Below are 225,715 nucleotides of genomic sequence, written 5' to 3'. Positions count from 1 at the left end.
GTCCGCTGCGTGCGGCCAGCTCCCGCGACACCAGCCCGCGGCAGATGTTACTCACCTCACAGCAGAGGCTCTCTGCGGAGATATTTTTCACACGCCCGGCGGCGAAGCACAGTAAACCCAGGGCAAAAATCCCGCCTTTGTGGGTGTTCACCCCATTCGTCGCGGCATACATGGCCTGCTCACAGGCCAGCCCCATAGGGCGGAGAAGCCGTAACTGTCCGCCAGCCGGTTTATCCGCATGCGCGCTGCCCAGCTCGGCAAAGCGCGAAAACCACGGCGTAATTGCCGCGATGCTGCGGACAAACAGCGCGTGGTCCATATCGCGATGAGAACCGTTGTTGAGCGTGTCCACCAGCCCCGGCTTGGGCGTCAGCTCCAGCTCCTGCCACAGCGCCGCTTCAGCAAGCGCGGGCACGTCAACCGGGTGCGGTTTAGTCGCGAGCAAACCAGTCATCGATCGTCTTCTCCACGCGGGAAACCACCTGCTCAACGGGGTGGTTACGCGAACGGGAACAGGCGTGGGCGGGCGCGTCGCAGATCAGGCAGCGCCTGAGATTTGCCCCCAGCGACTGACGCCCGACGTGGCCGTGCTGAGGGCAGATCACGTCCAGATCCCACAGTCTGCCGAGCGGGTGCGTCTGCTCCAGATCCGCACAGTGCGCTTTGATTTCCGCCGCCGGATGGGCCACGCACCACAGAGCTTCTGGCCCGGTCGGGAGCCACAGCACCAGGCGGTCCAGCACCTGCCAGCGGTTCTCCCACAGCAGCTGGTCGCACATCTGCAGCGCCACGCCCATGGTATTGCGATAGCGCAGGCTGTCCTTGATTTCCCCTGGCGTGACCAGCGTGAGGGAAATCACCGGTTGTTGATAGTGCTCAAGCATGTCAGCCTGGCGCGCTGCGCGGCGCTCTTTCGCCGCCAGCAGTTCGTCCAGGCTGACACCCGCCCGCACGGGTGTCGCTAAAGTCATACTTCCTCCTTCACCTGTCGCACGGTGTCGATCACGCTACCGTCGCGGTAGCGGATCACCCCGACGATTTTGTCGGTAAATTCAATCGGTTTCGGAACGCCGGTCAGGGAGATCGCCCGCTCATACAGCGCGTTGATATCCACAACCTTCAGCCCGGCCTCCAGCAGCCGCTCGCGGATTTCCGGGCGCGCCGGGTTAACCGCGATGCCGTGATCGGTAACCAGCACGTCGATGCTTTCGCCCGGCGTGAGGCGCGTGGTAACCCGCTTCACCACCGTCGGAATGCGGCTGCGCAGCAGAGGGGCAACGACGATGGTCAGGTTCGCCGCGGCGGCCACGTCGCAGTGCCCACCGGACGCGCCGCGCATCACGCCGTCGGAGCCGGTGATGACGTTGACGTTAAACTCGACGTCGATCTCCAGGGCGCTGAGGATCACCACGTCGAGCTGGTCGCAGCTTGCCGCCTTGCTGCCGGGGTTGGCGTAGACGTTGGTGGAGATTTCCACGTGGTTCGGGTTACGCGCCAGCGAGGCCGCCGCCTGACCGTCAAAGCACTGGGTATCGAGCAGCTTTTCGATGAGCCCCTTCTCGTGCAAATCCACCAGGCTGCCGGTGATGCCGCCAAGCGCAAAGCGCGCCTTCACGCCGCTGCGCTCCATCTTCTCTTCCATAAAGCGCGTGCAGGCGGTCGCCGCCGCGCCGGAGCCGGTCTGCATCGAGAAGCCCGGCTTGAAGTAGCCGGAATGCTCGATCACGTCCGCCGCATAGCGGGCGATCATCAGCTCGCGCGGGTTGCTGGTGACGCGCGCCGCGCCGACGCTGATTTTCGCCGGGTCGCCCACGCTCTCGACCTGCACGATGTAGTCCACCTGGTCCTGCACCAGGCTGGCGGGCATATTGGGGAACGGCACCAGCTCTTCAGTCAGCAGCACCACCTTGCGGGCAAAGTGGGCGTCCACCATCGCGTAACCGAGCGAACCGCAGCACGATTTGCCGTGCGTCCCGTTGGCGTTGCCAAACTCATCGCTGCACGGCACGCCGAGAAACGCCACGTCGATATTCAGCTCGCCGTCCTGGAGCAGCTTCACGCGCCCGCCGTGGGAGTGGATTTGCACCGGCTCGTCCATCAACCCGTGGGAGATGGCGTCCGCCAGCCTGCCGCGCATGCCGGAGGTGTAAATCCGGGTGATGACGCCGCTTTCGATGTGCTCAATCAGCGCGTCGTTGCAGGTCATCAGCGAGCTGGAGGCCAGCGTCAGGTTTTTGAAACCCATCCGCGCCAGCAGCGCCACGACGGTGTTGATCACCCGGTCGCCTTCGCGAAACGCATGGTGGAAGGAGATGGTCATCCCGTCCTGCAGGCCGCAGCGCTTAACCGCCTCTTCAACAGAGGCGCAGAGCTTGCGGCTGTGCTTCGCATCGCTGTCCGCCAGCCACGGCGTGATGCTGTGGGCGGTATCAAAGGGTTTTAAGTCCCGCAGATGGGGAAAATTCACGTGAAGAAGTTCAGTCTGATTCATTGTCTTATCCTTACCGACGCACGCCGGAGGCCGCCGCGCGCTCCAGCACCACCTGCGCGTGGTTAATAATCGGTGCATCCACCATTTTGCCGTTAAGCGACACCACGCCCAGGCCGTTACGCTCACCCTCTTCTGCCGCCTCAATCACCCTTCTGGCGTGATCCACCTCTTCCTGCGTCGGGGCGTAGGCGTTGTGCAGCAGGTCAATCTGGCGCGGGTTAATCAGCGATTTGCCGTTAAAGCCCATCTTGCGGATCAGATCGACCTCGCGCAGGAAACCGGCCTCGTCGTTAACGTCTGACCACACCACGTCGAAGGCGTCGATACCCGCCGCGCGGGCGGCGTGCAGCACGGCGCAGCGGGCGTAGAACAGCTCGGTGCCGTCGCCGCGCTCGGTCTGCATGTCCATCACGTAGTCAAAGGCGGCCAGCGCAATGCCGATGAGGCGCGGAGAGCTGCGGGCAATCGCCACGGCATTGATGACGCCAATGGCCGACTCAATCGCCGCCATCACGCGGGTGGAGCCGATCTCGCGGCCGCATGCCTGCTCGATGCGCTCGAGGTGGCCTTCCAGCTCGTAGATATCGTCCGGTGTGTCGGTTTTTGGCAGGCGGATCACGTCCACGCCGGCCCGCACGGCGGCCTCCAGATCCAGCAGGCCAAACGGCGTGCTGAGCGGGTTAATGCGCACCACGGTTTCGATATCCTGATACATCGGGTGCTGCAGCGCGTGAAACACCAGCATGCGCGCGGTATCCTTCTCACGCAGGGCAACGGCGTCCTCAAGGTCAAACATGATGGAGTCGGGACGGTAGATAAAGGCGGTGGAGAGCATGGCGGCGTTGGCGCCCGGCAGGAACAGCATGCTGCGGCGGAGTTTGCTCATTTCAGCGCCCCCCAGTTGATGGTCTGTTCGTCGGCGGCACGCATCAGCGCGCTTTGCAGGCGGGCGCGGATCACACAGTCCAGCGCCCCTTTGTCTTCAATAATGATGAGTCCCTGGTGCACGTTCATGGCGCGCAATGTACCGTTGACCACCTGGCGAATGTGCTCGCCGAACTGCTTAATCACTTCGCTGTGGATGACGATCTCCAGCTCACCGTGAGCGGGAGCGATTTTCACCATCAGGTCGCTGGACTCCTGCGTTCCGGCCAGCGCCTCCCTTACAATTTTCATGATAAATTCCTGGTAGTTAAGCGACTTCCGCACCCGCACGGTAATGCGTTTCGAGATGCGCGAAGGTGGAGTCCGGGACAATCTCCCGGATCCGGGAAAACTGCTGTGTCTTCAGTAATCGGCGCACTTCGGACGCCGATATGGCGTTGCCGGTGGCCTTGATGCGCGGCATCTCCACCACCTCGATATGCGAGGCCAGCAGGTCGTGCAGCGTCTGGTTGTACTGGCGGGTGATATCGCAGAACGGCTCCGAGCCGATGAAGCGGTGCGTAATGCCGAGCGCCGGGGCGATAAAGTCCCGGAAGATCAGCACGTCGATCTCGCTCCACGCCTGCTGCACTTTGCCGGTCTCCTTCAGGAAGTAGGCCGGAAACGTGGCGCGGGAGATGATGTACTGCGAGCCTTCATGCACCACTACGTTGGGCAGATGCGCCACGCCCGCGCGCACCATCTCGAGGCGCGCGCTGAACGGGAAGAACGAGGCGTCTTCGCGCACCACGAACAGGTGCAGGGCGTCACACTGCGCTGCCGCCTGCTCCACCAGATGGCGGTGCCCGAGGGTGAACGGATTGGCGTTCATCACGATGGCACCACTCTTCTCCCCACACTTGCGACTCGTGCGCAGAGAACGGCAGTAGCGCGCGATCCCCTGTGGGGTGTTCTCCATCAGCACCGCGTTATTCCCGCTCTGGGCAATCGGCCAAAAGCCGCTGCGGGCAAAGCGCTCCCGGTTGCAAGGCCGGGTGCAGAGGAAGAGGTGAAAATGGCCGCGCGCCAGCGCCGCATGTTCCACCTCTGCCAGCAGCCGCGCGCTGAGGTTCTCGCCGCGAAGCTGCTCGTTAACCGCCACGCACTTGATGACGTTGGTGGCAAGCCCTGCGCAACCCACCAGCTGCGAGCCGGACCAGGCTTCGACGAACAGCGTGATGTCGTTGTCCAGACCAAGGCCGCTGTCTGCCAGCAGATAACGGATCTGACTTAAGCGTTCCGGATGTTTCGCCATCAGCGTGTGGCGAAAATCGATGGGTTGACTGTTCATGCCGCCTTACTCAGTGTGCTGCCGCAAGCCCGACGGCTGGCGCTTCCACGATCACGTTGCTCAGATGGCCGATATGCTCGATCTCCACCTCAATGCGATCCCCTTCCTTCATAAACAGCGGCGGATTGCGCTTTTTACCCACGCCGCCAGGCGAGCCAGTGATGATCACGTCGCCAGGACTTAAGCGGGTAAAGGTGCTGATGTACTCGATCAGCTCCGCCACCTTGTGGATCATGCTGCTGGTGTTGTCTTCCTGCACCATGCGGCCGTTCAGCCAGGTGCGAATCGCCAGTTGGTGCGGATCGGGGATCTCATCCGCCGTCGCCATCCACGGACCAAACGCGCCGGTCTGACGCCAGTTTTTACCGGCGGTAAACCAGGTGTGCTGCCAGTCGCGGGCGGAACCGTCCATGTAGCAGCTGTATCCGGCCACGTGGCGCAGGGCGTCGTCGCGACTGATGTTCTCCCCGCCTTTACCGATGATCACCGCCAGCTCGCCTTCGTAGTCGAATTCGCTGGAGTGGCGCGGCTTCAGCACCGGCTCGTTGTGCCCGGTCTGTGAATCCGGGAAGCGGACAAACAGCGTCGGAGCCGGGTTGTGCTGGTCAAACTCCTTGCGCTTGTCGGCGTAGTTCATGCCCACGCAGAGGATTTTTTCCGGCTGCTCAATCACCGGTAAGAAGGTGATGGCGCTCAGCGGCACGTCCACGGCATCGTTCAGGTAGCGGGTGGCCTGCGCCAGCCCGTTGCCCTGCAGCAGCGCCTTGAGGTCGCTGAAGCGGTCGCCTAGACGGCGGCCTAAATCAATCACGCCGTCGGCCTGCACGATGCCGTAGCTGCGTTTTCCCTGGTATAAAAAGCTTGCGAGTTTCATTGTTCTTTCCTGAAAACTTAAACGAGGAAGTTGCCCAGAATCAGCAGAGAAATGGAGACGTTAATCGCCCCGCCGATACGGGTAGCAATCTGGGCGAATGGCATCAGGCTCATGCGGTTGCCTGCGGTCAGGATCGCCACGTCGCCGGTACCGCCCTGTCCGCTCTGACAGCAGGAGACGATGGCGACATCAATCGGGTGCATACCAATCTTTTTGCCGACGAAGAACCCGGTCGCCACCAGCGCGGAGACGGTGCTGATAATCACCAGCAGGTTGGTCAGCGTGAAGGCGGCCACCAGTTCATGCCACGGGGTGATGGCCACGCCAACGGCAAAGAGAATCGGGTAGGTCACAGAGGTCTGGAAGAATTTGTACACCACCTGAGAACCTTCCAGCAGGCGTGGTGAGGCGCCGTTGCAGAGTTTCACCAGCACCGCCATAAACAGCATGCCAACGGGCGCAGGCAGGCCAATCAGCTTGTGGCCGAGCATGCCCAGCATATAGAGCAGCACCGCCAGCAGCGCGCCGGAGGCGATCGTGGTCACGTCCGCTTTGCCGGAGAACGCAGGCTGAGAGACGGTGGCATCGGCATTGGCGCGGTTAGGCATCAGCTGGCCTTCACCGGTCAGATGCGGGTAGCGTTTACCGAGCTGGTTCAGGCAGCCGGAGATGATGATCGCCGTCAGACCGCCGAGCATCACCATCGGCAACACGCGGCCGAGCGCCACGCCCTGGTCCATGTGCAGCAGGGTGGCATAGCCGATGGAAAGCGGGATCGCCCCTTCCCCGACGCCGCCCGCCATAATCGGCAGAATGATAAAGAAGAAGATCTGGAACGGCTCAAGACCCAGCGCCAGGCCGACGCCCATCCCCACCAGCATGCCGACGATTTCGCCACACAGCATCGGGAAGAAGATGCGCAGGAAGCCCTGAATCAGCACCGTGCGGTTCATGCTCATGATGCTGCCGACAATAATGCAGCAGATGTAGAGGTAGAGAATGTTGGTGGATTTGTAGAACTTGGTCGTGGACTCGACCACCACGTCCGGCAGCAAACCGTAGTAGACCAGCGCGGAAGGGATAAAGGTGGCGCAAATCGCCGCCGCGCCGAGCTTGCCGACAATCGGCAGGCGTTTGCCAAACTCACCGCAGGCAAAGCCGAAGAAGGCCAGCGTCGCCACCATCACCACGATATCGCTCGGCAGTTTTCCGCCCAGGCAATCAATCGCGATCAGTGCCCCCGCCAGAACGAACAGCGGCAGAGGAATAATCCCGATTTTCCAGGTATCCATAATATGCCACCAGCGCTCTTTGAGCGAAGGTCGCTGAATTTCAATCGGGTCGTGGGTAACAGAGAAAGAATCGTCAGTTGTGCTCATAATAAGCCCCTTGGTTATTTTGTGCGTTCAGCTTAGAGTCACAAAGGCTTACTTTATGTGAGGGATGGCATATTAAAAGCGAAGTTTTAATGGCAGCTATGGTTTTAATGGTTTCTTTTATTTAATGTGATTTATGCCTTATTTATTGTCGTGGTTTTTATGGTTTCTTTTCTGAATTGAACAAACAAATAACATTTATTCATACCACCCAAAGCACGTTAGCCTTTTGGATAACGCTTTTACAGCGCCCGCTGTGCAAGGGATCACAAGTTTTCGGCAAAGCGGACGTCCGCGCGAAAAAAGATGATATATTGGCGATCTTTGTCGCTACCTTGCGTGATAGTTATGAAAGTCTCTTTCCAGATCAAGTTGTTTATTTCGCTGGTTGCCTTTTTCTCAGTGCTTTTTGCGTTACTGGGCGGATATTATTATGCCGACGTCGGGAAACAGCTATATCAGGAAATGAGCACGCGCGCCAAAATACAGGCTGAAGAGATTGCACTTATTCCAACATTGCGACATGAAGTTGAACAAAAAAATATCAGCGTCATCCATGATTTTATGCAGAAGATGTCTGCGCACAGTGACGCCAGCTTTATTGTGATTGGCGATAATAAGGGCCAGCATCTTTTTCACTCCGTCTTCGCCGACAGAGTGGGCACCACGCTGGTAGGCGGTGACAACGAAGCCGTATTGCAGGGTAAAAGCACCACCACCATCCGCAAAGGCGGGTTGGGTATTTCGCTGCGCAGTAAAGCCCCCATCTTCAACGCTGCCGGACAGGTGGTGGGCATTGTTTCGGTCGGCTATCTCACCAGCTACCTGGACACCATTACCGTCAGTAAAGTGGTCAATATCCTGATTGCCGCCGTGCTGCTGCTAATCGCTCTCTTTATCTTCTCCTGGTTCTTTACCCGCAGTATTAAGAAGCAGATCTTCTCCCTTGAGCCGCGCGAGATCGGCCTGCTGGTGCGCCAGCAGAAGGCGCTGATGGAGTCTATTTATGAAGGGGTGATTGCCATTGACGATCAAAGGCGGATTGAGGTGATCAACCAGGCAGCGCGCAAGCTGCTGGGGCTGAGCCAGCCGGCCCGTGAGCTGCGCGGGCAGCTGATAAGCCAGGTGATCGATCCGGTCCCGTTCTTTGACACGCAGACGATGCTGGCGAAAGATACCCATGACGAGATTTGCCGTTTTAACGATCTGACGGTGATTGCCAGCCGGGTCCACATCATGCTTGAGGGGTCGCTGCAGGGCTGGGTGATCACCTTCCGCGATCGCAACGAGATCGACTCGCTGAGCGCCCAGCTTAGCCAGGTCAAACGCTATGTCGATAACCTGCGCATAATGCGTCATGAGCAGTTAAACCGGATGACCACCCTGTCCGGTCTGCTGCATATGGGCCGCTATGAGGAGGCGATTGGCTATATTCAGGCGCAGTCTGAACACGCCCAGGAGCTGCTGGACTTTATCTCTTCGCGCTTCAGCTCCCCGACCCTGTGCGGCCTGCTGCTGGGCAAAGCCGCCCGCGCGCGGGAGAAAGGCGTCGAACTGAGTTTCGACCCGGCCTGTCGTCTGGACAGACCGTTCCTACCGCTGGGAGAGCAAGAGCTGATTTCGATTATTGGTAACCTGCTGGATAACGCCATCGAAGCGACACAGCGGTCGCCGCTTCCGCATGCGCCGGTGGAAGTGCTGATAAAACTCAGCGAGCAGGAGCTGATCATTGAAGTGGCCGACCAGGGCGTTGGCATTACACCGGCGATCCGTGACCGGATATTTGAACGCGGCATCACCACCAAAACGCGAGGCGATCATGGGATTGGTCTGTATCTGATCGAAAGCTATGTCACACAGGCTGGCGGCGCGATAGAAGTTGCCGATAATACGCCGCGCGGCGCCATTTTCTCCCTGTTTATCCCGGCCACGGGAACCGCCCGGCAACTGGAAGACACCGACTATGCAACATGAACTTATCGACGTACTGATTGTTGAAGACGAGAACGAACTGGCGCAACTGCACGCGGAGCTGATAAGCAAGCATCCGCGCCTGAGGCTGGTGGGCATTGCCTCGTCGCTGGCTGCGGCCCAGGCAGAGCTTGCAAGCAAACAGCCGCAGCTGGTGCTGTTGGATAACTATCTGCCGGACGGCAAAGGGATCTCGCTGATCAATAACCCCATGCTGGCCCGCGCCAACTGCTCGGTGATTTTTATCACTGCCGCCAGCGATATGGACACCTGCAGCCAGGCCATCCGCAACGGCGCGTTCGACTACATCCTCAAACCCGTCTCCTGGAAGCGGCTCAGCCAGTCGCTGGAGCGGTTTGTGCAGTTTGCCGAACAGCAGCGCGTCTGGAAGATTGTCGACCAGCAGAACGTCGATTCGCTCTATCAGCTTCAGGCGAAAAACTACCGCCAGGACAACGGCAGCAAGGGCATTGAGGAGAATACCCTGGCGCGGGTGCAGTCGCTGTTTAACGACAAGGCCACGCACTGCTTTACTGTGGATGAGGTGGTAAGCGAGACGGGATTGAGTAAAACCACCACCCGCCGCTATCTGGAGCACTGCGTAGAGACCGGGTTTCTCAGCGTGGAGATGCTGTACGGCAAGATTGGGCATCCGAGGAGGATGTACCGCCGCGCAGAAGCCTGAAGCTATATTGTAGGCCCGGTAAGCTTGCGCCACCGGGCAAGTCGCCGGGTGACGCTGACGCTTACCCGGCCTACGTTCGGGGGAGAGTCTACTTCAACACATATCCATACAGCCGCTTAATCCCGTCGGCATCCTTCTCGCTGTACACCCCCTGCAGCTCCGGCGAGAAGCCCGGCAGCAGGTTGATGCCCTCCTCCAGCGCCAGGAAGTAACGCTGTACCGCCCCGCCCCAGACTTCACCCGGCACCACGCACAGCACGCCTGGCGGATAGGGCAGCGCCCCTTCGGCAGCAATCCGCCCTTCGGCATCCCGGATGCGAACCAGCTCCACGTCTCCGCGAATATATGCCTGGTTGGCATCCTGCGGGTTCATCACCACCTCAGGCAGGCTCTCCTTGCGGAACATCGCCTTCTGTAAATCCTTCACGTCAAAGCTGACGTAGAGATCGTGCATCTCCTGGCACAGCTGGCGAAGGGTGTAATCCCGGTAGCGCACCGGGTATTTCTGGAAGATCGTCGGCAGCACGTCCGCCAGCGGCGTGTCGTCTTCAATATGCTGTTCAAACTGGCCCAGCATCGCCACCAGCTGCGCCAGCTTCTCGCTGCTTTCGGCAGGCGTCAGCAGGAACAGGATCGAGTTGAGGTCGCATTTCTCCGGCACGATGCCGTTTTCGCGCAGGTAGTGCGCCAGAATCGTCGCCGGGATCCCGAAATCGGTGTACTCCCCCGTCTCGGCATCGATGCCCGGCGTGGTCAGCAGCAGCTTGCACGGGTCGACAAAGTACTGCTCGTGAGCATAGCCCTCAAACCCGTGCCATTTGGCCCCCGGCTCAAAGCTGAAGAAGCGCAGCTCGCTGGCGATGGCGTGCGTCGGATGATCCTGCCACGGCCGCCCCGCCACCACCGGTGGGATAAACGGTTTGATCATATGACAGTTGGCAATGATCGCCTTACGCGCCTCAATCCCCAGCTCAACGCACTCGGCCCAGAGCCTGCGCCCGCTTTCCCCTTCGTGGATCTTGGCATTCACATCCAGCGCGGCGAACAGCGGGTAAAACGGGCTGGTGGAGGCATGCAGCATAAAGGCGTTGTTCAGCCGCTTGTGCGGGCAGAAACGCGCCTGACCACGAATATGGTTATCCTTTTTATGGATCTGCGAGGTTTGTGAGAATCCGGCCTGTTGTTTATGCACCGACTGGGTCACGAAAATCCCAGGATCGTTCTCGTTCAGCTCCAGTAACAGCGGGGACGTTTCCGCCATCATCGGAATAAATTGCTCGTAGCCCACCCAGGCGGAGTCAAAGAGGATGTAGTCGCACAGATGGCCGATCTTGTCGATCACCTGACGGGCGTTGTAGATCGTCCCGTCGTAGGTGCCTAGCTGAATGATCGCCAGGCGGAACGGACGCGCCTCGTCGGCTTTCTCCGGCGCCGCCTCGCGGATCAGGTCCCGCAGATAGCCTTCGTCAAAACAGTGATCGTCAATCCCGCCAATGAAGCCAAACGGGTTACGCGCGGCCTCAAGATAAACCGGCGTGGCGCCTGCCTGGATCAGCGCCCCGTGGTGGTTCGATTTATGGTTGTTGCGGTCGAACAGCACCAGATCGCCGCGGGTGAGCAGCGCGTTAGTTACCACCTTGTTGGCCGCCGACGTACCGTTCAGCACGAAGTAGGTTTTATCCGCGTTGAACACTTTCGCCGCGAATTTTTGCGCATGCTTGGCGGACCCTTCGTGGATCAGCAGATCGCCCAGCTTCACGTCGGCATTGCACATGTCGGCGCGAAATACGTTCTCACCGAAGAAATCATAGAACTGCCGCCCTGCCGGGTGTTTTTTGAAAAAGGCGCCGTGCTGGTGTCCCGGGCAGGCGAAAGTGCTGTTGCCCATCTCCACATACTGGCTCAGGGTGTCGAAAAACGGCGGCAGCAAGTTCTCTTCGTAACGGCTGGCAGCAGTCTCCAGTTCCAGAAACTCCTGAGCTTTACCCGAGATGACCGCGGTGGCGCCGTCAGGCGCTTCCGTTGGCTCCTGAGAGAAAATAAACACCGGTAAATGAAAGCCCGTGCGTTTCAGCAATGCAAGGATGCCGCTGCGACTCTCTGTCGTCGTCATGACGACGGCGGCCACATCGGTGAAATCCGTGCTGTCCAGCGTCACCTTTTCGCGGTGCGTAGACACCGTTGAGAGCAGCTCGCGGCTGACGGCGATTTTCATGGTTTTCATAAGCGCAATTACCCTCACCGAACGGTGAGACAGGGAGGAGAAAATTCGCGCAATAATGTCACCTTTTATTTTGAGGTGCAAGAAGGAATCAGTATGCACGAAACCACCCAAAGCTAAGGCCCGCGCAGCCCTGAAGTGCCATAATAATGCAATATCAATGATTAAATATCAGGAGTTAACTGTGGTTATCGGGCCATTTATCAACGCAGGAGCCGTATTGCTGGGCGGGGTACTCGGCGCAGTGCTAAGCCAGCGGCTGCCGGAGCGTATTCGCACCTCCATGCCCTCAATATTCGGCCTGGCATCGTTAGGGATCGGTATTCTGTTGGTGGTCAAATGCGCCAACCTGCCGGTGATGGTGCTGGCCACCCTGCTCGGCGCGCTGATTGGCGAATTTTGCTATCTGGAAAAAGGCATTAACAGCGCGGTGAGCAAAGCCAAAAACCTGATAGCCCGACCGGGTAAGGCGAAACACGGCACGCACGAGACGTTTATTCAGAACTATGTCGCCATCATTATTCTGTTTTGCGCCAGCGGCACCGGGATTTTCGGTTCGATGCAGGAAGGGATGACGGGCGACCCGAGCATTTTGATTGCAAAAGCGTTTCTTGATTTCTTCACCGCCACCATTTTTGCCACCACGCTCGGCATTGCCGTGGCGGCGATTTGCGTCCCGATGCTGCTGATCCAGCTGGCGCTCGCCACCTGTGCCACGTTGATTCTTCCGCTCACCACGCCAGCGATGATGGCAGACTTTACCGCCGTCGGCGGCCTGCTGCTGCTGGCTACCGGGCTGCGCATCTGTGGGATCAAGATGTTTGCCGTGGTGAACATGCTGCCCGCACTGCTGCTCGCCATGCCGCTCTCCGCGCTCTGGACGCACTTTTTCGCTTAAGGAAGCGGCGAAATGGTGAGAGATTGCGCAGTCCGTAACGAAAACAACATTTTTCGTTGACGCCATCGGGCAGATCGGGTTTAATGCGCCCCGTTGCCCGGATAGCTCAGTCGGTAGAGCAGGGGATTGAAAATCCCCGTGTCCTTGGTTCGATTCCGAGTCCGGGCACCACTATTTAGAAAACCCAGCCTATGGCTGGGTTTTTGCTATATGGCTACGGCCGATTTCTGGGCGCTGATAAGCGTGGCTTTAATGCAGGCACGCTTACGCTAATAGCCCGGTAAGTTAATACAGGCGGTGGCTCTTTTTTATCACTTAATTTTGCCGGATAAATTGCTGACCTGATTTGAAAGGTTGTCGTTGCTCCGCTTCATGTCATCAAGGCTTCTTTGCAATCGCTCGATCTTACTCTCCTGCTCAGAATTCTTTCTCTCAAGCTGTGAAACCTTCTGAGTTAGCTCATCGACTTTGCGGTTGTCGGACTTCATCTTCCTCAGGCTATCCTGCATCTCCTGTAGATCCGACACCCTGAAATCAGAAGGCTCGATTTCATCTGCATCAGAAATTACCGGGATATATCCTCTATTACCGCTGCTGGGTTTGATACTAACCTGAACTTTATTTAGACCCGCAGAGTGCGCGTAACCTATTGAAGAAAAATAAAAAAAAGAAACAACACACAGACCAGACAGATATTTATTCATTTCTAACGTCCTTTTAAATTTTTCAATCACTTCCAGGAGTCTCCTTCTGGTATCACCCGCTCAGGATAAAACACCTGGCTTAGCCTCAGGCAGTTCATAAACGGGGTTAAAGAGCAGAAGATACTATTCGTTTTTCATTATAATATGCGTTTCCTCTCCCCCAAAATCCAACCGCCACCCGCTCATTTTCTGCCACCTTACATCCGCCGGTATCGAGATAAGCGCGTTACCACGCACCTTATTAACGAACCCGCCCTCGTGGCGGTTTTTTGCTTTTGAATTCCTGACAACTTTAGGGATCGTTCCCACCTGTGCCCAGCAGTTTGTTTTTGAAGATAAACAAACACGCCTCATTAAAGTTCTCCGCCCTCAGCCGTTCGGAGAGCGCCGTCCGTTTGCGGTAGAGGCTTTTCACCGACGTATTCAGCTCGCCTGCAATCTCCTCCATTGACATCCCTGCTCTCAGCAACCGCAGCATGATCGTTTCATGCGTGCTCAGCCGTAAATTCAGCAGCCACTTCGTGGTCAGGCGTCGGCCCTTCATATTGAGTACCAGGTTAAACAGCGAGGCCATGTCCGGCGCCGTCAGCGACGTATTCATAAACAGCTTCATACTGAGCAGATTTTCCTCGCGGTGGCGCATATCAAGCATAACGCAGCAGATCGTTTTTCTCGTTCTGGCCGGATGGCGTATCAGGTAATCATATAAACGGAGCGGACAACGACTATCAATCAATACAGAATATTCATCTGCATCGTTATCAAATATGTTTCTGTCAATCGAATCGAGCAGGATAATATCTGGAAAAAATATCTGCATGCCCCTGACAAGGTAGCGATCCTGAGTCACTAACACTATTGAAGTTGCCACTAACCATCCCTTTTAGATTAAAGCAAGAACGATCCTGCGAAAAGAAGACCGCCTTCGTTTTATAGCGCTGTTATATTAACGATAAATGTATTCTGGCTTTGGACATCCCTCAATACACACATTGATGAGTAAGACTTCCTGTAGACTATCATTCAATGGCTGGCATTAATTATAAATAAAAAACAATCGCAGAAAAGTCACTTCTCTAAACATTAAGAATTTTTGTCATGAAACTTCCCAAACATGCACCAGAAAGTACTTTAATTGAGGCAGATAAGCGTCATTAAAAATATATACAAAATTGTCACAATAAAAATAAAACCATTAAATTTCAATGAATTGCAATTAAGAATTCAATTCAAAATAAACACAAAAAGCTGCTCATTACAGAATTATCTCAAAACTACGCAGCCGCTTTTCAGCATATTTATCCGGCAACATATCAGGTGTACATTACCTCCCATCCAGTCTACTGAGATGAGGATCCATAATTACCTTTAAGTAAGTACCACGTAACATCACTGCATTCAGATTTAATGTTCTCATTTATGGCCTTTACGCTGAGCTTAAAGGCAGCCGTGTTATGCAATGGATTCATGAAAAACAAATGGCAAATAGATATGGAAAGATCGCTTGGCTTCAGTACATTATTCTTTTATCGCACCTCAACATTATTGTTTCTGTTATTGCTCTTTCCTGTTCTGGTTCAGGCGACGGAATCCGTTTATGAGCAACAGATTCAACAGGCGCGTAATGGTAATTACACGTCGTTTCTCGATTATCTTCAGCGTTATCAGCAGCAGCATGCCCTGACGCCTGAACACGTTGCGGACTGGTTACAGGTGGCGGCCTGGGCAGGCCATGATGACGAGGTTATTCAGGTCTGGCAGCGCTACAGCATTTATATGCCGCTGCCCGCCCGCGGCGTTGCGGCTGTCGCACAGGCCAGGCGAAATCAGAAAGCGTGGCAGCCCGCTCTGGCGCTCTGGAAAGAAGCGCACAGCCTTGAACCGGATAACGACGATTATCGTATTGGCTATATCAAAACCCTGGCCGATGCCCGTAAAGATACGCTTGCCCTGCAGGAGGCCCGACAGCTGGTGGCGGAAAATCCCTCTCAGGCGCATCTTCAGACGCTGGCGTATGTCTGGCAACGCCAGGGAAAAAGCTGGGATCGGCTTTTAGCCGACACGCGCGCGCTGGATATCGCGCCAGAAAATCACGCGCTTCTTCGCGAGCTGATCGACGCGCTAACGGATAACCGGGTCAATACCCCCGCGCTCCTGCTTTCACAAAGCGTAATCCTGTCTCCCGCGGAGCGTCGTCGTCTTGAGCTGAATGCCGCAGCCGAAAGCGTTCGTCTTGCAGATGTGCCAGGCAGAACAGAAAAAGAGCGCCTGCAGCTTGCGCAATCTGCGCTGAATCGTTACGACGCGCTGCTTTCTCGCTGGCAAAGCGAGCCGCAGGCGGCGGAAGACGTCGTCCTTGCGCGTATCGACCGGCTCGGCGCCCTGTACGCTCATGCCGATTACCCGCGGGTCAACAGCGAATATCAGGATCTGACGGCAGCCCGGCACCCGGTGCCGGGCTGGGCAATCGGCTGGGTGATCTCCGCATATCTGCAGGAGAAAAACGCTGCCGCCGCCTTCGCGCTTCTGCAACGCTATCCGCAATACGCTTCCGACGCGCAGGACGAGGAGCACGCGCTTTTCTACGCCTGGCTGGATACGGGAGAGTATCCGTCCGCCCGCCGGTATGCAGAGCGCCAGTCCCGCAACGTTCCCTGGACCCGTTACGATTTTGGCTCCCCTACCCCTCAGCCGAACGATCGATGGCTTACCGGTCAGTCGCTCCGTTTTAACTATTTGCTGGCGACGAATACCCTGCCGGAAGCCGAAACGCTGGCGCACCATCTGGCGACGACGGCGCCGGGCAATCAGGGGTTACAGATTGACTACGCCACCCTGCTTCAGGCGCGGGGCCTGCCGCGCGCGGCCGAGCAAACGCTGAAAATGGCGGAGGCGCTGGAGCCCTCGAATCTGGAACTTGAGCAGCAGCAGGCTTACGTCGCCATGGATCTGCAGGAGTGGCGGCAGATGGATTTACTGGCTGACGACGTCGTCGCCCGCGCGCCGCGCGATCGCAGCGCCAGGCGTCTGGACAGGCTCCGCACCGTCCACCATATGTCCGAGCTGCGCCTCAACGCGAGCAAGGGTTTGCACTCCGATAACCCCGTCAGCGGGACGCACGACCTCAACTGGGACGCCACGCTCTATGGCCCGCCCGTAGCGGATAACTGGCGGCTGTTTGCCGGCACCCGCTATGCCGAGGGTAATTTCGATGAAGGCAAAGGCACCAGCCGTCACCTGTTGGGCGGTATCGAATGGCGGCCACGCGATCTCCAGCTCGAAGCCGAGCTCTCAAGCAACCGCTATCACGGAGCGAACAAGCCGGGCGCTCGCCTCTCAACAACGTACTTTGTCACCGATAACTGGCAGGTCAGCGGCAGCCTTGAGCGCCTGTCGCGCACCACGCCCCTGCGGGCGTTAAGCAACGGGATCAGCGCCAACCGGGGGGAAGGCGGGGTGCGCTGGTATCAAAACGAGCGTCGTGAATATCAGTTCAACGCCGCCCTCAGCCGCTTCTCGGACCATAACCGCCGACAGGAATACACCCTCACGGGTAAGGAGCGTCTCTGGCAGACACCGTCCCTGACGCTGGATCTCGAACCGGGGATCGCTGCCAGCAAAAACAGCCTGCGGGACACCCTCTATTACAACCCGGCGCGGGATCTCTCCGTGACGGCCGCCCTGTCCGTCGACCATGAGATGTATCGCCATTACGACACCCTCTGGAGCCAGCAGTTCGTGGCGGGAGGCGGTCGCTACTGGCAGAAAAATCAGTCCGCTGGCGCCATCGCTCTGCTGGGTTACGGACAACGCGTTCAGTGGAACAACGTCATGGACGCCGGCGTGATGCTGAACTGGGACAAGCGCCCTTACGACGGCAAACGCGAGAGCAGCCTCTCCGTCACGTTTGATGCGACTTTGCGCTTTTAAGGATGATGATGATGAACACACGTTTTTCCGCGAGCCTGATACTCATCGGCTGGCTCTGCCTCAGCGCGAGCGTCTGCGCGCAGGTATTTTCGTTTATTGCGCCCAAAGATCGGCCGCAGCTGGAGGCGAGCAAACCCTGGCCGCAGAACCAGTTTCTGGTGCTGGCCTACCACGACGTCGAAGACGATGCCGCCGATCAGCGCTACCTCTCCGTGCGCACCAGCGCGCTAAACGAGCAGATAAGCTGGCTGCTGCACAACGGGTATCACGTCATCAGCGTGCAGGACATTCTGGATGCCCATGACGGGAAAAAAACGCTGCCACCCAAAGCCGTTCTGCTCAGCTTTGACGACGGCTACAGCAGCTTTTACACCCGCGTCTGGCCGCTGCTTCAGGCGTGGAACGTCCCTGCGCTCTGGGCGCCGGTGGGCAGCTGGGTGGATACGCCGGAAAATCAAAAAGTTAACTTCGGCGGTCTGATGACACCCCGCGATCGCTTCGCGACGTGGGACATGGTGCGCGAGCTAAGCCGGTCTCCGCTAATTGAGATTGGATCGCATACCTGGGCCTCGCATTACGGCATTCCGGCTAACCCGCAGGGCAGCCGCGAACCGGCCATCGCCAACCGCTTTTATGATAAAGCGACGGGACGCTATGAAACCGATCGGCAGTTCAACCAGCGGATCGGCGATGACGTTCGCAGAGTGACTGACAAAATCACGCAGGTAACGGGCAAGGCGCCGCGCGCCTGGGTCTGGCCCTATGGTGCCGCCAACGGCACGTCGCTCGCCATCGCCAGACAGCAGGGTTACCAGCTGGCCTTTACCCTTGAGGACGGGCTGGGGAACGTGCAGGAGCTGGGCAATATCCCCCGTCTGCTGATCGCCGGCAATCCCTCGCTCAAGGCATTTGCCAGTACGGTCAGCCAGGTTCAGGAGCGCGAACCCGTGCGCGTCATGCACGTCGATCTCGACTACGTTTACGATCCCGATCCGGCCCAGCAGACCCAAAATATCAACAGGCTGATCCAGCGGGTCTACGACATGAAAATCAGCCATGTTTTCCTGCAGGCGTTTGCCGACCCGCAGGGCGACGGCAGGATCAAGGCACTCTATTTTCCCAACCGTCGACTACCGGTCCGGGCCGATCTCTTTAATTTTGTCTCCTGGCAGCTGCAAACCCGCGCGGGTGTGAAAGTCTTTGCGTGGATGCCGGTGCTCTCGTTCGATCTCGATCCTGCTCTGCCGCGCGTGCAGCGCCGGGATCGCCAGACAGGCCAACTGAGCGAGGCCACCGAGCCCTATATCCGGCTCTCCCCGTGGGACCCGCAGGTGCGCCAGCAGGTGACGGACATCTATGAAGATCTGGCCCGCTATGCCAGCTTCAACGGGATTTTATTCCATGACGATGCGGTGCTGACGGACGTGGACGATGGCCCTCAGAGCACAACACGTCAGAAAAGCCAGACGCTTATCGGGTTTACCCACGCCCTGAGTCTCGCGGTGAAGCATATCCGTGGCCCGCAGATAAAAACCGCGCGCAACATGTTCGCCTTACCCATTCTGCAGCCCGAAAGCGAAGCGTGGTTCGCGCAGAATCTTGACGATTTTCTGGCTGAGTATGACTGGACGGTGCCGATGGCTATGCCGCTGATGGAGTCCGTCCCGGCAGACGAGAGCGATGCCTGGCTGGCGCGTCTGGTGAAAGCGGTCGCCACGCGTCCCGGCGCGCTCGATAAAACCATTTTTGAACTGCAGGCCAGGGACTGGGATCGGAAACCGCAGCGCGCCGTTTCCGACAGCCAACTGGCACAGTGGATGCGCGTGCTCCAGCTGAACGGCGTCAAAAACTACGGTTACTACCCCGATGATTTCATCAACAACCAACCTGATATCTCACGCATCAGGCCTGTATTTTCTTCGTACTGGTACCCTGACAATGACTGATCGCATTATCGCCTTTTCCATTTTATGTCTGGTATTCGGGTTGCCTTTAGGCGTGGCCGCCCTCTTTACCGGCGAGCTGATTCTGGATTTTGTGTTCTTCTGGCCGCTGTTCATGTCCGTGCTCTGGATAACCGGCGGGCTCTATTTCTGGTTTCAGCTTGAACGCCACTGGTCGTGGGATAAAGAGACGCCCGCCCCGACGCTCGCCGGTGAGCCGCTCATCTCCATTCTGATCCCTTGCTTCAACGAGGAACGAAATGCCCGGGAGACGATTAGCGCCGCGCTGGAGCAGCGGTATGAAAATATCGAGGTTATCGCCATCAACGACGGCTCGTCTGACAACACCGCGCAGGTGCTGCAGAAGCTGGCGCTGGAGCAGCCGCGCCTGCGGGTGATTAACCTCGCGGAAAACCAGGGAAAAGCCGTCGCACTCAAGGCTGGCGCCGCGGCAGCCCGGGGCGATCTGCTGGTCTGCATTGACGGTGATGCCCTGCTCGATCGCGATACGGCAGCATATCTGGTAGCCCCGCTGATTCAGTATCCCCACGTCGGGGCGGTCACCGGGAATCCGCGTATCCGCACGCGCTCCACGCTGATTGGCCGCATTCAGGTGGGCGAGTTCTCATCGATTATCGGGCTCATCAAGCGGACGCAGCGGATCTATGGCCGGGTCTTTACCGTCTCCGGCGTCATCGCCGCCTTTCGCCGACAGGCGCTGGCGGACGTCGGGTACTGGAGCCCGGATATGATCACCGAAGATATCGACATCAGCTGGAAGCTGCAGCTGCGCCACTGGGATATCTTTTTCGAGCCGCGGGCGCTGTGCTGGATCCTGATGCCGGAGACGCTGAAGGGCCTGTGGAAACAGCGTCTGCGCTGGGCCCAGGGCGGCGCGGAGGTGTTTCTGGTCAACCTTCGCAGGATTGTGCGCTGGGAGCATCACCGCATGTGGCCCCTGTTTCTTGAGTATGCCCTGTCAACGCTGTGGGCCTTCGCGTACGCCATGACGGTGCTGTTATTTATTCTCAGCCATATCGCTCCTGTTCCTGCCAGGCTGACCGTGGAGAGCCTCTTTCCACCGGAGTTTACCGGGCTACTGCTGGGCGTGATGTGCCTCCTGCAGTTCCTCGTCAGTTTGTACATCGAGAGGCGCTATGAACGGAAGGTGGCCAGCTCGCTTTTCTGGGTGATCTGGTTCCCGATGGTGTACTGGATGATTGGCCTGTTCACCACCCTCGTCGCATTTCCAAAAGTCATGCTTAAACGCCAGCGCGCCCGCGCGCGCTGGATCAGTCCGGACCGGGGAAAAGGACGCATTTAATGAACGAAAATACCTTAATTCTGACCGAACATCGGCTGTTGCCACGTCTTTTCGATGCCGCGTTAACGCTGGTGGCGTGGGGAGGCTTTCTGTTTTTCCTGTATGCCCGGCTCTGGATGCAGCTCACCGAGGAGAGCGACTACCGCTGGGGCATCATTATTGCGTCCTTTAATACAGTGTTGCTCTACCTGCTGTTCGCCGCGCTCAACGGCTGGCTGCTGATTTTGTGGTATCAGTACAATCGCCGTCGTGCCCACGTGAGGCGGCGTCAGCCGGGCTACTTTCACCAGGAGGAGCTGGCCCGCAGCTTTAATGTTTCACCGCAGATCATCTCCGAGATGAGCCAGTACAACCTGCTGACGGTCTATCATGACCAGATTGGCCGCATCATCGATCTGAAGATCAACGGGCAGGAAGAGGAAGAACAGTAACGAAAAGCCCCCGCAGGGCATCCTGTGGGGGCTTTTTTATTGCGGGTAAGAGCTACTTATCTTTAACCACGATCAGCGGCTCAATATCGCTCTCTTTCTTCACCACCAGCGAGTCATCGCCGCGCAGGCAGGTTCCCCCGTAGTTCCCGCCCACGGTAAAGGTACAGACCTGAATGTACTTACCGTCGACATTTGGCAGGCACCACAGCTGCTGGTAGATGTTTTTACGGTCGACAAACTTGCCGCTGGATTTATCCAGCAGTTCGTCCTGGGCGCTGATCAGGTCGATATTGCTGCCGCAGCGTCCGGCAATCGGCTTGACGGCATAGCCGGTCTGCTTCAGCAGATCGTTAACCTCAAAATCGGTGTCGAGCAGGTAACGGTGGTTCGGGAACAGCTGCCACAGTACCGGGAGAATCGCCTTGTTGCCGGGAATGACGGTCCACAGCGGTTCAAAGACCAGCACCTCCGGGCGCAGCAGGACGTCAATGAGGCGCACTTCGCCTTCAGGATGTCCGGTGCGGATCGGCACGGCGGCGTATTCGGTTTCGCTGACCTCTCGGATCTGCTCTATCGCCGTCTCCCACGCCCAGGTTTTCCACACGCAGTTGACGTGGCGCCCCTCGTCGTCAATCAGCTGTCCGGCGGCATCCCAGCTGAGCGCCCCCAGCCCGTGGAGGATTTTGGTCTCGAACCCGGCCTGCATCAGCGAACGCTGAATAAAGAGCGCGTGATAGTCCTCTTCGACATCGTTGTCCTGCATGATGTGGACGAACGGCCGGGCGTGGCTGTGCTTCCAGGCGCCGGTCAGTTCTTCCAGCAGGCCTTCCGCCGGGTTATGCCCGTTGCCGCGATAGCCATTTTTCACCCACTCCTCAAGGATAAGCCCGCCCTCGGTATGGCAGGAGGCGGAGTCGGCGTTGTACTCGTAGACCTTGATGCCGCGCTCATCCATGCAGAAATCCATACGACCAGTGATCATATGGTGACGACGCCACTGCCAGGAGAGGCGCAGGCGCGGCCAGAGGATTTTCGGAATGTCGAAAAGCGCCAGCAGACTGTCGTCTTTCAGCACCTTGTCCGTCGCGTGCAGATACATCAGGTGCAGCTCGTTGGTGGCTTTGATCAGCTCCTGTTCCGCGCTTTCGGTAATGGTGAAGTACTGACAGGGATCGTTGTTGATCACGTGACCGTTGGCGCGAACATACGCCTGCTGCAGCGCGTCATTTTCGTTGAGCCACTTGCCGTCGAACTGACGTTTGTTTTTCAGCCGCGCGCCGCTGATTTTCAGCAGTTCACCGTCGATTTCCGGCTGGGGAATGCTGTGTTCCGTGTCGTCGGTCTGGATCATCCAGCCGAGAATTTCCGTGTCGTTGAAGGTGTCATGGAGGGTATAACGCCCATTCTCCACGCTCAGGCGAAGCTCGCGCGTCCACTGCTGCCCGAGCGGCAGAGGGGAGTGAATCACGTTCTGCTCGGCGATACGCACCTTATCGTCCAGAAGCTGGGTGATCACCGCCACGTGGCCGGTCTCATGAAACTCGCCGCCCTTTTGCCAGATCAGCAGCGCCCCGGCGCGCGGCGCGCGTTTTGAGCCGTTAGCAAAAGCCTGAAGGGGCAGAATGTTATCGTTCACCACCTGACGCAAAAAGCGCAGGGAGAAGATCTCCCACGCCATGCCGACGTCGGTAAACACGAAGCCATAGTTGAGAAACAGGAAACGGCGGGCAAACTCAACACACTGCCACTTGTGGCCCATGTATTCGTTGCCGATATAGCTGCGGAAATCCGCATCTTCCGGATAGTTTCGCGGGTCCAGACTGCCGTAATTTGAAGAGTAAATCGCCACGCCACCGGGCGCATAGCCTAACAATGTCCCGAATGGCGCATCACTGCTTAACGTTCCTTTACGCATGTATCCAACCTAAAACAGGCAGGCGGCAATTTTTATAGGTTGTCGTCGTCTGCACGTTGTAATTAACCTGACAGAGGAGCGTTTATCATACACCTGCGCGACGCGTGAATAACATTTAAAACAGCCAGCACGCCGCAAAATGTCCTGGCGCGATCTCCTGCATCGCTGGCTCCTGTGTCTGGCAAACCGGCATGCTATGCGGGCAGCGGCTGCAGAACTTACAGCCCGGCAGCGCGGACGTAGGGCCGGGCATTTCGCCGCGCAGGGTTGCGTCTTCGAGGTTGCGAATGCGCGGGTCGGGCTGGGGAACCGCCGCCAGCAGCGCGCGGGTATAAGGGTGCGCCGAACGCTGATACAGTTCATTCGCCGGAGCCACCTCCACCAGCTTACCGAGGTACATCACCCCAATGCGGCTGGAGATATGGCGTACCATCGAGAGATCGTGGGCGATGAACAGATAGGTCAGCCCCAGCTCCTGCTGCAGGTCCTGCAGAATATTCACCACCTGCGCCTGCACCGAGACGTCCAGCGCCGAAAGCGGCTCATCGCACAGCACGAATTCAGGACGCACGGACAACGCGCGGGCAATACTGATGCGCTGGCGCTGCCCGCCGCTGAACTCATGCGGGAACCGCTCAAGGTGCTCCTGCTTCAGCCCGACTTTGTAGAGCAGCGTTTCCGTCCGTTCGCGCTGTTCTTCACGGCTGTAGCCGTGGATCTGCATCGGCTCGGCCACCAGCTGTCGCACCGTCATACCGGGGTTAAGCGAGGAGTAAGGATCCTGAAAAATCGCCTGCATCCGCTTACGCAGCGGCTTGAGCTCTTTTTCGCGGGCGTGAGCGATCGCCTGCCCGGCAAAGTGGATCTCGCCGGAGGTAATATCGAAAAGGCGCAGGATGGCGCGCCCGAGGGTAGATTTTCCGCAGCCGGACTCGCCCACCAGGCCAAACGTCTCGCCGGGCTGGATATCAAAGCTCACGCCATCAACCGCCTTCACCGCTGCGCCTTTACGCAGCAAACCGCCGTTAAGCGGATAGTGTTTGCGCAGATCGCGCACGCTCACTAATGGCACCTGTTGTTCACTCATGCCTGAATCTCCTTATCGGCCCATAGCCAGCAGGCGGCGCGATGGCCCTCTCCCATGGCGTAAAAAGCGGGCTGCCGTTCACACTGGGGCATGCGTTTCGGGCAGCGTTCGGCGAAGGGACAGCCCGGCGGCGGATTAAGCAGGCCAGGCGGCGAACCTTCAATGGGCGATAAACGTTGATTAACCTCATCCGGGCGCGGCAGCGAGGCCAGCAGCCCCTGGGTGTAAGGATGCGCAGGGCGATAAAAAATGTCTTCCACGCTCCCCTCTTCCATTACCAGCCCGCCGTACATCACCACCACGCGGCTACAGACCTGGGCCACCACGCCGAGATCGTGGGTGATCAGCAGAATCGCGGTTTGGGTCTGCTGTTGCAGGCTTTTCAGCAGACGCAGGATCTGCGCCTGAATGGTGACGTCCAGCGCGGTGGTCGGCTCATCGGCAATAAGCAGCTTAGGGTTGCAGGAGAGCGCAATGGCGATCATCACCCGCTGGCGCATCCCGCCGCTAAACTCGTGGGGATACTGGTCGTATCGGCGTTCCGCCTCGGCAATCCCCACCTGTTCCAGCATGGCGATCGCCGCCGCTTTGGCCGCTTTTTTGGTCAGTCCTTTATTGCGCATCAGGATCTCTGCCATCTGTTTGCCGATGGTCAGCACCGGGTTCAGGGCGGTCATCGGGTCCTGGAAAATCATCGCGATCTCGTTGCCGCGAATGGCACGCATCTGCGCGGGGGTTTTCTGCGCCAGGTCCTCATTCTGGAAGCGGATGCTGCCGCCGGTTATCCGTCCGTTGCTCCCCAGAAGCTGGATAATCGACTTACAGGTGACGCTTTTCCCGCAGCCCGACTCGCCAACAATGCCGACGATTTCGCCCGGCTGAACCTGAAAGCTCACGCCACGCACCGCGTGAACCTCGCCCTCGCGGGTACGGAACGTGGTTTGCAGGTTCTCAAGCGCTAACAGGTTACTCATCGCGATTCGCTCCTGGCTCAAAGGCGGTACGAAACACATCGCCCAGCACGTTAAAGCTGAACACCGTCAGCAGGATCAGAATGCCGGGGAACATCGCCAGCCACGACGCTTCGCCAATATACGACTGGGCGTTGTTGAGCATGCTTCCCCACGATGCCGCAGGCGCCTGCACGCCGAGCCCAAGGAAGCTGAGCGTCGACTCCATCAGAATGGCCGAGGCGATATTGAGCGTGGCGGCCACGATAATGGTCGGCAGCACGCCGGGAATAATGTGGCGCACGATGATGCGCAGCGGGTTTTCCCCCGACGCGCGGGCATAAAGCACATACTCGCGCTCTTTCACCGATAAGGTTTCTGCGCGCACCAGCCGCGACATGTTCATCCACGTCAGCAGGCTGATGATCAGAATGATGTTATCCACGCCCGGCTTGAGGTACGCATTCACCACCAGCAGCAGGAAGAAGGCCGGAATGGCCATCAGGATATCCACGGCGCGCATCATCAGGTTATCCAGCCAGCCGCCAAAATAGCCGCTCACCGTTCCCACCACCGTGCCGATAAGCGTGGAAAAGAGCATGGCGAGAAAACCGACCATCAGGGAGATCTGGCCGCCATACAGCGCGCGGGTGAAGTAGTCGCGTCCATACTCGTCGGTGCCGAACCAGTGTGCGGCATCCGGCGGTAGCGTACGCGCGCCGAGCGCCATCCGATCCGGATCGTACGGACTTAACCCCGCACAGAGCGAGGCGACAACGAAAATAAAAAGCACAAACAGGGAGAACTGCGCCGGACGATTGCGGCGCAACTGGTGACGAACCTGCTGCCAGCGTCTGCTCATCCGGGTTACCTCAGCGTACGAATGCGGGGATCGGCGAAGCGATAAAGCAGATCGGCGATCAGGTTACCGACGATCAGCATCATCGACGAGAGCATGATGATCGCCATGATCAGCGGGTAGTCCAGCGAGGCGATCGACTGGATCCCAAGCAGCCCCATCCCCGGCCACGAGAAGACGCTTTCCGTCACATAGGCCCCCACGATCAGCTCACCAAACGACAGGCCGAACAGGGTTATCACCGGCAGCAGCACGTTTTTCAACACGTGGCGGAACAGAATGCTGGAACGCGTGGCGCCGTAAGCCAGCTGGGTCTGCACGTAGTCGGCCGAGAGCTGCGAGATGGTGTTGGAGCGGATGTAGCGCACGTAGCTGGAGAGGTTGTAGAACGTGAGGGCAATACACGGCAGCACGCCGTGACGCAGCACGTCCAGCGCATTATCTTCCATGCCGATGGTGCGCATCCCCATGCTGGGGAACCAGTTAAGCTGAACGGCAAAGACCGTAATGAGCAAGATGCCGAACCAGAAAATCGGCACCGAGATGCCGATATAGGCGAACAGATTAAGCAGGTGATCCAGCCAGCGGTGCTTAAATGCCCCCGCCAGCAGGCCCAGCGGGATGGCCAGCACGATCGCCAGCAGCAGCGACGCGCCCATCAGCCCCAGCGTGGCCGGAATGCGTTCGCCGATCATCTCCAGCACCGGGCGGTGGTAGATCAGCGAATAGCCGAGATCGCCCTGCAGGACATTTTTCAGCCACAGGACGTACTGCGTGACCAGGGGCTTATCCAGCCCCAGGCTCTGGCGAATACGTTCGATATCTTCCGGAGCCATACGCGGCGTGATGTACGCCGCCACCGGATCGCCGGGCGCGAGCTTGACCAGCAAAAACGCCACCAGTGAAATAAAGAACAGCATCGGCAGCAGCTGCAGCAGCCGACGCGTGAGGAGTGTGTTCACGACGTGCCCTTACCAAGGCCCCGACCTGACGGCCGGGGCAATCACTTATTTCTGATAGATTTTTGACAGATCCTGGAACAGATAGACCGGCTTCGGCTCTGCTTCCTGGGTGCCGCCAAAACGCTTGTCCACCGCGACGGTCGCATTGGTATAGGCGATTGGGTAGTAGGTCATGTCGTTCGCCACGGTCTGCTGAATTTGCTTGTAGATATCAGCACGTTTTGCAGCGTCGGTTTCCACAGCGCCTTTATCCCACAGGGCATCAAACTGCGGATTTTTGTAGTGCGCGTAGTTATAGGCTTCGTTGCTCATGAACAGCGATTTGTAACCGTCCGGCTCTGAGCCCATGATGTAGCCGCCCAGGTTCAGCTCCCACGCGGTGTTGTTCATATCGAGGCTGCGCTGGGACATGGCGTTGGAATCCAGCGGCATCAGCTCTACGTTCACCCCAATAGCCTTCAGCGCCTGCTGAATATAGAGCGCCATGCTCTCCTGGGTTTTGTTGGTGTTCACATACGCCAGGCGCAGCTTGAGGTTGTCCGGCGCGCCGGATGCTTTAAGCCGCTCTTTGGCCTTTTGCAGATCGAATGTGTACTGCTCGACGTCATCCGTCTTGTAAAGCGTATCGGGCGTGAGGAAGGACGTCGCCGGTTTGGCGTAGTCCAGCGAGGTAAAGGCGGTCTGGGTCAGCTCGTCTTTGTTGATGGCATACGCGATGGCCTGACGCAGCGCTTTGCTCTTCATCACCGGCACGTTCTGGTTGAACGTCATATAGGCCAGGCGGCCTTCCGGATAGACCACGAAGTCGAACTTACCGGTATTTTTCAGGCGGTTCACGTCCTGCGGGTCAACCATCTTGAGGTTGATTTCACCGTTTTGCAGCGCCAGGTTGGCGGCGTTGCTGTCTTTGGCGAAACGGTAGGTGACCGAATCAAGCTTCGCTTTGCCGTTCCAGTAATCGTCGAAACGGGTCAGGGCGTAATACTGCCCGGCGCGGTACTCTTTAAACTTGAACGGCCCGGAGCCGACCGGCGCATCGTTTTTGCTGCTCTTTTCCAGGTCACCTTCACCTGCGAACACGTGCTGCGGAATCGGGTAGATCTGAACCAGCGTGCCGGTAAAGGCGGCGCTAACCTGCGGTAAGGTGAACTTAACGGTGCGGTCGTCAACCTTGCTTACCTGTACCGGCTTATCGCCCCAGGTGAACATGCTGCGGAAAAAGCTGTGCTGTTTGGCATCCAGCAGCTTATTGAACGTAAAGACCACGTCGTCCGCCGTCAGCGGCTGACCGTCCTGCCATTTCAGGTTCGGTTTTAACGTCAGGGTGTAGCTCAGGTTGTCGGCGGAGGGCGTGAGGCTTTCCGCCAGGCCCCACTCGATCTTGCCGTTATTAAAGCTATACAGCGGGGCATACAACGCCTGCATGATGGTTAACGTTGTGCGGTCGCTGGCATAGAGTGGATTAACGGCTAACGGGTCGCCGGAGGTAATACCGATAATCAGCGAACCGCCCGCTTTTGGCGCGTCGCTTTTTGACGCCGCGGCCGTATTTGTCTCTTTATTTTTCGCATCATCACAGCCCGCCAGGCCTAACGCGAGCGAAACGACCACTGCCGATAACAGAAGCTTGCGCATCTCACTAACTCCTTGCCTTATAAAGTGTTTATGACTGCATCTTTTATTTATGTTGAAGCATCATATGCAGCTTTATCGGTTTACGCATTAATTATGAAAATGCGATTTTCGATTAAGCTTATGCCGGATTTGATATATATAAGCGCTGGAAGGAATAGCGGCAGATCGATTACGCTCAGTTCGTTAAACGCTTCACAAATCTCCTGCTACACTGCCTCAACACATCACTCAAAAGGCAGGCCAACATGTCAGACAACACGTATCAGCCACCCAAAGTGTGGGAATGGAAAAAGAACGGCGGCGGCGCGTTCGCCAACATTAACCGTCCGATTTCCGGCGCAACGCATGAGAAGGATTTGCCCGTAGGTTCGCACCCGCTGCAGCTCTACTCGCTGGGCACACCGAACGGCCAGAAGGTGACGATCATGCTCGAAGAGCTGCTGGCGCTGGGCGTGACGGGCGCGGAGTACGACGCGTGGTTGATCCGCATCGGCGAGGGCGATCAGTTCTCCAGCGGCTTCGTTGAGGTGAACCCGAACTCGAAAATACCGGCGCTTCGTGACCACTCCACGAACCCGCCAACGCGCGTCTTTGAATCCGGCAATATCCTGCTCTACCTGGCAGAAAAATTCGGTCACTTCCTGCCAAAAGATCCCGCGGGACGTACCGAGACGCTGAACTGGCTGTTCTGGCTGCAGGGCGCGGCGCCGTTCCTCGGCGGCGGTTTTGGCCACTTCTACAACTATGCCCCGGTGAAAATCGAGTACGCGATTGACCGCTTCACCATGGAAGCTAAACGCCTGTTCGACGTGCTGGATAAACAGCTGGCGCGTGGTCGCTACGTGGCGGGTGAGGAGTACACCATCGCGGATATCGCCATCTGGCCATGGTTCGGCTGCGTGGCGCTGGGCAGCGTGTACAACGCCGCCGAGTTCCTGGATGCAGAGAAGTACACCAACGTGCAGCGCTGGGCGAAAGACGTGGCGAATCGCCATGCCGTTAAGCGCGGACGCATCGTTAACCGCACCAGCGGCGAGCTGAACGAGCAGCTCCACGAACGCCACGCGGCGAGCGACTTCGAGACGAATACGGAAGATAAGCGTCAGGCGTGACGACTAGCCGGGCGGATCGCCGCCCGGCAACAGAGATCCTTGCTCAGGGCATGATTGGCCTAAAGGTTGAGCCGGTATTGCTGGCACTATCTGTGCGTTTTTCTCACCTCAGAGTGAGAAGCAACGTATCAACCGACAGCAGTCACAAAGGATCTGTTATGAAACTGATTAAAACAACGCTGGTTATCAGCGCCCTCATTTTTTCCACCTCGGGAATGGCCATCGATAAAACCGCCGCTGGCGCGGTAGCAGGCGCTGCCATTGGCGCGGCCACGGGCAAAGATCTGAAATCCACCGTTGGCGGTGCCGTTGTTGGCGCAGGCACGGGTGCCATGTTCAAAAACGGCGACAAAGGTAAAGCCGCGCGTAAAGGTGGCGCCGTAGGGGCTGCCGTGGGCGCAGGTGCCGCGGCGGTTACCGGAAAGAGCGTGCTGAAAGGTGCAGCCGTTGGCGCAGGCACGGGCGCGCTGATTGGTGAAGCGACGCACTGATAAATTTCGCCGGGCGTCGCAGCGCGTGCCCGGCCTCATGGCTGTTCAGTAATAACTCCCTGCACCCAATCACGACTATTTGCCCTCAACGTATGGTCAGAAATGTCACCCGGAATACATCAATGGTGATCGTCATACTGATGCTCAATCACCATCCCTTCCGCCACGCTCGCCACATGGCGTGCACGCGGATGATAGACCGGTGCAGGAGCGGCATATGTTGTTTGTGCCGGTGCAGGCGCAACGCTTACCGCCTCAGGAACCGTGGCTGACTGCGGAACAATCACGACCTTATACCCGGTAGGGACATCGACCGTGACGCTCTGGGCCATCGCTGTATTGACCACGGCAAAACCTGCCAGGGCAGCAAATAAAATAATACGGTTTCTCATAAATTGAATTGTTTCCGGTATCAAGAAGATAATTCATTATGTCGACTAAATCTTAAGACAATATTAATTTTCATGTTCTGGAATGTGCAGAAAATGCCAAATATATTGTTACAAGCAAATAATTTAATATTTAAAAAATATTGACTTACGTTTTTTTAAAAAGGCGGCAAGAAATACGCTTGCATGCCGCCTCACCGGGTATGTTAATACTTAATATCCCGCGCTTTTTGCCGTCCGGCCTGTTTCATCTGACGCTTGTCCTGGCGGCAGTCGTGATTACTCTGGTTATTGTTCGCCACGCAGGTCTGCTTCACCTGCCGTGACGCATCGCGGGTTTCCTGCCTGACATCACGCGCTACGCGCCGTTCCTGCGCCTGCTGGGTCGCGCTGGCGGAAACCGAGAAAAGCGTCAGAAAAATGAGAGAAAGGACAGGGATAAAAGATAACGATCTGTTCATAGCAACACCTCGTAGAAGAGAGCCCAGAACGTCAGGGGTTAGCAAAAGAATAGCAGTTTCAGCGCCGCTGAATGAGGAAGGCGTTAATAATATAAGGCCGCACAGGGCGGCCTTATCACGTTGCGTTATGCCGTCAGGCGGAACTTCTGCACCGAGCGCTGAAGATCTTCGGTCTGACGCTCCAGCGCCGCCGCCGCCGCGGAAACCTCCTCCACCAGCGAGGCGTTTTGCTGGGTAACGCCGTCCATCTGGGTAATGGCAATTCCGACCTGCGAAATGCCCTTACTCTGCTCCTCTGAGGCCGAGGCAATTTGCTTCATAATGGTCGTTACTTCCGTCACGTCCCGCAAAATCGCATCCATGGTGGTGCCGGTATCGCCCACCAGCTTCGCCCCCTGCTCGACGCGGGACACGGAGTCGGTAATCAGCCCCTCAATCTCTTTTGCCGCGTTGGCGCTGCGGCTTGCCAGGTTGCGAACTTCGCCTGCGACGACGGCGAAGCCTCGGCCCTGTTCACCCGCGCGCGCGGCTTCAACCGCCGCGTTGAGTGCCAGAATATTGGTCTGGAAGGCAATGCTGTTAATGACGTTGGTGATTTCAGCAATTTTCTTCGAGCTTTCCGAAATACCGCTCATGGTGGTCACCACCTCTTCCACCAGCGAGCCGCCGCGGCTGGCGGTGGTCGAGGCCACATCGGCCAGCTGGCTTGCCTGGCGCGCGCTCTCCGCGTTCAGCTTCACCGTGGCGGTCAGCTGCTCCATGCTGGCAGCCGTCTCTTCCAGCGCAGCCGCCTGCTCTTCGGTACGGGAGGAGAGATCGTTGTTACCGCTGGAAATCTCCGTCGCGCCGCGCCAGATATTTTCACTGCCGGAGCGGATCGTGCTGACCGCTTCGCGCAGGCTGTCCTGCATGGCGCTCAGCAGCGGCACCAGCTGGCCAACGCAGTTGCGGCCGAACGGCTCGATGGGCTGGCTGAGATCGCCCTGGGCAATCTGGCGGAACTGCTGGCGAATGCGGTCCAGCGGTTTGACCAGCATCGCCACCAGGTAACGGTCGGTGAAGAGCAGGATCAGCAGGCCGACGATCGTGGCGATGATAATCACCGTGCGGGTCATGCTGGTCAGGCCGTCCACCACCACGCGGGTGCTGTCGAGCGACTTCGCGGCAGCATTGTTAAACTCTTCAGCCGCCGCACCGAACGCGCGGCTCAGCGGTGGGGTGACGTTGTTGGCCTGCTGACGATAGCCGTCCAGCGCGCCCAGTTTCGCCTGCTGCATTTGCGGCGTCACGCCCTGTTCGAGCAGCGCCTGCCAGGCACCGATCGCCCGTGAAGAGACCTGCTCATCCATTGGGCCTGGAGAAATGGCTTTCATCTCGGCCAGCTTCTTGCCCATGTTATCCAGCGCCTGCTGGGCAGAGGCCAGATCCGGCGTGCCGCCTGCGGCTTTGACTTCCATTGCGCGGCTCAGACGGGTCACAAAGCGGAAATACTGATCGTTGCCCTGGCTGAGCACCGTCATCTGCTTGACCAGCTGGCGGTCCACCTCGTTGCCATCTGAAACGCGAGACAGGGACCAGGTGCTGTACAGCCCCACACCCGCCCACATTAAACAAAAGATCCCGAGAATCGCCAGCATGACGAAACGGATCGTGAAATTACGGAGCATATTCATAAGTCTTCCTTGCCGTGAGGGTGAGTTCGCCCAGAGGCGAGTACTTCTCTCGTTATCGGCAGGAAAGAGGGAAATTATAACGTTTTGTGATCATTTTTAATTAGCGTGGCTTCACTGGTCGCACAGCCACCGTTAACCATTATCTTCGCGCTTTGTGATGTGATAAGTTCAGAATGAAAACGACGTTTCAAAAAATTATCGATAAGAAAAGGAGACATCATGTCCTGGTACCCTGCCCCTGACCGCTACGAGAACATGCAGTACCGCCACTGTGGCAAGAGCGGCCTGCGCCTGCCCGCGCTGTCGCTGGGACTGTGGCACAGCTTTGGTCACGTCCAGCCTCTTGAAGCCCAGCGGGCGCTGCTGCGCAAAGCCTTCGACCTCGGCATCACCCATTTCGATCTGGCCAATAACTACGGACCTCCGGCGGGTAGCGCGGAAGAGAATTTCGGCCGCCTGCTGCGGGAGGACTTTGCCGCGTACCGCGACGAGCTGATTATCTCCACCAAGGCCGGTTACGACATGTGGCCAGGGCCATACGGCTCGGGCGGTTCACGCAAATATCTGCTCGCCAGCCTCGATCAGAGCCTGAAGCGCCTGGGCGTCGAATACGTGGATATTTTCTATTCCCACCGCGTGGATGAAAACACGTCAATGGAAGAGACAGCCTCTGCGCTGGCACAGGCTGTGCAGAGTGGGAAAGCGCTGTATGTGGGCATTTCCTCCTACTCAACCGGGCGCACGCAAAAAATGGCCGAGCTGCTGCGCGAGTGGAAGATCCCCCTGTTGATCCACCAGCCGTCCTATAACCTGCTCAACCGCTGGGTCGATAAGACCGGTTTGCTGGATGCGCTGGCAGCAAACGGGACCGGGTGTATCGCCTTTACCCCGCTGGCGCAGGGGCTGCTGACCGGAAAATACCTGAACGGTATTCCTGAAGATTCACGCATGCAGCGTGAAGGCAAGAAAGTCCGCGGTCTGAACGAAAAAATGCTGACCGAAGCCAATCTGAACAGCCTGCGTTTGCTGAGTGAGATGGCGCAGGCGCGGGGTCAGACCATGGCGCAGATGGCGTTGAGCTGGTTGCTGAAAGACGCGCGCGTGACGTCAGTGCTGATTGGCGCAAGCCGCCCGGAACAGATTGAGGAGAACGTTCGGGCGCTGGATAACCTGCACTTTACTGAGGACGAACTCAAGCGGATTGACCAGCATGTCGCGGATGGAGAGTTGAATCTGTGGCAGGCGTCGTCGGATAAATAGTGCGGTCTGATGCCCTCACCCTGGCCCTCTCCCACAGGGAGAGGGCGCTTAAGTGAGGGGAATTACTTCTTACTGATCTTATCCAGATACCCCATCACAAACGCAGACAGCACAAACGTCAGATGGATAATGACATACCACATCAGTTTGTTATCCGGCACGTTCTTCGCGTCCATAAACACACGTAACAGGTGAATAGAAGAGATCGCCACAATCGACGCGGCCACTTTATTCTTCAGTGACGAGGCATCCATTTTGCCTAACCAGCTGAGCTTCTCTTTACGCTCGTCGATATCCAGTTGGGAGACAAAATTCTCGTAGCCGGAAAACATCACCATCACCAGCAGTCCGCCCACCAGGGTCATATCCACCAGCGACAGCAGAACCAGAATCAAATCCGCCTCGGCAATAGAAAAAATGTTCGGCAGAACGTGCAGGATTTCCTGAAAGAACTTAATCGTCAGCGCGATAAGCGCCAGCGAAAGGCCAAAATAGACGGGGGCCAGTATCCAGCGAGAGGCGTACATGGCGTTTTCAAAAAAGCGTTCCATAAAGTCCTGTTTGCAAAAGAAACCAGCGCCCAGTATATCCCAATGGCGCTGACTGTTTGCAATAACTCACCAGTCTGGTGACTCAGACGTTGTCGGGGTTAACTTCCGGACGGGCATACTCCGGCCAGACCAGCACCACCAGCTCCGGGTAGGCTTCCAGGCTGAACTCACGAAAACACTGACGCAAATTTAATACGTCCAGATCGGAATAAGAGACCTTCTCGCCGTTAAGGCAGCGTTTTTTGATATTGTCATAATATTTATACACGGCTGAATTCAGGTCGCTACAGCGACGCTGTGCCTCAAACAGTCCTGGCGTGTCATTAATTTCCGACATTTTCATGCGTTTAATTGTCGCGTGTAAAAAGTCGATATATTCATGGTTCACCCGCCAGTACCAGACAGGCGTAACGGAGTTCATCAATACAGAGAAATGGTCTTCTCCTTCCTCTTTTGTCATGAGTTCCGGTTGCGGCGGTTCACTGGCGTCTTTCGACACTTTCGTTTTATTGAACTCCTGCATCAATAAAAGCACACCAGCGGTCAGTAATAGTAATGTGATGACCGTAAAAAAGATGCTGTTCATGGGTAGGCTCCATTTTTTTTGATTTTAAATTTGCCTCATGATATTGTCAACGAATCTCACGCCTTTACCAACCCCACCCTGTTGAAATTAAAGGAAATTAAAAATGCTGCCCGACTATCTCGTCCCGGCTAAGTACCACATTACGCCTGTGGAACAGCAACCGACGGAAGCAGAAAAAGAGGTCAGTTTCACTCAGGGGAAAAGAAAGCTCTCTGATTTCGAGCCTGATATATTAATTGGTGTTTCCCGCACCGGCAAATCCCGTAATATGTTGCTGGAAGAGCACGATCGCCATATTAAAGACCGCTTATTTCGCGCCATAAAAATTGAAGCCTTCGTCCACCTGCTGAACGATCTGCAGGCCGAAGGAGAAATAGATGCCCAGAAACTAAGTCAAATATTGGCCGAAAAAACGAAAGAAATTAACGAAGCGGGCAATGAAATTTGGCTTAACTTAATTACGCGCGAAAAAAACAACCCAATTTTTTATAGCCTGGGGGAAGATTAACGTGAAGGAAGTTAAAAACAACGACGTTTATTTGACTTTAGATGATAAGAAAAGTGATGAATTTATCTTAAAGCAAAATCTCGATGCGCTGCGAAACACAAAAAATGACGAGATGACGCGTATTACCCAGGACCTGGTATCGATCCCGGCAACGCTGGTGCGGCTGAAATGGCAGAATCGCCGTGAAATTTATCCGCTACAGGTCAAAGAAGAAATTTACGGTGCCGTGATGAACGCCATCATGGAACAGCGGCCAGAGTTGAAAGAGAAGCTTCTGGGTCGCCTCGAGGCCAATTACCAGTACCTTCTTGCCAGAGAAATCGCCACTCTGCGCCTGACGCGCAAACTGTCAGACGGTGAGTACCGCACCTCAAACGTCACCTGCGTTGCGCTTGATGAGGACGCGCTGGCGTCTGGCGCCAGCGCCCCTTCCGAACCGCAACGCTAATTAAATCTGAATACGGCAATCGCCTCTTTTAACTGCCCCGTCTGCTGCCGCTGCGCTTCAGCCACCTGCAGCGTTTGCGCTACGTGACGCACGTTCTCCTGCACGCTGGCATCGATGCTGGCAATACTGTCGTTCATCTGCGCAATGCTCGCCCGCTGCTGCTCGCTCATCTGCGACAGCTCCTCCAGAAGAGAGCGGAGCCCTTCAATGCTTTCAATGATCGACTTCATTGTCATACCGGCCTGCTCAACCTGCTCGACGCCCTGCAGCGTGGTTGCCTGCGATGCGGTCAGCAGCTGGCGAATGTCTTTTGCAGCCCCCTCGCTGCGCTGGGCCAGCACGCGCACTTCTGAGGCAACCACCGCGAAGCCTTTGCCATGTTCCCCCGCTCTGGCAGCCTCGACCGAGGCGTTGAGCGACAGGATATTGGTCTGGAACGCAATTCCGTCGATCAGCTCCAGAATGGCGTAAATGCGCTGCGACTCCTCGCGAATGTGCTCCATCGCCGCAATCGCCTGCCGTATATTATGGCCTCCCTGCTCCGCCACGTTACTGGTACTGAATGCCACCTCCCGAACCTGGCGAGCTTTTTCACTGGTCAGGGTGGCGACAGCCCTCAGTTGTTCCATCGCACTGGCCGCCGTCGCCAGCGAACTTGCCTGGTGATCGGTACGTTCCGACAGCGCGCTGTTGCGTTGTCCTAACGCGCGGGATGCCTCCAGCAGTTGCCCAATATTGGCGCTGACCTGCTCAAGCGTGGCGCGCATGGTGCCCAGCGTCAGGCTGAACGTGCGGGCAAAGGGAGACTCTGCGGGTGCCGCATCAACGGCCAGCGTGAGGTACCCCGGTTCGCGGTTGATCACCCCCGCCAGCCTTGCCACCTCGCTCGCCGAGCGGGCGTCCTGCTCCATACGAATCGCCAGCAGAACCAGGATCGCGGTCTGGACCACCACAAACAGCCCGTGGAAAACCACCATATGAAAGCCGGTGTGCATGAACACCACGACGCCGTACAGGTCGTTTTCCTGCAGATAGTTGAACACCAGGTGATGTAATGCGATGACCGCCGCCCCCATCACCAGCGGGCGCCAGTCTCGCCAGGCAAGGAGCGCGGAAAGCAGGACGAAAACCGAGAAATGGTATTCGGTTTCCCCTTCGCCCAGATGAATCAGCAGCGCGGAAAATGCCATTAGCACAAACGCAGAGCTCAGGCGGAGCAACAGCGCGCCGGGGAACACCATCGTCAGCAGCGTCGATAAACAGGCAAGAGAGGTGCCGACAATCGCCCCCTGCATGATGTTTTCGTTGATATAGCCCACGCCCAGCGAGATGGCCCACAGCGACCAGATGAGCACCAGTATTAGCCTGTCTGCGCGTCGTCGAATGGCAGAAAGCGAAAACAGATCGTTTTGAGGCGCGTGCGGATACAGCCATGTCATCGTAGCCATAGGGAGTCTCTTGCTGTGCAGGTGAAAAGATCCTTCGAAGAAGGACTGTTTTTATTATCTTTTTTTAAGCGTAGTGGGGATATTCCACGACGCCATTTCAGCAAAAGATATATTTTAATGGCGCAGCCGAATACTGATATTTACTTAACTATCAATACATTATTAACGTTGGCTTTATTGATAAAGAAATATGAAGAATAGGGATATACAGCAGAAAATAATAACGATGTTGCGTGGCAGAAAACAAAAAAGCTGGCTTTCGCCAGCTTTCGTTCTATTTTTTGGCCGCTTTCTCTTCGCCGACCAGCCCAATCTTCAGGTAACCCGCCTGATGCAGCGTGTCCATTACCTTCATCATGGTCTCATAATCCACGGTTTTATCCGCACGGAAGAAGACCGTAGTATCTTTCTTACCGCCGGTAAGCTGATCCAGCGCCGGGATGACAGAGTCGGCCGTTACCGGGTCATTGCCAAGGAACATGGATTTATCGGCCTTCACGGACAGATAGACAGGCTTTTCCGGACGCGGCTGCGGCTGGCTGGACGAGGCCGGCAGATTCACCTTCACGTCGACCGTGGCCAGCGGCGCGGCCACCATGAAGATAATCAGCAGAACCAGCATGACGTCGATAAACGGCGTCACGTTGATCTCATGCATTTCGCCGTTATCGTCCAGATTTTCGTTTAGACGCATCGCCATAATATCAACCCACGCGCAGTTTGGACGCCGCGTGCACCGGCTTAACGGTGCTGGCATTCAGGTCGAGATCGCGACTCTGCAGCAGCAGGACCTGCGCGGCAACGTCACCGAGTGTCGCTTTGTAGCTGCCAATCATCCGCGCGAAGATGTTGTAGATAACCACCGCCGGAATCGCCGCGACCAGACCAATCGCCGTCGCCAGCAGCGCTTCTGCGATACCCGGGGCCACAACCGCCAGGTTGGTGGTTTGAGTCTGCGCGATACCGATAAAGCTGTTCATGATGCCCCAGACCGTACCGAACAGACCGATAAACGGTGAGATCGCGCCGATGGTCGCCAGATAACCATTGCCGCGCCCCATGTGTCGGCCAACGGCCGCCACGCGACGCTCCAGACGGAAACCGGTACGTTCTTTGATGCCTTCGTTATCTTCACTGCCCGCGGAGAGTTCCAGCTCGTTCTGTGCTTCATTCACCAGCAGGGTAGTCAGGCTTTTCGCGTGGAAGGATGAGGTCATATCTGAAGCCTGATCCAGAGAGCGGGCTTCTGCCAGCTGTTGCTGTTCCCGCTTGAGGCGACGCTTCTGCGAAAGCAGCTCGGCGCTCTTGCTGAAGAAGATAGCCCAGGTGACAACGGACGCCAGAATCAGGCCGATCATCACAATCTTAACCACGATGTCAGCATGCTGATACATGCCCCAAACGGAGAGATCCGCCTGCATCAAATTATTACCCACTCTGTATCTCCAGGACGCAAATCACAAAATCTGAACGTAATAATATCAAAACGTCGTCGAATTGATAGTAGTTCTCATTAGTATTTGCATAGTGCCGCAATTTTCGTTCACTTTCCTTGCGCTTACGCAGTAAAAATTTCTTATGCGTTTTTTTGCTAATATTTTCTGCTTATTCGATAAGCCTGCGGGTGCAGTTTTTTCCAATCGTGGTAGTCTGGACGTCCAGACGTATAAAAACAGGGTTAGCGAACATGACAACGAAGCATCTTGATACCACGCTGGTACAGGCAGGACGCAGCAAAAAATATACTCAGGGATCGGTCAACAGCGTGATTCAACGCGCCTCCTCACTGGTATTTGACACCGTTGAGGAGAAAAAAATCGCCACGCGCAACCGCGCGAAAGGCGGCCTGTTTTATGGCCGTCGCGGCACGCTAACCCATTTTTCTCTGCAGGAGGCGATGTGCGAGCTGGAAGGCGGCGCAGGCTGCGCGCTGTTCCCGTGCGGAGCGGCGGCGGTCGCCAACACCATTCTGGCGTTCGTGGAACAGGGCGATCACATCCTGATGACCAACACCGCCTATGAACCCAGCCAGGACTTCTGTACCAAAATTCTCAGCAAGCTCGGCGTGACCACCGGCTGGTTCGACCCGCTGATTGGTGAAGATATTGCCGAACTTATTCAGCCAAACACGCGCATTGTGTTCCTGGAATCGCCGGGGTCACTCACCATGGAAGTCCACGACGTGCCGGCTATCGTGGAGGCCGTGCGCAGCAAAGCGCCAGAGGCGATCGTTATGATCGACAACACCTGGGCGGCAGGTGTGCTGTTCAAGGCGCTGGACTTCGACATCGATATCTCGATTCAGGCGGCGACCAAATATCTGATTGGCCACTCTGACGGGATGATTGGCACGGCGGTCTCCAACGCGCGCTGCTGGGATCAGCTACGTGAAAATGCCTACCTGATGGGCCAGATGGTGGATGCCGACACGGCCTACATGACCAGCCGCGGACTTCGCACGCTGGGCGTTCGCCTGCGTCAGCACCATGAAAGCAGCCTGAAGGTGGCCGAATGGCTGGCGCAGCATCCGCAGGTTGAGCGCGTGAATCACCCCGCGCTACCCGGCAGTAAAGGCCATGAGTTCTGGCAGCGTGACTTTACAGGCAGCAGCGGGTTGTTCTCGTTCGTGCTGAAAAAACGGCTGAATAATGACGAGCTGGCAAGCTATCTGGATAATTTTACCCTCTTCAGCATGGCCTACTCGTGGGGCGGTTTTGAATCCCTCATCCTGCCTAACCAGCCGGAGCAGATTGCAGCCCTGCGCCCCGGTGGCGACGTGGACTTCAGCGGTACCCTGATTCGACTGCATATCGGTTTAGAAAATGTTGACGATCTGATTGCGGATTTAGCAGCAGGGTTCGAGCGTATCGTGTAGAGTGCTGGCTGAAAATGTACTCCCTGGACGCTTTTGTGGACACCGCAAGCGGAAAAGTCTGCATGAGTTGCGCCCGGGATCAAACCCGACGGGCGAATAAGGGAGTACAATAGCGCTATATCTGCTGTTCCACAGGAAAGTCCATGGCTGTTATTCAAGATATTATCGCGGCGCTCTGGCACCACGATTTTGCCGCGCTGGCGGATCCTCACGTCGTCGGTATCGTCTATTTCGTGATGTTCGCAACTCTGTTTCTGGAAAATGGATTACTGCCAGCCTCGTTTTTACCCGGTGACAGCCTGCTTTTACTTGCCGGGGCGTTAATCGGTAAAGGCGTCATGGACTTCACGCCAACGATGGTTATCCTGACCTCCGCTGCCAGCCTGGGCTGCTGGCTGAGCTATCTGCAGGGCCGCTGGCTGGGGAACACGCGCGTCGTCAAAAGCTGGCTGGCGCAGCTGCCGCATAAATATCATCAGCGCGCGACCTGCATGTTTGACCGGCACGGCCTGCTGGCGCTGCTGGCCGGACGTTTCCTGGCGTTTGTCCGCACCCTTCTGCCGACGATGGCGGGCATTTCCGGCCTGTCGAACCGCCGCTTCCAGTTCTTCAACTGGCTGAGCGCCCTGCTGTGGGTTGGCGTGGTGACGACGCTCGGCTACGCGCTGAATATGATCCCTTTCGTGAAACACCACGAAGATCAGGTGATGACCTTCCTGATGGTGCTGCCGATGTTCCTGCTGGTGGCGGGTCTGGTGGGAACCATCGCGGTAGTGATTAAGAAGAAGTACTGTAGCGCGTGATAAAAAATTGCCGGGTGGCGGCTACGCCTTACCCGGCCTACGTTTCCCCTCAGGCGCCCTGCATCGTTCTTATACGTGACGCATCCTCTCCCGGCGTGACGCCGAAATAGCGCTTAAACTCCCGACTGAACTGCGAGGCACTTTCATAGCCCACCCGCATCGCCGCCGCGCTGGCCTTCATGCCGTCGTGGATCATCAGCATCCGCGCCTTATGCAGCCGGTAGGTTTTGAGGTACTGCAGCGGCGAAGTGCTGGTCACCGATTTAAAGTTATGGTGAAACGCCGAGACGCTCATGTTCGCTTCCGCCGCCAGCTGGTCGACGCTGAGGTTCTCCGTGTACTGGCTTTCGATACGCTTGAGCACGCGGCTTATCAGGCTGAAGTGGGTCTGTCGGCTCACCAGAGCGAGTAACGCTCCGCCGCCCGGGCCCAGCAGCACGTGGTAGAGAATTTCGCGGACGATCTGCTTGCCCAGAATGCGCGCGTCCAGCGGCCTCTCCATCACGTCCAGCAGACGCTCAATGGCGCAGAGGATCTCTTCCGACAGCGTCGCCGAGTTAATCCCGCTCGACGCCATAGAAGGCTGGAAGAGTTCATCTTCGCCAATCTCCATCAGCAGCTCCTGCAGCTGAAGGATGTCGACGTTGACGCGAATACCCGCCAGCGGAACCGCCTCTGTCGCGAAAGTTTCACATTCAAAAGGTAAAGGTACCGTCAGCAGCAGATATTCATTGGTGTCGTAGCGGAACACGCGCTCGTTGATGTAGCCAATTTTATGGCCTGAGAAGAGAAAAACGATGCCCGGCTGGTACATGACCGGCGTGCGCGTCCCCGGCTGCGTGCCATAGAGCAGGCGAATGTCCGGCAGCAGCTCGCTGGCACGATTTTCATTATCTATCAATCTCTTAATATGCGCAGTGAGCTGCTGGCAGATAGCCTCACGGTTCATCTTGCGTTACTCCGGGTGCGGTTTTCGACGTTGACAGTGTGCGTTGTTTTCCGCGCTTTCTCCAGCGCTCTGTAGAAATGGGCAAGACATCGGCAGGAATGTGCATTGAGGGCGTAGCCCCGGATCGCCACAATGAGCAGCATCAGGTCGCCCTCTGCGCACCACGGTTTTTCACCCACTAAAGGGAACGAGCAATGAACAACTTTAATCTCCACACCCCAACCCGCATTCTGTTCGGTAAAGACGCTATCGCTGACCTGCGCGCACAGATCCCTGCTGACGCCCGCGTGCTGATCACCTACGGTGGCGGCAGCGTGAAAAAAACCGGCGTGCTGGATCAGGTTTACAGCGCGCTGGACGGTCTGGACGTGCGTGAGTTCGGCGGCATTGAGCCAAACCCGTCCTACGAAACGCTGATGAATGCGGTAAAAATCGCCCGCGAAGAAAACATCACCTTCCTGCTGGCGGTCGGCGGCGGCTCCGTGCTGGACGGTACCAAATTCATCGCCGCTGCGGCGCACTACGCTGACGGCATCGATCCGTGGCACATTCTGGAAACCCGCGGGAGCGACATCAAAAGCGCTATCCCGATGGGCTCCGTGCTGACCCTCCCGGCCACCGGTTCTGAATCCAACAAGGGCGCAGTGATTTCCCGTAAAACCACCGGCGACAAACAAGCCTTCATGAACGAACACGTTCAGCCTGTGTTCGCCATTCTGGACCCGGTTTACACCTACACCCTGCCAGCGCGTCAGGTCGCGAACGGCGTGGTCGATGCCTTTGTACATACCGTTGAGCAGTACGTCACGTATCCGGTGAATGCCAAAATTCAGGATCGCTTCGCGGAAGGCATTCTGCTGACGCTCGTCGAAGAAGGTCCGAAAGCGCTGAAAGAGCCGGAAAACTACGACGTTCGCGCCAACGTGATGTGGGCGGCTACACAGGCGCTGAATGGCCTGATAGGCGCTGGCGTGCCGCAGGACTGGGCAACCCACATGCTGGGCCACGAGCTGACGGCAATGCACGGTCTGGACCACGCTCAGACGCTGGCCGTTGTGCTGCCTGCCCTGTGGAACGAAAAACGCGACACCAAGCGCGCCAAACTGCTGCAGTACGCTGAACGCGTGTGGAACATCACCGAGGGTTCTGACGATGCGCGTATTGATGCCGCCATCGAAGCGACCCGCAGCTTCTTTGAAGGTCTGGGCGTGCCAACGCGTCTGTCTGGCTACGGCCTGGACGGTAGCTCCATCCCTGCCCTGCTGGCGAAACTCGAAGAGCACGGTATGACTCATCTGGGCGAGCACGGCGACATCACGCTGGACGTCAGCCGTCGTATTTACGAGGCGGCACGCTAAGCGTTTTTGTCCCCCCGACTTTCGTTTTTTGACATTTCGTCCAGACTTAATGCACACCCCATCGCCGGAGGAACCCTCCGGCGATGCGCACCTGAAGGAGGAAAAATGGCAAACCAAACCGTAATCAAGCTGCAGGACGGCAACGTGATGCCCCAGCTGGGGCTAGGTGTATGGAAAGCCGGTAACGACGAGGTCGTCTCCGCCATTCATAAAGCCCTGGAAGTCGGCTACCGGTCGATTGACACCGCCGCCGCGTACAAAAACGAGGACGGCGTAGGTTCCGCGCTGGCCAGCGCCGGAGTCCCCCGCGATGAGTTATTCATCACCACGAAACTGTGGAATGACGATCAAAAGCGTCCCCGCGAAGCCCTGCAGGAGAGCCTGGAAAAACTCCAGCTCGACTTCGTCGACCTGTATCTGATGCACTGGCCGGTTCCGGCCATCGACCATTACGTTGATGCCTGGAAAGGGATGATTGAACTGCAGAAAGAGGGGCTGGTGAAAAGCATCGGCGTCTGTAATTTCCAGGTTCATCACCTGCAGCGGCTGATTGACGAGACGGGCGTCGCGCCTGTCATTAACCAGATCGAGCTGCACCCGCTGCTGCAGCAGCGCCAGCTTCATGCCTGGAACGCCACGCATAAAATCCAGACCGAGTCCTGGAGCCCGCTGGCGCAGGGCGGCGAGGGCGTGTTCGATCAAAAAATTATTCGCGAACTGGCGGATAAATACGGCAAAAGTCCGGCGCAAATCGTCATTCGCTGGCATCTGGACAACGGCCTGGTGGTGATACCGAAATCAGTCACGCCATCGCGCATCGCCGAGAACTTCGACGTCTGGGATTTCCGTCTGGACAAAGACGAGCTGGGTGAAATTGCGAAGCTGGATAAAGGTAAGCGGCTTGGGCCGGACCCGGATCAGTTTGGCGGTTAATCGCGTAAAAAAGCCGGGTGGCGGCTGCGCCTTACCCGGCCTACGTGCTGACCTGTAGGCCCGGTAAGCGCTAGCGCCACCGGGCTTTGTTACAGGTTTAACCGATCTTACGTTTTACGTTCTTCTTCGTTCCCGCCCCACCGTTCGAACGCTGATGCACTATCGGCGTGTGCTTGGTCAGCGCCGGGCGCGTATTGCGGTTCTGGCGACGCGCTTCGCGCATCTCCTCCAGCGTCGGGGCCGGTACCAGACAGTCGCGGCGCGAGCCGATCAGGTGTTTTTTACCCATCTCTTCCAGCGCCTGACGGATCAGCGGCCAGTTTTTCGGATCGTGGTAACGCAGCAGCGCTTTATGCAGACGACGCTGTTTATCCCCTTTCGGCACCACCACCTCTTCACTCTTGTAGCCAATCTTACTCAGCGGGTTCTTGCCGGTGTAATACATGGTCGTCGAGTTGGCGAGCGGTGACGGATAGAAGTTCTGCACCTGATCCAGGCGGAAGCGGCGCTGCTTCAGCCACAGCGCCAGGTTCACCATGTCCTCATCACGCGTGCCCGGGTGGGCGGAGATGAAGTACGGGATCAGGTACTGCTCTTTACCTGCCTGCTTCGAGTAGGTGTCGAACAGCTCTTTAAAGCGGTCGTAGCTGCCCATGCCCGGCTTCATAATCTTCGACAGCGGGCCTTCTTCGGTATGCTCCGGCGCAATCTTCAGATAGCCGCCGACGTGGTGCGTCGCCAGCTCTTTGATGTAGCGCGGATCTTCCACGGCAATGTCGTAACGTACCCCGGACGCGATGAGGATCTTCTTGATGCCCTTCAGATCGCGCGCGCGTCGGTAGAGGTTAATCGTTGGCTCGTGGTTGGTATCCATGTGCTCGCAAATGCTCGGATAGACGCAGGAGAGACGGCGGCAGGTTTGCTCCGCGCGCGGCGACTTGCAGCGCAGCATATACATGTTCGCGGTTGGGCCGCCAAGATCGGAAATCACGCCGGTAAAGCCCGGCACCGTGTCGCGAATGGCTTCGATCTCGTTGATGATCGACTCTTCCGAACGGCTCTGAATGATGCGCCCCTCGTGCTCGGTAATGGAGCAGAAGGAGCACCCGCCGAAGCAGCCGCGCATGATGTTGATCGAGAAGCGGATCATCTCATACGCCGGGATACGGGCGTTGCCGTACGCCGGGTGCGGCACGCGCTTGTACGGCAGCGCAAAGACGCTGTCCATCTCTTCGGTGGAGAGCGGGATGGCCGGCGGGTTGATCCAGATAAAGCGCTCGCCGTGCTTCTGCATCAGCGCACGGGCGCAGCCGGGGTTGGTTTCATGGTGCAGAATACGGGACGCATGGGCGTAGAGCACCTTGTCGGCTTTCACCTTCTCATAGGACGGCAGCAGCACGTAGGTCTTTTCCCACGGCTTCGGGCGCGGCGGCTGCACGACGATAGCCTTCGCTTCCGCTTTCTTTGGCTCTACCGGTTTGTTATCCGCACACGGCAGATCGTCGCCATACGGGTGTGGGATCGGGTCGATTTTGCCCGGCATATCGATGATGCGGGAATCCACGCCGCGCCAGCCCGGCAGCGCCTCTTTCACCATGATCGCGGTATTGCGCACGTCGCGGATACTGCTCACCGGCTCGCCCTGCGACAGACGGTGCGCCACTTCCACCAACGGACGCTCGCCGTTTCCGTAAATCAGCATGTCGGCTTTGGAATCCACCAGCACCGAGCGGCGCACGGTATCAGACCAGTAGTCGTAGTGCGCGGTGCGACGCAGGCTCGCCTCGATGCCGCCCAGGATCACCGGCACGTCTTTCCAGGCTTCTTTACAGCGCTGGGTATAGACCAGGGTCGCGCGGTCGGGGCGTTTACCCGCCACGTTATCCGGCGTGTAGGCGTCGTCATGACGCAGCTTACGGTCGGCGGTATAGCGGTTGATCATCGAGTCCATGTTGCCTGCGGTCACGCCGAAGAACAGGTTGGGTTTACCCAGACGCATAAAGTCGTCTTTGCTGTTCCAGTCAGGCTGGGAGATGATCCCCACGCGGAAGCCCTGCGCTTCAAGCATACGGCCACAGATGGCCATGCCGAAGCTCGGGTGGTCAACGTAGGCATCGCCCGTGACCAGAATGATGTCGCAGCTGTCCCAGCCCAGTTGGTCCATCTCTTCCCGGGACATCGGCAGGAACGGCGCCGGTCCAAAGCAGGCCGCCCAGTACTGGGGCCAGGAGAAGAGGTCACGATCCGGCTGGATCAGGGAAATTGCGCTCATAATGCTTCCGAAGAAAAAATAGACAAAAGGAGCGGGATTATACGCTGTTCATCCCCCAGATTTGAAGAAAAGGATGCAGGAAGCAGGCCGACATTCGTGGAAGTCGTTAAAATACGGCGCCCTGATAATTTTGAATCATAATATTCACTATATTTTCCGGTGATTTGCCCCGGAACGTGTTATTGCGCGGAGCTCTGTCGTGAAGCCCAACGATTCGTTACATGTATCCCAGCTGCGGGTTGTCCTTCACCTCTGCGGTTTTCTGGTTCTGCTGTACAGCCTTTCCATGCTGCCGCCGATGTTTATCGCCCTGCTGAATAAAGAGCGAACCTACTTTGCCTTTCTGACCACCTTTTTAACCTTTTTTACTCTCGGAGGGTTAACCTGGCGGGCAACCCGTCACGCGGGCATACAGCTTCGCACCCGCGACGGGTTTGTGATTATCGTGCTGTTCTGGCTGCTGTTTTCATTCATTAGCGCCATGCCGCTCTGGATGGACGACGGGCTGCAGCTCTCTTTTGCCGACGCGCTCTTTGAAGGGATTTCCGGTATAACCACTACCGGCGCAACGGTAATCGGGGACGTCAGCGCCCTGCCTAAGTCGTACCTTTATTACCGCGCTCAGCTGAATTTCATTGGCGGCTTAGGCGTCATCGTGCTGGCCGTCGCGGTCCTGCCGCTGCTGGGGATCGGCGGCATGAAGCTTTATCAGTCCGAAATGCCGGGGCCGTTCAAGGAGGAGCGTCTGACTCCCCGCCTTGCCGATACCGCACGCACGCTGTGGGTGACCTACTTCGCGCTGGGCGTAGCCTGCACCCTGGCCTACTGGCTGGCGGGAATGTCATTTTTTGACGCCCTCTGTCACGGACTTTCGACCGTGTCACTGGGCGGATTCTCCACCCGCAGCGAGAGCATTGGATTTTATGACAGTCACGCCATTGAGCTGGTCGCCGGGGCGTTTTCACTGCTCTCCGCGTTCAACTTCACCCTCTGGTACGTCGCGATTGTCAGACGCACCCTGAAGCCGATTCGCCGCAGCCCGGAGGTTAAATTCTTTCTGAGCGCCGCCGCGGTGATTATTGTCATCACCGCCTGGCAGGTCTGGCATGCCGGAATGTACAACGCCACGGATAGCCTTGTGCACGCCTTCTTCCTTGCCAGTTCGATGATGACCGATAACGGCCTTTCGACAGCCGACTATGCCCAATGGCCCGCACACACCATCTTCCTGCTGTTGAGCGCCAGCTTTTTTGGCGGCTGCGTAGGCTCGACCTGCGGCGGGATCAAAGCCCTGCGTTTTCTCATTATGTTCAAGCAGAGTATTCAGGAGATGAACCAGCTGGCGCATCCGAGAGCGCTGCTGAGCATTAAGGTGGGCAAAAGCGTGGTGAACGAACGCGTCCTGCGCTCGGTATGGAGCTTCTTTTTCCTCTACGTCATGATTACGGGCTTTTTTGTCTGGTCGCTTAATCTGATGGGCTACGACCTGTTTACCTCATTCGCAACGGTTGCCGCCTGCATCAACAACATGGGGCTGGGGTTTGGCGAGACGGCGTCAACGTTTGGCACGTTAACAGAGGGAGCAAAACTGCTGATGTGCGCGGCGATGATCTTAGGGCGTCTGGAAATTTACCCGGTGCTGATTCTGTTCTCGCGCTTTTTCTGGCGGGCATAAACCATTCCCGGCGAACCGGGAATGTTGGGGTTAAGGTGCGGGGTTGATCAGCATCTGCCCCACGGAGCCCCTGTCCATCATCTCCAGCGTCTGGCTGTGGAACAGGAACGGGAAGTGCGGCCACGAAGGCTGACCGTAGTAGACGAGCAGTTCAACCTGACCGTCCACCCAGACGGTATCTTTCCAGCCGCGATCTTCCGGGAACGGCATCGCGCCGTTGACGTTGCGGATCAGGAACGACACCCCTTCAATATGGAACGACTGCGGCATATCTGAACGCACCGTCCAGCGTTCCCAGGTGCCCTGCTGCGCGGTAATGTCGATGCGGTTGACGTCCCACAGCGCGCCGTTGATGCCCGGATCGTCGCCCAGGCTGATATCGCGGCTGCGCACCGGCGAGCCGCTCATGATCTCCTGCGGCAGCAGACGCATTGGCAGGCTATCGGTCACCAGCGGCAGCAGACCGGTTGGACGCAGGGTCAGCACCAGGGTCGAGATAAGTATGCTCGACGGTTCAAAGAACCCGCGAATACGGTCAACAATGCTGGCCGCTTCGCCGCAGGTCAGCGACACTTCATCCCCGTTGGTCATATCCACGAGAATTTCGCGACGCTCACCCGGCGCGAGCGCCAGCTGTTTGACGGACACCGGCGCCGGTAAAAAGCCCTGATCGCCGGATATGACGTGCAGCGGACGGCCATCGCTCATCTGCAGCTGATAGCGGCGCGAGTTAGACGCGTTGAGCAGGCGCAGGCGCACCCAGCCGCGCGAGACTTCGACATACGGGCTCTGCGCGCCGTTAACCAGCAGCGTATCGCCGACGAAGCCACCGCTGCCCGGCTCGCTGTATTCCGGCGTGCCGAAATTATCCAGACGTTTGTCCTGGATGATAATCGGGAAGTCATCCACGCCGTAGTGGTTCGGGATCGGCAGGGATTTGCTGACTTCATCTTCCACCAGCCACATGCCGGCCAGGCCGTTATAGACCTGCTGCGCCGTGCGGTTAGGCGTGTTGGCGTGATACCACAGGGTTGCCGCACTCTGGCGAATCGGCAGAACGGGCGCCCAGTCGGCGCTGGGTGACATCATGCGCGCCGCGCCGCCAATCAGCGGGCCAGGCACCTGCAGGCCGCTGATGGTCATGGCGACATTTTCAGGGGTACGGTTACTGTAGATGAGCTTAACGTCATCGCCATTCCACACGCGTATGGTCGGCCCAAGGTAACGTCCGTTAATGCCCCAGACCGGCGCACGCGTCCCCTGGGTGAAGGACCAGTGGCTGCGCTGCAGCGTCAGGAAAAGCGGCTGACCGCGACGGGATTCAATGAGTGGCGGAATAGGCAGCGGCTGTTGCTGCCCGGCGGCGCTGGCTGTCAGCGGCATCGCACCCGCACAAAGGGCGATCCCCGAAGCCTGAATAAACTGACGCCGACTGAGTGACATATAAGCTCCATCTGAAACGACTAACAACGCGGGAATTCGTTTTCCCTTCAACGCCGGATTAAATCTTACCGGCGGCTTCTCTCTCTGCGACTTCTTTGTCGAGCAGCGCAATATGCTCAGCCATCAGATCACGGCAGTGCGCGGCCAGCTCGCGCACCTGATCTTTACCGTATTTACTGGTATCGACGGGTGGCAGCATTTCGACAATCACCAGCCCGTTATTCAGGCGGTTAAGATTAATCTTATTCGAAGTATTGGAAACGCACACAGGAATAATTGGAACACCTGCCGCAATTGCGGCATGAAACGCACCGGTTTTAAACGGCAGCAGGCCGCGCCCACGGCTACGCGTCCCTTCCGGGAACATCCAGATTGAAATTTTGCGCTTTTTAAAATGATTCACCACTTCCGCAATGGTGCTGTGCGCTTTTGCACGGTTATTACGGTCGATCAGCAGGTTACCGGTAAGCCAGTAAAGCTGACCAAAAAACGGGATCCATAGCAGGCTTTTTTTGCCCACCGTCACGGTCGGTGGAAGCACGATATTAGAGGCCGTCACCATATCGTAGTTGTTCTGATGATTGGCGATATAGATGGCGTTACCGAAATTCTCCGCCCCTTCCGGCAGACGTTTTTCAACTTTCAGACCAAACAGCGGCGCAAGGCGGCCGAACATATGGCCAAAGGTGGCGACATGCTTCGGATTACGCGGGCTGAACAGGCAATAAATAGAGCCGAAAATACAGACCAGAATGCAGTAGATAACGGTAAGAATAAGACGAACAATATATAGCATAGCGACCTCTGAAGCCCCAACAGCTGACAATTATACTTCACCTGTGGCCAGGTAAGGACTTTATTACGAGCGCGTATTGTTAATCGCAACGCACGAATTAACAACGATTTTACGGGAAATTTTATTGAAATTCCCCCTCCGGACAGAGGGGGATATCACGACATTACTCTTCGCTGTCACCCGCCGCGCTGCGTGCAGGAGAGTCAATCTCCACGCGATCGATACGCTGCAGACCGCGCATCAGCGAGCCGCGGCGACCGCGCTCACCCACCACCTTCTGCAGCTCTTCCGGACGAAGCTTGATTTTGCGCTTGCCGACGTGAATGGTCAGCGTGCTCTGCGGCGGCAGCAGGAAGAGGTGCGCCAGGCCATCTTCGCCTTTCGCAGCCTCCGCCGACGGGATGTTGATAATCTTGTTGCCCTTGCCTTTTGACAGCTCAGGCAGATCGCTGACCGGGAACATCAGCATACGTCCGGCGGTGGTGATCGCCAGCAGCATGTCGCTTTCGTTCTCAATCACCAGCGGAGCCATCACGTGAGCGTTGTCCGGCAGGCTAATCAGCGCCTTACCGGCACGGTTGCGGGAAACCAGATCGTTGAAGGTACAGATAAAGCCGTAGCCCGCATCAGACGCCAGCAGCAGCTTCTGGTCATCGGCTTCCATCAGCATATGGTCAACTGTCGCGCCCGGTGGCAGCGTCAGCTTGCCGGTGAGCGGCTCGCCCTGCCCACGCGCGGAAGGCAGCGTGATCGGGTCAATCGCGTAGCTGCGCCCGGTGGAGTCGATAAACGCTACCGGCTGGTTGCTCTTACCTTTCACCGCCGCTTTGAAGCTGTCGCCCGCTTTGTAGCTGAGCCCCGGCGCGTCGATATCGTGGCCTTTGGCGCTGCGCACCCAGCCGCTCTGCGACAGGACAATGGTCACCGGCTCGGACGGCTGCATATCATGCTCGTTCATCGCCTTCGCTTCTTCGCGCTCGTGCAGCGGAGAACGACGGTCGTCGCCAAACGCGTCGGCATCGGCCTGCAGCTCTTTCTTCAGCAGGGTGTTCATCTTGCGTTCGGACGCGAGGATCGCCTGCAGCTGATCGCGCTCTTTTTCCAGCTCGTTCTGCTCGCCGCGGATCTTCATCTCTTCCAGTTTGGCGAGATGGCGCAGCTTCAGCTCAAGGATCGCTTCGGCCTGGGTTTCGCTGATGCCAAAGCGCGACATCAGGGCGGGCTTCGGCTCGTCCTCGGTACGGATGATCTCAATCACCTCGTCGATATTGAGGAACGCCACCAGCAAACCTTCGAGGATATGCAGGCGCTTAAGCACTTTCTCGAGACGATGGTTCAGACGACGGCGTACCGTATCGCGGCGGAACGTCAGCCATTCGGTGAGGATCTCCAGCAGGTTTTTCACCGCCGGGCGTCCGTCGAGGCCAATCATATTCAGGTTGATACGGTAGCTTTTTTCCAGATCGGTGGTGGCAAACAGGTGGTTCATCACCTGCTCCATGTCCACGCGGTTGGAGCGCGGCACGATCACCAGACGGGTCGGGTTCTCGTGGTCCGATTCATCGCGCAGGTCGTCGACCATCGGCAGCTTTTTATTGCGCATCTGGGAGGCGATCTGCTCCAGCACTTTGGCACCGGAAACCTGATGCGGCAGCGCGGTGATCACCACGGCGCCGTCTTCTTTATTCCACACCGCACGCATGCGTACGGAGCCGCGACCGTTCTGGTAGATTTTGCGGATTTCCGCGCGCGAGGTGATGATTTCGGCTTCGGTCGGGAAATCCGGACCCTGCACGATATCCAGCAGATCGTCGAGCGAGGCTTTCGGCTGCTCAATCAGGGTGATGGCGGCTTTCGCCACTTCACGCAGGTTGTGCGGCGGAATGTCCGTCGCCATACCGACCGCAATCCCGGTGGTGCCGTTCAGCAGGATGTTCGGCAGACGCGCAGGCAGCATCTTCGGCTCCTGCAGCGTACCGTCGAAGTTCGGTACCCAGTCAACGGTCCCCTGCCCCAGCTCGCCCAGCAGCACTTCGGCGTATTTAGAGAGGCGGGATTCGGTATAACGCATCGCCGCGAAGGATTTCGGATCGTCCGGCGCCCCCCAGTTCCCCTGACCATCCACCAGCGGGTAGCGGTAAGAGAACGGCTGGGCCATCAGCACCATCGCTTCATAACAGGCGCTGTCGCCGTGCGGATGGTATTTACCCAGCACGTCACCGACGGTACGGGCGGATTTCTTGAACTTGGCGGTGGCGTTCAGCCCCAGCTCGGACATCGCATACACGATGCGGCGCTGAACGGGCTTCAGGCCATCCCCGATAAACGGCAACGCCCTGTCCATGATGACGTACATGGAGTAGTTCAGGTAGGCGTTTTCCGTGAATTCATGTAGCGCGAGGCGCTCTGCCATATCGCTCATTACGAATGATTCCTCAACTCAGAAACCGAAGGGTTTCAGGCAATATTGCCGCAGATACTACCTTATCTGGCGAGTTGAGTCACAAAGAAAAAGGGCCGCTTATGCGGCCCTTTCCGGGTTATTTGTTCAGCTTAATGACCTGCTTCACGTCGATTTCAAAATCGTTCCACTCTTTATCGACCTTGCCCTGGATTTCCACTTTATCCTGAGGGCTGACGGTCACGCCGTTCCAGCGCTTGTGGTCAATTTCCACGTTCACCGTGCCGGTCTCATCGCGGAAGGTGTAGCGGTCATCGGACAGGCGCTGGGTGATGTTCCCGCGCAGCTTCACCCAGCTGTCGTCCTTCATCTCTTTTACCTTCACCGCAGTGGTGAGGTTGGCGTCGTTATCGACAAAACCGCCTGCCTGCGTTTGGGTCTGGGTCTGTGCGGCAGACGGGCCGTTAAATCCGCCCTGCGCGGCAAAAACGGGGGCAGTGGTCATCATCATGATGGCGGCAATAGCAGCGAATTTTTTCATATTAACTCTCCCTTTAATCTGGTTTCGCAGTCCATTAAACAGGGTAATCCTTAACAACTTCTTAAGGGAAAAATTTATTTATTATTGCTGTACAGCAGGCGCTTACAGAGGGTTTACTGACGACATCAAGGAGGGAATATGCGCATTTTACTGGTAGAAGACGACACGTTAATCGGCGACGGTATCAGGGCGGGTTTAAGCAAAATGGGCTTTAGCGTGGACTGGTTTACCGACGGTAAAACCGGTCAGGCCGCGCTCGCGTCTGCGCCCTACGATGCCGTGGTGCTGGATCTGACGCTGCCGGAAATCGACGGTCTGGACATCCTGCGCGCGTGGCGCGAAAGCGGTAAGCGCGAGCCGGTATTGATTCTTACCGCGCGGGATGCGCTTAACCAGCGCGTGGAGGGGCTGCGTCTTGGCGCGGATGATTATCTCTGTAAGCCGTTCGCGCTGATTGAAGTGGGCGCCCGCCTTGAGGCGCTGGTCCGCCGCAGCCACGGCCAGACGCATAGCGAGCTACGCCACGGCAAGGTCACGCTCGATCCGACCCGACTCGTCGCCACGCTGGACGGTGAACCGCTGACGCTGAAGCCGAAAGAGTTCGCGCTGCTGGAACTGCTGATGCGCAATGCAGGCCGCGTGCTCCCTCGCAAGACGATTGAGGAAAAACTGTATACCTGGGATGACGACGTCTCCAGCAACGCGGTAGAAGTCCACGTTCATCACCTGCGCCGCAAGCTTGGCAGCGAGTTTATCCGCACCGTGCACGGCATCGGCTATACCCTGGGTGACGCATGAAGCTGACGCAACGCCTGAGCCTGAAGCTGCGCCTGACGCTCCTCTTTTTAGCGCTTTCCCTGACGGCATGGTTTGCCGCCAGCCTGGTGGCCTGGCAGCAGACCACCCACAAGCTGGATAAGCTCTTCGACACGCAGCAGATGCTGTTTGCCAAACGGCTGCTGACGATGGATCTTGACGAGATCCGCGCCCCCGAACGAATGCGCGAGATCCCGAAAAAAGTGAAGCATGGCCGTCTCGATGACGACGCACTGGCTTTCGCCATTTACAGCGTCGAGGGCAAAATGCTGCTGAACGACGGCGAGAACGGGCGCGATATTCCGTACCACTATCGCCGCGACGGGTTTGCTAACGGGCAGCTCCAGGACGACAACGACGAATGGCGTTTCCTGTGGCTGACCTCACCCGACGGGAAGTACCGCGTGGTGGTCGGTCAGGAGTGGGAGTACCGCCAGGATATGGCGCTGGACGTGGTCAGCTCGCAGCTCACGCCCTGGCTGGTGGTGCTGCCCGTGATGCTGCTCTTGCTGATCCTGCTGTTGAGCCGTGAACTGAAGCCGTTGAAAAAGCTGGCGCAGACCCTGCGCTCCCGCTCGCCGGATGCCACCGATAACCTGCCGACGGAGGGTGTACCCACAGAGGTGCGTCCCCTGCTCGACGCGCTGAATCACCTCTTCGCGCGTACCCAGGAGATGATGACGCGCGAGCGCCGATTTACGTCCGACGCGGCCCACGAGCTGCGCAGCCCGCTGGCGGCCCTGAAGGTGCAAACTGACGTGGCGCAGCTCTCGCAGGACGATCCCCAGGCGCGGGAAAGAGCGCTGGCGCAGCTGCATGCGGGAATCGACCGCGCTTCCCGGCTGGTGGACCAACTCCTCACGCTGTCGCGTCTGGACTCGCTGGACAACCTGGACGATGTCGAACCGATAACGCTTGCCGATTTACTGCAGTCGACGGTGCTGGATATCTGGCATCCGGCGCAGCAGTCGGGGATTGATATTCGCCTCAACATCCATGCCCCGCAGGTCAAGCGTCAGGGACAGCCCCTGCTGCTCAGCCTGCTGGTGCGCAACCTGCTGGACAATGCCATCCGCTACAGTCCGCGCGGCAGCGTGGTGGACGTTACGCTGGACGCGCGTAGCTTTAGCGTGCGCGACAACGGTCCCGGCGTTGACCCCGAGGTGCTGGCGCGCATCGGCGAGCGTTTTTATCGTCCACCGGGCCAGAACGCCACGGGCAGCGGGCTGGGACTCTCTATCGTCAGGCGCATTGCCGCGCTGCACGGGATGCGCGTCTCGCTGAGCAATGCGGCGGAAGGCGGCTTTGAGGTGAAGGTCAGCTGGTAACGGATTATTGCATCTCCAGCAAAAGACTTTGCACATTTTGCTCATTTTTCCGCTCCGTCCTCGCGCGTAGAATACCCGGCATACTCTCATCGTCGAGGACAAAAAATGAGCAACATTCTGATTATTAACGGTGCAAAAGAATTTGCGCACTCTAAAGGCCAGCTGAATGACACCCTGACCGAGGTCGCGGACGGTTTCCTGCGCGACGCCGGGCATGATGTTAAGGTCGTGCGTGCAGACAGCAACTACGACGTGAAGGCCGAAGTGCAAAACTTCCTGTGGGCTGACGTGGTGATCTGGCAGATGCCAGGCTGGTGGATGGGCGCGCCGTGGACCGTGAAAAAATACATGGACGACGTGTTCACGGAAGGTCATGGCTCGCTGTATGCCAGCGATGGCCGTACCCGCTCTGACGCGTCCAAAAAATACGGTTCAGGCGGCCTGATTCAGGGCAAAAAATATATGCTGTCACTGACCTGGAACGCCCCGCTGGAAGCCTTCACCGAGAAAGATCAGTTCTTCGAAGGCGTGGGCGTGGACGGCGCGTACCTGCCGTTCCACAAGGCGAATCAGTTCCTGGGCATGGATCCGCTGCCGACCTTTATCGTCAACGACGTGATTAAAATGCCTGATGTCCCGAGCTATATCGCAGAATATCGCAAGCATCTCGCGAAAATTTTTGCTTAACTGGTAGCCTGGAATTAAAGGAGTAGTAAACATGCTTACCGTTATCGCAGAAATCCGTACTCGTCCAGGTCAACATCACCGCCAGGCGGTGCTGGATCAGTTCGCGAAAATTATCCCGACCGTACTGAAAGAAGAAGGCTGCCACGGCTACGCGCCGATGGTGGATGCCGCCACTGACGCCAGCTTCCAGGCGACCGCGCCAGACTCGATCATCATGGTTGAGCAGTGGGAAACCGTCGCACATCTTGAAGCGCATCTGCAGACCGCGCACATGAAAGCGTGGAGCGACGCGGTGAAAGTCGACGTGCTGGAAACCCACATCCGCATCCTGGAGCAAGGGGTTTAAGTTTCCCCTCACCCCAGCCCTCTCCCCAAGGGGTGAGGAATCCCCAGTAATTTTATACCTGAAGCGATGCATGTGACTTCAGGAAAATGAATGGCTTACAGCGATGCCCTGGTCCGGCTGTAAATCGCTGAGGCGTTTCCTGTAGGCCGGGGCGAGGCGCATGGATGCGCCGAGAGGGCGGGCTTTACAGGGACGTTACCTCCGCCCGTCCCCGAAAAGCCGGAAGGAATAAGCCGAAGGCACCGCGAAGCGGCGATTTACCGCCGGGAGCCCGGGTCGCCAGGGCGGTGGCGATTGAGCCGCCCTGGCACGTTCACCGGCCATGTCCTTACAGAGTAGCAAGGAACATAAAGTGAACGGAATGACCACCAGAGCCGTATGTTCCCCCTCACCCCAGCCCTCTCCCTCAAGGGAGAGGGGGTCGTCCGTGCTGGTATTATTTTGTGGGGATTCCTCAGCCCCAAGGGAGAGGGAGAACAGATCCAGGCCCGGTAAGCGCTAGCGCCACCGGGCTTTGTCTTTAGCTGTTTTTCTTCCCCGGTTTTAACCCACGATGTAACTCGTTGATGCGCTTCATCGACTTAATGGTGCGCTGCGGCTCGGTGGAGGCCACGGATAAAATGATCATCTCCAGACAGAGCAGCACTGTGCCGTGGAGCGGGATTTTGCCCTTTTCGCCACCACGGGGAACGTGGATCACCACGCTGGCCTCCTTACTGAAACGCGAATCAAGGGCGTTAGTCAGCAGGATGGTGGGAATGCCCAAACGTTTTGCTTCACGCAGGGTGGTTTGCCCCTCCCGGTGCGCGGATTTCTGCGCCATCATCACCAGCACGTCACCGCGCTGAAGCGCAATCAGCTGTTCGGCAAGCCCTATCCCGGTACGGTTGAGCGGCGTGGCGGGTAACCCCATACGGCTGAACAGCCTGGCGGTGTACTCCGCCAGAATGCCGGAGGCGCCAATGCCAAATATGGCGACCTGCCTTGCCTGTGCCAGTAGTGAGACCGCCTGCGCCATCGCGTAGCGGTTGTGGGGCTCGGATAATACCTCGCAGGTGTGCTGATGTCCCTCCAGCACGAAATCAATGCTCGCGTTGACGTCGCTGGCGAGCGTGTTCACCGTGGTGGACATCTTTTCGCTGGAGGTGACCACCGGGCCAAACCACTGCTCCAGCGTCTGCTTAAGATCGCGCAGCCCGGCGAAACCCAGCGCCTGGATGGCACGGACCACCGTGGCATCCGAGGTTTTCACTACGGCGGCAATCTCCATGGCGGTCTGCTCCATCACCGCCTCGCGGTTGTCATGGATATAGCGTGCGACCTGCAGCAGACGCGGCGTCAGCTGATGCGCCCGCGACCGGAATCGCTCACCGTAAACATCCACTCTTCGGATCACCGTGACGCCTCCGGCAGCGGACGCCCGGCAATCTGCGACTGCACCTGCGCGGCCATCAGCCCTAATGACGCGAACGAATTCGAGATCGCCTCTTCACGCGAGATCAGCACGTAGTGCCCGGTTCGGCAGGCAGTCAGGAACTGACACCAGCCCGGCATGACCGTCTCCATTGCCGCCAGCTCGTCCTGCGGTTTACCGCCCGTATCCCCGCGCCAGGTGGCGAAGACGAAATCGGCATCCAGCTCCGGCAGGCGTTCGGCGCTGACGTCGATGCGCCCCCCTTCCGGGATGGACTCAATCAGCGGCGGGAATTTGAACCCGGCGTCACGCAGCACGCGGCCCAGCGAGTGGTAGCTGTGCATGGCGTTGATTTTCCCCTGATTAGCCTGAATTACCGACACGGTGATTTTGCGCGTGTCGATGGTCGCCTTCAGCGCCTTGATTTGTTCCTGATAGCGGCGTTCCATAATCTTTAGCCTTGCCTGCGTGCCCGTGAGCTGCGCCAGCTTGCGGTAGATTTCCGGCGCGCCGCCGTCGAGATGATCGATGCTCACCGTCGGGGCAATTTTCGCCAGCTGTTCCACCGGGGTGTTGCGAGTCGGCTCGGTCACGATCAAATCGGGCTTTGCGGCGGCGATGGCTTCGATGTCGATATCGGCCGTGCCGATAAATTTGATATCGGAATTATCGAAGTCGACGCCGGTTAACATGCCGCTGGAGCGCAGAAAGTGGCTGCCGTCCGGCCGCGTGCGGCCATGACTCGCCACCGGCGGCACGCCAAGCTCAATCAGCGGAATGGTGATATCCAGATCGTGTAATGAAACAATCCGCTTCGGATGAACCGGCACAACCACCTTGCGTCCCAAATCGTCGGTAAATACCTGCGTCGGCTCCGCCGCGCTCACCGCGAACCCCACCAGCAACAGCATCGAAAACAGTACGCGCATCATAGTCCCCTAAAATCTGTCCCGACGCTGCCAGAGCAGCAGCAGGAAAAACGGTCCGCCAATCAATGAAATCACAATCCCCGCCGGCAGCTGCAGCGGGAGGAATGCCAGACGTCCGACGTTATCCGCCATCAGCACCAGCAGCGCCCCCAGCACGGCGCTTCCCGTCAGGAGCGCGGTTTGCCCGCCGCGCAGCAGCAGGTGCGCCATGTGCGGGGCAATCAGCCCCACGAAGCCAATGCTGCCCACGCAGGAGACGCAGGCCGCCGTCAGCACCACCGGAGCGAGAACCCGCAGCAGCGCCAGCCGGGTTGTGCGCACGCCAAGGCCTGTAGCGGCTTGATTGCCGAGCAACGCCACGTCCGCGGCCCGGGCGGTAAACAGCAGCAGCGCAAACGCGGGAGCGGCCCAGAGTGCGGCCAGGCCCACCAGCGTCCAGTTTGCTGCATGCAGGCTTCCCGCCAGCCACAGCATCGCCGTCTGCACATCACGGACATCGGCGGTGGTCATAAAGACGCCCATTGCCGCGGCAAACGCCCACGACACGCCAATGCCGATCAGGATGAACCGCGGGCGCGAGATATCGCGCGCCAGGACGATCACCAGCAGCGCGGTGAGCAGCCCACCGGCCATGCCGACCAGCGGACGCCAGGCCAGGCTCAGCGCCGGGAACTGAAAGATCAGCAGCAGTACCGCCGCGCTACAGCCCTCCTTCACGCCAATAAGCCCCGGGTCAGCCAGTCCGTTGCGGGTGATGGACTGCATCGCCGCCCCCGCCATGCCGAGCATCGCGCCGCACAGCACCGCCATCAGCAGGCGCGGCAGGCGGATATCCATCACGACGTAGCGCGTCTCCGTCGTCAGACTTTCAGGCGAAAACAGCGCGCGCCCGATGGCGGAGGTTGGAATGGGCAGAGAACCGTGCGTCAGGCCAAAGCCCAGCAGGCTTAGCGCCGCCAGCGCGAAAAGCGACAGGTACGCCAGCGCTTTCGGGCGAATCAGCGCCGACAGGTGGCCAACGCGGATCGCGCGGAGTCCGGCCCGGTTCATTTGAACATCCTCGACGCCATAAAGATGAACACGGGCGCGCCGACCAGGGCCGTCATGATGCCGGTTGCCAGCTCCCAGGGGGTAAACAGCGTGCGGGCAGCGATATCCGCCAGCAGCAACACCAGCGCGCCGCACAGGGCCGACAGCGGCACCATCACGCGCAAATCGACCGACACCAGACGGCGGATGAGCTGCGGCACCACAAGGCCGATAAAGCCAATCGGTCCGGCGAGGGAGACGGCCGCGCCGCAGAGCAGCGCGATGGCCAGCAGGGCAAGGAGGCGGGTTTTCAGCAGCGACACGCCAAGCCCCTGCGCCATTCTGTCGCCCAGAGCCAGCATGTTGAGCGAGGGCGACAGCCCGATAGCAAGAATACAACCGGCTGCTGCAGCCCACAGGGCACTCTGGAGCATCTGCGCGTTGACTCCGGCGATATCACCTGCCAGCCAGGTGCGCAGAGAGAGCAGCGTCTGTTCATCCAGGATTAACACCGCGGCGGTAATCGACGAGGCAAACGCCGACATCGCCACGCCACACAGGGTGACCTTCATCGGCGTGAGCCCGGTGCGACCGGACGAGGAGAACATCAGCACCAGCAGAAACAGCGCGGCGGCACCGGCGGCGGCAATCAGCGGGCGACCAAGCGGCAGCGAAAGCCCAAGCGCGCTGGCGATCACCACCGCCAGCGCTGCCCCGGCGTTGAGCCCCAGAATATGCGGCTCGCCGAGCGGGTTGCGGATCACGGACTGCAGCAGCACGCCCGCCACGCCGAGCGCGGCGCCTGTCACCATTGCGGCGCAGAGGCGCAGCAGCCGTAGTCTGATGATGATGTTATGGTCGAAATTGCGCGGTTCAAAGTGAACGAATGCCTCGACTACCGTTCGGGGAGGGATAAACCGCGCCCCGATGCCAAGATGCACAATCGCGCCCAGCGCCAGCAGTAATGTAAAAATCAGGAAGGCGAGAGAAGCGCGCATCATGGCTGTTCAAGACTCTGGCGAAACGGCATAAAGAACGGTTTGCCGGTCAGGGGGTTGATGGACATATGCACGTCCACATCAAACACCGCTTTGATCAGCTCCGGCGTGCAGGCGTCGCCCTCATGTAACACCCCCTCGACTTTTCCCTGGCGTAAAAAGACCAGTGAATCACCGTAGTTCACGGCAAAGTTGAGATCGTGCAGCACCACCACCACGGTACGCCCGTGCTGGCGGGTCAGGGCGTGCAGCAGTTCCAGGATCTCCACCTGATAGCGAAGATCGAGATACGTCGTCGGCTCGTCAAGCAGGATATACGGCGTTTGCTGCGCCAGCGCCATGGCGATCCAGCAGCGCTGACGCTGGCCGCCGGATAAGCTTTCCACCGGCATATGGGCAAACGCTGCCGTGCCGGTCAGCCGCAGGGCCTCTTCCACCGCCCGCTCGTCCCCGTCGCTCCACTGACGCATAAAATTCTGCCAGGGAAAACGCCCGCGCGAGACCAGTTCAAAAACGGTTAATCCTTCCGGCAGCAGCGGCGACTGCGGGAGAATGCCAAGCTGGCGGGCGACCGCTTTGGTCGGCTGCGCATGTATGGCTTTACCGTCCAGCAGCGCGGTTCCCCCAAGCGGCTGCAGCAGCCGCGCGATAGTGCTCAACAGCGTGGATTTTCCACAGCCGTTCGCCCCGACCAGCACCGTCATTTTCTGCTGAGGGATCGCAAGGGAGATATCATCAACGATGATTTTTTTCTGATAGCCCGCAGAGAGGTTCTCCAGAACCAGACCCGGTTTGTGTGTGTTGTGAGCCACGTGAACGCCAACGTAATGAAAAACCAACAAATAAAAATAAAACTCATTCTCTTTTGAGAGTTTGACGCCGCGTCATGTAGTAGTCAAGCGAAGAAACACCCTGAAAAAACCAGGGTCAAACCTGAGAAAAAATGAATCCAGCAAGGCTTATAAAAACATTTATTTCAACGAGTTAAACATCAACCTGCTGCGCTTACGCACGCGGTTAACTGCTGTAGCCGTTTTTTTCTTTTTTCCATTTACTACTACATTCCCGCATGATTGAATGATTCTCAATTACATGTCCGATGCCACTTCCGGCTAACGGACAGACCGTAAAGGGCAATGACTCATACAGTTTGCCGCGAACGCATTCGCGGGATATTTCGGGATAACAGATGTAATGGCTACGTTCACACCTTCACTCTCAGGGATAAAAGGGCGCGCGCTCTTTTCACTGCTGTTTATGGCGCCGCTGGCGCAGGCAGCAGACACCACCGCGGCTAAAGACGGCGAAACGCTTACCGTCACCGCCGATCCAAATACTTCGGCGGAAGCCACCAACGGCTACCAGCCGCTGAACACCTCCACCGCAACGCTGACCAATATGCCGATGCTGGATATCCCGCAGGTGGTGAATACCGTCAGCGATAACGTGCTGGAGGATCAGCACGCCACCACGCTGGATGAAGCGCTCTATAACGTCAGCAACGTGGTGCAGACCAATACCCTGGGCGGCACGCAGGATGCCTTTGTGCGCCGCGGGTTTGGCGCGAACCGCGACGGGTCAATCATGACCAACGGCCTGCGCACCGTCCTGCCGCGCAGCTTTAACGCCTCAACCGAGCGCGTGGAGGTGCTGAAAGGTCCGGCCTCCACGCTGTACGGCATTCTCGATCCGGGCGGCCTGATTAACGTCGTCACCAAACGCCCGGAGAAGACCTTCGGCGGTTCCCTTTCCGCCACCTCTTCCAGCTTTGGCGGCGGCACCGGACAGGTCGATGTGACCGGCCCGATCGACGGCACGCGCCTGGCGTATCGCCTCACGGGCGAATATCAGGACGAGGATTACTGGCGTAATTTTGGCAACGAACGCAGCACCTTTATCGCCCCGTCGCTCACCTGGTTCGGCGATGATGCCACCGTGACCGTGCTCTATTCACATCGCGATTATAAGACGCCGTTCGATCGCGGTACGATCTTCGATCTCAACACCAAAAAGGCCGTTGATGTCGATCGCAAAACCCGCTTTGACGAGCCGTTTAACGTTACCGACGGGCAGTCCGACCTCGCTCAGCTCAACGCGGAGTATCGCCTCAACAGCCAGTGGACCGCGAAGTTCGACTACAGCTACAGCCAGGACAAATACAGCGATAACCAGGCCCGCGTGATGGCCTACGATGCAAAAACCGGCAACCTGACCCGCCGCGTGGATGCGACTCAGGGCTCGACCCAGCGCATGCACAGCACCCGCGCGGATCTGCAGGGGAATGTGGATATTGCGGGCTTTTACAATGAGATCCTGACCGGCGTGTCGTATGAGAATTACGATCTGTTGCGCACAGATATGATGCGCTGTAAAAACGTGAAGGATTTCAATATCTATCACCCAACGTATGGCAATCTCGGCAAATGCACCACCGTGTCGGCGTCCGACAGCGACCAGACGCTCAAGCAGGAAAGCTACTCTGCGTACGCGCAGGATTCCCTGTACCTGACCGATAAGTGGATCGCCGTCGCCGGGATGCGCTATCAGTATTACACCCAGTACGCGGGCAAAGGCCGTCCGTTCAACGTCAACACCGACAGCCGCGACGAACAGTGGACGCCGAAGCTGGGGCTGGTCTATAAGCTCACGCCAGCGGTCTCGCTGTTTGCCAACTACTCGCAAACGTTTATGCCTCAGTCGTCCATTGCGAGCTACATCGGCGACCTGCCGCCGGAAACGTCGAATGCTTACGAAGTGGGCGCAAAGTTCGATCTGTTCGACGGGGTTACCGCCAATATCGCGCTGTTTGATATCCACAAACGCAACGTACTGTACAACGAAAGCGTGGGGGGTGAAACCATCGCCAAAACGGCGGGCCGCGTGCGCTCCCAGGGCGTGGAGGTGGATCTTGCCGGATCGCTGACCGAGAACACCAATATCATCGCCAGCTATGGCTATACCGACGCGAAGGTCCTGGAAGACCCGGACTATGCGGGAAAACCGCTGCCGAACGTGCCGCGCCATACCGGCTCCCTGTTCCTGACCTACGACATTCATAATGCGTTTGCCGGGAATACCCTGACGCTGGGCGGCGGCGGGCACGGCGTGAGCCGTCGTTCCGCAACCAACGGTGCGGATTACTATCTGCCGGGCTATTTTGTGGCGGATGCATTTGCGGCGTATAAGATGAAGCTGCAGTATCCGGTGACGCTGCAGGTGAACGTGAAGAACCTGTTTGATAAGACCTACTACACATCGTCCATTGCGACCAACAACCTGGGCAACCAGATTGGCGATCCGCGCGAAGTGCAGTTTACGGTGAAGATGGAGTTTTGATGTAAAAAAGCCCGGTGGCGCTAGCGCTTACCGGGCCTACGATCCATTCCCTCTCCCTGGGGGAGAGGGTTAGGTTGAGGGCATCAGGCCTCTATATCCGCCATATCGCCTTTCTCCTGCAGCCAGTTACGACGGTCTTCCGAACGTTTCTTGGCAAGGAGCATATCCATCATAGCGTTGGTCTGCTGTTCGTCTTCGTCGCTGATCGTCAGCTGCACCAGACGGCGCGTGTTCGGATCCAGCGTCGTTTCGCGCAGCTGCATCGGGTTCATCTCGCCCAGCCCTTTAAAGCGCTGCACGTTAGGCTTGCCCTTCTTACGCTTCAGCTGTTCCAGCACGCCCGCTTTTTCTTCTTCCGTCAGCGCGTAGTAAACCTCTTTGCCGAGATCGATACGGTACAGCGGCGGCAGCGCGACGTAGACGTGACCGTTTTTCACCAGTGTGCGGAAGTGCTTCACAAACAGCGCGCACAGCAGCGTGGCGATGTGCAGACCATCGGAGTCCGCATCCGCGAGGATACAGATCTTGCCGTAGCGCAGCTGGCTCAGATCGTCGCTGTCCGGATCGATGCCGATCGCGACCGAAATATCGTGGACTTCCTGCGAGGCCAGCACTTCATCAGACGAGACCTCCCAGGTGTTCAGGATCTTGCCCTTGAGCGGCATGATCGCCTGATATTCACGATCGCGCGCCTGCTTGGCCGACCCGCCCGCCGAGTCCCCTTCCACGAGGAACAGTTCGGTACGGTTGAGATCCTGCGCGGTACAGTCTGCCAGCTTGCCCGGCAGCGCAGGGCCGCTGGTCAGCTTTTTACGCACCACTTTCTTCGCGGCGCGCAGACGACGCTGGGCGCTGGAAATCGCCATTTCAGCCAGCATTTCTGCCGCCTGAACGTTCTGGTTCAGCCACAGGGTAAACGCATCTTTCACCACGCCGGAAACGAACGCCGCGCACTGGCGTGACGACAGACGTTCTTTGGTCTGACCGGCAAACTGCGGATCCTGCATCTTCACGGAGAGCACGTAGGCGCAGCGGTCCCAGATATCCTCCGCCGACAGCTTCACGCCGCGCGGCAGGATATTGCGGTATTCGCAGAATTCGCGCATCGCATCCAGCAGCCCCTGACGCAGGCCGTTGACGTGGGTACCGCCGAGCATAGTGGGGATCAGGTTAACGTAGCTTTCGGTCAGCAGCTCGCCGCCTTCCGGCAGCCACAGCAGCGCCCAGTCCACCGCTTCGGTGTCGCCGGTGAAATTGCCGACGAACGGTTTTTCCGGCAGCGTCGGCAGGCCGTTTACCGCTTCGCACAGATAGTCATTAAGGCCATCTTCGTAGCGCCAGGTCTGCTCGGTGTTGTTGACGTTATCCTTAAAGGTAATTTCCACGCCCGGGCACAGCACCGCTTTGGCTTTCAGCAGGTGCGTCAGGCGGGAAACGGAAAAGCGCGGGCTGTCGAAGAAGCTTTCGTCAGGCCAGAAGTGAACGCTGGTGCCGGTGTTGCGTTTGCCGCACGTGCCGACAACCTGCAGATCCTGCACCTTCTCGCCGTTTTCAAACGCGATGTTGTACACCTGACCGTCGCGACGGACGTTCACTTCCACGCGTTTGGACAGGGCGTTGACGACGGAAATCCCCACGCCATGCAGGCCGCCGGAGAACTGGTAGTTTTTGTTGGAGAACTTACCGCCCGCATGCAGACGACAGAGGATCAGCTCAACGGCCGGGACGCCCTCTTCCGGGTGGATATCCACCGGCATGCCGCGCCCGTCGTCAATGACTTCCAGCGATTGATCGGCGTGCAGGATGACGTCAACGCGTTTGGCATGGCCCGCCAGCGCTTCGTCCACACTGTTATCAATAACTTCCTGGCCCAGATGGTTTGGGCGCGTCGTATCGGTGTACATCCCCGGGCGGCGGCGAACCGGCTCAAGCCCGGTGAGGACCTCAATGGCATCAGCGTTATAGGTTTGCGTCATGATTTAAACTAGCAATTCGCATTGATTGTCAGTGGCTGTGCAGTCCAAGAAAATCGACAATCTGGGTGAAATGATTCTCAAAGCCCGTGAAAGCATGGTTTCCGCCCTCTTCTATAGTCTGGCGGCAGGAGGCGTAATACGCCACTGCCTGGCGGTAATCCAGCACTTCATCTCCCGTCTGCTGCAGCAGCCAGATGAGATCCGGCGCCTCGAGCGGGTCGACCTGCATAACTTTGAGATCGTAAATATGGCGTGACTCTAGCACATATTGCTGGCCGGTGTAGGGGTTCTCGTTTTCGCCAAGAAAGTCCCGCAGCAGCTCAAATGGCCGTACCGCCGGATTAACCACCACGGCGGGCAGCATAAAGCATTGCGAGAGCCAGGTGGCGTAATACCCGCCCAGCGATGAACCGACCACACCGAAGGTTTCGCCGCCGTGCGCAAGCACAATGGATTCCAGCATCTCCGCGGCTTCTGCCGGGTAAGGCGGCAGTTGAGGGATAATCATCTCAACGTCGGGGTGATGCTCGCTCAGCCACTGGCGAAACTGTGTCGCTTTTGCGGAGCGCGGCGAGCTGTTGAATCCGTGCAGATAAAGGAGCGTAGACATCAATAGCCTTCTGAAGCGGTGTCCGGGCGGAACTGTGCGCCGGTCAAACGGCAGACTTCCGTGGTCAGCGTGCCGTCGGCATGCAGTTCCAGCCAGCGCCAGCCTGGCGCGATGGTGTCCAGCGTAAAGTTGGCGCAGTGCGGCTTAAACTGAACGCAGGTCGACGGTGTCGCCAGCATGCGGCGCCCGTTCCAGTCGAGATCCTGCTCCTGGTGAATATGCCCGCACAGCAGATTTTTCACCCGCGGGAACTTCGCCAGCACGCGATCCAGCGCCGCGGAGTTGCGCAGGCTGTGCTGATCGAGCCAGCTGCAGCCCGCCGGCAGAGGATGATGATGAAGCAACAGCAGCGTGTGACGTTCAGGTTCAGCCGCCAGTTTGGTCTCCAGCCAGTCGAGCTGAAACTCGCTTAACTCACCGTGCGGGACGCCAAACACCTGGCTGTCTAACAGCAGGATCTGCCACTGGTCACCCGCAAAAACACATTTCGCCGGAGAAATCCCCGCATCCTGGAGAGAACTGTACATTGCGGGCTGAAAATCGTGGTTACCCGGCAGCCAGACGCAGGGCACGCTAAAGCTCGCGATGCCTTCAGCAAAATGCTGGTAGGCCGCGGAAGATTGGTCCTGCGCCAGATCGCCCGTTGCGACAATCAGATCGCATGCACGGTTTTCAGCGTGAATGGCGCTCAGTACCGCCTGATAACTCTCCCAGGTATTCACCCCCAGCAGCGTTTCATGCTTTTCGGCAAAAAGGTGGGTATCGGTGATTTGTAATATCCTGACTGGCGCCCCACCAGCAACAGTCAGGTTCAACAGGCTTTCCAAATGGTGTCCTTAGGTAGGTTTATGACGCTAACAAACCGGAATCGCCATTGCTCCATGTGCTAAACAATATCTTAGCCAGTCGGCTAAAAACTGGTTAATTTGATGCTTTTCGTCGCGTTGATGCAACTTTTTATTCGGGTAATCATACCGCGCCTTGAAGCGAAAGATCTGCTGGCTCGAACACACTTCAGCGACCATCGCGTCGTGATAGAGGCGTACCGTCATCGACGGCAGGCTCCAGTAGCTAATGCTGGGAGCCGTTTGCTCAATCTCCACCAGCGTAGTGTAGCGCGTTGATTCTGTTATCGTTAATCGATACTGCGCGTTGCTCACCTGATAGCTTACCGTTTCGCCGGGTGCGTCGTTTCTCGGCAGCAGGCGGCGCAATTGTGCGAAATTGGTTTCGCACAGGCGCATCATTTCTGGGAAGTCAGGCGTATAGCGCTTCATTTTTTCCACTCGTTTCGTAATGTCTGATAATGCAGCTGCAGCCATTGCAGGGCGATGACAGACGCTGCGTTGTCGATTTTCCCCTCTTCTACCCACTGGTAAGCCTGTTCCCGGCTTACCACATGAACCCGAATATCTTCGTTTTCATCAGCCAGACCGTGAATGCCTTCTGCGGTCGTGGCGTCCACTTCGCCCACCATTATGGATAAGCGTTCGCTGGTGCCTCCCGGGCTTGCCAGATAGCTCAGCACCGGTTTTGTGCGGCCGACCACCAGCCCTGCCTCTTCCAGCGCCTCGCGCCGGGCGACGTCCTCAACCGACTCGCCTTCCTCGATCATCCCGGCCACCATCTCCAGCAGCCACGGGCTCTCACTGACGTCATAAGCGGCGATGCGGATCTGCTCCACCAGCACAACTTCGTCACGCACTGGGTCAAAGGGTAGCAAGACTGCCGCATGCCCGCGCTCAAAAATTTCGCGTCTGATTTCGCCGCTCATTTCCCCGTTAAACAGGCGATGCCTGAAACGGTAAAGATCCATTGAAAAAAAACCGCTATAAAGCGTTTCTCGTGCAATAATTTCTACATCGTTTTTGGCGAAAGTCACGGGCAACTTATCTGGTTTTTGCATGAGTCGAGTCCTGGTAGCAATGGTGATGAAATTGTGAATTTCAAGGCTGTTTGGCTGCCGTTTGTAAGGCTATATGGTAGATTGGTGCAAATTACCGCCAGATGGCACGTAACGCCAACCTTTTGGTGTGGATGATTCTGTTAGAATCGGCAATTATTTTTTAATTAGATCAGCGCTAATACTGCTTCACAACAAGGAATGCAAATGAAGAAATTGCTCCCCATCCTTATCGGCCTGAGCCTGACGGGCTTCAGTGCAATGAGCCAGGCGGAAAACCTGTTACAGGTCTATCAGCAGGCACGTCTGGGCAACCCTGATTTACGTAAATCAGCGGCCGATCGTGATGCTGCGTTTGAAAAGATTAACGAAGCGCGTAGCCCGCTGCTGCCACAGTTAGGTTTAGGTGCAGATTATACCTACAGCAACGGTTTCCGCGACGCTAACGGCGTTAACTCCAATGCTACCAGCGCCTCACTGCAATTGACACAAACGCTGTTTGATATGTCCAAATGGCGCGCCCTGACCTTGCAGGAAAAGACTGCGGGTATCCAGGATGTGACCTATCAGACCGACCAGCAAACGCTGATTCTGAACACGGCCACGGCGTACTTCAACGTGCTGAGCGCCATTGACGCGCTCTCCTACACCGAAGCACAGAAACAGGCCATTTACCGTCAGTTAGATCAAACCACCCAGCGCTTCAATGTAGGCCTGGTGGCGATCACCGACGTGCAGAACGCCCGTTCACAGTACGACACCGTGCTGGCCAACGAAGTGACCGCGCGTAATAACCTCGACAACGCGCTGGAATCCCTGCGTCAGGTGACCGGGAACTACTATCCTGAGCTGGCCTCCCTGAACGTCGACAGCTTCAAAACGGATAAGCCGCAGGCCGTTAACGCCCTGCTGAAAGAGGCGGAAAACCGCAACCTGACATTGCTGCAGGCGCGTCTGAGCCAGGACCTGGCCCGCGAGCAAATTCGTCAGGCGCAGGACGGCCATCTGCCAACCCTGAGCCTGAGCGCCTCTACCGGCGTTTCTGACACCACCTACAGTGGCTCTAAAACCAATTCTGCCCAGTATGACGACAGCAATATGGGCCAGAACAAGGTGGGCCTGAGCTTCTCCCTGCCGCTGTATCAGGGCGGTCAGGTCAACTCCCAGGTGAAACAGGCGCAGTACAATTTTGTTGGCGCGAGCGAGCAGCTGGAAAGCGCCCACCGCAACGTGGTGCAGACCGTACGTTCATCCTTCAACAACGTGAACGCCTCAATCAGTAGCATCAACGCCTACAAACAGGCCGTTGTGTCGGCACAGAGCTCCCTGGACGCGATGGAAGCCGGTTACTCGGTTGGTACACGTACTATCGTTGACGTGCTCGACGCGACCACCACGCTGTACAACGCGAAACAACAGCTCTCCAGCGCGCGTTATCAGTACCTGATTAACCAGCTGAACATTAAGCAGGCTCTGGGTACGCTGAACGAGCAAGACCTGCAGATGCTGAACAGCGCACTGGGCAAGCCGGTCTCTACCTCTCCTGACAGCGTTGCACCTGAGAACCCGGATCAGGTTGCCGCGGTTGATAACTTCAACGCTAACGGCTCTACCCCTGCTGCACAGCCTGCTGCCGAGCGCACCACCGCGCCTGCCAGTAAGAGCAATAATCCGTTCCGTAACTAAGCATTGCCCGATGGCGCTTCGCTTATCGGGCCTACTGAATCGTAGGCCGGGTAAGCGCAGCGCCACCCGGCGCAAAATCACATCCGAACGTAAGCCAACGTAAAGATCCCCCTGATTCCGCCCCTCTTCGCTTCATTTTCAACCACTCATCCTCTATCCTGAGCGTTATTACCACTGGGTCCTGGAAGACAAATATGAAACGGACAAAAACGATCAATCACGCGTCGTTCCGCAAGAGCTGGAACGCACGTCACCTCACCCCTGTTGCGCTGGCGGTTACCGCTGTCTTTATGCTGGCAGGCTGTGAAAAAAACGATGAAACGGTTTCGCTGTATCAAAACGCGGACGACTGCTCAGCCGCCACCGGTAAAGCGGCCGAATGTAAAACGGCCTACACCAGCGCGCTGAAAGAAGCGGAACGCACCGCGCCGAAATATGCCTCACGCGAAGACTGCGTAGCGGAGTTTGGCGAGGGTCAATGCCAGCAGGCACCGGCTCAGGCCGGCACTGCGCCAGAAAATCAGGCGCAGGCGCAGTCCAGCGGCAGCTTCTGGATGCCGCTGATGGCCGGTTACATGATGGGTCGTCTGATGGGCGGCGGTGCAGGCTACCAGCAGCAGCCGCTGTTTAGCTCGAAAAACCCGGCCAGCCCGGCTTACGGTCAATATACCGATGCCAGCGGTAAAGGCTACGGCGCAGCGACGCCTGGCCGCACCGTGACGGTACCGAAAACGGCAATGGCGCCGAAGCCTGCGACGACCAGCACCATCACCCGCGGCGGGTTTGGTGAATCGGTGGCGAAGCAGACCAGCATGCAGCGCAGTGCGACAGGCACCTCCTCTACTCGCTCAATGGGCGGCTGATCATGGAACGAGTCAGTATCACCGAACGCCCGGACTGGCGCGAAAAAGCCACCGAGTACGGTTTTAACTTCCATACCATGTACGGCGAGCCGTACTGGTGTGAAGACGCTTACTACAAGCTCACCCTGGCCCAGGTTGAGAAGCTGGAAGAGGTAACAGCCGAGCTGCACCAGATGTGCCTCAAGGTGGTGGAAAAAGTCATCGACAGCGACGAGCTGATGGCCAAGTTCCGCATTCCAAAGCACACCTGGAGCTTTGTCCGCCAGTCGTGGAAAACGAATCAGCCTTCGCTTTACTCTCGCCTGGATCTGGCGTGGGACGGCAAAGGTGAACCGAAGCTGCTGGAAAACAACGCCGATACCCCAACGTCCCTGTACGAAGCGGCGTTTTTCCAGTGGATCTGGCTGGAAGACCAGATGAACGCCGGAAACCTGCCGGAAGGCAGCGACCAGTTCAACAGCCTGCAGGAGAAGTTGATCGAGCGCTTTGCCGAGCTGCGCGAGCAGTTTGGCTTCAACCTTCTGCATCTCGCCTGCTGCCGCGACACGGAAGAAGATCGTGGCACGGTTCAGTATCTGCAGGACTGCGCCGCCGAAGCGGAAGTGGCGACCGAGTTCCTCTATATCGAGGATATCGGCCTGGGTGAAAAAGGTCAGTTTACGGACATGCAGGATCAGGTCATCAGCAACCTGTTCAAGCTCTACCCGTGGGAGTACATGCTGCGCGAGATGTTCTCCACCAAGCTGGAAGACGCGGGCGTGCGCTGGCTGGAACCGGCCTGGAAGAGCATTATCTCCAACAAGGCCCTGCTGCCGATGCTATGGGAGATGTTCCCGAATCACCCGAACCTGCTGCCTGCGTACTTTGCGGAAGATAATTACCCGCAGATGGAGAAATACGTCGTTAAGCCGATCTTCTCCCGCGAAGGCGCGAACGTGTCGATTATCGAAAACGGTAAGACGCTGGAAGCGGTTGAAGGGCCGTACGGCGAAGAAGGGATGATCGTCCAGGCGTTCTATCAACTGCCGAAGTTTGGCGACAGCTATACGCTGATTGGCAGCTGGCTCATCAACGATCTGCCAGCCGGAATTGGCATTCGCGAAGATCGCGCACTGATCACGCAGGATCTGTCGCGGTTCTATCCGCATATTTTTGTGGAGTAAGATCTGCCGGGTGGCGGCTTCGCCTGACCCGGCCTACGGTTTTGTAGGCCCGGTAAGCGTAGCGCCACCCGGCATGTTTTCACCCTACCTGCACCGACAGCATACTCAGGCTTCCCATCTCAATCCCGTCAACCGGGATCGTAACCGGCTCCTGGCCATCCCACGCTCCAAGCACGTACAGCAGCGGCAGGAAATGCTCCGGCGTCGGGTTAGAGAGCGAACCGCCCTCGTGCTCCAGATAGTTAACCAACGGATGTGCCTCAGCCGGCCCCTGCCAGGTCAGATTCGCTTTAACGTAGTCGTTAAAAGCGGTCGCCCACGGGTAAGGCGTATTCTCACCGTGCCAGCGCGCCGTGCGCAGGTTGTGCACCACGTTGCCGCTTGCCACCAGCATAATGCCTTCATCACGAAGCGTCGCCAGCTTGCGCCCCATCTCCAGATGCCAGGCGGCCGGTTTGGTGCTGTCGATGCTCAGCTGCACCATCGGGATATCTGCATCAGGATACATTTTAATCAGCACGCCCCACGAGCCGTGGTCAAAACCCCAGGCTTCTTTATCCAGCGCAACCGGAACAGGCGCCAGCAGTTCCACCAGCCTTTGTGCCAGCTCAGGCGAGCCGGGGGCTGGATAATGCGTGTCATACAGCGCCTGCGGGAAGCCGCCAAAATCATGAATGGTTTTTGGCGCTTCCATGGCAGTCACGCCCGTTCCACGGGTGAACCAGTGCGCGGATACCACCACAATCGCTTTTGGACGCGGCAGCGTCTCGCCCAGGCTACGCCATGCGCGGGTATAGACGTTGTCTTCCAGAACGTTCATTGGGCTGCCGTGGCCTAAAAACAGGGCTGGCATACGGGAAGAAGTCATGATGATATCCTTACAGAAGGTGTCAATTTAATGGTGCTACATTACGCGCAATCCGGCAAAGATGAACGCAGATAAGCGTGAAGATCATCATCAGGAAATTTGAATGTAAGGAATGTGTAAAGCCGGGGTTGGCCCCTCGCTTTGCCAGAAATGAATCATTTATATTAATGAGAATCATTATCATAAGGAGCAATCCATGTCAGTCCCCTTGATCCTGACCATACTGGCGGGCGCCGCGACGTTCATCGGCGCGATCCTCGGCGTGCTTGGTCAAAAGCCATCAAACCGCGTGCTGGCCTTCTCGCTGGGCTTTGCTGCCGGGATCATGCTGCTCATATCCCTGATGGAGATGCTACCTGCCGCACTGGGCACAGAAGGTATGTCTCCGCTGCTGGGCTACGGCATGTTTGTCTTTGGCCTGCTGGGATACTTTGCCCTCGACCGTATGCTACCGCACGCGCATCCGCAGGATTTAATGCAGAAAAACGTGACGCCTATGCCGCGCAATATCAAGCGTACAGCCGTGCTATTAACGCTTGGTATCAGTCTGCATAATTTCCCGGAAGGGGTCGCCACCTACGTGACGGCCAGCAGCAATCTGGAAATGGGCTTTGGCATCGCGCTGGCGGTCGCCTTACACAATATTCCTGAAGGACTCGCGGTGGCCGGTCCGGTCTATGCCGCCACGGGCTCGAAACGCACCGCGGTGTTCTGGGCGGGTATTTCCGGGATGGCCGAAATCCTTGGCGGCGTGCTGGCCTGGCTGATCCTTGGTAGCCTGGTCTCTCCGGTAGTGATGGCGGCGATTATGGCAGCGGTAGCCGGGATCATGGTTGCACTTTCGGTGGATGAGCTGATGCCGCTGGCGAAGGAGATAGATCCTAACAACAACCCCAGCTATGGCGTGCTGTGCGGAATGTCGGTGATGGGATTAAGCCTGGTTCTGCTGCAGACCGCAGGAATCGGGTAAAAAACGCCGGGATATCCCGGCGTTTTTATTATCAGCTGGCTTTGCGCTCGTGCGCCTGGCGGTACTCGACCAGATCTTCAATCGTGACCACCGGCATGTTGTGCAGACGCGCAAAGGTGATGCACTCCGGCGCGCGCGCCATGGTGCCGTCATCGTTGGTCAGTTCGCACAGCACGCCCGCAGGTTTGAAGCCTGCCAGCGTTACCAGGTCGATGGTCGCTTCGGTGTGGCCGCCGCGGGTCAGCACGCCACCCGCCTGCGCGCGCAGTGGGAAGACGTGGCCTGGACGATGCAGATCGGAGGGCTTCGCATCATCAGCAATCGCGGCACGTACGGTGGTCAGACGGTCAGCCGCAGACACACCGGTGGTCACGCCATGCGCCGCTTCAATGGTCACGGTAAATCCGGTACCAAACGCGCTGGTGTTGTTTTCGACCATCATCGGCAGCTCGAGCTGCTTACGACGATCTTCGGTAATACACAGGCATACGATGCCGCTGCCGTGACGGATGGTCAGCGCCATCTGCTCAACGGTCATGTTTTCGGCGGCGAAAATCATGTCGCCTTCGTTTTCACGGTTTTCATCGTCAAGCACCATCACACCGCGGCCTTCGCGCAGTGCATCCAGTGCATGTTCAACACGTTGAGTTGAAGTGCCAAAAGAGGAAAGTAGCGTCTGATTCATGGTAAAAAAACCTCATTAACATTATGGTTACCAGAATCAGGGCAGTCTTAGGAGCGCCGTATAAGCGGCAAAAAGATAACGTGAGCGGGCCCATGCCCGACTGGATCGTTACTCTCTCCCATCCGGACTCTAACCGTCGGCCCCGGAATTACACCGGATCTGCTGACCTTTGAGAATTCACCCAAAGCGCTCGCGGGCTTTCAGCGTTAAGCTGATTTACCGCCGGTGGGGAATTTCGCCCCGCCCTGAGAATAAGCGAGATAACTATAACGCTATTGATTATCCTGGGCAATGCATAAGCATCAAACAATTTTGTTTACCCCGGGCATGACGCGCTACAATGGACACTAACACCTTTTCATCAAGGGAAACGACAATGATTGACCCGAAGAAAATTGAGCAGATCGCGCGTCAGGTTCATGAATCTATGCCAAAAGGCATTCGTGAATTTGGTGATGACGTTGAGAAAAAAATCCGCCAGACGCTGCAGGCGCAGTTGGTTCGCCTTGATTTAGTCAGCCGCGAAGAGTTTGACGTGCAGACCCAGGTTCTGCTGCGCACCCGCGAGAAACTGGCGCTGCTGGAACAGCGTCTGACCGAGCTGGAAAACCGCAATGCGCCGGAAGAAGTGAAGCCAGCGCCAGCCATTCCGCCGGTGGATGACCAGGAGTAAGTGCGGCCTGATGCCCTCACCCACAGGGAGAGGGTGAAAAAATAAACGGGCCAGCTGGCCCGTTTTTTTTACTGACTGTCTTTCTGGATCTTCTTGATGATGTTGGTGGTGGAACACCCGTCCTCAAAGTTGAGCACCATCACCTCGCCGCCGTTGGCCCAGACCTCTTCGCTGCCCGCGATTTGCTCCGGCTTGTAATCCCCGCCTTTTACCAGCAGATCCGGCAGAATACCGGCAATCAGGCGCTGCGGTGTGTCTTCTTCAAACGACACCACCCAGTCCACGGCTTCCAGCGCGCCGAGCACGATCATCCGCTGCTCAAGCGGGTTCACCGGACGCGTTTCACCCTTCAGGCGTTTCGTCGACGCATCGCTGTTCACCGCCACAATCAGGCGATCGCCCAGCTTGCGCGCATTCGCCAGATAGGAGACGTGGCCCGCGTGCAGGATGTCAAACACACCGTTGGTCATCACCACTTTCTCACCGCGTTTGCGCGCGGCGGCGACGGCCACCTTCAGCTCGTTTTCGGTCATGACGCCAAAACCGGTGTCCGCACGCCCGCGCACCGCGTTTTCCAGCTCGATAGGGGAAACGGTGGAGGTACCGAGCTTACCAACGACCACACCCGCCGCGGCGTTAGCGAAGTAGCACGCCTCTTCCAGGGAGTTTCCTGCGGCCAGCGTCGCCGCCAGCACGCCGATCACCGTATCACCGGCACCGGTCACGTCGTACACTTCCTGCGCCTGGGTTGGCATATGCAGCGGCGCCTTGCCCGGCTGCAGCAGCGTCATCCCCTGCTCAGAGCGGGTCACCAGCAGCGCGGACAGCTCGAAATCAGCAATGATCTTCATGCCGCGCTCAACCAGCTCTTCCTCGGTTTTGCACTTGCCCGCCACCGCTTCAAACTCGGAGAGGTTTGGCGTCAGCAGCGTCGCACCGCGATAGCGCTCAAAATCGGTGCCTTTCGGGTCGATCAGCACCGGGACGTTGGCTTTACGCGCCAGCTGGATCATCGTCTGGACGCTGGCCAGCGCGCCTTTGGCGTAGTCGGACAGCACCAGCGCGCCGATATTACCCAGCGCCTGATTGATACGCTCGTGCAGCGGCTCAGGATCAACGCCCTCGAAACCTTCTTCAAAGTCGAGGCGGATCAGCTGCTGGTTGCGTGACAGCACGCGCAGCTTGGTGATGGTTGGGTGGGTCGGAACCGAAACGAAGTCGCACTTCACGTTCACGTCCGCCAGCGACTTGCTCAGCGCGCGCGCCGCATCGTCGATGCCGGTCAGGCCAACCAGACGCGAGTGCGCGCCCAGAGAGGCTATGTTCATCGCCACGTTTGCCGCGCCGCCGGGACGCTCTTCAATGGTGTCGACCTTAACCACCGGTACCGGTGCTTCCGGAGAGATGCGGCTGGTCGGTCCATACCAGTAGCGATCCAGCATCACATCCCCAACAACCATTACTCCAGCACGTTCAAACTCTGGCAGTGTTACTTTCATTCCTGACTCCAGAAAGATTCACAATTTGCGCGCGATAATATCACACTTGATTTGTTACGCACGGTTCCACCAGCCACTTCTGCCAGCTGGCCGTTACCTGAGCGCGTTCTGCGACAAAACAGTCCAGCGCCACGTGCCCCGGTTCCTCCTGCAGCGCCAGGTGGTGAAGCTCGTCGCGCAGCGTCGTGTAGGCGCGGGTTAAGGCCTGCGCCTCCTGCTCGTCCATGATGTCGTTTTGCGCCAGCAGTTCCAGAATGCGCACGTTATCGGACCAGCGGGTCAGCTTTGGCTTGCCGTGCGCGTGGAGCAGCACCAGATACTGTGTAATGAACTCAATATCGGTAATCCCGCCCTCGTCGGCTTTAATATCAAAACGATCGCGGTGTTTATTACCCAGGTGCGCGCGCATTTTCTCGCGCATCTCGCGCACTTCGGTCTGCAGCGTACTGCCCTCGCGCGGGGTGGTCATGACATCCTTACGAATGGCATCGAACTGCGTTTTGAGCTGCGGATCGCCATACACCACGCGGGCGCGCACCAGCGCCTGATGCTCCCACGTCCAGGCTTCATTCTTCTGGTAATCGGCGAAGGATTCCGTTGAGGTCACCAGCATGCCCGCCGCGCCGGACGGACGCAGGCGCGCATCGACTTCATACAAAATGCCCGACGAGGTGCGGGTGCTGAACAGGTGCATGATGCGCTGCGCCAGGCGCAGGTAGAACTGACGCCCGTCAATCTCGCGCTCGCCGTCGGTCATCACGTCAACGGGGCAGTCGTGCAGGAAGATTAAATCCAGATCGGAACTGTATCCCAGCTCCCAGCCGCCGAGCTTGCCGTAACCCACCACGGCAAAGCCTCGCCCCTCACGGTCAGCAAGGTGCTTCGGCTGGCCGTAGCGGGCCACCATCTGCACCCACGCCTGCTGCACTACCGCGTCGATGATCGCCTCTGCCAGCCAGGTTAAGTGATCGCTCACTTTCATCACCGGCAGCGTTCCGGCGATGTCCGCCGCCGCCACGCGCAGCATCTGAGCCTGCTTAAACTGGCGCAGCGCCTCCAGCTGCTGCTCTTCGTCCTCTTCCGGCACGCGCAGCAGATACTGACGCAGCTCGTCACGGTAGGCATCCGTCGCCGTGGGTTGATACAGGGTATTCGGGTCGAGCAGTTCATCCAGCAGCAGCGGATAGCGCGCCAGCTTGTTGGCCACCATCGGGGAGGCGGCGCAGAGCGTAATCAGGTGCTTGAGTGCCCCCGGAAACTCGCTCAAAAGTTCAAGGTACGTCGTGCGCGTGATGATCCCGCTCAGCAGCGGCATCATGCGCGACAGCGGCACCGGCGCATCCGCTCGCGAGCAGACCTCGCTCAGCAGGTGCGGCATCAGGTGATCCAGCACCTGTCGACCGCGCGGGCCGATGGCGCGCTTGTTCAGCTCAAGACGGAAATCGGCAATCAGCGCCACCACGCGATGGCGCGCCTCGTCGGTTAAATGCGTCAGCACCGGCGTGGTGTCATCTTCCTGAAGCGCGTCCTGCCACAGCTCGCGCCAGTGCTCGGAAAGCGCATCGTCCTGCGACTCACTTTCGTCATCACCAATCAGGTCGTTAAAGATGCGGCGCACGCCTGCCATATGGGCATCGAGCCGTTCGGTCAGCGTTGACCAGTCGTCCACGCGCATCCCCCAGGCCAGACGCGCCCGGTTAAGGTCATCCCCCGGCAGGGTCTGGGTCTGTTCGTCGTTGATGCTTTGCAGCAGGTTTTCCAGACGGCGCAGGAACAGATAGGCCTCGCGCAGGGTTTGCGCGTCGCCGTCCGGCAGCAGGTGAAGCTGTTCGATGGCGCTCAGCGTCGGCAGCAGCGAGCGGGATTGTAGCGACGGCTCGCGCCCGCCGCGAATCAGCTGGAAGACCTGGACGATAAATTCGATTTCGCGAATGCCGCCCGCGCCAAGCTTGATGTTGTCCTTCAGCCCGCGACGGCGAACCTCACGGGCAATCATCCCTTTCATATTGCGCAGGGACTGGATGACGCTGAAGTCGATATAGCGACGGAACACGAACGGGCGCAGCATGGCGCGCAGCTCGTTAGCGTAGGCGTCGTCGCTGTCGCCCATGATCCGCGCTTTGACCATCGCATAACGCTCCCAGTCGCGCCCCTGCTCCTGGTAGTAGTCCTCCAGCGCGGCAAAGCTCAACACCAGCGGCCCGCTATCGCCGAACGGACGCAGGCGCATGTCCACGCGGTAGACAAAGCCGTCCTGCGTAGGCTGATCCAGCGCCTTAATCAGACGCTGACCGAGACGGGTAAAGAACTGGGCGTTGTCCAGCTCGCGACGGCCGCCGCGCGTGGAGCCGTTCTCAGGCCAGGCGAAAATCAGGTCGATATCGGAGGAAAAGTTCAGCTCGCAACCGCCCAGCTTGCCCATTCCCAGAATCAACAGCGGCTGAGGAACCCCTTCCTCGCTGCACGGCGTGCCCCACTCTTTACAGCAGGCGGCGTAGAGCCAGTCGCGCGCGGCGACAATCAACGTCTGTGCCAGCTCGCTTAACTGCTGCAGCGTACTCTCTTCACTCACCAGCTCCAGCGCCTGCGCCCAGGCAATGCGCACCATCACACGACGGCGGAACTGACGCAGGACGCGAATCAGCGTCGCCTCATCCGCGACGTCTTCAAGCGCGGCCTGCAGCCAGCCGGCATAGTGCCGCCACTCGTCCGCCTGCGGCGGTGCGTTCTCAAGCTCCGCCAGCCAGTCCGGGTAGACGGTGATGCTTTCCTGCACAAAATCACTGAAGACGAGCACGCTTTTCGCCTGCTCGCTTAACGATGACGCCAGTAATGACTCAGGCAGACGTTCGCAAACGGTCTGCCACTGCTGCTGTAACGGTGAAGAGAGCGGCATTCTAGGGGTTCCTTGCCAGAGTTAACGTTTTCCGCTGTGCAGCCAGTACGGCTCCTGCGAAATGGCCTCATTACGGAAATGCTCAATTTCAATATGCTGACGGGTTTCGATGGCATGCTTCAGCCCCTGCCAGTTTTCCAGCCACGCCTGCGCCTGTGGCCCGTCGTAGGCACCGGAAAGGAGCAGCATGCTGTCGATGTTGCGCGAAAGACGGGGAAGCTGATCGCCATACTTATCGCCGAGCGGATACGCAAAGGTGCTCTTCAGTTCAGCGGCATGACGGGAAAGATGAATGTCCGCGAAACGCTTAAAGTTTTCCGCGATTTTGGCCTCGGCTTTCGCATCCAGGAAGGCGCGCCAGCCGCGCGTGACCAGAAACTCGGTCAGCGCCAGTTTTGCCGAAGCGGCTTGCGGGCTGTAAATCGCCGTTTGCGCCGAGACGTCCGAGAGCATCAGCGTTTCGGTTTGCGTCAGCAGATCACGTAAGTGAGCGCTCGCTTTGCGAGGAACGATACCGCCGAACAGCGCCAGGGTATGGCGCACCAGGGCAATCGCCGCGAGCACGTGGGATTTGGCGTTTTTCACATTTCGCACCCACAGCTCTTCGTGGTACTGCCACTGCGAAAGCGCCAGCTCCAGCGCGGCTTCCAGCCCCTGCTCAACGCTGGCTTTCGGCACAACGCGCAAAATGGTCGTCTCTTTCAGGACGCGCGGCGCATTTCCGGCCGCCAGATGGTAACCCCGCGCGGCTTTACTCAGGCTTCCCTGACGCAGTCCGGACTGGCTCACCAGCCTGCGCGCCAGCTTCAGCACGTCATTCGCGTCCCCTTCCAGCAGTTCAAGCTCCAGTTCACAAATGGGTTCCTGGAACTCCCCCGCCTTCACCTCACCGAGATCGAGAGCGATTTCGATGCGGCTTTTACCTTCCGTCACCAGCCATTTCTCGCGCCAGAAATCGGTGCTGAACAGCGGCTGCACCTGTTCTGCCAGCGTGGCAGGCAGCTCGCCTTCCGGCCAGACGTCCGTCGGGAAGCGTTCGAGCTCAAGTTCTGGCTGACTGATGTCGATATTGTATTCCGGACGCTGATGTAACCCGCCGACCACGCGGCCGGCAATTTTCATCGTCATCTCGTAGCGCCCGCTCGCGCCACGGATGCGCAGCCCCATATCGTGGCGGCGCAGCCAGTTGTCCGGCGTTTCGTAATAGATATTAAGCAGTTGTACCGGTGCATGGTGTTCGCCGGAGAGCGTATGCAGATCCTGGCGGAGTGCGTCAACGCTGTCTTTTTCGACGATAAATTTTAATTCGATTTCCTGAGCCATAGCCTTGTACTTTTGCGGGCGTCACAGACGCGTCAATGAGGGCGAACTTCCTCGCCATTTGTTTGTCAGTACATAGTATTTTGCGCCAAATTGCCATGCAATGAGCAATTTGTCGGGCGTAAATGTCCAGAGTCGTGACACAGATGATTCTGATTGCTGACGAATGCTTTGCGTAGAGACACTGTTGCCACTACTATCGTTCCACTATTTATGAAAATAACGACTAATGATGCTTAAATTACGCCTGATTGGACTTACTTTACTCGCTTTTAGCGCCGCAACAGCCGTGCACGCTGAAGAGAAGCGTTACGTTTCTGACGAACTGAACACCTGGGTACGCAGTGGCCCCGGAGATAATTATCGCCTCGTGGGCACGGTCAATGCCGGCGAGGAAGTCACCCTGTTACAGACCAACGCGGACACCAACTACGGTCAGGTTCGCGACAGTTCTGGCCGTACGTCCTGGATCCCGCTGAAAGAGCTGAGCACCGTGCCAAGCCTGCGCACCCGCGTGCCGGATCTGGAAAATCAGGTGAAAACCCTGACCGACAAGCTGAACAACATCGACGGAACCTGGAACCAGCGTACCGCCGAAATGCAGCAGAAAGTGGCGCAGAGCGACGGCGTGATTAACGGGCTAAAAGAAGAGAACCAGAAGCTGAAAAACGAGCTGATTGTCGCGCAGAAGAAGGTGAATGCCGCCAACCTGCAGCTCGATGACAAACAGCGCACCATCATCATGCAGTGGTTTATGTATGGCGGCGGCGTGCTGGGCGTCGGTCTGGTGCTGGGTCTGGTTCTGCCGCACCTGATCCCAAGCCGTAAGCGTAAAGATCGCTGGATGAACTAATTCGTCTTCTCTGCCAGACTTACGTATCATTCTGGAAAAGAGAAAACGGGAGTGTCAGGCGTGAAGAGTTATCTGGTCGGTGGTGCGGTTCGTGATGCGTTGTTAGGTCTGCCGGTCAAAGATAAAGACTGGGTGGTGGTGGGCGCCACCCCGGAAGAGATGCTCGACGCGGGCTACCAGCAGGTAGGCCGCGATTTTCCCGTGTTTCTGCACCCGAAAAGCCGCGAAGAGTATGCCCTGGCGCGTACCGAGCGGAAATCAGGTTCGGGCTATACGGGCTTCACCTGTTATGCCGCGCCTGACGTCACGCTGGAGGAAGATCTCCTGCGTCGCGATCTGACCATTAACGCGCTGGCGCAGGACGAGCACGGCCAGATTGTTGACGCTTATGGCGGCCAGGACGATCTGCGCAACCGTCTTTTACGCCACGTTTCCCCGGCGTTTTCTGAAGATCCGCTCCGCGTGCTGCGCGTGGCGCGTTTTGCCGCGCGTTACGCCCATCTCAGCTTCCGTATTGCCGATGAGACAATGGCGCTGATGACCGCCATGACCGAGGCGGGCGAGCTTGAACACCTGACGCCAGAGCGCGTCTGGAAAGAGACGGAGAATGCCCTCACCACGCGTAACCCGCAGGTCTTTTTCCAGGTCCTGCGCGACTGTGGCGCGCTGAAGGTGCTGTTCCCGGAAATAGACGCGCTGTTTGGCGTCCCGGCTCCGGCGAAATGGCACCCGGAAATTGATACCGGCGTGCATACGCTGATGACCCTGAGCATGGCGGCCATGCTCAGCCCTGACGTGGACATGCGTTTTTCCACCCTGTGCCACGATCTGGGCAAAGGCTTAACGCCAAAAGAGCTCTGGCCTCGGCATCACGGGCACGGTCCAGCCGGGGTGAAGCTGGTCGAGGGGCTGTGCCAGCGTCTGCGCGTGCCGAACGAGATCCGCGATCTGGCGAAACTGGTGGCCGAATTCCACGATCTGATCCACACCTTCCCCATCCTGAAACCGGCCACCATCGTTAAGCTTTTCGATAATATCGACGCCTGGCGCAAACCCCAGCGCGTGGAGCAAATCGCGCTGACCAGCGAAGCTGACGTGCGCGGGCGTACCGGGTTTGAAGCGTGCGACTACCCGCAGGGACGTTTACTGCGTAAAGCCTGGGAGGTAGCGAAAGCGGTGCCGACGAAGGACGTCGTCGAGGCGGGATTCAAAGGACCGGAAATTCGCGAAGAACTCACGAAACGGCGAATTCAGGCGGTCTCTGACTGGAAGGAAAAGCATTGCCCTCAGCCAAAAGACTGAGGGCCATCGGTCAGAAGAAGACCACGTACACCGCAGCCGCGACGATAAAGCGATAGATCGCGAACGGAATAAACGAGATACGCTTAATCAACTGCAGGAAGGTTTTGATGGCAATCAGCGCCACGATAAACGCGGTGATGAAGCCAACAGCGAACATGGGAATGTCGCCCGTGGTGAGGAAACCGATGCTTTTATAGAGGTCAAGCGCGGTGGCACCCATCATCATCGGCACCGCCAGCAGGAACGAGAACTCTGACGCGGCGTAACGGCTTACGCCCATCAGCATCCCGCCGGAGATGGTAGCGCCTGAACGCGAGAAGCCCGGCCACAGCGCCAGACACTGGAAGCAGCCAATGATAAACGCCTGACGATATGTCATATCGTCCAGACCTTCCGCGCGCGGCGTTTTTGGCTTCAGCACTTCCGCGGCGATCAGCAGGAAGCCCCCCACCACCAGCGCGTACATCACGTTAATTGGGTTAAACAGCGATTTGATGGCGTCGTGGAAAACCAGGCCCAGCACCACCGCAGGTATCATCCCGAGCAGAATATGGATCAGCGACAGGCGGCCTTTACTCATTCCTTCGTGCTGCGGCGGGCGGCCAAAATGGATACCGATCAGGCCAAACAGACGGCGCCAGAACATCACCACCACCGCCAGAATCGAACCCAGTTGGATAACCACTTCGAACGTTTTGGCGGTATCGCCTTCAAAGCCCAGCAGATGGCCAACGATAATCATATGGCCGGTACTGGAAACCGGTAAAAACTCCGTCAATCCTTCGACCACACCCAGTATTGCCGCCACCAGCAGCGAGTGCATATCGCTCATCTATAAACCCCTAAAAAAATATAAAAAAACGGTGTCCCAAACGGACCACCGATAAGATACAGTCCTGAGACCGTTATAGCCTAAAATGGTTTAGCTATTATGACGTTAAATCTTTCCTTTCAGATTTGTGCCACGCTCAATAATGACGCCCACGTTGGCGGCGCGCGCCACCGCGCCCGGTTTGCTCAGCTTGATGCGCACCCACGGTGAGTTGAATTTTTTCAGCAGCAATTCTGCGACCTCTTCCGCCACCCGTTCGACCAGCGCAAAACGTTGCCCTTCCACGTGGGCGATGACCGTCTCACTGATATCGGCGTAGCTCAGACAGTCATTCACGTCATCACTTTTTGCCGACTTGCGGTTATCCCAGCCCATTTCGATATCGAACACCAGCTTCTGCTCGATGGTCTGTTCCCAGTCGTAAACACCAATAGTGGTGATTACCGAAAGTTGCTCTATAAATACAATATCCATCACGACCTGCCTGCTTTTTGGCTAAACCGGATACCACTTCCGGCGAATTATGCGTATTATCCACAGATGCTGAGAATACAGATACATTTTCAAAACGGAACAGCGTTATGAGTGCAATCGCGCCTGGAATGATCCTCCTCGCCTATCTTTGCGGCTCAATCTCCAGCGCCATTCTGGTCTGCCGCATCGCCGGGTTACCTGACCCGCGTGAAAGTGGTTCCGGGAATCCGGGGGCGACCAACGTACTACGAATTGGCGGCAAGGGAGCAGCCGTAGCGGTTTTGATTTTTGATGTTCTGAAAGGGATGCTGCCCGTCTGGGGCGCGTATGCGCTGGGCGTCACGCCGTTCTGGCTGGGGCTCATTGCGATTGCTGCCTGTGTCGGCCACATCTGGCCCGTATTCTTCGGTTTTAAAGGCGGCAAAGGTGTGGCGACCGCCTTTGGTGCCATTGCGCCAATCGGCTGGGACCTAACCGGCGTGATGGCCGGGACCTGGCTACTGACCATTCTGCTGAGCGGCTATTCGTCGCTGGGCGCCATCGTCAGCGCGCTGATCGCGCCGTTCTACGTCTGGTGGTTTAAACCCCAGTTTACCTTCCCGGTGTCGATGCTCTCCTGCCTTATCCTGCTGCGTCATCACGATAATATTCAGCGCCTGTGGCGTCGTCAGGAGACAAAAATCTGGACGAAGCTCAAGAGGAAGAAAAAAGACGCCCCGTAAGGTTAGTTATGCCTTATAGCCAAATGTGATTTTGGTCACCTTCTGCCTGTGGTAACTGTTAATGACACAACACAACCACATTAGAAGAAAATGGCTGAAATCACAGAAACCACTCCCCTTTCAACGGCAGAAAAACACCCCGATGGCGACATCCAGTGGGTGCGCAGCGCCTCGGATGTCTCACGCCTCGTTAATGACGGTTCTCAGGGTCGGACCAACGCCCGTATCGTGATCGGTATCGCCCTGGGCGGGATTTTCCTCGATGCCTACGATCTGGGCGCGCTGGCCTTCGGCATCAAGGACATTTCCCGCGAATTCAATTTAACTCCTGCAGGCACCGGTATGGTGGCCTCGGCGATTACCTTTGGTGCCATTGTCGGGGCGCTGCTCGGCGGTTATCTCACGGACAAAATCGGGCGCTATCGCGTCTTTATGGCTGATATGGTGTTCTTCGTCGTAGCGGCTATTGCCTGTGCGCTGGCTCCGAACGAATATGTGCTGGCGGGTGCCCGCTTTGTCATGGGGCTTGGGGTCGGGATCGACCTTCCCGTGGCGATGGCGTTTTTAAGCGAGTTCGCCAGGCTGAAAGGTCCCGGCAATAAGGCCTCCAGCGTCGCCATGTGGTGCCCCACCTGGTATGCCGCCATCAGTATCTCTTACCTACTGGTGCTTTTCTTCTACGCCGTGCTGCCGGAAAGCCACAGCGACTGGCTGTGGCGTTTGATTCTCGGCTTTGGCGCCGTGCCGGCGCTGGTGATTATTGCCATCCGCAGCCGCTATATGAGCGAATCGCCGGTCTGGGCGGCAAATCAGGGCAACCTGAAGGAGGCAGCGTCGATTTTACGCCACTCATACAACATTAATGCCCACGTGCCGCAGGATGCGCTGAGCCAGCCAGCCCCCGTCGTGAATAAAGCGAAATGGTCCAACTACCTGAACCTGTTCCGCGGCATCTATCTGCGGCGCACCACGCTCGCCACGCTGTTGTCCGTCGTCTCCTCGTTCGCCTATAACGCGGTGGCGTTTGGCCTGCCGGTGATCATCTCCAGCTTCTTTGTCCAGTCGATGCTGACCACCATCCTGATATCTCTGGCGCTTAATCTGCTGTTTGCCTTCGTTGGCGGACTGCTGGCGGTACGCTACGTGCCGCGCTTCGGCGCCTGGCGGATGTCGCTTGCGGGTTACGCCTGCCAGCTGGTCGCGCTGCTTGGCCTGGGGCTGATTGGTCGTCCGGAAGGCGCCACCGAAGGCGTGCTTGCCGTGGCGATGCTGGCGCTCTTCCTGTTCGGCCAGGGCTTCGGCCCGGGCGCGCATACCATGACGTTTGCCTCGCTGAGCTACCCGACCTCGCTGCGCGGCGTTGGCGTGGGTCTTAACCAGACGCTGATGCGCAGCAGCTCGACGCTGTCGCTGTTCCTGTTCCCGCTGCTGGTCGCCTCGCTGGATACCGCCGTGTTCTGGGTCATTGCGCTGGCGCCGTTTATCGGCCTGGCCTCGCTGCTGGCGATCCGCTGGGAGCCATCGGGGTATGATGTGGATGCGGAGGATTACCGCTAATGACCTCGCTTCGGTGGGTTAACCCCACCGAAGGGTTCTTACAAATCATCCAGCAGCGTTCGGGAAAGTTTTTTCAGCATCTCAAGCTCTTCATCATTCATCCGCATGCTGCAGCGTATCTGGTCCGGCAGCGCCATCACCTGCTTTTTCAGTGCGTTAGCCTTCTCCGTCAGAACGACATTTTTCATTCTTTCGTCACCCACAACCGCGATACGGTTGAGAAACCCTTTTGCCTCAAGCTTTTGCACCAGCGGGGTCAATGTGCCCGAATCAAAAAACGTCTTATCACTGAGATCGCGAAGTGGAATGTTGTCTTTCTCATAAAGCGCCATCAAAACAACAAATTGCGGATAGGTAAGATCCATTTCCTGCAATAAGGGACGGTATTGCCGAACGAACGCGTTGGTGACCGAGTACAGTGAGAAGCAAAGTAAATCATCTAACGTCTTGTTTTCTTTCATTTCTCTTTCAACCCTTAGTCAGTTTTATAAAAAAATTATAAATAAAGTTTGACTAAAAGTGTCTTGCGCGCAAGCATTGCACCAACAACTTAATAGTGCACTACTTAAATGACATCACTGTCTAACACTTGCTTAAAGAGGTACTACCATGAAAACATTAGCCGCCATCCTGGTTTCTTCCGTGTTCGCGTCTGCTGCAGCGTCCGCTCACACCACCAATACCCCTACCCCGACCGCAGGCGTACAGGCATTTCTTAATGTTCTGAATTCGGGCAAGGGTAAGCCAATGGAACAGATGACCCCGCAGGAGGCCCGCCAGGTACTGATCGGCGCGCAGCAAGGCGCAAAACTGCCGCCCGCTCAGGTTTCAGAAAAAACGATCCAGGTAAATGGTCAGGCGATCAAACTGAAAATAGTGAAACCTGAAAACGCGACCGGCACGCTCCCGGCATTTATGTTCTTCCACGGCGGCGGCTGGGTGCTGGGTGATTTCCCAACCCACGAACGCTTAATCCGCGACCTCGTTCGCGCTTCGGGCGCCGCAGCGGTTTACGTTGATTACACGCCGTCACCTGAGGCCCATTTTCCGGTGGCCATTCATCAGGCCTTTGAAGCGACAAAATGGGTAGCCGAGCACGGTCAGGAAATTGGCGTGGATGGTAGCCGTCTGGGTCTGGTCGGTAACAGCGTGGGCGGCAATATGGTGGCTTCCGTGGCGCTGCAGGCAAAACAATTTAATGGGCCAAAAATTCGCTACAACGTTATGCTCTGGCCTGTGACCGATGCGAATTTTGATACTGCCTCGTATAACCAGTTCGAGAACGGCTATTTCCTGTCGAAAAACATGATGAAATGGTTCTGGGATAACTACACCACCAGCGCGGCCGATCGCAACAATATCCTTGCCTCTCCGCTTCGCGCCAGCGCCGCGCAGTTGAAAGGCTTCCCCGAGACGCTGATCCAGACAGCAGAGCTGGACGTTCTGCGGGATGAAGGTGAAGCATTCGGGCGTAAGCTGGATGCGGCTGGCGTCCCGGTGACCGTCACGCGCTATAACGGCATGATCCACGATTACGGCCTGCTCAATCCACTGAGCGAAGAGCCTACGGTCAAGGTTGCCCTGGAGCAGGCTGGCGCAGCGCTGCATGAGCACCTGAAATAACGGCATCGCGATGTTTGTCAGACAGCACGCCCTCCGGGCGTGCTTTTTTGTTTCGTCTTCACCGCCATCCATAAGCGACTCATATGACAGCCTTCATTTCCGCCAGGGCATACTGAAACGACCCGATGATGAGCAGATGGATGCAGCATGTTAGCAGCTCAGGTCACTGATAATTCGTACAAAGGCTGGCAGGCGTCGCTTGCCCTGCAGTTTTGTCACACCCCTGAGAAAACCCTCCTGCACTCCGCTCATCACGTCGGGCCGCTTACCGTTCAGCGTCCATTTTATCCCGAAGGCGAAACCTGCCACCTCTATCTGCTGCACCCGCCGGGCGGGGTTGTGGGCGGGGATACGCTGGATATCACCGTGCGTCTGGACGCCAAAAGCCATGCGCTTATCACCATGCCCGGCGCCAGCAAGTTCTATCGCAGCTGCGGCCCGCAGGCTCGCCTGCATCAGCACTTTTATCTCGATGAGGGATCCACGCTGGAGTGGCTGCCGCAGGACACCATTATCTTCCCCGGTGCGAATGCCGCGCTGCGTTCCGTCTTCCACCTGAAGGCCTCCAGCACGCTGCTGGCGTGGGAGCTGTACTGCCTGGGACGACCGGTAATCAATGAGACCTTCAGCCACGGCACGCTGGAAAGCCGCCTGGAAGTCTGGGTTGAGGACGAGCCACGCCTGATTGAACGTCAGCACCTTGCCGACGGCGATCTCACGCCCGTCGCCGGACATCCGTGGATTGGCACGCTGCTGTTCTACCCGGCCAGAGAAGCACATCTCGACGCGGCGCGTGCTCTACTCGCTCCGCTGGATATGTATACGGGCGCCACGCTCGCAGACGATCTCTTGTCGGTGCGCTTTCTCTCCCACGATAACCTGATTTGTCAGCGGGTGATGCGCGACGTCTGGCAGTCGCTTCGCCCGCTTCTCACCACCAAAACCGCCTGTTCGCCGCGTATCTGGCAGACATAAGAGAAACGTTATGGAACTGACCCCCAGAGAAAAAGACAAGCTGTTGCTGTTCACCGCCGCGCTGGTTGCCGAACGCCGCCTTGCGCGCGGGGTAAAGCTCAATTACCCGGAATCGGTCGCGCTGATCAGCGCCTTCATCATGGAAGGCGCGCGCGATGGTGAAACCGTCGCCGCGCTGATGGAGGCAGGCCGCCACGTCCTGAGGCGCGACCAGGTCATGGAGGGCGTGCCGGAGATGATCCCGGATATTCAGGTGGAAGCCACCTTCCCGGACGGATCGAAGCTCGTCACCGTCCATAACCCGATCGTCTAAGGAGCGCATAATGATCCCTGGCGAATATCAGATCCAGCCCGGCGCGATTGCGATCAACGTCGGGCGCGAAACCCAAGCCGTGATTGTTGAAAACCACGGCGACAGGCCGATCCAGGTCGGATCGCACTATCACTTTTACGAGGTCAACCCGGCGCTGAAGTTTGACCGTGAGGTAACCCGGGGCTACCGGCTGAACATCCCGGCAGGCACCGCCGTGCGCTTTGAGCCCGGCCAGAAGCGCGAAGTGACGCTGGTTCAGGTCACGGGTGCGCAGCGCATTGTCGGCTTTCGCGGCGAGGTAATGGGCGAGGTGAAACATGGCTGAGATTTCGCGCCGGGCGTATGCCGATATGTTCGGCCCCACCACCGGGGATAAAGTGCGGCTGGCCGACAGCGAGCTGTGGATTGAAGTGGAAGACGATCTCACGATCTACGGCGAAGAGGTCAAGTTCGGCGGTGGGAAGGTGATCCGCGACGGCATGGGCCAGGGGCAGATGACCGCAGACGACTGCGTGGATCTGGTGCTGACCAACGCGCTGATCGTCGATCACTGGGGGATCGTGAAGGCCGATATCGGCGTCAAGAACGGGCGGATCTTCGCCGTCGGTAAAGCCGGGAATCCGGACATTCAGCCCGGTGTGACGATCCCGATTGGCGCGGCAACGGAAGTGATTGCCGCCGAAGGGAAGATCGTCACCGCCGGCGGGATCGACACCCATATCCACTGGATCTGCCCGCAGCAGGCGGAAGAGGCGCTGGTCTCCGGCGTCACCACTATGATCGGCGGCGGCACCGGACCGGCGGCGGGCACCAACGCCACCACCTGCACGCCGGGGCCGTGGTATATCGCCCGCATGCTGCAGGCTGCCGATACGCTGCCGGTGAATATCGGCCTGCTCGGCAAGGGCAACGGTTCAAACCCGGATGCCCTGCGCGAGCAAATCGCCGCCGGCGCCATCGGGCTTAAAATCCACGAAGACTGGGGCGCGACGCCTGCGGCTATAAACTGCTCGCTGGAGGTGGCTGAAGAGATGGATATTCAGGTGGCGCTGCACAGCGACACGCTGAACGAATCCGGGTTTGTCGAAGATACGCTGGCAGCCATTGGCGGGCGCACCATCCACACCTTCCACACCGAAGGGGCGGGCGGCGGCCACGCGCCGGACATCATCACCGCCTGCGCGCACCCGAATATTCTGCCTTCCTCCACCAACCCGACCCTGCCCTACACGGTGAACACCATCGACGAGCATCTCGATATGCTGATGGTTTGCCATCACCTCGACCCGGATATCGCCGAGGACGTGGCGTTTGCCGAATCGCGCATTCGTCGTGAAACCATCGCCGCCGAAGACGTGCTGCATGACATCGGCGCGTTCTCGCTCACGTCGTCAGATTCGCAGGCGATGGGCCGCGTCGGGGAAGTGATTATCCGCACCTGGCAGGTGGCGCACCGCATGAAGGTCCAGCGCGGCGCGCTGCCGGAAGAGACCGGCGAGAACGACAATTTCCGCGTGAAGCGCTACGTCGCCAAATACACCATTAACCCGGCGCTGACCCACGGTATTGCCCATGAAGTGGGTTCGATTGAGGCGGGCAAGCTGGCAGATCTGGTGGTCTGGTCTCCGGCGTTCTTCGGCGTAAAACCCGCCACCATCGTCAAAGGCGGGATGATCGCCTGTGCGCCGATGGGTGACATCAACGCTTCAATCCCCACGCCACAGCCGGTCCATTACCGCCCGATGTTTGGCGCGCTGGGCGCCGCGCGCCACGCCACGCGATTGACGTTTGTCTCGCAGGCGGCTCACGCGAACGGCATCCCCCAGCAGCTCAACCTGCAGAGCGCCACGGCGGTGGTGAAAGGCTGCCGGACGGTGAAAAAGGCCGACATGATCCACAACGCTCTGCAGCCGAACATCACCGTCGATTCGCAAACCTACGAGGTGCGCGTCGACGGCGAACTGATTACCAGCGAACCGGCTGACGTTCTGCCGATGGCGCAACGCTATTTCCTGTTTTGAGGAGTGATGATGATTTATCTGACCCAACGCCTGGACCATGCGCATCAAACTACCGCCAGCGTCACGCTGCCGATTGACGTGCGGGTGAAAAGCCGCGCCCGCGTGGCGCTTAACGACGGCCGCGAAGCCGGGCTGATGCTGCCGCGCGGCCTGCTGCTGCGCGGGGGCGACCTGCTGACCACCGACGACGGCAGCGAAGTGATCGAAGTGATCGCAGCAGCAGAGTCGGTCTCCGTGGTGCGCTGCGCCGATCCGTTCCTGCTCGCCCGCGCCTGCTACCACCTGGGCAACCGCCACGTGCCGCTGCAGGTCATGCCCGGCGAGCTGCGCTATCACCATGATCACGTTCTCGACGATATGCTGCGCCAGTTTGGGCTGGAGGTAACCTACGCCAGCCTGCCGTTTGAACCGGAAGCGGGCGCGTATGCCAGCGATGCCCATAGCCATAGCCACGCTCATACCCATTCACATTAAGGATACATCATGCGCAAGTTACTCCCCCTGTTACTGCTGGCCTTTTCCGTTCCCGCGCTCGCGCATCCCGGCCACGGCGCCGACAGCTTTCAGGCCGGTTTTTTCCATCCGCTGACCGGGCTCGATCATCTCCTGATGCTGACCGGTGCAGGCGTGCTTTCAGCGCTGAGCGGCCGCAAGCTCCTGCTGCCGTTTGCCACCCTCGGCATGATGCTCGTTGGCGCTATTGCGGGCAGCCTGCTCGGCGGCTTTAGCGGCATGGAGATGCTGATTATCGCCTCGCTGGCGGTCAGCGGCGTGATGGTGTTTAAAACGGAAAACCGTCTGCTGCTCGCGGTGCCTGCCCTGGCGATGTTCCACGGCTGGGCGCACGGTGTGGAGATGTCCGGCCACAGCTTCTGGCTCTTCACCAGCGGGTTTATGCTGGCCAGCGCCACGGTGCTGTGTGCCAGTTTTGCCGCAGGATTGCTGCTGCGCCGTCACGACGGTCTGCGTAAAACCTTCGGCGGCGGGCTGATTGTCTCCGCACTGCTGGCGCTGATGAGCTGATGGAGCACGCCCGTCAGCGGCTGCGCCTGATGCAGCTCTCCAGCAGCAGCCTGCCGGTCGGGTCGTTTACCTGGTCGCAGGGGCTGGAGTGGGCCGTTGAGGCGGGCTGGGTCGCGAACGCCGACGCCTTTAAACGCTGGCAGATCCAGCAGATGGAGCAGAGTTTTTTCTGCGTCGATCTGCCGCTGTTTATCCGTCTTTATCAGGCCTGTGAGCAACGCTCTCTTATAAATGCAAAACGCTGGACGGCATACCTGCTCGCCTGCCGGGAGACGCGCGAGCTGCGCGAAGAAGAACGCAACCGCGGGGCAGCGTTTACACGCCTGATTAAAAGCTGGGAACCTGACTGTCCGCCGGAATGGCTGCCGCTATTTATGCAAAGCCAGCTCTGCGGCATGGCCTGGCTCGGCGTGCGATGGGGCATTGACGTGCGCGAGCTGGCGCTGAGTATTGGCTACAGCTGGATAGAGAGCGCGGTGATGGCGGGCGTCAAGCTGGTGCCGTTTGGGCAACAGGCCGCGCAGCAGCTAATTATCGAACTAGGCGACCACTACGCCGCTGGTTTTGAACAGGCATTTTTACGTCGCGACGACGCGCTGGGGGCAGCAACGCCGCTGTCCGCCATCGCCTCCGCGCGCCACGAAACCCAATATTCACGACTATTCCGTTCCTGAGGAGTCAACATGGCTGATTACAAACATCCCCTGCGCGTGGGCGTGGGCGGCCCGGTGGGGTCGGGCAAAACCGCGCTGCTGGAAGCGCTCTGCAAGGCGATGCGCGACACGTATCACCTGGCGGTGGTGACCAACGATATTTACACCAAAGAGGATCAGCGCATCCTCACCGAGGCGGGCGCGCTGGCGCCGGAGCGCATCGTGGGCGTAGAGACGGGCGGCTGCCCGCATACCGCCATCCGCGAAGACGCCTCAATGAACCTGGCGGCGGTGGAAGCGCTCAGCGAGAAATTCGGTAATCTGGATCTGATCTTCGTGGAAAGCGGCGGGGACAACCTGAGCGCGACGTTCAGCCCGGAGCTGGCGGATCTGACCATCTACGTGATCGATGTGGCCGAAGGGGAAAAAATACCGCGCAAGGGCGGGCCGGGGATCACCAAATCCGATTTTCTGGTGATCAACAAAACCGATCTCGCGCCGTACGTCGGTGCGTCGCTTGAGGTGATGGAGCGCGATACCAACCGCATGCGCGGCGAGCGTCCGTGGACCTTTACCAACCTGAAGGCGGGTGACGGCCTGGGGACGATTATTGCGTTTCTGGAAGAGAAAGGGATGCTGCGGGTGTAGTGCGGTTTGTTGCCCGGTGGCGCTGCGCTTACCGGGCAAAAAACTCACGCCTCAGGCAGTTCCGCCAGCGGCCAGCGCGGACGCACGGACACGCTCAGGTCAGACGTTGCGCCCGCGTTCAGACGCACCATCCCGGCGTAGGCGATCATCGCCCCGTTATCGGTGCAGAATTCCGGACGCGCGTAGAACACTTCTCCGCGACGCTTTTGCATCATCTCGGCGAGCTTCGCGCGCAGCGTGCGGTTGGCGCTGACGCCGCCCGCCATCACCAGACGCTTGAAACCGGTCTGATCCAGCGCGCGCTTGCACTTGATCATCAGCGTATCCACCACCGCGTCTTCAAACGCGCGGGCGATATCGGCGCGGGTCTGCTCGCTGTCGTCGTTATTGCGGATCGTGTTGGCCGCGAAGGTTTTCAGCCCGGAGAAGCTGAAGTCCAGCCCCGGACGGTCGGTCATCGGACGCGGGAAGACAAAGCGCCCTTCCGTTCCCTGCGACGCCATTTTCGACAGCATCGGGCCGCCCGGGTAATCCAGCCCCAGCAGCTTGGCGGTTTTGTCGAACGCTTCACCGGCGGCGTCGTCGATCGACTCGCCCAGCAGCTCGTACTTGCCAATGCCCGTCACGCTAATCAGCTGCGTATGGCCGCCGGAGACCAGCAGCGCCACAAACGGGAATTCAGGCGGATTCTCTTCCAGCATCGGTGCCAGAAGGTGCCCTTCCATATGGTGAACCGGAATGGCGGGAACGTCCCACGCGAAGGCCAGCGAACGGCCAACGGTCGCGCCGACCAGCAGCGCACCGACCAGGCCCGGGCCTGCGGTATAGGCCACGGCATCAATATCGGTTGAACTCAACCCGGCCTCTTTCAGCGCCGCCTGAATCAGGGGAACCGTTTTACGCACGTGGTCACGAGAGGCCAGTTCAGGCACGACGCCGCCGTAGTCAGCGTGCAATTTCACCTGACTATACAGTTGGTTGGCCAGAAGCCCTTTTTCGTCGTCGTAAATGGCGATGCCGGTTTCATCGCAGGATGTTTCAATACCCAGTACACGCATGACTTGTTTTACCTCGTTTCAATACCGCGCAGTGTAGAGCCTGGGCGGGTTGATGTAAAACTTTGTTCGCCCCAGGAAGAAGGCTCGTGTATACTCCTCACCCTTATTAAAGTCCCTTTCAAAATCGCATCGGTGCTTTACAAAGCAGCAGCATTTGCAGTAAAATTCCGCACCATTTTGAAATAAGCTGGCGTTGATGCCAGCGGCAAACCGAATTTATTAAAGGTGAGAGTTACATGCCGGTAATTAAAGTACGTGAAAACGAGCCGTTCGACGTAGCACTGCGTCGCTTCAAACGTTCATGCGAGAAAGCAGGTGTTCTGGCTGAAGTTCGTCGTCGTGAGTTTTATGAAAAACCAACGACCGAACGTAAGCGCGCTAAAGCTTCCGCTGTGAAACGTCACGCGAAGAAACTGGCTCGCGAAAACGCACGCCGTACTCGTCTGTACTAATTGGTTGAGGGCATCAGCCCTCAATTGACAGACAGAGTAATAGTCGTAAGGCCGTGCTTCCGGAAGGAATGCGCGGCTTGTTTTCGTTTATAAGTCGCTTAAATTTTGGGGCATATGGCCGGAAGAATCCCACGCGTTTTCATCAATGACCTGCTCGCCAGAACCGACATCGTCGATCTCATCGACGCGCGGGTAAAGCTGAAAAAGCAGGGCAAGAATTACCATGCGTGCTGTCCGTTCCATAACGAAAAAACCCCCTCCTTCACCGTAAACGGTGAAAAGCAGTTTTACCATTGCTTCGGCTGTGGTGCTCACGGTAATGCCGTTGATTTTTTAATGAACTACGACAAGCTCGAGTTCGTTGAAACCGTCGAAGAGCTGGCGGCAATGCATAACCTTGAAGTGCCGTATGAAGCAGGCAGTGGGCCAAGTCAGATCGAGCGCCATCAACGGCAAACGCTGTATCAACTGATGGATGGCCTGAATTCGTTTTACCAACAGTCTCTTAAGCACTCTGCGGCTGAGCCTGCGCGTCAGTATCTGAACAAGCGCGGACTGAGCGACGATGTCATTGCGCGTTTCGCTATTGGCTACGCCCCGCCCGGCTGGGACAACGTGTTAAAGCGTTTTGGCGGCAATAGCGAAGATCGTAAATCTCTCATCGATGCAGGCATGCTGGTCACCAACGACCAGGGACGAAGCTACGACCGCTTCCGCGAACGGGTGATGTTCCCAATCCGCGACAAGCGAGGCCGGGTAATTGGTTTTGGTGGTCGCGTGCTGGGTGATGCCCTGCCGAAGTACCTCAACTCCCCGGAAACCGATATTTTCCATAAAGGCCGCCAGCTTTACGGTCTTTATGAGGCGCAGCAGGATAACGCGGAACCTCCGCGTCTTCTGGTCGTCGAAGGCTATATGGACGTCGTTGCGCTGGCGCAGTACGACATCAACTACGCGGTTGCGTCGTTAGGAACGTCCACGACAGCGGATCACATTCAGCTGCTGTTCCGCGTGACCAACAACGTGATTTGTTGTTACGACGGAGACCGCGCCGGACGCGACGCCGCCTGGCGCGCGCTGGAAACCGCGCTACCCTATATGACCGACGGGCGTCAGCTGCGCTTTATGTTCCTGCCCGACGGTGAAGACCCGGATACGCTGGTGCGTAAAGAGGGTAAAGCGGCGTTTGAAGCGCGGATGGAGCAGGCGCAGCCGCTCTCCACGTTTTTGTTTAACAGCCTGATGCCGCAGGTCGATTTGAGTACCCCTGACGGGCGCGCGCAGCTCAGCACGCTGGCGCTGCCGTTAATCAGTCAGGTGCCCGGCGAAACGCTGCGCATCTACCTGCGTCAGGAGCTAGGCAACAAGCTCGGTATTCTGGATGACAGCCAGCTTGAACGTTTAATGCCTAAACAGGCTGAAAACGGCACGGTTCGCCCCGCGCCTCAGCTAAAACGCACAACCATGCGTATACTGATAGGGTTACTGGTCCAAAACCCCGAGCTGGCCCCACAGGTGCCGTCGCTGGCGGGTTTGAACCACGAAAAATTGCCCGGACTTGGCTTATTTTCAGAACTGGTCAACACGTGTTTGTCTCAGCCAGGTCTGACCACCGGACAACTTTTAGAGCATTATCGCGGCACAAAAGAGGCCGCTACCCTTGAAAAATTGTCGATGTGGGACGATATAGCAGATAAGGACATTGCAGAAAAAACGTTCACCGACTCACTCAACCATATGTTTGATTCGATGCTTGAGCTGCGCCAGGAAGAGTTGATAGCTCGCGAACGCACACACGGTTTAAGCAACGAAGAACGCCGGGAGCTCTGGATGATTAATCAGGAACTGGCGAAGAAATAAGTCAAAGACAAAAGTATTTAACGGCTTAAGTGCCGAATATCGATCGGGAAGCCCCCGGCAGCCGCACTGAGAGGCAGCGGCAAAAATATAAGTACGCCCTCGCTTTAAAGGTTGGCAGCCCCATCGCCGACACCAATCAAACGAATTAAGTGTGGATACCGTCTTATGGAGCAAAACCCGCAGTCACAGCTGAAACTTCTTGTCCAACGTGGTAAGGAGCAAGGCTATCTGACCTATGCCGAGGTCAATGACCATCTGCCGGAAGATATCGTCGATTCAGATCAAATCGAAGACATCATCCAAATGATCAATGACATGGGCATTCAGGTGATGGAAGAAGCACCGGATGCCGATGATCTGTTGCTGGCTGAAACCTCCAACAACACTGACGAAGATGCGGAAGAAGCTGCTGCACAGGTACTGTCCAGCGTGGAATCTGAAATCGGGCGTACCACTGACCCGGTCCGCATGTACATGCGCGAAATGGGTACCGTTGAACTGTTGACCCGCGAAGGCGAAATTGACATCGCAAAACGCATCGAAGACGGGATCAACCAGGTTCAGTGCTCTGTTGCCGAGTACCCGGAAGCGATCACCTATCTGCTGGAGCAGTACGATCGCGTTGAAGCGGAAGAAGCGCGCCTGTCTGACCTGATCACCGGTTTTGTCGACCCGAACGCTGAAGAAGATATGGCGCCTACCGCCACTCACGTCGGTTCTGAGCTGTCTCAGGAAGAGATGGATGACGACGAAGACGAAGATGAGGAAGAGAGCGACGACGATACCGCGGACGATGACAACAGCATCGACCCGGAGCTGGCGCGCGAGAAGTTTGCCGAGCTGCGTACCCAGTACGAAGTGACGCGTGACACCATCAAAGCGAAAGGCCGCAGCCACGCTGCCGCTCAGGAAGAGATCCTGAAGCTGTCTGAAGTGTTCAAACAGTTCCGCCTGGTGCCAAAACAGTTCGACTACCTGGTGAACAGCATGCGCGTGATGATGGATCGCGTACGCACCCAGGAACGTATCATCATGAAGCTGTGCGTTGAGCAGTGCAAAATGCCGAAGAAGAACTTCATCACCCTCTTCACCGGCAACGAAACCAGCGAAACCTGGTTCAACGCGGCTATCGCGATGAACAAGCCATGGTCTGAAAAACTGCACGACGTGAAGGACGATGTCTATCGTGGTCTACAGAAGCTGCAGCAGATTGAAGAAGAGACCGGCCTGACCATCGAGCAGGTTAAAGATATCAACCGTCGCATGTCCATCGGTGAAGCGAAAGCCCGCCGTGCGAAGAAAGAGATGGTTGAAGCGAACTTGCGTCTGGTTATCTCTATCGCCAAGAAATACACCAACCGTGGTCTGCAGTTCCTGGATCTGATTCAGGAAGGCAACATCGGTCTGATGAAAGCGGTAGATAAGTTTGAATACCGTCGTGGTTATAAGTTCTCCACCTACGCAACCTGGTGGATCCGTCAGGCTATCACCCGCTCTATTGCGGATCAGGCGCGCACCATCCGTATTCCGGTGCATATGATTGAGACCATCAACAAGCTCAACCGTATTTCCCGCCAGATGCTGCAGGAGATGGGCCGCGAGCCGACGCCGGAAGAGCTAGCCGAGCGCATGCTGATGCCGGAAGACAAGATCCGTAAAGTGCTGAAGATCGCCAAAGAGCCAATCTCCATGGAAACACCAATCGGTGATGATGAAGATTCGCATCTGGGTGATTTCATCGAGGATACCACCCTCGAGCTGCCGCTGGACTCTGCCACCACCGAGAGCCTGCGTGCCGCAACGCACGACGTGCTGGCTGGCCTGACCGCCCGTGAAGCGAAAGTGCTACGTATGCGTTTCGGTATCGATATGAACACCGACCACACGCTGGAAGAAGTGGGTAAACAGTTCGACGTTACCCGCGAACGTATCCGTCAGATCGAAGCGAAGGCGCTGCGTAAGCTGCGTCACCCAAGCCGCTCTGAAGTGCTGCGTAGCTTCCTGGACGACTAACCTGTCCTGACCGTGAAAAAGCTCCCAATCGGGAGCTTTTTTTTTGTTTATTCCCTCTCCCTGTGGGAGAGGGCCAGGGTGAGGGCATCAGGCCGCAGAGGATTACAGCCCCCGCACCATCAGCGCCTCATCCAGCTCCCGATACGCCTCTACCAGCTTGTCCAGCGTCGCCCTGTTGAGCCCGCTCGGGTTCGGCAATACCCACACCTGCGTCACGCCAATCATGATGCTCTGCTTACCCCACTTAGCCCCGCGCTGGCTAAATGCCTGCTCGTAGGCCTGCTTGCCGAGGATCGCCAGCGCGGCCGGCTGGTAGTCTTCAATCTTCTTCACCAGTTCCCGCCCGCCGCTGCGCAGTTCATGCAGGTTGACCTCGCTTGCCTGCACCGTCGGCCGCTCGACCAGCATGGTAATTCCGCAGCGCGTATCCAGCAGGTGCTGCTCCTCTTCGGGCTTGAGTAACCTGTCGGTAAACCCGGCCTGATAGATCACCTTCCAGAAGCGATTGCCCGGATGGGCGAAGTGAAAGCCGGTGTGCGCCGAGGACTTTCCCGGGTTGATTCCGCAGAACACCACCCGCAGGCCAGGGGCCAGAATGTCGTTGATCATCTTTACTCCTGCTCGATACATCGTCAGTGAAGTATAAAGGATTGATTATGCGTTGTTTATAAAAACAGCAGGCAGGTGTGAATGGCTGGATTGCTGCGGGGAGTTACTTTATAATTCACCGCCACGGCCCCTTAGCTCAGTGGTTAGAGCAGGCGACTCATAATCGCTTGGTCGCTGGTTCAAGTCCAGCAGGGGCCACCAAATTTTAGCTTTAAAATCATATGATTAAGCCACTCGATTGAGTGGCTTTTTTGTTTTTATCTTTCTAAGTGTCGCAAATGTGTCGCATGAAGATGATTTGAACATAAGGTGGGTGAAGCGCGTCACTTCGGAAAGTGTCTCTCAGCTTGGTCAGGATTGACGGTATGAACGTATTTAGCGATGGATTTTTTTTCATGCTTGTTACGGGTTTTAGCAAAGGCTTGAATGAATAGAATCATCCTTGCTGATTCGACTTTAAGGTGCCGATGCCCAAGTTCAAGATTGAAAACTGAAATTTTTGTAGTAGGACTCTGGGTTTTTGAAAGATTAATTTCATATCGCGACTTTCTTAGCGCCCCACAAAGTAACTCGAAATGCTGGTTTAATATGGCAAGATCCTTTGAAGAAAGGATGATATCGTCCATATAAACTGAAACAGTGACAATTCCCGACCTGTATAAGGAATCAATAACCGACCCAGCGTAAGAATTTTGTAAACAGAGGGTTGCTAAAACTGGAGATTGTGGATAACCATATGGAACAGCAAATTTATGTGTTACAGCATTTGGAAGCCTAACAGTAGAAAGCTTAGCAATCTTTCTAGCCTCTTGATATGGAACAACTTTCTTTAACTCGCGCGTTACGCGGCTTTGCGTGGTGGACTCAAAAAAACCTTTAATATCAATCAGGCAGAAAAATTCATTTTTTTTATGGAGTTTAGCAGCAGTAACATGGCCGCCATTACGTAAATGATAATAGTACAGTGGGAACTTCCAATTCTTTCTTAGAAAAATATGTAACGCAGATCCATATTTGAGCATTTCGTTAGAAGGTATATGCACCCATTTATTTTTCTTGAGAAGGAATTTATGCTTCCAAGTTTCCATTAGGAAATTTTTTCCAAATCATAAAATAGTAAAGGGCTACGTGAAGGTAGCTGTACACTTTCTCAACGAAAGCAATTAACTCGTTGAGAAACTCAAGGGTCATTTTACAAACCCCGAGCCACCCCACTAAGCCAAACATAAGTTTCTTCATGTTTGTTCCCTCTGTACTATCCTGACGCTTCTTAGCGCAAGCGCATAGCCCAAACTAAATATCGGCGTATCGGCGTGTCATACTATCCGATACGAGGCGAATCCCTGTATGTCACAACGTGTCACAACGCGGCGACGCGGGATTGCCACATGTCGTATACGACGAGTGTACAGAGTAGCCAGGAAAGACCGGCTAACGTCAGGATCTTTAACATACACTCATCAATCACATTTTCCTAGTTCTCCCTCATGAAACAAAATTTCAGTTTAAATAATTTAATCACTGGGCTGAAAGCTGCATGAGCGCTGGCTTTCTCTCATTACATAAAAACATAAGATTGAAGCAACCATCATTCTAACTTCACCAAATATTCCCTTTTCCATTAGATATCTGATAGTTACAAAAAAACCAATGCCCGTATTGATCCTTAAAAATGTAAAATGCTGAAATTCTTTTCAATCCTTTCAGTTTCAGTATTCCGCAAAGCCACCATCACTGGCGCGGTCTGGCGGTCAGGTTTGAAGAAAAATAAAAACTGAAAAATTTTTATGATCCAAAAACCGCAGGCGGGTGCGGTGTAGTGCGATTTTTGTCTGCGAAAGATTTTTTTTGCCCTGCTGTGACGCGCCAGCGCCCTGCCCTGCTCACGATCTGTTTTGAGGGTGCGCTCACTACCTGAAATGGTTGAACGCGCCAGAGCGCCGCTGACAGCGCGTAGCGATAGCCGCTTAAGAGATAAGAAAAGAGATGTCCCCGCCAGGGGATGAAGGGCATAAAAAAACCCGCTTTCGCGGGTTATGTTCTGGAATGGTTTACTTACCAATTACCGGGGAGTATTTGCCGTTCAGCGTGTCCGCTTTCGCTCCGGTGCTCCGGATGGCTCCCGCATTGGTTGGTGCTCCTGTATTGCTATGCGTGTGGCTTGCCGTTTGCTCTGCCAGCTCTTTCACCACGTCAAGCGTGTCCAGCATCAGCTGCGCCACGTTGATTGTGCCAGTGCCAATCCATACCACAGGCGCAATAATCTGCTGTTGAACAGCCGCCACGCTTTTACGTATCTGACCAATTTTCTCAATCAGGTCTTTACCCGTTGTGACTGTCTGGCTCCCGGCTATGTCCGTTTCATCATTGCCGCCGATACTCGCCACGCGGTAATTTACTGCCTGGCTGTAATCGCCTGTACATACCTGCTGAATGGCTCCGGCCATCAGCGCGGAAGTGCCCAGCACCGTAACTTTATCCGTGACCTTAATGGTAGTTTCCCGGCTCACCAGCTCCCGCTGTTCCGTGTCGGCCTTAACCATCCGCGCCATCGATGTTTCACTGATCGTCTGGTCTGTCTGTCTCACCCAGTCGCCCGCCTGGGTGACGCGCTGCGACACTTCCGCACGCTGCTGTTGCAGCTGCTCGCCAAGCTAGATATCCGGCAAGCTGGTTCCCTCCGGCACGGTCTGCCGCACAAAGGGCTTATCCGGCCTTCCGCCAGTAAAAGCAATTTCAACCAGCGTCCCTTCAGGGGGAAACTGGAACATCCCGGAATCGTTATGGGTGATTCTGGCTGTAATTTTTGCAGGGAAGTTCTTCCCTGGCAACATCAACCGGATCTCACCCACGCCCCAGCAATTGACCTGCAGGGGCAATAACCCAATTTGTGCCCGGCGGGCAATCACAATGTACTTTTGATCCATGAACCGCTACGGGTACGCCGTGAAAACTTACACGCGGCTAATCGGGTCATTAACCCGACTGCAAGGGATTTTTACTATCGACTAAATTTCCCCTTGTCCCAGCCCTCGCCACGGGCCGTTAAGTCGATTGACGGCGCGGCCGCTATTCCCTCAGCATCATAAAAAAATGCGGACGTTGTAAAGCTGTACACGGTGCCATAAACAGTAAATGAGATATTGTTGCCTATGCCGTCAACTTTCGCGCGGGCGGTGTTCGCTGTAAGCGTGGGCGCGATATGTTGTTTTTCGAGAGCCACCAGCGGATCGCCGTCAATCTTGCTCGCTAAAAAATAACGATACACTTCCCCCGTGGTCATGTTCGAGCCGTCATACTCAGTAATGTATAACCAGGTCCGGGGCGTGAGCTGGCGAACTTCATAAAGCCGATCACTAACAGTTAAACGCTGTATATGCTGGAAATAACAGTACCCAGCGATCACGATGGCCATCGTAATTGTAGCCACCCAATGCAACGCCTTAAACGCCCTAATAGTGGTGCTGCTTAACATAGTCTATGCCTTGCTTTATCCAAAATTGGTCCATCGGATCATCACCAAACGGCGGGGCCCCCGTGAAATTCCCCCACTCTGGTCTTGATGTGCCGGCCTTCCACTGCGCCGCGCCGGCGGCAATAAGCAAAATCTTTGCAGGTATGCACGCTGCATAACCCACTGCGCCGTAATGAAAATTCCCGAAGTCAGCGTAAGCCCGTTTTTGTTGTTTGTAATCCCACACCCCGCCGTTTCTTACTCGCTCATAAAACCACGTATACGTAAGCGGGGTAGCCATATCCTGGACTCCGTGACGCGCCCGCGCGAGCCTAATGTGTTCGCGCAAAATTTCCAGCCCGCGGGGCGGGTAAATCGGTATACATGCCATCGTTATTCCCTTTTGCCTGGCAAAACCAGCAACATAAGAGCAACGGCGCTGCACGGTACTGTTTGAGATCAATCAATCATTTTTATTATTAATATCAATACTTAACGCATTTTAATCACTCATACCGATAACACAATTTGTATCTCCTGCGATCCGGTTTTAGCCGTTTAATGAGGGTTTACCCTCATAAAATGGAGTTTTAAAAATGGCTATTCCAGCTTACATGTGGCTTAAAGACGATGGCGGCAACCTGATCAGGGGGTCTGTAGATGTTCAGGATCGTGAAAGTAGCGTAGAAATTCTCTCTTTTAGTCACGGCTTGCTTGTTCCAACCGATAGCAACACGGGCAAAATCACGGGTACACGCTTACATGCGCCGCTTATGATCGAGAAAGAATTTGATAGCTCCAGCCCGTATCTCTATAAAGCGGTAGCAACCGGCCAGACGCTTAAAAGCGTTGAAATTAAGTGGTACAGAATCAACGACGCGGGGCAAGAGGTCGAGTATTTCAACATGCTGCTTGAGAATGTGCGGGTAGTCAGCATTAACCCAGTTATGCATAACTGCAAAGAGCCAGGTTTACAGATGCATAATCATAATGAGGGCGTACAGCTGCGCTATGAGCGGATCACCTGGAAGTATTGCGATGGGAACGTCCAATATTCAGACGCGTGGAACGAGCGTGTAACAGCGTAAAAAAAAGGGGGCGGTTAATCCGCCCTATATTGTTTTTAGTGCCAATTCTTTCGCACCCTGGGTCTGCCAGCACGTAGCCTCCCTCGTTGGCAATACCCCGCTCGATCACCCGGTGCCGGCTCTCCGCACTTCTTATACGTTTGGGGTATTTTAATCATGCTTTATGCTGTTAAGCATTCTCTGGCAGTTATTGCGGCGTACCGCTGCCGCTGCGCGCGTTTTGTCGGTCTGTTCTGACAAATACATCACCTCAAGCCAGCGCGTTGCTGCGCGCCTCCATAGCTCCAAATTTTCGAGTTTCTCGGCTACGCTCACTTTGCACCTGACCACCTGAATGAAGCGACATTGCTCAACCCACTAACACTTTTTTAAGGCGTTATTTTTATAAGACAAGCTATGGAATGGGATACATTATTAGTATTGACCTGTGTACTTCTTTGCGGATTGTGGATGATTTTTCATTCAGCAAAAGCTCTTAAAAGCGGGGTCTTCGTCGGCTGGTATAAAGGCACATATGAAAATTACTACATCTACCGATCCGAAACACCTATCTACTTCTACTGGTATAACACTGTGTTTTCGCTATTCGGCTCATTTATGATTGGTTTAGCCCTCTACCTCTTAAATGGCGATTATCATTTTTTATAGGCATCGTTGTCTGCAAAATGGCAGCAGATCTATTCACTATGCTTTCATATTTGACATTATTCGATGCAAAAACCCATTAAAAGAAACAAAGTAAATTATTGTTTTATAAGCCATTTAAAATAGGGCTCAGAATCGCCAGGTCGCTGGTTCAAGTCCAGCAGGGGCCACCAAATTTTAGCCTTAGAATCATATAATTAAGCCACTCGATTGAGTGGCTTTTTTTGTTGTTATTTAAAGTCCGCTAACCCTGGCTCAGCGAAGCCGTTCGGACACGTTCAGAGGCACCGGGGGTCGCAATCAGGCGCTCCACGGACTCCATCGTCACGAACGTACAGCTGCAGTCCACATTGGTGCACTGGTGATAGCGCTCTTTGGTATTTTCACTTAAATAGCGACTGGTACGCGCATGCGCTGAATGCTTGCACTTAGGACAATGAAACATGTACCCCTCCGTTTGATTCACATTTTGTGAATTAATAATACCCAATACAAACTTAAAGGCAAATGAATTACTCACTATCGACAGAGAATTTTTCGTCAGTGGCATTCAGTTCAAGCTTAAGCTGCGTGGTAAATCCACTCCTGTTGAGGGTGTGAACCACCTCGCTGATAATCCACGCCTGCTCGTCAATAACGCGTTTAAAACCGTTTACTACTACCGGCGTTTCGGGGTACAGATCGGCTCGCCCCAGCGCCAGCTGGATAGAAAAATTCACGGTACCCCGCTGCAGCGCGCGCCACTTCGCCTCTGCGGCCCTGAGAGCCTGCTCTTCAGAGGCATACACCGTGGTGAGCTCAAATACGTTTTCCGCCGATCCCACCAGCCTCTCTTGCGGCTTCTGCTCCTTGCCTCCTGGTTCTGCTGCCGGCACGGCGGCATCCGGGTGCTGCAGTGCTTCTGTCGGCTGTCCCCCTGATTGACGGGAGATACTCAATTGAGTATTTTGCAGTTTTGGGTCGCGCGTTTGCAGCCATTTGGCCGTCACGCCGGAATAGTTTTCACGATCGGCAACGTAAAAAAGGTGCTTATCGCCGTCCCCACGCTCAATCATCATTAAGGGAATCGGCGTGCCGCTGGCCGTCACGGCGTGCCCCGCTTTCATAAAAATAACCTTGCCGGCTTTGATTGAAACAAAGGCACCATTACGTTCGGCCAGTCGGGAGAGAAACGCAGCGTCGGTCTCCTGAGACTGATCGATATGAGAAATGGCAATCGATGAAAGACCTGCCGCAACGCTGGCAGTTAACTGGTTACGCTGAGCAATAGTGTTGACTATCGCGCCGATCGTCGTGTCATGCCATGACTGCTCGCGCCGCACGTTTAGCTTTCCACGAAAATCCGCGCTGCATCCCCGAATCGTCAGCGTATCCGGTGCGCCCCGAAACTCAATCGTATCGATCGTAAAGCTCCCTTTCGGCTGGAGCGGGGTTCCCTCCCATCCCAGCCATAAGGAGAGCCTAGCCCCCCGGGCCGGCAAGTCTAGCAGCCCGTCGGAATCATCCAGTTGAATATCCAGCTGATCGGCTTCCAGCCCACGTTTGTCGATCATGCTCAGACTGATAAGACGGTGGCTGAAATTCTGTGTGACATCGCGATCGTCAAGCTTAAGCATAAAATCAGGGGCGATTTTCCCACCCGCCCGGATATTCATTTCGGTGATCATCCCACCAGCCCTCCAATGCTATTACGTGCGCTCGTCACCAGCTCTTCGGCCTGGGTTCTCAGATCGCCAAACATCGTCACCAGCGATTCGTCCACGCGTTTCAGTTCCAGCGTAAAATTAATTTTTCGGGCAGTACCGTCACTGTAAAAATCCGAATGCGTGTGCGTGACTTTCTCAATGATAAACATGCCGTGAATGATGCCGGTTCCGTCTATCAACGGCCATGCCCGCCCCTCATTCGCCATCAGCTCGACCGCCTTAAGGGAAAGCCGCCCTCCCGTGAGCTCCGGGTAAAGCAGTCCGGAGAGGGTAAAAGATGTCTCGCCTTCGCCAAGGTACTGCCAGGCTTTAGGTTTCCCGATCCGGTCGTTGGACGCCCAGCGGTAGTCCTTTGTAAACTGCATTGTCTGATAGGGTAAAGTTCGTCGTTCAAAGACAAACAGACCCAGCACCATTAACATGTTCTCTCTCCTCAACCGTACGTAAAGCTGGCTTGCCGCTGTCTCGCTTTATCACGCTCACTGTTCTCGATTTCCTCCCGGATTTGACGCGTCAGATCCGTTGCGGAGGCCGCACTCCCCTGCAGTGTGATGTGATATTCGCTTTTACTCTGATCGACGTAAGAGCGTCCTCCCGGCACGAGAGTGGGCTGATATCCCTGGCCGACGCCAGAGATCCCCGCCACCGGAATGGACGCACTGCCCGCAGGAGAAGATGCCGCGTCTGCTTTTGCCGCCGCGGCGTCGAGATGGCCCGACTCGTTTTTGATCAGTCCGAGTTTCTCCAGCAGCCAGCTGGCCTTGCCGCTCAGGCTGTTAAAGAGATTAAGTGGTGCCATTAACGCATCCCCCAGCGCCTGACCAAAAATCACGCCAGCGTTTTTACAGCCATCCAGCGTTTCCTGCGTCGCCTTGATCGGCGCAATCAAATCGGTGAACCACTGCCATATCCCGCCCAGTTTTTCTGAGATAAAACCAAACGCCTGTAAGAGCGGAGAGAACAGCTCGCCCAGGGGTGCGAAGACCGCAGACAATCCCTCAATCACCCCGCCAAAGAAGGCGCTGATGGGCTCCCAGTATTTGAAAATCAGCAAAGCACCGGCGGCAATCGCCGCGCCAAGGGCAATCACCGGCCAGCTAAGGGCGCCCAGCACCGTCATGATGGCGCCGCCCACCACGCTGAATACCGTTCCTAACATCCCGGCCGCGGTGATAACCATATTGACGCCCGTCAGAACCGGGCCGAGAACCGTGCCTACGCCACCCAGTACGCCAGCAAAAGCCTGCGCGCCGACAACAACGCTGGCGAGGGTCTGCGTCAGCTCAGGGTTGGCATTCCCCCAAAGGGAGGCCGTGCCAAGCCAGCCGGTTGCGGTTGTTATCAGGTTACGCAGAGCGCCATCTGCTTTATCAAATACGTCAATCTTCAGCCCGCTCCACGCAGCCTGGAATTTGCTGATATCGCCGTCAAGATTGTCGGTCTGCACGGAAGCCGCGATCGCGGCACTGCCCGTTGCCCCCTGCAACTGCTGGCGTTTTTTATCAAGCGCGCCGTTACCCGCGGCTGATCGCAGTACATCCGGAGCCTGGGGCTGTCGCAGCATCGCACTGAGCGCGTCCCCGGCGGCGGCACCGTTCATTCCCTTTTCCGTCAGAACGCCAAGCTGCGCGATTGTCTCTTCAAGACCCATACCTGTTGCATCCGCAGCGGGCGCAGCGGAGGTGACGGCCGCCGCCATCTCAACGAGACTGGTGTTCGAAGAGGTAAACCCGCGGGTAAGTAAATCTGCGATGCGTCCCGCATCCGTATCGGCCAGGTTATAGGCAGCCTGCGTGCTGCTGAGAATATCGGCTGCTTTTGCCGCGTCGACATTCCCCGCCAGGCTGAGGTTAACCGTGGGTACAGTGGCAGCAATAACTCCATCGGCGTCGTAGCCTGAACGAGCCAGTTCGGTTTGTGCACGGACGACCGTATCTGCGGGTACTCCGGTCCTGGCACTGACCTCTCGCGCCTGCTGGCGAATGGCCTCAAGCCGGGCGTCACCCTTCTCCAGACCAAGGCTTGCCTGAATAGTCGACATCTGTTTTTCAAAACTGATGCCAGGCGCCATAAACCGGGACGTCTGATCAAAGCCCGCTTTGGCCATGCCCACGCCCGCATTAGCCAGTTGATGCACCCGCGCGGCAACGCGTTTGCCTGACTCGTAGCGATTCTGAACGGTACTCAGTTGCGCCTGCTGCTGATTGACGCGGGCCAGCGCATCCCGCTGTCGGTTAAGCTGCTGCGTTTTTTCGCCGATCTGACTTTTTAAACGACGCTCATCCGACGAAAGCGTTCGCGTGTTGATTCCCGCCTGAGCGAGTTCAGTCCGCTGACGCTGTACCGAGTAACGTAAGCTGTTGTACTCAAGCTTGAGGTTGGCTGCCGATTTTCGGGCTGCGGACAGCGCATCAGCCTGTGCCTGAGTGGGGTTTTGTGTGTTTTTAAACTGCAACGCCAGCGCCGCCGCCTGCTGTTTCGCCTGAGCAAGCGACTGCTCCGTCGTGGCGAGCTGGGCATTTGCTTTTCTGAAGCCGTTAATGCGCCCCGCCTGCTCATCGAGCGCCCCCAGCGCCGTCTGCGCATCATGGATATCGCTCGCAAGAGTCAGGCTGGCGTTCTGGAGAGCGTTAAGCGGTCGGCTTGCACGATCAACTGCCTTAAGCAACTCCTGAAGACTGACATTATTACTCATGGTGGTTTCCGCTTCGCTGCAGCGCTTTTTCGCGCCATAAGAGGAGTTCGGTCACGCTAAGGGAGTACAGTTCTGACGGCGGCCAGTGAAAAATCACCGCGATATCCGCCATCAGATCGTCGACCGACAGGTTTTCGGGAAATCTCAGCGAGCCGAAGCCGGTGACAAAAAACCGATCACCTTACCGGCAAAAGAGAGCAGATCGCAGGCATCCAGACGCGCAATTTCATGCTCGGTCAGAGCCGGCGAGGTCATTCGCGGCAGCACCTTGATCAGCGCATCAACGTCGGATTGCGCCAGCGAGGCCAGCGAGATCCCACGCAGAGTCCCGGCATTCGGTTTGGAGACCGTCACCTGTTCAATTTTTTGCTCGCCGCGCTGAACGGGGCTATCAAGCGTGACGATGTATGAGCTGTTGTTCATGGCGTTCTCGTTGCTATTTTCCATTTCATTACTCTTCTGAAAGTTAGCTTACCGGCCGGCTATCCCGGCCGGTTAAAGGGTTACAGGCCGATGGCCTTACGGTGTTCAGCCAGACGATCGACGCCGTCGACTTTCAGCACCATGTTGATGATGTCGATCTCGATGATCTCTTTGCCATCAATGGTCAGCTGGTAGTACGCGCACTCGGTGGACATCTTGGTGGTGCCGCTTTCGCCCTGCTTGTTCTCGCCGCCATCAAACTCTTTATGACGGCCGCGCATGACGATTTCGACGGCGGAGATTTCGCCGGTATCATCACGCTGGAAAGAGCCGGTAAAGCGCAGCGGTACGCTGTCCGCGCCTGGAGAGGCGTACTGCGCCCACAGCGCGGCGTCCGGCAGACCGCCAACGGTCCACTCCAGCGCCAGGGCATCATCGTCCAGACCGAGATCGACAGAGACCGAGCCCGGCATACCGCCGCCGCGATACTTCTCCAGCTTGCGGGTAAGCTTCGGTAGGGTCACAGACTCAACAACGCCCATATAGCTCAGGCCATCGTTGAACATATTCAGGTATTTAAGTTTGCGTGGTAACGCCATGCTGCAGCTCCTTAGCTATTAACCGAATCTGACAGGTCTGCCAGATAGGTATCGGTGATGCGCTGGCGCAGGGTCAGATTTTCCAGCGGCGGGACAGGGGTGTAGTCGTAATCGATATACAGTTTCCCCGCTTTCAGGGTTGATGCATCGTTAGACTCAGGGTCATACCAGCAGGAGCCGTCGACGATATAGCCGTTGGTTTTCAGCTCGCGGAACTTGGCATTAATACCGGAAACGATGTCGCGGATAAGCGTTGGCGTGATGGGTTTATCCATCGCCCACGCGTGCGCTTCCGCCATGGTATCGGCCAGCACCTGCGCGGTACGGGTGTAGTTTTCAAAGACGAATAACGGGTCGTCTGAGCAGGTACGGTTACCCCAGAATTTGAAGCCGTCGTTGCGAATCAGCGTGGTGACGCCCGCCTGGTTAAGCAGGTTCGCATCGGTAGCCTGCTCCTGCAGATCCCAGGACACTGAGGCGCTTACGCCCGTGACGCCGTTGACGCCAACGTTTGACAGGGTTTTATGCCAGCCCATGGTCTGGTCAATTTTGGCGCGCAGGCCAAGCGCGCGGGCGGTTGCCCAGGCCGTCGTCGTTGCGTTCGTGGTGGTATCCCATGTCAGAAAATCAGGGTGGATAACCATCAGCTCGCGCTGGCTGAAGTTTTTGCGGTAGTCGATCGCCTCAGAAATGGTTTTACATCCCCATGCGCTGATATAGCCGAACGCGCGCAGGCTCTGGCACATCGCGGCCAGCGCGGTTGCCACTTCCTGAGAATCCAGCCCCGGCACGCCAAGAATACGTGGCTTAACGCCGGTTACCGTTTTCGCGGTGAGAAGCGCCTTCAGGCCGGTATATTTACCGTTTTCATCGGTGGTACCGATGATGTTGGAAACGGTCTGTTTGCGCGCCTCCTCCAGGGTTTCAGCGGTGCCTTCAGCCACGCGAACAACAACGACAACCGGTTTACACTGGTCGGCGATCGCCTGCAGAGAAGCGGACAGCGTCCCGGCCTTGCCGGCTTTCGCAATCGCAGTTTGCACGTTGGTAATGAGCACGGGCTCGTTTAAAGGAAATGTCTTGTCGTCAGCATCGCTGGCCGTACAGACCATACCGATGATTGCCGTCGAGACGGTGGAAATGGTGCGGGTGCCATCGTTGATTTCGATAACTTCCACGCCGTGGTGATAGTCGCCCATCCGGTTAACTCCTTCGTTTAGTGGTGAGGCTATTGTCTGTGGAGTGCGTGATTGATGCGACGTATTGGGGTTGGGGAAAGGATTACACAACAAACGAAAAACCCTCCGGATGGAGGGTTTGGGGTCAGGCTGGGCGTTCGGGCCAGTCGATAGCTGGGGCAGTACTGAGATCCAGCCGGTTTAGCATCACCCGATAGCGCTTCCATTGTAACAGCGAGGCTGCTTCCTCATCTGTTACAATGCCAAGATCGGAGGCATCCTGGAGTGGGGCAATAATATCTGAAGCTTCGACAAGTAATTCACTTCTTCGGGTTTCCGCCTGTTGAATCAATTCCTCCCGGCTCAACTGGCGTGGAATAATTTCAGTGCCATTCCACATCCACTCGCCGTGTATATTAAGACCTTTAGGCACGTCTGTTAGGTCAACTTCTGAAACTGACATACCCAGCGGAAAAAGCCGATCTACCTGTTCGCTAAAAGAACGAATGACATTATTTTTGTCGTAGCATATTTTCAAACTATCGGGCTGAAAGCGGGACATATGATAATACCAATCCAGCCCTTCTTCTGACTGAAGGAAAATTGCGTTAAACATAAAGTCTTTATATTCTGGTTCATATTGAACGAAATTTTTAAGTGTAATCATGCTGTATGACCTACAGTAATCCATCCGATATTAGACAGGTACTTCTGAATTGGGCGGTAGAAAATCGTATCGCCGCCTGGGTTATCGCCTTCAAAGTTATAGCCTGTCATGGCACATCCTGGAGGCACACGCTGCCAGGCATTTCTTACAATCGTGAATCCCCCCTCCGCCCCCATTGCGACATCACGGACAAAGTATTGCAGCGTCCAGTCCTGCCTTGCATAAGGACTTAAATCTTGTTGTGGGGGCGGGTTATTTGATGAATAAACTCGAACCGCTCCGCCTGATTCAAATACTCCTTGTCCTGAGTAGATATTTCCACTACTCGCAATCGCTCCATCTGGAGCAACTGTTGCCAGGAGACGATTATTGAGCCATATAGCAAATCCAGTAGCGTCGGTGCCCCCCCCCCTCGTCAGGCCGATGGCCATCGAATTATCGTACCATTCGAATATAGCGCCAGAAACAATCCCACCGGGTCCTCCTGGCTGAGCGCTAATAAGCACTGAAGAGTTTCTTTCAGTAGGTACCGTTCCTACCCTGCCAAATCTGAAGGTACCGTTATAATCTCCGCCAAAGGCTGATACCGCATTAACATCGACAGCATTGGGCTTATTACCGGTATGATAAATCTTCTGCCAACCTCCCCACGTACTATTGTCACCATTAAGCGCACGGAATTTAAGCTGTTTCCCACCATCGCTATAAGATGCAGCGTATTGAACCCGGTAACCACCCAGCCCGCCGACATCAAGAATCGTCGCCTCATAGCCTGGCGAATTGGTTGCATTCGAATAACAAAAACTCACCGAGTTGGGCGGCAGAGCATCGGCATTTGAAAGTCCCGTACCGGCTCTTGCAGATACAGATCTGATAGCTACTGCACCACCATTAACCAGCAGCCGACCAGGAGTTATATCGTCAGGCGCCTCCTGGGCATTTTTGGTCGCAGCGGTACCCTGGCTATTCCTGAGTTTAATGAGGTCATCACTAACCGTTTTCACAGCCTTGGGTGTCGCAGCAAGGGTCTCAGACGCACTATCGGTCGCACTGCTAAGCTGAACAATCCCCTTTTGTCCGGTAGTCGCATCCTGAGCCGTATACTTACCACGGGCAAGGTCGTAGGCAGCCTTAACCGCTTTCGGCGTTGCGGCCAGCGTTTCAGACACACTATCAGTCGCACTACTGAGCTGCGTAAATCCTTTAGCCGTTAGCGTGGCATCGGGATGGCGACGAGACTGCTCATGCTCCTCAAGCTTCTCATCAACGTACTCCTGGGTCGCCATCACCGTAGACGTGTCTATCGAGAGCTCGACAGACTCTATGTCGCTCACCATGATGACCATACGGACGGTCTGCGCGCGGCCTGACCCTTCCTCAAGTTTCGGCTTATAGCTTTCCGCCATGTTGCCGACGGCAATCAGCGTACCGGTGTCATCGTAAAGCCCCATCTCACGCATCCAGAACCCCCCCGCTTCGGGAGGAATGAGAAGCTCCGCGATCACATAGTTAAGCTTTTTATTGTCCTGGCTGATTTTATTCAGCCCATGGCGCCAGACTTCATTAACCAGCTTCGTCTGCCCGGCATCAGGAACCGGCAATGTGCCGCCACCGTCACCCACGGCCATCGCCGTAAAATTGACTTTCTTGCCGTTAGGGACGGTCGCGGCAGCCAGTTTTTCGGCACCGGCTTTGGTGATAACCGTTTTATATTTTACTGTCATTGTGCTCTCACTTATCCGGGATAAACCGTGATGATGTCGCCGTCATAGCTCAGGGCACCGGTATACAGATAACCCGGAATGTCCTGGATGATATTCAGGCCAATAAGGTGGCGGCTGGCAGGCTTCGCATCGGCGATGAGCCTCTCCATTTCGTAATACATTTCCTCGGTGATGCCTGTGTCCAGTACGCCGATATCAAGGCGGAAGGTGCCGGGCGGATCGTTGGTTTGCCACCACTCGGTAACGTTAATCAGATAGCCAAGCGGCTCCACCACGCGACGTACGGCGCCTATCGTTCCCTTGTGGGCATGAATAAACCACGCGGCGCGGATCACCTCCCGTTTGGTGGCCTCCGGCCAGTTCTCATCCCAGCGGTCAACCGAAAACGCCCACGCCAGCCAGGGCAGCAAATTCGCTGGACAGGTGTCCGCATTCCAGAGATGGCGCAGCGGAACCGGCGTATTTTCGATGTCCGCACAGGCGCGCGCCGCGGCGACCTCAAGCGTCGATGAGCCAACCGGTAAAAGGCGGGCATTACTCATCGTTTCCCCCCACGGTTACGCTGTAGTGGCTGCACCAGGAGGCCTGCGTTTCATCAAGCACGATGTCAGCCGCAGGGGCGGTCAGTTCCACCCGCTGCACCCCTTCCACGTGAAGGGCTGCGTAAATGGCTGACTTGCGGATATCGCGTCCCAGCCGATGCTGAGCCGTGATGTAGGTCTGTAATCGGGCTCTTGCCGCATTGAGTACTGGTTCACTTTCGGGGCCGGGAAAAAGGAAAAGCGATGCTTCAATGCTGTAGTCGACAATGTTGGCCGACTGGACGGTCACGCGGTCGGCGACGGGCCTGACGTCCTCATCGTTCAGCGCATTGCGAACAACGGCGAGCAGTTCCTCAGACGCTACGCCGTTATTCTCCCGGGAGAGCACGGAAACCGTGACGTTTGCGGGCTGTGGGCTAATGACGGAAATGTCAGCCACCCGACCATCTGCACTGCGGCCGTGGAACTGATACGCGCCCGTTGAACCGGCCACGCTCAACCCTTCCGGTGCCTGCTGGATGCGCAGACGAAAGTCGGTATCGGACTCCATCACAGCCGGAGTGGGCGGTAACGTGGTGTCGTCGGCAGGGGTAATCGTCAGACGCGCAAGGTTCGCGTTTGCGCCGATCTGGTCCAGGTCGCGGCCTGCCGCATAGGCCAACATGACCGCCCGTGCAGCCTCGTTTACGCGCTGGCGCCAGATAACTTCCCGGTAGGCGTTCTCCTGCAGCAGCTTCACAATCGGCTCGGATTCCAGCGTCAGCGTCCGTGCAATCGCCTCTCGCTCCTCTTCCGGATAGAGGGAGACAAAGGTGGCCTTTCGTTCTGCCAACAGCGTTTCATAATCCACCTCCTCCACGACATCAGGCGCGGCGAGCTGGCTCAGATCAACAATAGCCATAGCGTTTAACTCAGTGAAATGGTGATAGAAAAGGATTGTCCGGAGGTCGGGCGCGTGCCGGTGATATCGACATACAACGTCCCGTCGTTCTCCGAACGTTCGAAAGTGATGGCCGTCAGGCTTATCCGCGGCTCCCATTTCTGGATGGCGGAATAACAGGCGGCCATGATCTGCAGGCGCAGCGCCGGGCTCTGCGGCCTGTCTATCATCGCCGCCAGCAGCGAGCCGTAATCCCGGCGCATGACCCGCGAGCCAATCGGCGTAACCAGAATGTCGCGCACGCTCTGCCGGATGTGGTCAGCCTCTGAAAGGCTTAGCCCGGTCTGCCTGTTCATTCCCCTGTAACGCACCGTCATTGTGTCCCCTTAGTCCAGCTTCCGCCGCTTTGCACACTGCCGTGCGCGTGGTTGTCCACCTGCACTCCGTTGGAGGTCAATTTACCGCCGGAGTGCTCAATATTTCCGGTCATCACCCCGCCCTTCTGCACCTCCAGCGAGGCGGTAATTAACTTGTTGGTGCACACCACTTCAGGCGTATCCAGCGTGATGCGGGACGTTGAGATCACCCGCACCTCCGGCACGGTGCCGGTTAGCGATTCAGAAGCAGAGATGTCGGCCGTTTTAATGCCTGAAACCGTCAGCGCCCCGCGTCCCGGTTCGTACTCGATCACCGCGCCGTCAGGGAACGCGACGTGGAACGCGTCAGGCGACCCGGACGGCGCCGGATGGTCGTCAGAGAAAATGCCGGGCAGCACAAAGGCGGTATCCAGCTCACCGCCGATGGCCAGCAGCAGCACCTGCTCTCCCTCGGAAGGGGCCCACCACACGCGCGAACGTCCCGCACGGCAGGTTAGCCAGTTCAGCCAGGTGGTTTTCATCCCGCCGGTCTGGACACGACAAAGCCCTCTGTTGAGGTCAACGTCGGTCACAACACCGATACGAATCAGATTGCGGATCGCGCGAGCGATACCGTGCATGGAAGTTAATGTATTCATGAGAAGAGAATGCCGTTCAGGAGGAACGGCAGCAACGAGACGGGGTTTTCTGCGGGATGATACAACAAGCGGTCCAGACAGCAGGCGGCTGGCGGCCTTCAGCGTGGGGAGCTTAGTCCTCCCACTGGCTGACCAGCTCACCGTTGATGTACAACGCCTTCGGACGCGTGACGGGCTCCGGCAGCGGCGGCTCCGGGGAATAGGTCGCGTGCAGAACGCCCTGTTCCTCGGAAACAAGAATGCGCTCGGTTAATTGCATGCTGATGCTGATATCCATCGTACCGTCATCGTTTAAGACGATCGCGAAGGTATATCCGTTTTTGCGTCCGTCATCGAGGGTAAAAATGTCCGGCTGGTTTTCCCGCAGCCAGGCCAGTACCGGAACAAAAAATCCCTCGCTGTCGCCGGTAAAACCGCTGACCTTCGCGTTCAGCACATACCGTTTTTCAAAGGAGAGCGAGGAGGCCAGGCGGGCGTCTATATTGCCGCTGCCGACCGACATCAGCAGGCGCTCCGGGTTGGCATTGAGTTGGGGGATCGCGTCAATTAATGCCTGACGCAGGCTCGTGAGTTTGTGCATCGAGTTTATCCTGACAGTCTTTAATGGTTTCAACCTGCAGCGCGCAGGCGATAAGGGCGTACTCAAGCCTGCGAATATCGGCGCTGAGATCGCCGTTAGTGGCGGGTTCGCTTCCCGGCATCGGGCAGCGGCTCACCTTCGGGCAGGCGTTGTAAACAATGGGCTGCGGAGGCGCAGGCGGTGCGGGTGTGCAACCTGCGGACAGCATCAGGCAGCTGAGCGGTATACCAGCGGCGTAACGCTTCATTTTCATTGAGTAATCTCCCGATAGTCGCTTCCCGTCTTGCCCTCTCCTCGCCCGAAGCGACAAGCTCTTCACGGAGCCTGACCTGGGCGTTTTCGTTTGCTCTGGCCATCCGTTGCGACTGGGACAGCTGATGGTTAAGCGTGGCGAGGGCCGTTTTTTGCTCGCTGGCGACCCGGTTGGCCGTGGCTAAGGAACGGGACAGGGTCTGGTTGTCATGACGAAGCCACAGCGCGATCGCCAGCAGTCCGGCCAGCATCAGCATGAGGACTCTCATGGCAGCCCCTTCATGCACCAGGCCTTCTCGCGGACGCGACGATTTTCCAGACCGGTATTTTTGACGCCGTTGACGTACACCCAGCGGGTAAGCTGTTCGCACGCCTGCGACCACTGTTTACGCTTAATAAAAGACACCAGAGTCGAACGGCAGGCGGCGCCTGCGCCAACATTAAAGGTAAAACTTACCAGCGCGTCGTAGACCCGCGGCGGCATCTCCACCGGCGCGCACGTCGCCAGCCGTCGCTCAACGTTGAGCACATCAGCAACCAGATTTACCGCGGCCTCACGCTCGGTAATGTCCCGCGTCGGCACAACGTTTGCCGTGTGGCCAATGCCTGACGTCCATACCCCAGCGCTGCACCGGTAGGGCGAGAGGCGACAACCTTCGAGATCGGCAATCAGCGCCAGCCCCTCAGGGGACGTTTTCAGTAATCGAAAATCGGGCATCAGCACCGCAAGGGCCAGCACGCCGGCGACGCTGCAACGCTTAATGATTGAGTTCACGAATGCTCTTCTTATCGAGGCCCAGCGACTGGAGATAGCGCCAGGTTTTTCGCTTAAACCAGTAGTTCGTCAGCGCGGTAAAAATGGCGCAAACACTCCCCACGTACAGCGCGACCTTTTCAGGAGACATCGCCCCGAACCAGGCCAGCGCCACGGCCAGCCAGTAGGCGATAAACGTGGTGATTTTCTCCAGGCTCAGTCCCATAGATTTACGGATTCTTTGGTGGGGGCGCTATTTACCTCCGGCATCTCTACCGACGTGCCGTGAGGCAAGATAACGCCTGACTCCGCGAGGCCAGGATTGGCCTTCAGAACGGCTTCTACGACGCCAGCCGTGCGCCCATAATAGCGGGCGCAAACGGCATCAAGCGTGTCCCCCTGCATTGCATAGATCTTCATCAGACGCTCCCAACATCCGGTTACCAGGTACTGTAGAGTTTCCCGGGCTGGCGGCCTTTTCGCTATCGCTGACGGATGGACAATCGCGGACACAACAGACCGTCCACAAGCAGCGAAGCGTGGGTCAACGAAAGCGCAAAATCAGAATGAGGGCGTGCGTTCGGGCTTTGACGCTGGGCTAGCGCCAGCTCTCGTCTTCCCAGACTTCCCGGAGAATATTATCCAGCATCTCGCGATCGGCTTCTCCTTCAAGCCCCTGGAGCTCTACTCCCGTCATCGATCCTATTTTCACGGTTACCCGCGATGACGGGAACAGGGACCTTATTCGGCGGGTCAGTTCGTTCTGGAAGGCCTCGACGACGCCATGGCCAATCTGCTGGTCTTTATCGAGCGTAATGTTCACCCGAACGTTACCCTCTTTTTTGATGCGTTCCGGAACAGGCGATGCTGAGAAAACAACGGTAAACGCGTTGTTTTTGATTAAATTTCCCCGCGCAATCTCAGCAATCAAATTCAGGGCAATCTCACGATCTCTTTCCTGACATGTTCCTTCTGTCGTCAGTCGAGCAATCATCTCGACGCGTTCAATCATGACCTGCTCGTTCAACTCTCTGTCCACACAACCTCCACCACGAGATACTGTATAAACATACAGTAGCACGTATTCATAAAAAGAGTGAAGCGAAAAATCAGAACTCTTCACGGTATGTGCATGATATCGATGGAGATTAGCGTGCTCTCAGAGCGAACAGATCCGATAAATGCCCAATACGTTCAAGGATTTTCCGCGCCTTGTGCTGATAAGAACGCGCTGCCGGAAAGAGCGATCCGTCAGCGGCGCCCCTGCACCATTTGTCGTTAAAGCGGCTGATGCCTCCCGCCATAAGATGCAGGGCCTCTGCGCGGCTGATGGCGATTCCGGTGGCGAGCCGAACCTCATCAATCACCTTCTCCGGGACCCCGTTCTGCGGATCCCGCTCGTAGACAAAGGGCGCCGCTGCGCCGGGCCGGATGTGCCTGATACGCTCGGTTAATGCCCGTCTCGCACGCCGGTTGAGGGGTTGAGAGAGATCGCTCAGCGTACAGTTATTGACAGAACTCCGAGAAAGCGCAGTTACATTCTCAGGATCCTGGTCCCGCTTCGGCACAATTTTCCACTGCGTGAGCCGGGTTAAAACCGGGCTGCCCGCGCCGACGGCGGAATCGTACACGCCGCGGATGCGGACCGTTTCTTCGCCGTACTGGTTAAACCCGGTACCCGGCTCATACAGCGTGCGCACCTGTAAATCATCGCGACGCACAAACGGGCCGCCCTGTGCAGTGACGTAACCCGCCCAGTCACCGGCGTCGGCAGCTTCATGGACGGCAGCAAACTCGACGCTCAGACCACGCGCGGTCTCTGCGTCTGCCAGTCGGCGCAGCTCGCGGTAGACCGTTACCGGCGCGCCGCCGATGAATTGAAACTGGCGAATGTGCCAGCGCCCTGCCCAGGCCGATACGGCGGACGCCGTCTCCTTCAGCAGGCCGCCGCTTTCGTTATCGGTCTCGCCATCGAGCGCATAGCCGTCGATATTCTTTGAGATATATTTGGCGATATAGCCGGTAGCGCAACCTTTCTGCGGGTCGATCGCGTCCGCGTGAAAGCGAGCCAGTCTGGCGCTTTCGCTCTGCAGCTCAGCGGCATCCTCCTCCCGGGCGTAGTCCCCTATAATCCGGCGAACGCATTCGACGTCTTCGGGCCGCATAAACATCAGCATGTGCCAGTGGGGCGTACCGTCGTGATGGGGTTCCGCGACGCGGATACCAAAAATACGGTGGCCCTCCCGGTGCAGCTTTGCGCGGATGCGCGCCCACAGCCGGGTGAAGTAGCTTTGCGTCTCCGCTGGGCTGGCCCCGTTCCACTTCGCGTTGGGGTAGCCCGATTTCACGGTGGCGTGATACTGCGCGGGGGCGGTTAAGGTATAGAATTCGCCCACATAGCCCAGCGCCTGGCAGATATTTTCAAACCCGCGAATGCGGGTCATCAGTTCACAGCGACGTATCGCCGGGTTGGCCACCGAGCTATCGTATTTTTCAATCAGGCTGATGCGGTTGCCTTCTTCATCCTCCAGCTCCATGCCCTTGAGAAATTCGCGGGTGCGGCGCTTCTGCTCGCGCCACTCGGTCACGCAGCGTTTGCTTGCATACGCCATTCTCTTTTTGCTGACGTTGCCGAGAGCAATCTGCAAATGCTCGCGCCAGGCAGCCGCGATCCGACGTAAACGCCCGCGCCACCACGCCTCGGAAAACATCCGCATCACCGCGGCGGCTACATCGTCTTTGTTGAAAAATGTCTTCGACACCCGCTCCCAGTGTGGAGGCGACACGTTGAACTGCCGGGCGATCAGTCCAGCGCGCTGATACCACATAAAGAGCGTCTGGTATTCGCCCATATCAGCATCGTTAATATTCGCCAGCTCGCCGCGAATAAAGCTGGCAATATCGCCGGCCAGCAGGTCGATATCCGCGCGGGACATATCCGGCAGACGGTTATAGCGGGCAACCAGTTCGACCATTCGCGAGGCAAGGTACTGCAGAAGCTGGGTATCGAAATGGCCTTTAAACACGGCTCGGGAGACTGCGTCATGCAAACCTGCGCAGGCATAGCGTTCAGAGACCCGCCGCAGGCGGGGCAATATCCTGTTGCAGAAGCGGATAAAAAAGGCATTGGCCTGGGGATTGCCCCGATGCAGTTCGAGGGCGTCAACCGCACGCCAGACCTCAAAACGCACGCAGTCAGGCTGCTGTGAGAGGGCCATTCTTGCCTGCTGCAGCGCCGCGAAGAAGCGATCGCGACGCTGCTGCTGGGCATGGGTAAGATAAGGGCTGGCAATGGCCGACCGCGGTGCATTCCACGGATAAGCGAATGACGTAGCCAACTCACCCTCCCCGGACGTGTTTATTTTTCATCTCCGCGATCTCCTGACAGGTGACGCACAGGGCCACGCCGGGCACCGCCATACGGCGCGCCTGCGGTATTGGAGCCTCACACTCCTCGCAGAAGAAACGCGAAGGCGATGCGGGTCGTCTGCGGGCGCTATTAATGTGGCGCTCTCTGTCTTCCTGCTCGCGCGCCTGGGCAAGATCGATAAAATCGGCCATCAGTGCAGCTCCTGGGATTCACGCTCGTAGCGGGCCGCCTCGTGGCACAGCAGTTCGGCAACGTCTTCTCCGCTCATGCCGGTTTTGTAGATCTGGCTTGCCAGCGCCTCCAGACGCAGGGAGACCGCAAGGGCGCGCGCGCATCGTTCCTCTGTTTTTGCCTCCATCAGCAGGCGTTGCAGTTCTTCACTTCCGATCGGATAAGGGCGGTTTTCACTGTGTCGCATTACGCGTTCTCCTTAAATTCAGGCAATAGGGTGCCCGGCGGGTTGACGCCATTCGTTTTTGGGTTGGGTTACAACGGCATGGTCAGCCGTTCAGGAAATAAACTCACAACAGCACGAAAATGATTCATCGCGGTAATTAGCGCTCTTTTCTCCTCTGTGGTCAGCTCGCTGATATCGCACTCATGACGGGCGACGGGTAATCTCGCCAGGAAAAAGAGAGCGGCCAGCGCCCTGCTGTTCTCCTCAAAAAAGGGATCGCGCTTATCGCGCATGTCAGCCATAAACCGCGCCAGCTCTTTCCCGCTATCGCTCCCGTAGCGGGCGCGCAGTTCAGCGATGTGGTTAAGCCCGCTAAGACGCGCCCCCACGCTGAGTGGAACCCTTGCACGGGCAGCTTCTATCGCCATATCTCCCCTCGCATAAATGTATGCACGCTAATGCGTTCAAAACGGGCAGAGCATGGCTTTTTCCGCCGTTTGAGGATTGCGATTTCGGAAGCCATGCTGCATGATTCCCATTTTGATAATGCCTGCAATCATTAGTCTCAGTTTGCCAACGTCTGCCGCTGATTGCCCGAATTTGTAATGATACTAATACCCAAATGAGTATTAGTAAACACCCAAAGGAATATATTTTGATACTAGATTCTCAAGTGAATAATGAAGAATTGCTCGATAGAATCTGTCAGGTATATGGTTTCACGCAGAAAATCCAGCTGGCCCGACACTTTAATATCGCCGCCAGCTCGCTTCAGAACCGCTACGCGCGCGGTACCATCTCTTACGACTTTGCGGTTCAGTGTGCGCTGGACACCGGCGCCAGCCTTCGCTGGCTGATGACCGGCCAGGGTGCGCAGTTTGCAGGAAACCCCGCCCCGGGCGATCCCGTTTCGGTTTCAACATTCACACTCAGTGATGGGAGGCTGGAAGAAAATTCCATTTTGAGTATCGACTCTGCTTTCTTTAGCAAACCGCTGACGCGCGGCATCGCCGTCCGGGCAGAGGGGAAGCTGCACTTTATCGAAAAAGAGGCGTCGTTAACCGACGGCCTGTGGCTGGTTGAGATTGAAGGCACTGCAAGCATCCGCGATCTAACGCTGCTGCCGGGGAAAAAACTTCACGTGGCGGGCGGCAAGGTTCCCTTTGAGTGCGGTATCGACGAGATAAAAACGGTGGGGCGCGTGGTAGGGATCTATAGCGAAGTAAGCTGAGGATACTAAATCCAAGGCTGACGAGATTCGCCAGCCTTTTGGTTGATTTTAAACGCTATTTTTCGATGTAGTTGTAAGAAGTCAGAATTCCTTTGTCAGAAAAATCGACGGACAGGTGCTGCTTGCGATCCAGATTAAGAGGAATGATGAGATAGATACGACGATCGATGATCTGCGACGTATACTCCCAGTGGCGCGTATTATTGTAGTCAGCCGTATTTGCTGGTACGCCAAAAGCAATCAGCACATCTTTGCGGGTCGTGACCTCTGGGATCAGCTTCTGCTTTATCTCTTTTTCCGAATACTGAGCCAGGCTTGTCGCCTTGGTTCCGTCGTAGTTCGATGCACATGAGGCGCTCAGGAGACAGGCTAACGCCACGCCTAAAAAGTTAATGGCTTTCACTGTACAAAATCCTTTTCAACATAAATGCCATTGACGGTATCAAGCGCGACTTCTTTCATATAAAGCACGCAATATCCCGTTTTATCGCTATAGCTAATATGCCCTTCGTAGATCTTTTTCTTTTCTGGCGTGAAAGTCAGCGATACATTACACCCCTGATATAAAGCGTGCTGGATAGTGGTTTTTTCATCTGGCACAATCAACGTTTCGAAATAGTCTTTATCGTATTTCTTCCCCGTGACTTTAGGGAGACCAATATCTTTCGTCGACCCAAGGAAAGGGTTCAAATAACGATTGTGCTTAAGTACCCACCCACCTGTTTCTTTACCAGCTTTATCATACTGATAGATGCCATAACTCATCGGCGGCCCAATGAGACGAAGCTTAGCGACATCCTCGCTACTCGGCGGTGGCGTGTACATTTTCGGCTCAGGAAAGAAAGTACTGCAGCCAGAAAGACTCACTATTGCTGGAATAATTATATATTTTAAAAATCGCATACCGTTACCTTTATATATATCCTTGCTTATTTTTCAGAGAGACACCCCGAGGCATTAACATCCCTGAATGCTATTAACAAATCACTCATAGATATAAAGGTCAACTAAAAAAAATAAATTTAGGTTTAGTGTAATAAAAATGCGCGTGCCGTTGGATTTTGAGGCGTTTATTAATACTCTTTGAACAACGAATCGCCAATGTTGGCTCACTCTTCAAGCGTGGCAACACTGGCAGAGCGGGAACCGTAAACACAAACCCTCCTGTTCCTTTACTCACAAACTGCAAAACTAAAGAAATCCCCCATCGCGCCGATCATCATCCGTGTGTATTATTTCCTGTAGCTTTTACAACAACTAACCTTAACTCAAATACTTAAGCGCCAAAGCGAAAGGCATCATGAGCACACCGATCAAACGGCTAGAAATCATTAAAAATGCCATTGAACTGGAAGATGACGACATCATCCAGAGCCAGCTGACACGCCTGAAAAATGAAGCGTTTGACGATGAGCTACAGGCAATCGTCGTGGCGCTTGAGGAGAAGAACTACACTGCGGCCATGGCGGCCATTACCGCCTGGCTGCAGGGCCAGCGCGCCGTGACCCCGTGGCGCGATCCGCAGGTGGCGGCCAGCAAGCTGGAGCTGAAGGCGCTGGAAGAGCGTCTGCGCGATCTGATTGACCGCCGCAACGCCCGGGTGCAGCAGCTTGATGAGTTCAACGATCTCTATTTCTCACGCCTCGGGCCGCTGATGCAGCAGATCCTCGCCCTGCGTAAAACGCTGGCGGAGCTGAACCTGCGTCGTCAGCAGGCGGAAGCGCGTCGTCGCGAGGAGGATTACCGCCGCTGCCAGCACTATATGGCGCAGGCGGTAGAGGTGCTGGCGACGCTCACCCAGCGCTGGCGCGATCTCCCGGCTGACTCCGTCCAGGCCGCCGAGGCGCGTAAGCATCTGGAGCAGCAAAGCAATTTGATTGCCAACCTGCTGGCCGAAGCGCAGGAGCTGGAGAGCGGCTTAACGCGCGAGGAGGAGCCTGCGCGTCAGGCTCGCGACGAGGCCAACGAAGAGTACGAGAAGTATCGCGAACAGCATCACGATGCCGAAGTGCGGCTGCGCAAAGGTAAGCATCTTTCGCAAGAGGACCAGAACGAACTCAAGCGTCTCTGGCGACAGGCGAGCAAGCTCTGTCACCCGGATCTGGTGGCGGACGATCTGAAAGAAGAAGCCAACAACATGATGGTGCAGCTTAACCAGGCGAAGCAGCGCGGCGATGTGAAAGCCATTCGCTCGCTGGTGGCCCGCCTGCAGCAGGGCTTTGAGCCATTGATGGCCAGCGATAGGCTGAACGATCTGGAACGTATCCGCAAAAAAATGGCACAGGTTCGCGAGCAGATCGACACCTTAGTGAACGAGCTGGCGGAGCTGGAGAAAGAGGAGTCCTGGCTGCTGGTCTCCTCGCTGAGCAATATGGAAGCGTACTTTGCTCAGCAGGAGAAAGCGCTAAAAGAGGTCCGCGCCTCGCTCGAACATCAGGTGAGCGAAGCGCAGCTGGATTCAGCAGCCTGATTATTTGGCGTGCCAGTATGCGCTGGCACGCACCAGCTGCGGGTCAATGGCGTCGGTTTCAAACTGACGGCTCAGCGTTTTCACCACCTTCCCTTCCCCGGTCAGCCAGATGAAGTAGTCTTCCCCCGGAACGGTCAGCGCCGCAAGATGGTCCGCGACCGCCTGCTCGCTGTGGCCCACCACCCAGGTAATGTTGAACGCGCTCAGGTGCGCCAGATAGTCCTTATACGATTCATCCCCAACCGTCACGACCGCCTGCACCTCCGGGCGAGCCGGCAGTTGCGCAATGCTCTCTAAGCGTCGACGCAGCGCGGGCATGCCGGATTCATCGCACACGTACAGCTGCCAGGCATAATCCTCAGGCACCACCAGCGAACCGCGTGGGCCGCCGATGGTCAGCTTATCGCCTACCTTCGCCTGTAGCGCCCATCCGCTGGCTATGCCGCCGTCATGAATGAAGAAATCCAACGCCAGCTCATGACGGGCCTCATCGTAGAGCGGCGTATAGTCGCGCGCCTGCGGACGCACGCCGTCGCCCCAGTCGATGCCTTCATCGGTGACCACCGGCGGCGTAAACGTCGTCCCGGGTGCCGGGAAAAAGACTTTGGTATGGTCGTCGAAACCGCGGGAGCTAAAGCCCTCCAGCGCCTCGCCGCCTAGCACAATACGCTGGAAACCCGCGCTGACGCGCTCAACGCGGAGCACCGTCAGTTCGCGAAAACGCAGGTCATTACGAACACGCTGTGGATAACGGGTAGATGCCATTTTTAGACCCTTTTCTGGTGAATACGATATATCTAAATCATTTTTCAAATGATAATGATTACTAATAATGAAAAATGCAAGATCTTTTAGATTGCATCTGAATATATCTTAGATATAGTTTAGATATATCAAAATGAAGGGCATATTATGCGACACGAACACGATGGCGGCGGGCGTCGACCGCGCTTTTTCGGCCACGGCGATCTGCGGCTGGTGATTCTGGATATCCTGACCCGCAGCGCAAGCCACGGCTACGAGCTGATCAAAGAGATCGAGAACCTGACGCAGGGAAACTACACCCCGAGCCCGGGCGTCATCTATCCAACCCTGGATTATCTGCAGGATCAGACCTTTATCACCATTACGGAAGAAGAGAGTGGTCGTAAAAAGATTGCGATTACCGCTGAAGGACAACGCTGGCTGGATGAAAACCAGGAACAGCTGGAACAGATCCAGGTGCGTATCAAAGCGCGCAGCGTCGGCTTTCAGCTACGCAAAAACCCGCAGATGAAGCGGGCGCTGGATAACTTCAAGGCGGTACTGGACCTGAAGGTAAATCAGGGAGAACTCAGCGACGCGCAGCTTAAGCAGATCATCGGCGTGATTGACCGCGCGGCGCTGGAGATCTCCCAGCTGGATTAAGCCGGTGCGTGCTCGCTCACGCGGAAGACGCGTACCAACTCTTTCAGGTGCATCGCCTGTTCATTAAGCGATGCCGCCGCCGCGACGGACTCCTCCACCAGCGCGGAGTTTTGCTGGGTGGTGGCGTCAATCAGGCCAATCGCGCTGTTGATCTGCGAGATCCCCTCCGTCTGCTCATGGCTGGCCTGACGGATCTCACGCAGGATCGCATCCATCTCCTCCACGTTGCCGACCATGCCGTTAATCAGCCCACTCGCTTTTTCGACCAGGTTCATCCCGTCCTGGGTCTGGCTGGTGGAGCTCTCAATCAGCTCCCGGATTTCGCTGGCAGACGACGCGCTCTTCTGGGCAAGCTGGCGCACCTCTCCGGCGACCACCGCAAAGCCGCGGCCATGCTCACCGGCGCGCGCCGCTTCCACCGCCGCATTCAGCGCCAGAATGTTGGTCTGGAATGCAATGGCGTCGATCAGGTCGATAATGTCGGACATCCGGTTGGAGGTCTCGTTAATCAGGCGCATTTTGCTGGTCACCTGCTTCATCATCTCACCGTTGTTTTTGACCACCGTGGCGGCATCGGCAGAAAGATTGGTCGCTTCACCGGTATGCGAGGCGGTATTTTTTACCGTCGCGGTGATCTGCTCCATCGAGGCGGCGGTCTGTTCAACGGAGCTGGCCTGCTCTTCCGTGCGTGCGGCCAGATCCTGGTTACCGGCGACAATCTGCGCGGCTGCGCTGGAGATATTCTCCGAGCCGGTCTGCACCTGCTGCACAATGTCCAGCAGTCGCGTCTTCATCTCCATCAGCGCATGCAGCAGCAGACCCGTTTCGTCTTTGCCGTGCGGCGTGATGCTGCCCGTCAGATCGCCCTCTGAAATCGCTTTTGCGAAACTCACCGCCTCACCGAGCGGGCGGGTGATAGCGCGCACGATAAACCAGCCAATCAGGCTGCCTGCCGCAACGCTAAAGAGCGTGAGCAGGATCAGCAGCAGACGGTTAGACCTGAAATCCCCTTCCACCTGCGTACCCGCACGCTGCATCTCGCTGTTCTGAATGGCAATCAACTCCTTCACCTTCGCTTTATAAGCCTGCTGCACGGCAAGGGTGGTGGTCATCATCTCCTGAATGGCGCCCGCACGGTTGTTGTTCTGCACTGCCTGCAAAATGCGGTAGCGCGAATCCAGATACTGCTGGCGCACGCTGCGGATATCCGCCAGCACCTGCTGAGACTTTTGATCCTGCAAGGCGTTGTTCAGCTCGCCCAGGATCACCGTGATATGCTCGCTGATCTCTTTCAGGCGCTGCTGAGATTGCCCCGTGTAGGTACCCTGCTCGTCCAGCAGCATCAGCTGTTGAGTGCTAATAAATTCCTGGAAGTTATCGATTAACTGGTTCGCTTTTACCGTGGTCGGATAATCACTGGTAATAATGGATTGCATCCCGTTATTAGCCCGGTTCAGGCTCAGCAGAGACAGGCTCGCGCTGATTGCCATCAGGACAATAAAGAATCCAAACGCCAGAAATAATTTCGTGCCGATCTTTACGTCATGTAAGAACATATTTTCTCCATCGATGTGATTATTTCTCAGACGATCGCTGTTATCGGTAACGATTTTGCTAACTTTATGAGTTTGATCGTTTTTTTATTTCATAACCCTCACAATGAATAGGTGTAGGCTATTAATATTGCTTCATCGATCGTTACCAGACCGTCAAACGGGGTATTTTTGAAACAGAATTCTGAAGAACTGACTTAGGCAGGAATAAATAACTGAGGCACTTTCTTTAGTTATTTAATATTAAATTAACAATAAACCACATTAATAATCACAATGAGAAAAATAAAAAGCCGTTTACTCCTTATGGTATAAACGGCTTTTTTGGAACATGTCTGACTCAATGGAGCACGGTCACCGCATCCTTAAGACGTCCGGCGCGATGCTTCACCATGGCAGAAATGTGCGCGCTCTCCTCCACCAGGTCGGCGTTTTTCTGCGTGATGCTGTCAAGTTCGGCCACCGCGCGGGTTAACTCTGACAACCCGGTTGCCTGCCCGGAGGTCGCGTGGCTGATCTGGGCGATGAGCTGCGTCACGTTTTTCACCTGCACAACGATATCATCCATCGTACGGCCCGCAGCGTGTACCTGCTCAGAGCCGGACTGCACCTTGCTGGCGCTGGCATCAATGAGTTTACGAATATCATTCGCTGCACTGGCGCTGCGGCTGGCGAGATGACGGACTTCGCCCGCGACCACGGCAAAACCTTTGCCCTGCTCGCCTGCCCTTGCCGCTTCAACCGCCGCGTTCAGCGCCAGAATATTGGTCTGGAAAGCGATATCGTTAATCAGAGAGGTAATCGAGCCAATTCGCTGTGTGCTGTCGGCAATGTCATCCATCGTTTTAACGACGGTCTGCATCGCATTGCCCCCTTTCGTTGCCGCGCTGCTCGCGGCCACGGAGAGTTTGTCCACCTCGGCGGCGGTTTCGGAGTTACTCTGAACGGACGCGGCCATCTGGTTCATTGTCGCGACGGTCTGCTGCACGTTCGCGACGGTCTGACGCGTACGATCGTTCAGATCTTCATTTCCCTGCGCCAGCCTGTCGCTGCCGTCACGGACGCTCACCACCTGGCTCGACACGTCATTGATTAACCAGCGGCACATCAGGCCAAGCTGCCCTACCGCGCGCAGCGTCAGGCCGAGTTCGTCGCTGCGGTTCAGATGCTGCACGCTATTGCGCTCACCGGTTGCGACCTTCAGGGCCTGTCGCGCCACATTCTCTACCGGGCGGACAATCTGTTGCTCAAACAGCAGCATTCCCAGCAGCATCACCACCGCGGCAGCGGCGAGCGGCATCCACCCGGCGGAGGTCGCGACCAGCGTGGCGGCGAGCACAGCAAAGAGCACCGCCATCACGCTGCGCACGCGCCAGCGCAGCGGCATGGCCGGCAGTTTACCCAGCCAGCCCTTTCCCACCACCAGCCCTTTGTGAATACGTTTTTTACAGCGCCCGTCGTTCAGCGCCCGGTAGAGCGGCTCCACGGCGGCGATCTCTTCCGCTGTGGCTCTGGTGCGAATCGACATATAGCCCGTCACCTGCCCGCGGCGCACCATCGGCACCGCGTTAGCGCGCACCCAGTAATGGTCACCGTTTTTGCGCCGGTTTTTGACAATACCGCTCCACGGCTCGCCCTGCTGCAGCGTGTACCACATATCGGCAAACGCGGCTTTTGGCATATCGGGATGGCGCACCATATTGTGCGGCTGGCCCGTCAGCTCATCGAGCTGGTAACCGCTCACCTGCACAAAGGTGTCGTTGGCGTGGGTAATGTAGCTGTGGATGTCTGTGGTAGACATTAAGGTGGTGTCATCGTCCAGAGGATATTCATTCTGGGTGACATAGGTTGGAGAGGACATGGCGTGCATCCCTTGCAGGTTATTTGAATGTTAATTTTGTGAGTCATTGTTTTTTCGGCGGTAAACAATTTATCTTTAGTTGTTAAACTTGATGGAGATCGCAGATTTGACTTAAACCATACTTTTTGTACTATTTTTTAATCCATTGATTTCAAATACTTTCGCAGAGAAATTACCCACAAAGCATGACCCGTTAATGCCCGCTTAAGTCGCAGCGTATGCACTTCTTTAGTGCAGCGGCGCTTTTACCCCCTTCTTTATACTCTCTGCCCCGTACCGCTAAATCTCGTTTGGCTTCTATCGGCATGATTAAATATTGTGCAACATTATTTTAACCTGGCGTTTATCCCGATTTTCGTTAAGGCATCTGAAGTGGCGTAATCCCTGCAATACTTAAACCAGTATCATGTGATACGCGATCCCCGGGAGCACATTTTGAACAGGTTACCTTCCAGCGCCTCGGCTCTTGCCTGTACCGCGCACGCACTGAATCTCATTGAGAAGCGAACGCTCGATCATGAGGAGATGAAACAACTTAACCGAGAGGTCATCGATTACTTTAAAGAGCACGTCAATCCAGGTTTTCTGGAGTATCGCAAATCTGTTACCGCCGGCGGGGATTACGGAGCCGTAGAGTGGCAAGCGGGAAGTCTGAACACGCTTGTCGACACCCAGGGACAGGAGTTTATCGATTGCCTGGGAGGTTTTGGAATTTTCAACGTGGGGCACCGTAATCCAGTTGTGGTTTCCGCCGTACAGAATCAACTTGCGAAACAACCTCTCCATAGCCAGGAACTGCTCGACCCGCTTCGCGCCATGCTCGCGAAAACGCTGGCGGCCTTAACGCCCGGCAAACTGAAATACAGCTTCTTTAGCAACAGCGGCACGGAATCGGTCGAAGCGGCGATTAAGCTCGCCAAAGCGTACCAGTCGCCGCGCGGGAAATTCACCTTTATCGCCACCAGCGGCGCGTTCCACGGGAAATCCCTGGGCGCACTGTCTGCTACCGCCAAATCCACCTTCCGCAAACCGTTTATGCCGCTGCTGCCAGGCTTCCGCCACGTGCCGTTCGGTGACATTAACGCCATGCGCACCGTGCTGAGTGAATGCCGTAAAACCGGCGATGACGTGGCGGCGGTGATCCTGGAGCCGATTCAGGGTGAAGGCGGCGTCATCCTCCCTCCGCAGGGCTATCTGCCTGCCGTGCGTCAGCTGTGCGATGAGTTTGGCGCGCTGCTGATCCTCGACGAAGTCCAGACCGGGATGGGGCGCACCGGCAAGATGTTTGCCTGCGAGCACGAGAACGTTCAGCCGGACATCCTTTGCCTGGCGAAGGCGTTGGGCGGCGGCGTCATGCCGATTGGCGCGACGGTGGCTACCGAAGAGGTGTTCTCGGTGCTGTTCGACAATCCGTTCCTGCATACCACCACCTTTGGCGGTAACCCGCTGGCCTGTGCGGCGGCGCTGGCGACCATCAACGTGCTGCTGGAGCAAAACCTGCCTGCGCAGGCGGAGCAGAAAGGCGACATGCTGCTGGACGGCTTCCGTCAGCTAGGTCGGGAGTATCCGGATCTGGTGCAGGAGGCACGTGGGAAAGGAATGCTGATGGCGATTGAGTTTGTTGACAATGAAATCGGCTACAGCTTCGCGAGCGAGATGTTCCGCCAGCGGGTACTGGTCGCCGGAACGCTCAACAACTCGAAAACCATCCGCATTGAACCGCCGCTGACGCTGACGATTGAGCAGTGTGAGCAGGTGCTGAAAGCGGCACGTAAAGCGCTGGCGGCGCTGCGGGTGAGCGTGGAAGAGGCGTAATCAACGCCGGGTGGCGTTACGCTACCCGGCAGTTTTTTATCGGTGAAACTCCGCCACCGTCATGGTGAAGCGAAGCACGGTATCGCCTTCATTGGCATAGCCGTGCGCGGCTTCCGTTTTCGCCACCGCCGACGCACCAGCGTTAACCTGGGTCATCGTCTCATCCACCGTCAGCGTTAACACGCCCTCGTTTACGTGCAGCAGCTCAAAAGTTCCCGCCGGATGCCCCGAAGAGGTAAACCGTTCTCCGGGCTGCATCTCCCACTGCCATAGCTCAATCATGTCAGGTCCCGCGGTACCCGCCAGCAGTCTGGCGCATCCACCCAGCGCGCCCTGCCACAGCACCGGAATCACCTCTTCTTCGATAACGTGCACCGGGGGCTCGCTGGAAACATTAACGATATCAGCCACAGAGATACCGAGCGCGGCGGCCAGCTTGCACAAAATGGCGATGCTGGGATTGGCTCCGCCCTTTTCGATCTCTACCAGCATGCCTTTGCTGACGCTGGCTCGGCGGGACAGCTCGTCCAGCGACAGCTTTTTCTCTTTACGCCAGTTGCGGATGCGGTTCGCCACGGCCAGGCTTACCTGGGCAACATCGGCACCCGAATCAGTCATTATATTGACTTTATCAGTCATTGGTCACTACCATGGTATAAAACAGTCAATACAGGATTATTTATGTCTCTCGTAACGCCGTCAATAGATTCACGACTTGCCGACATTGCGCCCGGCTTTCGGGCTTTGAGCATTCTGGTTGAAGCCACGCCGATTGCCTGCCCGGAGGTTGCGCCCGCCGCGCTGGCGCAAGCCTGCCAGCAGATGTTAAATGATGATGTGCCGTGGGCTGATGTACACCTTTCGGACTGGGATAACGTATTCAAAGCCTTCGGCGCTAAACCGAAACGCACGCCTTGCTCGGCCGCGGCCCTGCGTAAGCGGGTACTGAAAGACGGTTCGCTGCCGTCGTTGGATCCGGTCGTGGATATCTATAACGCGGTGAGTATTCGCTACGCCATTCCGGTCGGCGGAGAAAATCTCGCGGCTTATGCAGGCGCGCCGCGTCTTACGCTGGCCGACGGCAGCGAGCCATTTGATACCTTCAAAGAGGGAGAGCCGGTGGTGGAACATCCTGAACCGGGCGAGGTCATCTGGCGTGACGACCTCGGCGTCACCTGCCGCCGCTGGAACTGGCGACAGGGGATACGGACCCGCCTGGACAGCCAGGCGCAATCGATGTGGTTTATCCTTGAAAGCCTGCCGTCGATGCCGCTTGCGGCACTGGAAGAGGCAGGGCAAGAGCTGGTCAACAATTTGCAGCAGTTGATGCCGGGGGCAACGGCGCAAGTGAAGCTGCTGGAGCTGGCCTGAACAACGCCGGGTGGCGCTGCGCTTACCCGGCCTATAAAATCCCCCCCAGTACCCGTAGGCCCGGTAAGCGTAAGCGCCACCGGGCAAAGCCGCTACTCGGGCAACAATCCCACAAAACTGCGTTTTTTGCGCGGCTCCGACATCAGCTCCTCGAGCTTATTCACGCACGCCAGATAGTGCGGCGTTTGCTTATGCGCCAGCACCGCCTCTTCGTCTTTATAGGCCTCGTAGATAAAGAAGCGGGTTTTCACCCTCGGGTCCTGCAACACGTCAAAGCGCAGGTTCCCCGGCTCCCTGATTGCGCCCTCGTGGTTGGCGCGAAACACCTCCAGAAACTCGGCCACCCGCTCGGGCTTGATGTTGATTTCAACCAGCGTCACGTTCATTTTGCTTCTCCCTGTTTCTCTTCCTGCCAGAACTGGAACGCATCGCGGGCATTCCAGTTCTCGTGAACCACTTTTTTTACCGCCTTCAGCATGGCGAGCGGCGCGCTGGACTGGAAGATGTTGCGCCCCATGTCCACGCCGGATGCCCCCTGGTCAATCGCGCGCCAGCACATCTCCAGCGCCTCGTGCTCCGGCAGCTTTTTGCCCCCGGCGATGACAATCGGCACCGGGCAGCTGGCGGTCACCTTTTCAAAGCCCTCGTCCACGTAGTAGGTTTTGACGAACTGCGCCCCCATTTCGGCGGCGATGCGGCTGGCCAGCGAGAAATAGCGCGCGTCCCGCGCCATCTCTTTCCCCACGCCCGTCACCGCCAGCGTCGGCATGCCGTAGCGCGCACCCGCGTCCACCAGCTTGATGATGTTGTTGATCGACTGATGCTCAAACTCGCTTCCGATATAGACCTGCGCCGCCACGGCGCAGACGTTCAGGCGCAGGGCATCTTCCATCGCCACCGCCACGCATTCGTTGGACAGCTCGCCCAGAATCGAGTTACCACCGGAGGCGCGCAGCACCACCGGTTTATTGGTCGCAGCAGGCACCTGGCTCCTGAGGATGCCGCGGGTACACATCAGCACGTCGGTTTCACCGAACAGCGGCGCAATGGAGAGGTCGATACGCTCAAGGCCGGTGGTCGGCCCCTGAAAGTAGCCGTGGTCAAAGGCCAGCATCACCGTACGGTTGCTCTGCGGGTTAAAGATGCGCGCCAGGCGGGACTGCATGCCCCAGTCCAGCGAGCCGCAGCCCTTTAGCGTGAACGGCACGTTGACCTGCGGCGTGCCGATGCCAAAATCCTTACCGTCTTTGATATCGTCTAAATCAGCCATTTGCTCCCCCGTCAGAAATCGTATTTGCTGATGTTCTCTTTGGTGAACACCACCCGCTCCGGCAGCAGCACGATGCCGTTGCCCTTCGCCTCATACTGGTAGCCCTGCACGCTGTTCGGCTCGACCTTCAGCGCCCCGATGTTTTTTACGTCCACGCTGTCGCCGACGTTAAGATCGCCTTTTTTCAGCAAACGATCGGCGACATTGACCGCAATTTTGCCCTGTTGCACCACATCCCACAGGCCAAAGGCCTTCACCGTGCCGCGCTCAACGTACGGACGCATCACGTTTGGCGTGCTGAAGCCGACAATCGCCACCCCTTCCCGCTTCAGGTTTTCCGCCGCCTGCGCCGCGGCAGGCAGGGCGTTGGCGTCCGGGGCGATGATCGCATCCAGATCCGGATACGCTTTTAAGATCCCCTCGGCGGTTTGCAGGGATTTGGTGGCGTCGTTATAGCCAAACTGGGTCGTCACGACCTGCCACTGCGGATGATCTTTCTCGATTTTGGCCTTTGCCTCTTTCACCCACTGGTTCTGATCGGTAACCGTGGGGCTGGAGTAGAAGAACGCCACTTTAGCGTTCGGTTTGGTGACCTGCTTGCCCGCCATCTCCACCAGCAGGCCGCCCAGCTGTTCCGGCGTACCCTGGTTGATGTAGATGCTGCGGCACTCCGGTTTGGTGTCGGAATCCCAGGTCAGGACTTTGACGCCGCGCTGCATCGCGCGCTTCAGCGCCGGGCAGAGACCGTCCGGGGACACGGCGGAGACGATGATGGCGTTATAGCCCTGGTTGACGAAGTTATTGATGAGCTGCACCTGGCCGGAGACGCTCGGCTCGGTCGGACCGTCGTAGGTCACGTCCACGCCAAGATCTTTCCCCGCCTCTTTCGCGCCGTTGCCGCCGCTGGTGAAGAAGCCGACGCCCACCAGCTTCGGGATAAAGGCAATGCGGTCCGCCGCCTGCGCCGAGGCGAAGCTGAGGGCCATTGCAAGGACGAACAGTTTTGTTTTCATCTTACGCTCCGGATAGTTTTCTAAAGAGAGATCGCACCCATTCGCGGTGCAGACTCAGCGAACGTCCCATCACCACCACAACCAGCAGCGCCCCTGACAGCGCGCTCGACACCTGGTTGGGGATACCGACCATCTGTAAACCCTGCTGGAGATACCCCACCAGCAGTGCCGCCAGCGCCGTACCGACAACCGAACCTGAACCGCCGTAGATATTGGCCCCGCCGAGTACGGCGGCGGTGAGCGCAGGCATCAGTAAATCGCGCCCCAGATCCGAACGCGCGGAGCCGAAATAGGAGACCATTACCAGCGCGGCAATCGCAGAGGCAACGCCCACCAGGCCGTACAGCGCATACGGCATGCCGTTCACCGACAGCGCCGCATAGCGTGCCGCACGCGGGTTCTGCCCAATCAGGAACAGATGGCGCCCAAAGCGCCCGCGGTGGGTAATGAGCCAGAAGAAGACGGTAATCACCGCGAACAAGACCAATGGGATCGGCAGGCCCAACACCGTGAGGTTAGCGAAGGCGGTAAAACTGTCCGGGAAGCCGCCGATGCCCTCATAGCCCGTCGCACCCGCCATGCCGGAGAGCAGCAGCGCCCCGCCGCCGTAGAGGTAAAGCGTGCCGAGGGTAATCACCAGCGGGCTGATGCCGGTGTAGTGGATCAGCGCCGCGTTTACCAGCCCGCACAGCAGTCCCAGCAGTAGCGTCAGCGGGATGGCGACCGCCATCGGCCACCCTGCCTGCATCATCACCCCCAGCGCAATCGCGCAAAGGCCGATGGTCGAGCCCAGCGAAATGTCGATCCCGCCGCTGATAATCACCAGCGTCAGCGGCAGCGCCACGATGCCAATGCAGATAAAATCGCTGGTGCTGAACAACAGCATGTTGATGTCGAGCATGCGCGGGTTGATGGCGCCGAAGAGCAGGATCTCCAGCACCAGTAAAATCAGCAGCGCGCTTTCCCAGTTAAGCCTCATTTACGCCACCTCTTTTTTGCGTTTGGGAAATGGGGTGACGTGCTTTCCCCCTTTGTTACCCGGCTGGAAGCGACCGTACTTCAGCGCCCGCTGATGACGCGCCAGCGCCTGGCGCAAGCGCCCGTCGAGCACCAGCACGCCCAGCAGCACCAGCCCGGCGATAAAGTCGTTCCACCATGCCGGAAGTCTGAACAGCACCAGCACGGTGTCGATTTGGGTCAGGAAGAAGGCGCCGAGCAGCGCGCCAACCAGCGTGCCCGTGCCGCCCAGCAGCGAAATACCGCCGAGCACGCAGGCGGCGATGGCCTTCATCTCCAGCCCGCTGCCCGTCTGGTTGGGCACAAAGCCAATCTGCGCGGCAAAGACGATCCCGGCGCAGGCCGCCAGCATGCCGTTCAGGGTAAAGGCAATCATGCGGGTGCGGTTCACCGCCACGCCCAGTTGGCGCGCTGCGGCGAGGTTATCCCCCACCGCGTAGAAATCACGCCCGAACGCTGTGCGCGACAGCGTCCACGCGCCGGTGGCCGCGATGATCAACACCACCATGCCGAGCGGCGAAATGCCGACGGCGGCAGGCTCAGAGAGGGATTTCAGCCCCGGCGGCAGCCCTTCTATCCACTTCCCACCGGTCCAGAGCAGCATCGCCCCGCGGTACAGTCCCAGCGTGCCGAGGGTGGCGACAATCGCCGGGATGCGCAGCCCCACCACCAGAAACCCGTTGAACGCCCCGGCCAGCGCGCCGATGGACAGCGCGAAGAGAATGGAAACGGGCAGGCTGTAGCCGCTATTAAGCGCCACGCCGACGGCAATGGCGGACAGCCCGACGATGGAGCCGACGGACACATCAATATTGCGGGTCAGCATGACCAGCGCCGCGCCGATGGCCAGCAGGATAAGGATCTGCGCGCTGGCGAAGATCATCCCCAGCGTCTGCAGACTCAGGTAGGACGGGTTCAGCGCCACCAGCACGGCGAACAGCGCCAGAATGGCGAGAAACGCGCTCAGCTCGCGGTTTTTGAGTAAGGTCTTCATGCTTGCCCTCCGAACGCCAGCGCCATCATCCTGTCGAGGCTGACGGCGTGGCGCGGCAGCTCGCCACTGAGCACGCCCTGATGCATCACCAGCACCCGGTCCGCAAGGCCGGGAAACTCGTCGAGATCGCTTGAGATCATCAGTACCGCCACGTTCTGTGCCGCCACGCTTTTTATCAGCTGGTAGATATCCGCGCGCGCCGCCACGTCCACGCCGCGCGTCGGTTCATCAACGATCAGTAGTAAAGGATTGGCCTCCAGACAGCGCGCCAGCAGTACCTTCTGCTGGTTGCCGCCGGAGAGCGTGCGCACGGTTTGATCCGCATGGTTGAGCTTGATCCCCAGCGCCCGGTGATAGCGCTCCACCACCGCAGACTCCCGCTTGCGCTGCTGCCAAATTGAAGGCTCGTTCAGCGCCACGGTGTTCCAGCGGATCGGCGCATCGAGGAACAGGCCGGACACCTGCCTGTCTTCCGGCAGGTAGATCAGCCCTTTTTCCAGGCGCGAACTTACCGGATCGCCGGTGATCTCCTGATTCTCCAGCCAGACGCGGCCCCCGCGTACCGGCCGCAGGCCATAGAGCGTTTCGGCAAACTCGGTGCGCCCGGAGCCCACCAGCCCGGCAAGGCCGACGATCTCTCCGGCGTAGATCTCAAGGCTCAGATCGATAAACCCTTCCCCGGTGAGATCCTCCACCCGCAGCACCGGAAAGTCCTGCGGCTGGGTGCGACGGTTGCCCGGCAGCGCCAGCCACAGCTTTTGCGTATCGCTGAGGGATTTCTCCCGGCTCACCGGCGTCATGGCAGCAATCAGGGCGTTATCGTCGAACTGCGCGGTTTCGCCGCTCAGCACCACCGCGCCGTCGCGCATCACCGAGACGTGACTCGAAAGCATGCGAATTTCCGGCAGCTTATGGGAGATAAAAACAATCCCGACCCCGAGCGCCTGCAGGGCGCGGATCTGGCGGAACAGCCGTTCGGTTTCGCCCGGCGTGAGAGAGGCCGTAGGTTCGTCGAGGATCAGGATCCGGGCGTTGCGCATTAATCCTCGCAGGATCTCCACCATCTGCTGATCCGCCACTTCCAGGGTGCTGGCGACTGCGTCGAGGTTAAGCTGGCACTGCAGTTGCTCAAGTTTTTCCGCCAGCCGCTTTTCCCGATCGCGCTCGCGCGGCAGGCGGAACAGGATATTTTCCCGCACCGTCAGGTTAGGGAACAGCAGCGGCTCCTGCGGCACCAGGTAAATGCCAAGCCTGTGCGCCTGTACGGGCGTGAGCCGCGCATATGACTGCCCCTCGACGGAAAGTTCACCGCCGTCCGGCGTCTCGACCCCGGCGATGATCTTCATCAGCGTCGATTTTCCCGCGCCGTTTCCGCCCATCAGCGCGTGCACCTGGCCCGCAAGCAGCGTGAAATCAATGCCTTTTAGAACCGGCACGCCTGAGAACTGCTTGCTGATATTCCGCGCGTCGAGAAGTGAGGTCATCATCGCTCCGCTATTGAACAAATGATTTTTAGATTTAATAATGTTCAAAAGCGTAGACGGTGAACTATATTTACAACCGTGCAGGGATCACAGTTTTATCGATTGAGATTCAGATAAACCAGAAACGATCGAAATGATCCGTTTTGTCGCGTGGCTCACACATTCCCTTCGCGCCATCACGAACATATGATCTAAATTTTTATAAGAGTTCAACTATGAGCGATAAACGCACTGCGGAAGAAGGACGGTTTGCCGGGCTGGCGCTGGCGGAAGAGGAGCTGGTGGCGCGCGTGGCCTGGTGTTACTACCACGACGGGCTGACGCAGAACGATATCGGCGAACGCCTCGGGCTGCCGCGATTAAAAATCTCCCGCCTGCTGGAGAAAGGCCGTCAGTCCGGGGTGATCCGCGTGCAGATCAACTCCCGCTACGAGGGCTGTCTGGCGCTGGAAACCGAGCTACAGCAGCGCTTTGGCCTGAAGCTGGTGCGCGTGATGCCCGCCCTGAATACCCCGCCGATGAACGTGCGGCTGGGCATTGGCGCGGCGCAGTCTCTGATGGGCGTGCTGGAGCCCGGCCAGCTGCTGGCGGTGGGATTCGGTGAAACCACCATGAGCAGTCTGCAACACTTAAGCGGCTTTATCAGCTCGCAACAGATCCGCCTCGTGACGCTCTCCGGCGGCGTCGGGCCCTATATGACCGGTATCGGCCAGCTGGACGCGGCCTGCAGCGTCAGCATGATCCCTGCCCCGCTTCGCGTGTCATCCGCCGAAGTGGCCGGGATCTTAAAACGCGAAACCAGCGTGCGGGACGTGATCCTCGCCGCCACCGCCGCTGACGTGGCGGTAGTTGGTATTGGTTCAGTCAACCAGCGCCGTGACGCCACGATCCTGCGCTCCGGCTATATCAGCGAAGGCGAGCAGCTGATGTACGCCCGCAAAGGCGCGGTCGGCGACATTCTCGGCTATTTCCTCAATGCCGATGGGGAGTGCGTCGAGGAGCTGGAGATCCATAAAGAATTACTCGGCGTCTCGCTTGATGAGCTGGCGCAGCTGCCCACCATCGTTGGCGTGGCCGGAGGGGAAGAGAAAGCCGATGCGATTTATGCCGCACTGAAGGGTCGCCGTATCAATGGCCTGGTGACGGAAGAGACAACAGCCCGCGCGGTGCTGGCTCTGGCCAAGTGAGAGCCCGCCCTGCGCTAACAGCGAGGCAAGCTCATGAGTTACCTTTTAGCGTTAGATGCAGGGACCGGCAGCGTTCGCGCCGTGATTTTCGATTTGCAGGGCAAACAGATTTCCGTCGGCCAGGCCGAGTGGAAGCACCTGAGCGTGGAGAACGTGCCGGGGTCGATGGAGTTCGACCTCGACACCAACTGGCAGCTGGCCTGCCGGTGCATTCATCAGGCGCTAGAGCGCGCGAATCTGGGCGCGGCGGATATTCAGTCCGTCGCCTGCTGCTCCATGCGCGAAGGGATAGTGCTTTACGACCGCGACGGCGAGGCCATCTGGGCCTGCGCCAACGTCGACGCCCGCGCCAGCCGCGAGGTGGCTGAACTCAAAGAGATCCACGACAATCATTTTGAATCCGAAGTGTATGACGTCTCCGGCCAGACGCTGGCGCTGAGCGCGATGCCGCGCCTGCTGTGGCTGGCACACCATCGTCCGGATATTTACCGCAGCGCCGCCACCATCACCATGATCAGCGACTGGCTGGCAGCGAAGCTCTCCGGCGAGCTGGCGGTCGACCCGTCTAACGCGGGCACCACCGGCATGCTGGATCTCTTCTCCCGCGACTGGCGTCCGGCGCTGCTGGACATGGCCGGGCTGCGTGCCGATATTCTCTCCCCGGTAAAAGAGACCGGCACCGTGCTGGGCGCTATCACCCGAGAGGCCGCACAGCAAAGCGGCCTGCGCGAAGGCACGCCGGTCATCATGGGCGGCGGCGACGTGCAGCTGGGCTGCCTGGGTCTGGGGGTAGTCCGCGCCGGACAAACAGCCGTGCTGGGCGGTACCTTCTGGCAGCAGGTGGTGAACCTGCCGCAGGTGCGCACCGACCCTGGCATGAACATTCGGGTGAATCCGCATGTGATTCCCGGCATGGCGCAGGCGGAGTCGATCAGCTTCTTTACCGGGCTGACCATGCGCTGGTTCCGCGATGCCTTCTGCGCCGAGGAAAAGCTGATTGCCGAGCGGATGGGGATGGACACCTATTCCCTGCTGGAAGAGATGGCCAGCCGGGTGCCGGCGGGCTCCCACGGGGTGATGCCAATCTTCTCCGACGCCATGCATTTTAAGCAGTGGTACCACGCCGCGCCGTCGTTTATTAACCTCTCCATCGACCCGGAAAAGTGCAACAAAGCGACGCTGTTCCGCGCCCTGGAGGAGAACGCGGCGATCGTCTCGGCCTGTAACCTGGCGCAGATTTCCCACTTCTCCGGCGTGACGTTTGAAAGTCTGGTCTTTGCGGGCGGGGGCTCGAAAGGTGCGCTGTGGAGTCAGATTTTAAGCGACGTCACCGGCCTGCCGGTGCGCGTGCCGGAGGTCAAAGAGGCCACGGCGCTGGGCTGCGCCATTGCGGCAGGCGTTGGCGCGGGGCTGTTTGCCGATATGGCCTCGACGGGCGAGCGGCTGGTGAAATGGAGCCGCGAGTTCACGCCAAACCCGGTACATCGCGAACTGTACGACGGCATGATGCAGAAATGGCAGGCGGTATACGCGGACCAGCTCGGGCTGGTGGACAGCGGACTGACCACGTCGATGTGGCAGGCGCCGGGGCTGGTGCGGACATCCCCCTCACCCCGGCCCTCTCCCTAAGGGAGAGGGAGATTACGTCCCCTCTCCCCGTGGGAGAGGGTTAGGGTGAGGGCATCAGGCCACACCAATATTTGAATCCCATCACAATCACTGCATTCGCCTTTTCCCTTTTACTCCTCGCTGGCTAAATTAGTAACTCATCCGACCACATAACAATAATTTTACACTGGAAGAGACTATGAGCCGCTACCCGTCGTTATTCGCCCCCCTCGATCTGGGGTTCACCACACTCAAAAACCGCGTGTTGATGGGCTCGATGCACACCGGGCTGGAGGAGCATCCGGACGGGGCCGAGCGTCTGGCAGCCTTCTATGCCGAACGCGCCCGCCATGGAGTAGCGCTGATCGTCACCGGCGGCGTGGCCCCTGCCCCTTCCGGCGTCGGCATGGAGGGCGGCGCGGTGCTGAACGATGCGTCACAGCTGCCGCACCACCGCATTGTGACCGACGCGGTACACAACGAGGGCGGAAAAATCGCCCTGCAAATTCTGCACACCGGACGCTACAGCTATCAGCCGAATCTGGTCGCGCCATCGGCCATTCAGGCACCAATTAACCGCTTCACTCCGCATGCCCTGAGCCACGACGAGATCCTGGCCTTGATTGACGACTTCGCCCGCTGCGCCGCGCTGGCGCGTGAAGCGGGCTACGACGGCGTTGAGGTGATGGGGTCTGAAGGCTATCTGATTAACGAGTTTCTGGCCGCCCGCACTAACCAGCGCGACGACGAATGGGGCGGCGACTATGCCCGCCGGATGCGCTTTGCTGTAGAAGTCGTGCGTGCCGTGCGCGAACGCGCGGGCGCGGACTTTATCATCATCTTCCGCCTGTCGATGCTCGACCTGGTTGAGGGCGGCGGCACGTTTGACGAAACCGTGCAGCTGGCGCAGGCGATAGAAGCCGCGGGCGCCACGATTATCAACACCGGCATCGGCTGGCACGAGGCGCGCATTCCGACCATCGCCACGCCGGTGCCGCGCGCGGCGTTCAGCTGGGTAACGCGCAGGCTGAAAGGGAAAGTGTCCGTTCCGCTGGTCACCACCAACCGCATTAACGATCCGCAGGTGGCGGACGATGTGATTTCACGCGGCGATGCCGACATGGTCTCGATGGCGCGTCCGTTCCTCGCCGATGCCGAGCTGCTGTCCAAAGCGCAAAGCGGCCGTGCGGATGAGATCAACACCTGCATCGGCTGTAATCAGGCCTGTCTGGATCAGATCTTCGTCGGGAAGGTCACCTCCTGCCTGGTTAACCCCCGCGCCTGCCATGAAACCAAAATGCCGATCGTTCCGGCGGTCAATAAAAAACGCCTGGCCGTCGTGGGTGCTGGCCCGGCGGGCCTGGCGTTTGCGGTCAATGCCGCCTCGCGCGGGCACGGCGTGACGCTGTTTGATGCGCTGGGGGAGATTGGCGGGCAGTTCAATATCGCCAAACAGATCCCCGGCAAAGAGGAGTTCTATGAAACGCTGCGCTACTACCGCCGAATGATCGAGCTGACGGGCGTCGAGCTGCGGCTTAACCAGTTTGTCGGGGCGGCGGATCTGACTGATTTCGATGAGGTGATCCTGGCGAGCGGGATCGTACCGCGCACACCTGCGATCGAGGGTATCGATCATCCAAAAGTGCTGAGCTATCTCGACGTGCTGCGTGACAAAGTACCGGTTGGCGAGAAGGTGGCGATTATCGGCTGCGGCGGGATCGGCTTTGATACCGCCATGTATTTGAGCCAGCCAGGCGAGGCGACCAGCCAGAACATTGCTGAGTTTTGCGTCGAATGGGGGATTGATACCAGCCTCAGCCAGTCCGGCGGCCTGCGCCCCGAAGGGCCGCAGCTGCCAAAAAGCCCGCGCCAGATCGTGATGCTGCAGCGTAAAGCCAGCAAGCCGGGCGAAGGGCTGGGCAAAACCACCGGCTGGATCCACCGCGCCACCCTGCTCTCGCGCGGGGTGAAGATGATCCCGGCGGTCAGCTATCAGAAGATCGACGACGCGGGTCTACACGTCACGATCGGCGGCGAGCCGCAGCTGCTGCGCGTGGATCATGTCATTTTATGTGCCGGGCAGGAGCCAAAGCGCGATCTGGCCGATCCGCTGCGCGAGGCCGGTAAAACGGTGCATCTGATTGGCGGGTGTGACGTGGCGATGGAGCTGGATGCGCGGCGGGCAATTGCGCAGGGGACGAAGTTAGCTCTGGTGATCTAGAACATTGCCCGGTGGCGCTGCGCTTACCGGGCCTACAAAACCGTAGGCCTGTGCAAGCGAAGCGCCGCCAGGCGAAGCGATCTTACCGACGGCGCCCCAGTTTCACCGCTTTCAACACCACAAACTTATTGTTCGTCGCAATGGTGACGCAGTTACCGAAAATCTTCTTCAGCTTGTGGAAGTAGTCCAGGTGGCGGTTCGCCACGATGTACAGCTCGCCGTTAATTTTCAGGCAACGGCGCGCGTGGTGGAACATCTCCCAGGCGACGTTATCCGTCAGGGCATGCTTCTGGTGGAACGGCGGGTTACAGAACACGGCGTTGAAGCGGAAAGGCTCTACGCCCGACAGCGCGTTGTTGATCATAAACTCGCAGCGGTCCAGCGCGTCCGGCATATTGGTTTCTACGTTCAGACGGCTGGAGGCCACCGCCATCGGCGATTCGTCGCTGAACACCACGCTGGCCTCCGGGTTCTTCGCCAGCAGCGTCAGGCCGATCACGCCGTTGCCGCAGCCCAGATCGACAATTTCCCCTTCCAGATTTTCCGGCAGATGTTCCATGAAGAAACGCGCCCCGATATCCAGACCGGTGCGGGAGAAGACGTTCGCGTGGTTGTGGATGGTCCAGTCTGTCCCTTCCAGCTTCCAGCTCAGCGTTTCTGGCGCGTCGGCCAGCTCGGGTGCGGCGAACGTACAGTTGATCAGGCGCGCTTTTTTCCAGGCCAGCGTCGTGGTGGTTGGGCCAAGGACCTTCTCGAACAGCTCCAGCGTCGAGGTGTGAATATCGCGCGCTTTGGCACCCGCGATGATGCGGGTTTCTGGTGTGATGACCTTACGCAGCGCGCGCAGCTGCTGATCCAGCAGCGCCATGGTTTTTGGCACTTTGATGAGCACCACGCCCGGCGCCTGCGGGTAGTCCGCGGTGCTGTCGAGGAACTTCACGCTGGATTCGTCGATGTCGTTATGGCGCAGGTTTTCACGCGTCGCCAGTTCGCTCAGGTAGGAGTCGCCGATACTGTACGGCGTGTGTTCCGCCAGGGCACAGCCCAGGGCGCCAAACGCGTCATTCAGGATCAAAACCGGGCCGCGGATTTCAGTGTCATCCAACTGCTGCAGCAGATATTCATCCGCCGCTTCCCACGCCTGAAGCGGGTTAACGTCGTCCGTTTCCGGGAAACGTTTAAGGTTGAGTGAACGGAAACCGTTGTCTAAGTGGCTCATCGGCCCTCCTGAATGGTAAAATTTCGGCGTTATCCCTGAAAAGGGTGCGTGAGTATACCCGTTTTATTGTCGATTTGGGGCGTTGATGAACCAACTTACTTATCTCCAGGGCTACCCGGAGCATTTACTGACTCAGGTTCGCAGCCTGATTGCCGAGCAGAAGCTGGGCGCGGTGCTGGAAAAACGCTACCCCGGCACCCACGATTTCGCGACCGATAAGGCCCTCTGGCAGTATACGCAGGATCTGAAAAACCGGTATCTGAAGAGCGCCCCGCCGATCAACAAGGTGATGTACGACAACAAGATCCACGTGCTGAAAAACGCGCTCGGCCTGCACACCGCCGTCTCCCGCGTGCAGGGCGGCAAGCTGAAGGCGAAGGCCGAAATCCGCGTCGCGACGGTTTTCCGCAACGCGCCGGAAGCCTTTCTGCGGATGATCGTGGTGCACGAGCTGGCGCACCTGAAAGAGAAAGAGCACGACAAAGCGTTCTATTCCCTGTGCTGTCACATGGAGCCGCAGTACCACCAGCTGGAGTTTGATACCCGTCTGTGGCTTACGCATTTATCGTTAAAAGGTAATGCGGAATAGCGCACGCGAATTGTCATGATGACGTGCTACAGTGGCTAAAGGTTCCCCGCTACGGAGTACGTAAACGTTTATGATACGTTTCGCAGTCATTGGAACGAACTGGATCACGCGCCAGTTCGTCGACGCCGCCCACGAAACCGGCAAACTGAAACTTACCGCAGTCTATTCCCGCAGCCTTGAGCAGGCGCAGAGTTTTGCCAACGATTACCTCGTCGAGCATCTCTTCACCTCGCTTGATGACATGGCGCAAAGTGACGCCATTGACGCGGTCTATATCGCCAGCCCGAACTCCCTGCACTTCCCGCAAACGAAGCTGTTCCTCAGCCATAAAAAGCATGTGATTTGCGAGAAGCCGCTGGCGTCGAACATCGAAGAAGTGGAAGCCGCCATCGCGCTTGCCCGCGAAAACCAGGTGGTGCTGTTCGAAGCCTTCAAAACCGCCAGCCTGCCGAATTTCCTGCTGCTGCAGCAGTCCCTGCCGAAGGTGGGCAAAGTGCGCAAAGCCTTTATCAACTACTGCCAGTACTCGTCGCGCTACCAGCGCTATCTCGACGGCGAGAACCCGAACACCTTTAATCCGGCCTTCTCTAACGGCTCGATTATGGATATCGGTTTCTATTGCCTGGCCTCTGCCGTGGCCCTGTGGGGCGAGCCGCACGGCGTCACGGCCACCGCCAGCCTGCTGGAGAGCGGCGTGGATGCGCACGGTGTCGCGGTGCTGGATTACGGTGATTTCAGCGTCACGCTGCAGCACTCCAAGGTGAGTGATTCCGTGCTGCCGAGCGAAATTCAGGGCGAAGCGGGCTCGCTGGTCATCGAGAAGATCTCCGAGTGCCAGAAGGTAAGCTTCGTGCCGCGCGGCGGCAAAGCGCAGGAGCTGACGCAGCCTCAGCATATTAACACTATGCTCTATGAGGCAGAGGTCTTCGCCCGTCTGGTGGAAGACAACGAAGTGAATCACCCAGGCCTTGCGGTGAGCCGCACCACGGCGAAGCTGCAAACGGAGATCCGCCGTCAGACCGGCGTGGTATTCCCGGCAGACGGCGTGAGCGCGGAAGTTATCGCGTAAAGCTGTGTAATGAAACGGCGCAGACCATTGACGAAACCGATGGTCTGACATATTTTGTTACCTGCAAAGGGGAGTAACTTCTTCGCCGGTGGATCGTCATTACGATGCGTGCAATATCGCATCCGGTCGCCGGGCAACCCTCGTGGTTGTAAGTGAGACCTTGCCGGAAGGCGAGGTCTATGCATAAAAAGCTAGCGGCTATCGTCTTCTGACCATGGCCGTTTTTGTTTTTTATGTGTAAGGAAAATAGTATGCATTCTGTCGGCACTCCCATGTTGTGGGGCGGATTCGCGGTTGTCGTGCTCATCATGCTGGCGATCGACCTCTTTTTACAGGGGCGTCGCGGCGCGCACGGCATGACCATGAAACAGGCTGCGGCCTGGTCGCTGGTGTGGGTCACCCTCTCCCTGCTCTTCTGTGCCGCCTTCTGGTGGTATCTGGCTTCGACCGAAGGCCGCGCGGTGGCCGATCCTCAGGCCCTCGCCTTCCTCACCGGCTATCTGATTGAAAAAGCCCTGGCGGTCGATAACGTCTTCGTCTGGCTGATGCTGTTCAGCTATTTCGCCGTGCCTGCGGCCCTGCAGCGCCGCGTGCTGGTCTACGGCGTGCTGGGTGCAATTATCCTGCGTACCATCATGATCTTCGCCGGCAGCTGGCTGATTACCCAGTTCGAATGGCTGCTGTACGTCTTCGGCGCGTTCCTGCTGTTCACCGGGGTCAAAATGGCGCTGGCGAAAGAGGACGGCTCTGCGATTGGTGATCGCCCGCTGGTGAAGTGGATCCGCAGCCATCTGCGCATGACCGACAAGATCGAGAGCGAGCACTTCTTCGTACGCAAGAACGGCCTGCTGTTTGCCACCCCGCTGCTGCTGGTGCTGATCCTGGTTGAGCTGAGCGACGTGATTTTCGCCGTAGACAGCATCCCGGCTATCTTCGCGGTGACCACCGACCCGTTCATCGTCCTGACCTCAAACCTGTTCGCCATTCTCGGCCTGCGTGCGATGTACTTCCTGCTGGCGGGCGCGGCGGAGCGCTTCTCGATGCTGAAGTACGGTCTGTCGGTGATCCTGGTGTTTATCGGTATCAAGATGCTGATCGTCGATTTCTACCATATTCCGATCGCCATTTCGCTCGGCGTGGTGTTTGGCATTCTGATCGTGACGCTGATTATCAATACCTGGGTTAACCGCCAGCACGATAAGAAGCAGCAGGTGGAGTAATCCCCTCACCCCGGCCCTCTCCCACTGGGAGAGGGTGAACACACTTTCGTAACGCGGTAGTTAAAAAATATGATGCAACACGTAAAATCCAGCATTTTACGCTTCCCTCCTCTCGCACTTTCCCTAATACTCAACCAGGCAAACATTTACTTACATCCGGACATAAATGTGACTTAGAGCACATCCAGGATGGAACGCAATTTCACTCAGGAATAATGTATGAGCACACAATCGACGGGTCTTTTTGCGCGCCTGGCGCAGGGAAGTCTGGTTAAACAAATTCTGGTAGGACTGGTGCTGGGTATTCTGCTGGCCATGGTGTCAAAACCTGCTGCGGAGGCCACGGGGCTGCTCGGGACGCTGTTTGTGGGCGCCCTGAAAGCCGTCGCGCCGGTACTGGTTCTGATGCTGGTCATGGCATCGATTGCCAACCACCAGCACGGACAAAAAACCAACATTCGCCCTATTCTGTTCCTGTATCTTCTGGGAACCTTCTCTGCAGCCTTAACGGCCGTGGTGTTTAGCTTCCTGTTCCCGTCCACGCTGCACCTGACCAGCGCGGCCGGTGATATCACGCCGCCATCCGGGATTGTGGAAGTCCTTCGCGGTCTGCTGATGAGCATGGTCTCTAACCCCATCACCGCGCTGATGAGCGGAAACTACATTGGCATCCTGGTCTGGGCGATTGGTCTGGGCTTCGCGCTGCGTCACGGCAACGAGACCACGAAAAACCTGGTCAACGATTTGTCCAACGCTGTCACCTTTATGGTAAAGCTGGTGATTCGCTTTGCGCCAATCGGTATTTTCGGCCTGGTCTCCTCCACGCTGGCAACCACCGGTTTTGACGCGCTGTGGGGCTACGCGCAACTGCTGGTTGTGCTGGTCGGCTGTATGCTGCTGGTGGCGCTGGTGATCAACCCGCTGCTGGTGTTCTGGCAGATCCGCCGCAACCCGTATCCGCTGGTGCTGACCTGCCTGCGCGAGAGCGGCGTGTATGCCTTCTTCACCCGCAGCTCTGCGGCGAACATACCGGTGAACATGGCGCTGGCGGAGAAGCTGAACCTGGATCGCGATACCTATTCCGTGTCGATCCCACTGGGTGCGACCGTGAACATGGCGGGTGCGGCGATTACGATCACTGTACTGACCCTGGCGGCGGTGCATACGCTGGGTATTCCGGTGGATCTGCCAACCGCGCTGCTGCTGAGCGTGGTGGCCTCGCTGTGCGCCTGTGGCGCATCCGGCGTGGCGGGCGGTTCGCTGCTGCTGATCCCGCTGGCGTGTAATATGTTCGGTATCCCGAACGAAATCGCCATGCAGGTGGTTGCCGTCGGCTTTATCATCGGCGTGCTGCAGGACTCCTGCGAAACCGCGCTGAACTCCTCTACCGACGTGCTGTTTACCGCGGCGGCCTGTCAGGCGGAAGACGCGCGTTTAGCGAAGAACGCCCTGCGAGGTTAAAAACAAAAGCCCGGTGGCGGCTACGCCTTACCGGGCTTACAGGATTTAGTAGGTCGGGTAAGCGCTAGCGCCACCCGACAAAGTACTTAAAGCGTCACACCGCTCTTAAAGATCGCCAGCTCGCGGAAGTCATTCTTCTCGTTGCAGGTCTGCCTGCCGTTGGCAAATTCCACAATCGCATCCACGAATTCCGTCAGCAGCTGCGGCATCGCCTTGCCGTGGATAAGCTGCCCGGCATCAAAGTCGATCCAGTGTTTTTTCTTCGCCGCCAGCTCGCTGTTGGTGGCGATTTTCACCGTCGGCACAAAACCGCCGTACGGCGTGCCGCGACCGGTGCTGAACAACACCATATGGCAGCCGGCTCCCGCCAGCGCGCTGGTGGCGACCGCATCGTTACCCGGCGCGCTCAGCAGGTTCAGACCGTGCGTTTTCAGGCGCTCGCCGTAACGGAGAATGTCAACCACCTGACTCGCGCCCGCTTTCTGGGTGCAGCCGAGGGATTTCTCTTCCAGCGTGGTGATCCCACCCGCTTTGTTACCCGGAGACGGGTTCTCATAGATGGGCTGATTGTGGGCAATGAAGTACTGTTTGAAGTCGTTCACCATGGTGACGGTCTTCTCAAACGTCTCTTCGTCGCGGCAGTGGCTCATCAGAATACGTTCCGCACCGAACATCTCCGGCACCTCGGTCAACACCGTCGTGCCGCCGTTGGCGATCACATAGTCCGAGAAGCGCCCCAGCATCGGGTTGGCGGTGATACCGGACAGGCCGTCAGACCCGCCGCACTCCAGACCAAACTTCAGCTCGCTCAGCTTGCCCGGCTCGCGCTTGTCGTGGCGCATCACGTCATAAAGCTGATGAAGCTGCTCAACGCCCGCCTCCACTTCGTCATCCTGGTGCTGACACACCATAAAATGCACGCGCTCAGGGTCAAACTCACCGAGCGTCTCGCGGAAGGCGTCCACCTGATTGTTCTCGCAGCCCAGGCCGATCACCAGCACCGCCCCCGCGTTCGGGTGACGCACCATGTTTTGCAGCATGGTGCGGGTGTTAATGTGGTCGTCACCCAGTTGGGAGCAGCCGTAGGTGTGGCTGAACAGAAGCACGCCGTCGGTGCCTTCGGCATTGTTGGTCTCTTTCAGGAAGCGCGTCTGGATCTGACGCGCAATCCCGTTTACGCAGCCGACGGTCGGGAGGATCCATAGCTCGTTGCGGATCCCCACGTCGCCGCTGGCGCGGCGGTAGATCTGCACGTCACGATCCGCCGCCTGCTCTTGTGCCCCAGGTAAATCAGGTTGATAGCTGTACTCGTCCAGATCGCTCAGATTGGTGCGGGTATTATGGGAATGAAGATGTTCACCCGGCACGATATCCGCCAGCGCATGCCCAATCGGAAGACCGTACTTAATGACGTTGTCCCCTTTCGCGAGAGGCTTCACGGCAAACTTGTGTCCGCGAGCAATCGCCTGACGCAGGGTGACGCTCTGGTTATCAACGGTCACCACGTCGCCTTCAGCGAGATCCGTCAGCGCGACGGCCACGTTATCAAGCGAATGGATTTTGATGTATTGCATATCAACCTCAAACGGCCTTAGTTCAGTTCAATGGCGAAGTAGTCACGCGCATTGTTAAAGCAGATGTTTCTCACCATGTCGCCCAGCAGCTGGATATCCGCCGGCGCTTCGCCTGCGTGCACCCAGCGGCCAATCATCTGGCACAGAATGCGGCGGAAGTATTCATGACGGGTATAGGACAGGAAGCTGCGGCTGTCGGTCAGCATGCCGACAAAGCGGCTCAGCAGGCCAAGCTGCGCCAGCTGCGTCATCTGACGCTCCATGCCGTCTTTCTGATCGTTGAACCACCAGCCGGAGCCGAACTGCATCTTGCCCGGCATCCCTTCGCCCTGGAAGTTGCCGATCATGGTGCCCAGCACTTCGTTATCGCGCGGGTTCAGGCAGTAGAGAATGGTTTTCGGCAGCAGGTTTTGTTCGTTCTGTTTGCTCAGCAGTTTTGACAGCTCTTCCGCCAGCGGACGGTCGTTGATGGAGTCAAAGCCCACGTCCGCGCCCAGCAGCTTAAACTGACGCTGGTTGTTATTGCGCAGCGCACCGATGTGGTACTGCTGTACCCAGCCGCGACGCGCGTATTCCGCACCGAGGAACACCAGCACCGCCGTTTTGAACTGCGCCACTTCGTGCTCGCTAAGCGATTCACCGGACAGGCGACGCGCCAGAATGCTGTCCAGCTCGGCTTCGTTTGATTCCGCGAACAGCACGACGTCCAGCGCGTGGTCAGAGACTTTACAGCCGTGCGCCGCGAAGTGATCCAGACGTTTGGTCAGCGCGGTTTGCAGATCGGCGAAACGACGGATGTCGGTATCGGACACTTCCGCCAGCTTCGCCATGTAGTCGTTAAACGTGGCCTGCTCAATGTTGAAGGCTTTGTCCGGGCGCCAGCTTGGCAGCACTTTGATATCAAAAGAAGTGTCTTTGGCGACAACGGCATGATGCTCCAGGGAGTCAATCGGATCGTCGGTGGTGCCGACCATCTTCACGTTCATCTGCTTCATGATGCCGCGCGCGGAGAAGTTCTCCTCAGCCAGCAGCGCATTGCACCGCTCCCAGATTTCATCGGCGGTCGTTGGGGAGAGCAGTTTTCCGGTGATGCCAAACGGGCGACGCAGCTCAAGGTGCGTCCAGTGATAGAGCGGGTTACCGATGGTGTGCGGGACGGTCGCCGCCCAGGCGTCAAACTTCTCGCGATCGGTCGCATCGCCGGTGCACAGGCGTTCCGCCACACCGTTGGTGCGCATGGCGCGCCATTTGTAGTGGTCACCCTTCAGCCAGATATCATACAGGTTTTTGAAACGGTAATTTTCGGCAACCTGCTGCGGCGGCAGATGGCAGTGGTAGTCGAAAATTGGCTGGTCTTTTGCGTAGTCGTGGTACAGGCGGCGAGCAAATTCGGTATCTAACAGAAAATCGTCGGTCATAAACGGCGTCATTATCGTCTTCCTCATTACGGGAGCGTCAGAAAGCGTATGTTCATATGCTGCAAAGTTATCACACCAATTTCCAGCCACCGAAGCTTTTTTCGTGAGTGAGATCAATAAACGCTAACAAATAAATTACCCTCTAAGGCGTAAACCCTTCTACAGGCCGCGCCATTACTGGCTTTGCGCGCAGCGATTAATGTCCCTACAAAGAATCATACATTTGTGATGTCACTCACCTTTTAAAGTTGTATGACAAGTTATCTTTTCGCCGTCGCAAACGCTAAGCCGACGGAATGCATTACCGGTGTGAGAGGCATCGGGTTTAACGGTACGGATACCGACTTATGCACGCTTACTTATGGCAAGGTTCGGGCCGTTCCGGAACATGCTTCCGGTTACGCCCCTCCCGTTACACAACTGCTCCTGGAAACGGTTGAGAAGTTGCCGTGCTCTGGCGCGGACATAACATAACGATGAGGTTTTAGATGCGTAAAATTAAAGGGTTACGTTGGTATATGATCGCACTGGTGACGTTAGGCACCGTGCTGGGCTACCTGACACGTAACACCGTGGCAGCCGCAGCGCCGACGTTAATGGAAGAGCTGCATATCTCCACACAGCAATACTCCTACATCATTGCCGCCTATTCCGCGGCGTATACCATCATGCAGCCAGTTGCAGGCTATGTGCTGGATATCCTCGGTACCAAAATCGGTTATGCCTTCTTCGCCATCGCCTGGGCGGTGTTCTGCGGAGCCACCGCGCTGGCGGGAAGCTGGGGCGGCCTGGCGCTGGCGCGCGGTGCGGTCGGTGCGGCAGAAGCTGCGATGATCCCGGCGGGCCTGAAAGCCAGCTCCGAGTGGTTCCCGGCAAAAGAGCGCTCTATCGCTGTTGGCTACTTCAACGTGGGCTCGTCCATCGGGGCAATGATTGCGCCACCGCTGGTGGTGTGGGCTATCGTGATGCACAGCTGGCAGATGGCCTTCATCATCTCCGGCGTGCTGAGCTTCGCCTGGGCAATCGCGTGGCTGGTTTTCTATAAGCATCCGCGCGATCAGAAAAAACTCTCCGAAGAAGAACGCGAGTACATCATTGGTGGTCAGGAAGCACAGCATCAGACCAACAACGGCAAGAAAATGACCGTCTGGCAGATCCTGGGCACTCGTCAGTTCTGGGGTATCGCCCTGCCGCGCTTCCTGGCAGAACCGGCCTGGGGGACCTTTAACGCGTGGATCCCGCTGTTCATGTTTAAAGTCTACGGCTTTAACCTGAAAGAGATCGCGATGTTCGCCTGGATGCCCATGCTGTTCGCTGACCTGGGCTGTATCGTGGGCGGCTACCTGCCACCGCTGTTCCAGCGCTGGTTTGGCGTGAACCTGATCGTTTCCCGTAAGATGGTGGTCACCATGGGCGCACTGCTGATGATTGGCCCGGGCATGATCGGTCTGTTCACCAGCCCGTACGTGGCCATCGCCCTGCTGTGCATCGGTGGTTTTGCGCACCAGTCCCTGTCCGGCGCGCTGATTACGCTCTCGTCTGACGTCTTTGGTCGTAACGAAGTGGCCACCGCCAACGGCCTGACCGGAATGGCCGCCTGGACCGCGAGTACGATGTTTGCGCTGGTCGTCGGCGCGCTGGCAGATACCATCGGCTTCAGCCCGCTGTTCGCCGTGCTGGCTATCTTCGACCTGCTGGGCGCGGTGGTGATCTGGACGGTGCTGAAAAGCAAATCGGCAGAGGAGCTGGCGAAAGAGTCGCTCGGAAAACCGGCGACGCAGAGTTAACACCGCTGTGCCGGGTGGCGGCTTCGCCTGACCCGGCCTACAAAACCCAATAAAATCGTAGGCCGGGTAAGCGCAGCGCCACCCGGCATTTAAAGGCCGCTCAGTAGCGGCTTTTTTAATGGCAAATCTGGAGAGTGGCACGCAAAAGTGGTATAACAAATCATCTGCCGTACCCTGCCTGGAGCGCATATGGAAATCACCGAACCACGTCGTTTATATCAACAACTTGCTGCGGAGCTGAAAGATCGCATCGAGCAAGGGGTCTATCTTGTCGGTGATAAACTGCCCGCCGAGCGCTTCATCGCGGATGAAAAAAGCGTCAGCCGCACCGTGGTGCGCGAAGCGATTATCATGCTGGAAGTAGAAGGCTACGTTGAGGTACGCAAAGGCTCCGGCATTCACGTCATTTCCAATCTGCCGAAACACTCGCCCGTCGCGGACGAAAGTCTGGAATTTGCCAGCTATGGTCCGTTTGAGCTGCTCCAGGCTCGCCAGCTGATTGAAAGCAACATTGCCGAATTTGCGGCGACGCAGGTGACCAAGCAGGACATCATGAAGCTGATGGAAATCCAGGAGAATGCCCGTAAGGAAAAATGTTTCCGCGATTCTGAGTGGGATCTGCAGTTCCACGTCCAGGTCGCCCTGGCAACCCAGAATACAGCGCTGGCGGCAATCGTTGAGAAAATGTGGACTCAGCGCGTTCACAACCCATACTGGAAAAAACTGCACGACCATATCGATTCCCGTACCGTCGACAACTGGTGTGACGATCACGATCAAATCCTTAAGGCGCTGATTCGTAAAGATCCGCACGCCGCTAAGCTGGCGATGTGGCAGCACCTGGAAAACACTAAGCAGATGCTGTTCAATGAAACCAGCGACGACTTCGAATTTAACGCTGACCGCTATCTTTTCGCCGATAATCCCGTTGTTCATCTCGATACGGTCCCCAGTACCGCAAAATAGATGACTTTCCCGCTGGCAGGCGCTTCGCTGCGCCTTCCGGCGAACGTGGGTAAGCAAAACATATATAGTGTCAGCCTTTGTAAATCCCCTCGCTCACTTTCTGGGCTTACGCCAAAATCAACTCACGCCTGCAAATTCTGTGACGCAGAACGTTGGGCTTTGTTACAATTGGATTCACTTCGTTATTTTGTAAGTTAGTGCTTGCTAACCAGCCAATTAACAGGGAACAGTGTTGGCCACACCGTAATGTGTCCGCGAGCGACCATAATGAAATCACAACCATGTCGCCGTGCTGTTTGTCCCGGATAACAGGCATGACGTTAACCGATTTCCAGGAACACTGAATGGAACTTTTGACCCAACTACTGCATGCCCTCTGGGCGCAGGATTTTGAAACGCTGGCCAACCCTTCCATGATTGGCATGCTCTATTTCGTCTTGTTTATGATCCTGTTCCTTGAGAACGGCTTGCTGCCTGCTGCTTTCCTGCCCGGTGACAGTTTACTGGTGCTTGTCGGCGTGCTGTGCGCCAAAGGGGCGATGGCATTCCCGCAAACTATTTTGTTACTGACCGTCGCGGCCAGCCTCGGCTGCTGGGTGAGCTACATACAGGGAAGATGGCTGGGCAATACCCGGATCGTCCAGAACTGGCTCTCGCACCTGCCTGCACATTATCACCAGCGGGCGCACCACCTTTTCCATAAGCACGGGCTTTCCGCGCTGCTGATTGGCCGCTTTATCGCCTTTGTACGCACCCTGTTGCCTACCATTGCCGGTCTGTCGGGGCTGAGCAGCGCGCGCTTCCAGTTCTTTAACTGGATGAGCGGCCTGCTGTGGGTACTGATTCTCACGACGCTCGGCTATGCGTTGGGTAAAACGCCAGTCTTTATGAAATATGAAGACCAGTTGATGTCCTGCCTGATGCTGCTGCCCGTTGTGCTGCTGGTCTTCGGCCTGATCGGTTCCCTGGTCGTGCTGTGGAAAAAGAAATACGGAGCCAGAGGCTAACGATGGCTATCTCACCGCTCGCCCTGCGCCGTTTTGCCTGTGCCGTGATGACGCTGGTGGTGCTCAGCGCCATGCTGCTGGTATGGAGCGCGCTTTCGCACCAGGAATCCACGCTGGCCATTCGCCCGGTGAACCAGGGTGCCAGCGTGCCTGACGGTTTTTCTGTCTGGCATCATCTGGATGCGAACGGGATACGTTTTAAGAGCATCACCCCGCAGGACGATGTTTTACTGATCAAGTTTGATTCCCGTGCGCAAAGTGCCGCCGCAAAAGTGGTTCTCGACCGTACGCTGCCGCAGGGGTATATCATTGCTCAGCAGGAAGATGACAGCCAGCCAGCAGCCTGGCTGTCGCTGATTCGCGATACGTCGCATCGATTTGGATAATTACCAGGATTCCGAATCTTTTCACTCACTTTGGTGAATCCCCCGTTTACTTACTATGCTTAAGTACGCGGAGCACCCCTCGACTGTACTCCGCATAACTTTGGATAGCGGCTTACGCCGCAACACAATGGAAGGTTTCGATAATGAAATTCCGCATGACTCTGGCTTTGGCCCTTTTTTCTTTAAGCACAGCATCCTTCGCCAATTCTCTCTGTCAGGAGAAAGAACAGGATATTCAGCGTGAGATCGGTTATGCCGAAAAGCATAACAATCAGCACCGTGTTGATGGTCTCAAAAAAGCGCTGAGCGAAGTGAAAGCGAACTGTTCAGACAGCAAGCTGCGTGCCGACCACCAGAAGAAAATCGCTGAACAGAAGGACGAGATAGCCGAGCGCCGTCGCGACCTGCAGGAAGCGAAAGAGAAAGGGGATGCGGAAAAAATTGCTAAGCGCGAGAAGAAGTTGAAAGAAGCGCAGGACGACCTGAAAGCGCTGGAAGCTCGCGATTATTGAGTTAACGGAAATCTCAACAGGAGAGAATCATGTCAAAAGATACGACGTCTGAACATCTGCGCGCTGAACTGAAATCCCTGGCCGATACCCTTGAAGAGGTGCTGAACTCCTCTGCTGACAAGTCAAAAGAAGAGGTCAGCAAGCTGCGCAGCAAAGCGGAGCAGGCGCTCAAGGAGAGCCGCTATCGCCTGGGTGAAACCGGTGATGCACTGGCAAAACAGACCCGCGAAGCGGCCGCGCGTGCGGACGAATACGTGCGTGATAATCCATGGACGGGCGTAGGGATTGGTGCCGCAGTGGGTGTGGTACTGGGTGTCCTGCTGACGCGTCGTTGATATGGAAGATCCTCGTCACGCACAAGGGCCTGCTAACAACGTCCTCGGCATCGGCCAGCGTATTTTAACGACGCTGGTCGGGATTGCCGAAACGCGCGTCCGGCTGGCAGTGGTGGAGCTGGAAGAGGAGAAAGCCAACCTCTTCCAGATGCTGCTGATGCTTGGACTGACCATGCTCTTCGCCGCGTTTGGTCTGATGAGCCTGATGGTGTTAATCATCTGGGCCATTGACCCGCAGTATCGTCTTAACGCGATGATTGCCACCACCGTCGTTCTGCTGGTCGCCGCGTTGATTGGCGGTATCTGGACGCTGCGTAAAGCGCGTAAATCCACGTTCCTGCGCCATACGCGTCAGGAGCTGGCTAACGATCGCGCCCTGCTGGAGGATGACAAGCCGTGAGCGGTAAAGCCGAACGTCAAAAGCGAAAAGCGTACCTGCTAAGCCAGATCCAGCAGCAACGGCTGGATCTGTCGGCGAGCCGCCGCGACTGGATTGACGCGACGCGACGGTTTGACCGGGGCTGGAACACCTTCCTGAGCCTGCGTTCATGGGCGCTGGTCGGCAGCAGCGTGATGGCTATCTGGACGGTTCGTCATCCAAATATGCTGATCCGCTGGGCGCGCCGTGGATTTGGTGCCTGGAGCGCCTGGCGTCTGGTAAAAGCCACGATTCGTCAGCAGCAGTTGCGGTGATAAAAGCAAAACGGTAACTCAGGTTACCGTTTTTTGTTTTTGCGCCCTCTCCCCGTGGGAGAGGGTTGGGGTGAGGGCACCAGCGCGCACGTTCCTTTACTCAATATCTTTGAAAAAGATTGACAGTTTTCCTTGCTAACAATCGCCCACCGTCACGTTTATGATGCTCTCCATCGACAGCAACGACGCGGTATCTACCCGGAATTGCAGACAAATAACGTTCAGCCGCTGATGTGGTTTCCTGGAGAGTAAAATGAAAAAATTAGAAGATGTTGGTGTACTGGTCGCGCGTATTCTGATGCCAATTCTGTTTATCGTGGCAGGTTGGGGAAAAATCACCGGTTATGCAGGCACCCAGCAGTATATGGAAGCCATGGGCGTTCCGGGGTTCCTGTTGCCACTGACCATTCTTCTTGAGTTCGGCGGCGGCCTGGCAGTCCTGTTCGGCTTCCTGACCCGCACCACCGCGCTGTTTACTGCAGGCTTCACCGTGCTGACGGCGTTCATCTTCCACAGCAACTTTGCGGAAGGCGTGAACTCTCTGATGTTCATGAAAAACCTGACCATCGCGGGTGGCTTCCTGCTGCTGGCCGTTACTGGCCCGGGCGCATACAGCATCGACCGCGTTCTGAATAAGAAATGGTAAGCACGCTATACTGAATAAACACAAAGCGAGGAGACATCTCCTCGCTTTTGCTATCTGACGGAGGAGAAAAAATGGGACAACTCGTAGACGGCGTCTGGCAGGATGTCTGGTATGACACCAAATCCACCGGCGGTCGCTTTAAGCGCTCTGTTTCGGCCTTCCGTAACTGGCTGACCGCCGACGGTGCGCCTGGCCCAAGCGGCGAAGGTGGCTTCGCGGCTGAGAAAGATCGTTATCATCTTTATGTTTCCCTCGCCTGCCCGTGGGCCCACCGCACGCTGATCGTGCGCAAGCTGAAAGGTCTCGAATCCCTCATTCCGGTTTCAGTCGTTAACCCGTTGATGCTGGAAAACGGCTGGACGTTTGACAGTGATTTCCCTGCAGCAACCGGCGACGAACTCTATCACCACGATTTCCTTTACCAGCTCTATCTGCGCGCCGATCCGCATTACACCGGTCGCGTGACCGTGCCGGTGCTGTGGGACAAGAAAAACCAGACGATTGTCAGCAATGAGTCTGCGGAAATCATCCGCATGTTCAATACCGCATTTGATGCCCACGGCGCCCGCGCCGGGGATTACTACCCGGTTGAATTGCGCGATAAGATTGATGAGCTGAACAGCTGGATTTACGACAACGTCAACAATGGTGTCTATAAGGCCGGTTTCGCCACCAGCCAGGAAGCGTATGACGAAGCAGTTGGGAAGGTGTTTGAATCGCTGGAACGCCTGGAACAGATCCTGGGCCAGCATCGCTACCTGACGGGCGATCGCCTGACGGAAGCAGACATTCGCCTGTGGACCACGCTGGTCCGCTTTGATCCGGTCTATGTCACCCACTTTAAGTGCGATAAACATCGCATCAGCGACTACCTGAACCTGTATGGTTTCCTGCGCGATATCTACCAGATGCCGGGTATCGCGGAAACGGTCGACTTCGACCATATTCGCACCCACTATTTCCGCAGCCACAAGACCATCAACCCGACGGGCATTATCTCCATCGGCCCGTGGCAGGACCTGGATGAACCGCACGGGCGCGACGTGCGTTTTGGATAATTATTTAGGGAATCAATTGATTCCCTTTTTTAATTCACAGCATACATCTATCCTTACCTCGATCGCTTAGAAAACAAGTGATTGACTGATTAAGAGGCAAGGAAAATGGACTGGTATTTAAAAGTACTGCGCAACTACATTGGATTTGGTGGCCGCGCCCGCCGCAAAGAGTACTGGATGTTCGTTCTGGTGAACTTCATCCTGATTATGGTGCTGGGCATCGTGGATAAAATTCTTGGCTGGGAGCGCGCCGGTGGTGAAGGCGTACTTACTACGATTTATGGCTTGCTGGTTTTGCTGCCTTCATGGGCCGTGCTGTTTCGTCGTCTCCACGACACCGATCGATCGGCGTGGTGGCTGCTGTTGCTGTTAATCCCGCTTGTCGGCTGGATCGTGATTTTAATTTTCAACTGTCAGAGCGGGACGCCGGGCGAAAACCGCTTTGGTCCGGATCCTAAGATCGGCGCGTAAATTACTGCCCGGTGGCGCTTACGCTTACCGGGCATGCTCGTTTATTTGTTGTGATGCGCAAACAGCTTTGGAATTTCACGCAGGCACCACGATTTGGCTTCGCCCATGCTGTCGCGACGCCACGCCATAATGATATCCACTTCGCTGGTGTACTCCGGGCTCACGACCCGCAGTCGCCCTTCTGCAATATCTTTTTCCACAAACGGGTACGGCATCGTCGCCACGCCCAGACCGGCCAGCAGCGCCTGCCGTTTGTCTTCCAGCGAGGTCACCGTCAGACGAGGCTGTTTATCCAGCAGCTGAACCGTCAGCACCGGACGCTCGCGTGCGGTATCCGCGACCGCCACGCCGCGATACTTCACGCGTGTGACTTCAGAGAGCGGCTCCGGCTCCTGGTGAATCGGGTGGTTGGGGGCGGCAACGTAGACGTTCATGACGCTGTAGAGCTTGCGCGAGTTGATTTCTGACGATGAGCGGAAGTGCATGTCCGGTGCAATAACGATATCTGCCCTGCCCGTCTCCAGACGCTCCCACGCCCCTGCCAGCACCTCGGTGATGATGGACAGCTGCGTATTGGCCTTCGCCGCCAGGCGATCCACCAGCGGGAACAGCGCTTCGGTCGGCACCAGCGCTTCAGTAACTAACGTCAGATGCGTTTCCCAGCCGCGCGCCAGCGCTTCGGCGTCGGTCGTCAGCTTATCCGCCGCTTCCAGCAGCACGCGGCCGCGCTCCAGCAGCATTCGGCCCACGTTGGTGAATTTTGTTCGATGACCGGAGCGGTCAAAAAGCACCACGTCCAGCTCTTCTTCCAGCTTCTGCATGGTGTAGCTCAGCGCAGACGGAACGCGCCCCAGTTCATCGGCCGCCGCCGCAAAACTGCCGCGCCGGTCAATCGCGTCCATGACGCGAAGCGCCTCAAGCGTCAATGCTCTCTCTTTAGCCATCTCGTTCTCATTCAGGAAATTTGAACATACCAGGCAGAATATCTGGCTAACAATGAAGCGTCCATACCTTTACCATTGTTTTAGTGTAAAGAGAGGTCAAGTTTATGATTACGACAAGAACAGCTAAACAGTGCGGACAAGCCGATTTCGGTTGGCTGCAGGCCCGCTACACCTTTTCCTTTGGACACTACTTTGACCCTAAACTCCTCGGTTACGCTTCACTGCGCGTGTTGAACCAGGAAGTGCTCGCCCCGGGTGCCTCCTTCCAGCCGCGTACGTACCCGAAAGTCGATATCCTGAACCTGATCCTGGAAGGCGAGGCAGAATACCGCGATAGCGAGGGCAATCATGTCCAGGCAAAGGCTGGCGAAGCGTTGTTAATTTCCACGCAGCCGGGTATCAGCTACAGCGAGCATAACCTCAGCAAAGACAAAACGCTGACCCGCATGCAGCTGTGGCTCGACGCCTGCCCTGAGCGGGAAAATCCGCTGGTGCAGAAGTTAGATTTAACGGGCGATAAGCAGCAGCTGATTGCATCCCCTGATGGCAGCAAAGGGAGCCTGCAGCTGCGTCAGCAGGTGTGGCTGCATCATATCGAGCTGAAGAAAGGTGAACAGGCAAGCTTCCAGCTTCATGGTCCGCGCGCCTATCTGCAGTCTATTCACGGTACGGTGCATGCGGTGACGCACACGGAAGAGAAAGAAGCCCTCACCTGCGGCGACGGGGCGTTTATTCGTGATGAAGCGAATATCACCCTGGTGGCGGATACGCCACTGCGCGCGCTGCTGATTGATTTGCCGGTTTAAGATAAACACGCTCCCTCGCTCGATCGGTTCCCTCTCCCAGTGGGAGAGGGTTAGGGTGAGGGGTAACGGGTGGGATTAAATCACGACACCTTACTCGCCATAATCTCAATAATCTGCCGGTCCGTTTCCTGCATCGAGCGGCACGCCAGCGCGCACAGGTTCGCGATCGACTGCTCCACATCGTGCGCGACAATCCCCTCGTTGCCCGTCACGCCCGACTCATCCAGCGCCATCATCACCGCTTTCCAGGCGCTACTGACGCTGGTAGAGACCTTCATGGCGCAGCTGTTTGACGCGCCGTCGCAAATCATCCCGCTGACGTCGCCGATCATACTGCCGATCGCCATCGCGATGGTCTGGTAACTGCCACCCATCAGCCACGCCATTCCCGCCGCAGCGCCCATCGCCGCCGTTGTCGCCGCACACAGTGCGGACAGGCGTGGAAGCTGATAATGGATATAGATCGCCGACAGATGCGACAGCATCAGCGCCCGCGCCAGCCGTTCGTCACCGGCCTGAAGATGCTCAGCCACAACAACGACGGGCATGGTGGCGGTGATCCCCTGGTTACCAGAGCCCGAATTGCTCATCGCTGGCAGCGTCGCGCCGCCCATCCTGGCATCCGAGGCGGCGCTGGTGCGAATAACAATGTCTGAACCCAGATCCTGCGCCAGCCATCCGCGCGAGCGCTGCTTATCAAGCGTTGCGCCAATATGCAGCCCCCACTTCCCACGGAGCCCTTCGCGAGAGAGCGCATCGTTCAGTTGTCCTGCTTCCAGGATGAAGCGGATGGCCTCAAACGGCACCTGCTCGACAAATTCCAGGATCTGCGACAGCGTAGCGTGCGACAGTACCGCCAGCGGATCGTCACCTGTCTCGGCTACTGGCTTATCCAGCGTAAAGCGCGTTTCCCCCTGGCAAACCACTTCCACCACCCGGGTATGCCCGCCCGCGATGGTCACCATCGCCGAGATATCCCCGGCATAAACGCAGGCGCGAGAATAGAGGATCTCATCACAGGGATCCTGCAGTTTTACCTGCACTTGCCCTGCCTCAAGCAGGGCTTTGGCGCGGACCAGTGCATCGGCTGTGGCATCTTTCAACACCTCCAGTCCTGCGTGCGCATTACCGCCAATCGCGCCCAGCGCCGCCGCAATCGGTAACCCGACCATGCCGGTACCCGGCACCGTCACGCCCAGTCCGTTTTTCATCAGGTTCGGCGAGACCCACGCCTCAATCCGTGTGACCTCCCCCGGCAGAAAGTCTGCGGCAATCGCACAGGCCAGTGCCAGAGAGACGGGTTCGGTACACCCAAGGGCAGGCTTCACTTCTTCCTGCACCGCGCGAATAAATTGATTCCATAAAGGATGAGTATGCTCAGACATCGTTACGACCTTAATGACCCTCAGGAGAATGCGAGGAAAGGAGAAACACAAAGCAGCAGTCCGGTGATGATGATTATCACCAGCGATACGCCTTTATATTTATGCAGCGCCGGTACCTTGTAGACCAGCCATGCCGGGATCAGACAGCCCACCATGCCGAAGATGGGGCTGCAAATGGAGGTGAAGCTCAGTACCGGCGCGTTTAACACGATCGCGCTCCAGGCCAGCAGAATGGCGAACAGCATAATCCCGCGCTGGACGACGTTTTCATTGATTCTTTCTGCCGGCATTTTGCGGCGCAGGATGTTCATGACGATACCCTGCGTCGCCTCGCGAAAGCCGAGATAGACGCCGAAGAACGCAGTCATCACAGCGAAGATATTGAGGATCACGCTGACGATTTTGACCCAGCCCGCGCCGTCGCCGCTGATAAACTGCGCCGCAATCGCCAGAGCAGAGATATTCTGTTCGTAGGCTTTGACCGCCTCATCGTGCCCCATCGCCAGGGTGAAGGAGACGGCGTAGAAGAAGACCGTCACAAACAGGATGCCAAAGGCAATGTTCATCGCCCGCAGTGCCTTATGACGCGCCACCTCCACCGATTTTTCACGTGAACGGTACGAGATCACCATCGGGCTCAGGGTCTGAATAAAGAGAATGGAGGTTAAGGTAAAGGGCAGCGTAATGATGGCGTTTTTAATCAGCAGCCCCAGCGGCGGCAGCATGCCCACGTTGGCTAAATGCCAGAGGCCAATCATTGACAGCCCCAGCGCCGCAACGACAAACAGCTTGGTAAGCACCATCAGGCTTGAAACTTTAAACAGCAGCTTTTCACCGCGTGAAGAAATCGCGACAAGAATGCAAATCAGAAATAAACCGTAGAACGGATTTTCCGAGAGCAAACCGTCGGTCACGCCGAAGGTGTGCAAATACGAGGCGCTGTCGTTGGTAATGGCCGTGGAATAGACAAACATCCAGATCACCAGCATCACGAAATAGAGCGCACCTAATAAAATGCCCCAGTTTTTACCCAAATACCCGCTAATCACGCTCGGGTAGTCTTTACATTCCGGGGATTCCGCCAGCGTGTTAATAAACAACCGCTGGAATAAATACATGGCGGGATAACCAATAATGGAGGAGAGCAAAAATACCCACAGACCCATTAATCCGACCTGCACGGGGAGAAAAACTATCCCCGCGCCTATAGCCATCCCGATACTCATGATGACCCACCCCGTGTCGGTGCTGTCGAATTTAATCGCCTCTCGCCACTCGCTTTCACTCATTCCCGCCCGCCTTGCCGCGGGGGAATCATTCACAATGACACTGCTGTTTGTTGCCGTATCCATGGGGCACTCGCTTATTTTGTAGGGTAAACAGTTGTTTTTATAGGGTTCCGATCGCCAGCGATTGCGATTCAGATGGCAGCAGGTGCTTGTTATTGGTGTGAGAAAATCTTAACCGGAGTGAGGGAGAAAAAAGTCACAACTTTTATGAGGATTTTCCGCATTAAGAGTAAGAAATTCTATTAAACCATAGAAAACAGATTACATTTTCCAAAAGTGATGCAGCTCAAAAAAATCATATCATCATTAAAACGAGAATATTTCAGAATTTATAAAGATGAAAGCCCTACTCTCCGCCTTTTCTTTTTTATAGGATGATATTTCAACAAACCACCGGATGATTACGGTTACTATGGACACCGTTGAAGAACTCAATGGGACATACTTTTATAAAGGTGTATGTAACATCTCCGCATCCGAGTTATTTTTTTGGATTTTTCTGGATGCCACTGATGAACAGTTCGGCGGATTAAAGGATGTCGTAATGATGGCCACTATGGTTCTTGGTTTACCGATACTTGAAACCAGAACAAAGCCAGAAACGGCTACAATAGGCACATCTGTAGCATCTAAATACCTGCGAGATCTACTGAATGTACAGCTACCGCACCGACTACCTACAATTACACTTGCAAGCTTCAGATACCGAAAACCAATGTATACCAAAAATTTAGGTGCATTCATCGGTAGATGGATACCGGCATTAGGAATAACCATACTTACTGCAGATGTTGCAATGATAAGTTACAAAACGCTCTCACGCTATAATACAATTGCTCATCCTAAAGATCGGATTTGGTGAATATGACTAGTGAAACTGATGTTTTGAAATTCTTCAGAGATATTTTACCAGAACAAGGAACATTTACCGGCAAGCGAATCCCACTTGAGATGGATGATGTTCTACAGGATTACACCGATCTGGATGATGTTGTATATGCTATTGAGAGATTTGAAAAAGAGTACCTTATCGACGTCAACACTGAAAATTATTTCCCCTGGACTCAAACCTGGTTTTTCAGGAAATGGTTAACTAAAGAACCGGTGAAGCAAATATCAAAGCCATTGACGGTAAGAATGTTTGCCGAAGCGGTTAAAGCAGGTAAATGGATACACGATTGATATTTAGAAGGAGTATTTATAATGGCCGTACCTGTTCACATTTGGTTCTATGACGATGGTGGCTCACTCATTAAAGGTTCATGTGATGTTCAGGATCGTGAAGGGAGTGTTGAAATTAGAGGTTTAACCCATAATGTGAGTATTCCAACCGATCCACTCTCCGGAAGATTAACCGGGACGAGGAAACACGCTCCTTTTCTTTTCGAGAAGGAAATTGATAGCTCATCTCCCTATCTTTATAAGGCGGTAGCGACAGGACAAAACCTTAAGAAAGTTGAGATTAGATATTACCGAATTAATGATGCAGGTCTGGAGGTAGAATATTTTAAAACTGAGCTGGACAGTGTGAAAGTTGTCTCTATCTCCCCAATTGTTAACGATACTCGTCCCTGTCCTGGTACTGGCCACCTTGAATCTATTCAATTGCGCTACGAAAAAGCGACCTGGACCTATTGCGACGGGAACATTCAATTCTCAGATGCATGGAATGAACGGGCATCAGCATGAAAGTCAGGATCATTCCTCACAGAATCTATTTCAAGCGATTCTGTGAGGTCTCATTTCTAATGAATGATTTCAGGATTACTCAGCCAGCGCGTTAGCCATATCCGTTCTAATCTGTTTGCGCTGTTCCGGCGTTAACACCTGGCTGACGTCGAAGTAATATTTCACGCGGTAATAGCGGGTCTGCTCTTCAATTTTGCTGAATGCACTAAGCTGGCTTTTCACCGTGCTTTCGTCCCATTTACCCGCCTGGAACATGTCGATCAGCGCGCCGTCCTTCACGCCCGTCATTGGGATCTTGCTGACATTTTGTTCCAGTTGCTTATGCAGATCTTCAATCTTCTTAACCTGCTCATTGCTGAGCTTCAGGTGCTGAACCAGCGGGTCCTGCGAGGGAGATGGAGCAGCCTCAACGTTAGCGGCCTGTGCCATAAAACTGCACACGGCCAGCGCGGCGGCGGCCAACGCAATACGGGTCATTTTCATCATCTTACTGTCCTTACATTCTGTTATAGGGGAAAGCAGGCGTATTGTTTTTCAAGAGCGGATGAATATGTGTGAGTAATTATATAAACAATTTTGTATGTTTAGCGGGCAAAAAAATGCCCCCTGCGTTGAGGGGGCATGAGAACTCACTTTTAGATAGATTGGGTAAACGTTCGCGAAATCACATCCTGCTGCTGCTCGCGCGTAAGCGCATTAAACCGCACCGCATAACCTGAAACGCGGATCGTCAGGTTCGGGTAATTCTCTGGATGGGCAATCGCATCCAGCAGCATTTCCCGGTTCATGACGTTGACGTTCAGGTGCTGCCCGCCCTCGATAGACGCTTCATGATGGAAGTACCCGTCCAGCAGCCCCACCAGGTTGGTTTTGCGCACCAGCTCGTCTTTGCCCAGCGCCTGCGGCACGATGGAGAAGGTGTAGGAGATGCCATCTTTGGCATAGGTGAACGGCAGCTTGGCGACCGACGTTAACGAGGCCACCGCCCCTTTTCTGTCGCGGCCGTGCATTGGGTTCGCGCCCGGGGCAAACGGCGTGCCGCCGCGGCGTCCGTCCGGCGTGTTCCCGGTTTTCTGCCCGTAAACCACGTTGGAGGTGATGGTCAGGATCGACTGGGTCGGTACCGCATTGCGATAGGTTGGCAGCGCCTGAATTTTCTTCATAAAGCGCTCCACCAGATCGCAGGCGATGCTGTCCACGCGATCGTCGTTGTTGCCGTACTGCGGATAGTCCCCTTCTATCACGAAATCGACCGCCAGACCGGTATGGTCGCGCACCGGCTTCACCGTGGCGTATTTGATGGCGGACAGGGAATCCGCCGCTACCGATAGCCCGGCAATGCCGCAGGCCATGGTACGGTAAACGTCCCGGTCGTGTAGCGCCATCAGCGAGGCTTCGTAGCTGTACTTATCATGCATGTAGTGAATGAGATTCAGCGCGCTGATGTACTGCACCGCCAGCCAGTCCATAAAGTGATCGAGGCTCGCCATTACGGTGTCGTAATCCAGCACGTCGTCCAGCAGCGGCTCGGTTTTCGGGCCGACCTGGATCTTCAGCTTCTCGTCCACCCCACCGTTGATCGCGTACAGCAGCGTTTTGGCGAGGTTGGCGCGCGCGCCAAAGAACTGCATCTGCTTGCCGATCACCATCGGGCTGACGCAGCAGGCAATGGCGTAGTCGTCGCTGTTGAAGTCCGCACGCATCAGATCGTCGTTCTCATACTGCAGCGAAGAGGTGACAATCGACACCTGCGCGGCGTATTTCTTGAACGCGATCGGCAGTTGCTCAGACCAGAGGATCGTCAGGTTCGGCTCTGGCGCAGGCCCCATGGTGTGCAGCGTGTGCAGATAGCGGAAGCTGTTCTTGGTCACCAGCGTGCGTCCGTCCAGCCCCATGCCGCCGATCACTTCCGTGGCCCAGATCGGATCGCCGGAGAAGAGCGTGTCGAACTCCGGCGTGCGCAGGAAGCGCACCATGCGGATCTTCATGATGAAGTGGTCGATCAGCTCCTGCGCCTGCACCTCATTCAGGCGTCCCGCCTGCATGTCGCGTTCGATGTAGATATCGAGGAACGAGGCCGTGCGCCCCAGCGACATGGCTCCGCCGTTCTGGGATTTCACCGCCGCCAGGTAGGCAAAATAGAGCCACTGCACCGCTTCCTGGGCATTCATCGCCGGGCGTGAGATATCAAAGCCATAGTTCGCCGCCATCTGCTGGATCTGCAGCAGCGCGCGCTTGTGCTCCGCCAGCTCTTCACGCAGGCGGATCGTCGCCTCCAGATCTTCGCCGCGCTCCAGCCTGCCCTGCAGATCGGCGAACTGAAGTTCACGCTCGCGTACCAGATAGCGGATGCCGTAGAGCGCTACGCGGCGGTAATCGCCGATGATGCGCCCGCGCCCGTAGCCGTCTGGCAACCCGGTCAGCACGCCGGATTTGCGGCAGCGCATCATCTCCGGCGAATAGACGTCAAACACCCCCTGGTTGTGGGTTTTGCGCAGCTCGGTAAAGAGATATTCAAACTGCGGATCCATCTCCCGCCCGTAGGCCTCAAACGAGCTGCGGATCATGTTGATCCCGCCGTACGGATGCAGGGCGCGCTTGAGCGGCTTGTCGGTTTGCAGGCCGACGATCGTCTCCAGATCCTGGTCGATGTAGCCCGGCCCGTGGGCCGTAATGGTGGTGGCAATGTTGGTGTCAAAATCCACCGGGGCGTGGGTGGCATTCTCCTGGCGAATGCCGACCATCACCTTCTGCCACAGCGCCGTCGTTGCTGGCGTCGCCTGCGCGAGGAAAGCTTCATCGCCTTCATAAGGGGTGTAGTTATGCTGAATAAAATCGCGCACGTTGACGGCGTTTTTCCATTCTTCACCGCGAAACCCGGCCCATGCGTCGCTGTAGGGGGCGACGCCCGTATCGATTGTTACGTTCATGTGATTCTCGCTTTATCAGGCGTAAGCCGCAGCCGGGGTAACCTTTCCAAGACGGAGGGCGTCCAGCGCGATCATTTTTTCTTCGTTGGTAGGGATCACCGCGCAGGCCACGCGGGACGAATCGGTGCTGATGACGCGCTCACCCGCGCTGCCTGGCAGGGCATTTTTGGCGTCGTCGAGGATGACGCCAAACACCTTCAGGCGTTCAGCCACCAGTGCGCGAATCAACGTTGAGTTTTCGCCGATGCCGCCGGTAAAGACCACTGCATCCAGGCGGTGCAGCGACGCCGCGTGCCCGGCAATGTGTCGCGCAATGCGGTGAACGAAGGTCTGGATCGCAAGCACAGCCCGCTCGTTGCCAGCATGCCAGGCTTTCTCCAGCGCGCGCAGGTCTGAAGAGATGCCGGAGATCCCCAGCAACCCGGACTCTTTATTGACCACGCGCTCCAGATCCTCGAACGACTGCCCGGTCTGCTGGGCAATCCACGCCATCGCGCCGAAGTCCACGTCGCCGCAGCGCGTGCCCATCATCAGTCCTTCCAGGGGGGTCATTCCCATGGAAGTATCCACGCTTTGGCCGTTGCGCACCGCGCAGATGGACGCCCCGTTGCCGAGATGGGCGATCACCAGGCCGCTGTCATCGGGGGACAGCCCGAGAAGCGAATGTGCCTGCGCGGCCACATAGCGGTGAGAGGTGCCGTGGAAGCCGTAGCGGCGCACGCCCAGCGCTTCAAAATAGCGGTACGGCAAACCGTACAGATACGCCTGCGGCGGCAGCGTCTGGTGGAAGCTGGTATCAAATACCGCGACCTGCTGCACGCCCGGGAACAGACGCTCTGCGGCTTCCACGCCGCTCAGGTTGGCGTAGTTATGCAGCGGCGCCAGCGGAGAGACCTGGCGGATCTGCTCAATCACCTCTTCCGTAATCAGGGTCGACTCGCTGAAGAGGTCGCCGCCGTGCGCAATGCGGTGGCCAATTAAGGCCACGCTGCTCATCAGGTCACGCTTCTCCAGCTCCAGGGCGATGGCAGCCAGCGCCCCTTCGTAGTCCTGGTGAGCCAGTCTGGCTGGCTCACCCCCGTTCACGGAAATAAAGGCCTTTTCAGTGTTGATGCCGTCTGCAATGCCCGTCATCAGGGCGTCGCAGCTGCTGGCATCGAGCACCGAAAACTTAACAGAGGACGAACCGCAGTTAATTACCAGTACAACCGGAAACTCAATCATCATGTGACTCCGCTCTTCCTGAGCAATGGTTTAGAACAGTTTGTAAACGATATTCAGAATGGTCAGCAGGCCCACAACCGTGACGAAGATGTTCTCGGGTTTGCCCTTATATTTCGCCATGGCTGGCGCTTTGCGGATGGCGTACATCGGCAGCAGGCACAGCAGAGAGGCGATGATTGGCGCGCCCATGGCTTCAATAAGGTCCAGAATGTTCGGGTTGGCGTAGGCCACAACCCAGGTGGAGCCCATGATGAAGACCATGCTGATGGTATTCAGTTTGCCAACGGAGACTTTCTTCTTATCGCCTTTGTAGCCGAACTTCAGGATCAGGCCATTCAGCCCTTCCAGCGTGCCCAGGTAGTGGCCAAAGAAGGATTTGAAGATAGCGACCAGGGCAATAATGGAAGCGCCATATTCCAGTACCGTCGCGAACGTCGATTTAGTGCCGGACATGGAGGCAAAGTGGTTCGCCAGATAAGAGAGCACCGGAATGTTCTGCGCTTTGGCGTCCGCCATGTTCTGCGGAGAGAGCGTAAACAGGCAGCTAAACGCGAAGAACATCACCACGGCGACCATCAGCATGCTGGCGCGACCGATGATTTTGGAACATTTCTGCTCGGTGAATTCTTTACCGAACTCCGGCTCGTACTCTTCGCGCTTGGAAACCACAAACGAGGAGACGATAGGCGAGAAGTTAAAGGAGAAGACCATGATGGAGATCCCCAGCCACACCGTGACCAGGATGCCGTCATGGCCGGTGAAGGCGATATCGCTCAGGTTGACCTGGTCGATCACTGCGGAGTTCCAGTAAGGGATCAGCGACAGCGAAATCAGCACCAGACTGGCAATAAACGGGAATACCAGGAAGCTCATCACCTTCACCATCAGGTCCTTACCGAACCAGATAACAAAAGCCATCAGCAGCAGCAGGAAAAGCGCCACCACGCCGCGGTTCAGCGCAGGCAGCTGGAGCTGGTTTTCCCAGAAGGTCATGAAGGTGTTAGTAATGGTGACGCCGTAAATCCACAACAGCGGGCAAATGGCAAAGAAGTAGAGGAACGTGATCACCACCCCGCCGGTTTTACCGAAATGCTCTTCCACCGTTTCGGTGATGTTGCCGGAGACGTTGCTGCCGGACAGGCAGAGGCGCGCCAGCGCGCGGTGGCAGTAAAACGCAATCGGGAACGCGAGAACCAGCATCAGCAGGATAGGGATTAATCCGCCAAAGCCTGCGCGAATGGGGAAGAACAGCACGCCTGCGCCAATGGCGGTACCAAACAGGCCAAGCGTCCAGGTGGTATCAGACTTACGCCAGGAGGACGTTTTTGTCTGGCCAACGATAATGCTTTCTGTGTTGCTCATAGGTCACCTTTATGCGTCAACGAAGCCGGTAATTTGGGAAACACGGGAGAGATCGATATTACCGCCGGAAATAATGCAGACGGTTTTGCGGCCCTGAATATAGTGGTCCAGTTTGCCGCTTAATAACGCCGCGCAGGCCAGTGCGCCAGCGCCTTCCGTCACCACTTTATTTCGCTGAATAAGGGCAATCATGCTGTTGCGAATATCGTCTTCGCTCACCAGCACAATGTCATCGACCAGTTCACGAACGATTTCGAAGGTTAATTTGCCGGGGCGAGAGACGTCGCAGCCGTCGGCTAACGTGCCGGTGATGCGATGGTTGGTTATTTCTCCTGCCTGCCAGGAGGCTGCCATTCCGTGCACGTTTTCAGACTGTACGCCGATAATATTAATGGTCGGGTTGATGGATTTAATCGCCGTTGCAATACCGGCAATTAAACCGCCGCCGCCAATGGGGACAATGACGTTATCCACGTCGTATAAATCTTCGAGAATTTCCAGGCCGATGGTGCCCTGACCGGCAATCACTTTGGCGTCATCGTAAGGCGGGATAAAAATGCGCCCTTCCATCTCGACGATTTCGCTGACTTTGGCGATGGTGTCGTTAAAGTTCTCACCGTGCAGCACCACATCCGCCGAGTAGTCGCGCGTCGCGGCCACCTTGGATTTTGGTGCGCCCATTGGCATCACCACTTTGCCATCGATGCCGAGCATGGCGCAGGAAAGGGAAACCCCCTGCGCGTGGTTTCCCGCTGAGCAGGCGACCACGCCTTTGCGTTTTTCAGCATCGGTCAGCGAGCTTAATTTATTAAACGCGCCGCGAATTTTGAACGAGCCGGTACGCTGCATGTTCTCAAACTTCAGGAATATTTCGCCCTTACAACGTTCGCTGAGATAATTCGAACGTGGCATACCGGTTTTATATATTTTTCCTGCCAGTCGTTTTCTGGCATCCTGAATATCTTCAATGGTTACCGGGAGTTCGTAAGTAATATGCATAATATCCTCGTTATAATAATTCATTCTTTTCAGGCAAAGTCAGGGTATCAGAGCGCTATTGCGTTACGCTCTGGGTATTTTTAAAACAGAAACTTATTATTTATCGTCGTCTTTCGACATTCATCGACGAATATTGTTTTGCAAGCTCAACTAATACGGACGCCGATTTTTTAATTCTGTAATTTTTAGACCACACGGCGGCATAACGCGCCACGGGTAATTCATCTTCCACAGGCAGCACAATAAATTGATCCGAACCGAATGGGGCGATCATGTCGCGGGGAATCACCGTCAGATAATCGGCGTTCAGGACAAGGTTATAAATGGTGACGACCGAATCGGTCTGGACGATGTTTTCGATGCTGATGTGGTTGTCTTGCAGGGTAGTCAGGAGTTCTTTGTAGTAGCCCATATCGGTTTGCGGCATCACCCACTGCTCGTGCGTGAGCGATGCCAGTGTCGTCGGGCCGGTGCACGTTCGCGTTTTGCTGGCGACCAGCACAAACTCGGACTCAAACAGCGGTTCGACGTGCAGATCCTGCAGCAGCATTTCGTCGCTCAGCGTACCGATGGCAAAATCCAGACGACCGTCGCGAATGGCCGGGAGGAAAGAGGAGAGCTGGGCTTCATACATTGAGACGCGCGCTTTCGGGAACACTTCCTTAAATTTTTTGATCATCCCGGACAGGAAGGTAAAGCCGATCAGTGACGGGTAGCCAAAGGAGACATCCATAACGGTGCTAAAACTGAGACTATTGATTTCGCTCACCATGTTTTTCATTTCGCGGGTGATCGACTCTGAGTACGAGAGCAGAACCTGGCCTGCAGCCGTCAGTTTTACGCCCGTATTTTTACGTACCATCACTTCCACGCCGAAGTAGGACTCAATATCGCTGATAATTTTGCTGACGGCGGGTTGCGTCAGGCCCAGCTGCCTTGCTGCAGAACCTATGGAGCCACTTTTAATGACTTCCTGAAATACCACGAGGTGCTGTGTTTTCGGTAGAATAATAGTGTTCATAATATTCTGCACTTATTTCCCTATGACGGGGTGAATTCTACTCAATAATGTTTAAAGGGGTATGTGCTGTTACTCACAATTTGCTTTCCAGGCCCTTTATCACGCACAACGAAAAACCATAAAAACGCTTATTTATCAAAGTAATAAACAGAGACAAATATGCTATTACGCTGATATTGATCAACAAAAATAGCGGTAATAAATTTATTTTATGGCGATAACCCGGATAAATTTTACCATCCGGAAAAAATCAATAAAGGCGATATTTTAGGCAATTAAAGACCAATAAATAACCGCTATTTGTTTGAAACATTCTTTCAATTTATCAAATTTTTCCGACGCGAATTTTCAGGCTGGCGGAAAAGAGTGGAATACGTCACATATTCACAGGAGAAATGTATTTGATTTCAATGTATGCATATCAAACGAGAAAAGTTTCGCGATCATTAAGATAACAATCATAACAAATTATCAATACTGAAAATCGCGAGTTTTTTAGCGTGAAATTTTGTGATGACGATCGTCCGCAGACACAGGAGCGATACTGAAGGGATAAAAACAGTGAAATGTGCTTAATGTCGCAAATATGAGAATTGATGTCGTTTGTCTGGTGCCGGGTGGCGCTGCGCTTACCCAGCCTACAGCCCCCTGAAAGCAAAAACCCCGCCGAAGCGGGGTTCTCTAAGAAGTTGAAGCTGACCGATAAGCCGGGTTCGTTCAACCATACGTCAGGCATCTGCGGCGCTGGGGTTATCATTTGTCGCAGACTGTATCGCACTTAGTGTTATAGAGTAAAGCCCGCTAAGGGACGCGCCTTTTACACCCAACCGCGCTCTATCGCTACCATCAGTAGCCCCCCAATGATAAAGAAGATTAGACTGACGACAGCCAGATATATCTCGACATAGAAAGGTCCGATCAGCCGTTTGGGAAGTCCTCTGATGAAGTCCTTGTCATCGTTTTTGGTCAGGATTGAACTGCGATTCCATAATAGAGGGATGTAGATGAACTGCACTTTCGTACTATAGGCTATGTTGACGTAAAGCGTGTTGACGTTTTCGAACAGCAAGACGGCATCAGGAAGGCTGCCATATTTTTTTTTGTACAGGACGCAAATTTCGCTAAACCGTTTACGGTTTAAGACGGACACGACGATGCTCAAGACACCTAATAACAATCCTGTAAGTGTGGCTATAACCGATACCATTTTTATACTAATCATCACTGGTAATCTCATAAAGACCGAGGGCCTCCCCAATGGATTCGCTCGCTTTTCCGACAGACCAGCTAAAAGCTTTATCGCTTCCGTATGCAATTCCGCCAGATACACTGAGCGTGCAAAGCAGCGCTCCCGCTCCTCCTGCCTCTATGGTTGCAGCCCCCAGAACCACAGCGCAAATAGTATTTGCTGCGCCAGCGCCAATAATCCTAGCTCCCACAGCTCCACCTACTAGGCCACCTGAAAATTCACCGATGGAAGTAAACGAGGTTTTGGCGCAATCCCTGCCAACGGTGCAGGCTTCCATGATCTTCGCTGCGGTATCCAAAGCAGACAGACCAATACCGATCTTCCCGGCTGTTTCCATCCACTTAACGTACTTCGCCAGCTTCTCGATATGGGTTGCGTAACCTTCAATATCACTAACACCAGTTTCATTCCAGCGGTGGGTAATTGAACGGCTGGAAAGGCCAAGGGCGCTTTTCAGATCGGTGTATTCGTTGAACATGAATCGATGTTTCATGAACATCTTCAGCACGCTATCAAGTTGACCAAATAAGCGACGGCGTTCAACGAAGAATTGTTCACCGATCAGTGTGCCGCTTGTGATGTACTGGTTTTTGTATGTCTTCTCGATCTCGACGAGAATTTTTTCGACTCTCTCGAAATATCCCTTCGCTGCTTCCGTCGCTCTTCCTGCCTTTCCAACAGCATCGTTTGCAGTAGTCGCAGCAGCTGCAAACATCTCAATGGTATCTTTATATTTGAAAAGGAAGTTAGCCTGCTGGATGGAGAGCGGCGCTAATGCTGCATCAATCCGTTGTTTCGCGGCCCGCATATGGGAGATTTGCTCTTCATCCTGCTTATCGGGGTCAACTACCAGCATAATCGAACCAGCTTTGTATCTTTCATCCGGGCCGTTCAGCGTAGAGAATAGCTCCTTTGCTCCTGCTGGCGGGGTGCCTGTGAATAGCAGACGTTGCCAGGCTTCTGTGGTGCCGCCGTAAGGAATAATGGTAAAACCTGCGTCAATACCTGTTTTCTTTTTCGCTGTTTGGGCGTGTTGTTCTGGTTCTACCTGCGACTGTTGAGATGCAGCTAAAGTGGCTGCTGCGGTTGCCGCTTCTGCCAGATACCTTGCTGTTGCCTGAGAGGGGGATTCACCTGGGCCTATCCAGCCCAAAGGGGCTATGATACGGTTAGATCCAGAGAGGCAGCCACATAAAACTACGCACTTGTCCACGGCAACAGGGATCTGGTGAATTGTGCGGTGTGGCTCACCTTCAACAACTTTTCCTTCTTTGCCGCATTTTGGGCAAGCTGTGGTCTTGTCACCCAGAACAATCGGGCGACGGCCCAGAATGTTACCGAAAGAAAGTGAGGGGATGAGTTTTGCGCCAGTTGTAGTCTGATCACCAAACAACGCCATTCCACGACCTAAAACGTTTGGACGCATTCCCCCCATTTACGCCACCTTTGCAACAGTCAGGAAATCATCTGGCATTGATTCACCCTCGCGGAAAGAGAACATCAATCTATAATCAGGGGTGCTGAGAATTTGATCTCCGTTATCAAGTAAACTACCAACCAGCGCGATCCCTTTACCTTCCCATTCGCTTAACTGTCCGGCGCTGGTGATAATGGTGGCCTTAGTCCCGTCTGGATAGGTCACGGTTGCACCTTCTGTAACCATGCTGACCCATTGACCATTATCGAGTTGGACTTTCATGCCCTGACTCGGATCCGGATTAGGTTCATCGACAACGCCACCCCGAAGAGTAAGACTTCCGGCAACCGCTGCACGATAGATGGCTGTGATTGGATGGTGTCGGGCATATTCTTGCTGTTCAATAATGAGATTGCGGGCTTCCACATTCATTTCTGATAGTTGCTGGTCGGTATAACGGGGAGCATCGAAAGATGCGATGACCGATGAAGTGAGTTCGTTGGTGTACTGTTGCATAAGTCCCTCTGCTTGCTGTGAATTTTTCTGTTCTCGGACACATTGTACAAATAACACCCATGCACGCGAAAGCGGTTTATCACCAAAATTGAAACATTGTTTTAAATAATTCACTCGGTAAATATTTTCTGTTATTTCATTCGGATTGTGAAATATTGAAGCTTTTGCTGTATGGACAATGTTTCGACTTGTTGACGTAGGTACTCAAACAAATTACGTTTTTCATCAGCTAGCGAACCTGACTTTCGCATAGTACTACGCACTTTTGAGGGGATTTTTTGCTGCGACATAGAAGGCGGTCTGAATGCTGAGTAAATAATCATCAATGTATTTTTGTTCTAATTTCCTCCTTTTCTGCACGATATCCAATAGTAGGGCTGGCTCAAACCGGGACGATTTTACAAATGAAATGAACATAGGGAGACGGAAAGATATAAATCTTGCTCTACTGGCTGAATCGCAGCCCAGAGACACGCGAAAAAACCGCCTGAAGGTAGTCTGAAATGAACGCTGTAGCGATTGCCACGCTTTAGGATGTTGGGGATAGAACAGCCGTTGGTGTGTCTCTTTTGTATCACAGTCTGTATCACAGTTTTGCCTTAGAAAATCTGAGACACACCAACGTATTGTTATAGAAGAAGTTGAAGCTGACCGATAAGCCGGGTTCTGTCGTTGGACAGTCATTCATCTAGGCCAGCAATCGCTCACTGGCTCAAGCAGCCTACCCGGGTTCAGTACGGGCCGTACCATGTGAACCCCTATTTGGCCTTGCTCCGGGTGGAGTTTACCGTGCCACGGACTGTTACCAGCCGCGCGGTGCGCTCTTACCGCACCCTTTCACCCTTACCTGATCCCGCTTGCGCGGGCCATCGGCGGTTTGCTCTCTGTTGCACTGGTCGTGGGTTTCCCCCCCAGGCGTTACCTGGCACCCTGCCCTATGGAGCCCGGACTTTCCTCCCCTCCGCCCGTCTCCCCCGAAAGGGACGACGACGAAGCGGCGACTGTCTGGTCAGCTTCGGCGCGCAGTATAGAGGGTTTGCGCGCCGCTGTCACCCTCGGCTGTGGGTAAGCCGTGATTAACGCGCCACTTCCACCTTCGCCAGTTTTTCGTAGTAGCATGCAATTGCGCTGTGATCGGCCGTGCCCAGGCCATCGGCACGCAGCGCCTGCATCATCTCCATGACCGCTGCGGTCAGCGGCAGCTGTGCGCCCACGCCGTGGGAGGTATCCAGCGCGTTGGCTAGATCTTTGATATGCAAGTCGATGCGGAAACCGGGTTTGAAATTGCGATCCATGACCATGGGCGCTTTGGCATCCAGCACGGTACTGCCCGCCAGACCACCGCGAATGGCCTGGTAGACCAGGTCCGGATTGACGCCCGCTTTGGTTGCCAGCGTCAGCGCTTCAGACATGGCGGCAATGTTGAGCGCCACAATCACCTGGTTTGCCAGCTTGGTCACATTACCCGCCCCGATCTCCCCGGTGTGCACCACGGAGCCCGCCATCGCTTTCATCAGGTCGTAAAATTTATCGAAAACGGCTTTATCACCGCCGACCATCACCGACAGCGTGCCGTCGATCGCTTTCGGCTCACCGCCGCTGACCGGCGCATCCAGCATATCGACGCCCTTTGCTTTTAGCGCCTCGCTGATTTCACGGCTCGCAAGCGGTGCGATAGAGCTCATATCGATCAGCACCAGGCCAGGCTTCGCGCCGTCGATAATGCCGTTTTCACCCAGCGCAACCTCTTTAACATGCGGGGAGTTTGGCAGCATGGTGATGATGACATCGCACTGCTCGGCAATCGCTTTCGCGGTGGTGGCCGTTTCTGCTCCCGCCGCCATTACCTCAGCCACGGCCTGCGGATTATGATCGGATACCACCAGTGAGTAACCCGCTTTGATGAGGTTCTTACTCATTGGTTTACCCATGATCCCCAGGCCAATAAAACCCACTTTCAGCGTCATAATCTGTTTCCTCAATGATGGTTATTTTTTAAAAGCGTCCGCTAATTTCTGCGTAGCCGAGCGGAAAACGCCGAGGTCGCTGCCGACGGCAACAAACGTGGCTCCCCACTCCAGATAGCGGCGAGCGTCAGCCTCAACTGGCGCCAGAATGCCGCACGGTTTACCGTGTGCTTTGGCGCGGGCAAAGATGTGCTGGATCGCGCGCTGCACGTCAGGGTGGCTGGCATTACCCAGATGGCCAAAGGCGGCAGCCAGATCGCTTGGGCCGACGAAGATACCGTCCACGCCGTTTGTGGCGGCAATCGCGTCGACGTTATCAACGCCCTGCTGGCTCTCGATCTGAACCAGAATGGTGATGTTGCTGTTGGATTGCGCGAAATAGTCCGGGACGGTGCCAAACATATTGGCGCGGTGCGAAACGGAGACGCCGCGGATCCCTTCCGGGGGATAGCGCGTTGACGCAACGGCCAGTGCCGCTTGTTCTTCCGTCTCTACAAACGGGATCAAAAAGTTATAGAAGCCGATATCCAGCAGACGCTTGATAATCACCGGTTCGTTGGTGGGGACACGCACCACCGGAGCGCTGTGGCTGCCTTTAAGCGCCATCAGCTGCGGAATAAAGGTGCTGATATCGTTCGGCGCATGTTCGCCGTCCAGCACCAGCCAGTCGAAACCGGCCAGTCCCAGCACTTCGGTACTGATGGGATTTGCCAGCGCGGACCAGCAGCCAATCTGAATCTGGTGCGCCGCGAGAGCCGCTTTAAATTTATTCGGGAAGATATCGTTACTCATCGTATTTACCTTTTTTATTCCGCAGCCTTTTTCAGCATCATTTTATTTATTCAGACACCGCGCCAGCATGATATTTATTATTCTGACGTATTCTGGCGTGATAAAAACGTCATTCAGTATAAGACGCAATCCACGACCACACATTGTTGTAATGCTCAAGCATTGCGGTACATTTGGATAAAAATTTTTGCATATGCACAAGGCACTGGGCGCTAATGCACAGAATCAAGGATTACCGGTTCGGGAGCGATCGCGATCACATTTTCATATACCCTAAGCTGACATGCTTTATTTCTGAAAGCCGCGTATTTATTTCTACCATTAGAAAAATGGCTGAATTTATTATCAGACTTTTTGCTGGAGAATACTGAACAATGGCCGACATTGAAATTCGACAGGCACCGCCGACGGCGTTTTATATAAAAGTGCATGACGCCGATAACGTGGCGATTATCTTCAACGACAATGGCTTAAAAGCGGGAACCCGCTTTCCGGACGGGCTGGAACTGATTGAGCATGTTCCGCAGGGACATAAAGTCGCCCTGGTGGATATCCCTGTTAACAGCGAAATCGTGCGTTACGGTGAAGTCATCGGCTATGCCGTTCGTTCGATACCGCAGGGAAGCTGGGTGGAGGAGTCGCTGGTGGCGCTGCCAGAAGCGCCGCCGCTGAATACGCTTCCGCTGGCAACCCGCGTGCCGGAACCGCTTCCCCCACTGGAAGGCTATACCTTTGAAGGCTATCGCAATGCGGACGGCAGCGTCGGCACCAAAAATCTGCTCGGCATTACCACCAGCGTGCACTGCGTGGCGGGCGTAGTGGATTACGTGGTGAAAATCATCGAACGCGATCTGCTGCCAAAATACCCGAACGTCGACGGCGTGGTGGGCCTGAACCACCTTTACGGCTGCGGCGTGGCGATTAACGCGCCCGCTGCCGTGGTGCCTATCCGGACCATCCACAATATCGCCCTGAACCCGAACTTTGGCGGCGAGGTGATGGTCATTGGCCTCGGCTGTGAAAAATTGCAGCCAGAACGTTTGCTTCAGGGGACCGAGGATGTCGAAGCCATCCCGGCAGACGAGGCCAGCATCGTGCGCCTGCAGGACGAACGCCACGTCGGTTTCCGCTCAATGGTCGACGATATTTTGCAGGTAGCAGAACGCCATCTGGACAAGCTCAACCGCCGCCGGCGCGAAACGTGCCCGGCCTCTGAGCTGGTTGTGGGTACCCAGTGCGGCGGCAGCGATGCCTTCTCCGGCGTGACGGCCAACCCGGCGGTGGGCTTTGCATCCGATCTGCTTGTTCGCTGCGGCGCCACGGTAATGTTCTCCGAGGTGACCGAAGTGCGAGACGCCATCCATCTGCTGACGCCGCGCGCGGTTAATGAAGAGGTCGGCAAGCGCCTGCTTGAGGAGATGGCCTGGTACGATAATTATCTCGATATGGGCAAAACCGACCGCAGCGCCAATCCCTCCCCCGGGAACAAGAAAGGCGGCCTGGCAAACGTGGTGGAAAAAGCCCTCGGCTCTATTGCCAAATCCGGGCAGAGCGCCATTGCAGAGGTGCTCTCTCCGGGCCAGCGCCCGACGAAACGCGGCCTGATCTACGCGGCAACGCCGGCCAGCGATTTTGTGTGCGGCACGCAGCAGGTCGCATCCGGCATTACGGTGCAGGTCTTTACCACCGGGCGCGGCACGCCGTACGGCCTGATGGCGGTGCCGGTGATTAAAATGGCGACCCGCACCGCGCTCGCGAACCGCTGGTATGACTTAATGGATATCAACGCGGGAACCATCGCCACCGGGGAAGAGAGCATTGAGGACGTGGGCTGGAAGCTGTTCCACTTCATTCTTGATGTCGCCAGCGGGCGGAAGAAAACCTTTTCGGATCAGTGGGGATTACACAACCAGCTGGCGGTGTTTAACCCGGCACCGGTGACGTGAGTTTGCTGTAAACCTCGCTTAGCATGGCTTCGGCCATGCTTTTTTTTGCTTTCATTTCTTTCGCATCCTTGCCTTTCGTTTCGATTCTTTCATTTTTAAGATATCAATCACAAAATAACATTCCGAAACCCTATATTGTCTTTCGCATAAATAAAACGAAAGGTTTCGGAGGAAAGATGTTCATCATCTCGTCGAAAGTGATGCTGCTAAAAGCACAGCGCGAAGGTTACGCCGTACCGGCATTCAATATTCATAATCTCGAAACGCTGCAGGTGGTCGTTGAAACGGCCTATGAGATGCGATCTCCGCTGATCGTGGCGGGTACGCCCGGCACATTCAGCTATGCAGGAACCGGTAACGTGGTCGCCATCGCCAGCGATCTGGCCAAAACGTATAACCAGCCACTGGCGATCCACCTCGATCATCACGAAGATTTCGACGATATCGCGCAGAAAGTCCAAAGCGGGATCCGCTCGGCGATGATCGACGGATCTCATCATCCATTCGCTGAAAATGTCGCGCTGGTGAAGAAAGTGACAGACTACTGCCACCGTTACGATGTGAGCGTGGAGGCTGAACTTGGCCGTCTTGGCGGGCAGGAAGATGACCTTGTGGTCGACAGCAAAGATGCGCTTTACACCAACCCACTACAGGCACGCGAGTTTGTTGAATTAACGGGTATCGACTCATTGGCCGTCGCCATCGGTACCGCGCACGGCCTCTACACTGCCACGCCGAAACTTGATTTTGAACGTCTGGCAGAGATTCGCAATCAGGTCGATATCCCGCTGGTGCTGCACGGCGCTTCCGGTTTATCTACGGCCGATATCCGTCAGGCCATTCGCCTCGGTATTTGCAAGGTCAACGTTGCCACAGAACTCAAAATCGCCTTCTCGAATGCGCTGAAAACCTATCTCACTTCACATCCCGAAACCAGTGACCCGCGACATTACATGGTGCCCGCCAAACGTGCCATGAAAGAGGTGGTGCGCAAAGTCATTAACGATTGTGGTTGTGAAGGAAAACTCTAAAGTCCTGACCCGGAGGAAATGTGAAAGATATTATTGCCCGCCATAAGGCGGGAGAGCATCTCGGTATTTGTTCTGTCTGTTCAGCGCACCCGCTGGTTATCGAAGCCGCATTACGGTTCGATCTGCATACCGACAACAAGGTACTAATTGAAGCTACTTCAAATCAGGTGAACCAGTTCGGCGGTTACACCGGTATGAAACCCGCTGATTTCCGTGATTTTGTTCTGAAGATCGCTAAAGAGGTGGGCTTTCCGCATGAACGTTTGATCCTGGGTGGCGATCATCTGGGGCCAAACTGCTGGCAAAACGAACCCGCAGACGCGGCGATGGAGAAATCCATTGCATTGATCAAAGCCTATGTCGCGGCTGGATTTAGCAAGATACACCTGGACGCCTCAATGTCTTGTGCCGACGATCCTACCCCACTCTCGCCATGGATGGTGGCACAACGTGCGGCCCGACTGTGCAAAGCGGCAGAAGAGACGGCCACTGAAGAACAAAAAGCGGCACTGACCTATGTGATTGGTACTGAGGTTCCCGTTCCCGGCGGAGAAGCCAGCAGCATTAACAACGTTCATGTCACCCGTGTGGAAGATGCCGCGCAGACGCTGGAAACGCATCGTGAGGCCTTTGCTGCGCTCGGTCTGAACGAGGCTATGACGCGTGTGATTGCGATAGTCGTGCAACCCGGCGTGGAGTTCGACCATACGCAAATTATTCACTACCAGCCGCACGCGGCAGAGGCCCTTTCCGGCTGGATCCGCCAGACACCCATGGTCTATGAGGCGCACTCAACCGACTACCAGACTCGCCAAGCCTATCGTGCTTTGGTTCGCGATCACTTCGCGATCTTAAAAGTCGGCCCGGCGCTTACCTTTGCCCTGCGAGAAGCCATCTTTGCACTCGCACAAATGGAGAAGGCCCTCATCGCCCCTGAACAACGCAGCCATGTGCTTGACGTGATCGACGAAGTCATGCTGAACGAGCCGGATTACTGGAAGAAGTACTACCGTCCCACCTGGAGTCAGGCAATGATGGATATTCACTTTAGCCTGTCCGATCGCATTCGCTACTACTGGCCGCATCCGCGCATTCGTCAAAGCGTTGAGAAATTAATCGCTAATCTGAGCGCTATCTCCTTGCCTCTGGGGCTGGTCAGCCAGTTTATCCCCGTCCAGTTCGAACGATTGTCGATGAATGAGATCGCCGCAACACCGCAAAATCTCATCATCGACAAAATACAGGATGTATTACGCGCCTATCGATTTGGCTGCACCCCTGAACCCGTCTGATGCCGGAGAGTGTATGAGTCACGTTTTTGTCCGTACCGGAATTGTGTTTGAAACCTGCCAGCAGGCGCTGGCGCATATTGGCGAGGAGATGCTGGCTAACGGTGTTGTACACGCCACCTACCCTGCCGCCCTTCTGGAAAGGGAGATGAACTACCCCACCGGCATTGCCCTTGAACGCCATGCGGTCGCTATTCCGCACTGCGAAGCCGTACATGCGAAACACCCCGCGATTTACCTGATTCGTCCGGACAAACCGGTGCATTTTCAGCAGGCCGATGATGATGGCGAGGTCGCCGTCTCACTCATCATCGCGTTAATCGTTGAAAACCCTGCGGCGCAAATGAAATTGCTGCGCCGCCTTTTCAGTGAGCTACAAAACCCGGATACGCTGGACATGCTGCTGGCTGCGCCCGCAGAGCGCCTGGCCGATCGTTTCCGGGAGACGATCCTTGAGCCTGTCGTCTGTGCCCAGGCTTCATAACATACTGATAATAAAAAAGGAGTGCCCTATGAAACGCAAAGTTATTGTTGCCTGCGGCGGCGCTGTCGCCACCTCAACCATGGCAGCAGAAGAGATAAAAGATCTGTGTGAAGCACACCACATTGAGCTGGATCTGGTCCAGTGCAGGGTGACTGAAATCGAAACCTATATGGACGGTGCAGACCTGATTTGTACCACGGCGAAAGTTGACAGAGCCTTTGGCGACATCCCGGTGGTGCATGGCATGCCGTTTGTATCCGGCGTCGGCATCGAAGCCCTGCAGCAAAAAATTCTGACCATCCTCGAGGGGTAAGAACATGTTTACCGAAATCATGCGGTACATCCTCGATCTGGGGCCAACCGTAATGCTGCCAATCGTCATCATCATCTTCTCTAAGCTATTAGGGATGAAGCTCGGCGATTGCTTTAAATCCGGCCTGCATATAGGCATCGGCTTCGTCGGAATCGGACTGGTTATCGGCCTGATGCTTGACTCCATCGGCCCGGCGGCCAAAGCGATGGCTGAACAGTTCCAGATTAACCTGCACGTGGTGGACGTCGGCTGGCCGGGTTCATCCCCAATGACCTGGGCATCACAGATTGCACTTATTGCTATCCCTGTTGCCATTGGCGTTAACGTTGTCATGCTGGTGACGCGGATGACCCGGGTAGTGAACGTCGATATCTGGAACATCTGGCACATGACCTTCACCGGTGCGATGCTGCACCTGGCAACCGGCTCTTACTGGCTGGGGATCCTGGGCGTTGTGGTGCACGCAGCCTTTGTTTACAAGCTTGGAGACTGGTTTGCCAAAGACACCCGGGACTTTTTCGGTCTGGACGGGATTGCCATCCCTCACGGTTCGTCAGCTTATCTCGGCCCGATCGCCGTTCTGGTCGATACGATTATCGATAAAATCCCAGGCCTGAAGCGTATCCATTTTAGCGCTGACGATGTGCAAAAACGCTTTGGCCCGTTTGGCGAACCGGTCACGGTTGGGTTTGTGATGGGTCTGGCTATTGGCATGCTGGCTGGCTATGACGCTAAATCTGTTCTCCAACTGGCCGTGAAAACCGCCGCAGTGATGCTGCTGATGCCGCGCGTCATCAAACCAATCATGGATGGCCTGACGCCGATTGCTAAACATGCACGTAAACGTCTGCAGGCAAAGTTTGGCGGACAGGAGTTCTTAATCGGTCTCGATCCAGCACTCCTGCTGGGCCATACGTCCGTCGTCTCCGCCAGCCTGATTTTCATCCCGCTTACCATCCTGATTGCTGTTCTGGTGCCGGGCAACCAGGTGCTGCCGTTCGGTGACCTTGCCACCATTGGTTTCTTTGTGGCAATGGCGGTCGCGGTGCATCAGGGCAACCTGTTCCGCACGCTTATCTCTGGCGTCATCATCATGGGCATTACGCTGTGGATTGCGACCCAGACCATCGGCCTGCACACCCAGCTTGCGCAAAATGCTGGCGCGTTGAAAGCTGGCGGGCTGGTGGCCTCCATGGACCAGGGCGGTTCACCCGTCACATGGCTGCTCATCCAGCTGTTCACCTGGAAAAACGTGGTGGGGTTCATCGTGATTGGTGCAATTTACGTCACCGGCATCCTGCTCACCTGGCGACGTGCCCGTGTGTTTAACGCGGCAGAAAAGAACGCCGCTACCCCGCAAAGCCAGACGGTGTCTTGATATCCGGGGAGCCATGCTCCCCTCTTTTTCTGGAGTGAATATGAAATCAGTGGTAATTCACGCTGAGGGCAACGTGCGCGTTGAAGAACGTCCAATCCCTCACATTCAGGCTGCGGATGATGTGCGGGTGCGCATTGCCTGCTCAGGACTATGTGGCTCCGATATCCCGCGAATTTTTGCCGGAGGGGCACATTATTATCCCATCACCCTGGGACATGAATTTAGCGGTCATGTCGAAGCCTGTGGTGCCGAAGTGCACGACCTCAAGGCAGGCGATCCGGTTGCCTGCGTGCCATTACTGCCCTGCTTCTCCTGTCCGGCGTGCGAAAAAGGCTACTACTCGCTCTGCAAGCAGTATCAGTTTGTCGGCTCTCGTAGCGAAGGCGGTAACGCGGAATATATCGTGGTGAAGCGCGCAAACCTGTTCCGCCTTCCTGCAGAGATGGCAATTGAAGATGGCGCATTTATTGAGCCCATAACCGTAGGGCTACACGCGTTTCATCTCGCTTCCGGCTGCGAGGGCAAGAACGTCATCATTGTAGGCGCAGGAACGATCGGCCTGCTGGCGATGCAGTGTGCGCTGGCATTAGGCGCCAACAGTGCTACCGCTGTTGACATCAACGACGATAAGCTCGCGCTGGCAACAGCGCTGGGGGCAACTCAGGTGTTTAATAGCCGCTCTCTGGCCGCAGAGGACATCTTCAACGCCTTGAGCGACAACCCGTTTGATCAGTTGGTTCTTGAGACTGCTGGCACACCGCAAACCGTTACGCTCGCCATTGATATCTCAGGGCCGCGCGCCCAGGTCGCTCTGGTGGGTACGCTGCATCACGACCTGAACTTACCTGCGGCGACATTTGGCAAGATACTGCGTAAGGAGTTGACGCTTCTGGGAAGCTGGATGAATTATTCGGCCCCGTGGCCGGGTGAAGAATGGGAAACCGCGGCGCGCCTTCTCACAGAGAAAAAACTACAGCTAAAGCCCCTTATTGCTCATACCGGCAATTGCGATAGCTTTGCTCAGGCCGTGCAAGGACTCAACGGTGCGCCAATGCAGGGCAAAATCATGCTGCGCTTCGCGTAGTGCTTCGAGCCAGCAACCTGAGCTGGCTCACATTTCCTTTCGAATATTACCGTACACCTTTCGCATACCTTCGATTAGAATAGAGGCAGTTAATTATCAGGCATTTCAATATGAACTCATTTGAGCGACGTAATAAAATCGTTGACCTCGTCAACGCTCAGGGCAGTGTCATGGTGCTGGATCTGTCGAATATGTTTGGCATTTCAGAAGTAACGATTCGAACAGATCTGCGCCTGCTGGAAGAGAAAGGATTGGTCACGCGTTTTCACGGTGGCGCAGCAAGACCCGGCAGCAGCCTGGCGGAAAGCGAAAATCAGGAAGTGGTACTGGAGGATCGTTATCAGCTGGCGAGCGACCCGAAAAAGCGGATCGCACAGGCTGCAGCGGCCATGATTGAAGAAGGGATGACGATCATTCTCGATAGCGGTAGCACCACCATGCTCATCGCCGAAGCACTCACCAAAAAAGCCAATATCACCGTCATTACCAACAGCCTGCCTGCCGCGTTTGCCCTCTCGGAAAATAAAGATATTACGCTCGTGGTCTGCGGCGGTACCGTGCGCCATAAAACGCACTCTATGCATGGCACCATCGCCGAGCGCTCTTTGACCGGGATAAGCGCGGATCTGATGTTTGTCGGCGCGGACGGTATTGATGCCACCAACGGCATTACAACGTTCAATGAAGGCTATTCGATCAGCAGCGTGATGGCGGCTGCCGCACATAAGGTGATTGCCGTGCTGGACGCAAGCAAATTCAATCGCCGCGGGTTCAACCAGGTCCTGCCGATGGAAAAAATAGACTGTGTGATTACGGATGATGGGATCGGAAAGCACGAAAAAGAACAGTTGGGTAAAACGGGTACCGAGGTCATTACAGTTTAGCGAACGACGCAGGTCAGCGTATGACATGAGCAATTTGCTTTTCCGACATTTATACCGACATTTATACCGACATTTTATAAAGTTGTAGGCCGGGTAAGGCGTAGCCGCCACCCGGCAAAAACGGGCAGGAGATGCCTTACTCCCCCTGCTGCTCCAGCGCATATTTATACAGCGCATTTTTCTTCACGCCGTGGATCTCTGCCGCTAATGCCGCCGCTTTCTTCAGCGGCAGTTCCGCCTGCAGCAGCGCCAGCGTGCGCAGGGCGTCGGCAGGCAGCGCGTCTTCCTGCGCTTTATGTCCTTCGACGATCAGCACCATTTCACCCTTGCGGCGATTTTCGTCTTCCTTCACCCACGCCAGCAGTTCACCTACCGGTGCTCCGTTGATGGTTTCCCAGGTTTTGGTCAGCTCGCGCGCCAGCACCACGTAGCGGCCTTCCCCCCAGACGGTCACCATATCTTCCAGGCTCTCCAGCAGGCGGTGCGTGGATTCGTAGAAAATCAGGGTGCGCGGTTCCGCTTCCAGGTCTTTTAAGACGTCGCGGCGGCCTTTGGATTTAGCGGGCAGGAAGCCTTCATAGCAGAAACGGTCAGACGGCAGACCTGCGGCGCTTAACGCAGCAATCGCGGCGCACGGTCCCGGCAGGGGTACCACGCGAATACCGGCTTCGCGACAGGTACGCACCAGGTGATAGCCCGGATCGTTGATCAGCGGCGTACCGGCATCGGAGACCAGGGCAATGTTTTGCCCCTCTTTCAGTTTGGCCACCAGCGTTTCGGCTTTTTGTTGCTCATTGTGATCGTGCAGAGCAAACAAACGGGCGTTAATCGCGAAATGTTGCAGCAGTAAGCCGGTATGGCGGGTGTCTTCAGCAGCAATTAAATCAACAGCTTGCAGTACGGTCAGCGCACGTTGGGTAATATCAGACAAATTCCCGATAGGAGTAGGTACAATATAAAGCTGGCCTTGAGAATTATCTGCCGTTTCGTGTTGTTTCATTGTTTCGTCCGTATTGCCGATTTAATATTGAGCATTGCGTAAAAAAATCACTGGATACAGTATGGTACCGTTAACGTTTCTTCGAAAAAAAGCCACGCGCAGCGTGCCGCTTCTGCTGGCAGCCCTGATCTTTGCAGGCTGTGGCACCCAGGCACCTGACCAGAGCACCGCCCATCTCCAGGGTTCTGCTCAGGCTGATTCTGGCTTTTATCTGCAACAAATGTCGCAGAGTTCAAATGATACCAAGACCAACTGGCAATTACTCGCCATTCGTGCACTGCTGAAAGAGGGCAAAACCCAGCAGGCTGCCGAGCTGTTCGGCCAACTGCCGAAAGAGCTTAACGATACTCAGCAACTTGAGCAGAGCCTGCTCTCTGCCGAGCTGAAGGTCGCGCAGAAAGATTATGATGGCGCGAAAAAGATCCTGGGGAGCATCGACCTGAGCGCGCTAGATAAAAACCAGCAGGCGCGCTTCTGGCAGGCGGGCATTACCGCTGAGCAGGGGCGCCCTTCCCTGACACTCCTGCGTGCCTTGATTGCCCAGGAGCCGCTGCTCGCCGGTGCCGACAAGCAGAAAAACATTGATGCCACCTGGCAGGCGCTTGCCTCGATGACCCAGGATCAGGCAAAGGCGCTGGTCATTAACGCGGACGAAAACGTGCTTCAGGGCTGGCTGGATCTGCAGCAGATGTGGTTTAACAACCGCAGCGATCCTAAGATGTTGAAAGCCGGCATTACGGACTGGCAGACGCGCTACCCACAAAACCCGGGCGCGAAAATGCTGCCAACCCAGCTGGTGAACGTGCAGAACTTTAAGCCAGCGTCCACCAGCAAAATCGCCCTGCTTCTGCCGCTCAATGGCCAGGCGGCGGTGTTTGGACGCACCATTCAGCAGGGCTTTGAAGCGGCGAAAAACGGCACGACGTCGGTCACCGGCAGCGCCGTTCCCGCACAGGCGGCCCAGGCGGCTAACGTGAATGATGTTGTCAGCCCATCCGCCGCAGAGACCAGCGACCTGACCACGGCGCAAACGCCAGCGCAGGGCACGATGCAAAACCCGGTGACGGCTCCGACGACGCCGCCAGCGACAGCGGCACCGTCTACTACAGCACCTGCGACCCAGGCTCCGGCCGAGACGCAAGCGGCGCCAGCCGCTGCTCCAGCGCCTGCCACAACAGCAGAACAGCCTCAACAGCAGCCTGAACAGCCGACTGCTCAACCTGCCGCGCAGCCGCAGGCCGTGGCAACCACCAGCGCCAACCCGGGCGCTGAATTGAAAATCTACGATACCAGTTCGCAGCCGCTGGACCAGGTTCTGGCGCAGGTTCAACAGGACGGGGCGAGCATCGTTGTCGGTCCGCTGCTGAAAAACAACGTGGAAGAGCTGATGAAGAGCAATACCACGCTGAACGTGCTGGCGCTCAACCAGCCAGAGCAGGTTCAGAACCGGGCCAATATCTGCTACTTCGCGCTCTCTCCGGAAGATGAAGCCCGCGACGCGGCGCGTCATATTCACGAGCAGGGTAAGCAGGCGCCGCTGTTGCTCATCCCACGCAGCGCGTTGGGCGATCGCGTGGCTAATGCCTTTGCCGATGAGTGGCAGAAGCTGGGCGGCGGCGTGGTACTGCAGCAGAAATTCGGTTCCGTCTCTGAACTGCGCGCGGGCGTCAACGGTGGGGCGGGTATCGCGCTTAACGGTAGCCCGGTCACCGCGAGCCTGCCACAGCAGCAGGGCGTGACGATTGGCGGCCTGACGATCCCTGCCCCACCTACCGACGCGCAGATTAGCGGTGGCGGTAAAGTGGATGCGGCCTATATCGTTGCCACACCGCAGGAGATCGCCTTTATCAAACCGATGATTGCAATGCGTAACGGCAGCCAGAGCGGCGCAACGCTCTACGCCAGCTCCCGCAGCGCACAGGGCACCGCAGGCCCGGATTTCCGTCTGGAAATGGACGGTCTGCAGTACAGCGAAATCCCGATGCTGGCCGGCAGCAATCCATCCCTGATGCAGCAGGCGCTGAGCGCGGTGCGTAACGATTACTCTCTGGCGCGTCTGTATGCGATGGGGGTTGATGCGTGGGCGCTGGCGAACCACTTTACCCAGATGCGTCAGGTGCCGGGCTTCGAGCTTAACGGCAACACCGGCGATCTGACCGCCACTCAGGATTGTGTGATTAACAGGAAGTTATCATGGCTCAAATATCAGCAGGGGCAGATCGTCCCGGCCAGTTAAGCCGTAAACAGACCGGCGATGCGTGGGAGTTAAAGGCGCGTCGCTGGCTTGAAGGCAAAGGACTGCATTTCATCGACGCTAACGTCCGCGGGCGTGGCGGCGAAATCGACCTGATCATGAAAGACGGTCAGGTCATCGTGTTTGTAGAAGTGCGCTTTCGACAGTCCTCCCGTTTTGGCGGTGCTGCCGCCAGCGTGACGCTCGCCAAACAACATAAATTATTACAGACTGCCCACTTGTGGCTTGCCCGGCATAATGGGAGTTTTGATACTGTGGATTGCCGGTTCGATGTGATAGCCTTCACCGGAAATGAGATCGAATGGCTTAAAAACGCTTTTGGCGAAGACGCATAATTAAGATTTAAAAGGGATAACGTGCTCGAAAGAATTAAAGTGTGCTTCACAGAAAGCATCCAGACTCAGATTGCCGCGGCGGAAGCCCTTCCGGATGCTATCTCGCGTGCCGCAATGACGCTGGTGCAATCCCTGCTAAACGGCAACAAAATCCTCTGTTGTGGCAACGGCACGTCAGCCGCCAACGCACAGCATTTTGCTGCCAGCATGATCAATCGCTTTGAAACAGAACGCCCGAGTTTACCTGCCATTGCACTTAATACCGATAATGTGGTCTTAACGGCGATTGCTAACGATCGTCTGCATGACGAAATTTACGCAAAGCAGGTGCGAGCCCTGGGTCACGCCGGAGATGTGCTGCTGGCCATCTCCACGCGCGGGAATAGCCGGGACATTGTCAAAGCCGTTGAAGCCGCCGTCACCCGCGACATGACCATCGTGGCCTTAACCGGCTATGACGGGGGTGAGCTGGCGGGTCTGCTTGGGCCGCAGGATGTGGAAATCCGCATTCCGTCTCACCGGAGCGCACGCATACAGGAGATGCATATGCTCACGGTAAACTGCTTATGTGACTTGATCGATAACACGCTTTTCCCTCACCAGGATGATTAAGGAGTTCTTATGAAGGCTTTATCGACCCTCGCAGTCCTTATGTCTGCATTACTGCTTCAGGGATGTATCGCAGCGGCCGTTGTGGGTACCGCCGCAGTAGGCACCAAAGCGGCAACCGATCCGCGCTCTGTGGGGACACAGGTGGATGACGGTACGCTGGAGCTGCGCGTCAACAGTGCGCTGTCTAAAGATGAACAGATCAAGAAAGAGGCGCGTATCAACGTGACGGCTTACCAGGGCAAAGTGCTGCTGGCAGGCCAGGCGCCGAATATGGAACTCGCCTCGCGTGCGAAACAGATTGCGATGGGCGTTGAAGGGACCACAGAGGTGTTTAACGAAGTGCGTCAGGGCAAGCCAATTGGCCTGGGTGATGCCTCTTCCGATACCTGGATCACCACCAAAGTGCGTTCTCAGCTGCTGGGTTCGGACCAGGTGAAATCCTCCAACGTGAAGGTGACGACGGAAAACGGTGAAGTGTTCCTGCTCGGTCTGGTGACCGACCGTGAAGGGAAAGCGGCGGCCGATATTGCCAGCCGGGTGAGCGGCGTGAAGCACGTCACCACCGCGTTTACTTACATTAAGTAAGCCACACCTGACTGTAGGCCCGGTAAGCGCTAGCGCCACCGGGCTTTTTTTTACAGCAACGCAATACTCCCCACCATCACCCCACTCAACGCCACCAGCCCCGCGGTCAGCCACAGCGCTTTCGCCGGGAACGACTTACGCAGCATAATCAGCGACGGCAGGCTGATCGCCGGCAGCGTAATCAGCAGCGCCAGCGCCGGCGCGGTACCCATACCGGCCAGCATCATGGTCTGAACAATGGGAATTTCTGCGGCTGTAGGGATCACAAACAGACAGCCTGCAACGGCCATCGCAATGACCCACATCAGCGTGTTGTCGATAGCGCCATCCGCATGCGGGAAGAGCCAGACGCGCGCCGCCCCCAGAACCAGTACCGCCAGGATATAGACCGGGATGGTGCTCCAGAAAAGTTGCCATAGCGCCCTGCCCCAGCGCGCAAAGAAGCCACCCTGCGGCTCGCTGACGTCCAGCTCAACGGCAGCGGGTTCTGCAGCAGTATCCTTCACCAGTTTTTGCACCAGCGTCGCCACCACCAGCACGGTCAGCAGTCCGGCGACCAGACGGATGAACGCGAAATGCCAGCCCAGCACAAAGCCCATAAACACCAGCGTCGCCGGATTGAGCAGCGGGTTGCCCATCCAGAACGCCAGTGCGCCGCCCATCGACACGCGCTGGCGGCGCATCCCTGCCGCCACGGGGGCAGCACAGCAGGAGCACATCATGCCCGGCAGGGAGAAGATCGTTCCCAGCAGCGTGCCCTGAAAGCGCGGCTGTCCGAGGGTTTTCACCAGCCAGTTGCGCGGGATCAGCACCTGAATCAGTGAGCCCAGGATCACGCCCAGGACAGCAGCCTTCCAGACGGCAAGGAAGTAGACCATGGCATAGTCCCACGCCGCCTGAAGCGGGCTGGCATCCGCCTGAGCGAGAATAGATTTACCGATGCTGTGCGTTTCGGCGGCGGTGAAGGCTTTGCCGTAGTACGGCTGCCATTTCACGTACCAGAGGCCAATAATGACCACGAGAAAGAAGAGTGCGGGCTTCCACCATTGAACAGGTGTTGCCGCCTGAGATGAAGACTGACCAGTCATAGCATTCCCCGGAGAGTATGAGTAATTAGCCGGGGGAGTTTACGCCTCGCCCTGCGCGATTTCACGCAGTTTTGCCGAAGGGATAATGTTTACGCCCGCTTTTGACGGGGCCAGTCCCTCTTTTAACATCGCCCGCGCGACGTCCCGCGCCTCGATGGCTTTCCAGTTGCCGGGCAGGATCCGAAACAGCGGGGCCAGGATCGACTCGTTAAAGCGGCGCTCGTCGCGGTGGCCGATCAGCATTGAGGGGCGCACAATCGTCAGCTGCTCCCATTTCTGCGCAATCAGCGCATCCTCCATCTTGCCCTTCACCTTGTTGTAGAAGAAAGGCGATCCGGCACTGGCGCCCAGCGCGCTAACCACCAGAAAATGTCTGGCCCCCAGCTTTTTCGCCGTAAGCGCGGTGTCCACCACCAGCGTATAGTCGGCGTGGATAAATGCCTCTTTGCTCCCCGCCTCCCGCCGCGTGGTACCCAGGCAGCAAAAGGCGATATCAATGGGATCCTGCACCTGCGCCAGCGCGTCCGTCAACTGAGGATCGTGCGGATTAAAGACGCCGGAGATGTCCGCCAGCGGTCGACGCGTCGGGGCGGCGATGTAGTTCACGCGGCGATCCTGAATCAGCAGCCGCAGCAGATGATCGCCCACTAGCCCGGTAGCCCCGGTAATCAGTACCTGACTCATCGTATCCCCTTTACAGAATTGTCCGTTTGCGAACTCAGCGTCGTCGACCACACTTAGAAGTCTGTTACAGGTAAGTATTTACCACAAGCGGAGAAAAATCAGTCTGAAGCCAAAACAACGGAGGAAGCATGGGCAAGAAAATCGCAGTCTTGATTACCGACGAGTTTGAAGATTCAGAATTCACCTCTCCTGCAGAGGCGTTCCGCAAGGCGGGACATGAGGTCATCACCATCGAGAAAGAAGCGGGCAAAACGGTGACAGGTCATAAGGGCGAGGCGACCGTAACCATTGATGAGACCATCGATAACGTTAGCCCCTCCGATTTTGACGCACTGCTGTTACCCGGCGGCCATTCACCGGATTCCCTGCGCGGAGACGAGCGCTTCGTGACCTTCACCCGGGACTTTGTCTCTACCGGCAAACCGGTCTTTGCCATCTGTCACGGCCCGCAGCTGCTCATCAGCGCGGAGGTTGTCCGCGGGCGTAAGCTCACGGCGGTGAAACCGATCGTTATCGATCTGAAAAATGCGGGCGCCGAATTTTACGATCAGGAGGTGGTCAACGACAAAGACCAGCTGATCACCAGCCGCACCCCGGACGATCTTCCGGCGTTTAACCGCGAAGCGCTACGCCTGCTCGGCGCGTAGCCAGTACAGCTTCTTGCCAAAGCCCAGGGTGTTGTCGGTAAATTTCAGCTCATCGAGGCGGATTTCCCACACCGGGGCTTTTAGCGCAGCGGCAACCGGAAAGCGGCGCGTGTAGAGCTTACGACGCGCGTCGCTCTCTTCTCCGTCCAGACGACGGATTTCCCCTTTAAACTGTACCCCACGGATCAGCGCGACCGTTTTCGGCTGGCCATTCACCGTGCCCGCGACCTTCGCCTGCTGGCCGGTCATCTGCGCATGACGCGTTTTGTCTTCACTCATGACATAAAACGCGACGCGCTCCGGATCGTAGTAGTAAAACGCGTTTGCGCACCACATCTCACCCTCGCTGTAGACGCACCAGGTGACGACGTGCTGCTTCGCCAGCCAGCGGTTGATGGCTGCCAGTGTTTCCATTTTCGTTCTCTCTCATGCTATGGTGCGTTCACCTTAACATACTGAATCTGTTTACCGTGTGCTGGTTTCTCTATCTTGTCCGAACCGCTGATAACGCACTCTACACCGGGATAACCACCGATGTGGCGCGGCGTTTTTTACAACATCAAACGGGGAAAGGGGCAAAAGCGCTGCGGGGGAAAGGGGAGTTACAGCTTGCCTTTTCGGCGCCCGTCGGTGACCGATCGCTGGCGCTCAGGCTGGAATACCGCATCAAACAGCTGACGAAGCGCCAGAAAGAGCGCCTCGTGACCGGAGACGGCTCCTTTGAGGCGCTACGCGAGAGCCTGATTAAAAGCGATTGAAATGGTCGTGGTACTCGACCAGGCCATTGACGCCGTTGAGCGCATCGTCCGCCAGACGGTGTACCTGGAACGCGGATTCCGTACCCGGCCAGCGGCAGCGCAGATCGTAATGCGCGGCCTGCTCGAAGCCTAAACGGCCATAGAACGCCGGATCGCCCAGCGCAACAACGGCCGCATAACCGAACTCATTGAGCGAATCCAGCCCTTCATAGACCAGCTGACGCGCCAACCCCTGCCCGCGATAGTTTTCATCCACCGCCAGCGGCGCCATACCGACCCACTGCAGCTCTTCGCCCTGAACGGTGACCGGACTGAAGGCAACATAGCCCACCACCTGACCTTCGTCATCGGTGGCGACCAGCCCCAGCGTAATCAGACCGTCTTCGCGGAGATCGTGGACCAGCTGGGCTTCGGCATCGCTCGCGAAAGCACGGCGCAGCAGCGCATCGATCCCCGGCGCATCAATCCCTATTTCGACTCGAATCAGCATGGCTCACCTACTGAAGTGTGTTTACTGTCCGGCGGGGCTTTCAGCCCGGCCTCAACGAAATCTGCCATTTGCATCAACATCACGCGCAGCGCTTTCGGCATCTGCTCCAGCTCAATGGCATCCATTAAATTCTTCACGTACAGGCCCAGCTCCGTGTCGCCTTCAATCACCAGACGACGCTGGAAGAAGAGCGTATCCGGATCCTGTTTACGCGCGGCGATCATCAGCAGATCGCTGGCGTTGGCGCTAAAACTCACGTCCGCCTCGGCGGTTTCGCGGACGATCAGCTGGTCATTCTCAACGGAGGTAAACCAGCGCAGCCCGATGTCACGCACTTCAATGCTTAACCAGCGGCCTTCCAGGAATTCCAGCTCGCCATCCTGCAGCGCCTGGCGGAACTGCCAGCTCAGGACCTGCTCCAGCACCTGACGTTTAAGCGCGAACGGCGCCAGCTTGACCGGCACGCTCAGCATTGATGGGCCAAATTGTACGAGACGTGAACGCAGTTTATCCAGCACGAGCTTTACTCCCTGATATCTATAGTCCTGCTATTTTGCCATATCCGACGCACAACATAGCGGCGTAAATCAACAAACCGTCATCCGGACAACCTCATTATTGGTGCCATCAATACGCCATTAGCTGCCTTAAATCAAAAATTGTCGCCTATGGGTTAATTAAAATCCCAGCTCGTTAACATTTTTGCGATCGACAACATCAGGATAAATTATGGAGCTGCTCTGCCCTGCCGGAAACCTTCCGGCGCTTAAGGCGGCCATCGAAAATGGGGCCGATGCGGTCTATATCGGGCTAAAAGATGACACCAATGCCCGCCATTTTGCTGGCCTTAACTTTACGGAGAAAAAGCTTCAGGAAGCCGTTAACTTCGTTCACCAGCACCGCCGCAAGCTGCATATCGCCATCAATACCTTTGCTCACCCTGACGGGTACGCCCGCTGGCAGCGCGCGGTGGATATGGCGGCACAGCTGGGTGCCGATGCGCTGATCCTGGCCGACCTCGCCATGCTTGAGTATGCGGCAGAACGCTATCCCCATATTGAGCGCCACGTCTCTGTTCAGGCATCTGCCACCAACGAAGAGGCCGTGCGTTTTTATCACCGAAACTTTGACGTGGCCCGCGTGGTGCTGCCGCGCGTGCTCTCTATCCATCAGGTTAAGCAACTCGCACGCGTCACGCCAGTGCCGCTGGAAGTTTTTGCCTTTGGCAGTCTGTGCATTATGGCCGAAGGCCGTTGCTATCTTTCCTCGTATCTGACCGGCGAGTCGCCTAATACCGTCGGGGCCTGCTCCCCTGCCCGCTTTGTCCGCTGGCAGCAAACGCCGCAGGGGCTGGAATCCCGCCTGAATGAGGTGCTGATCGACCGCTATCAGGACGGTGAAAACGCCGGTTATCCCACCCTGTGTAAAGGCCGCTATCTGGTCGACGGCGAGCGTTACCACGCCCTGGAAGAGCCCACCAGCCTCAACACGCTGGAGCTGCTGCCGGAACTGCTGGCGGCCAATATTGCCTCGGTGAAAATCGAAGGTCGCCAGCGTAGCCCGGCCTACGTGAGCCAGGTGGCGAAAGTGTGGCGTCAGGCCATCGACCGCTGCATGGCGGACCCGCAGAACTACGCTCCGCAGCAGGCCTGGATGGAGACGCTCGGATCGATGTCCGAAGGCACGCAAACCACGCTGGGCGCGTATCACCGTAAATGGCAGTGAGAAAATCATGAAATATTCATTAGGGCCGGTGCTTTACTACTGGCCAAAAGAGACGCTGGAAGATTTTTACCAACAGGCCGCCACCAGCAGCGCCGATGTGATTTACCTCGGCGAGGCGGTGTGCAGCAAGCGCCGCGCCACCAAAGTGGGCGACTGGCTGGAGATGGCGAAAAGCCTGGCCGGCAGCGGCAAGCAGGTCGTGCTCTCCACCCTCGCGCTGGTGCAGGCCTCTTCTGAACTGGGCGAGCTGAAACGCTACGTAGAGAACGGCGAGTTCCTGCTGGAAGCGAGCGATCTCGGCGTGGTGAACATGTGCGCTGAACGCAGGCTGCCGTTTGTCGCGGGCCATGCCCTGAACAGCTACAACGCCGTGACCCTGCGCCTGCTGCTCAAACAGGGCATGACGCGCTGGTGCATGCCGGTTGAACTCTCCCGCGACTGGCTGGCAAACCTGCTCACGCAGTGCGAAGAGCTGGGCATTCGCAACAAGTTTGAAGTGGAAGTGCTGAGCTACGGGCATCTGCCGCTGGCCTATTCCGCCCGCTGCTTTACCGCGCGCTCGGAAGACCGTCCGAAAGACGAGTGCGAAACCTGCTGCATTAAGTACCCGAACGGGCGCAGCATGCTGTCGCAGGAGAACCAGCAGGTGTTTGTTCTCAACGGTATTCAGACCATGAGCGGCTATGTCTATAACCTCGGCAACGAGCTGGCGTCGATGGACGGGCTGGTAGATATGGTGCGCCTGTCGCCGCTCGATGCCGGCGTGTTCGCGATGCTGGACGCCTTCCGCGCTAACGAAAACGGTGCCGCTCCGCTGCCGCTGACGGCGAACAGCGACTGTAACGGCTACTGGAAGCGTCTGGCCGGGCTGGAACTTCAGGCCTAAAAAAGGCTCACTTTGTTAACAACGGTTATCATTTTTTAATGCAGTATTAAAGATTCACCGTCGACAAAGTGAGCTGTTATGACTGACAAAACCCTTCCGTTTTCGGTGCTGGATCTGGCGCCGATCCCACAAGGCTCCTCGGCGAGAGAAGCCTTTTCGCACTCTCTGGATCTGGCTCAGCTGGCCGAAAAGCGTGGCTATCACCGCTACTGGCTGGCCGAACACCACAACATGGTGGGCATTGCCAGCGCCGCCACCTCGGTACTGATTGGTTATCTGGCGGCAAATACCACCACGCTGCACCTGGGCTCCGGCGGCGTGATGCTGCCGAACCACGCCCCGCTGGTGATCGCCGAGCAGTTCGGCACGCTGAATACCCTCTATCCGGGCCGTATCGATTTAGGGCTTGGCCGTGCGCCGGGCAGCGATCAGCCGACCATGCGCGCCCTGCGTCGCCATATGAGCGGCGATATTGATAACTTCCCACGCGACGTGGCCGAACTGGTGGACTGGTTCGACGCGCGTGACCCGAACCCGCACGTGCGCCCGGTACCGGGTTACGGCGAGAAGATCCCGGTATGGCTGTTGGGATCAAGCCTCTACAGCGCACAGCTGGCCGCACAGCTGGGGCTGCCGTTTGCGTTTGCCTCGCACTTCGCGCCGGATATGCTGCATCAGGCGCTGCATCTTTACCGTACGCACTTCAAACCGTCCGAGCGTCTGGAGAAACCGTACGCGATGGTGTGTATCAACATCATTGCTGCCGACAGCAATCGCGACGCGGAATTCCTGTTCACCTCCATGCAGCAGGCGTTTATGAAGCTGCGTCGCGGGGAGACGGGCCAGCTTCCGCCGCCGGTGGAGAATATGCATCAGCTGTGGTCAGCTTCAGAGCAGTATGGCGTTCAGCAGGCGCTGAGCATGTCGCTGGTAGGCGATAAAGCGAAAGTGCGTCACGGGCTGGAGGCGGTACTGCGTGAAACGCAGGCGGATGAAATTATGGTTAACGGCCAGATTTTCGATCACCAGGCGCGTTTACATTCGTTTGATTTAGCGATGCAGGTGAAAGAGGAGTTGGTGGGGTAGTTTTTTGCCAGGTGGCGCTTCGCTTACCTGGCCTACGGGGACGCGTAGGCCGGATAAGGCGTAGCCGCCATCCGGCACAAAATATTTACTGGTACACAGGCAACAGATTAAAACTCGACAGCACGTGGACCAGTGCGTTACCAACCCCAAACACCAGAATCAGCGCAATCATCGGCTTACCGCCCCAGACGCGGAATTTCGGGCTACCGAAGCGTTTACGTGATTTACGCGCCAGCAGCGCGGGCACTATTGCCGCCCAGATGGTTGCCGCCAGTCCGGCATAGCCGATGGCGTACAGGAAGCCGTTCGGCCACAGCAGGCCGCCCACAATCGGCGGCAGGAAGGTCAGCAGCGCGGTTTTGAAGCGCCCCATCGCAGAATCATCAAAGCCAAACAGATCCGCCAGGTAGTCAAACAGGCCCAGGGTTACGCCGAGGAAAGAGCTCGCCACCGCAAAGTTAGAGAAGATAACCAGCAGCAGATCCAGGCTGCGGCTGTTCAGCACGCCGCTCAGCGCCTGCACCAGCACGTCAATGTTACCGCCCTTCTGCGCAATACCGATAAATTCCGGGCGCGGGATGTTGCCCATCGTTCCGAGCAGCCAGATGACGTACAGCGCCAGCGCCAGCAGCGTGCCGTAGACCAGACACTTCACAATGGTGCGCGGATCTTTGCCGTAGTACTTCATCAGGCTCGGCACGTTGCCGTGGTAGCCGAACGACGCCAGACAGAACGGCAGCGTCATCAGCAGGTACGGCGTGTAGGAGGTATTCACTTCGGCAACGTTAAACAGCGTAGCGGGCGTCACGTGCCCCAGCAGGCTGCCGAAGGTCAGGAAGAAGGTGATGACCTTCGCGCCCAGTACGATTGCCGTCATCCGGCTTACCGCTTTGGTACTCATCCAGACGATAAACGCCACGCCCAACGCAAAGCATAGCCCGGCCAGACGTGCCGGAACGTTCAGCGACATCTCAGAGAAGGTGTGATGCAGAATCGAACCGCTCGCCGAAATATATGCGTAGGTCAGGATATAAAGCACAAAGGCAATGGACAGACCGTTCACCAGGTTCCAGCCTTTGCCCAGCAGGTCTTTGGTAATGGTGTCGAAGCTCGCGCCAATGCGGTAGTTCAGGTTGGCTTCGAGGATCATCAGCCCGGAATGAAGCATACAGAACCAGGTAAAGACCAGCGCGGCCAGCGACCAGAAGAACCACGCACCGGACATGACCACGGGCAGGGAGAACATCCCGGCACCTATAATGGTTCCGCCGATGATCACCACGCCGCCAAGCAGCGAGGGTGACGTTTGGGTGGTGGTTAGTGTCGCCATACAGCCTTTTCTCCAGTCAATCATGCGGTTCTGCATTTTAATGTGACGCACTGTACCAGTACAAGAGTACAAAGGGAATAAAAAAAGCCCCGATAGCATGTATCGGGGCTGTATATTTTACTTTACGTCAGAAGCGTAAGGCTTACGCGTCACCGAAACGACGGCGGCTGGTGCCTTCTTCACGACGCGGGCCACGGCTTTCGCGGCGCTCGCCGGAGAAACGACGACCTTCACCACCGCGACCTTCGCTGCGACCGCCTTCACGACGCTCGCCGCCGAAACCGCGACCACCGCCACGACGTTCGCCGCCACGGTCAGGACGTGGCTGTGCATCGCCCAGCAGCTGCATGTTCATCGGCTTGTTCAGGATGCGGGTACGCGTAAAGTGCTGCAGCACTTCGCCCGGCATGCCTTTTGGCAGCTCGATGGTAGAGTGGGATGCGAACAGCTTGATGTTACCGATGTAACGGCTGCTGATGTCGCCTTCGTTAGCGATCGCGCCAACGATGTGACGAACTTCAACGCCATCATCACGGCCCACTTCAATGCGGTACAGTTCCATGTCACCTGCGTCGCGACGTTCACGACGTGGACGGTCTTCACCACCACGCTCTGGACGGTCACCACGTGGGCCACGATCGTTACGGTCGCCACGACGTTCGAAGCGATCGTCACGGTCACGGAATTCACGCTTAGGACGCATCGGCGCATCTGGTGGCACGATCAGGCTACGTTCGCCCTGAGCCATTTTCAGCAGTGCTGCAGCCAGGGTTTCCATATCCAGCTCTTCGCCTTCAGCAACAGGCTGAATCTGCGACAGCAGCGCACGGTACTGATCCAGATCGCTGCTTTCCAGCTGCTGCTGTACTTTGGCGGCGAATTTTTCCAGACGGCGTTTGCCCAGCAGCTCTGCGTTTGGCAGGTCCGCTTCTGGAATAGTCAGCTTCATGGTACGTTCGATGTTGCGCAGCAGACGACGCTCGCGGTTCTCAACGAACAGCAGCGCACGGCCAGCACGACCCGCACGACCGGTACGGCCGATACGGTGAACGTAAGACTCGGAATCCATCGGGATGTCGTAGTTAACAACCAGGCTGATACGCTCAACGTCCAGACCACGTGCTGCCACGTCGGTTGCAATCAGGATATCCAGACGACCGTCTTTCAGACGCTCCAGAGTCTGCTCACGCAGGGCCTGGTTCATGTCACCGTTCAGCGCTGCGCTGTTATAGCCGCTACGCTCCAGGGCTTCAGCCACTTCCAGGGTCGCGTTTTTGGTACGAACGAAGATAATCGCCGCATCAAAATCTTCCGCTTCCAGGAAACGTACCAGCGCTTCGTTTTTACGCATGCCGTACACAGACCAGTAGCTCTGGCTGATGTCCGGGCGAGTGGTTACGCTGGACTGAATACGCACTTCCTGCGGCTCTTTCATGAAGCGGCGGGTAATGCGACGGATAGCTTCCGGCATGGTTGCAGAGAACAGCGCGGTCTGATGACCGTCCGGGATCTGCGCCATGATGGTTTCAACGTCTTCGATGAAGCCCATACGCAGCATTTCATCTGCTTCATCCAGTACCAGACCGCTCAGTTTAGAGAGATCCAGGGTACCGCGCTTCAGGTGATCCAGCAGACGGCCCGGCGTACCGACAACAATCTGTGGGCCCTGGCGCAGGGCGCGTAACTGCACGTCATAACGCTGGCCGCCGTACAGGGCAACCACGTTTACGCCGCGCATATGTTTAGAGAATTCCGTCATGGCTTCTGCAACCTGAACAGCCAGTTCACGGGTTGGAGCCAGAACGAGGATCTGCGGTGCACGCAGGTCCGGATCAATGTTGTTCAGCAGCGGCAGCGAGAACGCTGCAGTTTTACCGCTACCAGTCTGGGCCATGCCCAGCACGTCACGACCAGAAAGCAGGTGTGGGATACACTCAGCCTGGATCGGAGATGGTTTTTCGTAACCCAGATCGTTAAGGGCTTCAAGGATAGGAGCCTTCAGGCCCAGATCTGCAAAAGTGGTTTCGAATTCAGCCATGTAGTACGAGTGCCTCAATGTCAATGGCGGCCAGTCTACTTAGCTCATCGTGAAAATGATTAGCAATTTTCATTGAAAAGTGTGAACCGGCTCAAAGTAGGTGTATTGACGAACAACAACGCCCTCACCAGTTAAGGTGATGGCAATCAAAAGATTACGGGCTGATGTTTATGTCGTCAGCTATTGCTGGTCCGATTCTGCCAGGTCGTCTTGCTCCTGGCCCAAGAGCGATAATTCCAACAATGCATAACGGTGCTCAACGAAGTTGTGTACGTTGTTAGCAACCGCTAATTTGAACAGTGCCGTAGCGCTGTCCTTATCCCCCAGACTTAGGTAGTACTTACCTAAATAGAAGTTGGTTTCACTGAGATGCTCAGCGAGCGAGGTGTTATCCGTTGCGTCCGCCTTGAGGCGTTCCATCAGCGTTGCTTCGCTAATGTTGCCCAGGTAGAACTCGACAATGTTCCATCCCCACTGTTCCTTGTCCGATTTATCGAAGCGCTGTTTCAGTGCCTCTTTTGCCTGCTTCTCATCGAGCTTCCGCTCAACGATGTAAAGCCACAGGCTACGGAAAGGATCATTAGGATCGTCTTGATAAAACGCCAGCAGATCATCTTGCGCTAACTTGTCACGACCGCCGTAATACAATGCGATACCGCGATTCAAGTGCGCGTAGTTGTAAGTTGGATCAAGCTCAAGTACAGAATCAAACGCTTCATAGGCAGCATCAAAATTGCCTGCCTGCGTTAAATAAATGCCTAAGTAATTGAATACTTCAGGCATATCAGGTCGGATAGCCAGCGCTTGTGAAAAATCATTTCGCGCCAATGCCCTCAGACCGAGACTATCATACAACACTCCGCGCTCATATAAAAGCTGTGCGCGTTCGTCATCGGTTAAAGCCCGACTGGCAAGTATTTGTTCCATGCGTGCCAGGATCACTTCCTGCTGCAAAGTCGGTTGCAATGGCACTGCGAGGACTTCGCTCTTACGCCAGGCAGAGTTGCTGCATCCTGCCAGCGTTAAAGCTGTCGCAACGAAACACCAGCGCAAAAAAGGCTTCATTTCCCACTCCCGAAGACAACTATTGGATGAACGTCCTGTCCCCCGGCGGCTTAACAAGGCGTCCTGCCTGATAATAGGCCCTCCGCAAAGCGGAGGGCAAATGGCAACTTACTCGCCTTGCTGTTCTGCGGCCTGTGCTTCTGGCGCAGCAGCTGGCTGAGACTGCTCGGTTGCTTCTTTAATGCTCAGACGGATACGGCCCTGGCGATCAACTTCCAGAACTTTAACCGGTACTTCCTGACCCATCTGCAGGTAATCGGTCACTTTCTCAACGCGCTTGTCAGCGATCTGAGAGATGTGAACCAGACCTTCTTTACCGCCACCGATGGCAACGAACGCGCCAAAGTCAACGATACGGGTCACTTTACCTGCATAGACGCGGCCCACTTCGATTTCTGCAGTGATTTCTTCGATGCGACGGATCGCGAATTTCGCTTTCTCGCCGTCGGTTGCTGCGATCTTCACAGTACCGTCATCTTCGATTTCGATGGTGGTGCCAGTCTCTTCGGTCAGCGCACGGATTACGGAACCGCCCTTACCGATAACATCTTTGATCTTGTCTGGATTGATCTTGATGGTGTGAATACGCGGTGCGAATTCAGAGATATCACCGCGTGGCGCGTTGATAGCCTGTTCCATCACGCCCAGGATGTGCAGACGCGCACCTTTAGCCTGGTTCAGAGCAACCTGCATGATCTCTTTGGTGATACCTTCAATTTTGATATCCATCTGCAGCGCAGAGATACCGTCGCGGGAACCCGCCACTTTGAAGTCCATATCGCCCAGGTGGTCTTCGTCGCCCAGAATGTCAGACAGAACAACATAGTTGTCGCCTTCTTTCACCAGGCCCATTGCGATACCCGCAACGGCGGCTTTGATTGGCACGCCTGCATCCATAAGCGCCAGAGAGGCACCGCACACGGAAGCCATGGAAGAAGAACCGTTAGATTCGGTGATTTCAGACACCACACGTACGGTGTACGGGAATTTGTCTGCTTCTGGCATCACTGCCAGCACGCCGCGCTTCGCCAGACGACCGTGACCAATTTCACGACGCTTCGGCGAGCCAACCATACCGGTTTCACCTACGGAGTACGGAGGGAAGTTGTAGTGGAACAGGAAGCTGTCAGTGCGCTCGCCCATCAGTTCGTCGATGATCTGTGCGTCACGTGCCGTACCCAAGGTCGCGGTAACCAGCGCCTGCGTTTCGCCACGGGTGAACAGCGCGGAACCGTGAGTACGTGGCAGCACGCCAGTACGCACATCCAGACCACGGATCATGTCTTTTTCACGGCCATCGATACGCGGCTCGCCAGCCAGAACGCGGCTACGAACAACGTTTTTCTCAATGGCGTGCAGGATTTCGCCAATTTCGTTAGCGTCCAGCGTTTCGTCTTCGGCAACCAGGGTCGCGGTTACTTCAGATTTGATCACATCAACCTGAGCGTAACGCTCCTGTTTGTCAGTGATGCGGTACGCATCGCTCAGACGAGATTCTGCCAGAGCTGCAACGCGTGCATTCAGCGCGTCGTTTGCTGCTTCTGGCTGCCAGTCCCAACGTGGTTTACCGGCTTCTTTCACCAGATCGTTGATGTTCTGGATAACAACCTGCTGCTGGTCATGGCCGAAGACCACAGCACCCAGCATCTGGTCTTCGCTCAGCAGTTCAGCTTCGGATTCAACCATCAGCACAGCGGCTTCAGTACCCGCAACCACCAGGTCCAGCTTACTTTCTTTCAGCTCTTCCTGAGTTGGGTTCAGTACGTACTGGTCGTTGATGTAACCGACGCGCGCGGCACCGATTGGGCCATTGAATGGAATACCAGACAGTGACAGGGCAGCGGACGCACCGATCATCGCCACGATGTCCGGGTTAACCTGTGGGTTAACGGAAACAACGGTCGCGATAACCTGTACTTCGTTAACGAAGCCTTCCGGGAACAGCGGACGAACCGGGCGGTCAATCAGACGCGCGATCAGGGTTTCGCCTTCGCTTGGACGGCCTTCACGACGGAAGAAGCCACCCGGGATTTTACCGGCAGCGTAGGTACGCTCCTGGTAGTTAACGGTCAGCGGGAAGAAGTCCTGACCTGGTTTAGCTTTTTTCTGGCCAACAACGGTAACGAATACCGCGGTGTCATCCATGCTTACCATAACGGCAGCAGTAGCCTGACGTGCCATCATGCCGGTTTCCAGCGTGACGGTATGTTGACCATACTGGAATTTACGAACGATCGGATTCAGCAAAGTTCTGTCCTTTCTTAAATGTTTGACAGCACACCACCGGTGTGCTGTCGATTTGACCCGACCTTCTTCGCATCCTCGCGACTAATGACAACCAACACCCCCCTGGGTGAAGCCTCTCATTAGCCGCGCGAACCTCTGCAATGAAGATCATTTATAGCAACAATACAATAGTTTCCAGTGAATTGCTGCCGTCTGCTTGAAAAAAGGGGCCATCAGGCCCCCTTTTCTGAAACTCGCAAGACTTAGCGACGCAGACCCAGACGCTCGATCAGCGCGGTGTAGCGTGCAACATCTTTACGTTTCAGGTAGTCGAGCAGTTTACGACGCTGAGAAACCATACGCAGCAGACCACGACGGCTGTGGTGATCTTTTTTGTGCTCTGCAAAGTGACCCTGCAGGTGGTTAATCTGTGCAGTCAGCAGTGCAACCTGAACTTCGGTAGAACCGCTGTCGTTAGTACCACGACCAAACTCAGAAACGATTTTAGCTTTAGCTTCAACGCTTAGAGACATTTTCAAACTCCAAAGTATAAAGAATGTAAGGATGCCGATCTCTAATTCAGCAATCCCATGTACGCCCCGCAGATTGTTAAACAATTTACCAGGCGTTAAGCGGCGATATTCTACTCGTCTCCCCTGCTTATCGCAAGGTGAGCCGTTATCACCGTCAGGCGTCGACCGGATATTCGACGACCAGACGACGCGGCGCAACACGCCCTTCGCCATCCATTTCGCCCATGCCGATGAATTTCCCTTCGTCACCTTCAGTCACGCGTACCAGGCCTTCCAGCGGCGCTTCTGACGTACGAACCGGGTTGCCGTTCTTAAAGTAAACGGACGATGTTAAAGGAAGATTAACAACCGGGAAGTCCGCAGCCGGACTGTCCATCGGCATCAGCAATGGATCCAGCAAATCTGCCGGCGCGATCCCCTGCGCTTCAGCCTGTTCAACCAGTTCGCGCAGCTGTTCCAGGGTCACCATCCGCTCCACCGGGTACTTGCTCACCGCCAGACGACGCAGGTAAATCACATGCGCGCCGCAGCCCAGCTTTTCACCGAGATCGTCGATGATGGTGCGAATATAGGTCCCTTTCGAACAGTGCACTTCCAGCTCCAGCTCATCGCCTTCGTGGCGAATAAAGAGCAGCTCATACACGGTTATCGGACGGGCTTCACGCGGGACCTCAATGCCCTGGCGCGCATATTCGTAGAGCTTCTTGCCCTGATATTTCAGCGCCGAATACATCGACGGAACCTGCATCGTGTCGCCACGGAAGCTTTCCAGCGCCGCATCAAGCTGCTCTGCACTGAACGTCACCGGACGCTCCTCCACGACCTGGCCATCCGCGTCGGAGGTATCCGTGCGCTGACCCAGCTTAGCGATAACGCGGTAACGCTTATCGGAGTCGAGCAGGTACTGGGAAAACTTTGTCGCCTCTCCCAGACAGACCGGCAGCATGCCGGTTGCCAGCGGGTCGAGCGCGCCGGTGTGGCCCGCTCGATTGGCGTTATAAATACGCTTAACTTTCTGCAGCACGTCGTTGCTGGAAGCGCCCTGGGGTTTATCCAGCAGCAGCACACCATGCACGTCGCGACCACGACGACGAGGACGACTCATCAGTCCTCCTTGCTGTCGTCCGCCGGGTTAACACGACGCTCATCGTCATGTTTAACCACGCTGGTCACCAGGTTGGACATACGCATACCTTCGACCAGCGAGTTGTCGTAGAAGAAGGTCAGTTCAGGCACGATACGCAGGCGCATCGCCTTACCGAGCAGAGAGCGGATGAAACCAGACGCTTCCTGCAGCGCTTTGATGCCGTTTTTCACTGCGGCTTCGTCCTGATCGTTCAGGAAGGTGACGAACACTTTGGCATAGGCCAGGTCACGGGACATTTCCACACCGGAAACGGTGGTCATCATGCCGACGCGTGGGTCTTTAATTTCACGTTGCAGAATGAGTGCGATCTCTTTCTGCATTTCCTGCGCTACGCGCTGAGGGCGACCAAATTCTTTCGCCATAATAAATTCTCCAGACAAAAAAGGGGCTAAAAGCCCCTTTTAAAATTATTGCCGGGTGGCGCTTCGCTTACCCGGCCTACGCTAGTTAATCTTCTAACGATTTTGGGTTGCAACAAGGCGGCAAGCTCGTGAATCCCCGGGAGCATAGATAACTATGTGACCGGGGTGAACGAGCGCAGCCAACGCAGTGGCGGCCCAAAAGCCGACGAAGATTAAGCGATGGTACGCTGAATTTCGATGATCTCGAACACTTCGATCATATCGCCAACGCGAACGTCGTTGTAGTTCTTCACGCCGATACCACATTCCATGCCGTTACGGACTTCGTTAACGTCATCTTTGAAGCGGCGCAGGGATTCCAGCTCGCCTTCGTAGATAACCACGTTGTCACGCAGTACGCGGATTGGGTTGTGACGCTTGATGTTACCTTCGGTAACCATACAGCCCGCGATCGCACCGAATTTCGGTGATTTGAACACGTCACGTACTTCAGCCAGACCGATGATCTGCTGTTTCAGCTCAGGAGACAGCATGCCGCTCATCGCTGCTTTCACTTCGTCGATCAGGTTATAGATGACGGAGTAGTAACGCAGATCCAGACTTTCGGATTCAATCACTTTACGCGCAGACGCATCCGCACGAACGTTGAAGCCAACCAGGATAGCGTTGGACGCAGCAGCCAGGGTTGCGTCGGTTTCGGTGATACCACCTACGCCAGAACCGATGATCTTCACTTTCACTTCGTCGGTAGACAGTTTCAGTAAGGAGTCGGAGATCGCTTCCACAGAGCCCTGAACGTCGGCTTTCAGCACAATGTTCACTTCGTGAACTTCGCCCTCGGTCATGTTGGCAAACATGTTCTCGAGTTTAGATTTCTGCTGACGAGCCAGTTTAACTTCACGGAATTTGCCCTGACGATACAGTGCCACTTCACGCGCTTTCTTCTCGTCACGCACAACGGTCACTTCGTCACCGGCAGCCGGAACACCGGACAGACCCAGGATTTCCACTGGAATGGACGGACCCGCTTCCAGCACTTCCTGACCCAGTTCGTTACGCATCGCACGAACGCGACCGTATTCGAAACCGCACAGAACGATATCGCCTTTATGCAGCGTACCTTCACGAACCAGAACGGTAGCAACCGGGCCACGTCCTTTATCCAGGAAGGATTCGATAACCGCACCGCTCGCCATACCGTTACGGATGGCTTTCAGCTCCAGAACTTCGGCCTGCAGCAGGATCGCGTCCAGCAGTTCGTCGATACCGGTACCCGCTTTCGCAGACACGTGTACGAACTGGCTTTCGCCGCCCCACTCTTCCGGCAGGATACCGTACTGGGAAAGTTCGTTTTTAACACGATCGGGATCCGCTTCTGGCTTATCGATCTTGTTCACGGCAACCACAACCGGCACACCGGCAGCTTTCGCGTGCTGGATAGCTTCGATGGTCTGCGGCATGACGCCGTCGTCCGCCGCAACAACCAGAACAACGATATCCGTCGCCTGAGCACCACGAGCACGCATAGAGGTAAACGCGGCGTGGCCCGGGGTATCCAGGAAGGTGATCATACCGTTGTCAGTTTCTACGTGGTATGCACCGATGTGCTGGGTAATACCACCCGCTTCGCCAGAGGCAACCTTGGTAGAGCGAATGTAGTCAAGCAGAGAGGTCTTACCGTGGTCAACGTGACCCATGATGGTCACTACCGGTGCGCGCGGTTCTGCCGCAGCACCTGTGTCACGGTCGCTCATTACTGCTTCTTCCAGCTCGTTTTCACGACGCAGGATAACTTTGTGGCCCATCTCTTCCGCAACCAGTTGCGCAGTTTCCTGATCGATCACCTGGTTGATGGTTGCCATCGCGCCCAGCTTCATCATTGCTTTGATGACCTGAGAGCCTTTAACCGCCATCTTGTTCGCCAGTTCGCCAACGGTAATGGTTTCGCCGATCACAACGTCACGGTTAACGGCCTGAGCCGGCTTCTGGAAGCCCTGCTGCAGAGCGGAACCTTTACGCTTTCCGCCTTTACCACCGCGAACAGCCGCGCGGGCTTCTTCACGGTCAGCTTTGGATTCCGCGTGCTTGTTACCTTTTTTCGCCGGACGCGCTGCTTTTGCATTACGACCACGGCCACGGCCGCCTTCTACTTCACGGTCGTTATCATCTTCAGCCTGACGTGCGTGCTGAGAAGTGGTCACGTGATAGTCGCTGGTGTCTTCAGACTGCTCAGCGGTATCAACACCGTTCTTCTCATTTTCTTCAGCCATACGACGCGCTTCTTCGGCGACGCGGCGAGCTTCTTCTTCCAGCTTACGGCGGGCTTCTTCTTCCGCTTTACGCTTCAGCTCGGCAGCTTCATTTTCACGGCGGGCTTTTTCAGCCTGGGCGGTTTTGGTCATTTCGTCTGTCTGTTGATTGCTCACTTTGTCTTTTTCCGCAGCGTCACGCTTCACTTTATCACTTGCGTCGCGTTTCGCTTTTTCTGCGGCCTCACGTTCAGCTTTTAATTCTGCTTCACGTTTGGCGGCTGCTTCCGCCTCACGCTGAGCTTGTTCTTCCGCTTCACGCTGTGCCTGCTCTTCCGCGGCAAGGCGTTCTGCCTCTTGCGGATCACGTTTTACAAAGGTGCGCGTCTTGCGGACTTCAATTTGTACCGATTTGCTTTTGCCACCGGTACCAGGGATGTTTAACGTGCTGCGCGTTTTGCGCTGCAGCGTTAACTTGTCAGGCGTAGAGCCGTGTTCACGGTTCAGGTGCGTTAACAAGGTTTGTTTTTCTTGCGCGGTCACCGAGTCATCAGCGGACTTCGGGATCCCTGCATCAGCAAATTGCTGTACCAGGCGGTCCACGGAGGTCTGAATCTCAGCAGCCAGCGATTTTACAGTTACATCAGTCATGCTGTTCCTTCCTGCTACAGTTTATTACGCTTCGTCGCCGAACCAGCAAATATTACGTGCGGCCATGATGAGCTCGCCGGCTTTCTCGTCGGTTAAACCTTCGATATCAGCCAGGTCATCAACGCCTTGCTCAGCGAGATCTTCCAGCGTACAAACACCACGGGCAGCCAGCTTGAACGCAATCGCACGATCAAGACCTTCCAGATTCAGCAGGTCATCAGCCGGCTTCTTATCGCCAAGGCTTTCTTCCTGAGCCAGTGCCAGGGTGGTCAGTGCGTTTTTAGCGCGTTCACGCAGGGCTTCAACGGTTGGTTCATCCAGACCGTCAATTTCCAGCAGCTCTTTCATTGGCACATAGGCCAGTTCTTCCAGCGTAGAGAAACCTTCTTCAACCAGAACAGTGGCGAAGTCTTCGTCAATATCGAGGTATTTGGTGAAGGTATCGATCGCCGCATGGGCTTCAGCCTGATGCTTAGCCTGCAGGTCATCAACGGTCATGACGTTGAGTTCCCAGCCGCTCAGCTGTGACGCCAGGCGTACGTTCTGACCGTTACGGCCGATTGCCTGCGCCAGGTTGCCCGCTTCAACAGCGATATCCATGGTGTGTTTGTCTTCGTCAACAACGATAGACGCCACATCAGCCGGAGCCATTGCGTTGATCACGAACTGCGCCGGGTTGTCATCCCACAGAACGATATCAATACGTTCGCCGCCCAGCTCAGTAGAGACTGCCTGGACACGCGCACCGCGCATACCGACGCAAGCACCGACCGGGTCGATACGCTTGTCGTTGGTTTTCACCGCAATTTTCGCACGGGAGCCCGGATCGCGAGCCGCCGCTTTAATCTCAATAACTTCTTCACCGATTTCCGGTACTTCGATACGGAACAGTTCTACCAGCATTTCTGGTTTAGAACGGGTCACGAAGAGCTGTGCACCACGCGCTTCAGGGCGAACGGCGTACAGTACACCGCGAATACGGTCGCCTGGGCGGAAGTTTTCACGCGGCAGCATATCTTCACGCAGGATCACGGCTTCAGCGTTACCCGGCAACCCTTCGGATTTGATCTCCAGGGAGATGTTGTCGCGGTTCACTTTCTTCACCACGCCGGTGATGATTTCGCCTTCCTGATCGCGGAACTGATCGACAACCAGCGCGCGCTCGGCTTCGCGCACTTTCTGCACGATAACCTGTTTAGCGGTCTGGGTGGTGATACGGTCGAAGGTCACAGATTCAATCTGATCTTCAACGTAGTCACCCACGTTCAGACTTTCGTCTTCAAAACGGGCGGCTTCCAGCGTGATCTCTTTGGTCGGCTGGGTCACTTCTTCAACGATTACCCAACGACGGAATGTATCGAAGTCACCGCTTTTACGATCGATTTCTACGCGAACATCGATCTCTTGTTCGTATTTTTTCTTGGTTGCTGTAGCCAGTGCACTTTCCAGCGCTTCAAAAATCTTCTCACGCGGCAGTGATTTCTCGTTGGAGACGGCTTCAACAACAGCCAAAATTTCTTTGTTCATCGCGGGCTTTTCACCTCAATCCAGACTGTTAAAAGTGGGGAACCAGGTTCGCCTTCTGGATATTACTCAGCGCGAACACTTCATCTTTGCCTTCGACTGTTACCGTGATCATTTCACCATCAACGGCTTTGATAATTCCCTGCCATTTACGGCGGTTCTGTACGGCCATACGCAGAACGAGAGCCACTTCTTCACCGGTAAAGCGCACATAGTGCTCGGCCGTGAACATCGGGCGATCGAGGCCAGGTGAGGAAACTTCCAGGTTGTACGCAACGGTAATTGGGTCTTCAACATCAAGAACCGCACTCACCTGGTGGCTGACATCAGCACAATCATCAACATTGATGCCATCTTCACTATCAATATAGATGCGCAGCGTCGATGTACGGCCGCGAACGAATTCGATGCCGACCAGTTCGTAGCCCAGTGCTTCGACCGGTGCAGTAATCATCTCTGTTAATTTTTGCTCTAATGTGGACAAGCCCACCCCCAAGACATAAAAAAAGGGCGTAAAGCCCAGTTATTCTGTAGTCAGATAACAAAAAACCCCGATAAATCGGGGCTTTAGATAACTGAACCCTATAGCCACAACTGTGGCCTGGAGCACTTTCCTAAAGAATTTTTTCAAATCCAGCTACGAAGGCTCTAAGTCTTCACAGTATATTTGAAAAAGAACTTTATGGGAAAGTGGTTGCGGGGGCCGGATTTGAACCGACGACCTTCGGGTTATGAGCCCGACGAGCTACCAGGCTGCTCCACCCCGCGCCTGAAACGTGGCAAATTCTACGCGTTTTGGACAGAATTTGCAAATAATGCTGGGATTTGGTACCGAAGACGGGACGTAAAATCGGCGTTTAGTATATTGATAGTTGACCCCACCTGTCAAGGCGACTTCCGCCAGATCGATCAGACCAAAATTTTTACAAAAAACGCACGAGTCTCTTCCGGTCTTCGCCAAAAGATGATTAAATGAATACTCACTTATTTTGCATAAAAATGCACAAGAGAGCGAAAGTGGTCTCTAATCAGTCAATCAAGCAGGGTTTTATTCTATGACGACGATTCTCAAGCATCTTCCGGTAGGACAACGTATTGGCATCGCTTTCTCAGGTGGCCTGGATACCAGTGCTGCACTGCTGTGGATGCGCCAGAAGGGAGCGGTTCCGTATGCCTATACTGCGAACCTGGGTCAGCCGGATGAGGACGATTATGATGCTATTCCTCGTCGCGCGAAAGAGTATGGTGCAGAGAACGCGCGCCTGATTGACTGCCGTAAGCAACTGGTCGCGGAAGGTATCGCGGCGATTCAGTGTGGTGCATTCCATAACACCACCGGCGGCCTGACCTATTTCAACACCACTCCGCTGGGCCGTGCGGTGACCGGCACCATGCTGGTTGCCGCCATGAAAGAAGACGGCGTTAACATCTGGGGTGACGGCAGTACCTATAAAGGAAACGATATCGAACGTTTCTATCGTTATGGCCTGCTGACCAACGCCGAACTGCAGATTTACAAACCGTGGCTGGATACCGACTTCATCGACGAGCTGGGTGGTCGTCATGAGATGTCCGAGTTTATGATCGCCTGCGGTTTTGACTATAAGATGTCCGTCGAGAAAGCCTACTCCACCGACTCCAACATGCTGGGTGCGACGCACGAAGCGAAAGACCTGGAATTCCTGAACTCCAGCGTGAAGATCGTTAACCCGATCATGGGCGTGAAGTTCTGGGACGATAACGTGAAGATCCCGGCAGAAGAAGTGACCGTACGTTTCGAACGCGGTCATCCGGTTGCGCTGAACGGCAAAACCTTCTCTGACGATGTGGAGCTGATGCTGGAAGCAAACCGCATCGGCGGTCGTCATGGTCTGGGCATGAGCGATCAGATTGAAAACCGTATCATCGAAGCGAAAAGCCGTGGCATCTATGAAGCCCCGGGGATGGCGCTGCTGCACATCGCTTACGAGCGTCTGCTGACCGGCATTCACAACGAAGACACCATTGAGCAGTATCACTCTCATGGCCGTCAGTTGGGCAAACTGCTGTATCAGGGCCGCTGGTTCGATCCGCAGGCGCTGATGCTGCGTGATGCGCTGCAGCGTTGGGTGGCGAGTGCAATCACCGGTGAAGTGACCCTGGAACTGCGTCGCGGTAATGACTACTCCATCCTGAACACCGTGTCTGACAACCTGACCTATAAAGCAGAGCGTCTGACCATGGAGAAAGGTGAATCCGTGTTCTCACCGGACGATCGTATTGGCCAGCTGACCATGCGTAATCTGGACATCACCGATACCCGTGAGAAGCTGTTCAACTATGTTGAGAATGGCCTGCTCTCTGCGAATTCAGGTAACGGCCTGCCGCAGGTTGAGAATCTGGAGAATAGCGATAAGAAGTAATCGCTGATGTAACATGCGAAAGGCGTCCTGGGGACGCCTTTTTTATTTGAACTTTCGTAGGGCGGGTGGCGCTGCGCTTACCCGCCCTACGAAAAACAACACATAATCTACAGACGAAAAAAAAGACGTCTTTCGACGTCTTTCTTCTGGAATATTGGTACCGAGGATGGGACTCGAACCCACAAGCCCGTTAGGGCACTACCACCTCAAGGTAGCGTGTCTACCAATTCCACCACCTCGGTACAGAATACTTAGTGCGGGATATCGCTGGTTGGCTTAGCCGGTGCAGCTGGCTGAGTCTGCTCAGTTTTCGCTGGCGCGCTCAGGTTTTCCCACTCGCTTCCTTTGCTGGTCTTGTTGCTGTTGATATTGCCAAGCACCAGGCTGATGATGAAGAACAGCGTAGCCAGAATCGCCGTAGTGCGGGTCATGAAGTTCGCAGAACCACTTGAACCAAACAGCGTACCGGAAGCGCCTGCTCCGAAGGAGGCTCCCATATCAGCGCCTTTACCTTGCTGCAGCATAATCAGCGCTACGAGAGCGATGGCTACAATAAGGAAAACAACTAAAAGAGCTTCGTACATAATCAACCTGTTCCTTGCGGATTTGCCGCATACCAATGCTTCGACCAATTAGCAGGATTTTTGTTTCCCACTGAAGCGGGTGTGAATACTAACCAAAGCGAATCACCTTCGCAAGGGCATTTTCGACGCATTGTATCAACTGCGGAAAAAAACAGCAAAAAGCCATTAATTGCTTAAAACAAAGGCGGCAAACGCCGCCTTTTTAAACATTTAGCGTGCAAGATTATGCAGCTTTTACGGCATCCGCAATACGGTGCGCAAATTCGGTTACCTGCGCTTCGTCTTCGCCTTCCACCATCACGCGGATCAGCGGTTCGGTACCAGACTTACGCAGCAGCACGCGTCCACGGCTGCCGAGGGCTGCTTCAACATCCGCCATCACCGCTTTCACGTTCTCATTTTCCAGCGGGTCGCCTTTGCCGGCAGTAAAACGTACGTTGACCAGAATCTGCGGGAACATTTTCATGCCGCTGCACAGATCGTGCAGGCTCATATGGTTGCGCGCCATCGCGGCAACCACCTGCAGCGCAGCCACAATGCCGTCACCGGTAGTGGTTTTGTCGAGCAGGATCACGTGACCTGAGTTCTCCGCGCCGATACGCCAGCCCTTCTCCTGCAATTTTTCCAGCACATAGCGGTCACCCACTTTGGCGCGAACGAACGGAATACCGAGCTGTTTCAGCGCCAGTTCCAGGCCCATGTTACTCATCAGCGTCCCGACCGCACCGCCGCGCAGCTGACCCTGACGCAGACCTTCACGCGCAATAATGTAGAGGATCTGGTCGCCGTCGACCTTGTTACCTTCGTGATCAACCATGATCACGCGGTCACCGTCGCCGTCCAGCGCAATGCCCAGATCGGCTTTTTCTGCCAGAACGCGCGCCTGCAGGGCACGAACGTCCGTCGCACCGACCTGCTCGTTGATGTTCAGACCATCCGGCTCACAGCCAATGGCGATCACTTTCGCACCGAGCTCGCGGAAGACATTCGGGGCGATGTGATAGGTCGCGCCATTTGCGCAGTCCACCACAATTTTGAGGTGCGCCAGGCTCAGCTCATTCGGGAAGGTGCCTTTACAGAATTCGATATAGCGACCCGCCGCATCAACGATACGGTTCGCTTTACCCAGCTCTGCGGAATCAACACAGGTGATCTCTTTTTCCATTTCAGCTTCAATGGCTTCTTCCACCTCATCCGGCAGCTTGGTGCCATCAATAGAGAAGAATTTAATGCCGTTGTCGTAGAACGGGTTATGAGAGGCCGAGATAACAATCCCCGCTTCCGCACGGAAGGTGCGCGTCAGATACGCGACCGCAGGCGTTGGCATTGGGCCTGTAAAAGAGGCGGACAGTCCAGCCGCCGCCAGACCCGCTTCCAGCGCGGATTCCAGCATATAGCCGGAAATACGGGTGTCTTTACCGATGATAATTTTACGTGAGCCATGACGCGCCAGAACCTTGCCGGCAGCCCAGCCGAGCTTCAGGACAAAATCAGGGGTGATGGGAGCATCGCCTACGCGCCCGCGGATACCGTCGGTACCAAAATATTTACGATTACTCATAGCGTTTGTTTTCCTTCGCTGCCAGTGTGGCTTCCACCACACGCATGGCTTCTACTGTTTCTTTGACGTCATGGACACGAATAATGTGCGCGCCCTGCATCGCCGCAATCACCGCGCAGGCCAGGCTGCCGCTCAGGCGTTCGCTCGGGCCTACATTCAGCAACTGGCCAATCATCGATTTCCTCGACATCCCCACCAGCAGCGGCAGGCCAAAGTGATGAAATTCCGATAAGCGCGCAAGCAGCGCATAGTTGTGGGAGAGATTTTTACCGAAACCGAACCCCGGGTCGAGCAGCAATTTCTCTTTTGGGATGCCTGCACGTTCACAGCGTTCGATATGCTCAATAAAGAAGCGATTTACGTCGGCAAAAACGTCGTCATACTTCGGCGCGTCCTGCATGGTTTTCGGCTGCCCTTGCATGTGCATCAGGCAAACCGGCAGTCCGGTTTCCGCTGCCGCCTCAATCGCCCCCGGCTCGGTAAGTGAACGAATATCATTTATAATGTGAGCGCCCACTCTCGCCACTTCACGGATTACTTCGGGTTTGGAGGTATCCACGGAGATCCATACTTCAAACCGCTGCGCGATAGCTTCAACCACCGGCACCACGCGCGCCAGCTCTTCTTCCACAGACACGTCCGCCGCACCGGGACGCGTCGATTCGCCGCCAACGTCAATGATGGTGGCACCCGCATTGATCATTAAATTCGCGTGCTTAACCGCCTCGATAAGCGTGTTATGCGTGCCACCGTCAGAGAAGGAGTCAGGGGTAACATTCAGGATCCCCATCACATGGGGATGTGAAAGATCGAGATGCGAGTCCTGAGCGAATAATTTCATGGCGAAATCCCTGATATCTAAATGGTTAAACAGAAATGAAAAACCCCGGAGCAAGCTCCAGGGTTTGAGTTAGAGACAAACGCTTCAACAGCAGTGACTTACTTATCGCCCAACTGTTCTGACATGGTGTTGCCCGGGTTTGGCGTACGCGGTTCATCAACCGGACGCGGCGCACGTGGGGTGCCATTGTTGTCAGAGTTATTGGAAGCACCTGGGTCTTCCCAGCCTGCTGGCGGACGCACTTCGCGGCGCGCCATCAGGTCGTCAATCTGCGGTGCATCGATGGTCTCATATTTCATGAGCGCATCTTTCATGGAATGCAGAATGTCCATGTTGTCATTCAGGATCTGACGCGCACGACCGTAGTTACGTTCAATCAGCGCTTTCACTTCCTGGTCGATGATACGTGCCGTCTCATCGGACATATGTTTTGCTTTCGCCACAGAGCGGCCCAGGAACACTTCGCCCTCTTCCTCTGCATACAGCAGCGGACCGAGTTTGTCGGAGAAGCCCCACTGCGTCACCATGTTACGCGCCAGGTTTGTCGCCACTTTAATATCGTTCGACGCACCGGTAGAAACATGTTCCGGACCGTAGATAATCTCTTCGGCCAGACGACCACCGTACAGGGTCGAAATCTGGCTTTCCAGCTTCTGACGGCTGGCGCTGATCGCGTCGCCCTCAGGCAGGAAGAAGGTCACACCCAGCGCACGGCCGCGCGGAATAATCGTTACCTTGTGTACCGGATCGTGTTCCGGCACCAGGCGACCGATAATCGCGTGACCCGCTTCGTGGTAAGCAGTGGACTCTTTCTGCGCTTCCGTCATCACCATGGAGCGACGTTCCGCACCCATCATGATCTTATCTTTCGCTTTCTCGAACTCCACCATCGACACGACGCGCTTGTTACCGCGAGCGGCAAACAGTGCAGCTTCGTTGACCAGGTTAGCCAGATCCGCACCGGAGAAGCCCGGGGTACCGCGCGCAATGATGGCCGCGTCGATATCTGGCGCCAGCGGTACGCGACGCATGTGAACTTTCAGAATCTGTTCACGACCGCGAACATCCGGCAGACCGACAACAACCTGACGGTCGAAACGGCCTGGACGCAACAGCGCCGGGTCAAGTACGTCCGGACGGTTAGTTGCCGCGATAACGATAATACCTTCGTTACCTTCGAAGCCGTCCATCTCAACCAGCATCTGGTTCAGCGTCTGTTCACGTTCATCGTGACCACCGCCCAGGCCTGCGCCACGCTGGCGTCCTACGGCGTCGATTTCATCGATGAAGATAATGCACGGTGCTGCCTTCTTGGCCTGTTCGAACATGTCACGCACACGAGATGCACCGACACCCACGAACATTTCGACGAAGTCAGAACCTGAAATAGTAAAGAACGGCACCTTCGCTTCACCCGCGATGGCTTTCGCCAGCAGGGTTTTACCGGTACCCGGAGGGCCAACCATCAGCACGCCTTTCGGGATTTTACCGCCCAGTTTCTGGAAACGGCTCGGTTCACGCAGGTATTCAACCAGTTCACCGACCTCTTCTTTCGCTTCGTCACACCCGGCAACGTCCGCAAAAGTGGTCTTGATCTGATCTTCCGTCAACATACGCGCCTTGCTCTTACCGAACGACATGGCACCTTTGCCACCGCCGCCCTGCATCTGGCGCATAAAGAAGATCCAAACGCCGATAAGAAGCAGCATTGGGAACCAGGAAATGAAGATAGAAGCCAGCAGGCTTGGTTCTTCTGGCGGCTCACCTACCACCTTGACGTTTTTAGTCAGAAGGTTATCAAGCAGCTTAGGATCGTTCACCGGGATGTAAGTCGTGTAACGGTTACTATCTTTCTTGGTAACGTTGATCTCACGTCCGTTGATACGCGCTTCGCGAACCTGGTCCTGATTGACCTCCTGCAGGAAGGTAGAATAATCCACCTTGCGGCCATTCGACTCGCTGGGCCCAAAGCTCTGGAATACTGACATCAGCACAACGGCAATGACCAGCCAGAGTATTAGGTTTTTCGCCATGTCACTCAAGGGATTAACCTCATATTACAACTGTGTTAAAAACAGCGTCAGGATACTCTATATCCAGTTTCATTCAAACTTTCGTCTGAAATCTCCCGGTTATCATTTTCGCCCGGTCGCTACAATATACACTTCACGGGAACGGGCCCGGGAAGAGTCCGGCTTACGAACTTTGACCTTCGCAAACAGGGAGCGAATTTCCTTAAGATACTCCTCGAAACCTTCGCCCTGAAACACCTTCACAACAAAACTACCACCAGGCGCTAGTACATCACGACACATTTCTAACGCTAGCTCCACCAGATACATGGCGCGGGGGATATCCACCGCCGGTGTTCCGCACATATTTGGTGCCATATCTGACATGACAACCTGGACCTTACTGTCACCTACACGATCAAGTAACGCTTTCAGCACTAATTCATCACGAAAGTCGCCCTGAAGGAAGTCGACACCGACGATGGGATCCATTGGTAAAAGATCGCACGCGATGATTCGGCCCGTTCCGCCGATCTGCGTGACCGCATACTGGGACCATCCGCCAGGTGCCGCACCGAGGTCAACAACCGTCATCCCCGGCTTAAAAAGTTTGTCACTTTGCTGTATTTCATCAAGTTTAAACCAGGCACGGGAACGCAACCCCTTTTTCTGTGCCTGTTGAACATATTTATCGCTAAAGTGTTCCTGGAGCCAGCGGCTGGAGCTGGCAGAACGCTTTTTACCTGTCATTTAACATTTCCGTCCTGGTTCATCGTTGCTTGCCTGTGACGTAAATTTCTACGCAGCTATTTGGCGATATAAGGGAGATGGCGGTAGAATGAACCGTTTTCAATCCCAACGTAAGCAAAAATATACGATGAATCTGAGTACTAAACAAAAACAGCACCTTAAAGGTCTGGCACATCCGCTCAAGCCTGTAGTGATGCTTGGCAACAATGGTTTGACCGAAGGGGTGCTTGCCGAGATTGAACAAGCGCTGGAACACCACGAGCTGATCAAGGTGAAAATCGCCTCTGAAGACAGAGACACTAAAAACCTGATCGTGGAAGCCATCGTGCGCGAAACCGGCGCCTGTAATGTACAGGTCATCGGTAAAACGCTGGTGCTCTACCGCCCGTCTAAAGAGCGTAAAATCTCGCTGCCACGTTAAGGATATCCTGAATTAAACACATTTTCTGTGTGAAACGAGGGATTTCTGTCAGCAGGCGAGCAAAATGCCATGCTCCTTGAGTTGATAAAAGGCCGCTACGCGGCCTTTTTCTTTTCTTTACAATGTATCAACATCTTAGTAGAGAAGCGAATTACAGGTATTCAACCTTAATAATTTCGTATTCTACTTCACCGCCAGGGGTGCGGATGGTGACAACATCGTCCTGCTCTTTGCCAATCAGGCCGCGAGCAATCGGCGAGTTCACCGAAATCAGGTTCTGTTTGAAGTCAGCTTCATCATCACCCACGATGCGATAGGTCTGCTCTTCGTCGTTGTCCAGGTTCAGCACGGTAACGGTAGAACCAAAGATCACACGGCCATTATTCGGCATCTTAGTGATATCGATAACCTGTGCATTGGACAGCTTTGCTTCGATATCTTTAATACGCCCTTCACAGAAGCCCTGCTGCTCACGCGCGGCGTGGTATTCAGCATTCTCTTTCAGGTCGCCATGCTCGCGCGCATCCGCGATAGCGGCGATGATTTCAGGACGACGCACGGATTTCAGGAAATCCAGCTCTTCGCGCAGTTTTTCGGCACCACGTAAGGTCATCGGAATAGCTTGCATTTGTTATACCTCTTAAACATTCCTGTTGGGAGCAGTGTTCCCTGCTCCTGCCCCCTTTAAGCGGGCAAGAAGCAAAAAGAAAACCGACCCGGGAGCGATGCCCCAGGTCAGCAGCAATTTTTCAATTTGATACGCATTTTACCGCGAAGTTCACTATGGGTCATCGTTTACTTTGCAGTGCCATGCACCGTAGTATGACGGTTTGTTTTCGGGTTGTTAGCGCGAGATTATGCGATTTTCCAGTTTTATCATCGGATTGACTACCAGTATAACGTTCACCGCTCAGGCCGCGAATGTTGATGAGTACATTAATCAGCTTCCCGCAGGGGCGAACCTCGCCCTGATGGTGCAGAAGGTTGGCGCACAGGCTCCCGAGATTGACTATCATAGTCAACAGATGGCGCTGCCTGCCAGTACCCAAAAGGTGATCACCGCCCTCGCCGCCCTGCTCCAGCTCGGGCCTGACTTCCGTTTTACTACCACCCTTGAAACCAAAGGTAACGTCGAGGGTGGCGAACTGAAAGGCGATCTTATCGCCCGTTTTGGCGGCGATCCGACCTTTAAACGCCAGGATATCCGCAATATGGTTGCGGTGCTGAAAAAAACCGGTGTGCAGAAAATTGACGGCAATGTGCTGATCGATACCTCCATCTTTGCCAGCCACGACAAAGCCCCGGGCTGGCCGTGGAACGACATGACGCAGTGCTTTAGCGCCCCGCCCGCCGCCGCGATTGTTGACCGCAACTGCTTCTCGGTTTCGCTTTACAGTGCGCCAAAGCCGGATGATTTAGCGTTTATCCGCATAGCGTCCTACTACCCGGTCACCATGTTTAGCCAGGTTCGCACACTGGCTAAGGGCTCTCCTGATGCCCAGTACTGCGAACTGGATGTGGTGCCAGGCGATCTTAACCGCTTCACGCTGACCGGCTGCCTGACGCAGCGCGCCGATCCGCTGCCGCTGGCCTTTGCGATACAGGATGGCGCAAGCTATGCAGGCGCCATTCTGAAAGATGAACTGAAACAAGCGGGAATAACCTATTCCGGCACCCTGCTTCGTCAGACGCAGGTCAACCAGCCCGGCACGGTCATCGCCAGCAAACAGTCTGCGCCGCTGCACGATTTACTGCGAATAATGCTGAAAAAGTCGGACAACATGATTGCCGACACGGTGTTCCGCATGATTGGTCACGCCCGTTTCGGCGTGCCGGGAACCTGGCGCGCGGGTTCAGACGCGGTTCGGCAGATCCTGCGCCAGCAGGCGGGGATCGATCTGGGTAATACCATCGCCGTCGATGGCTCCGGACTATCGCGCCATAATTTGATCTCTCCGGCCACGATGATGCAGGTGCTTCAGTACATTGCACAACATGACACTGAGCTAAACTTTATTTCAATGCTGCCGCTGGCCGGGCATGACGGTTCACTGCAGTACCGCGCAGGGCTTCACGCTGCGGGCGTGGATGGCAAAGTCTCCGCGAAAACAGGCTCACTGCAGGGGGTTTATAACCTTGCAGGTTTCATCACTACCGCCAGCGGACAGCGCATGGCATTCGTGCAGTATCTTTCCGGCTATGCCGTCGAACCGACCGACCAGCGCAATCGTCGTATTCCACTGGTTCGCTTCGAAAGCAGGCTTTATAAGGACATCTACCAGAATAACTAGCGATGAAACTACTTATAGTTGAAGACGATCTGTTATTGCAGGAAGGGCTGGCGCTGGGGCTGGCCAATGAAGGGTATGCTCTCGACTGTGCAGGCACGGCAGCAGAGGCGGATGCCCTGATCCAGAGCGGCGAATACAGCCTGGTGATCCTCGATTTGGGCTTGCCGGATAAAGACGGCGCCACGCTGCTGAGCCAGTGGCGACGTCGCGGCATCGCCAACCCGGTATTGATCCTGACGGCACGTGATGCCATTGAAGACCGTATCACCG

Annotated in this window: 226 protein-coding genes, 4 tRNA genes, 1 other RNA gene, 1 pseudogene and 1 riboswitch (2 of these 233 running past the window's edge); of the genes and pseudogenes, 95 read left to right on the top strand and 137 right to left on the bottom strand. The window is 56.5% G+C overall.

The genetic code is table 11. From position 1 onward, the window contains the following. The 8 genes in view from citG to CWR52_RS16235 are tightly spaced (at most 17 nt apart) and all read right to left on the bottom strand, a layout consistent with a single transcriptional unit that may run on beyond the window. On the bottom strand, positions 1-454 hold the 5' portion of the coding sequence (citG, locus tag CWR52_RS16270; RefSeq protein WP_104950134.1) for a triphosphoribosyl-dephospho-CoA synthase CitG. 350 nt of this gene lie to the left of the window's left edge; the window shows 454 of its 804 coding nt (coding positions 1-454); it begins with the start codon at positions 452-454; its stop codon lies off the left edge, out of view. Then, positions 432-971: a citrate lyase holo-[acyl-carrier protein] synthase gene (gene citX / locus CWR52_RS16265; RefSeq protein ID WP_104950133.1), complete on the bottom strand. Its 540-nt coding sequence runs from the start codon at positions 969-971 to the stop codon at positions 432-434. The genes citG and citX overlap by 23 nt, the downstream gene beginning before the upstream one ends. Further along, positions 968-2,491, bottom strand: a complete 1,524-nt coding sequence (gene citF, locus CWR52_RS16260) for a citrate lyase subunit alpha (RefSeq protein WP_104950132.1) — start codon at positions 2,489-2,491, stop codon at positions 968-970. The genes citX and citF overlap by 4 nt, the downstream gene beginning before the upstream one ends. 10 nt (positions 2,492-2,501) lie before the next feature. Further along, positions 2,502-3,377 carry a citrate (pro-3S)-lyase subunit beta gene (gene citE, locus CWR52_RS16255; protein WP_023344877.1) on the bottom strand — a complete coding sequence of 292 codons (876 nt, stop codon included), beginning with the start codon at positions 3,375-3,377 and terminating at the stop codon, positions 2,502-2,504. Further along, on the bottom strand, positions 3,374-3,667 hold the full coding sequence (citD, locus tag CWR52_RS16250; protein ID WP_104950131.1) for a citrate lyase acyl carrier protein: 294 nt from the start codon (positions 3,665-3,667) through the stop codon (positions 3,374-3,376). The genes citE and citD overlap by 4 nt, the downstream gene beginning before the upstream one ends. A 16-nt stretch (positions 3,668-3,683) precedes the next feature. Beyond that, complete coding sequence (citC, locus tag CWR52_RS16245) at positions 3,684-4,706, bottom strand: [citrate (pro-3S)-lyase] ligase (RefSeq protein ID WP_104950130.1); 1,023 nt, start codon at positions 4,704-4,706, stop codon at positions 3,684-3,686. Between the two features lie 10 nt (positions 4,707-4,716). Next, on the bottom strand, positions 4,717-5,580 hold the full coding sequence (locus CWR52_RS16240; RefSeq protein ID WP_104950129.1) for a fumarylacetoacetate hydrolase family protein: 864 nt from the start codon (positions 5,578-5,580) through the stop codon (positions 4,717-4,719). A gap of 17 nt (positions 5,581-5,597) precedes the next feature. Next, entirely contained in the window at positions 5,598-6,959 is a 1,362-nt protein-coding gene (locus tag CWR52_RS16235) for a 2-hydroxycarboxylate transporter family protein (RefSeq protein ID WP_021242090.1), read from the bottom strand. Between the two features lie 345 nt (positions 6,960-7,304). Between CWR52_RS16235 and CWR52_RS16230 the strand changes: the two genes are divergently transcribed. Both CWR52_RS16230 and CWR52_RS16225 read left to right on the top strand, forming a co-directional pair. Next, positions 7,305-8,930, top strand: a complete 1,626-nt coding sequence (locus CWR52_RS16230) for an ATP-binding protein (protein WP_104950128.1) — start codon at positions 7,305-7,307, stop codon at positions 8,928-8,930. Next, positions 8,920-9,612 (top strand): response regulator, encoded by a 693-nt coding sequence (locus CWR52_RS16225; protein WP_008499779.1) that lies wholly within the window; start codon positions 8,920-8,922, stop codon positions 9,610-9,612. The genes CWR52_RS16230 and CWR52_RS16225 overlap by 11 nt, the downstream gene beginning before the upstream one ends. A gap of 88 nt (positions 9,613-9,700) precedes the next feature. Here CWR52_RS16225 and CWR52_RS16220 read toward each other — a convergent pair whose 3' ends face one another. Beyond that, positions 9,701-11,836, bottom strand: a complete 2,136-nt coding sequence (locus CWR52_RS16220; protein WP_104950127.1) for an ornithine decarboxylase — start codon at positions 11,834-11,836, stop codon at positions 9,701-9,703. A 181-nt stretch (positions 11,837-12,017) separates the two neighbouring features. Here CWR52_RS16220 and CWR52_RS16215 point away from each other — a divergent pair, with 181 nt between their 5' ends. Together CWR52_RS16215 and CWR52_RS16210 are read left to right on the top strand one after the other, a co-directional pair. Then, the gene (locus CWR52_RS16215; protein WP_032653359.1) at positions 12,018-12,731 is read left to right on the top strand and encodes a DUF554 domain-containing protein; all 714 of its coding nucleotides are present in this window, start codon (positions 12,018-12,020) and stop codon (positions 12,729-12,731) included. A 95-nt stretch (positions 12,732-12,826) separates the two neighbouring features. Beyond that, positions 12,827-12,902 (top strand) — tRNA-Phe (locus tag CWR52_RS16210). Between the two features lie 140 nt (positions 12,903-13,042). Here the strand turns inward: CWR52_RS16210 and CWR52_RS16205 are convergent. Next, complete coding sequence (locus CWR52_RS16205; RefSeq protein WP_252152162.1) at positions 13,043-13,465, bottom strand: hypothetical protein; 423 nt, start codon at positions 13,463-13,465, stop codon at positions 13,043-13,045. A gap of 262 nt (positions 13,466-13,727) precedes the next feature. Beyond that, on the bottom strand, positions 13,728-14,255 hold the full coding sequence (locus tag CWR52_RS16200) for a LuxR C-terminal-related transcriptional regulator (protein ID WP_167467799.1): 528 nt from the start codon (positions 14,253-14,255) through the stop codon (positions 13,728-13,730). Between the two features lie 671 nt (positions 14,256-14,926). Here CWR52_RS16200 and pgaA point away from each other — a divergent pair. Genes pgaA through pgaD form a run of 4 tightly spaced genes read left to right on the top strand, consistent with a single transcriptional unit; the run spans position 14,927 to position 21,063 of the window. Continuing rightward, the gene (gene pgaA / locus CWR52_RS16195) at positions 14,927-17,365 is read left to right on the top strand and encodes a poly-beta-1,6 N-acetyl-D-glucosamine export porin PgaA (protein WP_104950937.1); all 2,439 of its coding nucleotides are present in this window, start codon (positions 14,927-14,929) and stop codon (positions 17,363-17,365) included. 8 nt (positions 17,366-17,373) lie between these two features. Beyond that, complete coding sequence (pgaB, locus tag CWR52_RS16190; protein ID WP_104950125.1) at positions 17,374-19,311, top strand: poly-beta-1,6-N-acetyl-D-glucosamine N-deacetylase PgaB; 1,938 nt, start codon at positions 17,374-17,376, stop codon at positions 19,309-19,311. After that, positions 19,304-20,632 (top strand): poly-beta-1,6-N-acetyl-D-glucosamine synthase, encoded by a 1,329-nt coding sequence (pgaC, locus tag CWR52_RS16185; protein ID WP_104950124.1) that lies wholly within the window; start codon positions 19,304-19,306, stop codon positions 20,630-20,632. Before pgaB ends, pgaC begins: the two co-directional genes overlap by 8 nt. Then, positions 20,632-21,063 carry a poly-beta-1,6-N-acetyl-D-glucosamine biosynthesis protein PgaD gene (pgaD, locus tag CWR52_RS16180; protein WP_104950123.1) on the top strand — a complete coding sequence of 144 codons (432 nt, stop codon included), beginning with the start codon at positions 20,632-20,634 and terminating at the stop codon, positions 21,061-21,063. Before pgaC ends, pgaD begins: the two co-directional genes overlap by 1 nt. 52 nt (positions 21,064-21,115) lie before the next feature. Here pgaD and gss read toward each other — a convergent pair whose 3' ends face one another. The 6 genes from gss to CWR52_RS16150 form a co-directional block, all read right to left on the bottom strand. Beyond that, a complete protein-coding gene (gss, locus tag CWR52_RS16175; protein ID WP_104950122.1) occupies positions 21,116-22,978 on the bottom strand; it encodes a bifunctional glutathionylspermidine amidase/synthase in 1,863 nt (620 codons plus the stop codon). Positions 22,979-23,093: 115 nt separating this feature from the next. Further along, positions 23,094-24,065 carry an ABC transporter ATP-binding protein gene (locus CWR52_RS16170; RefSeq protein WP_104950121.1) on the bottom strand — a complete coding sequence of 324 codons (972 nt, stop codon included), beginning with the start codon at positions 24,063-24,065 and terminating at the stop codon, positions 23,094-23,096. After that, the gene (locus CWR52_RS16165) at positions 24,062-25,039 is read right to left on the bottom strand and encodes an ABC transporter ATP-binding protein (protein WP_104950120.1); all 978 of its coding nucleotides are present in this window, start codon (positions 25,037-25,039) and stop codon (positions 24,062-24,064) included. The genes CWR52_RS16170 and CWR52_RS16165 overlap by 4 nt, the downstream gene beginning before the upstream one ends. Continuing rightward, complete coding sequence (locus tag CWR52_RS16160) at positions 25,032-25,877, bottom strand: ABC transporter permease (RefSeq protein WP_104950119.1); 846 nt, start codon at positions 25,875-25,877, stop codon at positions 25,032-25,034. The genes CWR52_RS16165 and CWR52_RS16160 overlap by 8 nt, the downstream gene beginning before the upstream one ends. 5 nt (positions 25,878-25,882) lie before the next feature. Beyond that, a complete protein-coding gene (locus tag CWR52_RS16155; protein WP_008499794.1) occupies positions 25,883-26,836 on the bottom strand; it encodes an ABC transporter permease in 954 nt (317 codons plus the stop codon). A gap of 45 nt (positions 26,837-26,881) precedes the next feature. Then, complete coding sequence (locus CWR52_RS16150; protein ID WP_104950118.1) at positions 26,882-28,471, bottom strand: ABC transporter substrate-binding protein; 1,590 nt, start codon at positions 28,469-28,471, stop codon at positions 26,882-26,884. Positions 28,472-28,716: 245 nt separating this feature from the next. Here CWR52_RS16150 and yghU point away from each other — a divergent pair, with 245 nt between their 5' ends. Further along, the gene (gene yghU, locus CWR52_RS16145; protein ID WP_104950117.1) at positions 28,717-29,583 is read left to right on the top strand and encodes a glutathione-dependent disulfide-bond oxidoreductase; all 867 of its coding nucleotides are present in this window, start codon (positions 28,717-28,719) and stop codon (positions 29,581-29,583) included. 158 nt (positions 29,584-29,741) lie between these two features. Next, the gene (locus CWR52_RS16140) at positions 29,742-30,074 is read left to right on the top strand and encodes a glycine zipper domain-containing protein (protein WP_008499797.1); all 333 of its coding nucleotides are present in this window, start codon (positions 29,742-29,744) and stop codon (positions 30,072-30,074) included. Positions 30,075-30,193: 119 nt separating this feature from the next. Here CWR52_RS16140 and CWR52_RS16135 read toward each other — a convergent pair whose 3' ends face one another. From CWR52_RS16135 to CWR52_RS16125, 3 genes are all read right to left on the bottom strand, one after another. Next, a complete protein-coding gene (locus CWR52_RS16135; RefSeq protein WP_104950116.1) occupies positions 30,194-30,466 on the bottom strand; it encodes a hypothetical protein in 273 nt (90 codons plus the stop codon). Positions 30,467-30,669: 203 nt separating this feature from the next. Beyond that, the gene (locus CWR52_RS16130; RefSeq protein WP_048029030.1) at positions 30,670-30,924 is read right to left on the bottom strand and encodes a hypothetical protein; all 255 of its coding nucleotides are present in this window, start codon (positions 30,922-30,924) and stop codon (positions 30,670-30,672) included. Positions 30,925-31,049: 125 nt separating this feature from the next. Next, positions 31,050-32,597: a methyl-accepting chemotaxis protein gene (locus tag CWR52_RS16125; protein ID WP_104950115.1), complete on the bottom strand. Its 1,548-nt coding sequence runs from the start codon at positions 32,595-32,597 to the stop codon at positions 31,050-31,052. Between the two features lie 219 nt (positions 32,598-32,816). Here CWR52_RS16125 and CWR52_RS16120 point away from each other — a divergent pair, with 219 nt between their 5' ends. Continuing rightward, positions 32,817-33,857 carry an aldo/keto reductase gene (locus tag CWR52_RS16120; RefSeq protein WP_104950114.1) on the top strand — a complete coding sequence of 347 codons (1,041 nt, stop codon included), beginning with the start codon at positions 32,817-32,819 and terminating at the stop codon, positions 33,855-33,857. Positions 33,858-33,919: 62 nt separating this feature from the next. On the opposite strand, the gene CWR52_RS16115 is transcribed toward CWR52_RS16120, so the two are convergent. Both CWR52_RS16115 and CWR52_RS16110 read right to left on the bottom strand, forming a co-directional pair. Next, a complete protein-coding gene (locus tag CWR52_RS16115) occupies positions 33,920-34,408 on the bottom strand; it encodes a TIGR00645 family protein (protein ID WP_008499805.1) in 489 nt (162 codons plus the stop codon). A gap of 82 nt (positions 34,409-34,490) precedes the next feature. After that, positions 34,491-34,994, bottom strand: coding sequence for an ESA_00282 family adhesion-associated protein (locus CWR52_RS16110; protein ID WP_045909961.1), 504 nt, complete (start codon positions 34,992-34,994; stop codon positions 34,491-34,493). 103 nt (positions 34,995-35,097) lie between these two features. Here CWR52_RS16110 and CWR52_RS16105 point away from each other — a divergent pair, with 103 nt between their 5' ends. Further along, on the top strand, positions 35,098-35,502 hold the full coding sequence (locus CWR52_RS16105; RefSeq protein WP_008499807.1) for a hypothetical protein: 405 nt from the start codon (positions 35,098-35,100) through the stop codon (positions 35,500-35,502). A gap of 1 nt (position 35,503) precedes the next feature. Then, positions 35,504-35,950 carry a hypothetical protein gene (locus CWR52_RS16100; protein WP_045909962.1) on the top strand — a complete coding sequence of 149 codons (447 nt, stop codon included), beginning with the start codon at positions 35,504-35,506 and terminating at the stop codon, positions 35,948-35,950. On the opposite strand, the gene CWR52_RS16095 is transcribed toward CWR52_RS16100, so the two are convergent. From CWR52_RS16095 to exbB, 3 genes are all read right to left on the bottom strand, one after another. After that, complete coding sequence (locus tag CWR52_RS16095; RefSeq protein ID WP_104950113.1) at positions 35,947-37,398, bottom strand: methyl-accepting chemotaxis protein; 1,452 nt, start codon at positions 37,396-37,398, stop codon at positions 35,947-35,949. The two genes, CWR52_RS16100 and CWR52_RS16095, sit on opposite strands and share 4 nt — an antisense overlap. A gap of 274 nt (positions 37,399-37,672) precedes the next feature. Next, a complete protein-coding gene (gene exbD / locus CWR52_RS16090) occupies positions 37,673-38,098 on the bottom strand; it encodes a TonB system transport protein ExbD (protein WP_045909964.1) in 426 nt (141 codons plus the stop codon). A gap of 4 nt (positions 38,099-38,102) precedes the next feature. Continuing rightward, entirely contained in the window at positions 38,103-38,834 is a 732-nt protein-coding gene (gene exbB / locus CWR52_RS16085) for a tol-pal system-associated acyl-CoA thioesterase (RefSeq protein ID WP_104950112.1), read from the bottom strand. 251 nt (positions 38,835-39,085) lie between these two features. Between exbB and metC the strand changes: the two genes are divergently transcribed. Continuing rightward, positions 39,086-40,273: a cystathionine beta-lyase gene (metC, locus tag CWR52_RS16080; RefSeq protein ID WP_104950110.1), complete on the top strand. Its 1,188-nt coding sequence runs from the start codon at positions 39,086-39,088 to the stop codon at positions 40,271-40,273. Between the two features lie 143 nt (positions 40,274-40,416). Then, a complete protein-coding gene (gene yghB / locus CWR52_RS16075; protein ID WP_024906512.1) occupies positions 40,417-41,076 on the top strand; it encodes a DedA family general envelope maintenance protein YghB in 660 nt (219 codons plus the stop codon). 49 nt (positions 41,077-41,125) lie between these two features. Here yghB and CWR52_RS16070 read toward each other — a convergent pair whose 3' ends face one another. Further along, positions 41,126-42,025 carry an AraC family transcriptional regulator gene (locus CWR52_RS16070; RefSeq protein ID WP_104950109.1) on the bottom strand — a complete coding sequence of 300 codons (900 nt, stop codon included), beginning with the start codon at positions 42,023-42,025 and terminating at the stop codon, positions 41,126-41,128. Between the two features lie 194 nt (positions 42,026-42,219). Between CWR52_RS16070 and yqhD the strand changes: the two genes are divergently transcribed. Further along, a complete protein-coding gene (gene yqhD / locus CWR52_RS16065) occupies positions 42,220-43,383 on the top strand; it encodes an alcohol dehydrogenase (protein ID WP_024906510.1) in 1,164 nt (387 codons plus the stop codon). Between the two features lie 105 nt (positions 43,384-43,488). After that, positions 43,489-44,316, top strand: coding sequence for a 2,5-didehydrogluconate reductase DkgA (gene dkgA, locus CWR52_RS16060; RefSeq protein WP_104950108.1), 828 nt, complete (start codon positions 43,489-43,491; stop codon positions 44,314-44,316). A gap of 97 nt (positions 44,317-44,413) precedes the next feature. On the opposite strand, the gene CWR52_RS16055 is transcribed toward dkgA, so the two are convergent. Further along, positions 44,414-46,588, bottom strand: coding sequence for a YgiQ family radical SAM protein (locus CWR52_RS16055; protein WP_104950107.1), 2,175 nt, complete (start codon positions 46,586-46,588; stop codon positions 44,414-44,416). 199 nt (positions 46,589-46,787) lie between these two features. On the opposite strand from CWR52_RS16055, the gene CWR52_RS16050 reads away from it, so the two are divergent. Further along, a complete protein-coding gene (locus tag CWR52_RS16050; protein ID WP_104950106.1) occupies positions 46,788-48,263 on the top strand; it encodes a TrkH family potassium uptake protein in 1,476 nt (491 codons plus the stop codon). A 30-nt stretch (positions 48,264-48,293) separates the two neighbouring features. Here CWR52_RS16050 and ftsP read toward each other — a convergent pair whose 3' ends face one another. The 4 genes from ftsP to CWR52_RS16030 form a co-directional block, all read right to left on the bottom strand. Then, complete coding sequence (ftsP, locus tag CWR52_RS16045) at positions 48,294-49,706, bottom strand: cell division protein FtsP (RefSeq protein ID WP_104950105.1); 1,413 nt, start codon at positions 49,704-49,706, stop codon at positions 48,294-48,296. A 58-nt stretch (positions 49,707-49,764) separates the two neighbouring features. Beyond that, on the bottom strand, positions 49,765-50,502 hold the full coding sequence (plsC, locus tag CWR52_RS16040) for a 1-acylglycerol-3-phosphate O-acyltransferase (RefSeq protein WP_024906505.1): 738 nt from the start codon (positions 50,500-50,502) through the stop codon (positions 49,765-49,767). 163 nt (positions 50,503-50,665) lie between these two features. Next, a complete protein-coding gene (parC, locus tag CWR52_RS16035; RefSeq protein ID WP_045909972.1) occupies positions 50,666-52,924 on the bottom strand; it encodes a DNA topoisomerase IV subunit A in 2,259 nt (752 codons plus the stop codon). A 118-nt stretch (positions 52,925-53,042) separates the two neighbouring features. Continuing rightward, positions 53,043-53,444, bottom strand: coding sequence for a YgiW/YdeI family stress tolerance OB fold protein (locus tag CWR52_RS16030; protein WP_045334456.1), 402 nt, complete (start codon positions 53,442-53,444; stop codon positions 53,043-53,045). 138 nt (positions 53,445-53,582) lie between these two features. Between CWR52_RS16030 and qseB the strand changes: the two genes are divergently transcribed. The 4 genes from qseB (at position 53,583) to CWR52_RS16010 (ending at position 56,621) form a co-directional block, all read left to right on the top strand. Continuing rightward, positions 53,583-54,242, top strand: coding sequence for a quorum sensing response regulator transcription factor QseB (qseB, locus tag CWR52_RS16025; RefSeq protein ID WP_104950104.1), 660 nt, complete (start codon positions 53,583-53,585; stop codon positions 54,240-54,242). Beyond that, positions 54,239-55,588, top strand: coding sequence for a quorum sensing histidine kinase QseC (gene qseC / locus CWR52_RS16020; RefSeq protein WP_104950103.1), 1,350 nt, complete (start codon positions 54,239-54,241; stop codon positions 55,586-55,588). The genes qseB and qseC overlap by 4 nt, the downstream gene beginning before the upstream one ends. A gap of 105 nt (positions 55,589-55,693) precedes the next feature. Beyond that, entirely contained in the window at positions 55,694-56,275 is a 582-nt protein-coding gene (locus CWR52_RS16015) for an NAD(P)H-dependent oxidoreductase (protein ID WP_024906501.1), read from the top strand. A 31-nt stretch (positions 56,276-56,306) separates the two neighbouring features. Beyond that, positions 56,307-56,621, top strand: coding sequence for a putative quinol monooxygenase (locus tag CWR52_RS16010; RefSeq protein WP_104950102.1), 315 nt, complete (start codon positions 56,307-56,309; stop codon positions 56,619-56,621). Positions 56,622-57,141: 520 nt separating this feature from the next. Here the strand turns inward: CWR52_RS16010 and CWR52_RS16005 are convergent. The 5 genes from CWR52_RS16005 to CWR52_RS15985 are packed head-to-tail and all read right to left on the bottom strand — an operon-like array spanning position 57,142 to position 61,803. Then, entirely contained in the window at positions 57,142-58,017 is an 876-nt protein-coding gene (locus tag CWR52_RS16005; protein WP_104950101.1) for a MurR/RpiR family transcriptional regulator, read from the bottom strand. After that, a complete protein-coding gene (locus CWR52_RS16000; RefSeq protein WP_104950936.1) occupies positions 58,014-58,964 on the bottom strand; it encodes an iron-siderophore ABC transporter substrate-binding protein in 951 nt (316 codons plus the stop codon). Before CWR52_RS16000 ends, CWR52_RS16005 begins: the two co-directional genes overlap by 4 nt. Before the next feature lie 9 nt (positions 58,965-58,973). Further along, positions 58,974-60,014 (bottom strand): FecCD family ABC transporter permease, encoded by a 1,041-nt coding sequence (locus CWR52_RS15995; protein ID WP_104950100.1) that lies wholly within the window; start codon positions 60,012-60,014, stop codon positions 58,974-58,976. Next, entirely contained in the window at positions 60,011-60,994 is a 984-nt protein-coding gene (locus CWR52_RS15990; RefSeq protein ID WP_104950099.1) for a FecCD family ABC transporter permease, read from the bottom strand. Before CWR52_RS15990 ends, CWR52_RS15995 begins: the two co-directional genes overlap by 4 nt. Next, the gene (locus CWR52_RS15985; protein ID WP_104950935.1) at positions 60,991-61,803 is read right to left on the bottom strand and encodes an ABC transporter ATP-binding protein; all 813 of its coding nucleotides are present in this window, start codon (positions 61,801-61,803) and stop codon (positions 60,991-60,993) included. The genes CWR52_RS15990 and CWR52_RS15985 overlap by 4 nt, the downstream gene beginning before the upstream one ends. A gap of 382 nt (positions 61,804-62,185) precedes the next feature. Between CWR52_RS15985 and CWR52_RS15980 the strand changes: the two genes are divergently transcribed. Beyond that, complete coding sequence (locus tag CWR52_RS15980) at positions 62,186-64,327, top strand: TonB-dependent siderophore receptor (RefSeq protein ID WP_104950098.1); 2,142 nt, start codon at positions 62,186-62,188, stop codon at positions 64,325-64,327. A gap of 83 nt (positions 64,328-64,410) precedes the next feature. On the opposite strand, the gene parE is transcribed toward CWR52_RS15980, so the two are convergent. Genes parE through nudF form a run of 5 tightly spaced genes read right to left on the bottom strand, consistent with a single transcriptional unit; the run spans position 64,411 to position 68,819 of the window. Then, positions 64,411-66,303, bottom strand: coding sequence for a DNA topoisomerase IV subunit B (gene parE / locus CWR52_RS15975; RefSeq protein ID WP_014833290.1), 1,893 nt, complete (start codon positions 66,301-66,303; stop codon positions 64,411-64,413). Between the two features lie 28 nt (positions 66,304-66,331). Then, positions 66,332-66,913, bottom strand: coding sequence for an esterase YqiA (gene yqiA, locus CWR52_RS15970; protein WP_008502976.1), 582 nt, complete (start codon positions 66,911-66,913; stop codon positions 66,332-66,334). After that, positions 66,913-67,740, bottom strand: coding sequence for a 3',5'-cyclic-AMP phosphodiesterase (gene cpdA, locus CWR52_RS15965; RefSeq protein WP_045909978.1), 828 nt, complete (start codon positions 67,738-67,740; stop codon positions 66,913-66,915). The genes yqiA and cpdA overlap by 1 nt, the downstream gene beginning before the upstream one ends. A 27-nt stretch (positions 67,741-67,767) precedes the next feature. Then, positions 67,768-68,190 carry a DUF1249 family protein gene (locus tag CWR52_RS15960; protein WP_003862516.1) on the bottom strand — a complete coding sequence of 141 codons (423 nt, stop codon included), beginning with the start codon at positions 68,188-68,190 and terminating at the stop codon, positions 67,768-67,770. Further along, entirely contained in the window at positions 68,187-68,819 is a 633-nt protein-coding gene (gene nudF / locus CWR52_RS15955; protein ID WP_024906492.1) for an ADP-ribose diphosphatase, read from the bottom strand. The genes CWR52_RS15960 and nudF overlap by 4 nt, the downstream gene beginning before the upstream one ends. Before the next feature lie 204 nt (positions 68,820-69,023). Between nudF and tolC the strand changes: the two genes are divergently transcribed. The 3 genes from tolC (at position 69,024) to CWR52_RS15940 (ending at position 72,528) form a co-directional block, all read left to right on the top strand. Then, the gene (gene tolC / locus CWR52_RS15950) at positions 69,024-70,502 is read left to right on the top strand and encodes an outer membrane channel protein TolC (protein WP_104950097.1); all 1,479 of its coding nucleotides are present in this window, start codon (positions 69,024-69,026) and stop codon (positions 70,500-70,502) included. Positions 70,503-70,696: 194 nt separating this feature from the next. Next, positions 70,697-71,365, top strand: a complete 669-nt coding sequence (locus CWR52_RS15945) for a DUF1190 family protein (RefSeq protein WP_048028997.1) — start codon at positions 70,697-70,699, stop codon at positions 71,363-71,365. 2 nt (positions 71,366-71,367) lie between these two features. Continuing rightward, complete coding sequence (locus CWR52_RS15940) at positions 71,368-72,528, top strand: glutathionylspermidine synthase family protein (protein ID WP_104950096.1); 1,161 nt, start codon at positions 71,368-71,370, stop codon at positions 72,526-72,528. A gap of 79 nt (positions 72,529-72,607) precedes the next feature. On the opposite strand, the gene ygiD is transcribed toward CWR52_RS15940, so the two are convergent. Then, entirely contained in the window at positions 72,608-73,396 is a 789-nt protein-coding gene (gene ygiD / locus CWR52_RS15935; RefSeq protein WP_104950095.1) for a 4,5-DOPA dioxygenase extradiol, read from the bottom strand. A gap of 196 nt (positions 73,397-73,592) precedes the next feature. Between ygiD and zupT the strand changes: the two genes are divergently transcribed. Further along, complete coding sequence (gene zupT / locus CWR52_RS15930) at positions 73,593-74,366, top strand: zinc transporter ZupT (protein WP_024906487.1); 774 nt, start codon at positions 73,593-73,595, stop codon at positions 74,364-74,366. A gap of 31 nt (positions 74,367-74,397) precedes the next feature. On the opposite strand, the gene ribB is transcribed toward zupT, so the two are convergent. After that, a complete protein-coding gene (gene ribB, locus CWR52_RS15925; protein WP_028017147.1) occupies positions 74,398-75,051 on the bottom strand; it encodes a 3,4-dihydroxy-2-butanone-4-phosphate synthase in 654 nt (217 codons plus the stop codon). A gap of 106 nt (positions 75,052-75,157) precedes the next feature. Continuing rightward, positions 75,158-75,308: riboswitch (FMN riboswitch) on the bottom strand. A gap of 119 nt (positions 75,309-75,427) precedes the next feature. Here ribB and ubiK point away from each other — a divergent pair. Beyond that, entirely contained in the window at positions 75,428-75,724 is a 297-nt protein-coding gene (gene ubiK, locus CWR52_RS15920) for a ubiquinone biosynthesis accessory factor UbiK (RefSeq protein ID WP_014071796.1), read from the top strand. A 68-nt stretch (positions 75,725-75,792) separates the two neighbouring features. On the opposite strand, the gene hldE is transcribed toward ubiK, so the two are convergent. The 3 genes from hldE to CWR52_RS15905 are packed head-to-tail and all read right to left on the bottom strand — an operon-like array spanning position 75,793 to position 81,442. Beyond that, a complete protein-coding gene (gene hldE, locus CWR52_RS15915; protein ID WP_104950093.1) occupies positions 75,793-77,223 on the bottom strand; it encodes a bifunctional D-glycero-beta-D-manno-heptose-7-phosphate kinase/D-glycero-beta-D-manno-heptose 1-phosphate adenylyltransferase HldE in 1,431 nt (476 codons plus the stop codon). 40 nt (positions 77,224-77,263) lie between these two features. Beyond that, positions 77,264-80,119 carry a bifunctional [glutamate--ammonia ligase]-adenylyl-L-tyrosine phosphorylase/[glutamate--ammonia-ligase] adenylyltransferase gene (glnE, locus tag CWR52_RS15910; RefSeq protein ID WP_104950092.1) on the bottom strand — a complete coding sequence of 952 codons (2,856 nt, stop codon included), beginning with the start codon at positions 80,117-80,119 and terminating at the stop codon, positions 77,264-77,266. A gap of 21 nt (positions 80,120-80,140) precedes the next feature. Continuing rightward, positions 80,141-81,442 carry an inorganic triphosphatase gene (locus tag CWR52_RS15905; RefSeq protein WP_104950091.1) on the bottom strand — a complete coding sequence of 434 codons (1,302 nt, stop codon included), beginning with the start codon at positions 81,440-81,442 and terminating at the stop codon, positions 80,141-80,143. A gap of 229 nt (positions 81,443-81,671) precedes the next feature. Here CWR52_RS15905 and CWR52_RS15900 point away from each other — a divergent pair, with 229 nt between their 5' ends. Both CWR52_RS15900 and CWR52_RS15895 read left to right on the top strand, forming a co-directional pair. Beyond that, a complete protein-coding gene (locus tag CWR52_RS15900) occupies positions 81,672-82,292 on the top strand; it encodes a TIGR04211 family SH3 domain-containing protein (RefSeq protein ID WP_025912514.1) in 621 nt (206 codons plus the stop codon). A 60-nt stretch (positions 82,293-82,352) separates the two neighbouring features. Then, a complete protein-coding gene (locus CWR52_RS15895) occupies positions 82,353-83,594 on the top strand; it encodes a multifunctional CCA addition/repair protein (protein ID WP_104950934.1) in 1,242 nt (413 codons plus the stop codon). 10 nt (positions 83,595-83,604) lie between these two features. Here CWR52_RS15895 and bacA read toward each other — a convergent pair whose 3' ends face one another. Together bacA and folB are read right to left on the bottom strand one after the other, a co-directional pair. Further along, positions 83,605-84,426, bottom strand: a complete 822-nt coding sequence (gene bacA / locus CWR52_RS15890) for an undecaprenyl-diphosphate phosphatase (RefSeq protein WP_008502957.1) — start codon at positions 84,424-84,426, stop codon at positions 83,605-83,607. Positions 84,427-84,531: 105 nt separating this feature from the next. Further along, on the bottom strand, positions 84,532-84,900 hold the full coding sequence (gene folB / locus CWR52_RS15885) for a bifunctional dihydroneopterin aldolase/7,8-dihydroneopterin epimerase (RefSeq protein WP_023309215.1): 369 nt from the start codon (positions 84,898-84,900) through the stop codon (positions 84,532-84,534). Between the two features lie 107 nt (positions 84,901-85,007). Between folB and plsY the strand changes: the two genes are divergently transcribed. Both plsY and CWR52_RS15875 read left to right on the top strand, forming a co-directional pair. Continuing rightward, positions 85,008-85,622, top strand: coding sequence for a glycerol-3-phosphate 1-O-acyltransferase PlsY (gene plsY, locus CWR52_RS15880; protein ID WP_008502955.1), 615 nt, complete (start codon positions 85,008-85,010; stop codon positions 85,620-85,622). Between the two features lie 90 nt (positions 85,623-85,712). Beyond that, positions 85,713-87,179, top strand: a complete 1,467-nt coding sequence (locus tag CWR52_RS15875; RefSeq protein WP_104950090.1) for an MFS transporter — start codon at positions 85,713-85,715, stop codon at positions 87,177-87,179. A 38-nt stretch (positions 87,180-87,217) separates the two neighbouring features. Here CWR52_RS15875 and CWR52_RS15870 read toward each other — a convergent pair whose 3' ends face one another. After that, on the bottom strand, positions 87,218-87,640 hold the full coding sequence (locus tag CWR52_RS15870) for a MarR family winged helix-turn-helix transcriptional regulator (protein WP_023617355.1): 423 nt from the start codon (positions 87,638-87,640) through the stop codon (positions 87,218-87,220). 148 nt (positions 87,641-87,788) lie between these two features. On the opposite strand from CWR52_RS15870, the gene CWR52_RS15865 reads away from it, so the two are divergent. The 9 genes from CWR52_RS15865 to ureG all read left to right on the top strand — a co-directional run bounded on the left by CWR52_RS15865 (position 87,789) and on the right by ureG (position 94,435). After that, on the top strand, positions 87,789-88,802 hold the full coding sequence (locus CWR52_RS15865; protein ID WP_104950089.1) for an alpha/beta hydrolase: 1,014 nt from the start codon (positions 87,789-87,791) through the stop codon (positions 88,800-88,802). A gap of 147 nt (positions 88,803-88,949) precedes the next feature. After that, complete coding sequence (locus CWR52_RS15860; RefSeq protein WP_104950088.1) at positions 88,950-89,777, top strand: urease accessory protein UreD; 828 nt, start codon at positions 88,950-88,952, stop codon at positions 89,775-89,777. Between the two features lie 10 nt (positions 89,778-89,787). Continuing rightward, on the top strand, positions 89,788-90,090 hold the full coding sequence (locus CWR52_RS15855) for an urease subunit gamma (protein ID WP_025758533.1): 303 nt from the start codon (positions 89,788-89,790) through the stop codon (positions 90,088-90,090). A 10-nt stretch (positions 90,091-90,100) separates the two neighbouring features. Continuing rightward, positions 90,101-90,415 (top strand): urease subunit beta, encoded by a 315-nt coding sequence (locus CWR52_RS15850; RefSeq protein WP_104950087.1) that lies wholly within the window; start codon positions 90,101-90,103, stop codon positions 90,413-90,415. Further along, positions 90,408-92,111 (top strand): urease subunit alpha, encoded by a 1,704-nt coding sequence (gene ureC, locus CWR52_RS15845; RefSeq protein WP_104950086.1) that lies wholly within the window; start codon positions 90,408-90,410, stop codon positions 92,109-92,111. The genes CWR52_RS15850 and ureC overlap by 8 nt, the downstream gene beginning before the upstream one ends. A 9-nt stretch (positions 92,112-92,120) precedes the next feature. Then, positions 92,121-92,585 carry an urease accessory protein UreE gene (gene ureE, locus CWR52_RS15840; protein WP_104950085.1) on the top strand — a complete coding sequence of 155 codons (465 nt, stop codon included), beginning with the start codon at positions 92,121-92,123 and terminating at the stop codon, positions 92,583-92,585. Positions 92,586-92,594: 9 nt separating this feature from the next. Further along, positions 92,595-93,134 (top strand): HupE/UreJ family protein, encoded by a 540-nt coding sequence (locus CWR52_RS15835; protein ID WP_104950084.1) that lies wholly within the window; start codon positions 92,595-92,597, stop codon positions 93,132-93,134. Continuing rightward, positions 93,134-93,808 carry an urease accessory protein UreF gene (locus CWR52_RS15830; protein WP_104950083.1) on the top strand — a complete coding sequence of 225 codons (675 nt, stop codon included), beginning with the start codon at positions 93,134-93,136 and terminating at the stop codon, positions 93,806-93,808. The genes CWR52_RS15835 and CWR52_RS15830 overlap by 1 nt, the downstream gene beginning before the upstream one ends. A 9-nt stretch (positions 93,809-93,817) precedes the next feature. Then, positions 93,818-94,435 (top strand): urease accessory protein UreG, encoded by a 618-nt coding sequence (gene ureG, locus CWR52_RS15825; protein ID WP_008503187.1) that lies wholly within the window; start codon positions 93,818-93,820, stop codon positions 94,433-94,435. Between the two features lie 44 nt (positions 94,436-94,479). Here the strand turns inward: ureG and tsaD are convergent, their stop codons facing one another. Continuing rightward, positions 94,480-95,493, bottom strand: coding sequence for a tRNA (adenosine(37)-N6)-threonylcarbamoyltransferase complex transferase subunit TsaD (tsaD, locus tag CWR52_RS15820; RefSeq protein WP_024906472.1), 1,014 nt, complete (start codon positions 95,491-95,493; stop codon positions 94,480-94,482). Between the two features lie 236 nt (positions 95,494-95,729). Here tsaD and rpsU point away from each other — a divergent pair, with 236 nt between their 5' ends. From rpsU to rpoD, 3 genes are all read left to right on the top strand, one after another. Then, a complete protein-coding gene (rpsU, locus tag CWR52_RS15815) occupies positions 95,730-95,945 on the top strand; it encodes a 30S ribosomal protein S21 (protein ID WP_001144069.1) in 216 nt (71 codons plus the stop codon). Between the two features lie 114 nt (positions 95,946-96,059). Then, a complete protein-coding gene (gene dnaG, locus CWR52_RS15810; protein WP_104950082.1) occupies positions 96,060-97,805 on the top strand; it encodes a DNA primase in 1,746 nt (581 codons plus the stop codon). A 165-nt stretch (positions 97,806-97,970) separates the two neighbouring features. Beyond that, a complete protein-coding gene (rpoD, locus tag CWR52_RS15805; RefSeq protein ID WP_023333459.1) occupies positions 97,971-99,818 on the top strand; it encodes an RNA polymerase sigma factor RpoD in 1,848 nt (615 codons plus the stop codon). 102 nt (positions 99,819-99,920) lie between these two features. Here rpoD and mug read toward each other — a convergent pair whose 3' ends face one another. Beyond that, on the bottom strand, positions 99,921-100,427 hold the full coding sequence (mug, locus tag CWR52_RS15800; protein ID WP_008503183.1) for a G/U mismatch-specific DNA glycosylase: 507 nt from the start codon (positions 100,425-100,427) through the stop codon (positions 99,921-99,923). A gap of 125 nt (positions 100,428-100,552) precedes the next feature. On the opposite strand from mug, the gene CWR52_RS15795 reads away from it, so the two are divergent. Beyond that, a tRNA-Ile gene (locus CWR52_RS15795) sits at positions 100,553-100,628 on the top strand. 122 nt (positions 100,629-100,750) lie between these two features. On the opposite strand, the gene CWR52_RS15790 is transcribed toward CWR52_RS15795, so the two are convergent. The 5 genes and pseudogenes from CWR52_RS15790 to CWR52_RS15770 all read right to left on the bottom strand — a co-directional run bounded on the left by CWR52_RS15790 (position 100,751) and on the right by CWR52_RS15770 (position 104,182). Beyond that, a complete protein-coding gene (locus tag CWR52_RS15790) occupies positions 100,751-101,515 on the bottom strand; it encodes a reverse transcriptase domain-containing protein (RefSeq protein ID WP_252152161.1) in 765 nt (254 codons plus the stop codon). Between the two features lie 578 nt (positions 101,516-102,093). Next, the gene (locus tag CWR52_RS23250) at positions 102,094-102,489 is read right to left on the bottom strand and encodes a hypothetical protein (RefSeq protein WP_167467768.1); all 396 of its coding nucleotides are present in this window, start codon (positions 102,487-102,489) and stop codon (positions 102,094-102,096) included. Further along, positions 102,479-103,210, bottom strand: a pseudogene (locus CWR52_RS23450) (hypothetical protein); the annotation flags it as partial. The gene CWR52_RS23250 and the pseudogene CWR52_RS23450, both read right to left, overlap by 11 nt. Before the next feature lie 218 nt (positions 103,211-103,428). Continuing rightward, entirely contained in the window at positions 103,429-103,902 is a 474-nt protein-coding gene (locus tag CWR52_RS15775; RefSeq protein WP_104950080.1) for a hypothetical protein, read from the bottom strand. Next, the gene (locus tag CWR52_RS15770) at positions 103,880-104,182 is read right to left on the bottom strand and encodes a polymorphic toxin type 44 domain-containing protein (protein ID WP_228117504.1); all 303 of its coding nucleotides are present in this window, start codon (positions 104,180-104,182) and stop codon (positions 103,880-103,882) included. Before CWR52_RS15770 ends, CWR52_RS15775 begins: the two co-directional genes overlap by 23 nt. Positions 104,183-104,477: 295 nt before the next feature. Between CWR52_RS15770 and CWR52_RS15765 the strand changes: the two genes are divergently transcribed. Next, the gene (locus CWR52_RS15765) at positions 104,478-104,969 is read left to right on the top strand and encodes an Hcp family type VI secretion system effector (RefSeq protein WP_024906453.1); all 492 of its coding nucleotides are present in this window, start codon (positions 104,478-104,480) and stop codon (positions 104,967-104,969) included. 150 nt (positions 104,970-105,119) lie between these two features. On the opposite strand, the gene CWR52_RS15760 is transcribed toward CWR52_RS15765, so the two are convergent. Beyond that, positions 105,120-105,284, bottom strand: a complete 165-nt coding sequence (locus CWR52_RS15760; protein ID WP_104950079.1) for a PerC family transcriptional regulator — start codon at positions 105,282-105,284, stop codon at positions 105,120-105,122. 81 nt (positions 105,285-105,365) lie between these two features. Here CWR52_RS15760 and CWR52_RS23595 point away from each other — a divergent pair, with 81 nt between their 5' ends. Further along, positions 105,366-105,617, top strand: a complete 252-nt coding sequence (locus CWR52_RS23595; protein WP_114149325.1) for a DUF2542 family protein — start codon at positions 105,366-105,368, stop codon at positions 105,615-105,617. Between the two features lie 241 nt (positions 105,618-105,858). Here CWR52_RS23595 and CWR52_RS15750 read toward each other — a convergent pair whose 3' ends face one another. From CWR52_RS15750 to CWR52_RS15630, 25 genes are all read right to left on the bottom strand, one after another. Then, complete coding sequence (locus CWR52_RS15750) at positions 105,859-106,059, bottom strand: ogr/Delta-like zinc finger family protein (RefSeq protein ID WP_104950077.1); 201 nt, start codon at positions 106,057-106,059, stop codon at positions 105,859-105,861. 67 nt (positions 106,060-106,126) lie between these two features. Continuing rightward, complete coding sequence (locus CWR52_RS15745; RefSeq protein WP_104950076.1) at positions 106,127-107,281, bottom strand: phage late control D family protein; 1,155 nt, start codon at positions 107,279-107,281, stop codon at positions 106,127-106,129. Further along, positions 107,278-107,742: a phage tail protein gene (locus tag CWR52_RS15740; RefSeq protein WP_045910024.1), complete on the bottom strand. Its 465-nt coding sequence runs from the start codon at positions 107,740-107,742 to the stop codon at positions 107,278-107,280. Before CWR52_RS15740 ends, CWR52_RS15745 begins: the two co-directional genes overlap by 4 nt. A gap of 11 nt (positions 107,743-107,753) precedes the next feature. Then, complete coding sequence (locus tag CWR52_RS15735; protein ID WP_104950075.1) at positions 107,754-110,015, bottom strand: phage tail tape measure protein; 2,262 nt, start codon at positions 110,013-110,015, stop codon at positions 107,754-107,756. After that, on the bottom strand, positions 110,008-110,127 hold the full coding sequence (locus CWR52_RS15730) for a GpE family phage tail protein (protein ID WP_023616176.1): 120 nt from the start codon (positions 110,125-110,127) through the stop codon (positions 110,008-110,010). The genes CWR52_RS15735 and CWR52_RS15730 overlap by 8 nt, the downstream gene beginning before the upstream one ends. A gap of 32 nt (positions 110,128-110,159) precedes the next feature. Continuing rightward, positions 110,160-110,462 carry a phage tail assembly protein gene (locus CWR52_RS15725; RefSeq protein ID WP_104950074.1) on the bottom strand — a complete coding sequence of 101 codons (303 nt, stop codon included), beginning with the start codon at positions 110,460-110,462 and terminating at the stop codon, positions 110,160-110,162. 56 nt (positions 110,463-110,518) lie between these two features. Further along, complete coding sequence (locus CWR52_RS15720) at positions 110,519-111,037, bottom strand: phage major tail tube protein (RefSeq protein WP_045910027.1); 519 nt, start codon at positions 111,035-111,037, stop codon at positions 110,519-110,521. An 11-nt stretch (positions 111,038-111,048) separates the two neighbouring features. Further along, positions 111,049-112,236 carry a phage tail sheath protein gene (locus CWR52_RS15715; protein WP_104950073.1) on the bottom strand — a complete coding sequence of 396 codons (1,188 nt, stop codon included), beginning with the start codon at positions 112,234-112,236 and terminating at the stop codon, positions 111,049-111,051. A gap of 124 nt (positions 112,237-112,360) precedes the next feature. Next, the gene (locus tag CWR52_RS15710; protein ID WP_161566069.1) at positions 112,361-112,882 is read right to left on the bottom strand and encodes a tail fiber assembly protein; all 522 of its coding nucleotides are present in this window, start codon (positions 112,880-112,882) and stop codon (positions 112,361-112,363) included. Continuing rightward, on the bottom strand, positions 112,879-114,606 hold the full coding sequence (locus CWR52_RS15705; protein WP_104950072.1) for a phage tail protein: 1,728 nt from the start codon (positions 114,604-114,606) through the stop codon (positions 112,879-112,881). The genes CWR52_RS15710 and CWR52_RS15705 overlap by 4 nt, the downstream gene beginning before the upstream one ends. A gap of 11 nt (positions 114,607-114,617) precedes the next feature. Then, positions 114,618-115,148: a phage tail protein I gene (locus CWR52_RS15700; protein WP_104950071.1), complete on the bottom strand. Its 531-nt coding sequence runs from the start codon at positions 115,146-115,148 to the stop codon at positions 114,618-114,620. Next, on the bottom strand, positions 115,141-116,049 hold the full coding sequence (locus tag CWR52_RS15695; RefSeq protein WP_045910030.1) for a baseplate assembly protein: 909 nt from the start codon (positions 116,047-116,049) through the stop codon (positions 115,141-115,143). The genes CWR52_RS15700 and CWR52_RS15695 overlap by 8 nt, the downstream gene beginning before the upstream one ends. Before the next feature lie 5 nt (positions 116,050-116,054). Further along, on the bottom strand, positions 116,055-116,405 hold the full coding sequence (locus CWR52_RS15690) for a GPW/gp25 family protein (RefSeq protein WP_023616182.1): 351 nt from the start codon (positions 116,403-116,405) through the stop codon (positions 116,055-116,057). Further along, positions 116,402-117,043, bottom strand: a complete 642-nt coding sequence (locus CWR52_RS15685) for a phage baseplate assembly protein V (protein ID WP_104950070.1) — start codon at positions 117,041-117,043, stop codon at positions 116,402-116,404. The genes CWR52_RS15690 and CWR52_RS15685 overlap by 4 nt, the downstream gene beginning before the upstream one ends. A gap of 112 nt (positions 117,044-117,155) precedes the next feature. After that, entirely contained in the window at positions 117,156-117,623 is a 468-nt protein-coding gene (locus CWR52_RS15680) for a phage tail protein (protein WP_104950069.1), read from the bottom strand. Beyond that, the gene (gene lysC / locus CWR52_RS23340) at positions 117,586-117,831 is read right to left on the bottom strand and encodes an Rz1-like lysis system protein LysC (RefSeq protein ID WP_252152160.1); all 246 of its coding nucleotides are present in this window, start codon (positions 117,829-117,831) and stop codon (positions 117,586-117,588) included. Before lysC ends, CWR52_RS15680 begins: the two co-directional genes overlap by 38 nt. Continuing rightward, positions 117,719-118,144: an Rz-like lysis system protein LysB gene (lysB, locus tag CWR52_RS23445; RefSeq protein ID WP_104950067.1), complete on the bottom strand. Its 426-nt coding sequence runs from the start codon at positions 118,142-118,144 to the stop codon at positions 117,719-117,721. The genes lysC and lysB overlap by 113 nt, the downstream gene beginning before the upstream one ends. Beyond that, positions 118,141-118,650, bottom strand: coding sequence for a lysozyme (locus tag CWR52_RS15665; RefSeq protein WP_023616186.1), 510 nt, complete (start codon positions 118,648-118,650; stop codon positions 118,141-118,143). Before CWR52_RS15665 ends, lysB begins: the two co-directional genes overlap by 4 nt. Beyond that, entirely contained in the window at positions 118,634-118,855 is a 222-nt protein-coding gene (locus CWR52_RS15660) for an HP1 family phage holin (RefSeq protein WP_023616187.1), read from the bottom strand. Before CWR52_RS15660 ends, CWR52_RS15665 begins: the two co-directional genes overlap by 17 nt. Further along, positions 118,846-119,049, bottom strand: coding sequence for a tail protein X (locus tag CWR52_RS15655; protein WP_104950066.1), 204 nt, complete (start codon positions 119,047-119,049; stop codon positions 118,846-118,848). The genes CWR52_RS15660 and CWR52_RS15655 overlap by 10 nt, the downstream gene beginning before the upstream one ends. Positions 119,050-119,227: 178 nt before the next feature. Then, positions 119,228-119,668: a DinI-like family protein gene (locus CWR52_RS15650; RefSeq protein WP_023616189.1), complete on the bottom strand. Its 441-nt coding sequence runs from the start codon at positions 119,666-119,668 to the stop codon at positions 119,228-119,230. 109 nt (positions 119,669-119,777) lie between these two features. Next, on the bottom strand, positions 119,778-121,967 hold the full coding sequence (locus CWR52_RS15645; protein WP_104950065.1) for a replication endonuclease: 2,190 nt from the start codon (positions 121,965-121,967) through the stop codon (positions 119,778-119,780). A 1-nt stretch (position 121,968) separates the two neighbouring features. Beyond that, positions 121,969-122,190, bottom strand: a complete 222-nt coding sequence (locus CWR52_RS15640; protein WP_048028939.1) for a TraR/DksA family transcriptional regulator — start codon at positions 122,188-122,190, stop codon at positions 121,969-121,971. Beyond that, positions 122,190-122,417, bottom strand: a complete 228-nt coding sequence (locus CWR52_RS15635; protein ID WP_023616297.1) for a DUF2732 family protein — start codon at positions 122,415-122,417, stop codon at positions 122,190-122,192. Before CWR52_RS15635 ends, CWR52_RS15640 begins: the two co-directional genes overlap by 1 nt. Before the next feature lie 68 nt (positions 122,418-122,485). After that, on the bottom strand, positions 122,486-122,824 hold the full coding sequence (locus tag CWR52_RS15630; RefSeq protein ID WP_023616298.1) for a DUF5347 domain-containing protein: 339 nt from the start codon (positions 122,822-122,824) through the stop codon (positions 122,486-122,488). A 227-nt stretch (positions 122,825-123,051) separates the two neighbouring features. On the opposite strand from CWR52_RS15630, the gene CWR52_RS15625 reads away from it, so the two are divergent. Continuing rightward, a complete protein-coding gene (locus CWR52_RS15625; RefSeq protein ID WP_104950064.1) occupies positions 123,052-123,627 on the top strand; it encodes a phage repressor protein CI in 576 nt (191 codons plus the stop codon). 55 nt (positions 123,628-123,682) lie between these two features. On the opposite strand, the gene CWR52_RS15620 is transcribed toward CWR52_RS15625, so the two are convergent. Together CWR52_RS15620 and CWR52_RS15615 are read right to left on the bottom strand one after the other, a co-directional pair. Then, entirely contained in the window at positions 123,683-124,030 is a 348-nt protein-coding gene (locus CWR52_RS15620) for a hypothetical protein (RefSeq protein WP_048028933.1), read from the bottom strand. Next, a complete protein-coding gene (locus tag CWR52_RS15615; protein ID WP_104950063.1) occupies positions 124,027-124,530 on the bottom strand; it encodes a hypothetical protein in 504 nt (167 codons plus the stop codon). The genes CWR52_RS15620 and CWR52_RS15615 overlap by 4 nt, the downstream gene beginning before the upstream one ends. 397 nt (positions 124,531-124,927) lie before the next feature. Here CWR52_RS15615 and CWR52_RS15610 point away from each other — a divergent pair, with 397 nt between their 5' ends. Next, positions 124,928-126,097 (top strand): DNA repair protein, encoded by a 1,170-nt coding sequence (locus CWR52_RS15610; RefSeq protein ID WP_104950062.1) that lies wholly within the window; start codon positions 124,928-124,930, stop codon positions 126,095-126,097. Here the strand turns inward: CWR52_RS15610 and CWR52_RS15605 are convergent, their stop codons facing one another. Then, positions 126,098-126,862, bottom strand: a complete 765-nt coding sequence (locus CWR52_RS15605) for a siderophore-interacting protein (RefSeq protein WP_104950061.1) — start codon at positions 126,860-126,862, stop codon at positions 126,098-126,100. It lies immediately after the preceding gene. Positions 126,863-127,009: 147 nt separating this feature from the next. Between CWR52_RS15605 and CWR52_RS15600 the strand changes: the two genes are divergently transcribed. Next, positions 127,010-127,504 (top strand): PadR family transcriptional regulator, encoded by a 495-nt coding sequence (locus CWR52_RS15600; RefSeq protein ID WP_104950060.1) that lies wholly within the window; start codon positions 127,010-127,012, stop codon positions 127,502-127,504. Here the strand turns inward: CWR52_RS15600 and CWR52_RS15595 are convergent. Together CWR52_RS15595 and CWR52_RS15590 are read right to left on the bottom strand one after the other, a co-directional pair. Beyond that, positions 127,501-129,060 carry a methyl-accepting chemotaxis protein gene (locus CWR52_RS15595; protein ID WP_104950059.1) on the bottom strand — a complete coding sequence of 520 codons (1,560 nt, stop codon included), beginning with the start codon at positions 129,058-129,060 and terminating at the stop codon, positions 127,501-127,503. The two genes, CWR52_RS15600 and CWR52_RS15595, sit on opposite strands and share 4 nt — an antisense overlap. A 337-nt stretch (positions 129,061-129,397) precedes the next feature. Then, a complete protein-coding gene (locus tag CWR52_RS15590) occupies positions 129,398-130,918 on the bottom strand; it encodes a methyl-accepting chemotaxis protein (RefSeq protein WP_104950058.1) in 1,521 nt (506 codons plus the stop codon). Between the two features lie 435 nt (positions 130,919-131,353). Between CWR52_RS15590 and ygjG the strand changes: the two genes are divergently transcribed. Next, positions 131,354-132,733, top strand: a complete 1,380-nt coding sequence (gene ygjG / locus CWR52_RS15585) for a putrescine aminotransferase (protein ID WP_042715413.1) — start codon at positions 131,354-131,356, stop codon at positions 132,731-132,733. 36 nt (positions 132,734-132,769) lie between these two features. On the opposite strand, the gene CWR52_RS15580 is transcribed toward ygjG, so the two are convergent. Next, positions 132,770-133,372, bottom strand: a complete 603-nt coding sequence (locus tag CWR52_RS15580) for a helix-turn-helix domain-containing protein (protein WP_104950057.1) — start codon at positions 133,370-133,372, stop codon at positions 132,770-132,772. 42 nt (positions 133,373-133,414) lie between these two features. Between CWR52_RS15580 and CWR52_RS15575 the strand changes: the two genes are divergently transcribed. Next, positions 133,415-134,104, top strand: a complete 690-nt coding sequence (locus CWR52_RS15575) for a B3/B4 domain-containing protein (protein WP_104950056.1) — start codon at positions 133,415-133,417, stop codon at positions 134,102-134,104. Between the two features lie 92 nt (positions 134,105-134,196). On the opposite strand, the gene lsrG is transcribed toward CWR52_RS15575, so the two are convergent. From lsrG to lsrA, 6 genes are read right to left on the bottom strand one after another with little or no spacing between them, the layout of a single operon-like run. Continuing rightward, on the bottom strand, positions 134,197-134,490 hold the full coding sequence (gene lsrG / locus CWR52_RS15570) for a (4S)-4-hydroxy-5-phosphonooxypentane-2,3-dione isomerase (protein ID WP_104950055.1): 294 nt from the start codon (positions 134,488-134,490) through the stop codon (positions 134,197-134,199). Next, positions 134,487-135,374 (bottom strand): 3-hydroxy-5-phosphonooxypentane-2,4-dione thiolase, encoded by an 888-nt coding sequence (gene lsrF, locus CWR52_RS15565; RefSeq protein ID WP_032650317.1) that lies wholly within the window; start codon positions 135,372-135,374, stop codon positions 134,487-134,489. The genes lsrG and lsrF overlap by 4 nt, the downstream gene beginning before the upstream one ends. Positions 135,375-135,385: 11 nt before the next feature. Beyond that, complete coding sequence (lsrB, locus tag CWR52_RS15560) at positions 135,386-136,387, bottom strand: autoinducer 2 ABC transporter substrate-binding protein LsrB (protein WP_023333523.1); 1,002 nt, start codon at positions 136,385-136,387, stop codon at positions 135,386-135,388. Position 136,388: 1 nt separating this feature from the next. Next, positions 136,389-137,366 (bottom strand): autoinducer 2 ABC transporter permease LsrD, encoded by a 978-nt coding sequence (gene lsrD, locus CWR52_RS15555; protein WP_023309274.1) that lies wholly within the window; start codon positions 137,364-137,366, stop codon positions 136,389-136,391. Continuing rightward, the gene (lsrC, locus tag CWR52_RS15550; protein WP_104950054.1) at positions 137,367-138,398 is read right to left on the bottom strand and encodes an autoinducer 2 ABC transporter permease LsrC; all 1,032 of its coding nucleotides are present in this window, start codon (positions 138,396-138,398) and stop codon (positions 137,367-137,369) included. After that, positions 138,395-139,882 carry an autoinducer 2 ABC transporter ATP-binding protein LsrA gene (gene lsrA, locus CWR52_RS15545; RefSeq protein ID WP_104950053.1) on the bottom strand — a complete coding sequence of 496 codons (1,488 nt, stop codon included), beginning with the start codon at positions 139,880-139,882 and terminating at the stop codon, positions 138,395-138,397. Before lsrA ends, lsrC begins: the two co-directional genes overlap by 4 nt. A 215-nt stretch (positions 139,883-140,097) precedes the next feature. Here lsrA and lsrR point away from each other — a divergent pair, with 215 nt between their 5' ends. The 3 genes from lsrR to CWR52_RS15530 all read left to right on the top strand — a co-directional run bounded on the left by lsrR (position 140,098) and on the right by CWR52_RS15530 (position 144,898). After that, entirely contained in the window at positions 140,098-141,069 is a 972-nt protein-coding gene (gene lsrR, locus CWR52_RS15540) for a transcriptional regulator LsrR (RefSeq protein WP_104950052.1), read from the top strand. Positions 141,070-141,102: 33 nt separating this feature from the next. Continuing rightward, on the top strand, positions 141,103-142,698 hold the full coding sequence (lsrK, locus tag CWR52_RS15535; RefSeq protein WP_104950051.1) for an autoinducer-2 kinase: 1,596 nt from the start codon (positions 141,103-141,105) through the stop codon (positions 142,696-142,698). Between the two features lie 178 nt (positions 142,699-142,876). Continuing rightward, a complete protein-coding gene (locus CWR52_RS15530; protein WP_104950050.1) occupies positions 142,877-144,898 on the top strand; it encodes an NADPH-dependent 2,4-dienoyl-CoA reductase in 2,022 nt (673 codons plus the stop codon). An 82-nt stretch (positions 144,899-144,980) separates the two neighbouring features. On the opposite strand, the gene rlmG is transcribed toward CWR52_RS15530, so the two are convergent. Continuing rightward, positions 144,981-146,117 carry a 23S rRNA (guanine(1835)-N(2))-methyltransferase RlmG gene (gene rlmG, locus CWR52_RS15525; RefSeq protein ID WP_104950049.1) on the bottom strand — a complete coding sequence of 379 codons (1,137 nt, stop codon included), beginning with the start codon at positions 146,115-146,117 and terminating at the stop codon, positions 144,981-144,983. 85 nt (positions 146,118-146,202) lie between these two features. Between rlmG and CWR52_RS15520 the strand changes: the two genes are divergently transcribed. The 4 genes from CWR52_RS15520 (at position 146,203) to sstT (ending at position 150,456) form a co-directional block, all read left to right on the top strand. Further along, positions 146,203-146,706 (top strand): YgjP-like metallopeptidase domain-containing protein, encoded by a 504-nt coding sequence (locus tag CWR52_RS15520; RefSeq protein ID WP_024906411.1) that lies wholly within the window; start codon positions 146,203-146,205, stop codon positions 146,704-146,706. 70 nt (positions 146,707-146,776) lie between these two features. Then, on the top strand, positions 146,777-147,775 hold the full coding sequence (locus CWR52_RS15515; RefSeq protein ID WP_104950048.1) for a Gfo/Idh/MocA family protein: 999 nt from the start codon (positions 146,777-146,779) through the stop codon (positions 147,773-147,775). Positions 147,776-148,026: 251 nt separating this feature from the next. After that, the gene (locus tag CWR52_RS15510; RefSeq protein WP_104950047.1) at positions 148,027-148,995 is read left to right on the top strand and encodes a TerC family protein; all 969 of its coding nucleotides are present in this window, start codon (positions 148,027-148,029) and stop codon (positions 148,993-148,995) included. 219 nt (positions 148,996-149,214) lie between these two features. Continuing rightward, the gene (gene sstT, locus CWR52_RS15505; RefSeq protein WP_104950046.1) at positions 149,215-150,456 is read left to right on the top strand and encodes a serine/threonine transporter SstT; all 1,242 of its coding nucleotides are present in this window, start codon (positions 149,215-149,217) and stop codon (positions 150,454-150,456) included. 86 nt (positions 150,457-150,542) lie between these two features. On the opposite strand, the gene CWR52_RS15500 is transcribed toward sstT, so the two are convergent. Next, positions 150,543-152,030, bottom strand: coding sequence for a UxaA family hydrolase (locus CWR52_RS15500; protein ID WP_104950045.1), 1,488 nt, complete (start codon positions 152,028-152,030; stop codon positions 150,543-150,545). Between the two features lie 17 nt (positions 152,031-152,047). Further along, complete coding sequence (gene uxaC / locus CWR52_RS15495; protein ID WP_104950044.1) at positions 152,048-153,460, bottom strand: glucuronate isomerase; 1,413 nt, start codon at positions 153,458-153,460, stop codon at positions 152,048-152,050. A gap of 476 nt (positions 153,461-153,936) precedes the next feature. Between uxaC and CWR52_RS15490 the strand changes: the two genes are divergently transcribed. The 11 genes from CWR52_RS15490 (at position 153,937) to CWR52_RS15440 (ending at position 161,309) form a co-directional block, all read left to right on the top strand. Then, positions 153,937-155,235 (top strand): MFS transporter, encoded by a 1,299-nt coding sequence (locus CWR52_RS15490; protein ID WP_045910065.1) that lies wholly within the window; start codon positions 153,937-153,939, stop codon positions 155,233-155,235. A 189-nt stretch (positions 155,236-155,424) separates the two neighbouring features. Then, positions 155,425-156,201 (top strand): transcriptional regulator ExuR, encoded by a 777-nt coding sequence (gene exuR / locus CWR52_RS15485; protein ID WP_059363504.1) that lies wholly within the window; start codon positions 155,425-155,427, stop codon positions 156,199-156,201. Between the two features lie 344 nt (positions 156,202-156,545). Further along, positions 156,546-157,208 carry a DedA family general envelope maintenance protein YqjA gene (gene yqjA / locus CWR52_RS15480; RefSeq protein WP_008503144.1) on the top strand — a complete coding sequence of 221 codons (663 nt, stop codon included), beginning with the start codon at positions 156,546-156,548 and terminating at the stop codon, positions 157,206-157,208. Between the two features lie 2 nt (positions 157,209-157,210). Next, positions 157,211-157,594, top strand: coding sequence for an EnvZ/OmpR regulon moderator MzrA (mzrA, locus tag CWR52_RS15475; RefSeq protein WP_045910066.1), 384 nt, complete (start codon positions 157,211-157,213; stop codon positions 157,592-157,594). A 143-nt stretch (positions 157,595-157,737) separates the two neighbouring features. Next, entirely contained in the window at positions 157,738-158,106 is a 369-nt protein-coding gene (locus CWR52_RS15470) for a DUF1090 domain-containing protein (protein WP_008503142.1), read from the top strand. A 29-nt stretch (positions 158,107-158,135) separates the two neighbouring features. Then, positions 158,136-158,441, top strand: coding sequence for a DUF883 family protein (locus CWR52_RS15465; RefSeq protein WP_008503141.1), 306 nt, complete (start codon positions 158,136-158,138; stop codon positions 158,439-158,441). A 1-nt stretch (position 158,442) separates the two neighbouring features. Next, positions 158,443-158,841, top strand: coding sequence for a phage holin family protein (locus CWR52_RS15460; RefSeq protein ID WP_014885329.1), 399 nt, complete (start codon positions 158,443-158,445; stop codon positions 158,839-158,841). Then, a complete protein-coding gene (locus CWR52_RS15455; RefSeq protein WP_008503139.1) occupies positions 158,838-159,134 on the top strand; it encodes a YqjK-like family protein in 297 nt (98 codons plus the stop codon). Before CWR52_RS15460 ends, CWR52_RS15455 begins: the two co-directional genes overlap by 4 nt. A 253-nt stretch (positions 159,135-159,387) precedes the next feature. Next, entirely contained in the window at positions 159,388-159,780 is a 393-nt protein-coding gene (locus CWR52_RS15450) for a DoxX family protein (protein WP_023309292.1), read from the top strand. Positions 159,781-159,851: 71 nt separating this feature from the next. Continuing rightward, positions 159,852-160,838, top strand: coding sequence for a glutathione S-transferase family protein (locus tag CWR52_RS15445; RefSeq protein WP_104950043.1), 987 nt, complete (start codon positions 159,852-159,854; stop codon positions 160,836-160,838). Between the two features lie 105 nt (positions 160,839-160,943). Further along, on the top strand, positions 160,944-161,309 hold the full coding sequence (locus tag CWR52_RS15440; RefSeq protein ID WP_104950042.1) for a DUF805 domain-containing protein: 366 nt from the start codon (positions 160,944-160,946) through the stop codon (positions 161,307-161,309). 41 nt (positions 161,310-161,350) lie between these two features. Here the strand turns inward: CWR52_RS15440 and yhaJ are convergent, their stop codons facing one another. Further along, the gene (yhaJ, locus tag CWR52_RS15435) at positions 161,351-162,253 is read right to left on the bottom strand and encodes a DNA-binding transcriptional regulator YhaJ (RefSeq protein WP_008503135.1); all 903 of its coding nucleotides are present in this window, start codon (positions 162,251-162,253) and stop codon (positions 161,351-161,353) included. Between the two features lie 104 nt (positions 162,254-162,357). On the opposite strand from yhaJ, the gene CWR52_RS15430 reads away from it, so the two are divergent. Next, positions 162,358-163,059, top strand: coding sequence for a pirin family protein (locus tag CWR52_RS15430; RefSeq protein ID WP_023309295.1), 702 nt, complete (start codon positions 162,358-162,360; stop codon positions 163,057-163,059). Positions 163,060-163,139: 80 nt separating this feature from the next. On the opposite strand, the gene CWR52_RS15425 is transcribed toward CWR52_RS15430, so the two are convergent. Then, positions 163,140-164,444, bottom strand: a complete 1,305-nt coding sequence (locus CWR52_RS15425) for a serine dehydratase subunit alpha family protein (RefSeq protein WP_104950041.1) — start codon at positions 164,442-164,444, stop codon at positions 163,140-163,142. Positions 164,445-164,464: 20 nt separating this feature from the next. Continuing rightward, positions 164,465-165,796: an amino acid permease gene (locus CWR52_RS15420; RefSeq protein ID WP_104950040.1), complete on the bottom strand. Its 1,332-nt coding sequence runs from the start codon at positions 165,794-165,796 to the stop codon at positions 164,465-164,467. Between the two features lie 349 nt (positions 165,797-166,145). Between CWR52_RS15420 and CWR52_RS15415 the strand changes: the two genes are divergently transcribed. Genes CWR52_RS15415 through CWR52_RS15405 form a run of 3 tightly spaced genes read left to right on the top strand, consistent with a single transcriptional unit; the run spans position 166,146 to position 167,422 of the window. Next, positions 166,146-166,595: an STM2901 family protein gene (locus tag CWR52_RS15415; protein ID WP_104950039.1), complete on the top strand. Its 450-nt coding sequence runs from the start codon at positions 166,146-166,148 to the stop codon at positions 166,593-166,595. 2 nt (positions 166,596-166,597) lie between these two features. Beyond that, entirely contained in the window at positions 166,598-166,915 is a 318-nt protein-coding gene (locus CWR52_RS15410) for a DUF1493 family protein (protein WP_104950038.1), read from the top strand. Between the two features lie 21 nt (positions 166,916-166,936). Continuing rightward, a complete protein-coding gene (locus CWR52_RS15405) occupies positions 166,937-167,422 on the top strand; it encodes an Hcp family type VI secretion system effector (RefSeq protein WP_104950037.1) in 486 nt (161 codons plus the stop codon). Between the two features lie 75 nt (positions 167,423-167,497). On the opposite strand, the gene CWR52_RS15400 is transcribed toward CWR52_RS15405, so the two are convergent. The 12 genes from CWR52_RS15400 to garL all read right to left on the bottom strand — a co-directional run bounded on the left by CWR52_RS15400 (position 167,498) and on the right by garL (position 180,899). Then, positions 167,498-167,908 (bottom strand): Spy/CpxP family protein refolding chaperone, encoded by a 411-nt coding sequence (locus CWR52_RS15400; protein ID WP_104950036.1) that lies wholly within the window; start codon positions 167,906-167,908, stop codon positions 167,498-167,500. Positions 167,909-168,057: 149 nt separating this feature from the next. Then, positions 168,058-170,352, bottom strand: coding sequence for a formate C-acetyltransferase (gene pflB, locus CWR52_RS15395; protein WP_104950035.1), 2,295 nt, complete (start codon positions 170,350-170,352; stop codon positions 168,058-168,060). Between the two features lie 15 nt (positions 170,353-170,367). Continuing rightward, complete coding sequence (gene tdcD, locus CWR52_RS15390; RefSeq protein ID WP_104950930.1) at positions 170,368-171,576, bottom strand: propionate kinase; 1,209 nt, start codon at positions 171,574-171,576, stop codon at positions 170,368-170,370. A gap of 30 nt (positions 171,577-171,606) precedes the next feature. Then, complete coding sequence (gene tdcC / locus CWR52_RS15385; RefSeq protein ID WP_008501506.1) at positions 171,607-172,938, bottom strand: threonine/serine transporter TdcC; 1,332 nt, start codon at positions 172,936-172,938, stop codon at positions 171,607-171,609. A 9-nt stretch (positions 172,939-172,947) separates the two neighbouring features. Beyond that, positions 172,948-173,937, bottom strand: coding sequence for a bifunctional threonine ammonia-lyase/L-serine ammonia-lyase TdcB (gene tdcB / locus CWR52_RS15380; protein ID WP_104950929.1), 990 nt, complete (start codon positions 173,935-173,937; stop codon positions 172,948-172,950). 100 nt (positions 173,938-174,037) lie between these two features. Next, positions 174,038-174,958, bottom strand: a complete 921-nt coding sequence (tdcA, locus tag CWR52_RS15375; protein WP_045910073.1) for a transcriptional regulator TdcA — start codon at positions 174,956-174,958, stop codon at positions 174,038-174,040. Between the two features lie 817 nt (positions 174,959-175,775). Beyond that, positions 175,776-176,195, bottom strand: coding sequence for a hypothetical protein (locus CWR52_RS15370; protein WP_252152159.1), 420 nt, complete (start codon positions 176,193-176,195; stop codon positions 175,776-175,778). Next, the gene (locus CWR52_RS15365) at positions 176,173-177,606 is read right to left on the bottom strand and encodes a PAAR domain-containing protein (protein ID WP_252152198.1); all 1,434 of its coding nucleotides are present in this window, start codon (positions 177,604-177,606) and stop codon (positions 176,173-176,175) included. Before CWR52_RS15365 ends, CWR52_RS15370 begins: the two co-directional genes overlap by 23 nt. Positions 177,607-177,642: 36 nt before the next feature. Continuing rightward, the gene (locus CWR52_RS23315; RefSeq protein WP_193745667.1) at positions 177,643-178,254 is read right to left on the bottom strand and encodes a hypothetical protein; all 612 of its coding nucleotides are present in this window, start codon (positions 178,252-178,254) and stop codon (positions 177,643-177,645) included. A gap of 525 nt (positions 178,255-178,779) precedes the next feature. Beyond that, positions 178,780-179,157: RNase P RNA component class A (gene rnpB, locus CWR52_RS15350), an RNA gene on the bottom strand. 59 nt (positions 179,158-179,216) lie between these two features. Then, complete coding sequence (gene garR, locus CWR52_RS15345; RefSeq protein WP_069719922.1) at positions 179,217-180,107, bottom strand: 2-hydroxy-3-oxopropionate reductase; 891 nt, start codon at positions 180,105-180,107, stop codon at positions 179,217-179,219. Between the two features lie 21 nt (positions 180,108-180,128). Beyond that, entirely contained in the window at positions 180,129-180,899 is a 771-nt protein-coding gene (gene garL, locus CWR52_RS15340; RefSeq protein WP_032650347.1) for a 2-dehydro-3-deoxyglucarate aldolase, read from the bottom strand. A gap of 374 nt (positions 180,900-181,273) precedes the next feature. Here garL and garD point away from each other — a divergent pair, with 374 nt between their 5' ends. The 8 genes from garD to CWR52_RS15300 all read left to right on the top strand — a co-directional run bounded on the left by garD (position 181,274) and on the right by CWR52_RS15300 (position 189,308). Further along, positions 181,274-182,845: a galactarate dehydratase gene (garD, locus tag CWR52_RS15335; RefSeq protein ID WP_104950034.1), complete on the top strand. Its 1,572-nt coding sequence runs from the start codon at positions 181,274-181,276 to the stop codon at positions 182,843-182,845. Positions 182,846-183,021: 176 nt separating this feature from the next. Continuing rightward, entirely contained in the window at positions 183,022-183,876 is an 855-nt protein-coding gene (locus CWR52_RS15330; protein ID WP_104950033.1) for a tagatose bisphosphate family class II aldolase, read from the top strand. Positions 183,877-183,896: 20 nt separating this feature from the next. Further along, a complete protein-coding gene (gene gatZ, locus CWR52_RS15325) occupies positions 183,897-185,168 on the top strand; it encodes a tagatose-bisphosphate aldolase subunit GatZ (RefSeq protein ID WP_104950032.1) in 1,272 nt (423 codons plus the stop codon). Positions 185,169-185,181: 13 nt separating this feature from the next. Beyond that, the gene (gene gatA / locus CWR52_RS15320; RefSeq protein ID WP_104950031.1) at positions 185,182-185,649 is read left to right on the top strand and encodes a PTS galactitol transporter subunit IIA; all 468 of its coding nucleotides are present in this window, start codon (positions 185,182-185,184) and stop codon (positions 185,647-185,649) included. Between the two features lie 28 nt (positions 185,650-185,677). Beyond that, positions 185,678-185,962 carry a PTS galactitol transporter subunit IIB gene (gene gatB / locus CWR52_RS15315; RefSeq protein ID WP_104950030.1) on the top strand — a complete coding sequence of 95 codons (285 nt, stop codon included), beginning with the start codon at positions 185,678-185,680 and terminating at the stop codon, positions 185,960-185,962. A 4-nt stretch (positions 185,963-185,966) separates the two neighbouring features. Next, positions 185,967-187,340, top strand: a complete 1,374-nt coding sequence (locus CWR52_RS15310; protein ID WP_104950029.1) for a galactitol-specific PTS transporter subunit IIC — start codon at positions 185,967-185,969, stop codon at positions 187,338-187,340. 40 nt (positions 187,341-187,380) lie between these two features. Next, positions 187,381-188,424 carry a galactitol-1-phosphate 5-dehydrogenase gene (gatD, locus tag CWR52_RS15305; RefSeq protein WP_104950028.1) on the top strand — a complete coding sequence of 348 codons (1,044 nt, stop codon included), beginning with the start codon at positions 187,381-187,383 and terminating at the stop codon, positions 188,422-188,424. 110 nt (positions 188,425-188,534) lie between these two features. Then, complete coding sequence (locus tag CWR52_RS15300; RefSeq protein WP_104950027.1) at positions 188,535-189,308, top strand: DeoR/GlpR family DNA-binding transcription regulator; 774 nt, start codon at positions 188,535-188,537, stop codon at positions 189,306-189,308. A gap of 136 nt (positions 189,309-189,444) precedes the next feature. Here the strand turns inward: CWR52_RS15300 and rsmI are convergent, their stop codons facing one another. Continuing rightward, the gene (gene rsmI / locus CWR52_RS15295; RefSeq protein ID WP_104950026.1) at positions 189,445-190,308 is read right to left on the bottom strand and encodes a 16S rRNA (cytidine(1402)-2'-O)-methyltransferase; all 864 of its coding nucleotides are present in this window, start codon (positions 190,306-190,308) and stop codon (positions 189,445-189,447) included. Positions 190,309-190,369: 61 nt separating this feature from the next. On the opposite strand from rsmI, the gene CWR52_RS15285 reads away from it, so the two are divergent. The 4 genes from CWR52_RS15285 to dolP are packed head-to-tail and all read left to right on the top strand — an operon-like array spanning position 190,370 to position 194,094. Next, the gene (locus CWR52_RS15285) at positions 190,370-192,544 is read left to right on the top strand and encodes a penicillin-binding protein activator (RefSeq protein ID WP_104950025.1); all 2,175 of its coding nucleotides are present in this window, start codon (positions 190,370-190,372) and stop codon (positions 192,542-192,544) included. Then, positions 192,502-192,897, top strand: coding sequence for a YraN family protein (locus tag CWR52_RS15280; RefSeq protein ID WP_104950024.1), 396 nt, complete (start codon positions 192,502-192,504; stop codon positions 192,895-192,897). Before CWR52_RS15285 ends, CWR52_RS15280 begins: the two co-directional genes overlap by 43 nt. 21 nt (positions 192,898-192,918) lie before the next feature. After that, entirely contained in the window at positions 192,919-193,509 is a 591-nt protein-coding gene (diaA, locus tag CWR52_RS15275) for a DnaA initiator-associating protein DiaA (RefSeq protein WP_003861754.1), read from the top strand. A 9-nt stretch (positions 193,510-193,518) separates the two neighbouring features. Continuing rightward, positions 193,519-194,094, top strand: a complete 576-nt coding sequence (dolP, locus tag CWR52_RS15270; protein ID WP_024906379.1) for a division/outer membrane stress-associated lipid-binding lipoprotein — start codon at positions 193,519-193,521, stop codon at positions 194,092-194,094. Positions 194,095-194,144: 50 nt separating this feature from the next. On the opposite strand, the gene CWR52_RS15265 is transcribed toward dolP, so the two are convergent. Both CWR52_RS15265 and CWR52_RS15260 read right to left on the bottom strand, forming a co-directional pair. Continuing rightward, on the bottom strand, positions 194,145-195,182 hold the full coding sequence (locus CWR52_RS15265) for a permease (protein WP_104950023.1): 1,038 nt from the start codon (positions 195,180-195,182) through the stop codon (positions 194,145-194,147). A gap of 39 nt (positions 195,183-195,221) precedes the next feature. After that, positions 195,222-195,866, bottom strand: a complete 645-nt coding sequence (locus CWR52_RS15260; protein ID WP_045910091.1) for an NAD(P)H-binding protein — start codon at positions 195,864-195,866, stop codon at positions 195,222-195,224. Between the two features lie 128 nt (positions 195,867-195,994). Here CWR52_RS15260 and CWR52_RS15255 point away from each other — a divergent pair, with 128 nt between their 5' ends. After that, a complete protein-coding gene (locus tag CWR52_RS15255) occupies positions 195,995-196,513 on the top strand; it encodes a type 1 glutamine amidotransferase domain-containing protein (protein WP_023333577.1) in 519 nt (172 codons plus the stop codon). Here the strand turns inward: CWR52_RS15255 and CWR52_RS15250 are convergent. Beyond that, positions 196,493-196,927 (bottom strand): YhbP family protein, encoded by a 435-nt coding sequence (locus CWR52_RS15250; protein WP_104950022.1) that lies wholly within the window; start codon positions 196,925-196,927, stop codon positions 196,493-196,495. The genes CWR52_RS15255 and CWR52_RS15250 overlap by 21 nt on opposite strands. A 14-nt stretch (positions 196,928-196,941) precedes the next feature. On the opposite strand from CWR52_RS15250, the gene CWR52_RS15245 reads away from it, so the two are divergent. Beyond that, entirely contained in the window at positions 196,942-197,271 is a 330-nt protein-coding gene (locus tag CWR52_RS15245; RefSeq protein WP_008501484.1) for a GIY-YIG nuclease family protein, read from the top strand. Here the strand turns inward: CWR52_RS15245 and CWR52_RS15240 are convergent. After that, on the bottom strand, positions 197,258-197,761 hold the full coding sequence (locus CWR52_RS15240) for a GNAT family N-acetyltransferase (RefSeq protein WP_045910092.1): 504 nt from the start codon (positions 197,759-197,761) through the stop codon (positions 197,258-197,260). The genes CWR52_RS15245 and CWR52_RS15240 overlap by 14 nt on opposite strands. Next, the gene (gene ubiT, locus CWR52_RS15235) at positions 197,755-198,279 is read right to left on the bottom strand and encodes a ubiquinone anaerobic biosynthesis accessory factor UbiT (protein ID WP_045910093.1); all 525 of its coding nucleotides are present in this window, start codon (positions 198,277-198,279) and stop codon (positions 197,755-197,757) included. Before ubiT ends, CWR52_RS15240 begins: the two co-directional genes overlap by 7 nt. Positions 198,280-198,490: 211 nt before the next feature. Between ubiT and ubiU the strand changes: the two genes are divergently transcribed. From ubiU to CWR52_RS15220, 3 genes are all read left to right on the top strand, one after another. After that, a complete protein-coding gene (gene ubiU / locus CWR52_RS15230; RefSeq protein WP_021242249.1) occupies positions 198,491-199,486 on the top strand; it encodes a ubiquinone anaerobic biosynthesis protein UbiU in 996 nt (331 codons plus the stop codon). Between the two features lie 7 nt (positions 199,487-199,493). Continuing rightward, positions 199,494-200,372: a U32 family peptidase gene (locus CWR52_RS15225; RefSeq protein ID WP_104950021.1), complete on the top strand. Its 879-nt coding sequence runs from the start codon at positions 199,494-199,496 to the stop codon at positions 200,370-200,372. Between the two features lie 78 nt (positions 200,373-200,450). Beyond that, positions 200,451-201,458: a luciferase-like monooxygenase gene (locus tag CWR52_RS15220; protein ID WP_104950020.1), complete on the top strand. Its 1,008-nt coding sequence runs from the start codon at positions 200,451-200,453 to the stop codon at positions 201,456-201,458. Positions 201,459-201,543: 85 nt separating this feature from the next. On the opposite strand, the gene mtr is transcribed toward CWR52_RS15220, so the two are convergent. The 12 genes from mtr to CWR52_RS15160 form a co-directional block, all read right to left on the bottom strand. Then, complete coding sequence (gene mtr / locus CWR52_RS15215; protein ID WP_045371451.1) at positions 201,544-202,788, bottom strand: tryptophan permease; 1,245 nt, start codon at positions 202,786-202,788, stop codon at positions 201,544-201,546. A 142-nt stretch (positions 202,789-202,930) separates the two neighbouring features. Beyond that, on the bottom strand, positions 202,931-204,826 hold the full coding sequence (locus CWR52_RS15210) for a DEAD/DEAH family ATP-dependent RNA helicase (protein WP_048028855.1): 1,896 nt from the start codon (positions 204,824-204,826) through the stop codon (positions 202,931-202,933). Next, the gene (gene yrbN / locus CWR52_RS23590) at positions 204,819-204,899 is read right to left on the bottom strand and encodes a protein YrbN (RefSeq protein WP_100122156.1); all 81 of its coding nucleotides are present in this window, start codon (positions 204,897-204,899) and stop codon (positions 204,819-204,821) included. Before yrbN ends, CWR52_RS15210 begins: the two co-directional genes overlap by 8 nt. Before the next feature lie 107 nt (positions 204,900-205,006). After that, positions 205,007-205,891, bottom strand: a complete 885-nt coding sequence (gene nlpI / locus CWR52_RS15200; protein WP_008501476.1) for a lipoprotein NlpI — start codon at positions 205,889-205,891, stop codon at positions 205,007-205,009. A 108-nt stretch (positions 205,892-205,999) separates the two neighbouring features. After that, complete coding sequence (pnp, locus tag CWR52_RS15195) at positions 206,000-208,138, bottom strand: polyribonucleotide nucleotidyltransferase (protein WP_008501475.1); 2,139 nt, start codon at positions 208,136-208,138, stop codon at positions 206,000-206,002. Positions 208,139-208,380: 242 nt separating this feature from the next. Next, positions 208,381-208,650 carry a 30S ribosomal protein S15 gene (gene rpsO / locus CWR52_RS15190; protein ID WP_003861789.1) on the bottom strand — a complete coding sequence of 90 codons (270 nt, stop codon included), beginning with the start codon at positions 208,648-208,650 and terminating at the stop codon, positions 208,381-208,383. 154 nt (positions 208,651-208,804) lie between these two features. Continuing rightward, on the bottom strand, positions 208,805-209,755 hold the full coding sequence (gene truB / locus CWR52_RS15185; protein WP_104950019.1) for a tRNA pseudouridine(55) synthase TruB: 951 nt from the start codon (positions 209,753-209,755) through the stop codon (positions 208,805-208,807). After that, positions 209,755-210,159, bottom strand: coding sequence for a 30S ribosome-binding factor RbfA (rbfA, locus tag CWR52_RS15180; RefSeq protein ID WP_003024988.1), 405 nt, complete (start codon positions 210,157-210,159; stop codon positions 209,755-209,757). The genes truB and rbfA overlap by 1 nt, the downstream gene beginning before the upstream one ends. Before the next feature lie 212 nt (positions 210,160-210,371). Then, positions 210,372-213,059, bottom strand: coding sequence for a translation initiation factor IF-2 (infB, locus tag CWR52_RS15175; protein ID WP_045910098.1), 2,688 nt, complete (start codon positions 213,057-213,059; stop codon positions 210,372-210,374). A gap of 24 nt (positions 213,060-213,083) precedes the next feature. Next, the gene (gene nusA / locus CWR52_RS15170; protein ID WP_003861798.1) at positions 213,084-214,586 is read right to left on the bottom strand and encodes a transcription termination factor NusA; all 1,503 of its coding nucleotides are present in this window, start codon (positions 214,584-214,586) and stop codon (positions 213,084-213,086) included. A 28-nt stretch (positions 214,587-214,614) separates the two neighbouring features. Beyond that, positions 214,615-215,067: a ribosome maturation factor RimP gene (gene rimP, locus CWR52_RS15165; protein ID WP_014833432.1), complete on the bottom strand. Its 453-nt coding sequence runs from the start codon at positions 215,065-215,067 to the stop codon at positions 214,615-214,617. A 207-nt stretch (positions 215,068-215,274) separates the two neighbouring features. After that, positions 215,275-215,351 (bottom strand) — tRNA-Met (locus tag CWR52_RS15160). Between the two features lie 287 nt (positions 215,352-215,638). On the opposite strand from CWR52_RS15160, the gene argG reads away from it, so the two are divergent. Continuing rightward, a complete protein-coding gene (argG, locus tag CWR52_RS15155) occupies positions 215,639-216,985 on the top strand; it encodes an argininosuccinate synthase (protein ID WP_104950018.1) in 1,347 nt (448 codons plus the stop codon). Between the two features lie 155 nt (positions 216,986-217,140). Here the strand turns inward: argG and CWR52_RS15150 are convergent. From CWR52_RS15150 to rlmE, 6 genes are all read right to left on the bottom strand, one after another. Beyond that, a tRNA-Leu gene (locus CWR52_RS15150) sits at positions 217,141-217,227 on the bottom strand. 9 nt (positions 217,228-217,236) lie between these two features. Then, positions 217,237-217,569 (bottom strand): preprotein translocase subunit SecG, encoded by a 333-nt coding sequence (gene secG / locus CWR52_RS15145; RefSeq protein ID WP_023309338.1) that lies wholly within the window; start codon positions 217,567-217,569, stop codon positions 217,237-217,239. A gap of 223 nt (positions 217,570-217,792) precedes the next feature. Next, complete coding sequence (gene glmM, locus CWR52_RS15140) at positions 217,793-219,130, bottom strand: phosphoglucosamine mutase (protein WP_021242257.1); 1,338 nt, start codon at positions 219,128-219,130, stop codon at positions 217,793-217,795. Next, on the bottom strand, positions 219,123-219,971 hold the full coding sequence (gene folP, locus CWR52_RS15135) for a dihydropteroate synthase (RefSeq protein ID WP_045910100.1): 849 nt from the start codon (positions 219,969-219,971) through the stop codon (positions 219,123-219,125). Before folP ends, glmM begins: the two co-directional genes overlap by 8 nt. Before the next feature lie 98 nt (positions 219,972-220,069). Then, positions 220,070-222,004: an ATP-dependent zinc metalloprotease FtsH gene (ftsH, locus tag CWR52_RS15130; protein WP_013098921.1), complete on the bottom strand. Its 1,935-nt coding sequence runs from the start codon at positions 222,002-222,004 to the stop codon at positions 220,070-220,072. A gap of 102 nt (positions 222,005-222,106) precedes the next feature. Then, complete coding sequence (gene rlmE, locus CWR52_RS15125) at positions 222,107-222,733, bottom strand: 23S rRNA (uridine(2552)-2'-O)-methyltransferase RlmE (RefSeq protein ID WP_003861812.1); 627 nt, start codon at positions 222,731-222,733, stop codon at positions 222,107-222,109. Between the two features lie 127 nt (positions 222,734-222,860). Between rlmE and yhbY the strand changes: the two genes are divergently transcribed. Then, a complete protein-coding gene (gene yhbY / locus CWR52_RS15120; RefSeq protein ID WP_003861814.1) occupies positions 222,861-223,154 on the top strand; it encodes a ribosome assembly RNA-binding protein YhbY in 294 nt (97 codons plus the stop codon). Between the two features lie 151 nt (positions 223,155-223,305). On the opposite strand, the gene greA is transcribed toward yhbY, so the two are convergent. After that, positions 223,306-223,782, bottom strand: coding sequence for a transcription elongation factor GreA (greA, locus tag CWR52_RS15115; RefSeq protein ID WP_014171793.1), 477 nt, complete (start codon positions 223,780-223,782; stop codon positions 223,306-223,308). Positions 223,783-224,011: 229 nt separating this feature from the next. Here greA and dacB point away from each other — a divergent pair, with 229 nt between their 5' ends. Together dacB and pmrA are read left to right on the top strand one after the other, a co-directional pair. After that, a complete protein-coding gene (dacB, locus tag CWR52_RS15110) occupies positions 224,012-225,445 on the top strand; it encodes a serine-type D-Ala-D-Ala carboxypeptidase (protein ID WP_021242259.1) in 1,434 nt (477 codons plus the stop codon). Between the two features lie 2 nt (positions 225,446-225,447). Continuing rightward, positions 225,448-225,715: the start of a two-component system response regulator PmrA gene (pmrA, locus tag CWR52_RS15105; RefSeq protein WP_104950017.1), read on the top strand. Its footprint extends 395 nt past the window's final position; only the first 268 of its 663 coding nucleotides appear in the window; it begins with the start codon at positions 225,448-225,450; the stop codon falls past the right edge of the window.

Origin of the sequence: Enterobacter sp. SGAir0187 (assembly GCF_002952735.2) — a bacterium.
Classification (GTDB): domain Bacteria; phylum Pseudomonadota; class Gammaproteobacteria; order Enterobacterales; family Enterobacteriaceae; genus Enterobacter; species Enterobacter quasiroggenkampii.
This window is presented reverse-complemented; position numbering and strand designations above follow the sequence as displayed.

What these genes read in the sequence shown, in the direction of transcription:
- citX (WP_104950133.1), bottom strand. Translation starts at nt 971, where the DNA reads ATGACTTTAGCGACACCCGTGCGGGCGGGTGTCAGCCTGGACGAACTG.
- citF (WP_104950132.1), bottom strand. Translation starts at nt 2,491, where the DNA reads ATGAATCAGACTGAACTTCTTCACGTGAATTTTCCCCATCTGCGGGAC.
- citE (WP_023344877.1), bottom strand. Translation starts at nt 3,377, where the DNA reads ATGAGCAAACTCCGCCGCAGCATGCTGTTCCTGCCGGGCGCCAACGCC.
- citD (WP_104950131.1), bottom strand. Translation starts at nt 3,667, where the DNA reads ATGAAAATTGTAAGGGAGGCGCTGGCCGGAACGCAGGAGTCCAGCGAC.
- citC (WP_104950130.1), bottom strand. Translation starts at nt 4,706, where the DNA reads ATGAACAGTCAACCCATCGATTTTCGCCACACGCTGATGGCGAAACAT.
- CWR52_RS16240 (WP_104950129.1), bottom strand. Translation starts at nt 5,580, where the DNA reads ATGAAACTCGCAAGCTTTTTATACCAGGGAAAACGCAGCTACGGCATC.
- CWR52_RS16235 (WP_021242090.1), bottom strand. Translation starts at nt 6,959, where the DNA reads ATGAGCACAACTGACGATTCTTTCTCTGTTACCCACGACCCGATTGAA.
- CWR52_RS16230 (WP_104950128.1), top strand. Translation starts at nt 7,305, where the DNA reads ATGAAAGTCTCTTTCCAGATCAAGTTGTTTATTTCGCTGGTTGCCTTT.
- CWR52_RS16225 (WP_008499779.1), top strand. Translation starts at nt 8,920, where the DNA reads ATGCAACATGAACTTATCGACGTACTGATTGTTGAAGACGAGAACGAA.
- CWR52_RS16220 (WP_104950127.1), bottom strand. Translation starts at nt 11,836, where the DNA reads ATGAAAACCATGAAAATCGCCGTCAGCCGCGAGCTGCTCTCAACGGTG.
- CWR52_RS16200 (WP_167467799.1), bottom strand. Translation starts at nt 14,255, where the DNA reads ATGCAGATATTTTTTCCAGATATTATCCTGCTCGATTCGATTGACAGA.
- pgaA (WP_104950937.1), top strand. Translation starts at nt 14,927, where the DNA reads ATGGAAAGATCGCTTGGCTTCAGTACATTATTCTTTTATCGCACCTCA.
- pgaB (WP_104950125.1), top strand. Translation starts at nt 17,374, where the DNA reads ATGATGAACACACGTTTTTCCGCGAGCCTGATACTCATCGGCTGGCTC.
- pgaC (WP_104950124.1), top strand. Translation starts at nt 19,304, where the DNA reads ATGACTGATCGCATTATCGCCTTTTCCATTTTATGTCTGGTATTCGGG.
- pgaD (WP_104950123.1), top strand. Translation starts at nt 20,632, where the DNA reads ATGAACGAAAATACCTTAATTCTGACCGAACATCGGCTGTTGCCACGT.
- gss (WP_104950122.1), bottom strand. Translation starts at nt 22,978, where the DNA reads ATGCGTAAAGGAACGTTAAGCAGTGATGCGCCATTCGGGACATTGTTA.
- CWR52_RS16170 (WP_104950121.1), bottom strand. Translation starts at nt 24,065, where the DNA reads ATGAGTGAACAACAGGTGCCATTAGTGAGCGTGCGCGATCTGCGCAAA.
- CWR52_RS16165 (WP_104950120.1), bottom strand. Translation starts at nt 25,039, where the DNA reads ATGAGTAACCTGTTAGCGCTTGAGAACCTGCAAACCACGTTCCGTACC.
- CWR52_RS16160 (WP_104950119.1), bottom strand. Translation starts at nt 25,877, where the DNA reads ATGAGCAGACGCTGGCAGCAGGTTCGTCACCAGTTGCGCCGCAATCGT.
- CWR52_RS16150 (WP_104950118.1), bottom strand. Translation starts at nt 28,471, where the DNA reads ATGCGCAAGCTTCTGTTATCGGCAGTGGTCGTTTCGCTCGCGTTAGGC.
- yghU (WP_104950117.1), top strand. Translation starts at nt 28,717, where the DNA reads ATGTCAGACAACACGTATCAGCCACCCAAAGTGTGGGAATGGAAAAAG.
- CWR52_RS16140 (WP_008499797.1), top strand. Translation starts at nt 29,742, where the DNA reads ATGAAACTGATTAAAACAACGCTGGTTATCAGCGCCCTCATTTTTTCC.
- CWR52_RS16135 (WP_104950116.1), bottom strand. Translation starts at nt 30,466, where the DNA reads ATGAGAAACCGTATTATTTTATTTGCTGCCCTGGCAGGTTTTGCCGTG.
- CWR52_RS16130 (WP_048029030.1), bottom strand. Translation starts at nt 30,924, where the DNA reads ATGAACAGATCGTTATCTTTTATCCCTGTCCTTTCTCTCATTTTTCTG.
- CWR52_RS16125 (WP_104950115.1), bottom strand. Translation starts at nt 32,597, where the DNA reads ATGAATATGCTCCGTAATTTCACGATCCGTTTCGTCATGCTGGCGATT.
- CWR52_RS16120 (WP_104950114.1), top strand. Translation starts at nt 32,817, where the DNA reads ATGTCCTGGTACCCTGCCCCTGACCGCTACGAGAACATGCAGTACCGC.
- CWR52_RS16115 (WP_008499805.1), bottom strand. Translation starts at nt 34,408, where the DNA reads ATGGAACGCTTTTTTGAAAACGCCATGTACGCCTCTCGCTGGATACTG.
- CWR52_RS16110 (WP_045909961.1), bottom strand. Translation starts at nt 34,994, where the DNA reads ATGAACAGCATCTTTTTTACGGTCATCACATTACTATTACTGACCGCT.
- CWR52_RS16105 (WP_008499807.1), top strand. Translation starts at nt 35,098, where the DNA reads ATGCTGCCCGACTATCTCGTCCCGGCTAAGTACCACATTACGCCTGTG.
- CWR52_RS16095 (WP_104950113.1), bottom strand. Translation starts at nt 37,398, where the DNA reads ATGGCTACGATGACATGGCTGTATCCGCACGCGCCTCAAAACGATCTG.
- exbD (WP_045909964.1), bottom strand. Translation starts at nt 38,098, where the DNA reads ATGGCGATGCGTCTAAACGAAAATCTGGACGATAACGGCGAAATGCAT.
- metC (WP_104950110.1), top strand. Translation starts at nt 39,086, where the DNA reads ATGACAACGAAGCATCTTGATACCACGCTGGTACAGGCAGGACGCAGC.
- yghB (WP_024906512.1), top strand. Translation starts at nt 40,417, where the DNA reads ATGGCTGTTATTCAAGATATTATCGCGGCGCTCTGGCACCACGATTTT.
- CWR52_RS16070 (WP_104950109.1), bottom strand. Translation starts at nt 42,025, where the DNA reads ATGAACCGTGAGGCTATCTGCCAGCAGCTCACTGCGCATATTAAGAGA.
- yqhD (WP_024906510.1), top strand. Translation starts at nt 42,220, where the DNA reads ATGAACAACTTTAATCTCCACACCCCAACCCGCATTCTGTTCGGTAAA.
- dkgA (WP_104950108.1), top strand. Translation starts at nt 43,489, where the DNA reads ATGGCAAACCAAACCGTAATCAAGCTGCAGGACGGCAACGTGATGCCC.
- CWR52_RS16055 (WP_104950107.1), bottom strand. Translation starts at nt 46,588, where the DNA reads ATGAGCGCAATTTCCCTGATCCAGCCGGATCGTGACCTCTTCTCCTGG.
- ftsP (WP_104950105.1), bottom strand. Translation starts at nt 49,706, where the DNA reads ATGTCACTCAGTCGGCGTCAGTTTATTCAGGCTTCGGGGATCGCCCTT.
- plsC (WP_024906505.1), bottom strand. Translation starts at nt 50,502, where the DNA reads ATGCTATATATTGTTCGTCTTATTCTTACCGTTATCTACTGCATTCTG.
- parC (WP_045909972.1), bottom strand. Translation starts at nt 52,924, where the DNA reads ATGAGCGATATGGCAGAGCGCCTCGCGCTACATGAATTCACGGAAAAC.
- CWR52_RS16030 (WP_045334456.1), bottom strand. Translation starts at nt 53,444, where the DNA reads ATGAAAAAATTCGCTGCTATTGCCGCCATCATGATGATGACCACTGCC.
- qseB (WP_104950104.1), top strand. Translation starts at nt 53,583, where the DNA reads ATGCGCATTTTACTGGTAGAAGACGACACGTTAATCGGCGACGGTATC.
- qseC (WP_104950103.1), top strand. Translation starts at nt 54,239, where the DNA reads ATGAAGCTGACGCAACGCCTGAGCCTGAAGCTGCGCCTGACGCTCCTC.
- CWR52_RS16015 (WP_024906501.1), top strand. Translation starts at nt 55,694, where the DNA reads ATGAGCAACATTCTGATTATTAACGGTGCAAAAGAATTTGCGCACTCT.
- CWR52_RS16010 (WP_104950102.1), top strand. Translation starts at nt 56,307, where the DNA reads ATGCTTACCGTTATCGCAGAAATCCGTACTCGTCCAGGTCAACATCAC.
- CWR52_RS16000 (WP_104950936.1), bottom strand. Translation starts at nt 58,964, where the DNA reads ATGCGCGTACTGTTTTCGATGCTGTTGCTGGTGGGGTTCGCGGTGAGC.
- CWR52_RS15995 (WP_104950100.1), bottom strand. Translation starts at nt 60,014, where the DNA reads ATGAACCGGGCCGGACTCCGCGCGATCCGCGTTGGCCACCTGTCGGCG.
- CWR52_RS15990 (WP_104950099.1), bottom strand. Translation starts at nt 60,994, where the DNA reads ATGATGCGCGCTTCTCTCGCCTTCCTGATTTTTACATTACTGCTGGCG.
- CWR52_RS15980 (WP_104950098.1), top strand. Translation starts at nt 62,186, where the DNA reads ATGGCTACGTTCACACCTTCACTCTCAGGGATAAAAGGGCGCGCGCTC.
- parE (WP_014833290.1), bottom strand. Translation starts at nt 66,303, where the DNA reads ATGACGCAAACCTATAACGCTGATGCCATTGAGGTCCTCACCGGGCTT.
- yqiA (WP_008502976.1), bottom strand. Translation starts at nt 66,913, where the DNA reads ATGTCTACGCTCCTTTATCTGCACGGATTCAACAGCTCGCCGCGCTCC.
- CWR52_RS15960 (WP_003862516.1), bottom strand. Translation starts at nt 68,190, where the DNA reads ATGAAGCGCTATACGCCTGACTTCCCAGAAATGATGCGCCTGTGCGAA.
- nudF (WP_024906492.1), bottom strand. Translation starts at nt 68,819, where the DNA reads ATGCAAAAACCAGATAAGTTGCCCGTGACTTTCGCCAAAAACGATGTA.
- tolC (WP_104950097.1), top strand. Translation starts at nt 69,024, where the DNA reads ATGAAGAAATTGCTCCCCATCCTTATCGGCCTGAGCCTGACGGGCTTC.
- CWR52_RS15945 (WP_048028997.1), top strand. Translation starts at nt 70,697, where the DNA reads ATGAAACGGACAAAAACGATCAATCACGCGTCGTTCCGCAAGAGCTGG.
- CWR52_RS15940 (WP_104950096.1), top strand. Translation starts at nt 71,368, where the DNA reads ATGGAACGAGTCAGTATCACCGAACGCCCGGACTGGCGCGAAAAAGCC.
- ygiD (WP_104950095.1), bottom strand. Translation starts at nt 73,396, where the DNA reads ATGACTTCTTCCCGTATGCCAGCCCTGTTTTTAGGCCACGGCAGCCCA.
- zupT (WP_024906487.1), top strand. Translation starts at nt 73,593, where the DNA reads ATGTCAGTCCCCTTGATCCTGACCATACTGGCGGGCGCCGCGACGTTC.
- ribB (WP_028017147.1), bottom strand. Translation starts at nt 75,051, where the DNA reads ATGAATCAGACGCTACTTTCCTCTTTTGGCACTTCAACTCAACGTGTT.
- ubiK (WP_014071796.1), top strand. Translation starts at nt 75,428, where the DNA reads ATGATTGACCCGAAGAAAATTGAGCAGATCGCGCGTCAGGTTCATGAA.
- hldE (WP_104950093.1), bottom strand. Translation starts at nt 77,223, where the DNA reads ATGAAAGTAACACTGCCAGAGTTTGAACGTGCTGGAGTAATGGTTGTT.
- glnE (WP_104950092.1), bottom strand. Translation starts at nt 80,119, where the DNA reads ATGCCGCTCTCTTCACCGTTACAGCAGCAGTGGCAGACCGTTTGCGAA.
- CWR52_RS15905 (WP_104950091.1), bottom strand. Translation starts at nt 81,442, where the DNA reads ATGGCTCAGGAAATCGAATTAAAATTTATCGTCGAAAAAGACAGCGTT.
- CWR52_RS15900 (WP_025912514.1), top strand. Translation starts at nt 81,672, where the DNA reads ATGCTTAAATTACGCCTGATTGGACTTACTTTACTCGCTTTTAGCGCC.
- bacA (WP_008502957.1), bottom strand. Translation starts at nt 84,426, where the DNA reads ATGAGCGATATGCACTCGCTGCTGGTGGCGGCAATACTGGGTGTGGTC.
- folB (WP_023309215.1), bottom strand. Translation starts at nt 84,900, where the DNA reads ATGGATATTGTATTTATAGAGCAACTTTCGGTAATCACCACTATTGGT.
- plsY (WP_008502955.1), top strand. Translation starts at nt 85,008, where the DNA reads ATGAGTGCAATCGCGCCTGGAATGATCCTCCTCGCCTATCTTTGCGGC.
- CWR52_RS15875 (WP_104950090.1), top strand. Translation starts at nt 85,713, where the DNA reads ATGGCTGAAATCACAGAAACCACTCCCCTTTCAACGGCAGAAAAACAC.
- CWR52_RS15870 (WP_023617355.1), bottom strand. Translation starts at nt 87,640, where the DNA reads ATGAAAGAAAACAAGACGTTAGATGATTTACTTTGCTTCTCACTGTAC.
- CWR52_RS15865 (WP_104950089.1), top strand. Translation starts at nt 87,789, where the DNA reads ATGAAAACATTAGCCGCCATCCTGGTTTCTTCCGTGTTCGCGTCTGCT.
- CWR52_RS15860 (WP_104950088.1), top strand. Translation starts at nt 88,950, where the DNA reads ATGTTAGCAGCTCAGGTCACTGATAATTCGTACAAAGGCTGGCAGGCG.
- CWR52_RS15855 (WP_025758533.1), top strand. Translation starts at nt 89,788, where the DNA reads ATGGAACTGACCCCCAGAGAAAAAGACAAGCTGTTGCTGTTCACCGCC.
- CWR52_RS15850 (WP_104950087.1), top strand. Translation starts at nt 90,101, where the DNA reads ATGATCCCTGGCGAATATCAGATCCAGCCCGGCGCGATTGCGATCAAC.
- ureC (WP_104950086.1), top strand. Translation starts at nt 90,408, where the DNA reads ATGGCTGAGATTTCGCGCCGGGCGTATGCCGATATGTTCGGCCCCACC.
- ureE (WP_104950085.1), top strand. Translation starts at nt 92,121, where the DNA reads ATGATTTATCTGACCCAACGCCTGGACCATGCGCATCAAACTACCGCC.
- CWR52_RS15835 (WP_104950084.1), top strand. Translation starts at nt 92,595, where the DNA reads ATGCGCAAGTTACTCCCCCTGTTACTGCTGGCCTTTTCCGTTCCCGCG.
- CWR52_RS15830 (WP_104950083.1), top strand. Translation starts at nt 93,134, where the DNA reads ATGGAGCACGCCCGTCAGCGGCTGCGCCTGATGCAGCTCTCCAGCAGC.
- ureG (WP_008503187.1), top strand. Translation starts at nt 93,818, where the DNA reads ATGGCTGATTACAAACATCCCCTGCGCGTGGGCGTGGGCGGCCCGGTG.
- tsaD (WP_024906472.1), bottom strand. Translation starts at nt 95,493, where the DNA reads ATGCGTGTACTGGGTATTGAAACATCCTGCGATGAAACCGGCATCGCC.
- rpsU (WP_001144069.1), top strand. Translation starts at nt 95,730, where the DNA reads ATGCCGGTAATTAAAGTACGTGAAAACGAGCCGTTCGACGTAGCACTG.
- dnaG (WP_104950082.1), top strand. Translation starts at nt 96,060, where the DNA reads ATGGCCGGAAGAATCCCACGCGTTTTCATCAATGACCTGCTCGCCAGA.
- rpoD (WP_023333459.1), top strand. Translation starts at nt 97,971, where the DNA reads ATGGAGCAAAACCCGCAGTCACAGCTGAAACTTCTTGTCCAACGTGGT.
- mug (WP_008503183.1), bottom strand. Translation starts at nt 100,427, where the DNA reads ATGATCAACGACATTCTGGCCCCTGGCCTGCGGGTGGTGTTCTGCGGA.
- CWR52_RS15790 (WP_252152161.1), bottom strand. Translation starts at nt 101,515, where the DNA reads ATGGAAACTTGGAAGCATAAATTCCTTCTCAAGAAAAATAAATGGGTG.
- CWR52_RS15775 (WP_104950080.1), bottom strand. Translation starts at nt 103,902, where the DNA reads ATGTTAAGCAGCACCACTATTAGGGCGTTTAAGGCGTTGCATTGGGTG.
- CWR52_RS15770 (WP_228117504.1), bottom strand. Translation starts at nt 104,182, where the DNA reads ATGGCTACCCCGCTTACGTATACGTGGTTTTATGAGCGAGTAAGAAAC.
- CWR52_RS15765 (WP_024906453.1), top strand. Translation starts at nt 104,478, where the DNA reads ATGGCTATTCCAGCTTACATGTGGCTTAAAGACGATGGCGGCAACCTG.
- CWR52_RS23595 (WP_114149325.1), top strand. Translation starts at nt 105,366, where the DNA reads ATGGAATGGGATACATTATTAGTATTGACCTGTGTACTTCTTTGCGGA.
- CWR52_RS15750 (WP_104950077.1), bottom strand. Translation starts at nt 106,059, where the DNA reads ATGTTTCATTGTCCTAAGTGCAAGCATTCAGCGCATGCGCGTACCAGT.
- CWR52_RS15745 (WP_104950076.1), bottom strand. Translation starts at nt 107,281, where the DNA reads ATGATCACCGAAATGAATATCCGGGCGGGTGGGAAAATCGCCCCTGAT.
- CWR52_RS15740 (WP_045910024.1), bottom strand. Translation starts at nt 107,742, where the DNA reads ATGTTAATGGTGCTGGGTCTGTTTGTCTTTGAACGACGAACTTTACCC.
- CWR52_RS15735 (WP_104950075.1), bottom strand. Translation starts at nt 110,015, where the DNA reads ATGAGTAATAATGTCAGTCTTCAGGAGTTGCTTAAGGCAGTTGATCGT.
- CWR52_RS15730 (WP_023616176.1), bottom strand. Translation starts at nt 110,127, where the DNA reads ATGGCGGATATCGCGGTGATTTTTCACTGGCCGCCGTCAGAACTGTAC.
- CWR52_RS15725 (WP_104950074.1), bottom strand. Translation starts at nt 110,462, where the DNA reads ATGGAAAATAGCAACGAGAACGCCATGAACAACAGCTCATACATCGTC.
- CWR52_RS15720 (WP_045910027.1), bottom strand. Translation starts at nt 111,037, where the DNA reads ATGGCGTTACCACGCAAACTTAAATACCTGAATATGTTCAACGATGGC.
- CWR52_RS15715 (WP_104950073.1), bottom strand. Translation starts at nt 112,236, where the DNA reads ATGGGCGACTATCACCACGGCGTGGAAGTTATCGAAATCAACGATGGC.
- CWR52_RS15710 (WP_161566069.1), bottom strand. Translation starts at nt 112,882, where the DNA reads ATGATTACACTTAAAAATTTCGTTCAATATGAACCAGAATATAAAGAC.
- CWR52_RS15705 (WP_104950072.1), bottom strand. Translation starts at nt 114,606, where the DNA reads ATGACAGTAAAATATAAAACGGTTATCACCAAAGCCGGTGCCGAAAAA.
- CWR52_RS15700 (WP_104950071.1), bottom strand. Translation starts at nt 115,148, where the DNA reads ATGAGTAATGCCCGCCTTTTACCGGTTGGCTCATCGACGCTTGAGGTC.
- CWR52_RS15695 (WP_045910030.1), bottom strand. Translation starts at nt 116,049, where the DNA reads ATGGCTATTGTTGATCTGAGCCAGCTCGCCGCGCCTGATGTCGTGGAG.
- CWR52_RS15690 (WP_023616182.1), bottom strand. Translation starts at nt 116,405, where the DNA reads ATGACGGTGCGTTACAGGGGAATGAACAGGCAGACCGGGCTAAGCCTT.
- CWR52_RS15685 (WP_104950070.1), bottom strand. Translation starts at nt 117,043, where the DNA reads ATGAATACATTAACTTCCATGCACGGTATCGCTCGCGCGATCCGCAAT.
- CWR52_RS15680 (WP_104950069.1), bottom strand. Translation starts at nt 117,623, where the DNA reads ATGCACAAACTCACGAGCCTGCGTCAGGCATTAATTGACGCGATCCCC.
- lysC (WP_252152160.1), bottom strand. Translation starts at nt 117,831, where the DNA reads ATGCTGTCCGCAGGTTGCACACCCGCACCGCCTGCGCCTCCGCAGCCC.
- lysB (WP_104950067.1), bottom strand. Translation starts at nt 118,144, where the DNA reads ATGAGAGTCCTCATGCTGATGCTGGCCGGACTGCTGGCGATCGCGCTG.
- CWR52_RS15660 (WP_023616187.1), bottom strand. Translation starts at nt 118,855, where the DNA reads ATGGGACTGAGCCTGGAGAAAATCACCACGTTTATCGCCTACTGGCTG.
- CWR52_RS15655 (WP_104950066.1), bottom strand. Translation starts at nt 119,049, where the DNA reads ATGAAGATCTATGCAATGCAGGGGGACACGCTTGATGCCGTTTGCGCC.
- CWR52_RS15640 (WP_048028939.1), bottom strand. Translation starts at nt 122,190, where the DNA reads ATGGCCGATTTTATCGATCTTGCCCAGGCGCGCGAGCAGGAAGACAGA.
- CWR52_RS15635 (WP_023616297.1), bottom strand. Translation starts at nt 122,417, where the DNA reads ATGCGACACAGTGAAAACCGCCCTTATCCGATCGGAAGTGAAGAACTG.
- CWR52_RS15630 (WP_023616298.1), bottom strand. Translation starts at nt 122,824, where the DNA reads ATGGCGATAGAAGCTGCCCGTGCAAGGGTTCCACTCAGCGTGGGGGCG.
- CWR52_RS15615 (WP_104950063.1), bottom strand. Translation starts at nt 124,530, where the DNA reads ATGCGATTTTTAAAATATATAATTATTCCAGCAATAGTGAGTCTTTCT.
- CWR52_RS15610 (WP_104950062.1), top strand. Translation starts at nt 124,928, where the DNA reads ATGAGCACACCGATCAAACGGCTAGAAATCATTAAAAATGCCATTGAA.
- CWR52_RS15605 (WP_104950061.1), bottom strand. Translation starts at nt 126,862, where the DNA reads ATGGCATCTACCCGTTATCCACAGCGTGTTCGTAATGACCTGCGTTTT.
- CWR52_RS15600 (WP_104950060.1), top strand. Translation starts at nt 127,010, where the DNA reads ATGCGACACGAACACGATGGCGGCGGGCGTCGACCGCGCTTTTTCGGC.
- CWR52_RS15595 (WP_104950059.1), bottom strand. Translation starts at nt 129,060, where the DNA reads ATGTTCTTACATGACGTAAAGATCGGCACGAAATTATTTCTGGCGTTT.
- CWR52_RS15590 (WP_104950058.1), bottom strand. Translation starts at nt 130,918, where the DNA reads ATGTCCTCTCCAACCTATGTCACCCAGAATGAATATCCTCTGGACGAT.
- CWR52_RS15580 (WP_104950057.1), bottom strand. Translation starts at nt 133,372, where the DNA reads ATGACTGATAAAGTCAATATAATGACTGATTCGGGTGCCGATGTTGCC.
- CWR52_RS15575 (WP_104950056.1), top strand. Translation starts at nt 133,415, where the DNA reads ATGTCTCTCGTAACGCCGTCAATAGATTCACGACTTGCCGACATTGCG.
- lsrG (WP_104950055.1), bottom strand. Translation starts at nt 134,490, where the DNA reads ATGAACGTGACGCTGGTTGAAATCAACATCAAGCCCGAGCGGGTGGCC.
- lsrF (WP_032650317.1), bottom strand. Translation starts at nt 135,374, where the DNA reads ATGGCTGATTTAGACGATATCAAAGACGGTAAGGATTTTGGCATCGGC.
- lsrB (WP_023333523.1), bottom strand. Translation starts at nt 136,387, where the DNA reads ATGAAAACAAAACTGTTCGTCCTTGCAATGGCCCTCAGCTTCGCCTCG.
- lsrD (WP_023309274.1), bottom strand. Translation starts at nt 137,366, where the DNA reads ATGAGGCTTAACTGGGAAAGCGCGCTGCTGATTTTACTGGTGCTGGAG.
- lsrC (WP_104950054.1), bottom strand. Translation starts at nt 138,398, where the DNA reads ATGAAGACCTTACTCAAAAACCGCGAGCTGAGCGCGTTTCTCGCCATT.
- lsrA (WP_104950053.1), bottom strand. Translation starts at nt 139,882, where the DNA reads ATGACCTCACTTCTCGACGCGCGGAATATCAGCAAGCAGTTCTCAGGC.
- lsrR (WP_104950052.1), top strand. Translation starts at nt 140,098, where the DNA reads ATGAGCGATAAACGCACTGCGGAAGAAGGACGGTTTGCCGGGCTGGCG.
- lsrK (WP_104950051.1), top strand. Translation starts at nt 141,103, where the DNA reads ATGAGTTACCTTTTAGCGTTAGATGCAGGGACCGGCAGCGTTCGCGCC.
- CWR52_RS15530 (WP_104950050.1), top strand. Translation starts at nt 142,877, where the DNA reads ATGAGCCGCTACCCGTCGTTATTCGCCCCCCTCGATCTGGGGTTCACC.
- rlmG (WP_104950049.1), bottom strand. Translation starts at nt 146,117, where the DNA reads ATGAGCCACTTAGACAACGGTTTCCGTTCACTCAACCTTAAACGTTTC.
- CWR52_RS15520 (WP_024906411.1), top strand. Translation starts at nt 146,203, where the DNA reads ATGAACCAACTTACTTATCTCCAGGGCTACCCGGAGCATTTACTGACT.
- CWR52_RS15515 (WP_104950048.1), top strand. Translation starts at nt 146,777, where the DNA reads ATGATACGTTTCGCAGTCATTGGAACGAACTGGATCACGCGCCAGTTC.
- CWR52_RS15510 (WP_104950047.1), top strand. Translation starts at nt 148,027, where the DNA reads ATGCATTCTGTCGGCACTCCCATGTTGTGGGGCGGATTCGCGGTTGTC.
- sstT (WP_104950046.1), top strand. Translation starts at nt 149,215, where the DNA reads ATGAGCACACAATCGACGGGTCTTTTTGCGCGCCTGGCGCAGGGAAGT.
- CWR52_RS15500 (WP_104950045.1), bottom strand. Translation starts at nt 152,030, where the DNA reads ATGCAATACATCAAAATCCATTCGCTTGATAACGTGGCCGTCGCGCTG.
- uxaC (WP_104950044.1), bottom strand. Translation starts at nt 153,460, where the DNA reads ATGACGCCGTTTATGACCGACGATTTTCTGTTAGATACCGAATTTGCT.
- CWR52_RS15490 (WP_045910065.1), top strand. Translation starts at nt 153,937, where the DNA reads ATGCGTAAAATTAAAGGGTTACGTTGGTATATGATCGCACTGGTGACG.
- exuR (WP_059363504.1), top strand. Translation starts at nt 155,425, where the DNA reads ATGGAAATCACCGAACCACGTCGTTTATATCAACAACTTGCTGCGGAG.
- yqjA (WP_008503144.1), top strand. Translation starts at nt 156,546, where the DNA reads ATGGAACTTTTGACCCAACTACTGCATGCCCTCTGGGCGCAGGATTTT.
- mzrA (WP_045910066.1), top strand. Translation starts at nt 157,211, where the DNA reads ATGGCTATCTCACCGCTCGCCCTGCGCCGTTTTGCCTGTGCCGTGATG.
- CWR52_RS15470 (WP_008503142.1), top strand. Translation starts at nt 157,738, where the DNA reads ATGAAATTCCGCATGACTCTGGCTTTGGCCCTTTTTTCTTTAAGCACA.
- CWR52_RS15465 (WP_008503141.1), top strand. Translation starts at nt 158,136, where the DNA reads ATGTCAAAAGATACGACGTCTGAACATCTGCGCGCTGAACTGAAATCC.
- CWR52_RS15460 (WP_014885329.1), top strand. Translation starts at nt 158,443, where the DNA reads ATGGAAGATCCTCGTCACGCACAAGGGCCTGCTAACAACGTCCTCGGC.
- CWR52_RS15450 (WP_023309292.1), top strand. Translation starts at nt 159,388, where the DNA reads ATGAAAAAATTAGAAGATGTTGGTGTACTGGTCGCGCGTATTCTGATG.
- CWR52_RS15445 (WP_104950043.1), top strand. Translation starts at nt 159,852, where the DNA reads ATGGGACAACTCGTAGACGGCGTCTGGCAGGATGTCTGGTATGACACC.
- CWR52_RS15440 (WP_104950042.1), top strand. Translation starts at nt 160,944, where the DNA reads ATGGACTGGTATTTAAAAGTACTGCGCAACTACATTGGATTTGGTGGC.
- yhaJ (WP_008503135.1), bottom strand. Translation starts at nt 162,253, where the DNA reads ATGGCTAAAGAGAGAGCATTGACGCTTGAGGCGCTTCGCGTCATGGAC.
- CWR52_RS15430 (WP_023309295.1), top strand. Translation starts at nt 162,358, where the DNA reads ATGATTACGACAAGAACAGCTAAACAGTGCGGACAAGCCGATTTCGGT.
- CWR52_RS15425 (WP_104950041.1), bottom strand. Translation starts at nt 164,444, where the DNA reads ATGTCTGAGCATACTCATCCTTTATGGAATCAATTTATTCGCGCGGTG.
- CWR52_RS15420 (WP_104950040.1), bottom strand. Translation starts at nt 165,796, where the DNA reads ATGGATACGGCAACAAACAGCAGTGTCATTGTGAATGATTCCCCCGCG.
- CWR52_RS15415 (WP_104950039.1), top strand. Translation starts at nt 166,146, where the DNA reads ATGGACACCGTTGAAGAACTCAATGGGACATACTTTTATAAAGGTGTA.
- CWR52_RS15410 (WP_104950038.1), top strand. Translation starts at nt 166,598, where the DNA reads ATGACTAGTGAAACTGATGTTTTGAAATTCTTCAGAGATATTTTACCA.
- CWR52_RS15405 (WP_104950037.1), top strand. Translation starts at nt 166,937, where the DNA reads ATGGCCGTACCTGTTCACATTTGGTTCTATGACGATGGTGGCTCACTC.
- CWR52_RS15400 (WP_104950036.1), bottom strand. Translation starts at nt 167,908, where the DNA reads ATGATGAAAATGACCCGTATTGCGTTGGCCGCCGCCGCGCTGGCCGTG.
- pflB (WP_104950035.1), bottom strand. Translation starts at nt 170,352, where the DNA reads ATGAACGTAACAATCGATACGGGCGTCGCCCCCTACAGCGACGCATGG.
- tdcD (WP_104950930.1), bottom strand. Translation starts at nt 171,576, where the DNA reads ATGATTGAGTTTCCGGTTGTACTGGTAATTAACTGCGGTTCGTCCTCT.
- tdcC (WP_008501506.1), bottom strand. Translation starts at nt 172,938, where the DNA reads ATGAGCAACACAGAAAGCATTATCGTTGGCCAGACAAAAACGTCCTCC.
- tdcB (WP_104950929.1), bottom strand. Translation starts at nt 173,937, where the DNA reads ATGCATATTACTTACGAACTCCCGGTAACCATTGAAGATATTCAGGAT.
- tdcA (WP_045910073.1), bottom strand. Translation starts at nt 174,958, where the DNA reads ATGAACACTATTATTCTACCGAAAACACAGCACCTCGTGGTATTTCAG.
- CWR52_RS15370 (WP_252152159.1), bottom strand. Translation starts at nt 176,195, where the DNA reads ATGAGATTACCAGTGATGATTAGTATAAAAATGGTATCGGTTATAGCC.
- CWR52_RS15365 (WP_252152198.1), bottom strand. Translation starts at nt 177,606, where the DNA reads ATGGCGTTGTTTGGTGATCAGACTACAACTGGCGCAAAACTCATCCCC.
- garR (WP_069719922.1), bottom strand. Translation starts at nt 180,107, where the DNA reads ATGACGCTGAAAGTGGGTTTTATTGGCCTGGGGATCATGGGTAAACCA.
- garL (WP_032650347.1), bottom strand. Translation starts at nt 180,899, where the DNA reads ATGAGTAACGATATCTTCCCGAATAAATTTAAAGCGGCTCTCGCGGCG.
- garD (WP_104950034.1), top strand. Translation starts at nt 181,274, where the DNA reads ATGGCCGACATTGAAATTCGACAGGCACCGCCGACGGCGTTTTATATA.
- CWR52_RS15330 (WP_104950033.1), top strand. Translation starts at nt 183,022, where the DNA reads ATGTTCATCATCTCGTCGAAAGTGATGCTGCTAAAAGCACAGCGCGAA.
- gatA (WP_104950031.1), top strand. Translation starts at nt 185,182, where the DNA reads ATGAGTCACGTTTTTGTCCGTACCGGAATTGTGTTTGAAACCTGCCAG.
- gatB (WP_104950030.1), top strand. Translation starts at nt 185,678, where the DNA reads ATGAAACGCAAAGTTATTGTTGCCTGCGGCGGCGCTGTCGCCACCTCA.
- CWR52_RS15310 (WP_104950029.1), top strand. Translation starts at nt 185,967, where the DNA reads ATGTTTACCGAAATCATGCGGTACATCCTCGATCTGGGGCCAACCGTA.
- gatD (WP_104950028.1), top strand. Translation starts at nt 187,381, where the DNA reads ATGAAATCAGTGGTAATTCACGCTGAGGGCAACGTGCGCGTTGAAGAA.
- CWR52_RS15300 (WP_104950027.1), top strand. Translation starts at nt 188,535, where the DNA reads ATGAACTCATTTGAGCGACGTAATAAAATCGTTGACCTCGTCAACGCT.
- rsmI (WP_104950026.1), bottom strand. Translation starts at nt 190,308, where the DNA reads ATGAAACAACACGAAACGGCAGATAATTCTCAAGGCCAGCTTTATATT.
- CWR52_RS15285 (WP_104950025.1), top strand. Translation starts at nt 190,370, where the DNA reads ATGGTACCGTTAACGTTTCTTCGAAAAAAAGCCACGCGCAGCGTGCCG.
- CWR52_RS15280 (WP_104950024.1), top strand. Translation starts at nt 192,502, where the DNA reads ATGGCTCAAATATCAGCAGGGGCAGATCGTCCCGGCCAGTTAAGCCGT.
- dolP (WP_024906379.1), top strand. Translation starts at nt 193,519, where the DNA reads ATGAAGGCTTTATCGACCCTCGCAGTCCTTATGTCTGCATTACTGCTT.
- CWR52_RS15265 (WP_104950023.1), bottom strand. Translation starts at nt 195,182, where the DNA reads ATGACTGGTCAGTCTTCATCTCAGGCGGCAACACCTGTTCAATGGTGG.
- CWR52_RS15260 (WP_045910091.1), bottom strand. Translation starts at nt 195,866, where the DNA reads ATGAGTCAGGTACTGATTACCGGGGCTACCGGGCTAGTGGGCGATCAT.
- CWR52_RS15255 (WP_023333577.1), top strand. Translation starts at nt 195,995, where the DNA reads ATGGGCAAGAAAATCGCAGTCTTGATTACCGACGAGTTTGAAGATTCA.
- CWR52_RS15250 (WP_104950022.1), bottom strand. Translation starts at nt 196,927, where the DNA reads ATGGAAACACTGGCAGCCATCAACCGCTGGCTGGCGAAGCAGCACGTC.
- CWR52_RS15245 (WP_008501484.1), top strand. Translation starts at nt 196,942, where the DNA reads ATGCTATGGTGCGTTCACCTTAACATACTGAATCTGTTTACCGTGTGC.
- CWR52_RS15240 (WP_045910092.1), bottom strand. Translation starts at nt 197,761, where the DNA reads ATGCTGATTCGAGTCGAAATAGGGATTGATGCGCCGGGGATCGATGCG.
- ubiU (WP_021242249.1), top strand. Translation starts at nt 198,491, where the DNA reads ATGGAGCTGCTCTGCCCTGCCGGAAACCTTCCGGCGCTTAAGGCGGCC.
- CWR52_RS15225 (WP_104950021.1), top strand. Translation starts at nt 199,494, where the DNA reads ATGAAATATTCATTAGGGCCGGTGCTTTACTACTGGCCAAAAGAGACG.
- CWR52_RS15220 (WP_104950020.1), top strand. Translation starts at nt 200,451, where the DNA reads ATGACTGACAAAACCCTTCCGTTTTCGGTGCTGGATCTGGCGCCGATC.
- mtr (WP_045371451.1), bottom strand. Translation starts at nt 202,788, where the DNA reads ATGGCGACACTAACCACCACCCAAACGTCACCCTCGCTGCTTGGCGGC.
- CWR52_RS15210 (WP_048028855.1), bottom strand. Translation starts at nt 204,826, where the DNA reads ATGGCTGAATTCGAAACCACTTTTGCAGATCTGGGCCTGAAGGCTCCT.
- yrbN (WP_100122156.1), bottom strand. Translation starts at nt 204,899, where the DNA reads ATGAAAATTGCTAATCATTTTCACGATGAGCTAAGTAGACTGGCCGCC.
- nlpI (WP_008501476.1), bottom strand. Translation starts at nt 205,891, where the DNA reads ATGAAGCCTTTTTTGCGCTGGTGTTTCGTTGCGACAGCTTTAACGCTG.
- rpsO (WP_003861789.1), bottom strand. Translation starts at nt 208,650, where the DNA reads ATGTCTCTAAGCGTTGAAGCTAAAGCTAAAATCGTTTCTGAGTTTGGT.
- truB (WP_104950019.1), bottom strand. Translation starts at nt 209,755, where the DNA reads ATGAGTCGTCCTCGTCGTCGTGGTCGCGACGTGCATGGTGTGCTGCTG.
- rbfA (WP_003024988.1), bottom strand. Translation starts at nt 210,159, where the DNA reads ATGGCGAAAGAATTTGGTCGCCCTCAGCGCGTAGCGCAGGAAATGCAG.
- infB (WP_045910098.1), bottom strand. Translation starts at nt 213,059, where the DNA reads ATGACTGATGTAACTGTAAAATCGCTGGCTGCTGAGATTCAGACCTCC.
- nusA (WP_003861798.1), bottom strand. Translation starts at nt 214,586, where the DNA reads ATGAACAAAGAAATTTTGGCTGTTGTTGAAGCCGTCTCCAACGAGAAA.
- argG (WP_104950018.1), top strand. Translation starts at nt 215,639, where the DNA reads ATGACGACGATTCTCAAGCATCTTCCGGTAGGACAACGTATTGGCATC.
- secG (WP_023309338.1), bottom strand. Translation starts at nt 217,569, where the DNA reads ATGTACGAAGCTCTTTTAGTTGTTTTCCTTATTGTAGCCATCGCTCTC.
- glmM (WP_021242257.1), bottom strand. Translation starts at nt 219,130, where the DNA reads ATGAGTAATCGTAAATATTTTGGTACCGACGGTATCCGCGGGCGCGTA.
- folP (WP_045910100.1), bottom strand. Translation starts at nt 219,971, where the DNA reads ATGAAATTATTCGCTCAGGACTCGCATCTCGATCTTTCACATCCCCAT.
- ftsH (WP_013098921.1), bottom strand. Translation starts at nt 222,004, where the DNA reads ATGGCGAAAAACCTAATACTCTGGCTGGTCATTGCCGTTGTGCTGATG.
- rlmE (WP_003861812.1), bottom strand. Translation starts at nt 222,733, where the DNA reads ATGACAGGTAAAAAGCGTTCTGCCAGCTCCAGCCGCTGGCTCCAGGAA.
- yhbY (WP_003861814.1), top strand. Translation starts at nt 222,861, where the DNA reads ATGAATCTGAGTACTAAACAAAAACAGCACCTTAAAGGTCTGGCACAT.
- greA (WP_014171793.1), bottom strand. Translation starts at nt 223,782, where the DNA reads ATGCAAGCTATTCCGATGACCTTACGTGGTGCCGAAAAACTGCGCGAA.
- dacB (WP_021242259.1), top strand. Translation starts at nt 224,012, where the DNA reads ATGCGATTTTCCAGTTTTATCATCGGATTGACTACCAGTATAACGTTC.